This is a genomic window from Paenibacillus amylolyticus (assembly GCF_036894225.1).
In the GTDB taxonomy this organism is placed as follows: Bacteria; Bacillota; Bacilli; order Paenibacillales; family Paenibacillaceae; genus Paenibacillus; species Paenibacillus amylolyticus.
On the sequence record NZ_CP145892.1, the window covers coordinates 6228513 to 6459198 of the forward strand.

The 230686-nt window shown below is 47.7% G+C and carries 190 protein-coding genes and 1 riboswitch (2 of these 191 only partly in view); of the genes, 50 read left to right on the top strand and 140 right to left on the bottom strand.

Annotated features, from left to right (window positions below; translation table 11 throughout):
- The 33 genes from V6668_RS27475 to prfA form a co-directional block, all read right to left on the bottom strand.
- Positions 1-1527: the 5' portion of a phospho-sugar mutase gene (locus V6668_RS27475; protein WP_047840692.1), read on the bottom strand. It extends 195 nt beyond the left edge of the window; the window shows 1527 of its 1722 coding nt (coding positions 1-1527); the start codon lies at positions 1525-1527; its stop codon lies beyond the left edge, outside the window.
- 111 nt (positions 1528-1638) lie between these two features.
- On the bottom strand, positions 1639-2070 hold the full coding sequence (fabZ, locus tag V6668_RS27480; protein ID WP_036613058.1) for a 3-hydroxyacyl-ACP dehydratase FabZ: 432 nt from the start codon (positions 2068-2070) through the stop codon (positions 1639-1641).
- Between the two features lie 488 nt (positions 2071-2558).
- A complete protein-coding gene (locus V6668_RS27485) occupies positions 2559-2783 on the bottom strand; it encodes a DNA-directed RNA polymerase subunit beta (protein WP_017691949.1) in 225 nt (74 codons plus the stop codon).
- A 12-nt stretch (positions 2784-2795) separates the two neighbouring features.
- Positions 2796-3635 (bottom strand): flagellar hook-basal body protein, encoded by an 840-nt coding sequence (locus V6668_RS27490; protein WP_076319216.1) that lies wholly within the window; start codon positions 3633-3635, stop codon positions 2796-2798.
- A 533-nt stretch (positions 3636-4168) separates the two neighbouring features.
- Positions 4169-5053 carry a flagellar hook-basal body protein gene (locus V6668_RS27495; protein ID WP_076319217.1) on the bottom strand — a complete coding sequence of 295 codons (885 nt, stop codon included), beginning with the start codon at positions 5051-5053 and terminating at the stop codon, positions 4169-4171.
- A 102-nt stretch (positions 5054-5155) separates the two neighbouring features.
- A complete protein-coding gene (locus V6668_RS27500; protein WP_036612542.1) occupies positions 5156-6154 on the bottom strand; it encodes a rod shape-determining protein in 999 nt (332 codons plus the stop codon).
- Between the two features lie 219 nt (positions 6155-6373).
- A complete protein-coding gene (gene spoIIID / locus V6668_RS27505) occupies positions 6374-6661 on the bottom strand; it encodes a sporulation transcriptional regulator SpoIIID (protein ID WP_024632710.1) in 288 nt (95 codons plus the stop codon).
- A gap of 170 nt (positions 6662-6831) precedes the next feature.
- Positions 6832-7572 carry a M23 family metallopeptidase gene (locus tag V6668_RS27510; protein ID WP_036612548.1) on the bottom strand — a complete coding sequence of 247 codons (741 nt, stop codon included), beginning with the start codon at positions 7570-7572 and terminating at the stop codon, positions 6832-6834.
- 1034 nt (positions 7573-8606) lie between these two features.
- Positions 8607-9947, bottom strand: a complete 1341-nt coding sequence (gene spoIID, locus V6668_RS27515) for a stage II sporulation protein D (protein ID WP_076319218.1) — start codon at positions 9945-9947, stop codon at positions 8607-8609.
- A 467-nt stretch (positions 9948-10414) separates the two neighbouring features.
- On the bottom strand, positions 10415-11761 hold the full coding sequence (gene murA, locus V6668_RS27520; RefSeq protein ID WP_017691942.1) for a UDP-N-acetylglucosamine 1-carboxyvinyltransferase: 1347 nt from the start codon (positions 11759-11761) through the stop codon (positions 10415-10417).
- Positions 11762-12283: 522 nt separating this feature from the next.
- The gene (locus V6668_RS27525; RefSeq protein ID WP_017691941.1) at positions 12284-12541 is read right to left on the bottom strand and encodes a DUF1146 family protein; all 258 of its coding nucleotides are present in this window, start codon (positions 12539-12541) and stop codon (positions 12284-12286) included.
- Positions 12542-13146: 605 nt separating this feature from the next.
- Entirely contained in the window at positions 13147-13551 is a 405-nt protein-coding gene (locus V6668_RS27530) for a F0F1 ATP synthase subunit epsilon (RefSeq protein ID WP_036612555.1), read from the bottom strand.
- Positions 13552-13613: 62 nt separating this feature from the next.
- Entirely contained in the window at positions 13614-15017 is a 1404-nt protein-coding gene (gene atpD, locus V6668_RS27535) for a F0F1 ATP synthase subunit beta (RefSeq protein WP_036612557.1), read from the bottom strand.
- Positions 15018-15110: 93 nt separating this feature from the next.
- Positions 15111-15983 carry an ATP synthase F1 subunit gamma gene (atpG, locus tag V6668_RS27540; RefSeq protein ID WP_076319219.1) on the bottom strand — a complete coding sequence of 291 codons (873 nt, stop codon included), beginning with the start codon at positions 15981-15983 and terminating at the stop codon, positions 15111-15113.
- A 170-nt stretch (positions 15984-16153) separates the two neighbouring features.
- Positions 16154-17668 carry a F0F1 ATP synthase subunit alpha gene (atpA, locus tag V6668_RS27545; protein WP_036612563.1) on the bottom strand — a complete coding sequence of 505 codons (1515 nt, stop codon included), beginning with the start codon at positions 17666-17668 and terminating at the stop codon, positions 16154-16156.
- Between the two features lie 16 nt (positions 17669-17684).
- Positions 17685-18233 (bottom strand): F0F1 ATP synthase subunit delta, encoded by a 549-nt coding sequence (locus V6668_RS27550; protein ID WP_076319220.1) that lies wholly within the window; start codon positions 18231-18233, stop codon positions 17685-17687.
- Positions 18230-18718 (bottom strand): F0F1 ATP synthase subunit B, encoded by a 489-nt coding sequence (atpF, locus tag V6668_RS27555; RefSeq protein WP_036612568.1) that lies wholly within the window; start codon positions 18716-18718, stop codon positions 18230-18232. The genes V6668_RS27550 and atpF overlap by 4 nt, the downstream gene beginning before the upstream one ends.
- Positions 18719-18831: 113 nt before the next feature.
- Positions 18832-19056, bottom strand: a complete 225-nt coding sequence (atpE, locus tag V6668_RS27560; protein ID WP_017691934.1) for a F0F1 ATP synthase subunit C — start codon at positions 19054-19056, stop codon at positions 18832-18834.
- A 78-nt stretch (positions 19057-19134) separates the two neighbouring features.
- Complete coding sequence (gene atpB / locus V6668_RS27565) at positions 19135-19953, bottom strand: F0F1 ATP synthase subunit A (protein WP_017691933.1); 819 nt, start codon at positions 19951-19953, stop codon at positions 19135-19137.
- Between the two features lie 45 nt (positions 19954-19998).
- On the bottom strand, positions 19999-20376 hold the full coding sequence (locus V6668_RS27570) for an ATP synthase subunit I (protein ID WP_017691932.1): 378 nt from the start codon (positions 20374-20376) through the stop codon (positions 19999-20001).
- Complete coding sequence (locus V6668_RS27575; RefSeq protein ID WP_017691931.1) at positions 20369-20623, bottom strand: AtpZ/AtpI family protein; 255 nt, start codon at positions 20621-20623, stop codon at positions 20369-20371. The genes V6668_RS27570 and V6668_RS27575 overlap by 8 nt, the downstream gene beginning before the upstream one ends.
- A gap of 185 nt (positions 20624-20808) precedes the next feature.
- On the bottom strand, positions 20809-21966 hold the full coding sequence (wecB, locus tag V6668_RS27580) for a non-hydrolyzing UDP-N-acetylglucosamine 2-epimerase (RefSeq protein ID WP_036667768.1): 1158 nt from the start codon (positions 21964-21966) through the stop codon (positions 20809-20811).
- Between the two features lie 38 nt (positions 21967-22004).
- Positions 22005-22634, bottom strand: coding sequence for a uracil phosphoribosyltransferase (gene upp / locus V6668_RS27585; protein ID WP_017691929.1), 630 nt, complete (start codon positions 22632-22634; stop codon positions 22005-22007).
- A 429-nt stretch (positions 22635-23063) separates the two neighbouring features.
- Positions 23064-24311, bottom strand: a complete 1248-nt coding sequence (gene glyA, locus V6668_RS27590; RefSeq protein ID WP_164783303.1) for a serine hydroxymethyltransferase — start codon at positions 24309-24311, stop codon at positions 23064-23066.
- A gap of 218 nt (positions 24312-24529) precedes the next feature.
- Complete coding sequence (locus tag V6668_RS27595) at positions 24530-25123, bottom strand: TIGR01440 family protein (protein ID WP_076254013.1); 594 nt, start codon at positions 25121-25123, stop codon at positions 24530-24532.
- A 141-nt stretch (positions 25124-25264) separates the two neighbouring features.
- Positions 25265-25346: riboswitch (ZMP/ZTP riboswitch) on the bottom strand.
- Positions 25347-25442: 96 nt separating this feature from the next.
- The gene (locus tag V6668_RS27600) at positions 25443-26015 is read right to left on the bottom strand and encodes a low molecular weight protein arginine phosphatase (RefSeq protein WP_036612575.1); all 573 of its coding nucleotides are present in this window, start codon (positions 26013-26015) and stop codon (positions 25443-25445) included.
- A gap of 58 nt (positions 26016-26073) precedes the next feature.
- Positions 26074-26634 (bottom strand): manganese efflux pump MntP family protein, encoded by a 561-nt coding sequence (locus tag V6668_RS27605; protein WP_076209792.1) that lies wholly within the window; start codon positions 26632-26634, stop codon positions 26074-26076.
- A gap of 176 nt (positions 26635-26810) precedes the next feature.
- Positions 26811-28010, bottom strand: a complete 1200-nt coding sequence (locus V6668_RS27610) for an L-threonylcarbamoyladenylate synthase (protein ID WP_370739106.1) — start codon at positions 28008-28010, stop codon at positions 26811-26813.
- Between the two features lie 431 nt (positions 28011-28441).
- Positions 28442-29101, bottom strand: coding sequence for a stage II sporulation protein R (gene spoIIR, locus V6668_RS27615; RefSeq protein WP_338707174.1), 660 nt, complete (start codon positions 29099-29101; stop codon positions 28442-28444).
- Between the two features lie 256 nt (positions 29102-29357).
- A complete protein-coding gene (locus V6668_RS27620; protein ID WP_338707175.1) occupies positions 29358-30578 on the bottom strand; it encodes an FtsW/RodA/SpoVE family cell cycle protein in 1221 nt (406 codons plus the stop codon).
- Between the two features lie 265 nt (positions 30579-30843).
- A complete protein-coding gene (locus tag V6668_RS27625; RefSeq protein WP_076319224.1) occupies positions 30844-32064 on the bottom strand; it encodes an FtsW/RodA/SpoVE family cell cycle protein in 1221 nt (406 codons plus the stop codon).
- Between the two features lie 85 nt (positions 32065-32149).
- On the bottom strand, positions 32150-33034 hold the full coding sequence (prmC, locus tag V6668_RS27630; RefSeq protein WP_083669852.1) for a peptide chain release factor N(5)-glutamine methyltransferase: 885 nt from the start codon (positions 33032-33034) through the stop codon (positions 32150-32152).
- A gap of 24 nt (positions 33035-33058) precedes the next feature.
- Complete coding sequence (gene prfA / locus V6668_RS27635) at positions 33059-34126, bottom strand: peptide chain release factor 1 (RefSeq protein ID WP_076319226.1); 1068 nt, start codon at positions 34124-34126, stop codon at positions 33059-33061.
- Between the two features lie 521 nt (positions 34127-34647).
- Between prfA and V6668_RS27640 the strand changes: the two genes are divergently transcribed.
- Positions 34648-35502, top strand: a complete 855-nt coding sequence (locus V6668_RS27640) for a carbon-nitrogen hydrolase family protein (RefSeq protein WP_076319227.1) — start codon at positions 34648-34650, stop codon at positions 35500-35502.
- Between the two features lie 139 nt (positions 35503-35641).
- Here V6668_RS27640 and ychF read toward each other — a convergent pair whose 3' ends face one another.
- Positions 35642-36742, bottom strand: coding sequence for a redox-regulated ATPase YchF (gene ychF, locus V6668_RS27645; RefSeq protein ID WP_017691917.1), 1101 nt, complete (start codon positions 36740-36742; stop codon positions 35642-35644).
- 192 nt (positions 36743-36934) lie between these two features.
- Positions 36935-37405, bottom strand: a complete 471-nt coding sequence (locus V6668_RS27650) for a GNAT family N-acetyltransferase (RefSeq protein WP_036612595.1) — start codon at positions 37403-37405, stop codon at positions 36935-36937.
- A 213-nt stretch (positions 37406-37618) separates the two neighbouring features.
- On the opposite strand from V6668_RS27650, the gene V6668_RS27655 reads away from it, so the two are divergent.
- Positions 37619-38053, top strand: a complete 435-nt coding sequence (locus V6668_RS27655) for a hypothetical protein (RefSeq protein WP_036612598.1) — start codon at positions 37619-37621, stop codon at positions 38051-38053.
- Positions 38054-38181: 128 nt separating this feature from the next.
- Here V6668_RS27655 and V6668_RS27660 read toward each other — a convergent pair whose 3' ends face one another.
- The 10 genes from V6668_RS27660 to V6668_RS27705 form a co-directional block, all read right to left on the bottom strand.
- Complete coding sequence (locus V6668_RS27660; protein ID WP_076319228.1) at positions 38182-41430, bottom strand: S-layer homology domain-containing protein; 3249 nt, start codon at positions 41428-41430, stop codon at positions 38182-38184.
- A 589-nt stretch (positions 41431-42019) separates the two neighbouring features.
- Positions 42020-43087 carry a type 2 isopentenyl-diphosphate Delta-isomerase gene (fni, locus tag V6668_RS27665; RefSeq protein ID WP_338707177.1) on the bottom strand — a complete coding sequence of 356 codons (1068 nt, stop codon included), beginning with the start codon at positions 43085-43087 and terminating at the stop codon, positions 42020-42022.
- 336 nt (positions 43088-43423) lie between these two features.
- Entirely contained in the window at positions 43424-44905 is a 1482-nt protein-coding gene (locus V6668_RS27670; RefSeq protein WP_338707178.1) for a phytoene desaturase family protein, read from the bottom strand.
- Entirely contained in the window at positions 44902-46050 is a 1149-nt protein-coding gene (locus V6668_RS27675) for a glycosyltransferase family 2 protein (protein WP_338707179.1), read from the bottom strand. Before V6668_RS27675 ends, V6668_RS27670 begins: the two co-directional genes overlap by 4 nt.
- A gap of 1 nt (position 46051) precedes the next feature.
- Entirely contained in the window at positions 46052-46813 is a 762-nt protein-coding gene (locus V6668_RS27680) for a lysophospholipid acyltransferase family protein (RefSeq protein WP_076328725.1), read from the bottom strand.
- Positions 46782-47549, bottom strand: coding sequence for a carotenoid biosynthesis protein (locus V6668_RS27685; RefSeq protein WP_076319232.1), 768 nt, complete (start codon positions 47547-47549; stop codon positions 46782-46784). The genes V6668_RS27680 and V6668_RS27685 overlap by 32 nt, the downstream gene beginning before the upstream one ends.
- The gene (locus tag V6668_RS27690) at positions 47549-48421 is read right to left on the bottom strand and encodes a phytoene/squalene synthase family protein (RefSeq protein WP_036612612.1); all 873 of its coding nucleotides are present in this window, start codon (positions 48419-48421) and stop codon (positions 47549-47551) included. Before V6668_RS27690 ends, V6668_RS27685 begins: the two co-directional genes overlap by 1 nt.
- Positions 48418-49881, bottom strand: coding sequence for a phytoene desaturase family protein (locus V6668_RS27695; RefSeq protein ID WP_338707180.1), 1464 nt, complete (start codon positions 49879-49881; stop codon positions 48418-48420). The genes V6668_RS27690 and V6668_RS27695 overlap by 4 nt, the downstream gene beginning before the upstream one ends.
- Entirely contained in the window at positions 49878-51428 is a 1551-nt protein-coding gene (locus tag V6668_RS27700) for a phytoene desaturase family protein (RefSeq protein ID WP_338707181.1), read from the bottom strand. Before V6668_RS27700 ends, V6668_RS27695 begins: the two co-directional genes overlap by 4 nt.
- Before the next feature lie 263 nt (positions 51429-51691).
- Positions 51692-52687, bottom strand: coding sequence for a MerR family transcriptional regulator (locus V6668_RS27705; RefSeq protein WP_338707182.1), 996 nt, complete (start codon positions 52685-52687; stop codon positions 51692-51694).
- A gap of 321 nt (positions 52688-53008) precedes the next feature.
- Between V6668_RS27705 and V6668_RS27710 the strand changes: the two genes are divergently transcribed.
- The 8 genes from V6668_RS27710 to V6668_RS27745 all read left to right on the top strand — a co-directional run bounded on the left by V6668_RS27710 (position 53009) and on the right by V6668_RS27745 (position 62734).
- Positions 53009-54379, top strand: coding sequence for a phospholipase D family protein (locus tag V6668_RS27710; protein WP_338709008.1), 1371 nt, complete (start codon positions 53009-53011; stop codon positions 54377-54379).
- Positions 54380-54504: 125 nt separating this feature from the next.
- A complete protein-coding gene (locus V6668_RS27715; protein WP_047840721.1) occupies positions 54505-55128 on the top strand; it encodes a TetR/AcrR family transcriptional regulator in 624 nt (207 codons plus the stop codon).
- Positions 55125-55466: a DMT family transporter gene (locus V6668_RS27720; protein WP_076319237.1), complete on the top strand. Its 342-nt coding sequence runs from the start codon at positions 55125-55127 to the stop codon at positions 55464-55466. The genes V6668_RS27715 and V6668_RS27720 overlap by 4 nt, the downstream gene beginning before the upstream one ends.
- Positions 55466-55780 (top strand): DMT family transporter, encoded by a 315-nt coding sequence (locus V6668_RS27725; protein WP_017691901.1) that lies wholly within the window; start codon positions 55466-55468, stop codon positions 55778-55780. The genes V6668_RS27720 and V6668_RS27725 overlap by 1 nt, the downstream gene beginning before the upstream one ends.
- Positions 55781-56051: 271 nt before the next feature.
- Complete coding sequence (locus V6668_RS27730) at positions 56052-56183, top strand: hypothetical protein (protein ID WP_256721316.1); 132 nt, start codon at positions 56052-56054, stop codon at positions 56181-56183.
- Between the two features lie 232 nt (positions 56184-56415).
- On the top strand, positions 56416-57345 hold the full coding sequence (locus tag V6668_RS27735; RefSeq protein WP_164783302.1) for a TetR/AcrR family transcriptional regulator: 930 nt from the start codon (positions 56416-56418) through the stop codon (positions 57343-57345).
- A 33-nt stretch (positions 57346-57378) separates the two neighbouring features.
- Positions 57379-60615, top strand: coding sequence for an efflux RND transporter permease subunit (locus V6668_RS27740; RefSeq protein ID WP_076319238.1), 3237 nt, complete (start codon positions 57379-57381; stop codon positions 60613-60615).
- 478 nt (positions 60616-61093) lie between these two features.
- Positions 61094-62734, top strand: coding sequence for a PucR family transcriptional regulator (locus tag V6668_RS27745; RefSeq protein WP_338707183.1), 1641 nt, complete (start codon positions 61094-61096; stop codon positions 62732-62734).
- Positions 62735-62750: 16 nt separating this feature from the next.
- Here the strand turns inward: V6668_RS27745 and V6668_RS27750 are convergent, their stop codons facing one another.
- The 11 genes from V6668_RS27750 to V6668_RS27800 form a co-directional block, all read right to left on the bottom strand.
- Positions 62751-62978, bottom strand: a complete 228-nt coding sequence (locus V6668_RS27750; RefSeq protein ID WP_062836929.1) for a hypothetical protein — start codon at positions 62976-62978, stop codon at positions 62751-62753.
- Positions 62978-64423 carry a dihydropyrimidinase gene (hydA, locus tag V6668_RS27755; protein WP_338707184.1) on the bottom strand — a complete coding sequence of 482 codons (1446 nt, stop codon included), beginning with the start codon at positions 64421-64423 and terminating at the stop codon, positions 62978-62980. Before hydA ends, V6668_RS27750 begins: the two co-directional genes overlap by 1 nt.
- Positions 64420-65715: an NAD-dependent dihydropyrimidine dehydrogenase subunit PreA gene (gene preA / locus V6668_RS27760; RefSeq protein WP_338707185.1), complete on the bottom strand. Its 1296-nt coding sequence runs from the start codon at positions 65713-65715 to the stop codon at positions 64420-64422. Before preA ends, hydA begins: the two co-directional genes overlap by 4 nt.
- Before the next feature lie 72 nt (positions 65716-65787).
- Positions 65788-67155, bottom strand: coding sequence for an NAD(P)-dependent oxidoreductase (locus V6668_RS27765; protein ID WP_338709009.1), 1368 nt, complete (start codon positions 67153-67155; stop codon positions 65788-65790).
- Between the two features lie 49 nt (positions 67156-67204).
- Positions 67205-68086: a nitrilase-related carbon-nitrogen hydrolase gene (locus V6668_RS27770; RefSeq protein WP_091012887.1), complete on the bottom strand. Its 882-nt coding sequence runs from the start codon at positions 68084-68086 to the stop codon at positions 67205-67207.
- 4 nt (positions 68087-68090) lie between these two features.
- A complete protein-coding gene (locus tag V6668_RS27775; RefSeq protein WP_338707186.1) occupies positions 68091-69380 on the bottom strand; it encodes a M20 family metallo-hydrolase in 1290 nt (429 codons plus the stop codon).
- Positions 69381-69477: 97 nt separating this feature from the next.
- Positions 69478-70851 (bottom strand): aspartate aminotransferase family protein, encoded by a 1374-nt coding sequence (locus tag V6668_RS27780; RefSeq protein WP_338707187.1) that lies wholly within the window; start codon positions 70849-70851, stop codon positions 69478-69480.
- A 21-nt stretch (positions 70852-70872) separates the two neighbouring features.
- Positions 70873-71937: an ABC transporter substrate-binding protein gene (locus tag V6668_RS27785; RefSeq protein WP_338707188.1), complete on the bottom strand. Its 1065-nt coding sequence runs from the start codon at positions 71935-71937 to the stop codon at positions 70873-70875.
- A 140-nt stretch (positions 71938-72077) separates the two neighbouring features.
- On the bottom strand, positions 72078-73016 hold the full coding sequence (locus tag V6668_RS27790) for an ABC transporter permease (RefSeq protein ID WP_338707189.1): 939 nt from the start codon (positions 73014-73016) through the stop codon (positions 72078-72080).
- Complete coding sequence (locus V6668_RS27795; protein WP_338707190.1) at positions 73013-73771, bottom strand: ABC transporter permease; 759 nt, start codon at positions 73769-73771, stop codon at positions 73013-73015. The genes V6668_RS27790 and V6668_RS27795 overlap by 4 nt, the downstream gene beginning before the upstream one ends.
- Positions 73772-73805: 34 nt before the next feature.
- Positions 73806-74630, bottom strand: a complete 825-nt coding sequence (locus tag V6668_RS27800) for an ABC transporter ATP-binding protein (RefSeq protein ID WP_338707191.1) — start codon at positions 74628-74630, stop codon at positions 73806-73808.
- A 363-nt stretch (positions 74631-74993) separates the two neighbouring features.
- Between V6668_RS27800 and V6668_RS27805 the strand changes: the two genes are divergently transcribed.
- The 3 genes from V6668_RS27805 (at position 74994) to V6668_RS27815 (ending at position 79552) form a co-directional block, all read left to right on the top strand.
- Positions 74994-77219 carry a HAMP domain-containing methyl-accepting chemotaxis protein gene (locus V6668_RS27805; protein ID WP_338707192.1) on the top strand — a complete coding sequence of 742 codons (2226 nt, stop codon included), beginning with the start codon at positions 74994-74996 and terminating at the stop codon, positions 77217-77219.
- Positions 77220-77338: 119 nt separating this feature from the next.
- Positions 77339-78340 carry a GTP 3',8-cyclase MoaA gene (moaA, locus tag V6668_RS27810; protein WP_338707193.1) on the top strand — a complete coding sequence of 334 codons (1002 nt, stop codon included), beginning with the start codon at positions 77339-77341 and terminating at the stop codon, positions 78338-78340.
- Positions 78341-78715: 375 nt separating this feature from the next.
- On the top strand, positions 78716-79552 hold the full coding sequence (locus V6668_RS27815; protein WP_036612668.1) for a methyl-accepting chemotaxis protein: 837 nt from the start codon (positions 78716-78718) through the stop codon (positions 79550-79552).
- A 213-nt stretch (positions 79553-79765) separates the two neighbouring features.
- On the opposite strand, the gene V6668_RS27820 is transcribed toward V6668_RS27815, so the two are convergent.
- Positions 79766-80374: a LysE/ArgO family amino acid transporter gene (locus V6668_RS27820; protein ID WP_338707194.1), complete on the bottom strand. Its 609-nt coding sequence runs from the start codon at positions 80372-80374 to the stop codon at positions 79766-79768.
- A gap of 315 nt (positions 80375-80689) precedes the next feature.
- On the opposite strand from V6668_RS27820, the gene V6668_RS27825 reads away from it, so the two are divergent.
- Positions 80690-82183 carry a PLP-dependent aminotransferase family protein gene (locus V6668_RS27825; RefSeq protein WP_338707195.1) on the top strand — a complete coding sequence of 498 codons (1494 nt, stop codon included), beginning with the start codon at positions 80690-80692 and terminating at the stop codon, positions 82181-82183.
- A 161-nt stretch (positions 82184-82344) separates the two neighbouring features.
- On the opposite strand, the gene V6668_RS27830 is transcribed toward V6668_RS27825, so the two are convergent.
- From V6668_RS27830 to V6668_RS27855, 6 genes are all read right to left on the bottom strand, one after another.
- Positions 82345-83172, bottom strand: coding sequence for a carbohydrate ABC transporter permease (locus V6668_RS27830; RefSeq protein ID WP_047840740.1), 828 nt, complete (start codon positions 83170-83172; stop codon positions 82345-82347).
- A complete protein-coding gene (locus V6668_RS27835; RefSeq protein WP_047840741.1) occupies positions 83169-84053 on the bottom strand; it encodes a carbohydrate ABC transporter permease in 885 nt (294 codons plus the stop codon). The genes V6668_RS27830 and V6668_RS27835 overlap by 4 nt, the downstream gene beginning before the upstream one ends.
- Positions 84054-84232: 179 nt before the next feature.
- Positions 84233-85513, bottom strand: a complete 1281-nt coding sequence (locus V6668_RS27840; RefSeq protein WP_047840742.1) for an ABC transporter substrate-binding protein — start codon at positions 85511-85513, stop codon at positions 84233-84235.
- Positions 85514-85660: 147 nt separating this feature from the next.
- The gene (locus V6668_RS27845; protein WP_338707196.1) at positions 85661-86770 is read right to left on the bottom strand and encodes a response regulator; all 1110 of its coding nucleotides are present in this window, start codon (positions 86768-86770) and stop codon (positions 85661-85663) included.
- Entirely contained in the window at positions 86767-88557 is a 1791-nt protein-coding gene (locus V6668_RS27850; RefSeq protein WP_338707197.1) for a sensor histidine kinase, read from the bottom strand. Before V6668_RS27850 ends, V6668_RS27845 begins: the two co-directional genes overlap by 4 nt.
- A 308-nt stretch (positions 88558-88865) precedes the next feature.
- Complete coding sequence (locus V6668_RS27855) at positions 88866-90869, bottom strand: beta-galactosidase (RefSeq protein WP_338707198.1); 2004 nt, start codon at positions 90867-90869, stop codon at positions 88866-88868.
- Positions 90870-91144: 275 nt separating this feature from the next.
- On the opposite strand from V6668_RS27855, the gene V6668_RS27860 reads away from it, so the two are divergent.
- Positions 91145-92089, top strand: coding sequence for an AraC family transcriptional regulator (locus V6668_RS27860; protein ID WP_338707199.1), 945 nt, complete (start codon positions 91145-91147; stop codon positions 92087-92089).
- On the opposite strand, the gene mobA is transcribed toward V6668_RS27860, so the two are convergent.
- Complete coding sequence (gene mobA, locus V6668_RS27865; RefSeq protein ID WP_338707200.1) at positions 92059-92688, bottom strand: molybdenum cofactor guanylyltransferase; 630 nt, start codon at positions 92686-92688, stop codon at positions 92059-92061. The genes V6668_RS27860 and mobA overlap by 31 nt on opposite strands.
- 163 nt (positions 92689-92851) lie before the next feature.
- On the opposite strand from mobA, the gene V6668_RS27870 reads away from it, so the two are divergent.
- A complete protein-coding gene (locus V6668_RS27870) occupies positions 92852-94045 on the top strand; it encodes an MFS transporter (protein ID WP_047840746.1) in 1194 nt (397 codons plus the stop codon).
- A 185-nt stretch (positions 94046-94230) separates the two neighbouring features.
- On the opposite strand, the gene V6668_RS27875 is transcribed toward V6668_RS27870, so the two are convergent.
- Positions 94231-94788 (bottom strand): stalk domain-containing protein, encoded by a 558-nt coding sequence (locus tag V6668_RS27875; RefSeq protein ID WP_036612690.1) that lies wholly within the window; start codon positions 94786-94788, stop codon positions 94231-94233.
- A 259-nt stretch (positions 94789-95047) separates the two neighbouring features.
- Complete coding sequence (locus tag V6668_RS27880) at positions 95048-96781, bottom strand: glutamine--tRNA ligase/YqeY domain fusion protein (RefSeq protein ID WP_338707201.1); 1734 nt, start codon at positions 96779-96781, stop codon at positions 95048-95050.
- 208 nt (positions 96782-96989) lie between these two features.
- Between V6668_RS27880 and V6668_RS27885 the strand changes: the two genes are divergently transcribed.
- Both V6668_RS27885 and V6668_RS27890 read left to right on the top strand, forming a co-directional pair.
- Positions 96990-97232 (top strand): DUF2164 domain-containing protein, encoded by a 243-nt coding sequence (locus V6668_RS27885; RefSeq protein ID WP_244988428.1) that lies wholly within the window; start codon positions 96990-96992, stop codon positions 97230-97232.
- A gap of 127 nt (positions 97233-97359) precedes the next feature.
- Positions 97360-97908 (top strand): GNAT family N-acetyltransferase, encoded by a 549-nt coding sequence (locus tag V6668_RS27890; protein ID WP_036612698.1) that lies wholly within the window; start codon positions 97360-97362, stop codon positions 97906-97908.
- Positions 97909-98020: 112 nt separating this feature from the next.
- Here V6668_RS27890 and V6668_RS27895 read toward each other — a convergent pair whose 3' ends face one another.
- Positions 98021-98809 carry an SDR family oxidoreductase gene (locus V6668_RS27895; RefSeq protein ID WP_338707202.1) on the bottom strand — a complete coding sequence of 263 codons (789 nt, stop codon included), beginning with the start codon at positions 98807-98809 and terminating at the stop codon, positions 98021-98023.
- Positions 98810-98836: 27 nt separating this feature from the next.
- Positions 98837-99337, bottom strand: a complete 501-nt coding sequence (locus V6668_RS27900) for a GNAT family N-acetyltransferase (RefSeq protein ID WP_338707203.1) — start codon at positions 99335-99337, stop codon at positions 98837-98839.
- A gap of 260 nt (positions 99338-99597) precedes the next feature.
- On the opposite strand from V6668_RS27900, the gene V6668_RS27905 reads away from it, so the two are divergent.
- On the top strand, positions 99598-100797 hold the full coding sequence (locus V6668_RS27905) for a methyltransferase domain-containing protein (protein ID WP_338707204.1): 1200 nt from the start codon (positions 99598-99600) through the stop codon (positions 100795-100797).
- Positions 100798-100876: 79 nt separating this feature from the next.
- On the opposite strand, the gene V6668_RS27910 is transcribed toward V6668_RS27905, so the two are convergent.
- Together V6668_RS27910 and V6668_RS27915 are read right to left on the bottom strand one after the other, a co-directional pair.
- A complete protein-coding gene (locus V6668_RS27910; protein WP_338707205.1) occupies positions 100877-104269 on the bottom strand; it encodes a GH36-type glycosyl hydrolase domain-containing protein in 3393 nt (1130 codons plus the stop codon).
- Between the two features lie 161 nt (positions 104270-104430).
- Positions 104431-105420 (bottom strand): LacI family DNA-binding transcriptional regulator, encoded by a 990-nt coding sequence (locus V6668_RS27915; protein ID WP_100528357.1) that lies wholly within the window; start codon positions 105418-105420, stop codon positions 104431-104433.
- A 755-nt stretch (positions 105421-106175) separates the two neighbouring features.
- Between V6668_RS27915 and V6668_RS27920 the strand changes: the two genes are divergently transcribed.
- From V6668_RS27920 to V6668_RS27930, 3 genes are all read left to right on the top strand, one after another.
- On the top strand, positions 106176-107825 hold the full coding sequence (locus tag V6668_RS27920; RefSeq protein WP_338707206.1) for an AraC family transcriptional regulator: 1650 nt from the start codon (positions 106176-106178) through the stop codon (positions 107823-107825).
- A 110-nt stretch (positions 107826-107935) separates the two neighbouring features.
- Positions 107936-108964 carry an ABC transporter substrate-binding protein gene (locus V6668_RS27925; RefSeq protein ID WP_338707207.1) on the top strand — a complete coding sequence of 343 codons (1029 nt, stop codon included), beginning with the start codon at positions 107936-107938 and terminating at the stop codon, positions 108962-108964.
- Between the two features lie 78 nt (positions 108965-109042).
- Positions 109043-110755, top strand: coding sequence for an ABC transporter ATP-binding protein (locus V6668_RS27930; protein WP_036612711.1), 1713 nt, complete (start codon positions 109043-109045; stop codon positions 110753-110755).
- Between the two features lie 52 nt (positions 110756-110807).
- Here the strand turns inward: V6668_RS27930 and V6668_RS27935 are convergent, their stop codons facing one another.
- The 23 genes from V6668_RS27935 to V6668_RS28045 all read right to left on the bottom strand — a co-directional run bounded on the left by V6668_RS27935 (position 110808) and on the right by V6668_RS28045 (position 146702).
- The gene (locus V6668_RS27935) at positions 110808-112382 is read right to left on the bottom strand and encodes a hypothetical protein (RefSeq protein WP_338707208.1); all 1575 of its coding nucleotides are present in this window, start codon (positions 112380-112382) and stop codon (positions 110808-110810) included.
- A 203-nt stretch (positions 112383-112585) separates the two neighbouring features.
- Positions 112586-113872: an ABC transporter substrate-binding protein gene (locus V6668_RS27940; protein WP_338707209.1), complete on the bottom strand. Its 1287-nt coding sequence runs from the start codon at positions 113870-113872 to the stop codon at positions 112586-112588.
- Entirely contained in the window at positions 113851-115626 is a 1776-nt protein-coding gene (locus V6668_RS27945; RefSeq protein WP_338707210.1) for a sensor histidine kinase, read from the bottom strand. The genes V6668_RS27940 and V6668_RS27945 overlap by 22 nt, the downstream gene beginning before the upstream one ends.
- Positions 115627-115718: 92 nt before the next feature.
- Positions 115719-117368: an ABC transporter substrate-binding protein gene (locus tag V6668_RS27950; protein WP_338707211.1), complete on the bottom strand. Its 1650-nt coding sequence runs from the start codon at positions 117366-117368 to the stop codon at positions 115719-115721.
- A 27-nt stretch (positions 117369-117395) separates the two neighbouring features.
- Positions 117396-118265: a carbohydrate ABC transporter permease gene (locus tag V6668_RS27955; RefSeq protein WP_036667808.1), complete on the bottom strand. Its 870-nt coding sequence runs from the start codon at positions 118263-118265 to the stop codon at positions 117396-117398.
- A 15-nt stretch (positions 118266-118280) separates the two neighbouring features.
- The gene (locus V6668_RS27960; protein ID WP_235193717.1) at positions 118281-119141 is read right to left on the bottom strand and encodes an ABC transporter permease; all 861 of its coding nucleotides are present in this window, start codon (positions 119139-119141) and stop codon (positions 118281-118283) included.
- A gap of 331 nt (positions 119142-119472) precedes the next feature.
- Entirely contained in the window at positions 119473-121020 is a 1548-nt protein-coding gene (locus V6668_RS27965; protein ID WP_338707212.1) for a response regulator, read from the bottom strand.
- A 288-nt stretch (positions 121021-121308) separates the two neighbouring features.
- Entirely contained in the window at positions 121309-122532 is a 1224-nt protein-coding gene (locus V6668_RS27970) for an MFS transporter (protein ID WP_338709010.1), read from the bottom strand.
- Positions 122533-122724: 192 nt separating this feature from the next.
- Positions 122725-122874 (bottom strand): hypothetical protein, encoded by a 150-nt coding sequence (locus tag V6668_RS27975; RefSeq protein ID WP_338707213.1) that lies wholly within the window; start codon positions 122872-122874, stop codon positions 122725-122727.
- Between the two features lie 213 nt (positions 122875-123087).
- Positions 123088-123300 carry a hypothetical protein gene (locus V6668_RS27980; RefSeq protein ID WP_036612733.1) on the bottom strand — a complete coding sequence of 71 codons (213 nt, stop codon included), beginning with the start codon at positions 123298-123300 and terminating at the stop codon, positions 123088-123090.
- A gap of 12 nt (positions 123301-123312) precedes the next feature.
- Positions 123313-124188, bottom strand: coding sequence for a hypothetical protein (locus V6668_RS27985; protein WP_036612735.1), 876 nt, complete (start codon positions 124186-124188; stop codon positions 123313-123315).
- A gap of 339 nt (positions 124189-124527) precedes the next feature.
- The gene (locus V6668_RS27990) at positions 124528-126591 is read right to left on the bottom strand and encodes a molybdopterin oxidoreductase family protein (protein WP_338707214.1); all 2064 of its coding nucleotides are present in this window, start codon (positions 126589-126591) and stop codon (positions 124528-124530) included.
- A gap of 425 nt (positions 126592-127016) precedes the next feature.
- Complete coding sequence (locus V6668_RS27995) at positions 127017-127868, bottom strand: formate/nitrite transporter family protein (RefSeq protein WP_338707215.1); 852 nt, start codon at positions 127866-127868, stop codon at positions 127017-127019.
- Between the two features lie 378 nt (positions 127869-128246).
- Positions 128247-129608 (bottom strand): FAD-dependent oxidoreductase, encoded by a 1362-nt coding sequence (locus V6668_RS28000; protein ID WP_036667816.1) that lies wholly within the window; start codon positions 129606-129608, stop codon positions 128247-128249.
- A gap of 485 nt (positions 129609-130093) precedes the next feature.
- On the bottom strand, positions 130094-130573 hold the full coding sequence (locus tag V6668_RS28005; protein WP_047840764.1) for a glutathione peroxidase: 480 nt from the start codon (positions 130571-130573) through the stop codon (positions 130094-130096).
- A gap of 239 nt (positions 130574-130812) precedes the next feature.
- Positions 130813-131697: an ABC transporter ATP-binding protein gene (locus tag V6668_RS28010; RefSeq protein WP_036612750.1), complete on the bottom strand. Its 885-nt coding sequence runs from the start codon at positions 131695-131697 to the stop codon at positions 130813-130815.
- A 487-nt stretch (positions 131698-132184) separates the two neighbouring features.
- Complete coding sequence (locus V6668_RS28015) at positions 132185-135391, bottom strand: hypothetical protein (RefSeq protein ID WP_338707216.1); 3207 nt, start codon at positions 135389-135391, stop codon at positions 132185-132187.
- The gene (locus V6668_RS28020; RefSeq protein WP_338707217.1) at positions 135388-136647 is read right to left on the bottom strand and encodes a TRAFAC clade GTPase domain-containing protein; all 1260 of its coding nucleotides are present in this window, start codon (positions 136645-136647) and stop codon (positions 135388-135390) included. The genes V6668_RS28015 and V6668_RS28020 overlap by 4 nt, the downstream gene beginning before the upstream one ends.
- Positions 136648-136737: 90 nt before the next feature.
- Positions 136738-137385: a beta-mannanase gene (locus V6668_RS28025; protein ID WP_338707218.1), complete on the bottom strand. Its 648-nt coding sequence runs from the start codon at positions 137383-137385 to the stop codon at positions 136738-136740.
- 19 nt (positions 137386-137404) lie between these two features.
- A complete protein-coding gene (locus tag V6668_RS28030) occupies positions 137405-138688 on the bottom strand; it encodes a vWA domain-containing protein (protein ID WP_282320032.1) in 1284 nt (427 codons plus the stop codon).
- Positions 138689-138773: 85 nt separating this feature from the next.
- Positions 138774-141221 carry a transcription initiation factor TFIID gene (locus V6668_RS28035; RefSeq protein WP_338707219.1) on the bottom strand — a complete coding sequence of 816 codons (2448 nt, stop codon included), beginning with the start codon at positions 141219-141221 and terminating at the stop codon, positions 138774-138776.
- 1 nt (position 141222) lies between these two features.
- Complete coding sequence (locus V6668_RS28040) at positions 141223-144612, bottom strand: tubulin-like doman-containing protein (protein WP_036667823.1); 3390 nt, start codon at positions 144610-144612, stop codon at positions 141223-141225.
- Positions 144613-144908: 296 nt separating this feature from the next.
- On the bottom strand, positions 144909-146702 hold the full coding sequence (locus V6668_RS28045) for a vWA domain-containing protein (RefSeq protein ID WP_076328712.1): 1794 nt from the start codon (positions 146700-146702) through the stop codon (positions 144909-144911).
- A 262-nt stretch (positions 146703-146964) separates the two neighbouring features.
- Here V6668_RS28045 and V6668_RS28050 point away from each other — a divergent pair, with 262 nt between their 5' ends.
- Entirely contained in the window at positions 146965-147108 is a 144-nt protein-coding gene (locus V6668_RS28050) for a hypothetical protein (protein WP_179086527.1), read from the top strand.
- Between the two features lie 2 nt (positions 147109-147110).
- A complete protein-coding gene (locus V6668_RS28055) occupies positions 147111-148043 on the top strand; it encodes a hypothetical protein (RefSeq protein WP_036612767.1) in 933 nt (310 codons plus the stop codon).
- Positions 148044-148533: 490 nt separating this feature from the next.
- On the opposite strand, the gene V6668_RS28060 is transcribed toward V6668_RS28055, so the two are convergent.
- The 20 genes from V6668_RS28060 to V6668_RS28155 form a co-directional block, all read right to left on the bottom strand.
- Positions 148534-150141, bottom strand: coding sequence for a DEAD/DEAH box helicase (locus V6668_RS28060; protein ID WP_338707220.1), 1608 nt, complete (start codon positions 150139-150141; stop codon positions 148534-148536).
- Positions 150142-151552: 1411 nt separating this feature from the next.
- Positions 151553-153004, bottom strand: coding sequence for a SulP family inorganic anion transporter (locus tag V6668_RS28065; RefSeq protein WP_338707221.1), 1452 nt, complete (start codon positions 153002-153004; stop codon positions 151553-151555).
- 511 nt (positions 153005-153515) lie between these two features.
- Positions 153516-155186 (bottom strand): ABC1 kinase family protein, encoded by a 1671-nt coding sequence (locus V6668_RS28070; RefSeq protein WP_076319280.1) that lies wholly within the window; start codon positions 155184-155186, stop codon positions 153516-153518.
- Positions 155187-155567: a phasin family protein gene (locus tag V6668_RS28075; protein ID WP_036612779.1), complete on the bottom strand. Its 381-nt coding sequence runs from the start codon at positions 155565-155567 to the stop codon at positions 155187-155189.
- 72 nt (positions 155568-155639) lie between these two features.
- Positions 155640-156278, bottom strand: a complete 639-nt coding sequence (locus V6668_RS28080; protein ID WP_036612782.1) for a ThuA domain-containing protein — start codon at positions 156276-156278, stop codon at positions 155640-155642.
- Positions 156279-156321: 43 nt separating this feature from the next.
- Positions 156322-157044, bottom strand: a complete 723-nt coding sequence (locus tag V6668_RS28085; RefSeq protein ID WP_235193706.1) for an SDR family oxidoreductase — start codon at positions 157042-157044, stop codon at positions 156322-156324.
- Between the two features lie 178 nt (positions 157045-157222).
- A complete protein-coding gene (locus V6668_RS28090; protein WP_338707222.1) occupies positions 157223-158722 on the bottom strand; it encodes a cobyrinate a,c-diamide synthase in 1500 nt (499 codons plus the stop codon).
- A gap of 205 nt (positions 158723-158927) precedes the next feature.
- Positions 158928-159758, bottom strand: a complete 831-nt coding sequence (locus tag V6668_RS28095; RefSeq protein WP_338707223.1) for a uroporphyrinogen-III synthase — start codon at positions 159756-159758, stop codon at positions 158928-158930.
- A 130-nt stretch (positions 159759-159888) separates the two neighbouring features.
- Positions 159889-161091: an endospore germination permease gene (locus V6668_RS28100; RefSeq protein WP_338707224.1), complete on the bottom strand. Its 1203-nt coding sequence runs from the start codon at positions 161089-161091 to the stop codon at positions 159889-159891.
- A 57-nt stretch (positions 161092-161148) separates the two neighbouring features.
- Positions 161149-161370 carry a hypothetical protein gene (locus V6668_RS28105; RefSeq protein ID WP_100528318.1) on the bottom strand — a complete coding sequence of 74 codons (222 nt, stop codon included), beginning with the start codon at positions 161368-161370 and terminating at the stop codon, positions 161149-161151.
- The gene (locus V6668_RS28110; protein ID WP_100528317.1) at positions 161363-162562 is read right to left on the bottom strand and encodes a Ger(x)C family spore germination protein; all 1200 of its coding nucleotides are present in this window, start codon (positions 162560-162562) and stop codon (positions 161363-161365) included. The genes V6668_RS28105 and V6668_RS28110 overlap by 8 nt, the downstream gene beginning before the upstream one ends.
- A gap of 4 nt (positions 162563-162566) precedes the next feature.
- Positions 162567-164162, bottom strand: a complete 1596-nt coding sequence (locus V6668_RS28115; RefSeq protein WP_100528316.1) for a spore germination protein — start codon at positions 164160-164162, stop codon at positions 162567-162569.
- A 174-nt stretch (positions 164163-164336) separates the two neighbouring features.
- Positions 164337-164672 carry a hypothetical protein gene (locus V6668_RS28120; RefSeq protein WP_036667838.1) on the bottom strand — a complete coding sequence of 112 codons (336 nt, stop codon included), beginning with the start codon at positions 164670-164672 and terminating at the stop codon, positions 164337-164339.
- Between the two features lie 44 nt (positions 164673-164716).
- Entirely contained in the window at positions 164717-165418 is a 702-nt protein-coding gene (locus V6668_RS28125) for a pirin family protein (RefSeq protein ID WP_100528315.1), read from the bottom strand.
- Positions 165419-165616: 198 nt separating this feature from the next.
- Positions 165617-166030, bottom strand: coding sequence for a DoxX family protein (locus tag V6668_RS28130; RefSeq protein WP_100528505.1), 414 nt, complete (start codon positions 166028-166030; stop codon positions 165617-165619).
- 50 nt (positions 166031-166080) lie between these two features.
- Complete coding sequence (locus V6668_RS28135) at positions 166081-166941, bottom strand: M56 family metallopeptidase (protein WP_338707225.1); 861 nt, start codon at positions 166939-166941, stop codon at positions 166081-166083.
- 1 nt (position 166942) lies between these two features.
- Complete coding sequence (locus tag V6668_RS28140; protein ID WP_017691824.1) at positions 166943-167359, bottom strand: BlaI/MecI/CopY family transcriptional regulator; 417 nt, start codon at positions 167357-167359, stop codon at positions 166943-166945.
- Positions 167360-167567: 208 nt separating this feature from the next.
- Entirely contained in the window at positions 167568-169031 is a 1464-nt protein-coding gene (locus tag V6668_RS28145; protein WP_036667842.1) for a catalase, read from the bottom strand.
- Between the two features lie 288 nt (positions 169032-169319).
- On the bottom strand, positions 169320-170126 hold the full coding sequence (locus V6668_RS28150; protein ID WP_036612804.1) for a winged helix-turn-helix transcriptional regulator: 807 nt from the start codon (positions 170124-170126) through the stop codon (positions 169320-169322).
- On the bottom strand, positions 170102-170497 hold the full coding sequence (locus V6668_RS28155) for a Fur family transcriptional regulator (RefSeq protein ID WP_036612807.1): 396 nt from the start codon (positions 170495-170497) through the stop codon (positions 170102-170104). Before V6668_RS28155 ends, V6668_RS28150 begins: the two co-directional genes overlap by 25 nt.
- A 272-nt stretch (positions 170498-170769) precedes the next feature.
- Between V6668_RS28155 and V6668_RS28160 the strand changes: the two genes are divergently transcribed.
- Positions 170770-171882 carry a GGDEF domain-containing protein gene (locus V6668_RS28160; RefSeq protein WP_036667843.1) on the top strand — a complete coding sequence of 371 codons (1113 nt, stop codon included), beginning with the start codon at positions 170770-170772 and terminating at the stop codon, positions 171880-171882.
- Positions 171883-172007: 125 nt separating this feature from the next.
- Here V6668_RS28160 and V6668_RS28165 read toward each other — a convergent pair whose 3' ends face one another.
- Entirely contained in the window at positions 172008-172946 is a 939-nt protein-coding gene (locus V6668_RS28165) for an aldo/keto reductase family protein (protein ID WP_047840782.1), read from the bottom strand.
- Between the two features lie 156 nt (positions 172947-173102).
- Positions 173103-174740: a hybrid sensor histidine kinase/response regulator gene (locus tag V6668_RS28170; protein ID WP_338707226.1), complete on the bottom strand. Its 1638-nt coding sequence runs from the start codon at positions 174738-174740 to the stop codon at positions 173103-173105.
- A 481-nt stretch (positions 174741-175221) separates the two neighbouring features.
- Here V6668_RS28170 and V6668_RS28175 point away from each other — a divergent pair, with 481 nt between their 5' ends.
- From V6668_RS28175 to V6668_RS28185, 3 genes are all read left to right on the top strand, one after another.
- Entirely contained in the window at positions 175222-177183 is a 1962-nt protein-coding gene (locus tag V6668_RS28175) for an anaerobic ribonucleoside triphosphate reductase (protein ID WP_338707227.1), read from the top strand.
- On the top strand, positions 177180-177689 hold the full coding sequence (nrdG, locus tag V6668_RS28180) for an anaerobic ribonucleoside-triphosphate reductase activating protein (protein WP_338707228.1): 510 nt from the start codon (positions 177180-177182) through the stop codon (positions 177687-177689). Before V6668_RS28175 ends, nrdG begins: the two co-directional genes overlap by 4 nt.
- Positions 177690-177905: 216 nt before the next feature.
- Positions 177906-178745, top strand: a complete 840-nt coding sequence (locus tag V6668_RS28185; RefSeq protein WP_338707229.1) for a methyl-accepting chemotaxis protein — start codon at positions 177906-177908, stop codon at positions 178743-178745.
- 152 nt (positions 178746-178897) lie between these two features.
- On the opposite strand, the gene V6668_RS28190 is transcribed toward V6668_RS28185, so the two are convergent.
- Complete coding sequence (locus V6668_RS28190) at positions 178898-181720, bottom strand: glycoside hydrolase family 3 C-terminal domain-containing protein (protein ID WP_338707230.1); 2823 nt, start codon at positions 181718-181720, stop codon at positions 178898-178900.
- A 369-nt stretch (positions 181721-182089) separates the two neighbouring features.
- On the opposite strand from V6668_RS28190, the gene V6668_RS28195 reads away from it, so the two are divergent.
- The 5 genes from V6668_RS28195 to V6668_RS28215 all read left to right on the top strand — a co-directional run bounded on the left by V6668_RS28195 (position 182090) and on the right by V6668_RS28215 (position 186539).
- Complete coding sequence (locus V6668_RS28195; RefSeq protein WP_338707231.1) at positions 182090-183634, top strand: FAD-dependent oxidoreductase; 1545 nt, start codon at positions 182090-182092, stop codon at positions 183632-183634.
- A gap of 295 nt (positions 183635-183929) precedes the next feature.
- Positions 183930-184259 (top strand): PadR family transcriptional regulator, encoded by a 330-nt coding sequence (locus V6668_RS28200; RefSeq protein WP_036612821.1) that lies wholly within the window; start codon positions 183930-183932, stop codon positions 184257-184259.
- Entirely contained in the window at positions 184252-184845 is a 594-nt protein-coding gene (locus tag V6668_RS28205; protein WP_076328700.1) for a DUF1700 domain-containing protein, read from the top strand. Before V6668_RS28200 ends, V6668_RS28205 begins: the two co-directional genes overlap by 8 nt.
- Positions 184842-185741: a DUF4097 family beta strand repeat-containing protein gene (locus tag V6668_RS28210; RefSeq protein WP_076328699.1), complete on the top strand. Its 900-nt coding sequence runs from the start codon at positions 184842-184844 to the stop codon at positions 185739-185741. Before V6668_RS28205 ends, V6668_RS28210 begins: the two co-directional genes overlap by 4 nt.
- A 78-nt stretch (positions 185742-185819) precedes the next feature.
- Complete coding sequence (locus V6668_RS28215; protein WP_036612827.1) at positions 185820-186539, top strand: 3-ketoacyl-ACP reductase; 720 nt, start codon at positions 185820-185822, stop codon at positions 186537-186539.
- 292 nt (positions 186540-186831) lie between these two features.
- Here the strand turns inward: V6668_RS28215 and V6668_RS28220 are convergent, their stop codons facing one another.
- Both V6668_RS28220 and V6668_RS28225 read right to left on the bottom strand, forming a co-directional pair.
- Positions 186832-187371: a helix-turn-helix domain-containing protein gene (locus tag V6668_RS28220; protein WP_017691808.1), complete on the bottom strand. Its 540-nt coding sequence runs from the start codon at positions 187369-187371 to the stop codon at positions 186832-186834.
- A 63-nt stretch (positions 187372-187434) separates the two neighbouring features.
- Positions 187435-187800 (bottom strand): glyoxalase superfamily protein, encoded by a 366-nt coding sequence (locus tag V6668_RS28225; RefSeq protein WP_076328698.1) that lies wholly within the window; start codon positions 187798-187800, stop codon positions 187435-187437.
- Positions 187801-188028: 228 nt separating this feature from the next.
- Here V6668_RS28225 and V6668_RS28230 point away from each other — a divergent pair, with 228 nt between their 5' ends.
- The 6 genes from V6668_RS28230 to V6668_RS28255 all read left to right on the top strand — a co-directional run bounded on the left by V6668_RS28230 (position 188029) and on the right by V6668_RS28255 (position 193566).
- Positions 188029-188703 carry an alpha/beta hydrolase gene (locus tag V6668_RS28230; RefSeq protein ID WP_076328697.1) on the top strand — a complete coding sequence of 225 codons (675 nt, stop codon included), beginning with the start codon at positions 188029-188031 and terminating at the stop codon, positions 188701-188703.
- Positions 188703-189473: a class III extradiol ring-cleavage dioxygenase gene (locus V6668_RS28235; protein ID WP_338707232.1), complete on the top strand. Its 771-nt coding sequence runs from the start codon at positions 188703-188705 to the stop codon at positions 189471-189473. Before V6668_RS28230 ends, V6668_RS28235 begins: the two co-directional genes overlap by 1 nt.
- 528 nt (positions 189474-190001) lie before the next feature.
- Positions 190002-190598: an SMI1/KNR4 family protein gene (locus V6668_RS28240; RefSeq protein ID WP_036612838.1), complete on the top strand. Its 597-nt coding sequence runs from the start codon at positions 190002-190004 to the stop codon at positions 190596-190598.
- 144 nt (positions 190599-190742) lie between these two features.
- Positions 190743-191744, top strand: a complete 1002-nt coding sequence (locus tag V6668_RS28245; RefSeq protein ID WP_143781100.1) for a cation diffusion facilitator family transporter — start codon at positions 190743-190745, stop codon at positions 191742-191744.
- Between the two features lie 172 nt (positions 191745-191916).
- Complete coding sequence (locus tag V6668_RS28250; protein WP_036612840.1) at positions 191917-192813, top strand: Abi family protein; 897 nt, start codon at positions 191917-191919, stop codon at positions 192811-192813.
- A 252-nt stretch (positions 192814-193065) separates the two neighbouring features.
- Positions 193066-193566 carry a hypothetical protein gene (locus V6668_RS28255; protein ID WP_036612842.1) on the top strand — a complete coding sequence of 167 codons (501 nt, stop codon included), beginning with the start codon at positions 193066-193068 and terminating at the stop codon, positions 193564-193566.
- A 330-nt stretch (positions 193567-193896) separates the two neighbouring features.
- On the opposite strand, the gene V6668_RS28260 is transcribed toward V6668_RS28255, so the two are convergent.
- The 4 genes from V6668_RS28260 to V6668_RS28275 are packed head-to-tail and all read right to left on the bottom strand — an operon-like array spanning position 193897 to position 197683.
- Positions 193897-194970 carry an ABC transporter substrate-binding protein gene (locus tag V6668_RS28260; protein WP_338588967.1) on the bottom strand — a complete coding sequence of 358 codons (1074 nt, stop codon included), beginning with the start codon at positions 194968-194970 and terminating at the stop codon, positions 193897-193899.
- Positions 194967-195776, bottom strand: a complete 810-nt coding sequence (locus V6668_RS28265) for an ABC transporter permease (RefSeq protein ID WP_036612847.1) — start codon at positions 195774-195776, stop codon at positions 194967-194969. The genes V6668_RS28260 and V6668_RS28265 overlap by 4 nt, the downstream gene beginning before the upstream one ends.
- Complete coding sequence (locus V6668_RS28270) at positions 195751-196584, bottom strand: ABC transporter permease (RefSeq protein WP_017691799.1); 834 nt, start codon at positions 196582-196584, stop codon at positions 195751-195753. The genes V6668_RS28265 and V6668_RS28270 overlap by 26 nt, the downstream gene beginning before the upstream one ends.
- A complete protein-coding gene (locus V6668_RS28275) occupies positions 196574-197683 on the bottom strand; it encodes an ABC transporter ATP-binding protein (RefSeq protein WP_036612848.1) in 1110 nt (369 codons plus the stop codon). The genes V6668_RS28270 and V6668_RS28275 overlap by 11 nt, the downstream gene beginning before the upstream one ends.
- A gap of 255 nt (positions 197684-197938) precedes the next feature.
- On the opposite strand from V6668_RS28275, the gene V6668_RS28280 reads away from it, so the two are divergent.
- Positions 197939-199297: an MFS transporter gene (locus V6668_RS28280; RefSeq protein WP_338707234.1), complete on the top strand. Its 1359-nt coding sequence runs from the start codon at positions 197939-197941 to the stop codon at positions 199295-199297.
- A 49-nt stretch (positions 199298-199346) separates the two neighbouring features.
- Here the strand turns inward: V6668_RS28280 and V6668_RS28285 are convergent, their stop codons facing one another.
- Both V6668_RS28285 and V6668_RS28290 read right to left on the bottom strand, forming a co-directional pair.
- Positions 199347-200558 (bottom strand): nitric oxide synthase oxygenase, encoded by a 1212-nt coding sequence (locus V6668_RS28285; RefSeq protein WP_036612852.1) that lies wholly within the window; start codon positions 200556-200558, stop codon positions 199347-199349.
- A 127-nt stretch (positions 200559-200685) separates the two neighbouring features.
- Positions 200686-201165: a Dps family protein gene (locus tag V6668_RS28290; RefSeq protein WP_179088680.1), complete on the bottom strand. Its 480-nt coding sequence runs from the start codon at positions 201163-201165 to the stop codon at positions 200686-200688.
- A gap of 359 nt (positions 201166-201524) precedes the next feature.
- Between V6668_RS28290 and V6668_RS28295 the strand changes: the two genes are divergently transcribed.
- Positions 201525-201875 carry a hypothetical protein gene (locus V6668_RS28295; RefSeq protein WP_036612854.1) on the top strand — a complete coding sequence of 117 codons (351 nt, stop codon included), beginning with the start codon at positions 201525-201527 and terminating at the stop codon, positions 201873-201875.
- A gap of 71 nt (positions 201876-201946) precedes the next feature.
- On the opposite strand, the gene V6668_RS28300 is transcribed toward V6668_RS28295, so the two are convergent.
- Positions 201947-202684 carry an HAD family hydrolase gene (locus V6668_RS28300; RefSeq protein WP_036612856.1) on the bottom strand — a complete coding sequence of 246 codons (738 nt, stop codon included), beginning with the start codon at positions 202682-202684 and terminating at the stop codon, positions 201947-201949.
- Between the two features lie 287 nt (positions 202685-202971).
- Here V6668_RS28300 and V6668_RS28305 point away from each other — a divergent pair, with 287 nt between their 5' ends.
- The 3 genes from V6668_RS28305 to V6668_RS28315 all read left to right on the top strand — a co-directional run bounded on the left by V6668_RS28305 (position 202972) and on the right by V6668_RS28315 (position 204124).
- Complete coding sequence (locus V6668_RS28305) at positions 202972-203235, top strand: hypothetical protein (protein ID WP_051447285.1); 264 nt, start codon at positions 202972-202974, stop codon at positions 203233-203235.
- A 151-nt stretch (positions 203236-203386) separates the two neighbouring features.
- Entirely contained in the window at positions 203387-203818 is a 432-nt protein-coding gene (locus V6668_RS28310) for an SMI1/KNR4 family protein (RefSeq protein ID WP_036612858.1), read from the top strand.
- Positions 203819-203935: 117 nt separating this feature from the next.
- Entirely contained in the window at positions 203936-204124 is a 189-nt protein-coding gene (locus V6668_RS28315) for a hypothetical protein (RefSeq protein ID WP_036612861.1), read from the top strand.
- Between the two features lie 82 nt (positions 204125-204206).
- Here V6668_RS28315 and V6668_RS28320 read toward each other — a convergent pair whose 3' ends face one another.
- The 7 genes from V6668_RS28320 to V6668_RS28350 form a co-directional block, all read right to left on the bottom strand.
- On the bottom strand, positions 204207-205946 hold the full coding sequence (locus tag V6668_RS28320; RefSeq protein ID WP_036612863.1) for an adenine deaminase C-terminal domain-containing protein: 1740 nt from the start codon (positions 205944-205946) through the stop codon (positions 204207-204209).
- Between the two features lie 176 nt (positions 205947-206122).
- On the bottom strand, positions 206123-207181 hold the full coding sequence (locus tag V6668_RS28325; RefSeq protein ID WP_036612866.1) for an ABC transporter ATP-binding protein: 1059 nt from the start codon (positions 207179-207181) through the stop codon (positions 206123-206125).
- A gap of 18 nt (positions 207182-207199) precedes the next feature.
- Positions 207200-207991: an ABC transporter permease gene (locus V6668_RS28330; RefSeq protein ID WP_017691790.1), complete on the bottom strand. Its 792-nt coding sequence runs from the start codon at positions 207989-207991 to the stop codon at positions 207200-207202.
- A 4-nt stretch (positions 207992-207995) separates the two neighbouring features.
- On the bottom strand, positions 207996-208817 hold the full coding sequence (locus tag V6668_RS28335; RefSeq protein WP_036612869.1) for an ABC transporter permease: 822 nt from the start codon (positions 208815-208817) through the stop codon (positions 207996-207998).
- 276 nt (positions 208818-209093) lie between these two features.
- Complete coding sequence (locus tag V6668_RS28340; RefSeq protein ID WP_338707237.1) at positions 209094-210032, bottom strand: nucleoside hydrolase; 939 nt, start codon at positions 210030-210032, stop codon at positions 209094-209096.
- 99 nt (positions 210033-210131) lie between these two features.
- Positions 210132-211202: an ABC transporter substrate-binding protein gene (locus V6668_RS28345; RefSeq protein ID WP_338709011.1), complete on the bottom strand. Its 1071-nt coding sequence runs from the start codon at positions 211200-211202 to the stop codon at positions 210132-210134.
- A 250-nt stretch (positions 211203-211452) separates the two neighbouring features.
- Positions 211453-211797, bottom strand: a complete 345-nt coding sequence (locus V6668_RS28350; RefSeq protein WP_100528288.1) for a Na-translocating system protein MpsC family protein — start codon at positions 211795-211797, stop codon at positions 211453-211455.
- Positions 211798-212172: 375 nt separating this feature from the next.
- Between V6668_RS28350 and V6668_RS28355 the strand changes: the two genes are divergently transcribed.
- From V6668_RS28355 to V6668_RS28365, 3 genes are all read left to right on the top strand, one after another.
- Positions 212173-213090: a hypothetical protein gene (locus V6668_RS28355; protein ID WP_338707239.1), complete on the top strand. Its 918-nt coding sequence runs from the start codon at positions 212173-212175 to the stop codon at positions 213088-213090.
- 494 nt (positions 213091-213584) lie between these two features.
- Entirely contained in the window at positions 213585-214331 is a 747-nt protein-coding gene (locus tag V6668_RS28360; RefSeq protein ID WP_338707240.1) for a DUF3105 domain-containing protein, read from the top strand.
- A 273-nt stretch (positions 214332-214604) separates the two neighbouring features.
- The gene (locus V6668_RS28365; RefSeq protein WP_338707241.1) at positions 214605-216323 is read left to right on the top strand and encodes a methyl-accepting chemotaxis protein; all 1719 of its coding nucleotides are present in this window, start codon (positions 214605-214607) and stop codon (positions 216321-216323) included.
- Positions 216324-216563: 240 nt separating this feature from the next.
- On the opposite strand, the gene V6668_RS28370 is transcribed toward V6668_RS28365, so the two are convergent.
- Both V6668_RS28370 and V6668_RS28375 read right to left on the bottom strand, forming a co-directional pair.
- Positions 216564-217517 (bottom strand): nucleoside hydrolase, encoded by a 954-nt coding sequence (locus V6668_RS28370; RefSeq protein ID WP_017691781.1) that lies wholly within the window; start codon positions 217515-217517, stop codon positions 216564-216566.
- A gap of 269 nt (positions 217518-217786) precedes the next feature.
- A complete protein-coding gene (locus V6668_RS28375) occupies positions 217787-220018 on the bottom strand; it encodes an MMPL family transporter (RefSeq protein WP_338707242.1) in 2232 nt (743 codons plus the stop codon).
- A gap of 178 nt (positions 220019-220196) precedes the next feature.
- Here V6668_RS28375 and V6668_RS28380 point away from each other — a divergent pair, with 178 nt between their 5' ends.
- A complete protein-coding gene (locus tag V6668_RS28380) occupies positions 220197-220823 on the top strand; it encodes a TetR/AcrR family transcriptional regulator (RefSeq protein ID WP_036667878.1) in 627 nt (208 codons plus the stop codon).
- Between the two features lie 157 nt (positions 220824-220980).
- Here V6668_RS28380 and V6668_RS28385 read toward each other — a convergent pair whose 3' ends face one another.
- The gene (locus tag V6668_RS28385) at positions 220981-221778 is read right to left on the bottom strand and encodes a hypothetical protein (protein ID WP_338707243.1); all 798 of its coding nucleotides are present in this window, start codon (positions 221776-221778) and stop codon (positions 220981-220983) included.
- A 328-nt stretch (positions 221779-222106) separates the two neighbouring features.
- Between V6668_RS28385 and V6668_RS28390 the strand changes: the two genes are divergently transcribed.
- Positions 222107-222697 (top strand): GNAT family protein, encoded by a 591-nt coding sequence (locus V6668_RS28390; RefSeq protein WP_338707244.1) that lies wholly within the window; start codon positions 222107-222109, stop codon positions 222695-222697.
- Positions 222698-222737: 40 nt separating this feature from the next.
- Here V6668_RS28390 and V6668_RS28395 read toward each other — a convergent pair whose 3' ends face one another.
- Positions 222738-223634, bottom strand: coding sequence for a diacylglycerol/lipid kinase family protein (locus V6668_RS28395; RefSeq protein ID WP_338707245.1), 897 nt, complete (start codon positions 223632-223634; stop codon positions 222738-222740).
- 315 nt (positions 223635-223949) lie between these two features.
- Between V6668_RS28395 and V6668_RS28400 the strand changes: the two genes are divergently transcribed.
- Positions 223950-224543 carry a hypothetical protein gene (locus V6668_RS28400; protein WP_036612896.1) on the top strand — a complete coding sequence of 198 codons (594 nt, stop codon included), beginning with the start codon at positions 223950-223952 and terminating at the stop codon, positions 224541-224543.
- 656 nt (positions 224544-225199) lie between these two features.
- Here the strand turns inward: V6668_RS28400 and V6668_RS28405 are convergent.
- From V6668_RS28405 to uxaC, 4 genes are all read right to left on the bottom strand, one after another.
- Positions 225200-227077, bottom strand: coding sequence for an ABC transporter ATP-binding protein (locus V6668_RS28405; protein ID WP_253503938.1), 1878 nt, complete (start codon positions 227075-227077; stop codon positions 225200-225202).
- A complete protein-coding gene (locus tag V6668_RS28410) occupies positions 227074-228801 on the bottom strand; it encodes an ABC transporter ATP-binding protein (protein ID WP_036667885.1) in 1728 nt (575 codons plus the stop codon). Before V6668_RS28410 ends, V6668_RS28405 begins: the two co-directional genes overlap by 4 nt.
- A complete protein-coding gene (locus V6668_RS28415) occupies positions 228798-229340 on the bottom strand; it encodes a MarR family winged helix-turn-helix transcriptional regulator (protein ID WP_036612904.1) in 543 nt (180 codons plus the stop codon). The genes V6668_RS28410 and V6668_RS28415 overlap by 4 nt, the downstream gene beginning before the upstream one ends.
- Before the next feature lie 391 nt (positions 229341-229731).
- Positions 229732-230686: the 3' portion of a glucuronate isomerase gene (uxaC, locus tag V6668_RS28420; RefSeq protein ID WP_036667887.1), read on the bottom strand. It continues 488 nt past the right edge of the window; only the last 955 of its 1443 coding nucleotides appear in the window; its start codon lies beyond the right edge, outside the window; the stop codon is at positions 229732-229734.

Genomic DNA, 230686 nt, shown 5'->3' on the forward strand with positions numbered 1-230686 from the left:
AAGGGAGTAGTCCAGTACATCTTGTACAGCAATTCCCGCTACTTCTTGTGGCGGATTGGAACGCCAGTCCGTCATTTTGGCTTGAATCTGAGCCACGCCGTCTTTGCCTTTCAGCGTACGGGACTCCAGCTTCTCCAAGAAATATCCGAATTGGTTGTACAGCTCTTGCAAGACATCATACAACGTCTTGCCTTGGCTCTTATAATACGCAGCTGCTTCAGCAATCAGCATCGAGGCAAGGACAGCATCCTTGTCACGGGCATAGTTACCGGAAAGGTAGCCATAACTCTCTTCATATCCGAACAAGAATGTATGACTGCCTGTTGCTTCGAACTGGTTCATTTTTTCACCAATATATTTGAAGCCCGTCAGTGTGTTCATCACTTCTGCACCGTAATGTTCAGCAATAACAGCACCCATCTCACTTGTTACGATTGTTTTGACAACCGCACCATTGCTTGGCAGTGTACCTGTCTCTTGCAGGCGACTGAGCAGGTAATGTACCATAATGGCACCAGACTGGTTACCGGACAAGACGAAATATTTGCCATCATTGTCCTTCACGACAGCACCCATACGGTCTGCATCCGGATCTGTTCCGATCAGAATGTCAGCGCCTACGGATTCTCCCAGCTTCATTGCAAGCGTAAACGCTTCGCGTTCTTCCGGGTTAGGGGATTTCACGGTAGAGAACTCAGCATCCGGCTGTTCCTGTTCAGCTACAATGTGCACTTGCTCGAATCCGATCTGCTCCAGCACGCGACGTACAGGAATGTTACCTGTTCCGTGAAGCGGTGTGTAAACGATTTTGAAATCACGGCCTATGCCGGATTGGATCAGTTCACGGCTCAGACTGCGGCTCGCTACGGTATCCACAAACGCTTGGTCTTGGTCTTCACCCAACCAGATCAGGAGTCCTTGAGCTTCTGCTTCTTCTTGCGTCAGCTTTTTCACGTCAGCAAGGGAAGGCACTTCCTGGATGTACTGAATGACTTTTTCCGCTTCATCCGGTACCAATTGACCGCCCTCATGATTGTATACTTTGTAGCCGTTATATTCCGGTGGGTTATGGCTCGCTGTTACAACGATCCCTCCAGTTGCCTTCTGATGACGCACTGCGAATGACAACTCAGGAGTTGAGCGCAAGGACGGGAACAGCTTGGCTACAATGCCGTTCCCAGCCAGTACAAGCGCAGCATCCAGTGTGAATTCAGGTGAGAAATGGCGGGAATCATGAGCAATGACTACAGAAGGTTTGCCTTCTTGGTCACCATGCTGCTCAAGCAAATAACGCGCAAATCCTTGCGTTGCCCGACCTACGGTGTAACGGTTCATCCGGTTGCTTCCGGCACCAATGACTCCGCGCAATCCACCTGTACCAAACTCCAGGTTTCTGTAAAAACGTTCCTCCAGCTCTTTCGGCTGATCCTGCAAGTCACGAAGCTCCTGTTTCGTTGCTTCATCAATCGAAGCATCCTCCAACCATTGCTGCAACGTCTCTGCTGCTGCTGTGCTTAACTGTTCCATTCCGATAAACCCCTTCCGTCTATATAAATTCAGGTGTGCTGAGTTACTTCAGCATCTTGCATCATTCGGTCCGTCTACGTTCCTGCATGATGTCAATGCTCACGTATGTAATCAGCTTGGGTCAGACAGTGCAAACATGATCTCGCCTTCAGCGACCACTTTGTCGTTGACTCGGGCAGTTGCTTTACCTTTACCAATAGAACCTTTCAGACGTGTAATCTCCACTTCCAGAATCAACGTATCTCCGGGCACAACTTGTCCACGGAATCGGAAGTTGTCCAGTCCCGCCAAAAAGCCGATTTTTCCTTTGTTGCCTTCCAGATTCAGAATGGCTACTGCACCAACTTGCGCCAGCGCTTCTGTAATCAGTACACCCGGCATTACCGGATACTCTGGGAAATGACCAATGAAGAAAGGTTCGTTAATGGTTACGTTTTTCAAACCAACGGCACGTTTGCCATCCTCAATCTCTAGAATCTTGTCCACCAACAGGAACGGCGGACGATGCGGGATAATTTCTTGAATCTGTTTGATATCGAGCACAGTGTAATCTCCTCTCAGGATGTTTATATGAGCGTTCTTCATCATGGATTTTTCATGTGCGCATAGGTGACCGTTACGGTTACGGATCGTTCTTTCGATCGCTGTTGTTTCCTAATGTTTCTGAACTATTTTTCAGATGGATAACATTAGGAAACAAAGGCGAGCGCTTCGCTTCTTTCGAACGATTCCGTTCCCTTCACTGACTTTAGTGCGGACATGGAAAACCTGATTATGATCAAGTCGAAGCTCATATAAAAGGTTTTTAATTTTTAAATTTTGTATGGAAAGCATATTTTCGGTTAACACTAGTTATATCCTTCATGACTGCAGTAGTGAAGGTTAAGATAAGGGGTCTCTCTTCGCGATGACGAATGTCTTTCGCAGGGGAGGCCTCTTTTGTGACGTCAAACGTCATCCATCATTATACTGTTTTCAACGTCAAAAAGAAAACTCCTGCCTGCGCAGGAGTTTTCGCTTAACTCGTTACATTATGGAGCGAATACCAGATTATATACATGTTCCCATGTACTCCATTGCCATACGGAACCGATATCCTGTTTGCCCAGTACCACATATCCAGCTACCATTCCGCCAGCGAGGGCAAGAACAAGCAGGACCGGAACCAGGAACCATCTTGCGATGCGCCATCCACTCTTCTTCTTCTTGACTTCCTTTTTCTCCGGCTTACTGTTCTGCTGCTGTGTTTCTGTCATCACATTCACCTTTTACGCTCTCATATTGTTGGCAAGACCCAACATGGAATCACTTGAAGTTAGCGCCTTTGCCGCCAGCTGATATGTCCGCTGTCCTTGCATAAGCAAAGACATCTCCTGTGTCAGATCAACGTTGGATTGCTCCAGAAATCCTGGTCGGATCAAGGCCGCTGCTTGACGTGTAGCTGCATTAGCGCCAAATACATCATCTTCGGTTAATCCCGCATCCAGACCAAACAGGTTATCCGCAAACTGCACCAGCCCCTCAGGACGTTCAATGTCTACCACTTGCAGCTGTGCTCCAATGGTTGCGTTTGCCGCATTACCGCGTCGGATTAACAGGTTGCCATTTTCATCAAAAGCAACTTTGCTATTATTCGGTGCCGTAATACGATTGCCTTGACGATCCAGGGCAAAGTGGCCTTCGCCATTGACCATCACCATCATATCAGGTGAATTCGGAGTAGGCTTAGGTCTTGTATCAGGTACAAAATGAAATGCACCCTGACGTGTCCACATTTTCTCCCCATTCGCTTCAACTGCAAACATCGCATTTCCTTCAATGGCCAGATCGGTCGGAAGACCAGTCTCGTTCAAGGGGCCTTGAGACATATCCTTCGTTACATCTGCCAAACGAGCACCAAAACCGAGGTTATATCCCATCGGTGTGGAACGCCCATCCAGTTTGTACTTGTCCGGTTGTTGTTGAACCCGGGTCAGCACATCCTCGAATGCCGCCTGCTTGCTCTTATAGCCTGCCGTATTCACGTTGGCAATATTATCGGAAATGACATCCAGACGCTGCTGTATGGCAGTCATGGAAACCTTGGCACTAATCATGGAATTATTCATTGGTGGTATACCCTCCCTTGTGTCCTGTCCACCCTCCCAAACCCTCCCTAGTAGGGAGGGCCCCAGATGGCGCTGCCCTCTGGACTCCCGAAACAGGCGGATTAGGTAAGTGGGGTACGATCTTGCTAAGTGGCGGTGGTGTATGTGCGCCGCGACTGCCCGACTATGATTCCCGCCATCGTTTCACATGGCTGAATCATAGCACGGCACGCTCTTTATGCGGCGTGTAGCTCCGCGGGGTCTCTTCCCTGCTTTGCTCCGCAAAGGGCTGTCGTGACCGTCGCTTCGCTCAGGTACTGCTACGCATTCCTCGCATAGGCTCGGCTGCGTCTACGCTCTTGCGCTCCGCGGGGTCTCTTCCTTGCTTTGCTCCGCAAAGGGCTGTCGAGACCGTCGCTTCGCTCAGGTACTGCTACGCATTCCTCGCATAGGCTCGGCTGCGTCTAGGCTCTTGCGCTTGACGTGAGCCTCTCTGCTTTGCTACGCAAAGGGCGTTTGGCTCTCCGCTGCGCGGTTATATTTAAACGTCGGCGTTATACACGCCCGACTTCATTGACGGCTTTATCCAGACTGCGGTCGTAGAATTGTACGATCTTCTGGTTTGCTTCATACGCACGGAATGCGGCGTTCATATCAACCGTTGCCTGTGAGGCATCAACATTGGAACCTTCCAGGTATCCTTGACGGATCTGCACATTATCACCGGCAGCCATCATCCGGGACGTTGCCCCGTTTGCATCGCTGAGACTGAAATTGCCATTACCTTGACGAACCAGTTGATTCGGCTGGTCAATGACACTAATGCCAAGAGTAACCCCTGTTGGTGCACCCGTTGCTGCATTCACCAAACGGCCTTGCTCATCCACTTTAAATTGCTCCACAGAACCTGTCAACACTACAGGTTGTCCATTATTATCCAACACTTGTGAACCTGTTGAACTCAGCAATTGTCCCGTTCCAGTGATCTCGAAGTGACCATCGCGTGTATATCCGGTGTTACCTTCTGCATCTTGAACTGTAAAATACGCCTGAGGCTGGTAAGTCACCGTGCCGTCGGCCCGTACAAATTTGCCTGATGCGTCAAACGGGACAGGTTGTCCAGTCTGCGGATCATTGACAGTCATATTGGATGAAATGGAAAAATCGTTTTTCTGCCCAGTCTCCATAATGGTCCCCTGCAAATTCATGGACAAACTCTCTTCCGCGAACACCCCCGTGTTCAGCTTGCCCAGCCGCTTTGTTGGAAGATTTGCATCTCCGCCTACCAAAGTAATGAGCATTTCCGGGAAGGAACGGCTTACGCTGTTCACCTGTTTATATCCCGTGGTGTTCATATTTACGATATTCTGTGTTGCTGTGTCATGGCGGCGTTGTTGCGTAATCATTCCCGCAGTAGCGGTGTACAGACCTCTTAACATGAATTAACCCCTCTCCTCAAGCGCTTGACCTGCATCACAGGTTGGCTGCTTGTCCGTTCTGCTTTCCGAGCATGGCGAACCTTTGCTATTTATATCGGCAGATTAGAACTTTTTCTTAACCACCTGATCCAAATTATTAAGCATTATGCCTGTCCCCTTCACGACACAGTGCATTGGATCTTCCGCCACCCATACCGGTACATGCAATTCATTGGACAAAAGCTCGTCCAGTCCGTTCAGCAATGCACCTCCGCCAGTCAATACAACACCACGGTCGATAATGTCCGCTGACAATTCAGGCGGTGTACGTTCCAATACCGATTTGGCTGCCACGATGATGGATTGCACGGAATCCCAAAGTGCTTCCTGTACTTCATTTCCCGATATCGTTACGGTAACAGGAAGGCCGGATACCATATCGCGTCCGCGAATGTCCATCTCCGTTTGATGTCCACCCGGATGTACGGTACCAATCGCAATTTTGATATCTTCAGCGGTCCGTTCACCGATCATGAGCTTGTACTTGGCTTTGATAAACTTGATAATGGCTTCGTCGAACTTGTCCCCTGCGACTTTAATAGAAGAGGCGGTGACCACGTCGCCCATAGAAAGGACTGCAACGTCAGTCGTACCGCCGCCGATATCCACGACCATATTGCCGCTCGGCTGAAAAATATCCATTCCCGCACCGATCGCTGCCGCTTTCGGCTCTTCTTCCAGAAACACTTCTTTGGCACCACTGCGTTCTGCCGCCTCACGGATGGCCTTCTGCTCCACGGAAGTAATGTTCGTTGGTGCACAGATCAAAATTCGAGGGTGGCTGTACCAGCTTCTTGCACCCACACGATTAATGAAATGTCTGAGCATCGCTTCTGTAATCTCGAAGTCCGCAATAACGCCGTCACGCAGCGGTCTAATGGCAACAATGTTACCTGGAGTACGCCCCACCATACGACGCGCTTCTTCCCCAACAGCAAGGACACGCTTCGTATCTCTTTCAATGGTCACGACGGAAGGTTCATCGAGGACAACCCCACTTCCTTTCACGTGAATAAGCACGTTGGCCGTGCCAAGATCAATACCGATATCCTTGCTAAACATAAAAGAGCCCCCAAAGTGATATTATTTGGTCAGCGTATCCTGTGAAAAAGAGTCCCTTATCACGTCACCGCTCGTTCGACAAAGTGCAACATATATATGTAAAAATCGGGCTGATAAGATGTCATAATTCGATCCTGTACCAGCATTTAACATATCATACTTCAGGGGAGGGATTCAATGCATGTGTGAGCTTTTTGGCCTACGTCTTTGTGAAGATGCTTACGATTTGGCGGAAGCCAACACCTCACGTTTCTTGCCACTCGTTTTTTTGTATTTAATTTTGGTCGCTTCACCGCCCCGCAAATGGCGGATCGACTTGTGATACTCCAAAATGTGTTTCACCTGGTCAGCAAGATCAGGGTTGATTTCCGGCAGACGCTCCGTCAGATCCTTATGCACAGTACTCTTTGACACGCCGAATTCTTTGGCTATGGTACGGACCGTATTCCTCGTCTCAACAATGCAGCGACCAATTTTGATGGTCCGTTCCTTGATGTAATCGTGCACGCTCCCGCCTCCCTACTGTGTGGATAGTTTGGTACATTATATGAGGAGCATGCCTATATATTCGCGGTTTAGAGGTGTGACAAGCTTCGAAGGTCCCATTATTTTCTGAAAAGCACAAAAAGAGCAGAGGTTTAACCCCCTGCCCGTCATGTTGCTGCGGTAAAATTCATTTATTTTTCCGGAAGATATCCTTGCGGGTTAACCGGCTGTCCGTCTTCGTACACTTCAAAGTGAAGGTGATTGCCAAGCGTTTTACCCAATTCATTGACGCCAGCGGATGCAATCGCATCTCCCTGTTTCACTTCGTCGTCCTGTTTCACTTTGACGTCTGCCAAGCTTTGGTACACCGTCTTCAGGTTATCGCTATGTGTGATTTCCACAACTTGACCTGTGAGCGGATTTTGCTCAACCCGGGTAACTTTACCGGCGAGTGCTGCTTTGACTTCAAACGTTTTGTTATCCCCACGTGCCAGATCCACACCCGTGTTCGGGATGAATGTATCATTGTACTGCACCATTGCCGCTTCATGTTCCTCGGTTGAAGCTTCGCTATCATAGAAAGGTTTCACTACCGAAATTTCGGACGGTACCGCTACCGGCCAACCAAAATTCTCCGACTTTGCAACAACTTCCACACTTTCTTCTTCTCCACCTACTGCTGTTCCTTCTGTACCCGCCGATGCACCTGTTTCTACTACCCCGCTAGCAGGGTCCGAGTTTAGCGTTTTGTCGCCTGTGCCCTGATAGACCCACACTAAGGTTAGTATAATGCCTGCTGCTGCGATGTAGGCTGCCGGGAAGACCCAGCGTTTGGACATTGCTCTTTTCCATGAAGAGGGCTGGCTAGCCGGTACTCCTTGAGTTGTTTTAGGAGTTTCTTCTTGGTTTGTTTTTTTGTTTTGTTCATTCATGTTAATCACCTCAGTAACAAGTGTTACCGGGTGCAACTCTTTTATACACGCGCGACTCTAATTATTTTCACGGAGGTTTCAGAGAGTGCTATATATGGAGTGTGTGTGCAGCTAGTTGGTGCGCCGCTTCGGGGCCAGAAAACCTTTCGACCGCTGGTTACTACCAGATTTCTTCTATCACCTTCTTCAAAGGTGAAATCCGGTAGTAAAGGCGGACACTTTGCTTCTACAGGTCTTTTCTGTCCCCTTCGCTCCCCATACGGCTAGCACTCTCCGCATATATAGCCAAATCTCGAAAGCTCCGGAATGGGTGTTGGTAGACTGGTCCGGATTGGCTGTAGTTGCCAATCCTTCTATGAAGTGCATTTATCGGTGAGAGAAAGGATATAGGATGTGACTGGATAATGCAGATTTAAACCGCCCAGCTTCTTTGAAAGTGAGATGTGAGATTAGAGATAGACAAAGCGCGCCAATACTGACTGTTCAATACAACATCTAGATTTAAAAGAAGCTCGATCATGAATGGTTACAGTATAGTTAGAAGTTGCTTGGTAGACAGGGAACATAAATCAATTTTTTAACCTTAGAGCTTGGAAACTTGATTTCAACGTTCTGATTTTATTTTTGGTTTGGCTGCTTATTGCGAATGAACATGTGGTGAATGACAGCACCCTCAATTTTGCTAATGATTAGATAATAATATATTTCTAACGAACTCAGGCCGCCTTATTGGCAGGGAAACCGTGGCTTAGGAATTCTAACGAACCATAGACACGCTAATTACTTTTTTGGGCGCTATTATCGGATCAGTTCGGTGGTATGTCGTGATATAACGTGTCCGAGATTTTTTAGAATTTCCATTCGTTGTGATAACGCCCAATAAGGTCTCTCAGATTCGTTAGCGCGCCAATGGTATGTGGGAAGTCTGATGAGTTCCAAACCAAAACTGCTCTCATTCACATACATTTGTATACATTCGCACATACTCCTACTCATTCGAATTATTTCGCTTTATCCATCCGTGTTCATCTCTCCTACTTCGATGCAAGCATCTTGGATGCCTGTCCGAATGAAATGCCGGTATAGTAGTGTTTGAGAATTTGGGTGGCCGTGTGTCCCTCCTGCGCCATGCCGTTTGCTCCCCATTGGCTCATGCCAACCCCATGACCGTAACCGTACGTTGTAATCTGGATTTCGTCACCTGTGGTCTTCCAACTGAACTGGCTGGATCTTAATCCAAGCAGTTTACGAACCTCGGGTCCACTGAATGTCTCACCTGCGATCTGCATTTCCTTAATTCGATGCCCTTTGGTTGTAGACAATACTTCCATCCACGATCCACCCTTCTGGGCGGTAACCGGAATGGCATCCAAGTTTAACTTTTGCAGAATCTCGTTACGCTTCATGGTGACGGTCTGTTTGAATCCTGGTGCCAGGTTTTTGTCCCACGGACTGTCTACACTTTGCAGATACGGCACAGCGTTTCCCCATACATCCTCCGCATTCTCGGTATATCCATTACTTGTGGAAAAAAAGGATGCGGTGATTGCCTTGCCCTGATATGTCATCACCGTATCTCGACTTTCGCGTACAGCCTGTTGCAGCTTCTCCCATTCCTTCGCCTTCCCTAGACGCGTCCAATCCGCTTTCACCTGATCTGGCGGAATAAACACCTGATGGCTGATCGTATCCGTCACATCCGCCGCACCTGATGGAACACCGCTTGTATCACTCGCAGCTAACCTACGCACGATAAATGTACGAGCAGCTATTGCCTGCGCCTTTAACGCCTCCAGTCTGAATTCCGCAGGCATCTCAGCTGCCACCACCCCGGTAACATAGTCTTCCAATGGCAGATTCATCGTTGTGCCCGTTGCAGACAGGTATACGCGCACTTTAGGTTCAGGGTACGTAACAGGAACGGCTGGCGCAGGAGCTGGGGTTCTTGTACTGCTTGAATCTGTTGGAGCAGGGATCGGCTTTGGTGATTCGCTTGTCCGCGGCCATACCAGAATTACCGGAATCAGTAACGCCATTGCCAATAAGGCAGATACAGCGGCAGCAGGTTGCCATCGCGTCGTATTACGTCCCCATCGGGGTTTTCGTCCAAACGTCCGCATTCGGCGACGCTTCACTCGGCGGAACTGGTCCAGCTCAATAACAGGTATATGAATATGCTCGGTTGTCTTTCGGTTCAGTTCATCTGCCGACACCCGCCCTGGATTGGATAATCTTGCAGGCTGTGATGGAACAGTCCTCAGGTTCAATGGGGCAGGCTTGTCTTTTTCCACTCCAGAAACGGTATTTCCCTCCGGCTCTTGCATACCTGGACGAGGGACAAGGGGTACCTTTACCTGTACACGAGCTTCTTTCATTCGAATATAACCCTCCGTTATCTATGGCCGGTCATGTGCCGGTCGTGTTGTTCAAATCCATAGTTTAGGTTATGAGCTGGCTTGATCTGATAGAACCTGATTTGAGAGAAACGAGGCCCTTTTCGTTCTGTTCAATTTCTTGTTTTCTTTTGCTATGTACATCTTAGAAACGTTGATCTGTCGCTGAATACCAGTGTTAGCTGGAATCGACACTCTATATAAAGTACGCTCTTTCATTTGGTTCAGAATCGATACAGAATACGATGTTATGCTATACAAGTTAGGACCAGCTATTAATAGAATCAGGTATCAAATATCTCGTTGTCTTCTTAAAAGTAAACACAAAAAAAGCCAAGCCATATGGCTTAGCTTTATCATTTTTGACAATTACGTTCCATCGCATTCATAATCCACACAACCGTGTGACTTATAATAGAGGGACCATATTTTTTCTATTCAATCCAGTGTTAAGCCAAAGTTGGTTGCACCTTAAACATCGGTACTTCTTTCTCCACTTTTTCACTAGGTGCTTTGGTTGCTTCCAGCTTAGGCTCATCAACCGAGATCCGATAGATGTCAGCGCCAAGTCCGTTAAGCTTCTCAGCGAGATGTACATAGCCACGGTCGATGTGATGAACACCGCCCACTTCCGTTGTACCTTCAGCAACAAGACCTGCAATAATGAGTGCGGCACCCGCACGCAGATCGGTAGCCGTTACTTTGGCACCCTTCAGTTTGGCATTACCTGTGACGATGGACGAACGTCCTTCGACTTTGATCTCCGCATTCATCAATTGGAATTCATCCACATGCATGAATCGGTTTTCAAAAACAGTCTCTGTCACGACACTTGTTCCTTCAGATGCAAGCAAGAGTGCCATCATCTGGGATTGCATATCGGTCGGGAATCCTGGGTATGGTAATGTTTTTACATCCACAGCTTTAAGAGGGCGATCTGCGATTACACGCACGCCATTCTCATCCGGTTGGATTGTAACACCCATCTCTTCAAGCTTCGCGATAACGGAGCCTAAATGATCAGAGATTGCACCTTCAATGTACACGTCACCACCAGAAATTGCAGCAGCAGCCATATACGTACCAGCTTCTACCCGATCCGGAATAACGGTGTGTGTAACACCTGTCAGTTTCTCCACACCTTCAATGCGGATCACTCCAGTACCAGCACCACGTACGATGGCACCCATTCCATTCAGGAAGTTGGCAAGATCCACAATCTCAGGTTCTTTTGCCGCGTTCTCCAGAACAGTTACACCTTCGGCCAATGTTGCAGCCATCATAATATTTTGAGTGGCACCTACGGAAGCCACATCCAGATAAATTTTCGCGCCACGCAACCGACCTTGGCTACGAGCTTCGATATAACCTTGGCCCAAGCTGATCTCTGCGCCCATGGCTTCAAAACCTTTCAAATGCTGATCAATAGGCCGTGTACCGATGGCACATCCACCAGGAAGTGAGATTCTTGTATGACCCATACGAGTCAACAAAGGCCCCATGACCAGGAAAGACGCCCGCATTTTACTTACCCATTCATACGGGGCTTCACAGGAAGTAAGTTTCTCCGCATTTACGGTAATCACTTCGTCCCGGTATGTAACTCCCGCTCCCAGCGATTCCAACACCTTGTTAATCGTCATCACATCGTCTAGAGGAGGCGCGTCAATAATAACGCTTTGTCCTTCTTCCCCTAAGAGAGAGGCAGCGATGATCGGAAGAACAGAATTTTTAGCGCCGCTAACTTTGACACTTCCGGTCAACCTTTTGCCACCGCGGACGATAAATTTGCTCATCATGGTTCCCTCCGCGCTTTTATTCCCTTTTCTTCATTCCGGAATACGTAAGCCCCACTATGCTAGAAAGGACTGTTGCTGTGTGTGGAATTTCGACATATTCTGGCATATTGCCACAGATGTCTGTTCAGAAAAGAATTGGTTTTTATAATCCATATCAATGATACCATGTGCCGTGCATCTTGCTATTCAGCATGTAAAAATCAGTGTCTTACAAGCCAGCAGAGCATCAGAACAGACAGAGTGGGATGGTTATTAGCCGGCATGAACCGGATATCCCGTTTATAACTACAAAATAAGTGAACAATTGTGAATTCCCTAACTTCCATCATAACATTGTTGAATTGTACGATACAAGCATTTTTACATAAAACATCTCAAATTCATCCAATTTTACGTCACATTTTTTTCTTAATTTCTTTACCGACAACTCATACTCTAATTGTTAACACAATTAATCGATGTTATTCGACAATGAGCAGCTTGAAGAACCTAACAGATGATTAACCAACCATCTCAACATTAAAACAAATTACGCAACATTTGAGTCCAAGACAAGTAGTCAATGACAAAGCCAGCAACGGCATGCCCCAAAATGATGGCGAGCAACAAATGCAACAGTCTTCCCTGAGCACCTCGTGGTTGCCTGATGATTAAATCCAGTTTGAGATTTGTCAAAGCCCACCAAGACAACGCTATACATAACAGGGAGACGATGATTGAGACCAAGCCGTTGGTGCTTAACGCCTGGTTCACCTGATTCGTCAGATCAGTATCCATATATTCTTTACCTCCACATTTGTTGCAGCGATCAGCATATCATATGCCTGGCACCCATAACTTGTTAGTATACTGGAATGTCTTAAGCACAACATACTGAGCGTACTGTCAGATTTACTCCTGCCAGGCAGGAATCTCCTGATGCCCAATCACCGAGCAGCAACAATGCGGCTGTGCATGACTATGGAATCTACTACGCAGCTTCCTGCTTCTGCTGACTCTATGGAATATAGGCTCTTTCATCATACATTGTCAATTACATTGATTTCCACTTCTAAAATATTTTAATTTTAAAATGCCGGGATTTTGTGACTAAAACGACATAAAAGAGCGCTATTTCGATATCGATTCTGTCATTTCCTCGGAAATAATTTAAATTTACACATGAAAAAAATGGTTCTCTTAGTGGTAAATGCGCCCACTACTTTAGTCCTACATTCTATTCAAATAATCATAATCGGTGAATATTTTGCTTAAAATACTTCTGTTTACTGAAGGGATAGGATGGATTGGTGGTCAGCCCTTTTGATATATTCGATAAAACAATTCTATTAAACAAACTCAAAAAGCCCGGCAGACTAAGCCGCCAGGCTTCAAAGAATCGTTTATTTGCCGAACACATTAATCCGGTTAACCGCTTTTTGCAGCGCAATCTCTGCACGACGGTGATCAAAGTGGTCCTGATTGCTTTGGCTTGCAAGCCGACGTTCTGCCCGCTCTTTCGCCGCACGCGCACGATCCACATCAATGCTTTCCGGGAATTCAGCACTCTCTGCGAGTACAACAACCTTATCTTTACGAACTTCGATAAACCCGCCACCGATAGCAACTCGTTTATTTTCTTTTCCGTTATGGATATAGATTGGTGCAATCTGCAAAGGTGTAACCATAGGAATATGACCTGGCAGAATGCCCAGTTCCCCTTCAATACCACGAGCCGTAATGCTATTCACCTGTTCTGAATAGACCAAACGCTCGGGTGTTACGATTTCCAACAAAAAGGTGCTCAATTCCATCCCTCCTGAAATATCCGAAGGATAGCCCGCTTCATAAGGACAATCCTGGATTCAGACTAAACCAGTGTTTTGGCTTTCTCCACTGCCTCTTCAATTGTACCAACAAAGAGGAAAGCTGCTTCCGGAAGATCATCATACTTACCTTCGAGAATCTCTTTAAAGCTGCGCACCGTTTCTTTAACTGGAACGTATTTACCCGGAATACCGTTAAATGCTTCAGCAACGTGGAAAGGCTGGGACAAGAAACGTTGGATTTTACGAGCACGGTATACAAGCGCTCTATCTTCTTCACTCAACTCGTCCATACCCAGGATTGCAATGATATCTTGCAATTCATTGTAACGTGCCAAGATACGTTTAACGCCTTGAGCTACGCTGTAGTGTTCTTCACCTACAACTTCAGGGGACAAGATCCGGGAGCTGGAAGCCAGTGGATCTACCGCAGGGTAGATACCCATCTCGGAAATTTTACGCTCCAAGTTCGTCGTTGCATCCAAGTGGGCAAACGTCGTTGCAGGAGCCGGGTCAGTGTAGTCATCCGCAGGCACGTAGATGGCCTGGATGGATGTTACAGAACCTTTTTTCGTTGATGTGATACGTTCTTGCAGTTGACCCATTTCTGTTGCCAGCGTAGGTTGGTAACCTACCGCGGAAGGCATACGTCCAAGCAAGGCAGATACTTCTGAACCCGCTTGGGTGAAACGGAAGATATTATCGATAAAGAGCAACACGTCACGGCCTTCTTCATCACGGAAGTATTCCGCCATCGTCAGACCTGTGAGGGCTACACGAAGACGTGCGCCTGGAGGCTCGTTCATTTGTCCGAAGACCATTGCTGTTTTGTTGATAACGCCGGAATCACTCATCTCGTGATACAAGTCATTACCTTCACGTGTACGCTCACCAACACCCGCAAATACGGAGATACCGCCGTGCTCTTGTGCGATGTTGTTGATCAATTCCTGAATGGTTACCGTCTTACCTACACCGGCACCACCGAAGAGACCGATTTTACCACCTTTAGCGTAAGGAGCAAGCAAGTCGATAACTTTGATTCCTGTCTCCAGCATTTCTGCTTGGGTAGTCAGTTCATCAAATGCAGGTGCTGAACGGTGAATCGGGTTCTTGTGCTCAGCAGCTACGGCACCGCCAGTATCAATTGCTTCGCCGAGTACGTTAAATACACGACCCAGTGTTGCTTCTCCGACGGGTACAGAGATTGGTGCTCCTGTATCTAAAGCTTCCATACCACGAACAAGTCCATCCGTGGAGGACATCGCAATACAACGTACTCGGTTGTCACCCAGATGTCTCGAAGCTTCGAGTGTAAGGTTCACACTTACGCCGCTCTCACTTACTGTAGTGATCGTAATGGCATTGAGGATTTCCGGCAGACCGCCGCGATCAAACTCGACGTCAACAACCGGACCCATGATGCTCACAACGCGTCCTTTGTTCATCTTAACGTTCCCCTCCTACAAGCCTGCTACTTTTGCAAAAATAATGTACCGTTCGTTTATCTTTGCTCTGCAAGCCTTCATTAATAAAAACAGTTAGCCTTGTGCTGCGTTGGCACCTGCCACAATTTCCGTAATCTCCTGCGTAATCGCCGCTTGACGGGCACGGTTATAGGTCAATGACAATTCGTTAATCATTTTGGATGCATTTTTGGTTGCATTACCCATCGCCGTCATTTTCGCGCCTAGCTCACTCGCCTTACCGTTCAAAAGCGCACCATAGATCAGCGTTTCCGCGTAACGCGGAAGCAAAACCTCCAGTACAGCCTCAGCAGACGGCTCGTATTCGTAGCTTGCCGTTGGTCCTTCCGCAGCAGTTACCTCAGGTGTTTCCATCGGAAGAAGTTTTTCTACCGTAGGAATCTGGGTCAACGCATTCACAAAGCGGTTATAACAAATGTACAATTCATCAAATTCAGCCAGTTCAAACCCATGAACAGCCTCGTGTGCGATGGATTTGATATCTGCAAATGAAGGCGAATCCGACAGATCCGTTGTTGTGGATGCCATCGCCATTTCACGACGTCTGAAGTAATCGCGTCCTTTACGTCCAATGACGAACAATTCGTAGTCATCTTGGGAGTTGTGGCGCTCTTTGAGCGTCTGATTAACCTGACGCAAAACGTTCGCATTGTATCCACCTGCAAGACCACGGTCCGATGTAATGATCAGGTAAGCTGTCTTTTTGACCGGACGGCTCTCCAGCATCGGATGCTGTATACCTTGCGTGCTTGATGCAATACTAGCTACAACTTCTTTCAGTTTCTCCGAATAAGGACGGGCTGCTTCCGCTTTTTCCTGCGCTTTACGCAGTTTTGCAGCAGCTACCATCTCCATTGCTTTGGTGATCTGCTTGGTGCTTTGTACGCTTTTAATTTGCCGCTTAATTTCGCGCATGCCTTTTGCCATGATTTCACCACCTCAAAACTTTGGCAAAGCCAAAGTTACTTCGTAAGCATCACCACTAGTTTTGACAGAGTCAAAACTACATCGTAAGCATCATCTTTTTTGACAGAGTCAAAGTATTACATGCAGACATGCGGAATCGGTTAGACAACTCCGCACCTGCAGTCATTTATTTAGACAGAGACAGCAAAGCTCTTTCTGAACTTCTCAATTGCACCTTTCAGTGCATTTTCGTTGTCTGCAGTCAATTCTTTAGTATCACGGATGGATGCAAGAATTTCCGGATGACTGCTCTCCATGAAGGCAAGGAACTCACCTTCGAAACGAGTCACATCACCTGTAGGAATTTCATCCAGGAATCCTTTAACGGCTGTGTACAAGCTGACCACCTGTTGTTCTACGGCCAGAGGCTGGTTTACACCTTGCTTCAGGATTTCCATCATACGTGCACCACGATTCAGGCGAGCCTGAGTCGCTTTGTCCAGATCGGAACCAAACTGGGAGAACGCTTGAAGCTCACGATATTGAGCGAGGTCGAGACGCAGGGAACCTGCAACCTTTTTCATCGCTTTGATCTGAGCAGAACCACCGACACGAGATACGGAAATACCTACGTTGATTGCCGGGCGTTGTCCAGCATTGAACAAGTCAGCTTCCAGGAAGATTTGTCCGTCCGTGATGGAGATTACGTTCGTTGGAATGTATGCTGATACGTCGGAGGCTTGTGTTTCAATGAACGGCAGTGCGGTTAAAGAACCACCACCCAGTTCATCATTCAGCTTCGCAGCACGCTCCAGCAAACGGGAGTGCAGGTAGAAGACGTCACCCGGATAAGCCTCACGGCCCGGTGGACGACGAAGCAACAAGGAAAGCTCACGATATGCAGAGGCTTGTTTGGTCAAGTCATCATAGATAACCAGAACGTGCTCGCCTTTGTACATGAAGTACTCACCCATCGAACATCCGGAATACGGTGCGATGTACAAGAGTGGTGATGGATCGGAAGCTGCTGCAGTTACAACGATTGTGTACTCCATTGCGCCTTTACGACGAAGAGTTTCCACAACTTGAGCAACCGTAGACTGTTTCTGACCAATAGCCACATAGATACACTTCATGCCGCTACCTTTTTGGTTCAGGATCGCATCAATCGCGATGGATGTTTTACCTGTTTGACGGTCACCGATGATCAACTCACGTTGTCCACGACCGATTGGAACCATTGCATCAATGGCTTTGATCCCTGTTTGCATCGGCTCATGAACCGATTTACGATCCATTACGCCTGGTGCTTTACCTTCAACCGGACGGAATTCCGTTGTAGCGATTGGCCCTTTGCCATCTACAGGAATACCGAGCGGGTTCACAACGCGTCCAATCAATGCTTCGCCTACAGGCACTTGCATGATTTGACCAGTACGTTTCACTTGGTCACCTTCACGAATATCGTAGTAAGGTCCCAGGATAACGACACCGACATTGCTTTCTTCGACGTTCATGGCGAGTCCCATAACACCGCTTGGGAATTCAACCAACTCGTTGGACATGACGTTCTCAAGTCCGTAAACACGAGCGATACCATCACCAACCTCGATAACCGTTCCAACTTCGACTACATCGATATCGGTCTTGTATTGTTCGATTTGGCTCTTAATTAATGTACTGATTTCTTCTGGTTTGATACTCAAGTGTCCTCACCCCAATCTACTGTACTCGTCTGTTAAAAGACTGCTCAAGACGTTCGAGCTTGCCAGCCAAGCTGCCGTCATAGATCGTATCGCCAATGGCGACTTTCAATCCGCCCAGCAGAGTCGGATCAACAATGTTCTCGATACGAATCTTTTTATTCACACGGCCACCGAATTGACGGGCTACCGCTTCTTTTTCTTCATCATTCAACGCATAAGTGGAGTAGACACGTGCATCAGCGATGCCCAGCGACTCACCTTGGATCTTCCGATAATCATTCAACAAGTCTCCCAGCAATTCAACGCGTCCGCGTTCAATTAACAACAAGACTGTACGAAGGACAGGTTCGGATACCTTACCATCAAGACTTGAGTGAAGCACGTTCTGCTTGACTTCATCAGAGATATTAGGAGATACGATAAATTTCTCGATATCTGCATCTCCGGTCAATGCACTGACTACCGCAACCAGTTCCTGTTCAACCTCAAGTACCTGCTGTTGCTGAAGAGCAACTTCGAACAATGCTTTCGCATAACGCTTGGCAACAATCGTATCGCGGCTCATTGTCGGCCTCCTACCTCATTGAGGTATTGGTTCACAAGCTCTTCTTGTGCAGGACCGTTCTCAACTTCTTTTTTGATCAACTTGGATGCAATCTGAACGGAAGCTGTACCCAGTTCGCTGCGAAGTGCTGCGACTGCTTTGTTCTTCTCGCTCTCGATTTCGCGTACTGCATCGTCTTTCAGACGATTAGCTTCAGCTTTGGCATCAGCCAAAATCGATTCAGCTTGTTTGCCACCTGTTTGTTTGGACTGTTCAATGATGTCGTAAGCATCTTGACGTGCTTGTTCAAGAGCTTGTTTTTGTTCCTCCACATAGGCAATGGCCTGTTCCCGAGTCTGTGCAGCCTCATTCATCTGCGTCATCACGAGTTCACGACGTTTTTCCATAATGGAGAACAAAGGCCCGAAGGCATAACGGCTAAGCAGCCAATATAAAATCGCAAATGCAACAATCGCAAGAAGCGTATTTTCCCATATGAAACTCAATCTGTTCACTCCTTCCTGGAGGTATCCTTGAAACGTCATCCGTTAGAACGGACATTACCTAAAAAGAAGGCGCGGATGGCTATGGCCTTCCCCGCCAAACCTTTAAAATTTGATTAAGCCATACCGTAGAACATGAACGCGAGTACCACACCGATGATCGGCAATACCTCGATCAAACCTACACCGATAAACATTGTTGTTTGAAGAGTGGATTTTGCTTCCGGTTGACGGGCAATACCTTCCACCGTTTTGCTGATTACCATACCGTTACCAATACCTGCGCCAAACGCGCCCAGTCCTGCAACAATTGCTGCTGCGATTAATGCCATTGCTCCCATTTGTATATCCTCCTTAAAATGATAAATCGAATTTTTTATTGTTCAGCCTGGTGAAGAAATCTTCGTAGGGCTTGAAACTTAATGCTCGTCATGCGTCTCGATGCTCTGTGAAATGTACACCATCATCAAGATAACAAACACAAATGCCTGGATCGCGCCGATAAAGATACTAAAGCCTTGCCACACCATAAGTAGCGGAATCGCTGCAATAGCACCAAACACTTTGAATGTGGTCAGTTTCAGGATCGTTGCGATCAGTACCTCACCTGCAAAGATATTCGCGAATAAACGCATACCGTGTGTCAACAGCTTGGATGCCGTTTCAATCAAGTTGATTGGCAAGAACAAGGCAAATGGCTTGAAGTAATGCTGGAGATACCCTTTGGTGTTACGGAACAATCCAAGTCCATGAGATACAAGGAACGCTACAAGAGCTAGTCCCATCGTTACAGACAAGTCGGCTGTTGGTGATTTCCACCAGGCCAGTTCAACGTGTGGGTGTGCTTCAGGGTCCTTGGCATGCGCTTTTTCAAACGCCTCCACCGCTGTAACAATCGGCTTACCGAATACCTGTGCCTGATTAACATCTGTTACCTCAGATACAGCCACGAGCGGAAGGCCGAGCATGTTCCCTACAAAAATGAACATAATCATGGAAAGAGCGAGAGAGATAAAATGTTTACCTTTCTTCATATCCATTGTACTGGAAATCAGATTGCGGACGAATTCTACTGCCCACTCCATAAAATTTTGCAGCTTGCCGGGATTTTCAACGGATAATCTCCGTGTTGCCAGTACAGCAAAAATAAAAACAATTGCACCTGTAACTACCAGCATCAACAGAACCGATAGATCCAGTCGAAATCCGCCAAGCATAATAATTGGAGCTTCATGCATATTTTTCTCACCCCTTTCTCGACTTGAAAGCTGCAGCCCTTAACATCATTCTGCTCTGCGGGAATAGACAATCCCTATAATCAATAAGGAATATTGTGCAATGACGAGACCGCCTGCAACCGCATATGTATTGAAGTACTGCGGAAAGCGCATCGATATGAATATACCGAGCACAGCGAATGCCGCTCTTGTCAAAAATCCCAAGTTGACACGCTTCAAGTTACCTTCTGCCGCATCATCAGACATTTTCCTTACTTTGTAGCCCAGGTAAAATGCATTGATCCAGCTAACTCCTGTACCCAGGGCCAGTCCCAAAGCAATTGTCTCCACACGTGGCATAAAGGCCGCTGCGAGAAAACAAATCATAAGAAAGTACATGACGAAAACAGTCATCGATCTGCGGTATCTGGTTAGTTCACTCATCACTTTCCCCCATGATTTTTTTCGCGATAAAGTAGATGCTTACACCGCCTGCCGCAAGAAAAAAGAGAACGCTTACGGCGATCCATATTCCGTTACCTCCGATGGTCTTGTCCAACCAGGAGCCAGCGTAATATCCGGCAACAGCGAGAATGGCAATCTCGATCCCAAAAGCTGTCACGAGTCCCATCGCTTTCCATACATTATCGTCATGGTTACGGGATGAATTTGGTTTGTTCGAATCGGCCATTTTCCACGCCACCCTTGCAATCCCAGTTAATTTTACTGAATGATGAGAGCCTTTGTCAATTGAATGATTTTAGCGTTTTAAAGGGGGAAACGACGGGAATATAGACCCTCAAAGCCCATAAACCCGCGTAAACCGTACAGTTTAACTGTATGCTTGCCCTTTATAAATCCGTCAGAAAAAATGTATTATTTTTTGAATTTTCTGTGAAATGATTCCGGACGCTCACTATTTACACCGAAATGATGCAAAATCGCATTGACAATTCTTTCCGAAGCATGTCCATCACCGTATGGATTGGCAGCCTGGCTCATGCTTGCATACAGGGTTTTGTCTGTAAGCAGAGCTTTGGTCCGTTCATACACACGTTCCTCTTCGGTACCTACCAATTCCAGCGTTCCGGCTTCAATACCTTCCGGGCGTTCTGTTGTATCGCGCAATACGAGCACAGGCACACCAAACGAAGGTGCTTCTTCCTGCAAACCGCCTGAATCGGTCAAAATCAAGTGAGTGTGCGGGTAAAAGTTATGCAAATCCACCACGTCTAGTGGATCAATTAATTGAATACGGGGATGATTCCCCAAGATCGCGTGAGCCGGCTCCTTCACAGCAGGACTTGGATGCACCGGGTACACGATGGCAATATCTTCGAATTCGTCGGCAATCCGTTTGACGGCCTGGAAAATATTGCGGTGAGGCTCGCCTTGAGATTCACGGCGATGAGCTGTCATCAGCACAAGGCGTTTGCCTTGGGCCCAATCAAGTACCGGGTGTGTGTAGTCCTCCCGTACAGTATATTGAAACACATCTGTTACCGTGTTGCCTGTGACGTACGTACTAGACTCCGATTTATTTTCTTTGGCAAGATTGGAAGAAGACCAATCCGTAGGCGCAAAGTGTAGATCAGCCAGTACTCCCGTCAGCTGACGGTTCATCTCTTCAGGATATGGAGACAGCTTGTTCCACGTCCGCAGCCCCGCTTCCACATGTCCTACCTGAATCTGTTGCAAGAATGCTGCATAGCTCGCTACAAAGGTAGTTAATGTATCCCCGTGAACCAGTACAATATCCGGCTTAGCTTCAGCTAACACCGGTTCCAGACCGCCAAGTACACGAATTGTAATTTCATTCAATGTCTGACGGTCCTTCATCACATCCAGATCATAATCGGGATGAATGTCGAAAACTTCAAGTACCTGATCCAACATCTGGCGATGCTGCGCAGTTACGCAAACAATAGATTCAATAGACTCAGGGTGTTTCTGCAATTCCAAAATAAGCGGAGCCATCTTGATGGCTTCCGGACGCACCCCGAAGATCGTCATGACTTTAATTTTGTTGGACATTCGAGCAAAGCCCCTTTTCTACTCCGCATGCAATATGCTTATTTAGTGCCGTATAGACGGTCTCCTGCATCTCCAAGCCCTGGAACGATATAACCATGATCATCCAGACGGTCGTCCAATGCTGCTACATAGATGTCCACATCGGGATGTGCATCTTGCACAGCTTTTACGCCTTCCGGTGCTGCAACCAGGTTCATCATCTTGATTTGGGTACAGCCACGTTTTTTGAGCACGTCAATAGCTGCAATTGCCGAACCACCGGTTGCCAGCATCGGATCAATTACAATCAATTGACGCTCTGTTACGTCTGTAGGCAGTTTGGTGTAGTATTCTACCGGTTGCAGTGTTTCCGGGTCACGGAACAGACCCACATGTCCAACTTTTGCCGCTGGCAACAATTTCACAACGCCATCCAGCATTCCGAGTCCTGCGCGCAGAATCGGCACCAGTCCGAGCATACGTCCAGAGATAACTTTACCTTGTGTTGCAGCTACAGGTGTCTGTACATCAATCGTTTCCAGTTCAACATCTCTTGTAATCTCATAAGCCATCAACGTTGCTACTTCATCCACCAATTCACGAAAATCTTTCGTATTCGTACGCATGTCGCGTATAAACGTCAGTTTGTGTTGAATCAAAGGGTGATCACATATTACTAATTTTCCCATCTAATTTGTCCCTCCGGTAAGTTCTTCATGTTCAGCATTTCCAAATATACCTAGCCACCATTCATGGGCTCGATAAATCCTGTATATTATATCATCACCAACAACGAATTACACCATCAAAGGGCACCCAATCATTACAGATTACCGAATCCTATAAAAAACAGGACCGGAAAATGATCCATCCGGTCCTGTTTTGCTCCTGCTGTTATGTCGTTAAGAAAATGAAAATGATGAATACAATGGCACTCCGCCTACAGAATGATCCTTCGATCGCTGTTATCCCCAGATTTTTTTTATTCTCCTTTTAACAAGGGAAAAATCCGGGGATAAAGGCGAACGCTTCGCTTCTGCGGTCTCATTCTGTCTGCTTCGTTTTTTTGTATCCCATTTTAAGAACATCTCAAATACAAACAGCATGAGCAAAGTTTTTTAGTATTTAAGATCTGTATAGAGCGGGAATTGGTCTGTCAGTGCAGTCACTTCTGCACGGGCTTCATCCAGCTTCGCTGTATCTTTTGGATTTTTCAGCGTTTTAGCAATGATCTTACCGATCGCTACCATCGCTTCTTCGTTCATGCCACGGGAAGTTGCAGCAGGTGTACCAATTCGAATACCACTCGTTACAAACGGGCTTGTAGGGTCGAATGGAATTGCATTTTTGTTCACGGTAATACCGATGGAATCAAGCACATGCTCAGCTTCCTTACCTGTGATGTTCACACTGCGTGTGTCGATCAGCATCAAGTGGTTATCTGTACCACCAGATACGATGTTCAATCCTTCAGCGATCAGTGTTTCAGCCAGAACCTGTGCGTTTTTCACGACATTCTCAGCATACGTTTTGAACGATGGTTGCAAAGCTTCACCGAATGCTACCGCTTTGGAAGCGATCACGTGCATCAAAGGTCCACCTTGGGAACCTGGGAATACGGCTTTATCAATCGCTGCTGCCCACGCTTTGCGGCACAGAATCATACCACCACGAGGTCCACGCAGCGTTTTGTGTGTAGTTGTTGTTACGAAATGCGCATGTGGAACCGGGTTTGGATGCAAACCAGCAGCAACCAGTCCTGCGATGTGAGCCATGTCCACCATGAACAAAGCGCCTACATCATTGGCGATGGAAGCCAGCTTTTCAAAATCAATGGTACGCGGATATGCACTTGCACCTGCAACGATCAGACGAGGACGGTGTTTGAAAGCCGCTTTGCGTACTTCATCATAATCAATCAGGAATGTATCTTCCTGTACGCCGTATGCTACAAAGTTGTACAGCAAACCAGATGCGTTAACCGGGCTACCGTGTGTGAGGTGTCCACCATGGGCAAGGTTCATACCAAGTACAGTATCACCAGGTTTCAACGCTGCAAGATAAACTGCCATGTTCGCTTGTGCACCGGAGTGAGGTTGAACATTCACGTGTTCTGCTCCGAACAATTCTTTTGCACGATCACGCGCGATGTCTTCAACGATGTCCACATGCTCACAACCGCCATAGTAACGTTTACCTGGATATCCTTCAGCGTACTTGTTGGTCAGAACAGATCCCATTGCTTCGATTACTGCTTCACTTACGATGTTCTCGGATGCGATCAGTTCGATGTTGTTCTGTTGACGTTTCAGTTCAAGATTCATCGCTTCCAGTACTGCCGGGTCATTCTTGCGCAATTGTTCCATGATTAAATTCCTCCCAGTTATAAGTGAAGTTATAAAGTGAAACTAATGTTTACACGAAAACGGCGAGTGCAACACCAATCTGAAGAAACGAAGTGGTCGCCTTTATCACCGGATTTCCCCTTTAAATAGGGAATAAAAAAATCTGGGGATAACAGCGATCGGAAGATGGTGATGCAATCAAAGTCAGAAGTGTAACCCAATTAGTCTCGCTTTATATGTTAGTCACAAAATGTCGAATCTGGTTGTTCTTCCATACGATACACCGCGCGTTCGCCGCCAATCAACTTCGGACGGGTCAACGCTGTGGTTACACGAGCATCTCCAACATAGCGGAGCGCTGTACGATAGGGTACAGCTACATGCCGGAGATGCATCCCAATCATCGTCTCCCCAATGTCCAGTCCCGCATGGGCCTGCACATGTTCAGCCAGGCATGGATCGGTCAGCGAACGATATGCTGCGGATGCCATTGAACCTCCGGCCTTGGGCACGGGTACTGCACCAACCTCGGTCAATCCAAGTCGAGTAAGCACAGAACGTTCCATTACCAGCGCACGGTTCAGATGCTCACAACATTGGAATACCGTGTCAAAACCGAACTCTTCCTGCACCTCGCGTATACCCGCAAGAAGCTGCTGCGCCACTTCAATGGCACCACTCGTACCAATCCGAGCGCCTGCGACTTCACTTGTGCTTGTACCGATCACAACGATCTGTCCAGGCCCAAGCTGTCCGGCAAGCGCCAGTTCATGCAGAATAGACGCGGTCTGTTCCTGCAATCCGGGTTGTTCCGAATCTAATTCTATAGTCATCCTATCATCGCCTCCCGATAAAATCATGCCCGCTGTCTCTTGGTTGTCCTTCGTATTCTTGCACGGCATCTCAGGTACTATTATAGCGAATAATCAGATGAAAGACGAAAAAAAGAGCAGTCTGCGGGTAACGCAGAATTGCTCTTTTGCCCAGGCGACCGGCCGTTTGTTCCGGTGCTCCATCGTGGTTATGCCCACTTCGTCGCCAGTTACACCGGATCCCTGTTTTCCCCTTCATCATAAAACAACCCGCGGCTAAAATCAACGGTTAATTTACATCACGTGTCCTATTTGTATAACCTGCCTCGCAGGATCAGATTTATCCCAGCTTATCCAAAAGCCGGTCCAATGCCGTCCGAATCTCAGCTGCAGCTATATTGTAATCATCACGACTTCCCCCAAAAGGATCGGAGATGTCGAAACTTGGAATTCGTTGTCTGATCTCAATGGCTCGCTCACGCTCCGATGCCAGGATTTCTTGCCCAAGGGCACGTTTCATCTCAAGCGTTGCAAACAGGCTGTCCAACTCCTGAACATCACTTAATACCTGTTCATCATCCTCCACATATTCTTTCAATGTATACGTTTTGTGGACTGAATCGGGAAAAACCTGCATGACATGTTGCTTATGACTCCGTGTTAATGTAAGAACCAGATCGGCCCAACCTACCAGGTTAGAGCTAAGCTGTGTGGAATGAGGTGGACCTTCAACGTTATGATCTCTCAAAACTGCTTCAGCATGTCGGGAGATCGGCATACCCGACGTTGCTGCCACGCCTGCGGAGCGAACCTCTACCTGAATGCCGCGCTCCGATGCCAGTTTTCGCAAAAGCCCCTCTGCCATGGGGCTGCGGCACGTATTTCCTGTACATACGAATAAAATATGTTTCATTGTGTTAGCCTCCCCATTTTACATATGATGCGAATGATATGATATCTCAAGTTTTATTCTAAAATATAAACAAAAGTCCAAACGCAAGCAAGATTGCGCCACCAATTGCTTCGCCGTAATCCCCGAGATTCTGGCTCACCCGACGGCCTAATAGCAGACCCATAACCGACATCACCCCGCCACACACACCGAAAGCAAGTACAGTTAAGATCAGATCACTGCTGAACATCCCTAAGGATACGCCAACGGAGAATGAATCCACACTTACGCTGAGGGAGAACAAAACAACGCCGAGCAGGGAACGGTGGTCCACCAGCTTTGTATCGCCTTCACGGAATGCATTCAGAATCATATGAGCACCCAGCAAAACAAGCAATCCACCTGCCGCATACGTCGTAATGTCACCGAGCAGGGAGCTGACGTATTTGCCCATATACATGCCGATGAGGGGCATGATGATATGAAATAGAGCCGTTACAATACTGATTCGCAATACATCCCGCAGCCGAATGCCCTTCATGCCAATTCCGATCCCGAGTGAGAACGCATCGAGGCCAAGCGCAATAGCCATGATCAAAATGGTTACCAACTGCCCCACATGGGCAGACACATCCCACATCCCCATACCCCCAAGTCACGTAAAGGTTCTTGTACACGATATGCGGACAAGGACCTAAACATGACCGATGAAAGGCAAACGGGGACGGATCTCTGGTCAGATGCCGGCTTTATAGAATCTTGATTTTGTTTTGGAAAAAGAGTGAGCAGCTCTCCTGACTGTATGATCAGGAGAGGTTATGAGGGTTGCTGGTTGCCAACTTGTATGAGTTGGTTCCCCGCAGCCTTGAGCATCCGATTCATGACGGCTGCTCCCAGCCCTTCGCGTGAGCAGGCTTCAGCCACAATATATGTGGCGCCTTGCTCATCGCAACTGCGCAGCGCGGCGTATAGCCGGCGCGCTGCTTCTTCCAGCTCGCTGGCGTCACCCAGCGAGAACACGGCATCGGCGCGGTACTGCTCCGCGTGCTCGGCGAACGCCAGCACAGCGGTGCGCTCTCCGCGCTGCGCCGCCTCTGCGAGGGCGGCGCTGATCCAGGCCGCCACCGCTGCGGGCGGCCCCTCTACCACGCACAGCGCCCCTGCGGGTGCGTAGTGCGTGTACTTCATGCCCGGCGAGCGCGGCGCCGGGCTGCCCACGCCATCGGCCCCCTCCGCGAGTAGCGCGGGGTCCGTGGCGACACGGGCGGCAACGGCGGACAGTTGTTCCGCCGTAATGCCGCCAGGGCGCAGGATGGTGACGGTACCGTCGTCACCGACCTGCACAACCGTGGACTCGACGCCCACCCCGGTGGGGCCGCCGTCCACAATGCCGCCGATGCGGCCATCCAGATCCTCGCGTACATGAGACGCGAGTGTCGGGCTTGGCCGCCCGGAGCGGTTGGCGCTTGGCGCAGCCACAGGGCATGCCGCCGCCGCGATCAACTGCAAGGCCACCGGATGGTCCGGCATGCGCACGGCCACCGTGTCCAGACCGGCGGTGACACGCGGGGATACCGCACCCGGCCTAACCGGCAGCACCAGCGTCAGTGGTCCTGGCCAGAAGGCCGCCATCAGCGCTTCCGCCGTTTCATTCACTTCCGTGACCAGCGTATCCAACTGGTCACGGTGCGCGATATGCACAATCAGTGGATTGTCGGAAGGTCGGCCTTTAGCGACAAATACAGCCTCCACGGCTGCTGTGCTACGCGCATCAGCACCCAAGCCATAGACCGTCTCGGTCGGAAAGGCCACCGTCTGACCTTGACGAATGCAGGCTGCGGCAGCCTGCAAGTCGGCGAGCGCCTGTTGATCGGCGCTCCCCTTTTTCACATCCAACATTTCAATATTACCCAATCCGTGATCGTTCTCAGCGCTCACCAAGACGCGTACATCCCACATCTCAGTGACCAGCTCTCCCGGAGCTTTCGTATCACGGTCTTCTCTACCATCCCTCATCTCAGAGGTGTGTTGCACTGGTTCGTTTTCTCTGCTCATATATCATCATTCCTAAACTTCAAGTAGGTTAGTTCATATCCATATTCAATATAAGAGGTTGTTCAAAAAGTACGCTTTTGATTACGATAGATGCCTAGCGGCATCATCAACGTCGAATATGAAATTCAGCCGAAATAAGCGGTAGGCTTACGAAGTATTTTTCCGAAGAAAACATTTTGGTTGCTCACGTAATTTTCCTACGCTCCGCTACTCCATTCCATCTTCTTGGTACTGAAAAACCAGACTTTTTGAACACGCACTATAAGTAATTATAACATACCTGTCCCAACTCGGATGCCCTTCATACATCGCTCGGAATTTCACCACTAATTCATATCAAAAGGGCAGCTTCCTGAATCGAAGTCGCCCTCTACTATTTTATAAATACGTTGTTATGCGAACAATCCAGTTACCCAACTCCACAGTTTCACAGCCATATCCCACAGAAAGAATCTCGCTTCCGGTGTGTCTCCCTGCACAGATGCCTCTACATCTCTTGGTTCAGCCGCTGCGGCTGATACGGTTGAAGTTTTCGCCAGTGCATCCCCGGTCCCTGCATCAATGAAACACAACGGCGGGAACAACACACACCACCAGTTCTGACCTTTGCCTTCGCCCAGCGTGATCCGAACCGCTTCATAATCTCCGGCAGGATAGACGGTACCCCCATACAGCTTGGTCGGGAACGGAACGGAACCCAGCTCCACCTGATACTCATAATTTAAACCGCGACTGGCCAACTCTTCTCCTACTCTATTCTCAATCTCGGACAAATGCTCACGAATAACCTTGCGCGCTTCATCCAGACTTTGCGGATTCTCCAGTTCGGCTACCCACTCGCCCATCTGAGCAACGACAGCATCCCGAATCTCGCGTTTCACCAATTGATCTCCCGGTGCATCCGAGTTTGCTAGAATACGCAAGCGAATCGATTGTTCTGGAATTGCTGTGGCCGCCACAGCTGCATCCGTTTTCTGACCTTCCCACATCATGATAATCAACATAAGACATACAATAATAAGTCCAATTTGCTTTACAATTCTTCTGCTCATTCCGTTCTCCCCCTCGGCTCTCTGATCACGCTACCTGCAACTCTCTCATGTCTATCAGTATGCCCGGTAGAGACGGAAGTAAACCTAGCATTTGCAATAAATCTACTAAATCGTTTCTATGATTTACACTTTCTCACCCATCATGTTAAAAAGGCTGATCCGCACCTGGTTACAGGGCAAATCAACCTCTTCATTCCTATAAACGATCACGTTATACGTCTCACCGCTTTACTTTTCACCTACACCGACTCAACAGTTACACAGCACTTTTCTCTTTCTTGAGCATATTCCATAAACGTTCCGACAACCGGGGTTGCTGCTCTCCCATCAGAAGTTCATCCTCCTCTTCTTGCCCGTACAACTTAATGCTCATGACTACACCGATGCAAGCCATATTAATAAGCAAAGAGGTGCCGCCGTAACTGATGAACGGTAACGTAATACCTGTGAGTGGCATCAGTCCGAGGAACGCCCCCACGTTCTCAAACACCTGATACAACAACATTCCGATAATACCTACAATGATGACGGGTCCCGCGCGATCTCTGCATGCCAGAGCAATCAGCACCATGCGGTGGATCAGGATAAAGTACAACAGAATCAGTACGGATGCACCAACAAACCCAAACTCCTCTGCGATCACGACAAAAATGGAATCAGAATACGTATAGGGGACTCGTCCACTCTGAACGGATGTTCCTTGCAAATAACCTTTGCCGATGATGCCCCCTGAACCGATGGCTAAACCTGCATTTTTTGTATGCCAGGAAGCTTTGGAGGTAGCTTTTTCCGGTACAAGCCAGGGATCAATCCGCTCTGCCCAATGCTCACGTTTTATCTTCTCAAGAAAAGTGAATACTTCATCATGGTAGAAGGTATAGGCTTTAACAAAACCAAAGAACGCCACTCCCACAATTGCCAGTGCAATCAATGCGTGCTTCAGCCTCATATTCCCGATCCAGAATACCGCAGCCAAAATTACTACATACCCCAGCGCATTCCCCAAATCATTCTGAGCCATAACAAGGGCAAACGGAATAAACGTCCAACAGCCAATCGGCACAATATCTCTCCAAAATTTCAGCGTGCCTCGTTGTCTCTTCACGATCAAATGGGCGAGGAACAAAATCAGAATCATCTTGAACAACTCTGCCGGTTGAAAAGAAAAGTTTTCGCCAAGCTTCAGCCAACCGTTGGCGTTATTGATTGAACTTCCCAGGACATTGGCCAGGATCAGTAGTATGATCCCCAAGCCATACAAATAAAACGCATATTTCACGTATAACTTGTAATTCACAAGCCCGATCACAAGCACCGCAATGAACCCGGCCACATAGAAATACATCGTTTTGACATGATGATTCGCCAGGTTGGCATCTGTCTGCGTTCCGCTATAAATCGCAAATACACTAATAATCATGAGCAACAGCATTACAAAAAGAATCACACCGTCCATCTTTTTCAACATTCTCAACATGACGCTGTCCATCCCCCTGAAATCTAGCATTCTATCATTTCCAATTGAACTCAATATTACCATTGTATAAAAATGGATGATAAAATGGAAATCTGGATGCTTCAGGATGACTATTAAACCATTCAATGGCCCGACTCACACTCTAAAAACAATAAAAACCCCAAAACATCCACCCATTGTAACTTGGGTTGGTCTGTTCCAGGGTTTAATAGTTATATCGTTATTTACGCTTATACACATATATCTTACGTTCTGTTCACGAGAGTTATTGCTCTTGCTGCGACTGCTTCCGTCTGAACAACTTCATGACCATCTCAGTGATACTGAGTTGTTCTGACGAACCCAGGATATCTTCATTTTCTTCCGTATGAACTTTAATACTCATGACAACACCCATACTAAGCATGTTGAGCACAAGAGAGGTACCGCCGAAACTGATAAATGGAAGTGTGATCCCTGTTAATGGCATCAGACCGATAAACGGACCAATATTAACAAAAATCTGATAGAGAAGCATCGAAATAATACCTACAATCAGGTACGGCCCAGCCCGATCTTTGCACTCCAGTGCGATCAACACCAGCCTGTGAATCAGAATAAAGTAGAGCAGTAACAATACCGATGCTCCAACAAAACCGAATTCTTCACCAATCTGCACAAAGATGGAATCCGCATATGCGAGCGGTACTCGATTGGACTGGATTGTCGTACCTTCGAGATACCCCTTACCACTGATTCCTCCGGAACCGATGGCTAACTTGGCATTATAGGTCTGCCACAATACATCTCTGGATGTCTGTTCTGGCACGAGCCAAGGGTCAAACCGCTCAGCCCAGTGAGCACGTCCAATATCTTTGAGGAAATTGGCAACTTCATCATGATAATGAATATAGGCCTGTGTTCCACCAATAAAGGCAGCAACAGCAATCACGAAACCAATCAGTGCATGGCTGAATTTCACATTGCCAATCCACAACAGACCGACAAGAATGACTACATAACTCAAAGCATTCCCCAAGTCATTTTGAAGCAGAACCAACAACAAAGGAGGCAAAACGCACAGTGCGATCGGAATGACATCACGCCCGAAGAATAAGGGTCTGTTTTTCTTTCTCGCAAGCAGAGCAGACAGGAAAACGATTAAACACAACTTAAATAATTCCGCAGGCTGCAAACTCAGGCCAAATATGGATAACCAGCCTTGGGCTCCATAATACGTAACACCGAAAAAGTTAACGATAACGAGTAGCAGTAAGCCCACACCGTAGATATATAAATAGTTTTTGATGATCACTTTATAGTTAATCATGGACATTCCGAAGAATACGATGAAACCTATAATATAGAAAATCCCTGCCTTTTGAGGGTAGGATTCCCATCTCGGACGACCAAACGTTGTACTGTAAATCGATAAAATACTGATACCCATCAGAATAACGAGTATAAAGACAATAGAATAGTCTATCTTTTTAAATTTGTGCAGCATGTAATTATGTTCCCCCAAGCATTCAGAAATCTTCGGTATATCTCATTGTAGAGGATTTCACGGCAAAAAGAAAACCCGCGGAACCTTACATTTTCGTCACCTGTTCCGAAGTACGAACACCCAGGACATGCCGCTCGATTCCGGCAAGGTCCGGTACAATGATAATTTCCGGCCAATGTCCCGCCGTTTCAAGCAAAGCTGCGATGTCGCGAGCCTGCCCTTGGCCCAGCTCAAAACCAATGATCTGCGGCGGCGCAGGCAACAGCGCCAACTGCTCCAGCATGATACGGTACGGTGCAAGCCCGTCCGGACCGCCGTCCAGTGCCATGCGCGGTTCATGATCGCGCACCTCTTGTTGCAACCCGGCGATATCAGCCGCCGGGATGTATGGCGGGTTGGACACCAGGATGTCCACCCGTGCCCCGGCGAACGGGGCCAGCAGATCGCCTTCACGGAAGTCGATCTGTACCCCGTTCGCGGCCGCGTTCCGCGCGGCCACTTGCAGGGCAGCCGCCGAGAGATCCCCGGCGCCAACCCGCCAGCGCGGGCGCAGTGAAGCCATCGTCACCGCGATGGCGCCACTGCCCGTGCCGATATCGACGGCGAGCGGAGCGCCGTCGGGAAACACGCGGTCGGCTTCGCGTAGCACAGCCTCGACCAACAGCTCGGTCTCCGGCCGTGGAATCAGCACGGCCGGCGTGACCTCGAACGGCAGCCCATAAAATTCCTGGCTGCCGATAATGTATTGCGCCGGCTCACCCGCAGCCTTGCGCGTGACGGCGTCCTCCCAGCGGCTGCGATGATCGCTGGGAAAAGGCTCCGGCTGCATCATGTAGTACTGGGCGCCATAGACGCCGAGTACATGTTCCAACAGCAGCCGGGCATTGTTTTGCGGCTCGTACACGCCGCACTTCTCCAAAAAAGAGGAAGCCTCCACGAAGGCTTCCCGACAGCTCTGTTCCGGCGTCATGACAAACTGCGCGCGGGTCACAGATTATTCTCCTCTATCCATCAACTCGGTCTGCTGAGCAATTGTCAGTGCAGACAAGATATCTTCAATCTCCCCGTTCATGATCTGATCCAGCTTGTGCATCGTCAGGCCGATACGGTGATCCGTCACACGGCTTTGCGGGAAGTTGTACGTACGAATACGCTCACTGCGGTCGCCCGTTCCCACTTTGCTCTTCCGCTCAACAGAGATCTTTGCTTCCTCTTCCATACGTTTCATATCGAAGATACGTGTACGCAGAACCTGCAACGCTTTTTCCTTGTTGGAGTTCTGTGATTTTCCATCCTGACATGTCGCCACGATTCCCGTTGGAACGTGTGTTACCCGTACTGCGGATTTCGTGGTATTAACCGATTGTCCACCTGCACCACTGGAACAGAACGTATCAACACGGATGTCTTTGTCATGAATTTCAATATCAAAATCTTCGGCTTCAGGCATAACCGCAACCGTTGAAGTTGACGTATGAATACGTCCGCCTGACTCAGTTGTTGGAATACGCTGCACACGGTGTGCGCCGCTTTCGTATTTCATTTTGCTATAAGCGCCGCGTCCGTTGATCAGGAAAACAACCTCTTTGAACCCACCGAGATCATTTGTGTTAACGTCCATCAGCTCTACACGCCAGCCTTGTGCATCTGCATAACGTGTGTACATCCGATACAGATCTGCTGCAAACAACGCTGCCTCATCTCCACCAGCTGCTCCGCGAATCTCAACAATAACGTTTTTGTCGTCATTCGGATCTTTTGGCAGCATGAGTACACGAATCAATTCGTCCAGTTCCTTCTGGCGAGTGCTTAGTTCGTCAATTTCCATTTTGACCATTTCACGCATCTCATCATCCAGTTTCTCACCCTGCATTTCCTTGGCGGCATCCAGATCCTCACTTACCTGTTTGTACTCATTGTACGCTTCATAAGTCGGTTGCAGATCAGATTGTTCTTTGGAATATTCCCGCAACTTTTTGTTGTCACTTGCCACATCCGGGTCACACAAAAGCTCACTCAACTTGTCATAACGGTCGGCTAACGCCTGTAATTTATCCAACATGTATAGTCACCTCACACATTATTTTGTCCATGCAAATATCGTTTTTAATAATTATTTCGGTTTCATTATTCATAACATCTATAATCTATATTCCACAACGCACAGGATTCTCACCGAATCCCCTGACCGCAGCATGTATTCACATTCCTGTATGATCGACGTATAACATCGCTACAACGTCATCAAATCCTTTACTTTTAAAGTGAAATCAAGAAATCGCGTACCCTGTATGAAACTCGCTTAAGCTCATCTGTTCAAGCGCGAATTTTAACGTGGTATACGACTCTTAATTATAGCATATTCTTATGGTTCTGAATAGTAACTGTTCCGCATGCGGATGAACTAATTTTTATAATTCAATTTTCTCAACTTTCACTCGTTGTCATTCCGCTGATGGATTCGCCTACCGAGAATGTTTGTAACAAATAGATCATTCAAGTTTATTTCTGATGTTGTAAAATATATACAAGGGCTCTATAATTCATAGTTTTGATATTTTAGTTTAGGAGGGAATGGATGCTATGAACTTAACACCAGCTGTTTTTCCAACAGAAAAATTAAAGATTGCTTTGGCACAATGTTCTTCGATCGACGGAAATATTGAAGAGAACGTTAATAGGGCTTATGAGATGATTGAAGAAGCTGGAAAAGAGCACGCCGATATTATCATGTTTCCAGAAAAATATCTGACGGGATATGTGCCAGAAATCGTAGAATCCAATGTAACTGAATATACACTCTCCATTAATGATGCGAGGATTGATAAGTTGCGTCAAGCATGCAAAAAGTACGGCATTTGGTCAATCATCGGAACCCCTGTAATAAGAGGCGAGGATGTGTTCATCTCTTCAGTTATAATAGATTCCAATGGACATGAAGTGGGTGTTTATGACAAGTCTCATTTATTTCAAACGGAGAAAGAAATGTTCTCAACCAATAATGAGCAGGTCATCATTAAATTAAAGGGCTGGAATATTGGGATGGCCATCTGTTATGACGCAGGTTTCCCTGAACATTCTCGTCTTTTAGCACAAAATGGCTGTCATTTATATATGAGTAGCTCTCTTTTTAGTAAAGGAATGGGGTACAAAGAGTCACGAGTATGGTTTCCTGCCCGCGCTCTGGATAATACGATATTTACAGCGATGTGTAATCACGTTGGAACAACCGGAGTCTGGGATACGTGTGGACATAGCGGTGTATGGAACCCTCTAGGTGATAATATAATTGATGCCTCGCAAGACAACGTTGAGTTGCTCATAGCTGAATTAGACCCCGATCTTCTTAATCAAGCTAGAAATGGCGAAAGAATGCTTGCGGATTCGTTTGATATAAATAAAGAACACTATTCTTTCAAGACTATTGTTGGTAACTAAGCAAACCTCGTATGAATTGAGCGTACATAAGTACATTACGATTGAGGTGGCCCCTTACATCGATACTAAAAACCCTACAATCTTCACAAGAAGATCGTAGGGTTTTGGTTATTGAATCTAAATATAAACGAGTAACAACTTATACGTTGAAACGGAAGTGCATAACGTCGCCGTCATTTACAACGTACTCTTTACCTTCAAGACGAAGTTGTCCGCGCTCTTTGGCACCGTTCATGGAACCCGCTGCAACCAGATCGTCGTAGGAAACCACTTCTGCACGGATGAATCCACGTTCGAAGTCGGTGTGAATGACACCCGCTGCGCCAGGCGCTTTGGTACCTTTGCGGATTGTCCACGCACGAACTTCCTGTACACCTGCTGTGAAGTATGTGTACAGACCGAGCAATTTGTAAGCCGCTTTGATCAACAGGTTCAGACCGGAATCCTCGATACCGAGTTCTTCCAGGAACATTTGTTTATCTTCGCCTTCCAGCTCAGAAATCTCTTCTTCAACCTTCGCACTGATCGGCACCACTTCTGCGTTCTCAGCAGCTGCGAATTCTCTTACTTTTTGCACGTAAGCATTGTTCGCCACGTCGCCGATTTCGTCCTCAGCTACATTGGCTGCGTACAGAACAGGCTTCAAGGTAAGCAAGTGCAGATCGCGCACGATCAGAAGCTCATCATCCGTAAGTTCCATGCTGCGTGCCGGCTTGTCATCGTACAGAACAGCCTTCACTCTCTCCAATACTTCTACTTCTTGAGAGGCAGTCTTGTTGCCGCCCTTCATGTTTTTCTTGGAGCGATCGATTTTCTTCTCAACACTCTCGATATCGGCCAGGATCAGCTCCAGATTGATCGTCTGGATGTCGCTCACCGGGTCAATTTTACCGTCGACGTGTGTGATGTTCTCATCTACAAAGCAACGTACCACGTGTACAATTGCATCTACTTCACGAATGTGAGCAAGGAACTTGTTACCAAGACCTTCGCCTTTGCTCGCACCGCGAACAAGACCAGCGATATCTACAAACTCAAACGCCGTTGGTACTGTTTTCTTAGGTACAACGAGTTCTGTCAGTTTGTCCAGACGCTCATCCGGTACTTCAACAATCCCCACGTTAGGGTCAATTGTACAGAACGGATAGTTTGCCGATTCGGCACCTGCTTGTGTAATTGCGTTAAACAATGTAGATTTACCAACGTTAGGCAAACCCACGATTCCAGCTTTCAAAGCCATGTATATGACAACTCCTCATTGATTACTTGTTCGGTATGGATAATCCTATACATTATATATGACAAACCTCAAGGCATCAAGGAACTTCGCCAATTCGACCAGAGTCCCATACGCTTCCCGAAATCCCCGGTTACTGCGGATAATTCGTTTTGCGCAGATCTTAAGTTTTGCCTAGAATATCCGCTATTAGGTTTACCCTTTTATTTCCTTGTACATGGTTAGATCCGTTACCTCATATCCCATCTTGCGATATAGGCTGCTCGCCCGCACATTATGTCCAAAGACATGCAAACCAATGCGATCCACGCCAAGACTCAAGGCCGTCTGTTCAAGCGCCTGCATTGTCTCTGTTCCGTATCCCTTACCACGGTGCACTTCTTCAACCACGATATCCAGCAAAAAAGCATCTTTTCCACGACGATTATCCGTGATATTAAACCAGATATACCCTACATTTCCGTCCACAGGATGCACCAGATTGTAGAGATATGCTCCGGGTGTGTTCAAGCCTTCTGGCAGATAACGTTCATAAGATTCCTCCGCCAGTCGCTGCGCCTCTTCCTCAGCCCAGGTACCCGCTTCTACTTTTTCCTGTGCAAAATCCTTAATCGATCGAATGCAAAAACTCGAATAATCTTCCTGATTCATTGGAGAAAGTTCCATGTTGTTTACCTCCTTATTTCGAGTGATCTTAATTATGTATCATCTCTGTGCAGTCCTTTTTGCACTACTAGTATCTTATTGTATCCTGTTCTTCCGCTTAGCGCATAAAGTTATTCTGACGATTCGGTTTTCAATTTTCATATTTATCCATTTTAATCAAAACTTTTGATCTCATCCCATCGTTTATACCTCATAGGAAAGGAGTGGATCTTATTGAACACACGTCGCCGATTCTCCAAAAAGAAAATGATTATCTTATCCGCTATCATACTCGGAATCGCCATAGTCGCTTTTATGAGCTTTCTGAATGCAATGGATCCCTTTCGCCACTTAAGAATCACGATCCACAATCAGTCCGACTATGACCTCACCCATATTCAGGCCAGCCTGGTTCAAGGCGACAACTCGTTTAACAACAACGAGAGTGGCTCCACCTACATATTCGACAAGGATATTCCCAGCGGAGCAAACGTGAAATTCGCCCCGCAACTGAAACGTTCCGGGGAGGGGGTCGTCTCCTTGGCGTTCACGGACAGTCGCGGAAAAACCTATAACAAAACGGTTTGCGGTTATACGGAATACTTGTCCGGCAATTCCTACGTCACTGTAACCAATGAGAATGTCACCGTGAAAGAAGAATGTATGTAAAAGGTAGATCAGTCAATCATCAAATAAACATGCAATCTCCCTTTAGGAAGATTGCATGTTAGGGTCCTATTTTATTTCAACATCGTTTATCACCGTTAAAAGTTAGTAAAAAGAACTTTACGGGCCTTTTACTTCTTGCTATGCAATAGGTTATAGATTATCATTGCAGCCTCCTGTCGGGTTAGCTGCTTTTTAGGCATAAACTTCCGATCGGGGTATCCTTTCATAACAGATTCTTGAGTTACAAGACTGATACTATTTCTAGCCCAATTGGAGATCATTTGGTTGTCATCGTAAAGTGTGAATGATGATAATACATAACCTTGTTTTTTCATTACGTTCTCAATCATACTTGATGCTTCTTCTCTCGTAACGTCCACATTCGGTCTAAGCGAACCATCACTGAATCCTTTAAGTATACCTTGTTGTAATGCAGGAGTTATCTCCGAATAGTACCAAGAGTTAGATTGAACATCGTTGAATTCATTAATATAAGGAACCACAGAATTATATCCAAGGGCTCGTTTTAAGAAGATTGCAAATTCGGCTCTCGTCACTTTTTGATGTCCACCAAACGAACCATCGGAATAGCCTTTGACAATTCCCTTCTGTGCCAAGTAGATAATAGCCTCCTTCGCATAACTCTTTTCTATATCTCTAAAAGTAACACTTGCTGGATTTTTCACTTCTCCATTTGAACCCACAACTTGAGTATCAATTGTAATGCTGTCGTTTTTCCCCGTAACCGCACTAGGGAAAGGGATATTATTAACATTATGGTAAGGAGGAATAGGATAATTATATCCATATACCGTTGCACCACTTCCATCTGCTGGAGTTGTTACAGCAACCGTCTGCTTGCCAATGACCTCTTCTGATCCATCAGGTCTGACACGAACAGCGATGACATTATACTCATAATATTTATTTCGTTCGACGCCCACTTCACTAAACTGCAACTTACCGTTCACAGCAGTCACCATACCCTCATCACGTGTTTCTCCAGTGGCAGTATTCAAATACGTCTTACGATAAACACCGTTTCCTAGAGGTTCGTACTTCGTTTGTGGATTACGTTCAACGTAATGAACTGCTCCTTCAATAGGTTGATATTCAAAGGCAATCGTTGCGTTCGAGGCATTCATTGGAGCCACATTCATTGGTTGAGGTATGCCCGCCGTCTGCACTTCGATTGTACTAGATTCAACCTTTCCGTATTTGTTACTCGCTACAACCCGATAGGTATATGTTCTTCCTGGCTGGAGCGTGTACGCTATCATCGTATTTGAATGACCTGACCATACTTTACTCACTTGATCCTGGTAAATCTCATAATGGGTTGCTCCCTCCACCAGATTCCATTGTAGGTCCACTCTATTATCGTACACTCGATTGACTCTTATGTTAATTTGGCCTTTCGGTGCCTCGTCCTCAGTCAATTTAGGAATTTTCACACTTTTAACTGCAGCTGAACCTTCGTTGTCTCCGTCCCTGCCAAACACTTTATAGATGTATGTGGTGTCAGGTGTTACATTTACATCCTCGTATAAAGTTGACTTGGTTACCGCCAAAGGCTGATCATTACGGGTGATCACATACTCTACTGCATGGTCTACCTTGCTCCACGTAAGTCTAACTTTGGTGGAATCCAGCGCTTCAGCTCGGAAATCTGGTGGATATGTAATAAAATTTCTAATTCCGATTGTAAATTTCGCTTCTTCACTGTAAACATCGCCTTTGCGAGCTACTAATGTATACTTAGTGATCGAATTAAAATTCACACCTTCATGCACATATTCTAAAAGCGGACCCTCATATAGAATTTCAGAACCACTCTTGAGAATATATTGTTCAGCACCTTCCACTGCATGCCACTGCAACCGAATCGCATTATTACCCACAGCACTCGACTGGGAGTATCTAGGACTATCTAGTTTCGTGATCACAGGTTCCCCATCAGCTAGCGTCGGAATAACGTAAGGATCTTCAGGAGTCCCCTGTCCTTTAAATTCCACATTATTTTTTAAGAAGGCTTTATATTTGAAGTTTTGTACCGCGCTGCCTGCTGCAACAGAGTTTATATGATTATTTGGGAATGCATCAGATCCAGTGGCTATCTCCGTAAAAATAGGCCCCTTATTACCATGTTTTGCATTTTCATATGTATTAGGATTAGCCAAAGCCAGACTGGATATCATCTGATTCGGACGATTAGGATCATTTAGAACAACCCCTGTATATTTCTCTAAATCCTCCTTGGTAACGATCCCTACAGGAGATGAATAGCCATGAACGTACTCCCCTGTATCAAACGCATTGACATTCCACCATAGCGTGTTAAAAGGAGACTGCTTGTCTTCTTTAATTTTATTTAGTTCATAGCCCACACTATCTGCGAACTTGGAATACAGGTCTACTCTCCATCTAGCACTATCACCTTGTGTATCAATGTATTTAGAAACGGTATTCTGAGAGATTAAGGTTTGATTATCCACGAGGTACCATTTACCGTATTGCTTAAGATCAACGACTGATCCAAACCCCGCCTTGGAAACTCCTAAAGTATAAGCATCCTTTGCAGGAGGCGTAATAATAAACTCGACTGAGTCTTGAGTGGAGTCTGTAGAATTCGTCCAAGCTAACTTGATCACATTTTTCTCACCTTGTTTCAAACCATTAATGAGAGCACTTGAGCTGGATTGGCTGTTCAGATCAGTATTTTTCACGTCATTGACGTACACCTCAGCCAGTACATTGGCATCTTGCTTGTAAAACAGACTGATCGCATTGCCATTCACAAGCCCCCAGTTTACATAAGCGAAGCCACCATTAACAATCTCTAATCCACCTGAAATTTTCCCCGTAAAATCAATTCTACCCGCATCATCGTAGATTGGCGCAGGTCCCTTCAATCTAACGAAGAGTAACTCTTGTTCTCCGTATTTTTCCCCGTCATAAGCGAGAACTCCGATCCTATATGTTTCATCTGGTGCAACTCTTGTTATTGTGTACGTTCTTATATTTTTATCCATAGCAACTTCTCGATTGACAGTAACAGCATATTTAGTTGCTCCGGGAACTTCATCCCAAGACACCGTTATGGAGTTTTCCGTTGTCGTTACCGTTACGTTAGGTTTCGGCAAATATGACGTAGTAATAGTGTCACTTATTGTTTCAATTGATGCAGACGTATTAGTCGTGTTGGTATTATACGAGTCTATAAAGTTATCACTCGACTTGGAAGACTCCGTAGTTATTTTATCTGTACGAGGCTCATAATTTGCATGAGCTACTTCTGTCCCTGCTCCTGAAATCAGTAGATTAACCAACAATAAATTAATAACTAGCATGAAAATTAATACGTTCTTGAACTTCATGTTATGTATCACCTCTTAGAAATTATCGTAAATCAATCCATCCATCCTTCCCTTAGTTGTAAGTGAGTCTTTTTGCCTAGAAAAGGCATTAAAAACCATTCCTTAAGACTCATCAATCATAATGTGTAATGTATTAACAAACAATAAAAAATTTTACTCTGAATTAAATCTTCATCTTGTTATACATTACAAAAAAGCATGCCGTTGATTATCGACATGCTAAAAGTAATACATCAATATTAATCAATTGACTTGTCGCACTTCAAAGTTGAAGTGCCAAGTCCATTCAATGAACATTTCCACGTTTTCCTCACAGTCTAACGAACCCAAGAGACACTATTCAGCATTTTTCCTGCGTTTTGAAAATCTAACGAACTATAGACTCGTTATTTACTCTTTCTTTAGCGTCATCCGCTGCAAATCGCAGTTTTCTAACCCATTAGCGTGTGTGAGATTCGTTAGATTCCCAACTAACGCCTATATTGCCAAATAAGGTGTTGCAGGTTCGTTAGCGGAAGTTGCTCCATCGGGCCCAGCGCATACTCTCACAAGTCAAAACTGTTCAGCAAGACTTCACCTCTGGTTTTATCTAACGCCGTTCCACCAGACGTGTTGTCTGCTTCAAATCCTCAATCTGACCTGCACCAATGCCAAACATGACAGTACGCAGTTCAAACTCAACCTGTTCCAGCCGCTCATTCAGCGCATCATCGGAAGCTACTGCGGATTCGAGCAGAGATCGACCGAAACCAGCGAGATCCGCACCGAGCGCGAGGGCTTTGGCCGCATCCACGCCAGTGTACAGTCCACCGCTGCCAATCAGGGCACCAGTAGGATTCAGCGCTCGTACTTCCTGAATACACTCCGCTGTGGGAATACCCCAGTCGGCAAAAGCTTCAGCTGCTGCCCGGCGTACCGGGTTATTGTTGCGGTACTTCTCTACCTGCACCCAGCTTGTACCTCCGGCCCCGGCTACATCGATAAACGCGACACCTGCTTCATACAGGCGTTGAGCCGTCACGCCATCGATGCCAAAACCTACTTCTTTTACGCCAACAGGTACGTCTAGCTCACGACACAAGTTTTCAATCCGCTGAAATAATCCGCTGAAGTTGGTGTTACCTTCCGGCTGGAAAACTTCCTGCAACGTGTTCAGGTGAAGGACGAGCATGTCCGCACCCGCAATATCTACGGCGCGCTGGAAGTCAGCCGTGATAAAGCCATAGTTCAGCTGCACCGCGCCAAGGTTGGCAATGACCGGGATGTCCGGTGCCCAGCGCCGCACATCGAAGGTACTCGCCAGTTCCGGCTGTTCCACGGCAGCCCGGATCGAACCTACGCCGAGCGCCCAGCCTCTGGCGTTTGCTACTCGGGCGAGGCGCTCATTGATCGCGCCCGTTGTTTTGCTTCCACCCGTCATCGAACTGATGAGCAAGGGTGTACGTACTTTTTTGCCAATAAACGAAGTCTCCAGATGCACCTCTTCAAAATCCAGTTCCGGCAGTGGGTGATGGCGAAACGCATACCGCTCCATACCGCTGGTTACCCCTTCTCCTGCCACATTCTCCTCAAGACAGAGGCGCACGTGCTCTAGCTTCCGTTCTCCCGTAGCCACTTCGGGAAGCAGCCGTTCGCCGGCTCGCTCTTGTTCATTCATGATGAGACCTCCTATGTGAGAATCGTGCGGATCGACAGGATAACCTGCCCGTTCCTTACTTCTATGTATATACGTCTTTTGCAAAAGACAAAAACATTAATCCTATAAGCATTGCAGCTCAGCAGTTTAACTCTATCCAGTATAACGTTCCAAACCCTCTAATGAAAGGATGCCCCGACACCAAATGTCTCACTTAAATCCCGGAGCACCACTATTTTATACCTACGCAAAAGCACGGATCATCTTTCGCATCTTCAAAGCTCTGGTTAGCGCGGACGACGCACATAGGTGTGGATCAACAGAATGCACTTCCACTCCATCATCCGAACAACGAACTTATCTCAAAATTTCCGATGCCAATTGCTCACCAACAAGCTGTCCGGACAATGTCACTATCGGGGTTCCGCCGCCTGGATGTGTCGTTCCGCCGACGTACCAGAGTCCTTGTACATCTTTGCTTCGGTTGCCTGGTCGCATAAAGGTCTGCTTCACCGAGTTGGACGAGATGCCGTAGATCGACCCTTGATGCGCCAAGGTATCCCGTTCGATATCTTGCGGTGTGTACCGGATCAGCACATCGGATTCATTCAACCCGGTAATTCCCCGCGTTGCCAATTGTTCCAGCACAAACGCTCCGTAACGTTCCGTCTGTTGCTCCCAATTCCATGAATTCGACAAATAGGGGGCATTGACTAGAATGAATAGGTTACTGGCTCCCACCGGGGCCATGCCTGCTTCCGAATAACCGGAGTAACAGATGTAGATCGTGGGATCAGCCGGCATTTTACGTTCACGAAAAATTTGGTCAAACTCCGGTTCATAACGTTCCGGGAAGAAAACCGTATGGTGCAGCAGCGCATCATATTGTCTTCGCACACCTGCCAGCGTTACAAATCCCGAAATAGATGGCTCATACTTCCGTATGCGGGCATCGCTCATTTCTTTCCGATGTTCCGGTGCGAGCAGCAGTCGATTTATGCTAAGTACATCTCCATTGGCAACCACCTGATCGGCTTCTCGGAAGCCTTGATCCGTGTCTACACCTGCCACTTTGCCATTCCGAACAACAATCTGCCGGACCTCTGTGCCGGTAATGATCTGTACACCTTTTTCCCGAGCCAGCCGGGTCATACCTTCGATCAGTTGATAGGTTCCACCTTTGACCCCGTAGATGCCCACCTCTGCTTCCACATGACCCATCATGGCAAAGATGGAAGGCGATTGATACGGCGATGATCCCACATAGGTCGCGTACCGTCCGAACATAGCGAGCGTATGCGGATGTTGGAAATACGAGCGTAGCAGCTTATCCAGCTTCACCGTTGGCCGCACGCGGAGCAAGCTGCGCAGCATTTGGAGATTGTATTTGTCAGAAGGAGACAGCAACAACTTACCCAGAAAATGACGATTGGCTTCCGCATACAGTGCAGCAGACTCATCCATAAACGCATCATAACGAGCTGCATCCTCCAGACTGTACGCTGCAATCTGCTCCTTCATCCACCCACGATTACCTGACAAATCTACCACTGTGCCATCTGCGAAAATATTACGTGTGCGCGGCTCTAACTCATATAACTGTACGTAATCTTCCATTGCTACACCCGCATGGTCGAAGACTGAACGAAAGGTCGATGGCATCGTGATTGTGCTCGGTCCACAGTCAAAATGATACCCGTCCCGCTCAATCTGCTGTAGCTTGCCACCTACGTGTTGCTGCCGTTCCAGAATCGTTACCTGCACACCTTGTGAAGCCAGTCGTATCGCACACGACAGACCTCCAAATCCTGCACCGATAATAATGACGTTACCTCTCAACTGTACCGCCTACCTTTCCATACATACCCCTTGCCGGAGCGGCCTGCCTGCCAAGAAGCAAGTCCGATGGCAATGACACAGGCCATGCTGACCGGTTGCAGAAGGGCAAGCCACCAGGGTTGTCCGCCAGCATGATCCGCTACTCTTTTCACAGCCATACCTAATAAAGTTCCTATTAATCCATACAGAATGGACACCGAACTACCCGTCATGAGTCCAATAATCAAGCCCAGCGGAGGCACAATATACATTAGCGTATACATTAACATCGTACCCAGAAGTAGCACGTCTTTGCGCCCCATACCTTCGTACATATTTTTCTTGTATCCATTCCATACTTCTGCACCGTTCTGATACATGCGGGTATTTGTTACATCATGCACATCTGTCAGCATCACCGGATGACCTGCACGCTTGACTGCTTTGGCGAGACTCATGTCATCCACCAGATGTGCCTGAATGGCAGCATGACCACCGGAAGCCTCGTAACTGGAGCGATGAATCAGCAAAAAAGCCCCCGTAGCGGCCACAAACATCGGACTGGATGATCTGCGTATCATGAAAATGGGCAGATGACTGATGATGGTGAAGACCATCATGGGTACAACAAGCTTTTCCATCCACGTCTTTGTTACCTGATAAGGAAAACCGGTTACCAGCCCCCCGCTCTGCTCACACCCTGCCGCAAGAGTCTGCCGAATGGCACTTGGCTCCAGACGCACATCCGCATCCACGAACATATACCATTCTCCCTTGGCCTCCTGAACCAGCCTGTGACACGCATGGGATTTCCCCATCCAGCCTTCGGGAAGATCAACGCCATGCAGCAAACGCACACGTGCATCCCGATCCGCAATCGCTTGTACCATGGCCGCTGTCTCATCTTCGGAGCGATCATCCAGCACCAATACTTCCATCTGGAATCCTGATGTATCGCTCGCGAGCACACTCTCCAGACATCCTTCGATATGTAGTCTTTCATTTCTGGCTGGAATCAGCACCGAGACCAGCAGGTCTGGTGGTTGTATTCGGTCTGCTCGGAATGAACGCACTTTGGGCAGACAGGAGACGTTCCATAGAGCGAACAGCAACTGTATGCCCAATATGCAGGTAAGCACAATCCAGAAGATTTCAGATGCATTCATGCTAACGGTTCACCCGCTTTCGTGCCGCATCGTATTTTTCACTTGTCGAACGTACATGACGAATCAGTGGAATCGCATCTGGCAAACTTCCCTGCCCCATCCGTATAAGCTCTGATCTATGATCGTCTAACTGCTGTTCCAGCACATGGCCGAGTCTGGCGGCAATCTCTTCACTCTTCAACGCCTTCCAGTCTTCCATCACAGCCGGGCCCGCCTGCATCGATATTTCCGGTAAATCATGCTGGACCATCCCATGGCACAAGGTTACCGGTACAGCAATGGCATTTGGAGAACGACGAAGTAACAATCCGATGCCTGGACGGAACTGAATTGGTCTGGCCTCCTGATGCAATATTTCTCCTTGGGGAAAAATCCAGACCCTTTTACCTGAATCCAATAATTCACTGGTGTACTGTAGAGAGGTCCGAATACCGGACGCACTCTCCTTATTGATCGAATACGCACCCAATTTACGAAAAAAAGCATATTGCTGAAGCTGTTGCTCCTCCATCATCACATAATGATCACCCCGCGATGTCTGCCTGGCCGCATGATAGAGCAGCAGACCATCCCACCAGGAGCTGTGGTTCATGAAATAGATCACCGGACGAGTCGGTTCAATCGGGGAGTTGTCCCTGATGTCCACCTGCGGGTCCAGTGACCCTGTGAGCGTGAAGGAGCGGAAGCGCCGACGTAGCAGATAATAGTGATTGTATAAGGCAAAAATACGATTAAACGGTTTTGATTTTACGGCGCGAATCATAGAGCCAGCTCCCTTCGGCAAGAAGCACACCAGCAATGGCGATGATAAAGCTGCCCGTAATCCCTTCCTTTAGAGCAAGCAGGCCGAACAGAAGAATAAACAGCTGATACAACCATTTTGCACGGAGCAATGAGCTACGGTCATTAGGCATGGCCGGAAGGAAAAGGGACAAGAATGCACCCATGATAAACCAGCTTATGTAATTGGTCCACGGAACACCGTAGAAACCACCTGTAGCCTGCCACTCCCAGAATCCTCTTGCATGCGCAACAGGGTCGAGCACCAGATCAAGTACAATCGCCCAGAACCCGGTCTTCACTGCTCGAAGCAATTTGCCAGTCCACGTTGAACCACCGCCACTTAACAGCGCCGAGTTACCCACCACTGCGATCCAGGCGAAACCCAGCGTAACTGGCACACTGAACAGATGAATCCCGAAGAAGTCTGAGTAGGCATACTCGCCAAAAGGCCAATGCGTATGAACGCCTACCCACTCTACGCCCATACCTCCAAGCCAGATAATCACAGAGGATATCCAGAGTCCGGGTTTCAGCCAGATGACTGACTGGTCGGACAGGCCTGTCCGATTACGCCCTTGATAGATCAGATCCAGCACATACAATGCGTAGAAGATTAGAAATAAACCATTTGAAAAAGATAATACGTCAGGCACACCGATCGTTAGCATCAAGGTTGCTCCAATGACATACCACGCCCAGTAAAGCCACTGGATCATCAGGATACCGCCGTTCGGGAGGCTTGATAGGCCAGCATCGGGTAACGTTTCACAATCGCACCCAGCATCTCCAGTTTCAATTCATCGCTAACATATGCCCGCTTGGTATATACGTCATAGTCGTTGCGTTCAACGGCGTGTAGAATGGTGGAGTAAAAGGCTGCTGCCAGCTCGATGGAAAACGCACTTTCCGTTGGGTACGTATCCAGACGATCCATGCCAATACGGAACCAGTTCAATGCTGCAGCTTTTAATTCATGAACAATGGCAATAAAACGTTCGTCCACAACCCCGTCTTCAAAGTCCTGCTCGGTGTAACCATGCTTCTCCATGATCTCCAGCGGAACATACCGACGCACTCTGGCCCGATCTTCACCAACATCCCGAATAATATTAACGATCTGCATCCCTTTACCCAAAGCAATCCCGTTCATCGCTACTTCTGCGCCGTTATCATCTCTCAATACAGGCAACAACATCTCGCCTACGGTTCCGGCCACCAGATAACAATAATGCTCCAGTTCCTGCATCGTTGTATAATGCGTTACTTTAAGATCCGTGAGCTGCCCTTCCATCTGACGGAAAAATGGCCCCTTATCCAGATGAGGAAAACTGTTGAACAACCATCTCAGTGCTGGCCAGATAAAATGTCCTTCCGCGTCATCCAACTGATCAAACAAATCATGGATCTCGTGAATCGTATAGGGCGAATGTTCCGGCTCGTCTACACTGTCATCAATCATGCGGCAGAAGGCATAAATGACATATACCGCTTCCCGACGTGGACTTGGCAGCCCTCTAAAGGCCTGATAAAAAGAGGAAGAACCCTTTTGCATCAACTCTTCACACCTGCTCAAAATCGCTTCATTCATGTTCCCATCTCCTTCATGAGTTGATTGACGGCCATCCGTGCACTCTGCATTACAATCGGCACTCCGCCACCTGGATGTACAGATGCTCCTGCGGCATATAATCCCTTTATATTAGGGAATGGTTTGGGTTGCGGTCGGTATACACCAGACTGGAACAACACTGGCGCAATACCGAAGCTTCCGCCCCCATAGAGCCCGTCTCGCTCTGCGTCAGCGGGTGTACGTACCTTTTTCCACTTGATCGCTGCACGAAGTCCCGGGAATCCTCGTTGCTCCGCTTCTTCCAGTACACGTTCTGCCAATGTTTCACTCTCCTGATCCCAGTCGACACCTTCGGCATCTGGTACGGGAATGAGGAAATACAATACACTCTGCCCTTGAGGTGCTGCAGTTTCATCCAATGCGACCGGATTAAATACGTAAAATGAGGACTTTGCCGGAATGCGTCGCTGATTGAACACTTCCTGCAAACTGCCTTCAAGACTCGGTGGCAGGAAGAACTGGTGCGTCGTTGCATCTTCCCAGGTTTTGTCCACGCCCACATAGAGCAATACACATCCGGAAGAGGGACGATACGGTTTTCTTTTACGTGCTACCTCTGGTGATTGCCCAAGCAAACCTGATAGATGGGGGAAATCACCATTGTAGATAACTGCATCCACATTTTCTGCGCCTGCTGCCGTTTCTATACCTTCACACACACCATTTTTAATCTTGAGTCCGGTCACTTCCGAATTCAGCACGACACGCCCACCACGTGATATCAGTTCCTGTTCCAGAATAGCCGGCAATGCTGCATATCCACCTTTGACCATCCAGATGCCATATTCATGCTCTGCGTAAGGCAAAAGGGAATAGATACCTGGCGTTCCAAACGGTGATCCACCGATGTATAAACTTTGCAGAGAGTACGCATCAAGCAATTCCTCGTGCTCAAAATAATCGCCTACCGCTTTCCGGACACTTTTGTGTGCACGCAATCTGCCCATGAGTGACATGAGCGAAGGGGTGAAGAAATCCCTTTTGCGTGGAAAAGCCCTTTCCAGAAAAGCTGCCCGGCCTGCCGGAAACAACGTGTCCATATCTTTCATGAATCGTGTGAATCCCCGGCTCTCTCCCGGGAACAAACGTTCAATCTCCGCCGTCTGCTCTTCACGTGAGGTCATCTTGGTCATGACACGACCACTGTGGTAATGCACTCTGTATAACGGATCACAGCGAAGTAACTCAATCTTCGAACGATCTACGCCTGCCTCCTCCATGATGCCAAGCAACATCTCAGGCAGAAGCACAATCGTCGGCCCCTGATCGATCCGATACTCACCTTCCTGCTCATATCCAATGCGTCCGCCAACGCGAGAACCCCGTTCATACACGGTGACATCCCAGCCTTGACGGTTCAACAACAGTGCCGAAGTGAGTCCGCCAATCCCTGCGCCTACAATAGCGGCCCGCTTCATGAATGCCCTCTGGCTTCTGCCGTCTTCACGTAAGTGGATGGCTTGGAACGTGTTCGTGCGTCCTCTTCCTGAATCAGTCTGACACTGATCCGTGCCGATTCGAAGATCGTGGGCAACCCGCTGCCCGGATGTGTTCCGCCGCCTACCAGCCATACACTTTTCAACTCTTCAAACTGGTTATGGGGACGCAGGTACATCATCTGACCCAGATTGTGTGCCATATTAAACGTTGCTCCGCGATACACATCCAATTCAGTCTCCCAATCGAGTGGAGTGAACAGCATACATTCTTCAATACGGCTGCGTATGTCTGCCAGCTCAGGAATGCCTTCCATGCGTTTCATCATGGCCTCCTGCACATTCTCCCGTTCTGCCTCCCAATCAATGTCTGCGGTGAGGTTAGGCGTAGGCATAAGAACATACAAAGCAGATTTCCCTTCCGGTGCCAGCGTCGAATCAAGTCTGGAAGGGTTATGAATATATAGAGATGGATCGGCTGATAACATTTTGTGCTTTGTGATCTCATCAACGTTTAACCGGTAGTCCTCGGGAAAATAGATCGAGTGATGCGGCAGATCCACATCACCATCCACGCCCAGATACAGCATTGCTGTAGAGCAGGAATACTTTTTGCGTTTCATTTTCTCCGGGGTATATTTCTTAAGCACGCCTGGTTCAAACAGATGGTTCACGGCATGTGCAAAGTCGGCGTTCACCACCACATGGTCCGCATCGATGCGTTCACCGTTCTCAAGCAACACACCTTCTGCACGACCATTGCGAACGATGACCTGTTTTACCGGAGTGGAAGTATGTATGCGTCCTCCGTGTTCTTCCACGACATCGGCCATGGCTTGGAAGATCCGATTCACGCCGCCAATGGGGTGGAACAATCCGTAGTGATGCTCAATAAACGATAATATGGTAAAGGTGCCCGGACAATCCCAGGCAGACATGCCAAGGTATTTGGATTGAAATGTAAATGCCCAGCGCAGACGCTCGTCTGTAAAATAGCGGGACAAGATCCCGTAGACCGTATTGTGGACATCAAGCTTAGGTAGAGCTGTTACCGCATCCTTGCGTAGATAGTCAGTCAACTTGCCAAAAGGACGACGGAGCAGAGGCATGACTTTGCCAAACTTCACTTCTTCTTCTTGCATGAACCGAAGGTAATTGTCTTCATTGCCCGGGAACAATTCCTTAATCTGTGCAGCTGTATCTTCCCGATTACGAGAAGGCTTGAACACCTTGTCACCAAAGTTCAGTGCGTACAGTGGGGTTAGCTCTTTCATATCCACATAATCGGATAATTTGCGTCCCACCACATCGAACATCTCTTCGATCAGCTGTGGCATCATCAAAAATGTAGCACCGCGGTCGAATCGATATTCACCCAGTTCCAATCTGGCAGAACGCCCCCCGATGACTGGCTGTTTCTCATACACATCTACCTCGTACCCCTGACCGGACAATAACATCGCTGCTGCAAGTCCACCCGGACCTGCACCAATGACAGCTGCACGTTTGCGTTGTTGATTCGGTATCATGCCACTCACCTTTCTATGTAGGGAATTCCTATAGTTCTCTAGCCCTAACCTATTATTAAACCGCCCAAGAACACTTTAAGCGGTAACTAGCAAAAACATTATACAAATATAATACAAATATTATACGAGCTTGTAAACCAAAAAATGACCCGTCGGTCAAAATACCTGGTAATCCATTTGTAAACACAAAAAACACCCTTTGATCACTTTCGTCAAAGGATGTCCTTTATACACTAACCTATTCATATCATTTGAGATTATGTTTAATTATTGGCCTGTCCGAACCGTGCACCAGGTGACCGCTCGGAGAGATATTCACGCTCCATCCACGACTGCCAGTCCGCAGAACTCTCCGGCATAATCCATTGCGGATAACGCGCATGCTCTGCACGCTCATAGCCCTTTCCACCAAGTACAAAGCGAATATGCGGGAACTCGTTCATAATCCGCTCGACGAGTTGATCACATTTAACAAGAAGCCCTGGACTTGTGATCGACAGGCAGACCAACTTGATCTTCTGCTCCCGGATAATCGGGAAGATGCCTTCCTCTGGCGTGTTCGCACCCAGATACAGTACTTCCGCTCCATTTTTACGCATAAAAAGAGAGAACAGCAGCAATCCGACCTGATGATGCTCCCCTTCCGGACACAACGCCAGAACTTTGGGCAGATGCGGATAGATCGGGAACAGATGGAAAAACTGATAAAACCGCTGTGATATCAGCTGTGTCATGAAGTGTTCCTGAGCCACCGAAGCCCTGCCTTGCTCCCATGCATCTCCAACCCGGACCAGAATGGGCACCAACACATGATAGAACATCGAGTCATACCCATACATGGTGAACCCAAAATCAATCAAACCATTGGCACGTTCACCCTGAAAGTTGTAGAGCGAGTCATAGATCTGATCTGCCATGCGTGCGTAGGCTTCTTCCATCGTAGGCACCGGAGCCATGATCGGCGTGGGCACAGCCTCGGGCGGATTTAATTTGTTTACTTTCAACATCCGTACCGCTTCCGAAATATTGGTCTGATGTAGCTCAACCTGTTCTTTCAACCAGCGCAGATCCGCAACATTCTCTTCGGTATACATTCGATAACCCGATTCCGTCCGCTCAGGGGTGACCGCACTATACCGATTCTCCCAAGCCCGGAGCGTCACCGTCGGGATACCGAGCATGGCAGCGACTTGTTTGATGGAATACACCTTATTACCCACTTTCTTTCCTAAATGTCCAGATTTCAAAGGTTGTATCATTGGTTCCCCGTCCTTGTCAGGCATATGAAAACCCTAACATTCTACAAAAATAATACACTCATTATACACAACGCTCAGACACCTGTCGATTGCATACTGCCAATTTTGCCATATGCATTTTAACGCTACAGTCGTTATGCTAGCGGGTTCTCCTGCGTCAACGTTATCATCCGTGTGGTAATAGAAGTCAGCAAGTACAGAAGGGGGAGTCCACCGTTGGCCTCATTACGCCGCCATACATCAGACCGCAAGTCTTCACGCGGCAAAATTCCATACATACGAACAGGACTTGTCCTATTAGTCCTATGGCTCATCGCCGTCATGCTCTATCAGACCTACAAACCATTACCAGCGGGCATTTCCTACGAAAGTCCGGAGTATCGTGTGGATCAAGTCGAGTTCCTGCATGACCTCACTTATCCTTCCTCCGACGGACAGATGCAGCATGAACAACAGATATTCCAGCGCATGATGCAGATTGTCGAGGAAGCGGAGCAGTTTGTCCTGGTGGATATGTTCCTGTTCAATAATTATCAGCACAAGGGACAGAACTTTCCTCCCGTGAGTACTGAATTCACCGAAGCGCTGGTCACCAAAAAAAATCAGCATCCTGATATGGACATCTGGTTCATTACAGATGAAGTAAATACCAACTATAACTCAGCACCCAATCCGTTGCTGGAACAAATGAAACAAGCAGGCATTCATGTGGTCATCACGGATGTGGACCCTTTGCGTGATTCAACTCCAGTATACTCTGCGGTCTGGCGGACCTTCTTCCAATGGTTTGGCCAATCTGGAGATGGCTGGATCAAAAACCTGATGGCCACGGATGGTCCGGATGTAACGGTCCGTTCCTATCTCAAGCTGCTCAACGTGAAGGCCAATCATCGCAAAGTTGTTGTTAGTGAGAAGACGGCGATTGTCTCTTCTGGCAATATTCATGATGCGAGTGCCTACCACTCGAATATTGCATTTGAAGTAACAGGTCCAATCATTGGCGATATTCTTCAGTCAGAGCAAGCTGTTCTCGACATCTCAGGCGTAGGCAAGGTTCCTGCCTACACAGCTCCTTCCTCGAATTCAAACACGGGAGATTTGCGAATACGCTATTTAACTGAAGGCAAAGTGAATGACGCTGTACTCCATGAGATCAATCAAGCTGGCAAAGGTGACACCTTATGGATGGGCATGTTCTATGTGGCCTCTCCGAAAGTATTGGAAGCCCTGCTGGAAGCGGCAAAACGAGGAACCGAGATCCGGCTTGTACTAGATCCAAATGAAAATGCTTTTGGTCAGGAAAAGATCGGGATTCCGAACCGTCCTGTCGCCGCTGAATTGCATGATAAATCCGACGGTAAAATACAGATCCGCTGGTATAACACCACCAAGGAGCAATACCATACCAAGATGATCTATCTTGCCAAAGCAACCGGAGATCATATTGTCCTAGGGGGTTCAACCAACTTTACACCACGAAACATGAATGACTACAATCTGGAGAATGATCTATGGGTTGCTGCACCTCCAGACAATAAGTTCACACTCGATATCGCGAATTATTTCGAGCGTATTTGGAATAATAATGATGCCGAGTTCACGTTAGACCTGGATGAGTTCCAGGAGAAGACTACGTTTTTGAAAGGTATCCTATATAAGCTGCAACTGATTCTGGGTCTTACGACCTTTTGATCAGAAACCACATCCATACCTGTTATATCCGCCTGTACTCACTGTGCAGGCGGATATTTTCATCTTGACAGGTGATGTAAAGTGTGGAAATATAATTACCTAACGACCGTTAGGAAGGTGATTGAATGACTGCACAATCCATTCGGGATGCAGCCCTGTTCCATTTTGCCAGAGATGGCTATGAGGGAGCTTCTCTGAGAGCTATTGCTGATGAAGTCGGGATTAAAAAACCGTCCATATATGCGCATTTCAGCTGCAAGGATGACTTGTTTTTACACACACTGGACTTTGCATTTCACGAGGTAACACGGCACACACTGGAATATTTCCGTGATCATGCGGATCTGCCATTGGAGCAGAGGCTGAAAGGCTTGTTGATCTGGTTCGAACAAGAATACAATGCCCATGCTTCGGCTCGTTTGATGTTGCGTAATTGTTTCTACCCACCCCTTTCTCTGTATGGCGAAGTGATGGATCAAGTGTATCCATTTATCGATGGTATGGAACGTGCACTGACTCGTCTGCTGCAAAGGGCAATGCGTAATGGAGATATTCCGGCCATTCCCGCGGAACAGGCTGCCATTGCATTCATGACGTTTCTCGACGGTATTACCGTGGAAATTATCTATGGAAGTTCCCGTCGGTACAAGAGACGGTTGGAAGCAGCCTGGCCTGTATTTTGGCATGGCATTCATCATTTGAACGACGAGGCGCACAGCGTTGTGCCGGAAGGAGATTTAACAACATGAACCGCAACTGGTTATATGTATTTATCGGTGGAATTATTGAGATTGTCTGGGTAAGCGGGCTGAAACATGCCTCGAATGCCTGGGAGTGGACTTTAACGGGGATTGCCATCGTGATCAGCTTTGGACTGATCATTGCCGCTTCCAAAAAGCTGCCTGTGGGTACGGTGTATGCCGTCTTTACGGGAATTGGTACGGCGGGTACCGTCCTTACGGAAATGGTATTGTTCGGTGAACCGTTCCGCTTGGCCAAAGTATTGCTCATCGGGCTGTTGCTCTGCGGCGTAATCGGACTGAAGCTGGTTACGGATCAGCAAGAAGCCAAAGGAGGTGCAGTATAATGGCTTGGATGGCAATTGTAGGTGCAGGGATATGTGAAATTTTCGGCGTAATCGGTATTAATGGTGCTTCCACCAAGAAAGGATGGCCATACATCGTACTTATGCTGGTGTCGTTTGTGTTCAGCTTCTCGCTCTTGTCCTACGCCATGACGTCTATTCCGATGGGCACAGCGTATGCCGTGTGGACCGGGATCGGGACGGTCGGCAGTACGTTAACAGGCATGTTCCTGTTCGGTGAACGGAAAGAAGCGAAGCGTATCCTGTTTATCGCGATGATTTTGGTGGCAGCTGTTGGTCTGAAACTGATCACGTAACGAAAGTGAAATGAAGTTATACTTTATATCTCCGGTGATAGCATACGCTTCCGAAGAAGCTTTCTTACAGAAAGCTTTAAGGCGAACACTTCGTTTCTTCAAGTCAGTTCTGCAATCTCCGTTATCGTGTAATTCTTAGCTTCCATTATGATATCTATTAAATTCTGTAATATAAAAAAGACGACTTCGATCAGGAAGTCGTCTTTTTTGGGGAATGATATAAATAGGGAACCTCTTTATACTTTGCCACGTAAGAAAGGATGTCGTATTCATGAGAAAATTATTGGCACGCATGGGCTCTTATACAGGGTATACCCTTCTGATCGGCATGGCCATTTTCTATCTCATCGCTCTAGTCGCCATTATTATACTCGCCTTGTACGCCTTCACTGGAGGAAACTAACTTAAACGTTCTTGATACCTTATCCATATCGTACATACAAGCTGCGCCTTGTTACTTGCCGTCTCTCCTTCCCTTTGATCAGCCACTTTTCCCCATATACATTTTCCCAATTTACTCCCATTTGAATTCCTTTAACCAGATCGTTTATACTTATTTTGACCTTAAAGTCAATTCAAGAACTCACAAGTTCCCTGATGAGGTGAATGCATCGTTAATGAACCCTATACATGAGATGAATGAGAAGAAAAAGCTCATCATTACTACAGCACTCAAGTTATTCTCATCCAAAGGCAGTGCTGCAACATCCATGCAAGAGATTGCAGAATTATGCGGGATGTCCAAAGGCAGCCTCTACATCATGTTCAAATCCAAAGAGGAATTAGAAGCCAGTACTCTGGAGTACTGCATGTACACGCTCATGGACGAGATGACACAGATCGAGCATGAAACCAGCCTTACCTCACGTGAACGTCTGCACAAGCAGATTGAGACACTGTTGATCCATGTTGCCGAGCTCAAGGAATTTTTGCGAGTACAGATGCGCAGCATGATGATGGATGATGAACAGCAACGCAAGGAACAATGCCATCCGCTGCAAAGAGATCTGGAAGTCCGTACCTTACATTGGTTTAAGGATAAGCTGGAGGAGCAGTACGGATCGGAGATTGAACCTTATACGATTGACCTTATTTTGCTGACACAGGGGCTATTCCTTTCCTACGTCAAGATCTGGTTTACAGAGATGCCGTCCCTTACTGTTACCAAAATGGCAACAAATTTACTGCAAATGATGGACTATGCAGCGCACGGATTCCTTAAGCAGCGACCTTTGCCTTTGATTCCTTTGGAGGACTGGCCTGCATGGATTACCGAACCCCATCCGGATTCCACGGTGATGCGGCATCCTATTCATATTATCAAGCAAATGCAGGATATTGCTGCCTCCGAATTGCCTGCTGGGCAACCAAAGAATGATGTACTTGAGACCATTGCCATTCTCCGGCAGGAGATGATGGAATTCACACCGCGTCGTGCCATTATTCTGGGCATGATGCACAATCTGGAGAACGTAACTGCCATTCAATCTTTGCACTCCGAGCTTCAGCATATTCTGGATGCCATGTATAGCCGGTTCATCCAGGCTGACTCGTCACACACATAAACAGGAGAAACAGAGAGGAGAAGAAACCATCGTATGAAAGGTATTATTAATTTTTCACTGAACAACAAGTTTGCGATTTGGATTCTGACGATTATCATCTCTTTCGCAGGTTTGTACAGCGGATTGACGATGAAACAAGAGACAATCCCGAACATCAACGTACCGTTTCTGAATGTCACTGCCATTGATCCGGGGGCTGCACCGGAGGGAATTGTTGAGGATGTCACGAAGCCGCTGGAAGTAAAACTACGCAATGTAGATGGCGTGAAGACGGTGACCTCCACTTCCATGGAGAACGCAGCATCGATCACACTCGAATTTGATTATGGAACAGATCTGACCAACGCAACTGCAACCGTTCGTGAGGCACTGAATGAAGTTCAACTGCCTGACAGTGTGCAGAAGCCGACCATTTCCAAGTTCAGCATTAACTCTTTCCCGGTTGTATCTCTGAGCCTGTCCGACAAGGACGGCGGTGACCTGGAACAATTGACACGACTGGTTGAATCGGATATTCAGCCTGCACTCGAAGACATTGACGGTGTAGCTCAGGTTCAGGTGTCCGGTCAATATGTGAAAGAAGTTCAATTGAAGTTTGACCAAGCCAAAATGGCCGAGCTGGGCCTAACGGAAGATACGGTAAACGGCATCGTTCAAGGTTCATCCATTCGTGTGCCCCTTGGACTGTTTGAACTGGATAAATCCCAGAAAGCCGTTGTTGTAGATGGCAACATCATCGACATCGATGATCTGAAAAACCTTGCCATTCCAGTTGTACCCGGCGGTGCCGGTGCTTCTGCAGGCAATGGTTCAGGCGCAGCGCCACAAGGCTCTGGAGCACCAGCTGGTGAAGCAGGTCAAGGTACCGCTCCTAGCTCTGCACAAGGAACAGACCAGGTTGCAGGCCAAGCCGCTGGTGGTAATGCCAGTGTGGGTAGCCCTTCAGGTGCTGCCAACGCAGCTGGTATCCCGACAGTGAAATTAAGTGAAATTGCCAAGATCGAAGTCATCGGTCAAGCGGAATCCATTTCCCGGACAGACGGCAAGGAATCGATCGGTATTTCCATTGTAAAATCCAACGATGCCAACACAGTTGATGTCGTTAACGCAGTCAAAGATAAAGCTGAAGAGTTGCAATCGCAGTTCAAAAATGCTGATTTGACTGTATTGCTTGACCAAGGTAAGCCGATTCAGGACTCGGTGAACACGATGTTGGGCAAAGCCGTTTTTGGCGCCTTGTTTGCCATCCTGATCATCCTGCTCTTCCTGCGTAATATTCGTTCAACCATTATCTCCATTATCTCGATCCCGCTCTCCTTGCTCATGGCATTGACTGCTCTCAATATGATGGATATTACTTTGAACATGATGACGCTGGGTGCGATGACGGTTGCCATCGGACGGGTTGTCGATGACTCCATCGTTGTTATCGAGAACATCTACCGCAGATTAACACTCAAAGGTGAAAGATTGAAAGGCCGTGAACTAGTCCGCGAAGCAACTCGCGAGATGTTTGTGCCAATCCTTTCTTCCACGATCGTAACGATTGCGGTATTCCTGCCACTGGCATTGGTAAGCGGCATGGTCGGTGAGTTATTCACGCCATTTGCACTGACCATGGTATTCGCTTTGCTGGCATCCCTGATCGTTGCCATTACCATTGTGCCGATGCTTGCGCACACCCTGTTCCGTGGAGGGTTGAAGAACAAACAGAATCACGAAGAAAAACCAGGCAAAATGGCGGAAGGTTACAAACGCCTGCTGAACTGGACCCTTTCACACAAACTCATCACAGTCAGTATTGCAGTGATCTTGCTAGTCGGCAGTTTGTTCCTGTACCCGTTCATCGGTGCAAGCTTCTTGCCAGAACAACAGGATAAATACGTGACTATTACGTACAGCCCACAAACCGGAGCTTTGCGTGAAGATGTCGAAAAAGAAGCACTCGTTGCCGAGAAGTGGTTGCTGGAACAACCAGGTTTGGAGAAAATGCAATATTCCATCGGCGGAAGTAATCCACTGAGCAGCATGGGTGGCGGTGGTTCCAACTCGGCTCTATTCTATATTGAATATAACGAAGACACGAAAGACTTTACTAAAGTGAAGGAACAGCTTGTAGAAGGTCTGAAGAAAGAAGTTACCGTAGGTACCTGGAATGAGCTCGACATGTCCGGCGGTCTGGGTGGTAGCGGCCTGAGTCTCTCCATCTATGGCGATAATGTAGAGCAACTCAAACCTGTATCGGATGAAATTCTGAAACTGGTTGAAGCGGATAAGGATAATTTTGAAAAAGCAGATACAACACTTGCTGACACCTACGGGCAGTATACGCTCGTGGCGGATCAGGAGAAATTAAGTTCCCTGGGCCTGACTGCAGGCCAACTGGCGATGACGCTGAGCCCGGCACGGGAACGTCCTGTGCTTACGGAAGTCGATATCGATAACAAAACGTACAAAGTATATGTAGAGACAGACAACAAAACATTCAGCAGCATTAAAGAGATTGAGGATGAAACCGTCACTTCACCGCTTGGCATCGAGGTACCAATCAAAGATGTTGCCAAAGTGGAAGAAGGTACATCCCCGAACTCCATCATGCAAATTGATGGTAAAGTTGTTGTACAAGTCACAGCCAACATCCTGGCTTCGGATGTAACGAAAGCTTCGAGTAACCTACAGGCTGAGATCGACAAGCTGGATCTGCCTGATGGCGTTGAAGTGAAGTTCGGCGGTACAACCGAACAGATTAATGATACCTTTACTCAACTGGGTCTCGCCATGCTGGCGGCCATCGCCATTGTATACTTCGTGCTCGTTGTTACATTCGGCGGCGGATTGGCACCATTCGCAATTCTGTTCTCCCTGCCATTTACGGTCATTGGTATTATGGTAGGTCTGTTCATCGCTGGTGGTACGCTCGACGTCTCCGCCATGATGGGTGGACTGATGCTCATCGGTATCGTGGTCACCAACGCTATCGTGTTGATCGACCGTGTTATTCACAAGGAAAAAGAGGGTATGCCTACCCGTGAAGCCTTGCTGGAAGCCGGTGCAACTCGTCTGCGTCCAATCCTGATGACCGCTCTCGCAACTATCGGTGCCCTGTTGCCACTGGTTACGGGCCTCGAAGAAAGTGCGGGGATCATCTCGAAAGGATTAGGAATTACCGTAATCGGTGGTCTGATCAGCTCCACGCTGCTCACGTTGGTTATCGTACCGATTGTGTATGAGTTCCTGATGAAATTTAAAAAGAAAAGAATCGAAGATTAAGAAGTCGTTGATTGTACTCATGTAACGGTTCGAGTACAACTTAAATGTAGACTATAATATTAGCTTCTCGCCCCTTAGCGCATATTGGAATGGTTGAATTCCGATGTGATGTTAAGGGGCTTTTTTTTGTAAATTCACACGAGACATAGAGGACAGAATTAGCCTAAAGAAACAGAGCTAAAAACTTCTTGCAAGCAAGCTACTTCGGGAGCATACGTTTCGCTGTCAATGGAGTAGAAAAGGCGTCACATAGACTGACATACAAATTCTTCATTTTAATCAAAATCACAAAAAGAACAGTCCCATTTGTCATTTGAAACAAATGAACGTTAGATTTCAGCCCATTGGCTGTAAATAGACTTATAATATGGATTAATTATGTAAGTTGACGGATTCCAGACTCCAGATAGATCACATGTGATTGGGGAAGGATGGTGGTTGTGTGGGGGAGACAACGCTTCATATTCAAGTCAGAGACATGTTGAAACGTCCTGTGTTTCGCAAGGCAGAAGTCCTGGCCAGTGATCGTGCGCTGGAGCGGTATGTTCGCTGGGTTCATATCATGGAGGTTCCCGAGGTGGGGGACTTGCTCAATGGCGGGGAATTGGTGCTGACAACAGGCATTGGCTGGCAGGAGGGTGAGCAGCAAGGCCTGTCTTTTTTGCGTCAGTTAATTGCACGTGGGGCTGCCGGACTCTGTATGGAACTGGGGGATCACACCAAGTCGCAGCTCAGGGCTATGAAAGAAATTGCAGTAGCAGCGGATTTTCCGTTGATCTGGTTTCACGAACAAGTCCGTTATATCGATATTACGCAAGACCTGCATTTCACCCTGATTCGCAGTCATCAGCGGATGATCGCTGAACTCGATAGTCTCACCACCTCCTTTAACCAACTTCTTCTGAATGGAGATGGCGTACAACCTCTGCTTCGATTATTGTCACGAACAACCGGATGTGCCGTGGCGTTATATCCACTTGAAGGGGAAGCAAGTGCCGTTCCCTACTGCCCTCCAGAGCAGCTGGAGACTCGTCGGCAGGATTGGTTTTTGCAGCGGGAACATTGGGCGGGGGAGGATATTCCGAATTTAATGCAGCTGTCAGATAACACATTGGATGTGATCAGCATGCCTGTTCAGGCGTTGGACTATACCTTTGCTGACCTTGTGCTGATGCATCAAAAGCTGCCGGATCACGATTCAAATATATCAATCAAACCCTCAGATGAATTCGTCATTCAGGCACTGGAACGTTGCGCGGCCGCGATTGCCCAGGACTGGATGCGAACCAAATACATGGAAGAGAAACGTCGCTACAAGGAAGATATATGGGTCATTGACTGGCTTAACGGACATCACTCCACGAAGGAAATCCATGAATATATATCTACCGTTAATCCCCTTCTCGCAACGAGCAAAGCCACTATTATTTTATTCGACAGCAATCCAGCATACACAGATAGCCTCAGACTTCAGAAGTTGTTGATCCAACGTAACATCGTCGCCCGGTCGGTATTTGCTCGGGAGAACTTCACCCTCTACAGCACCGTTCTGAACCACCAGATCATTCTTATCATTCTCGACCCACTACCTGGATCTCAGCGCAAAAGTAGTCTCTGGCGCTGCATCGAACAGCTACAGCAGCACGAGCAGGAACAGACCCACTGCCTCTTCTCAGGCTTGATCGGTATCAGTCATAACTGCACAGACCTCTCCCGTCTCAAGGATAGTCTGGAATCCGCGAAGGAGACACTGCGAATTCAGAAGGACATCGGTGTGATGCAGCAGCCCTTTTACAGTAATCTTCATTGTTACCGCATCATCGCTAGTATGAAGCAGAGTGGCAATCTGGATGATTTCATCGAAGAATATTTGGGGCCGCTCATTCGTTACGATGTGGAGAAAGGAGGTCAGCTGCTGCGGACCCTCAAGCAATATTTGGTCCTGTGCTGCTCCAAGCAAGAGACGGCCACCGCTCTATATATCGTCAGACAGACACTGTATCACCGTTTGGACAAAATCGAAGCCCTTTTGGGAGAAGACTATATCCTCCCCGAGAAAAGGGTCGCGATCGAACTTGCCATCTACGCTTATGAGTACGTACACGGCCCGATCGCATGAAGAGCTTCAGTATGGTCTACGCTCCCCGTTGCTCCTGAAGCTGGCGAATCAGGATGTGACTGAACCACTTCCGTCCAGACGCCGTGCCTACGTATTGCTCTTGTTTCTCTTCGGGAAGATCCGGGTGCCCCCATATGACGTGAGCACCCTCCAGATGTTCCCGTACCGCATAGATCCGATAACCCTGTGCAACCATTCGCTCTATGGCGATCCTCTCGGCCTCAAACACATCATGATCCGACATCAGCTTCTCCCTCCATTCACTGCCGTCACAGGATGTTTCATCGGTATGGGCGCGCCTGCATCATACTTGTTGCGCTTCACATATTGGCCTGCCCCTGCTGTTCCGGTATACTGCCGATCTCGAATGACATACTCCCCGCGGCACAACACCGTCACCGGACATCCCTGTACCTGCATACCTTCAAATGCACTGTAATCCACGTTCATATGATGTGTATCTGCCGAGATCACCCTGTTTACAGAAGGGTCAAAAATAACGATATCCGCATCTGTCCCTACAGCCAGAGTCCCTTTCTGCGGGAATAATCCAAATAACTTGCTCGCTCTTGTCGAACATAGATCAACCCACTGATTGAGCGTAATCCGCCCCTTGACTACGCCTTCCGAATACAGAATACTGAGGCGATCTTCGATGACAGGCCCCCCGTTAGGAATTTTGCTAAAATCATCCTTGCCCAAGTCCTTCTGCCCCTTGAAATTAAACGAGCAATGATCGGAGCCAATCGTCTGCAACTGACCACTTTTCAATGCATTCCACAACACTTCCTGATGTACTGCTTCCCGCAGCGGAGGTGACCAAACATACTTTGCACCCTCAAAGTCCGGCTGATCCATGATCGATTGATCCAGTGTCAAATACTGAGGACAGGTCTCCCCCCAGATCCGGTAGCCCATTTCACGCATACGCGCAATTTGCTCCACTGCTTCCGCACAGGTCACGTGCACCACATACAGCTGTGAATCCGCAAGTGCAGCCAGACGCGCCGCACGCCCTGTTGCTTCTCCCTCCAGCATGGATGGACGAGTCAGCGCATGATGAATCGGCTCCGTGCGCCCTTCGGCGAGCGCCTGTCGAACCAGCAGGTCAATGACATCCCCGTTCTCGGCATGAACCATGACGAGTGCGCCGTACTCTTTTGCCTTTTGCAACGTCTGGAAGAGAATCCCGTCATCGGCCTGAAACTGGTTTTTATATGCCATGAACACCTTGAAAGATGATACACCCTCTTCTTCAATGATCTGCGGCAGCTCTTCTAGCACCTGATCATTCATCTCGCCGATCATGAGATGGAAACCGTAGTCGATGGCGGCTTTACCCTCGGCCTTGGCATGCCACTCCTGGAGAGATTCGATTAATGGACGGCCTTTTTGTGTCAGACAAAAATCAATGATCGTTGTTGTACCGCCAAAAACTGCTGCTGTCGTTCCCGTCGCAAAATCATCCGCCGTTACCGTTCCACCGAAGGGCATATCCAGATGCGTATGCGGGTCGATCCCGCCCGGAATGACGTAACAGCCCGCTGCATCCACGACTTCCATTCGTTCGTCAGGGATGAGCCCAATGCCAATCTGTGTGATTTTACCTTTTTCGATCAAAATATCTGCTTCAAAGGTATCTGACGCTGTGACCAACACACCATTACGAATCAATTTGCGAGTACTCATGATATCGCCTCCTTGGTTGATTGATCTCTAACGGATTGCAGCATGGCAATCGCAGATTGACGTTCATTCCAGGTTACAGGTTCCTGCTCAGGTACAAGTTCAACCATCTCAATCGCCCCATCCACCGGGCACACGATCGAACACAGATTACAGCCAACACAGTCCTCTTCCACCACTTCCAGATAGGAACCGGATGGGTCGGTCAACATATCAATACATTGATGCGAGGTGTCCTCACAAGCAATATGGCATTTGTTGCAATTGATGCAAATATCGTGGTTGATGCGGGCGACCACTTTGTAGTTCAGATCGAGATTGCCCCAATCCGAGTAACGTGGAACCGTCTGACCTACCAGTTCTGCTACACTGCTCAGACCCTTTTCATCCAGATAATCGTTCAGCCCATCAATCATTTCCTCCACAATACGGAATCCATGATGCATCGCTGCGGTACATACCTGAACCCCTGTAGCGCCCATGAGCAGAAACTCTGCGGTATCCCGCCAATCAGATATGCCGCCTATGCCAGAGATCGGCACACCCACCTCCGGATTACGTGCACACTCCGCAACCATGTTCAGTGCAATTGGCTTTACAGCTGGGCCACAATATCCACCGTGCGCTCCTTTGCCGCCCACATGCGGCACGGTATTCCACGAATCCAGATCCACACCTGCCAGGGAGTTAATCGTATTGATCAGGGAGATCGCATCCGCGCCGCCTCGTACAGCTGCACGGGCTGTCGCCGTAATATCCGTGATATTCGGCGTGAGCTTCACGATCACCGGTGTGGTCGCCACTTCCTTCACCCACATCGTCTGCAACTCCACAAGGTCAGGCTGCTGACCAGAGGCGGCTCCCATACCACGTTCAGCCATGCCATGCGGGCAACCAAAGTTCAGCTCTAGGCCATCGACGCCGACGGCCTCCACCTTTTTCACAATCTCATGCCACTTCTCCCGCGTAGGTTCCACCATCAGTGAAGCGACAACCGCACGGTCCGGGAAGCGCTTCTTGGTCTCGGCGATCTCCCGCAGATTCACTTCCAGCGGACGATCGGATATCAATTCAATATTATTAAACCCCGCCACCCGTTGCCCACCAAAATGGACCGCCGCGAAACGCGAGGATGTATTGATAATTGGCTCACCCAGTGTCTTCCACACCGCACCACCCCAGCCCGCCTCGAACGCACGCTGGACCTGATATCCCGTATTGGTTGGTGGTGCAGAAGCCAGCCAGAATGGATTGGGTGATCGAATACCTGCCAGATTAATGGATAAGTCAGCCATAACGATCCCTCCTTGGTGTTGTTTGAACATTTTAGTTACACTGGACACTCCGTACCTTGTCTCCCTCACAACTCACGCCGTCTCTTCCACCTGTCCAGGCAACGCCTTCATGACTGCGGCGGCAGCCAGCTTACCCTGCTGTGCAGCCGAGACAACCATCGCCTCACCCTGACCCTGACCAAAAATAACATCTCCTGCCGCATAGATCTGAGGATGCGAGGTACGGTACGTATGCGGTTCGATCTCAACGACGCCCCATTGGTGACGCAGCCCAAACGCTTCGATTAATGGTAATAACCGATGCTGCCCAATCGCCCGGATGACCGTATCACATTCAATCATGAACTCCGATCCCTCCACAGGCACGGGCAACGCACGCCCACCACCAGGCGGGGTAATTAGCTCCATTTTCACGCATTCCACAGCTTGAACCCGACCGTTCTCGTCTCCAATGATTCGCTGCGGCATCGTAAACCAGCGGAACTCCACACCCTCCTGCTTGGCAAAAGTATATTCAAACGCATACGCCGTCATCTGGCTTTCCCCTCGCCGATATAACATCTGCACCCGCTCGGCACCAAGGCGTACCGAACAGGTTGCTGCATCTACCGCCGTATTGCCCGCGCCAATAACGGCGACCTTCAGACCATTCAATGCGGGCGGAACACCCTGCTTAGTAGACTCCACCAGTTCAATCGCATCATAGACACCTTCCAGTGTCTCCCCTTCAATGCCCAGCATAGGTACTGAACCCATGCCACAGGCCAGAATGACCGCTTCATGCTGCTCCAGCAACCTCGAAGCAGGGATATCCACACCGATGCGTACCCCATAACGGATCTGTACACCAAGCGCTTCTACCTGCTCCACTTCCCATAGCGCAACCGATTCGGGCAGACGGAAGGACACGATGCCGTACGTATTCAACCCGCCACCTTTGGGTTTGGCCTCGTAGATCGTCACCTCATAACCCGCACGCCCTAGTTCACGTGCCGCCGACAGTCCTGCTGGCCCCGCTCCCACAACAGCAACGGTTCTCCCATTGGCAGGTGCTGCCTGGAATAACGGCTCATTCTTCGCCCGCGCCCAGTCGGTGGCGTAACGCTGCAAGTCACCAATGCGAATCGGCTTCGACGATTCGTTCAGAACACATGCACCTTCACACAATTCCTCTGTAGGACACACGCGTGCGCAACTGGCTCCAACCGGATTCGCATCCATGATGGTGCGGGCCGAACCTTTCAGGTGACCTGTGGATATTTTGCTAATAAAAGAAGGGATATTAATGTCGGTTGGACAGGCTTTGATACAAGGTGCATCGTAACAGTACAGACAGCGGTTTGATTCCTCCATCGCTTCCTTGCCTGTCATGGCGGGTTTCATCTCGGCAAAACGACTCTCCCACCCATAATCGGATAACGTTGTTCCTGAGCTGTTCATCAATGTCATGCACCTCCTGAAGTTTGATCCGCGCAGCTTCCAGCTACTTTTACAGACTAACCAGATGTTCGTACGTTTCCGGCCTGCGATCTCGGTAGAACTGCCACACATTACGTACCTCACGAATCATCTCCGTATCCATCTCGCCAATGACGACCTCATCCTGATCCCGGCTGCCTATCGCTACCATTCTGCCTCGCGGGTCCACCAAGTACGACTGTCCATAAAATTCACCCATATTCCATGGCGCTTCCACGCCAACCCGGTTGATGGCCGCTACATAATAGCCGTTAGCTACCGCGTGAGCAGGCTGTTCCAGTTTCCACAGATATTCCGATGTACCCGCAACCGTAGCGGATGGATTGAAAACAATCTCTGCCCCCGCCAACCCCAGCAATCGTGCGCCTTCCGGAAAATGACGATCATAACAGATGTACACACCCACTCTGGCGTAGGCTGTATCAAAAACCGGAAACCCAAGGTTACCTGGTTTGAAATAATACTTTTCCCAGAAACCATTCGTGCCCTCACCTGCTTCCACATGCGGGATATGATGTTTGCGATATTTCCCCAGATACGTACCATCTGCATCAATGACGGCTGCCGTATTGTAATACGAAGCAATGCCTTCCACCTCATACACGGGTAAAATAATCACCACCGCAAGCTCCTTCGCCAGCTCCTGAAAACGTCTGGTCGTTGGCCCTTCCGGCACCGGTTCAGCGGATGCATACCATTTGGGATTCTGCTCTGTGCAAAAGTACGGGCCATAGAATACTTCCTGCAATCCGATGATCTTGGCCCCTCGTGCAGCAGCTTCACGGACCAGCGTTATGTGCTTCTGAACCGCAGCTTCTTTGTGTACCTCAACGGGAGCCGAACCTTCAATCTCATGGGAAGCCTGGATTAATCCGATGCTGATTTTGCCCATAACGTCACAACGCCTCCTCAGGTAAAATGATTGGTTGGTTCATTCCACTACACATCCTCCGAATGGTGCGATATAACACTTCCGTGCCGAGTCCAATATCCTCCGGGGAGGAATATTCGCTGGGATGATGACTGATGCCGTCCTTGCTGCGGACAAAAATCATGCCATAATCACACACAAGCGAAAGGGCCAACGCATCATGGAACGGACCACTCATCAGTTCTGGCAAAGTAACCCCAATCTCTTCCGCGGATGAACGAATCACCGACTTGATTGGCTCTGCACAATACCGCGGCTCACTATTCGTATCCTCTGTCAGCGAGTAGGTTAGACCATATCGGAAACTCACGTCATCCAAAATGTTCATCAATCGGGCTTCAAGCCGGTTCCTGCGCTCCATCTCCATGTCTCGTAAATCAACCGTGAAGCTGACTTCCTCCGGAATGATGTTCCGTGAGTCTGGAAACACCCTCAAACTTCCCACCGTACCTACGGTTGGGGCTTCCGGGTCTTCTCTCACCATATCGTCAAAAGCCGCAATGACTTTGGCGCTGCCTACCAGAGCATCATGCCGCATTCCCATCGGAACGGAGCCGGCATGACCCGCCATGCCTTTCATCGTCACCGTAAGCCACAACGGACCCGAGATGCCCGTCACCAGACCTACTGGTGCATTCATCGCTTCCAGCACCGGCCCCTGCTCAATGTGCAACTCCAGATAACTGCCTATGGAACCTGGCGGATAGATCGCCTCATCAAAATCCGAAGGAAAACAGCCGAAGGCTTCCAGCGCCTCCCGACGGGTCACTCCGTTTTTATCCTGCCGCTCCAGTTCGCCTTCTTCCAACTGACCGGTTATACCACGTGAGCCGAACAGGCCTTTGTTAAAACGGGAACCCTCTTCATCGCAAAAGGCAATTATCTCAATTGGCATCAGGGGCTGAATACCATTTTCGATCAGGCATTGCACGGCTTCGAGCGCGCCGAGCACACCAATCGCTCCATCATAGCGACCGCCATAAGGCTGAGAGTCGATGTGGGAACCAATCATGAGGATTGGCAGCGCCTGATCCGCACCTTCCAGACGACCAATCAGATTACCGAAGGGATCAAGTCGTGTCGTCAGACCGGCATTTTCCATCCAGAGACGAATTTGTATGATGCCATCCATATCTTCCGGGGTCAGGGCAAGTCGGCAAACACCCGTCTCCGCGATTCGGCCAATCTGTGACAACTGCTCAATTCGCTCATTCAGCCGAAGCTGATTAATGAGTTTGCCTGTTGTGGTCTGCATCCTTCCTCGCCTCCTTGCGCTTATTTTCGCGTAATGATATGAAAATTTTCATTTTGCTTGCTAAACTGTAAACGCCTGTCGTACCTGTGTATGGCAACTAACCTGCGTCCAGACTACGTAGCGCAATGAGCAAACTTCCAGCGATCAGATCCAACTCATCCTCGGTGGTGACAAATGGTGGGGAAATCGTCAAAATGTTTGCAAACCCCGGCACGGTATCGCCGTTCTTGCCAATCAGGATGCCGTCCCTTTTACAACTGGCGAGTACCTTCATTACTTTATCCGCCTCCGCAGGAGATCCGTCTGCTTCAATCAATTCAATGCCACAGGCGAATCCGAATGAACGGATATCCCCCACAATGGACAGCTCCAGTAGTGGCTCCAGCTTCTCACGAAGCAGGTATCCCAGTTCTTCCGCCCGGCTGACCAGATTCTCTCGTTCCAGAATCTCCAGATTTGCCAGTGCCACCCGGCAGGACACCGGATTTCCGCCAAATGTATTCACATGGCGAAAATGGGCATCCGGTCCGGGTTCCCGGAACGTGTCATACAGATCGGCTCGCACCGCCGTTGCTGATAGCGGTGAATACGCACTGGTCATGCCTTTTGCCATCGTCACGATATCTGGCTGTACACCATAGTTCTGATGACCAAACTTCTGCCCGGAGCGGCCAAAACCACAGATTACCTCATCTACAATGAGCAGCACGCCATAGCGCTGACAGATCTCTTGCACGGTGCGCATATAATCCGGCGGGGGCACAATCATGCCGCCTCCTGTAATCACTGGCTCCATAATTACTGCGGCAACCGTCTCAGGACCTTCCCAACGAATCACCTCTTCATAGATGGTTGCACATTCGAGTCCGCATCCATCCTTGTTTCGTCCAAACGGACAGCGGTAACAATAAGGTGGTGGAACATGGGAGAAACCTACGCCGAGTGGCTCGTATTTGATCTTGCGGGCGGCTTGCCCAGTGGCGCCCAGCGCTCCCATGGAGTTACCGTGATAGGCACGGTGACGGGAGATGAATTTGTGCCGAGTAGGCTCACCATTCTGATGGTGGTACTGACGGGCTATTTTGAAAGCCACCTCATTCGCATCTGAACCTGAGTTGGAGAAGAATATTCGATACTCCCCCTCCAGCCATTCATTCAGCTTCTCCGCCAGCAAAATCGCCGGTTCATGACTCTGCGTCATCGGTACATAAGCGAGTGCTTTCATCTGTTCGTAGGCACTCATCGCAATCTCCTCCCGGCCATGCCCCACATTCACACACCACAGTCCCGACATCGCATCCAGATAACGTGTACCATCCTGATCGGTGATCCAACTGCCCTCCCCACTTACCGCAATCATCGGATGATCGTTATGAGGTGAGATGTGATGCCATACATATTTGCGATCCTTCTCCAGCCATTCTTCCTTCGTACCACCAAGCGGCTGAGGCTGCTGATCCACAGAACTCATTCGTCATCCTCCTCCACACGCTTATTTCACCGCTTCTTCATAGATGCTTTTCTCCAGCGCTTCATCCAGGTTGGCGGCTTTTTTGATCAAACCATAGTTCAGTGCAATATCCGCAGTTCGGGTAAACGACTCATCTACAAAGCTGCCGACTTGCTGCTCCGTAAACCCTTCCGGGCGAATCAGCTTTGCAATCTCTTCCAGCATCGTGACCTGATGCTCGCGGGTGGTGCTGCCATCCGTCACATTACTCATTACGATATCGACCGTCTCATCCTGTTGATCAATGGCGTAGTTCCAGCCTTTCAAAATGGCACGGGTCACTTTGACCGCAAGCTCACGGTTGCTGTCTACCCAATCCTTCTTGGCAATTAGCGTATCCTCCAACATGCCAACACCGGCATCTTCAATGTTGAACACATCCAGATCGGATTCTTTCGTTCCACTTTCCAGCACAACGTGGTATTCGTTATAGATCGTCGCCGTAGCTACATCCACCTGATCGTTAAAAAACTGATCCATTGTGAACCCTTGCTTCACCAGTTCAATGTCTTTCTTTGGATCCAGGCCATTCTTCTCCATGAACGCGAGCACCTGAAACTGCTGACTGCCAAACCAGGTACTGACCTTCTTGCCTTTCATCTGAGCCGGATCAGTAATACCTAGGGACTTCTTGGCAATCAAGCGATAGCTACTCTTCTGTGAGATCTGGGCGAGTGAGACGAGTGGCAGACCGTTATCCCGGCTGACCAGCAAACTGTCTACACCCGTAATGCCCACATCGGCCGCACCATTGACCACCTGCTGCTCTATCACGATATCCGGACCACCCGGAATAATCTCGGCATCAATGCCTTCATCTGCAAAAAAACCTTTTTCCTTCGCTGCATAAATCCCGGCAAATTGCGCCTGCGGCACCCATTTCAGCTGAATTTTCACTTTGGTTAAGGGTTGATCTGCTTCTCCAGCCCCTCCTGAACTCGCAGCGACAGGCTCAGCCGCCGGCTCGGACTTCGTAGAACATGCGCTCAGCATCGTAACAACCAACAGGACCAATACCAGCAAACCCGGCTTCAACGTTTTGTACATGTACAGAACAACCCCCTGTTTATATACGATTTATCAAGCATCAGTCCGTGTTCAAAAAGTCTGCTTTTCAGTACCGTGGACTTTTTGAACAACCTCAATCACGTATTACGATCTATGGAAGGTTGGTACCCTGATGTATGTTAGTGATCTGTGCGTGCACGATTCCACGGAATGAGTCGTTTTTCTGCTAGGACAACCGCTTCATACAACACAATGCCGAGCGCGGCTGCGATGACAATGCAGGACCAGGCCAAGGGCATGTTTGCCAGTCGAATCTGATCCGAGAGCAAGTACCCCAGCCCCTGGGAGGCGATGAAAAATTCACCCACAATGGCCCCGATAATACTGGTCGACATATTGATCTTCAGACCGGCGAAGAGGGAAGGCAGCGCATGAGGCAGTCTCAACTTCCAAAAAAACTGCATCCTGCTCGCGGCTAGACCACTCAGCAAATCACTGTACTGCGGCTGAATGGAAGTCAGGCCTTTGAACAGGCTGACGGCCATGGCGGCCATCGTAATCACCGTGACTACTGCAATACGCGACCAGATCCCGTCTCCGAACCAATTGTTCATAATCGGGGCAAGGGCCACGATCGGAACAGCATTAAGTGCAGACAGAACCGTAACCGCGGCCCTGCCGCTTGTTGGAAAGAACGATGCACCCGCTGCCGCCAGAGCACCCAACAATGAACCGAGCAAAAAACCTCCCAGCATTTCGGTTCCGCTATACATCGCGTATCGAAAGAGCATATTGGCATTTTCCTGAATGGATGCCGCAATCGCGGAAGGCACAGGCAGTTGGTAGCTTTCCAGCGAGAATATCCAATGAAACAACCTGAGCTGCCAGAGGGTGAGAAACAACATACCCGCACCCCAAGGAAGCATGCTCAGTACAATTGAGCGCCTGCGAACGCTAGTATCCAATCTGGCCTTTTCGGCTTGTCCCTGTTGTCCGTGAATTTCTGATCCTGGAGCAGATGTTATCTGTGAACCCGTGAGGGGCGTAGCCGCGCCAGTTACAGTAGCAATAGCCACACCTTCATCACGCTTCCGTTGCAAAACTCTACCTTCACTCATGTGGCATCGCCTCCTTTGGCCCTGAATTCAGGCTGCCAAGGGGTTAGCCAACGTTCAGCCAGACTGATGGCCAGATACGAGATCAGGCCAATGCCAATGCTAAGCATGATGGTGGCCCAGAACATGCCAACTTGGGCATGGCCGTAATATAACGAACTGACCATCAGGACGCCGAGCCCGTCGGGGGCGCCCATCAATTCCACAACGATGGAGGAGGTCACCGCCAGCGGAGCGGCTATTTTCATACCAGAAAATAGTCCCGGCAGTGCTGAGGGTAGCAGACATTTGATATATCGTGCAGTCAGTGAAGCTCCACAGGAACGCATAAGTTCCAGATGCTCTGGTGCTGCACTTTTCAATCCTTTTAATGTATGGATGATGATCGGGAAGAAAGTGACATACGCGGCCATAACAATTCGGGCCCACTCCGCATTGTGGATGATCCCGTACACAATTGGTGCGAGACCAATAACCGGAACCATCTGTGAGGAGACAACATATAGAGATAACGTGCGCTCTAGCCAGACAGCCCCGCTCATGAGTAGAGCCAGACCCAGACCAAGCAACGTTCCCCCTCCAAAACCAATGGCTGCATTGCCAAACGTGACAGCCCCCTGCTCTGCGAGCGTACTCGAGTAACGAAACAAGGCTGCAAGGACTTCGTGCAGATAAGGAAGGCGAGACGCCGCCTGCTGGGGTGACAAGAACAGTTGGAGTATCCAGGCGATTCCTTCCCATAGCACCAATATGGTCATAATCCAGATGACAACCCAGGATCGATATCCCGGTTTAAAGAACCGCAGGGACATGAGATTCATCACGCTCCTCGTAGAAGCAGTTGCGAATGGTTGTAATCATGTGGTAGAAGGCTTCCGTTTCTCTCAGTTCACTATGACGTTCGGAAGGCAGATTGACGGAATGAATGGAATGTACTTGCCCCGGATGTGCCGAGAGCACGATGATCCGGTCGGACAGAAATACGGCTTCGGGGATGCTGTGTGTGACAAAGAGGAAGGTCTTGCCTGTTGAGCGCTTGATCTCAAGCAGCTCCAATTGAAGCTTTTCTTTCGTGAATTCGTCCAAGGCAGAGAAGGGTTCATCCATGAGCAGCAATGGCGGATCAAGCGCAAGTGCACGCGCAATGGATACACGTTGCTGCATCCCTCCACTGAGTTGCCATGGATAATGGTCGGCGAAGCGGGTTAGCCCTACCATTTCTAGCAGCTCACCACTAATGCGGCGGCACTCCTTCCGGCGGGTACCGAGTAGCTCCAAGGGCAATTCCACATTGTGACGAACCGTGCGCCAATCGAACAAGGCTGGTGTCTGGAAGACAATACCGAACTGTCGCTGTAGCCGAGCCCGCTCAGGCTCCTGACCTGCAATGCGAACGGTGCCTGAGGTGGGCTGAAGTAGATCACCCACCAGCCGGAGCAAGGTGGACTTGCCACAGCCGGAAGGGCCAAGCAGCGAGACAAACTCATTGGACTGGATCTGGAATGTAACATCCGACAAGGCAGTGACTTGTTGTGTACCTGTGCCAAAGATAACGGACACATGATCTACATCAATATGGCAGGCTTCGGGGACTGTAGCTGAGGGTGCGGAGGACATGGGCATTCTCCTTTGTGGAAGTTGTTTTCATTACACACCAAGGCTGAATGGGAGGTTTATATACATTAACGTAACAGGTTTTGCTTGTTAGATAATACTATATCGCTTTGGGCGCGGATTACATTATACAGTGTGTTTTGAGTATGGGCCTGTTCATGTTACACAATGTAAAATGAGACGGATTCTCAGATACATACATGTGAGTTTTCTTCGTAGATAGCTAACATTCATTTCACCTAACAACAAGCGCACAATCATTTGTATTTATTGATTAAATATTCGGAAAATATGACATATGCCCTCGTATTCTTGCTCATTTTCTTGTATAAAGATTGAATAGAGAATCCAGAAATCGGGGTGGTCATGATGTTTGATTGGCTGGGATGGAGAAAAGGATTGCCGCTGTGGCGATCGTATCGGTTGAACGCACATATGAAGGAAGATGTGGAACAGATTTTTGAGGGGATTGCCGAAACGAGACGGCAGCTTATGATGGACTGGGCAGATGAACAATGGAATCACCTGGATCGTTTGCTTCAACAGATACAGTCAGTTCAATTACAGGATGTATTACAAGGTTCACAGCAACTAAGCAAACTAGATGTATGGTTTCAATCCAGTTATATTCGAGCCGTAGACAGTACGGAGCTATTCATGCTGAACGAACAGAATCAGGTGGTATTCTCTACATATAAGAAACATATTGGACAGATCTATGAAGATTACGAAGCTTTAATTGGACCAGGATTGAAATACTCCAGAGCAGATTGTCATGGGAAAAAGTGTTTGTATGGCCCATATTCTGATCCACTGACGTTGGATATTGGTCCACGCTCGTCCGCTTTTCACGATGATGTCACCTTGCTGTTTATCTCCCCAATCCTGCAGGAAGGTCGATATGTCGGTTCATTATGCAGCCGTGTTCCCGGGGATGTACTCGGTGACCTGATCCAACGAGAATCAGGTCATATCTATCCCGATTCCGGTGACAATTACCTCTTTATGGCTGAGTCGATATTACGGCCCCATCTGCAACCCGGCACCGCCTTATCCCGAAGTCGATTCGAAGACCGTACCTTTACACATGGGGAAAATCTCAAAGATGGTGTCACCACCGAATGGGGTATCGTTTCCGTCAAGGAGCATACCGAACTGGAACTCATGTTCACTGATCCGTCGACCGGAGAACTACACCCCGGAGTAGCAAACACCATTCAGAATGGTTCCAATCTGTTCGTAGCTTTTCCCGGCTACTCGGATTATCGCCATATTTCTGTGATCGGTAAAGGCATCACCTTCCAGCTGCCATACTGTCCTGATCGCTGGGGCATGATGTGTGAAGGGGATCTGGAGGAAGTGTATCGGATACGAAGCATCGGCTGGCGCCAGTTCAAACAGCACAGTCTCTTCACACTTTTGTCAGGCGTTGCAGGAGCAGCTCTTGTCTATGCCTTCACTGGTAGTGGTTGGAGCGCGGCAGCAATGGCCGCTTTTAACGTGTCATTCGGATTCTTCACTGCATTACAGCTGCATCGCAGCCAATATCAACGAGTTCATGAAGACTTGCGTCGCATCAGCCGATTTATTCGAATTAACGCCGAAGGCAGGGGTGATCTGACCCAGCGCCTAGACACGTCTGCTTTTGCCCAAGACGAATCAGGTGAACTCGCGAAGTGGATCAACAACATGATTGATTCTCTGGAAGGCATTATGCTGAAGGTACAACTTGCCACGGTAGACGTTATGGATAATCAGTATCAGATGCGAACTTCAACAGAGACAACCCAAGGCACGACTGAACGTGTGAATTACAAGCTTGGTTCGATGATTCAGGCCATTCGCACCCAACTGGAAGATCTCGACCAGGCCAAGATCGCTGCTGATCACATGCGCATAACGCTGCAACAACTGGAGACCTCTGCTACCGAACAGATCAGCGTGGCCCAGCAGGAAGTGGAACGAATCGGCGACAAAATGACCCAAATCTCAGGAGCGGTATCCGATACTAACCGTACCATCCTGTCCTTCATGGATACCATGAAAGAGATTTACCGTGCACTGGCTGTCATTGATGAAATTTCAGCTCAGACCAACCTGCTGGCTCTGAATGCTACAATTGAAGCCGCACGCGTAGGCGAACATGGCCAAGGGTTCTCGGTCGTGGCAGGGGAAATCCGCAAGCTAGCCGAGTTATCCCGCTCTTCAACTGAAAATATTCATCAAATTCTGGACCGAATCTCAACGGCAGCAGGAGCAGCATCTCAATTAATCACAGAGGGAGATCAGGTGCTGGCTGAAGGAACAACACTGGTTCAGGCCGCTTCGCAACCTCTGCAAAATGCTACTGCTGAAGAACCTGAGCGCACTCAAGTCGTGGATCAAGTGGTCATGCTGATGGAGAATATTGCTGCAATCAGTCATCAAAATCGGGCGACTTCTGCCGAGGTAGAAGCAGAAATGATGGAGCTGATCCGTGATATGTTGCAGGTTCAGCATTCTTCGCATAACGTGGAAGCCATTACGGTCTTTCTGCAACAACTCGTGGGACAATTCCATCTGAATCACCCCACCAAAAATGCTGTCATCTGACGTCATCGTTGACGCGGATTGGAGAAATAGCTAAAATTTGATGCAACTGTTCCTTTTGAAATTGTCGTATCATTTATAATAGAAGATTTCCAATCTGAACCGATGAAAGGGTGGTCTGCATGGAACTGCTTCAGGATTCATTTGGCCGGATACATGACTACATCCGTATTTCTGTTACGGACCGCTGTAATTTACGCTGTGTGTATTGCATGCCCGCAGAGGGTATGGAGTTTGCTCCACATGATGAGATTATGAGCTACGAAGAGATTGCACAGGTGCTGAAAGTGCTTGCTCCGATGGGCATGCGTAAAGTTCGGCTCACGGGGGGCGAACCGCTGGTACGGAAGGATCTGCACAAGCTCGTCAGCATGATCTCGGCAATTGACGGGATTGACGATATTGCCCTGACTACCAACGCTCTTCTGCTGGACAAACAAGCTCAGGCGTTGAAAGATGCTGGGTTGAACCGGATTAACATCAGTCTGGATTCCCTGCGCGCTGATCGCTTCTCCATGATTACCCGCGGCGGAGATGTGAACAAGGTACTGAAAGGCATTGAAGCTGCAACAGCCGCTGGCCTTGCTCCGATCAAGCTGAATGTTGTGCTGATGAAGGGTATCAACGATGATGAGATCAAGGATTTTATTGCAATGACGATTGATCAACCTCTTCATGTGCGTTTTATTGAATATATGCCGATTGGACAGGCTTCGGACTCATGGCGCAAATCTTATTTGCCGCTGGAAGCCGTGACAGATGTATGTGCTGAATCAGGCTGGACGGTAGAAAATACAACAGGCCCTGCGGGCAATGGCCCATCACGTAATATGAAAATTGCGGGCTCCGAAGGCACATTTGGATTGATTCATCCCGTGAGCGATCACTTCTGTGACAATTGCAACCGACTTCGGCTGACCGCTGACGGACATATCAAAGCCTGCCTCTACTGGTCCGATGAGTATAATGTTCGCCGCTTCGTGGATGATCCGGACGCTATGGCGGCGCTTTTCCTCAAAGCGCTGGGTACGAAACCAAAGAATCATGAGATGGCTCTGGCTTTGGAACAAAAAATGCAATCTCATACACCGACGGTACGCCGCATGTCCCAGATTGGCGGATAACAACAGTACGCATATAACACGACCGCGCATTCCTGCGTATGGATATATATCTCTACTGTCAGGATGACCTCTTCACACAACGGAAGAGGTAACGCTGGCGCGGTGACCCCTTACGTGAATCAGCATTCATAACGTGAAGTGGAGCGTGTCACAAGGAATAGGCGAATACCCCAAGCAGACAAGAACATGATGTTCTTGTCTGCTTTTTCGTTATATTTTCATAAATTTCTGAAAATCATCAATTCCCCTGTTTCATTTGTTAAAAATTTAATTAATATACGTTAAGCCCTTATCAGGCCTTCAAGATTAACCTCATTCTGACGATGTATACAATACATCTAGATGATACACATACATTATAGGAGCTGAACCTTATTGAACATCGTTGAAGCACTCGTTGCAGCAAGTCCATATTTTAAAATTATGCTGAAAGAACACGATATCATGATTGCGGTAACCGACACGGAGAAGTTCTGGTATTATGTTCCCAGCAACGAACTCGATCTGGGCATCAAGGCTGGAGACCCCGTTTCCCTCGATGACCCTACACTACGCCGGGCACTTATACATGGGGAAACTTCAGCGAACCGTATTGATGCGAAATTCTATGGCACATCAATCAACTCGGCGGCCACCCCACTTCGGGATGAACAAGGAAATATCGTGGGCACACTTGCCATTGGTTTCTCTCTTCAGAACGAGGAAAAACTGGAGTACTTCACTGAATTGATCGGCGGTATCAGCGGAAAATTAACAGATATGGTGCAGACGGTAGCCGCCCAATCCGAGCAATTGACGGCATCTTCCACGCAGATTTTGGATAATACCCGCATGGCTGTGCAGAACTCAGGCGAAGTGAACAAAGTCGCCGCATTCATCCGTGAAATCTCAGAACAGACCAATCTGCTCGGCCTGAATGCAGCCATCGAAGCGGCCCGAGCAGGTGAAGCAGGCGCCGGATTCAGCGTCGTTGCATCTGAAGTGCGTAAACTTTCTACGGGTACCAAAGAAGCTACGGTGAATATCGAACGTTCCTTGAAGGATGTTCAGCATTCCATTCAGCAGATGGAGCAGGAGATCACTTCGATCTCACAGTCGAGCAACCAACAGGCTGTGCTGGTAACCGAGTTCAGCGAGGTCATTGATCAGTTGAACAGTGTAAGCCGTGATCTGAAAGTGTTTATTGAATCCATGTTGCTGAAGGCGGAATAGATCCGATTACGATGAACTTAACTCAAATGACTAACCATATATAAGAGACGCAATACCGATGCATTATCGAGCACTACATATTCCTACTCAATAACTAATTCAACAGGCTATGCTGATTACCAAATTCAGCATCCACATTGAACTCTCCGTGCGATTAACGTCACGGGGAGTTTTTTTATTTTAACAAGTTGTGCCAGCCACATCACGGTCCTTCTATGAATAGATGAGCTTCCACAGCATCATACACGCAAGCCCAACCATGACCACAGCGGACAACCGATTAAACACCAGACTGATGCGTCCAGTTCGATCCGTTCTGCCAATCGCCCTGCCTGCGCCTGCAAGTCCCAAGAACCATATCCACGATACAGCCGCGGCTGTTAGGGCAAAATAAATGCGCTCCACCCCTTCATACTGAAGTGAACTGGTGCCAATCACGGCAACCGTATCCAGCAGAGCATGGGGATTGAGTAAAGATACCGATGCGGCAAACGCAATCTGTCGCCCCGCTGACATTACCGTCCCCGAACCTTCCACAGATTCGGATGACCTCCAAATACTCCATGCCATATACAGCAAAAACAAGCTTCCTGCGCCATACAACACATTCGCAAGCAATGGCCATTGCAGCAAAATGAGCGACACCCCTCCGACGGCTGCCCCGATCAACAACGTATCACTGACCCCTGCCGTTATTACAGCAGGCAGGGCATGTATATAACGCCTCTGGCTCATGCCCTGGTTAAAAATAAATACATTCTGCACACCCAGTGGCAAGATCAGGCCAAACGCCAGAACCACTGCGTGAATAACAACCTCCATCGCGCTTCCCCCTTATCTCTGTATTCCATAGTAGGGCAGATGATGGCTGACGTAACCAACCACTTGGATGGCATCAGACCCAACCAAATGATATATTGTTTGTTACAAAGTGTCATTTCAGAAGTTATCTATATAAAAAATTACACGTAAACGGAGAGGGCAGAAATAACCTGAAGAAGCGGAGCGTTCGCCTTTATCCCCAGATTTTCACCTTTATAAAAACAAATTTAAAAATCTGGGGATAACAGCGATCGGAAGGTTGTTCTGCCATCGAAGTACCAAGTGTAAATTCAAACGGAGGTGATTCTGCCTGTCATGGAACGTTCTGATTCTCGGCTAAGCATGGGGTGGAAGCCGAACCCTTCTCTCGACTTGCCCTTGTATCGCCAGATTGAAGCCTATGTTCGGCAGAAAATCACAACGGGCGAATGGTCAGCAGGATATCGTCTCCCCTCACAACGAATATGGGCTGAGTCCATGGGCGTAAACCGCAGTACATTGGTCACTGCCCTTGATAATCTGGCCGCCGCTGGTCTGATTGAAGGCAGACATGGCGGGGGAACTTATATTTCCGGCTCCGGTTGGCATGGTATGGCTCACGGAGCGATGCCCAATTGGAACGAAGCCATTGAGGAGGGCTGGTATTATCCCAACCTGCCCGAAATCCAGCAGATTAATCAGGCTGAATTCCGGCCTGGCATCATACGACTCGGTACAGGGGAGCTTGCCCCGGAACTGATGCCTCAGGATGCTTTTAACGACATTCTGTATGCCCTGTCCCATCGTTCTCATACACTCAACTACCTGGAACCTCAAGGAAGCCTGGAACTTCGCGAGGCTTTATCCGTCCATTTGCAGACTACCGGCATTCAGGCCTCTCCAGATTCCATACTAATCGTATCCGGCTCTCTTCAGGCGCTACACTTGATTTCGGTCGGACTGCTCCCTCGCGGATCAGCGGTTCTCCTGGAAAAACCGTCGTATCTCTATTCGATTCACGCCTTTCAGTCGGCAGGGTTGAAAATGAGTGGCATCCCTATGGATGACGAAGGATTGCATATTGCACGTCTGGAGGATGCTGCGCAGCATGTAAAAGATCAAGACCACATCTCGCTTCTCTATACGATCCCGAGCTTCCATAATCCCACCGGCTCTGTGATGAGTGATCACCGCCGGGAAGAACTCATGACCACCGCTCGAACAATAGGCATCTCCATACTGGAGGATGCCGCCTATAGTGATCTGTGGCTGGATACACCTCCTCCGTCATCGCTGAAGGCGCGTGACCAAGAAGGACGGGTGCTGCATATGGGCACTCTGTCAAAGGCAGTCAGTCCTGGTCTGCGCCTCGGATGGCTGGTTGGGCCAGAGCCGGTCATTCGCCGTCTCGCAGATATCAAGATGCAGACCGATTATGGTACCAGTTCACTCGCCCAAGAAGCTGCTGCCCTGTGGTTCGCAGAAGGACATCACGCTGGACATATGGAACGCCTTCGTCCTGAACTTCGCAAACGCAGAGACTTCATGCTGGAGCTGCTTCAACGTCACTTCCATGGGATTGCGGAGTGGGAAATACCCGCTGGCGGGTTTTACATCTGGCTGCAATTCACTGTCTCTCCGCTCTCTATCCGCCAATTGTTCCATACCTGTCTGGAGCAAAATGTACTTATCCACCCGGGTTATCTGTATGACCGGTTAGATGCGAGTCATATTCGGCTGTCTTACGCTTATGCTTCCCCCGATGAGATGGAGCGTGGACTACAATGCCTGGCAGAGGCTGTCCACAGGCTTATGGATTCTGGCTTCTGACTTTGACGAATGCTTTTTCCTGATTTCACAATCAAAAAAAACAGCCTTGACCTTGAAGGACCACGTCCTTCAGATCAAGGCTATTTGCGTAAGTTTCCTAAGTGTGTTCGAATACCAAAAGCGCGTAGCTACCGGTGAAGTTAAGAATTCCCTCGAATGTTTTACCCTTTTACCGCACCCTCCGCGATACCCTCCATGATGAACTTCTGGAAGAACGCATAGATCAGGATAACCGGAATCGCAGTCAGTACCAGGGAGGACAGAATCAACGGCCATTCCTTGTTATATTCACCAAACAGCATGTTCGTGGACAGTATCAGCGTATAACGATTCACATCGGTCAGCATGAGCAGTGGCAACAAGAAGTCATTCCAGATCCACAGGAAGTCCAGAATCGCGATGGTGACTGTGATCGGCAGCAAGAGTGGGAAGATAATCTGGAAGAATGTCTGGAACTCATTACATCCGTCCATCTGAGCTGATTCTTCCAATTCACGCGGAATGGACTTCACAAACCCGTGATAGAGGAAGATTGCCATGTTCACGCCAAGTCCGATATAGATCAGGGCCAATCCGTACGTGCTTCCTTGCACCCCCATGCCTTTGGCTACCCGTGTCAGCGGAATCATGATCGAGTGGAACGGCACCAGCATGGATGCAACAAACAGGAAGAAGATCAGGTTACTCAAACGGCCGGAGGTACGTGACAGCTTGTATCCCGCCAGTGAGGCACAGAAGACGATACCACCGATCCCCAGAAAGGATACAATTGCCGAGTTCATGGAACTGCCCAACAGATTGATTTTGTTAAACGCGTCCGAATAATTCTCCCAGTGCAACGTTGTTGGCAGCGCGAGAAAGGATTGGAACATCTCACCCTGTGTTTTGAAAGAGTTCACCACCGCCATGTAGATCGGCAGCATGGCGACGAGAGAGCCCAGAATTAGCAGCAGTCGAATCAGATAACTGTTCAGTCGTTGCATCCTCATGCCTCCACCTCTTTCTTCTTCATGACGGTGATCTGGATGAGTGTAAAGATGAGTACGATGATGAACAGCACAACCGATTTGGCACTCGCATAGCCGTATCTGAAGTTGTTGGAGAACGCTTCTTCATAGATGTTCATCGTGATCACCTGCGTGGCCCGACCCGGTCCGCCACCAGTCAGTCCATACACCACTTCAAACACTTTGAATGCTCCGTTCAGCGTCAGGAAGAAACAGATGGTCACGGCATGAGTTATCATCGGCAACACTACATTACGCAGCACCTGGAATGCGTTGGCCCCATCAATAACAGCCGCTTCCTTGAGACTTTTCGGGACACCCTGGAGAGCAGCCAGATAGATGATCATCATATACCCTACACCGTTCCAGAGCGATACGATCAAAATGGAGTAAAATGAAAACTTCGGATCACCCAACCATTGCTGGTCGAGGAACGAAAAAGCCAGTTTCTCTGCGAGCTGTGGCAGCACCTGAGAGAAGATGAATGTCCACATGAAAGCACTGATGATTGTACTGATCATGTTAGGCATGAAGAACAGCGTCCGGAAAAGCCCTTTGCTGCGCGTTCGTGACTCAATCAACACGGCGAGCAGCAAGGCAATTCCATTTTGCAGAATCAGCATAAATATTACATATTTCATCGTGAACCACAGAGAGTTCAGAAAGTCAGGATCTTCTTTGAACAATTCCACGAAGTTGCCCAGACCGATAAAGCTGTAATCCTGATTAAGTCCGTTCCAATCCGTCAGACTATAGAACATGCCACTAAACGTGGGATACAGCAGGAAAATCGCATAGATGACAAAGGCAGGCGCAGTGAACGCGAGCAGTGACAGATACTTCTTGAACACATTCGTAGCCATTGGTTCTCCCCCTTTTCACTCGAAGCGGATGATTGTAAACGAGGGAACGAAGAACGTTCTGCCTGCCGTATCATCTGCTTGGAGACTCTGACGAAACAAAGTACCGCTCATTTGTTGACAAAACTCTCAGATCGTTGAGATTTGCCAACAAAAGCGGATACTCCATTCCTCACAGCTCCTTACTTGTTGACTTTGTTGTAGGATTTCCACGCCTTGTCGAGCGCATCGATAACCTGCTGTTGATTTAATTGCCCAGAGTAGTAGCCTTGCAACGCTTTGCCTGACTCGTCTTTCACCGCTTGAGGGAGGGATGGGTCCTCATAAGCTTTACCTTCACTCACATATTTCTGGGCATCGTCTACCCACGGGAAGCTCTTGAAGTCATGGATCTTGGCAATCGGATTGAATTTGAGCGCTTCGAAGAATGCACTTGAATCCTTGTCATCGAGAATGTAGTTCACGAAATCGAGTGCCACTTCTTTGTTTTTGCTAGATGACGATACTGCCAGTGAAGTGGAGGTGCTCAGATTGATTTTGGTATCATCCGGATTATCATTGATCGGCATTGGTGCTACACCAAAGTTCAAGTCCGGGTTGGACTTCAGAATGGTTTCGGCAAACCAGGGTCCCTGAATCCACATCGCGGCGCTTCCTGATGCGAAGGCTGCTGAACCATCATCTCCGCCCACTTCCAGCGCTTTGTCCGTTCCATTGGCATTAACCAGATCGAAGATATCAAACAATGCTTTCATATCGGAGAAGGAGCCCTGATCCTGATTCATCTTCTCCACGAAATCTTTGTGCTCAGATTGAGTTAATGCACCCACAGTAAGTGGCAGGAATAATTGCGGAATCCAGGCTTCTTTGTAGGACAGTTCAAACGGTGTAATGTTGGCTGCTTTGAGTTTCTCCACGACCGCTTTCATTTCTGTCAACGTCGTTGGCACTTCCAGCCCTTGCTCTTCAAAAATATCTTTATTGTACAGATAGCCCCATGATACTGTTTCCAATGGAATAGCTACGATTTTACCCTCCGCATCCGTTATGGAAGGTTTAACCGAATCTAGCAGCTTATCGACAAAAGGTTGGCCCGACAAGTCTTCCAGATAACCAGCTTTGCTGAACGGTGGAATCTCATTGACTGCATGCAGGGCGAACACATCCGGTGCATCATTGGAGGCGAGTCGTGTCTTCAGAATCTGAGGTGCATTGTCCGCAGGCGGCATCTCCAGTTGCACGTTCACTTCAATGTTTTTCTCTGCTTTCTCCTTAGCTTTGAACTGTTCTATATATTTGTCGTAGTGTTCTTTCAGCCGAGGTTGTGCAACGAATACTTTGAGTGATACCGTGCTGCCTGATGCCGATTCCTCCTGCCCATTGTCCGTTCCTGCATTGGAACCGCAACCTGCGAGCAGAACACTGACCAGTACCGCACTTGCTACGCTTTTCCATACTTTCATCTCTTATGACCTCCCGGTGTGTAACTGGTTTGTCTTTCATAGGCTCATTATATATCAGAAAATGAAAGCGCTTCATTGGACAAAATTAGACTTGTGTATTGGATTATTTTAAACCTTGATCCTGCCGCAAATGCTCTCTCGAACGACTCATTCCGTGCTACTGCCTGAATTGCCTGACATACGAGGTTGTCCCTTGCGCATCTCCCCTGGGGAAACTCCGAAATGCTTCTTGAACACTCTATAGAAGTAGGACACATCCTCATAACCCGCCATCTCGGCAACATGCTTGAACGGAATCTGTTCATCCATCACCCATTCTTTCGCTCTCGTCATACGTAATTGGACAACATAGTCGGTTACATTCACCTCATACTCCTTCTTGAATACCTTGCTGAGATATTCCTTGCTGACAAAAAAGATCTGGGCGAGCTGCTCCAGGGTGATCATCTCCATACAGTGCTGCTCCATGTATTGCTTCACCTCGTCCAGGTTCAGCTTGTTCTTGAATTTACGCTGCGCAATCAGCTGCTCCAAAGCCTGGTAGTATGGAGTCGAAATCCATGTGATCGTGGATTCGATGGAAGCCAGCGCTGTTGAAGGAGGTAGCGCCGTTGCTTCGGGCCGCTCGTACAAGGCATTGGAGACGCACAGTTCATCCAGCAAAGCCTGTAATTCATGAGCCACCCTGCCAAGCTGGCGAGGTCTGTCAATCTCGCATCGTTCCAGCTTCTGCTGTAATTGCTGGAACCACTCCCGCAGACTCTGAACGTTTAGATCATTAAACCGCAAGCGAGCCTGCTGCTGAAACAGAGAGAACTCACCTGCGAACGAAGATGGGTACGATTCCCATGATTCAAGCGTAGATTCAGCCTTTTCCAATTCCTTTGCACATTTGGCCAGTACACCATTCAGTTCATCCGGATTCACCGGTTTGAGCAGATAATCAGCAGCCCGATGGCGGATCGCATGTTTTGCATAATTGAAGTCGTCATATCCGCTCACCACAATCACCTTGATCTGTGGGTATTGTCCGCTCAGCGTATGTAGCAGCTCCACACCGTCTGTGCCGGGCATGCGCATATCCGTAATGATAATGTGAGGCTGATGCTGCTTGACCAGTTGTATGGCCTGCTCACCATCCTCTGCCTCACCTGCAACGGTCATGCCGAGTTCATTCCAATCTCCCAGGTTGCGCAAAATATCCCGGTTCCACGGTTCATCATCCACCAACAGCACTCTGTACAGTTCCTTGTTCACAAGGCTTCGCCTCCTGTATTGCAGGGGATTCGTACCGTAACGCTTGTCCCCTGTCCGTATTCACTTTCTATGCTCATCCCATATTCAGGTCCAAAATGCATTACAATTCGTGAGGCCGCATTAACCAGTCCAATACTTGTACCTGAACTCCACACCCGATCTGCCTGCCGGGTAAGCCGCTCCAGTCTGGACTGCATCTCCGTTAGTTTCTCAGCATCCATACCCACACCGTTATCACAAATTCGAATGGTTACATCTGTAGGTTCACAGACGACCTTAATACCCAGCTTCCACTCGCCCTGTCTCTTCTCCAGACCATGCAAAAATGCATTCTCCACAATGGGTTGCAAAGACAACTTGGGGATATAACACGCCCGAAGTTCTCCGGTGATTTCCAGTGTATATTCAAGCCTGCCGGCAAAACGCTGCTTCTGAATCAGCATATAATGCTCCAGCTGGTCCAGTTCAGACTGTAGGGGTACAAGTCCATCCGGCGCTCGCACAATATAACGAAACATCTCGCTCAAGGCTCGAATGACCTTGTAACTGTCTGCCGGTTTTTGCGAGTAGACCATGCCGCCAATCATCTGCAACGTATTTTGCAGGAAATGCGGATGAATCTGGGATTGCAGTGCTTTGAGCTCGGCCGTCTGCTTCTCCAGATTCATCAGATAGTTGTCGCGAATATGTTCCCGAATACGACTAGCCATGCCGTGCAGATTTTTCTCCAGTAGACCAATCTCATCTACCCGGCCACTTCGCACCACTTCCCTGTCCTTGATCAGTTGAATACCCTTCATGGAATTTGCCAATCTGACAATGGGCTTCGATGTACGCCAGGCCACGAACCCAGCTATTCCCACAGAAATGACGGTTGCCAGGCCACCCACAACCAGTCCATATTTCATCGTTTCCAAGGCACTTTCATTAATGACATGGGCAGGTACAATCTTGATCACACGCAATCCTGAAGGCTCAATGGAATGAAAGAATACATATTCTTTGGCTGTCCGGATGAAACCCGAACTTTCTTTTGTGCCTGCCAATTTCTCCAGTGCTTCCGCTGAAGGCTGAATCTCTTGGTTTGGCTGATAGACCGGACTGCCCGTGCTGTCAGCAATGTATACCGCATAGTCACCCCGGCTATCCAGCAGCTCCAGGGTCTGGTTGAACTCAGCCCACTTGACCTCCAGACTGATGGCCCCGATCTGTGCCTGATCCTCGAAGCGGTTCATGCTGCGGGTCATGTGAAACTTTTGCGGATCGTCCGGATCATTGATAATTGTAAAATCTTTATGTTGTGCAAAAAGTTCTTGATATCCTTCCGGTATTTCCGATACCGCTTTGATGCGAGAATCCATGGAGTTGAAGGTGAACAGGGTGTCCAATTCCTTCAGATAGAGTTCAACGCCAAATACATAATTGCCGGCAGAATAGTATACACTGTTCAACATATTGAACATGGCCTTCTGTTCATCGAATCGGCTGGCTGCCGGCGCTTCCTCGTTCAACGCCAGATATTGATGCAATTCGTCACTGATCTGAATCGAATAGATAATGTTGTTCATGCGCGCGAACTGTTCACCCAGATAGATGGAGGCCCAGTTCATATTGGCTCGGTTGGTCTCCATAATCTCCTCTTCCATGGAAGAGCGGGTATTCTCAGCAGCCATAGCGGTCATGGCAATGACGGGCAGAACGGCCAGCAGCGTCATGGTAAGAATCAATTTATTGCGAATGCTGCGTTTGAAAGGATCTATCAGCTTCCGATAACATTCGGTAAACACAGCGCATCCACTCCTGAGCTAAAATAGACAAACGCCCCAGCATGGAAGCTGAGGGCGCTTTGGTCTTTATATTCGTTTGGAAATGTTAAAATATCACGTCATACAATAGAATGAATGGTTACACGAGATCACTACGTGGTCAGAACAACCCTCTGATCGCTGTTATCACCGGATTTTTTTGATTCCCTTTTCTAAGGGTAAAATCCGTTGATAAAGGCGAACGCGTCGCTTCCTCAGGTTATTTCTGCCCTCTCCGTTAACGTGTACATATTGAATTCAACTTATATACCTATATTTATTATTTCCTATTATTGTTCGATAATCCGTATGCCCCAAGGCTCCAACTCGATCTTCTCTCCCGCAGCAATCGGGGTTCCTGCCAGTAGTTCAGTCCCTTCCCCATAAGCATTCACGAAGGATGTTGCCTCATCTGCATAATTGAAATAGTAGCGAATCGTGTTCCCTTGATCGTTCACACCTGTCTTCACAATGATAGGAAAAACCAGTTCCTGATCCGCTCCCCAAACGCCCGCTTCCTTCATGACACGCTCCAACACCTTACGGATCACCGCAGAACTGGTATAACAGCCGACATAGGTTGCTTTGCCTTTTCCATAGGCATTCTGGGTAATTGCTGCATATTCACCCCAATGTGGATGATCATACCAAGCGAGTACTTCAGCCGTTGTTGGTGTAATCAGTTCCATCCAGGTGTGAATCTGGTTCTGCTCCTGACCAACCTCGAATGGATCATCGCGCAGCGAAACATGTTTTGGCTCTACAAAAAGGTTATAGCTGATCCCGCATGCCTCACTAATCAGGCCGGGCTGGCGGGTAGAGCGTACCTTGATATGCTCATTTGTGAATCCGCTTTTGAACGAATAGACGATATGTCCGCCATCCTGTACGAATTGATTCAATTTTTCCAGCAATGCATCCGAAGCAGCATACAGAGCAGGTACAACGAGTACGTCATACTCCGCATAACTCTCAACCGATGGATCGATCAGGTCACAGCCAATGTTCATCTTGTACAATTCATCGTACATCCAGCGCACCACGTCATTGTAGTTCTTGTCACTGGTGAAGTTAAACCCAAACCATTTGATTGATGTCAGTGCCTCATTGCTAAACAGCACGGCCACTCGATTCTTTTTCTTCAGATTCACGAGCTGCGGACTGAGCCGGGCGAAATCCCTGCCAATGGTCTTCGCTTCGTTATAAACCGGATTCGGTTCGAAATCATGACTGAGCAATCCTTTCCAATACGTCTCAAAGGAATTGTGCAACGAATGCCAGTGCCAGTAAGCGACCATGTTCGCTCCTGAAGCCAGATGACTGAATGCCTGCAAACGCAGCTGTCCCGGATAGGGAACCCAATGCCAGAAAGCCTGCGCTTCGGTCTCCAGTACCAGATAGTTCGATTGTTTGGTGGAACGCGCCACATCCCCGCCGAATGAAATTTCAATGCCGGTCAGATCATCTTGGGAAGGATGGTAGATGTCCACACTGGTGATGTCAAAAGGTTTCGATGCGGCAAAATGGTCCACATCCCCTTGAATGCCGTAGGAATATCCACGCCAGTCAAAGTCAAAGTTCTGGGTAACAAACTGTCCTTCCTGCTTGTATTCATTCACGATCCCCACTTGCCAAGCCAAAAAATTGGTTACCAGCAGACGCTGGAACTTGGCAAATTCAGCACCCAGACTGCCGTTGATCGTTCCTACAACAGACGGGAAGTCTTCCCAACTATTAATCCGATTGCTCCAGTAGTCGAGGCCAAATTCCTTGTTGAGTTCATCCAGAGAACTGAACTTGTTCCGCATATATTTGACGAATTGCAGTTGGACATTATCTCCGGCCGTATTGTAATGTTTCGTCTCGTTATCTGTCTGATAACCGATTACCGCTGGATGTGTGCTTACCCGAGAGATCAGCTTGCGGATGATCCGCTCAGCATAGAATAGATAGGTTGGATGTGTAATATCCATGATTTGTCTTGCGCCGTATTTTCCAGGTCCCTGTGAAGTGGTAGCTAGCACGTCCGGATATTCCTTGACCATCCATGTTGGAACAGCATACGTTGGTGTGCCAACGATGACCTGAATCCCCGCCTCATGCATGGCATTGAGCACACGATCCACGGATGAGAAGTCAAATACGCCATTCTGTGGTTCATGGGTACTCCAGGTTGATTCTGCAATACGGACCACGTTGATCCCTGCATCCTTCATCATCTGAATGTCCTTGTCCAATCTTTCGTAGGGCATATATTCATCATAATAAGCTACGCCATATAATAATTTGTCCATGATTTAATCTCCTTTTTAGGTGGAAAATATAATGATCTTGACGTGTGCAAGAGTTGACATATTCCAATCTATAATGGTAGCGTTTACATTAATGTCGGTTGAAGAACTTGGATTGTTCAGCAACCACTTCAAACGCTGATGCGTTCCATGGATTAACCATGCCCACGTTAAACTGATTATAATGAAGTATACTACGGGTGCCGATTGTATAAGGCAAGTTGTTTTTACCCTTTTCCGAGGTGATTATGATGGATATCCGATCACAGCTCCGAGAAATGCCACACCATACGCTGGCCCACTGGCTGCCTATTATCGACTGTAACATCAAATTCTATGGTGCTCACAGCCAACAAGTACCCTGTGGATGGGCGATGCCGGAGGAATCACATCCGGGCTTTGAGATTATGTTGATCATCGAAGGTACGCAGGAGAGTGTGATTCATGGTTATACCTATACCGTGGAGGAAGGTTCCATTCTTCTCATTCCTCCCGGGTTCAAACATACAAATCAATGTGTATCCACGGAAGGCATGACTTATTTTAGCGCTCACTTTAATGTGGATGATCCCGTCTTCACCCTGAAGCTGATGTCACAGCACAGCCGAATCTACGCAGCAGGTACGGCAGATAATAAGAAGATTCGCGTTGTGCTGGAGAGTTGGATGGACATGATTAACGTATCTGAGGCCTATACCTCCACCGACAAAATGATCATGCAGGCCCGCATGTTTGAACTGTTCGCCCTGTTGTCCCAAGCCGCTGACAATGAACCGGAGTCCACCACTTCCGTTGCTGCTTCACATGCACCAGCGCCAACAGCCATGCATTATGCGGGAGCTATAGCGGAGGCGATCAAGCAGGCATTCCATGCCCAGCTTCGAACCAAGGAAAGCAGTGTAACCACGGTCAAAGTAGAGCAGATTATATCCTCGTTTGGCATCAGCCCGGGATATGGTCTACAGGTCTTTCGCAAGGTGTATGGACGATCGCCCAGGGCTTACCTGTCCAGCTTGAAGTTGCAGGAGGCCAAAGTGCTGATCGAACAGCCAGAGCTGTCGCTCGGGGAAATTGCGTGGAAGCTCGGCTACACCCATCTGTCCCATTTCAGCAGACAATTCAAACGTTGGACAGGCCAAAGCCCGCTGCAATATCGCAATCATCATGCAGATGCATCAGGTGATCCTGTATCCTACAGATCGGAATCGAGTCCAGAATCTTGATTACGGATACGTTCGTACTCTTCCGGCGTGTTCATATTACTCATTTGCATCGCTACTTGATGAACGCCAGCTCTCTCAAGCTCTTCCGCTTCGACATAACAGCATCCGATCTCTTCAAGCCATCGCATGATTCGAAGATGATCCTGCATCAGGCGCTGCTCGAGATCAGGGAGCACTCTTTTGTGGTAAGCCCCTGCAAGAGGGTGGACTTGTCCATCCACACGTGGAACGATAGCAGAATAAGAGTCATGCGACTCGGCCAGCTTTTTTATCCCATAAAAAAAGGACGTTTGCAGGAGCGGCATATCGCAGGCGCATACCAGATTCCAGTCTGTATCGGAAGCTTCCAGCGCCGCGTGAAGACCGGCGAGTGGCCCCTTCCCCGGATAGTGATCCTGAACGCATTCGTAGCCCATTGCACCGTAGGTTGTCACATTGGGTCCGGCAGCCACGATGATACGGGATACGGCGGGTCTCATGGCATTTGTGACATGTTGCAGTACAACGGAACCATTCAGTTCCAGCATGGCCTTGTTGGTCCCCATGCGACTGGATAATCCTCCTGCCAATATGATGCCTGTCCATTCACGCGTGTTCATGTTGTTATCTTCCCTCCTGGTAACGATATGTGTTTGACTACATCAATTTCAAAACGTTCGCTATGCATTGAATCCCCTTTCAACAAATGATACATTGAACAATATGCATTTGAAAGGAATGGCTTAATTGGACAGACCTGCACCTTCAAGAGGCAATCCCTCATTGGTTTCTCTGAAACTATATAACTTTTTCATATATGGAGCCATCTCGATCTTTGCCGGATTCCTGCAGTTGTATCTGCAAGAGATTGGTATGACCAAACTGGAGATTGGCAGTCTCATGGCGATTGGACCCTTTGTATCCTTGTTTGCCAACCCGTTCTGGGGTTTCTGGAGCGATAAATCTCGCAACATTCGTATCATTCTGATGATTATGATGGGAGGCACATTTGTGCTCGCCCAGGGTGTATTCTATGCGCCCACATATACGTGGATCTATGTAGCTATGATTTTCTTTTATTTTTTTCAAAGTCCATTATTTGCTCAAACTAATAGCCTGATTCTCGGATATATCGATGGTACAAACCAAAAATTTGGATCATTCCGGCTCTGGGGTTCACTCGGTTGGGCACTGACTGCCGTCGCAGCCGGACCGCTCATTGACCGTTTTGGCATCGGCAGTGTATCCATTATATTTGCGTGCATGATTGCCACCGCCTTTGTATTATCCGTATTTCTACCCAGACAGCCGATCGCTTCGGATACACCGGTGGTTACTTTTCGGCGGTTTGGCAAAGTCATGTTCAATCCGTATTTTATGGCATTTATCGGCCTGGGTGTACTCGTATCGGTGCCTAATGCCATGAACAGTACGTTTATGTCACTATACATAGTAGAAATGGGTGGCGACAAACAGATGGTCGGCTGGGCCATCTTCACCTCATCCATTCTCGAAGTCGGCGTATTCCTGTTGCTCGATCGCTTACTCAAACGCAAAATGAGCATGCTCCTGGCATCTCTCATTCTGATCAGTGTGCTGTTTGCACTTCGCTGGCAGCTCATGGCACTGGCTAACAACCCACTGGAGATTGTATTCATTCAGTTGATGCACTCCATTACGTTTGGTGGATACTTCTATGTAGGCACACAGCTGACCATGCTGTTTATCCCAAGACCTTATCGTTCCTCCGGACAAGCGGTGTATACGATGGCCTGGGGCGGTCTCTCCGGCGTCATTGCCGGTCTGTTCGGCGGCTGGTTGTTCCAAAGCTTCGGTGCAGAAATCATGTATAGCATTGGCGTATTCTTCTCGCTCATCGGCGCTGTCGGATTTAGCATCATGTGGTTATCGAATCGACGTAACGGCTATCAGCCAGTTGTATTGACGGAGATGGGCAATATGGATGAGGACAGATAATCTTTTGTTTGAAAAAGTTGAAGGATTTCCACTGGAACACTACGAGGACAGAAGAATCTTTCGATCGCTGTTATCCCCGGATTTTTTTGATTCCCTTTTCAAAGGGTAAAATCCGGGGATAAAGCGGAGCTGTAATTCGTTCTATCATAATATGAATACGATGCTATTTTCTCTATAGATTTTAACTAATCATTAAACTGAACAAACACATGCATATACTTATCTAATCCTGGAAAACCGGTTGTACCTTTGATATCCAAGAAATTCAGTTTCTCTTTCCAGTCTACTCTTTCTTGATCGGAGTCATCAGTCGAGAGTTCAAAAATATATGCTAAGACAAATGCATCCATACTCGAGACCCCGTTTTTCAATTGTACCCACTCTTGAGGGAGCACAACTTGATTGTTACCCGCTGTGATTTCTTTGCCAGAGAAATTAAGAATCAGTTCTTGTCCTTCATTTTTAATCGTGGTGATTTTTTTCTTTCCATCCCATTTAAACGTTGCTCCAGATCGTTTAAAAACATCTTTCACTGGGATATAAATGGATTTATAAGTTGTTTTTGTTGCCTTTCCATCCTTTATGACACTTAGTTCAACTTTTTTTAGTGATGAATTGTACACATTCGCCGCACGTTCCTTAAAGGGTAGATCCATTAGGGATTGGTCCAAAGCAGCAGAGGCAACAGAGCCTACACAGACAGCTAAAGTTAACATCAACAATAAAGAAACAAATCGCTTCATCTTGATTCCTCCTTGAAATTATTGTTCACATTAACTTAAACGTCGAAAGTTGGAAAAATGTTCATTTAAGTATCCCGTTGTATTAATAATTATTTTTTGTGTATCCACGCAGAACCAGGACTTGTATTAGTACAACCTTCTTTAATCAATTGCAGGCGCACAAGAAAAAGGCGTCTCCATTGGCTTATTGCCCTGGAGACGCCTTTTACGTTCATAGATTTAAGTTTACTGCTAACCTATCGTCCTACCTATGTTCACATTACGCCTTCGGCAGTTGGAACGAGCTTTTCAGGGATACGACCCGGTTAAATACCGGACGTCCTGGCTCGGAATGTTTCGGATCTACACTAAAGTAACCGTGACGGAAGAATTGGAATTTATCCTGAGCATTCGCTTCTTTCATCTCTTGTTCCACATACCCATTAACAATCTCAAGGGAGTTCGGGTTCAATTGATCCAGGAACGTTTTCTCCGGTTGCTCTTCCATAACCTCAGCTTCAGCCCCAGCTACTGCCACTTCGACCTCTGCTTCTGGTGCTTCATCCAGGATCAACGGCTCATACAGACGGAATTCAGCAGGTACCGCTTGAGTCGCTTCTACCCAGTGGATTGTTCCTTTGACTTTACGGCCAGTGAAGCCACTGCCGCTCTTCGTCTCTACATCATAGGTACAATGAATCTCGGTCACATTGCCTTCTGCATCTTTGATCACATCGTTACATTTGATGAAGTATGCATGTTTCAGACGAACTTCGTTGCCAGGGAACAAACGGAAGTATTTGTTCGGCGGATTTTCCATGAAATCGTCTTGTTCGATATAAATCTCACGAGAGAACGGAATTTGGCGATTGCCCATCTCCGGGTTCTCCACGTTGTTCTCTGCTTCAAGCCATTCCACTTGCCCTTCAGGATAGTTGGTAATAACCACTTTGAGCGGATGCAGAACAGCCATCGTGCGCGGAGCTTTCAGTTTCAAGTCTTCACGTACAAAGTGCTCCAGCGTTTGCAGATCGATAACTCCATAGTTTTTGGAAATGCCTGTCTCATATACAAAATCACGAATAGCTTCCGGTGTATAACCCCGGCGGCGCAGACCCGAAATTGTTGGCATACGAGGATCATCCCATCCATCCACATGTCCTTCATCTACGAGCAGTTTCAGCTTCCGCTTGCTTGTTACCATCTGGGACAGATTCAGGCGACCAAATTCATATTGATGCGGTTGGTTCTCCATCTCACACTCGGCAATAACCCAATCGTAGAATGGACGTTGATCCTCAAACTCCAGGGAACAGAGGGAATGCGTTACACCTTCAATTGCATCTTCAAGCGGGTGAGCAAAGGCGTACATTGGATAGATACACCATTTGTCGCCCGTGTTATGATGGTGTGCATGTGAAATCCGGTAAATAACCGGATCGCGCAGGTTGATATTCGGTGCAGACATATCGATCTTGGCACGCAGCACTTTCTCTCCGTTCTTGAATTCACCTGCACGCATACGTGTGAACAGGTCGAGATTCTCTTCCACCGGACGATCACGGTACGGGCTGTTCTTACCCGGCTCCGTCAGCGTTCCGCGCATTTCACGGATTTCGTCAGCGCTTTGGTCGTCGATGTAAGCTTTACCTTTTTTAATCAACAAGACAGCACGGTTGTACATCTCGTCAAAATAATCCGAGGCAAAACGTTTCTCATTCCACTCGTATCCGAGCCATTTCACGTCTTCCTGAATCGATTGAACATACTCTACATCTTCCTTGACCGGGTTTGTGTCATCAAAGCGCAGATTCGTTTTGCCGCCAAATTCGCCGCCCAGCGTAAAGTTAATCCAGATCGCCTTGGCATGGCCGATATGCAGATAACCGTTCGGTTCCGGAGGAAAACGGGTAATAACTTCCTGGACTTTCCCAGACCGGAGATCTTCGGTAATAATATTTTTGATAAAGTTAGGTGGGGTTGTACGATTGTCCACAGGTATCAAACCTTTCATGAATGATTGGAACTTTCAGTAATTGCAACGCGTTTCATTTAAATATACCTTTAACGGGGGAGGAGTTCAATAAAGAACGGCACCAAAGTCAGGATTAGCGGTGCATAAATAGGCCCTAAACCATTTTGACGGGTTCGCTCGAATCATGTAGCATGATAGTAAAAACAAATTAAAGGGAGGGTTTCCCATTCCAACGAACTCGCTTAAACTGACCAAAGAACAGCAGGATGAAGCCATTCGTACCATCCAGTCGTATTTCGAAGAGGAACGTGGCGAAGAACTGGGTGATCTGGCTGCTTGGGGTGTCCTCGACCTGTTCATGACACAGCTGGCTCCCTACATATATAATCAGGCACTCCGTGACGCACGAACAACGGTCAATCAACGCATGGCCTCAATGGAAGAAGACCTGTTTGCACTGGAGCAAAAGTTGCCCAAGACCTCACGTTAATCCACTACAAATACGTGTTCAAAAAATCTGGTTTTCATATTCGATGCTAATAAGGCCGCTAGGCATAATTCGTAATCAAAAGTGGACTTTTTTGAACAACACTATACAAAGAAAGAAGGTTGCATTCATGTTTACCTATTCATTGGATGAATATACCGAACTCCGGCCACTGGCCATGGAACATACCAAACCGCTGTTTGAACTGACGGATCGCTCGCGGGATCAACTGAGACATTGGTTGCCGTGGGTGGATCATGTGACAGAAGTGGAACACACCTCGAACTTTATTACCAACGCGTTAAAACAAGGTGCCGAGAATGGCGGATTCACCGCCGGAGTATGGTCAAAAGGGGATCTAGCCGGCGTCATTGGATTCCACGAGATTAACTGGACCAACCGCTCGGTAAGCATCGGATATTGGCTTGGCAAAGGTTTTGAGGGTCAAGGCTTGATGACAAGCGCTTGTCGCGTTCTGGTTGATTATGCACTGGTGACCCTGGATCTGAATCGCGTCGAGATTCGCTCGGCAACAAATAACAAACGGAGTCGCGCTATCCCTGAAAGACTCGGATTTGTTCTCGAGGGTGTCATTCGTCAGGCAGAGAAACTGCCTAAAGGTTACGTGAACCATGCGGTGTACGGCATGCTTCAGCATGAATGGGAACTCTTGCGCTAATTCGCCTACATAATAAATCGGAGTGATCTCTCCCAACATAATGGATCAACACGAATACCCTCGATCTCCACGGAATGTGGTGACAGAGGGTATTTTATTGCATCCATGACTTTTATAGGGCTCGGACCATCCCACCATCCACGATCAATGAGGTTCCGGTAATGTACGTATTGGCTCCGGATAACAGGAATACAACCGCTTTGGCAAACTCCTCTGGTTGACCATAACGGCCCAGTGGAATCTCTTTACGGAATTGGTCAGATACCTCTTCCTCACTGATTCCATTCTGCTCAGCCCGTGCTGCATCCAGCTCACGTATACGGTCTGTTGCAATACGTCCTGGCGCCACCGTGTTGATCAAAATTCCGTATGGAGCAAGCTCTTGAGACAAGGTCTTCGCCAATCCAAACACGCCGGTACGGAACGTGTTGGACAGCACCAAACCCGGAATGGGTTGTTTCACTGAAGTTGAAGCGATATTGACAATGTGTCCTCCACTTTCTTTCATATAAGGAAGAGCACCGCGAATCAGCCTTACATAACTGAGTACATTTAATTCAAATGCACGTTCCCAATCCTCATCCGTCAGTGACTCAAATGAACCCGATGGCGGGCCACCCGAATTGTTCACCAGAATATCAATCTGTCCAAACATTTCTGCTGTCTTGTGAATCAGAGCCTCAATATCTTCCTTGCGTGTCACATCGGTTGCACAATATTCCACACGTCCGCCACCACCAAGCGCCAGAAGCTCCTGCTTCACTGCTGCGAGCTTTTCTTCGCTCCGGCTGGCAAGCATGACGTCAGCACCTTCTGTTGCCAATTGAGCAGCCACTGCTTTGCCTAGCCCGCGACTGGAAGCCAGCACCAATGCTTTTTTACCCCTAAGTCCCATATCCATCGTTGTTCCTCCTCCTCAGCTATGTTTCTATTTGGTCTGGATAAAATAACCCATAAGAATATCGTCCACATATTTGCCTCCGATATAAAACTCGGACACCAACCTGCCTTCCGTCACAAATCCACACTGTGTATAAAACGTGATGGCTCCCGGATTGCTGGAAAGTACGCGCAGCCTGAGCTTGCGAACGCCTTGTTGGGCCGCATGCTGCTTAATGGCATCCATCAAAGCTGTGGCAATGCCACAACGCTGATCATGAGGATGAACCGCAATATGAATCTCGTAGACATGACGGTTGACGGGCATACCTGTGGCTGGATTAAAGCCCACATAACCACATACCCGCTCTCCCTGCACCGCAATCAATTGACTGCCTGGCGGGCAATGCTGCAGATATTGTTGTCTGGAACGCCATTGCATCGGTGCAGGAGAGGTGTATTTGTCCCATACCAGGGTATCCAACTCCATTAGCTGGGCTGCATCTTTAATCTCGGATGGACGAATCGTAAATGTATGGCTGGTAAGCATAATGATTCAACCTTTCGTGCTATAGTCAACAACGCTGTACGTACAACGTCGGGAAAGTTCAGAGAGTTAAGAAATTTAAGAAACTTAGAAATACGTTGTTCGTTTGCCTCACTGTTTACATATGTTCGTTCTATATATTGTAGCATAGCCTCAGCTTTGACTAAAATTCCACTCGGTATTGAACCTTTTCGCAAAATGAGATAAACACTTAACCTTGCCGTAACGTCATGGTTTATACTGGTTCGATAAGGAGGGGATGCATGATGAATATCAAAGAGGCAGCAAGCAGGCTTGGTATATCGGCGAGAGCCATTCGCTTTTATGAGGAAAAAGGATTAATTCTACCCGCCAAACAGTCCAGTAACGGGTATCGTACCTATACCGAGAATGATATCTGGCGGCTTCAGACCATTGCTGCGCTGCGTGAGATTGGCATGTCCCTGCAGGATATTACACACGCGCTAGGAGAGATTGATCAGGGGAACCAGCAACGGCTGGAAGAATATCTGGAGCTGCAACAGGCCGTCATGTATGCCCAGTGGATTGAGCTGAAACGTATGATGGATACAACCCAGCGCATGATTGACCTGAATCGTCAGGACGGTCCACTGGATGTCAGCCATCTGCACGACCTTGCGGACAGTGCACGGCGCCTGCGTGAAGCACGGCAGAACTGGCACGATCGGTGGAATTATGACACGCAGGCAGCCATCCACGATCAGCGAGTACAGGCAGAAGGCAGAGTCAGTACTGAATACCCCAATTCAGAGGGCAGGCATCATTCGGACAACGCCTCGCCCATAAGCGATGAGAATGACGTTTCACATCCACACCAGGATGCAGATCATTCCACACCAAGCGATTCCAATGATACGGTACAGTCTTCCTTTTATCTGTATCACAACTATGACGAAGCGCTTGAACAGACAGCTCATTGGATCTCTCCCGCTCTTGGTGAGAAAGGACTCGATATTGGTACAGGCACAGGTAATCTGGCTGGGAAACTGCTACAGCACGGCGCAGACATGACCGCAATCGACCAATCCCGGGAGATGCTGCGCAGATGTCGTACCAAATATCCTGAGATGCATGTGAAACTTGGTAATTTCCTGGCGCTGCCTTTTGCCGATCATTCCTTCGACTTTGTTGTGTCCAGCTTTGCTTTCCATCATCTGAGTCCAGATCAGCAACTATTGGCGTTACAGGAGATGCAGCGTGTTTTAACCTCGCGCGGACGTATCGGTCTAACCGATCTGATGTTTGTTGATGCGACTCACCGTGATTTCTATATCCGGCAGGCAGAAACCACAGGACACGAGGAACAGCTGCGCGCCTTGCGCGAGCGTCACTTCCCTCTGCTTGATGAGCTATGCAGCTGGCTGGAGCAACAGGGCTACGTAACCAAGCATGTGCGGCATAATGAGCTGTTGCATACGTTGCTGGCAGTTCCGCTGCGGTGACCGATCATGAGCATATGCCAAAAAGGCCATCCCGCCTTGAATAAAGGAGGATGACCTTGGTATACATCATGTTATGAAATTACATATAAATATCAACAACCGTACGCTCAGTTGCACTGCGTGCTTGTCTGAACTCATCAAGCGAGATGCTTACACCGCCCTGACGGTAACGGTTCGCTGTACGCTCGGTGCGAATGTCTTTGCCGTTCACCGCTACACGGCTCACAGCACCTTCGTTCAAGTGATAAATGAACGTCACTGGCTCACCCGCATACTCGAATTCGAATTGCATGCCGTTCAGCTCAGCTGGCAATACCGGGTCAATGACCAGATCGCCGCCCTCTTGACGAATGCCAAGTGCATTGGAGATCAGCTGGTTCATGTAGATTCCAGGGCCGCTGGAGTAGATTCTCCATCCGCCTTTCACCTGTACAGTACCTTTACGAAGCTGGTCAAAATGCTCCTGAGCCTCGTAACGCGTATTAAACTTGCCGTCCGAACTACTGAAGTATGAGTTCGCTTGGCGAATCTCCGCGTTAGGTACAACCTCGCCGATACCAACCGGGTTGATCATCGCGAGACCATTCCACACCTGATCTGTCTTGCCCAGCTTCGCCATCGCTTCCACGTAACGGATATGGGCGTGCACATATTGCAAACCAATCTCACGTCCGAAGTTGGACGCTTGCTCTGCACGCTTGAAGTGTGTGCTTACACCACCAGCATATTGAGCTGGACGATTCATCAGACGCACGCCATCCGGGCATAGGAACTGCTCACGGATCAAGGCATAATGCGATTCTGCTTGCTCCGCATTCAGCAATTCACCGATCATGCTGCGCGTCATTGGCAACAAGCGGTATTGAATGCCTGTCTCTGTGTCTGTTGGATGAAGCATCAGCTTCGCTTGGTCGGCTTCTTCCATGTATACAAAACCTGGAATCACATCTGTGCCAAGCATGTAACGGTTAAAGTCCTCACGGATGCCTTGAGCCAGCACATCAAGCTCCTGTGCAAAGTCCGCATCCTTGAATTTCAGCGCTTGCGAGAGCACGTTCACGGACTGATACGTCAATGCCACAGTCCAACTGCTCACCATGTATTGCTTCAGCTGTGCATTGGCTGGTTGGAGCGTATCATCCCAGTCGCCATCTCCGTAGGAAGACAGGAACGTATCGTGCAGGAAGTGCGAACGGATATATTCGATCTCTTTTTTCGCGTGATCCAGTACCGTTGCCGTCTCTTCCGTGAACCCGAAGCTATGCTTGACGGTATAAGGTACTTTCTCATCCAGGATTGCATAGTCGCGAGTCGCTGTCAGGTAGTCCGCCAATACTTTCAACGGCCATACAATGATATCGCCATGGCTCTCTTCCTGTTGAATCGCAAAGTATTTATCAAACATGAACCATTGCGGCCAGTTGCCATCATCTTCGTATTGGTGGGTATAAACCATTTTGATGATATCGCGAACTTGCTCATATTTTTGCGTTGCCATAAAGTACTCCACTGGACCTTGGCACACATCTCGTGTACCCCAAGCCGCGCCACCGTACTGCTCCAAACCGTGAGGCACAGAATAGTGAACCAGCATATTGTGGGTGTACCACCAAGCCAGCGCATTTACTTTGAACAGATCCTCTGCACTCTGACCTTCTCCACGGGACAAACGGAACCCGTTCATCACACCTGCGAAGAACTCGCGGTATGCCTGCACTTCCTCTTCAAACGTCAGGCTTGAACCTGCTACCACTCCGCTGTCCGCTTGACCTTCCAATACCCCTTGTACCTTCAGCGTCCATTCAGCACTCGCTTCCAGACTAAGCGTAACCAGTGATGCGGAACCACTGCGGATACCACTTGCCAGCAACGTTTCGTCCCCTACATTCACAGCTGCGCCGTCCACCGACATGCGGTATTGCAGATCTGGATACGTTCCTGCACTAATCGCTTGTGGATCAGCCTTAAAGATCAAAGTATCGCCATCCTGCGTCATATGAAGCGGATACTCGTATTCATTCACATTCATCGTAATCTGGTTTGTTACCAGGTAACGGTATGCTGTGCCACTTGTGGAGCGTACGTTCATGCTCACCTCGGTGGTGTGTGCCCCTGTATAGTTCGTTACGATGATCGTATCGGATGCCGTTTTGTAGATCCAACGTACATAGTTGAAGCCAATCTCGAACAGGGAAGGCATCGTCAGCAGACGATATTGTCCGTCCATTTCCACATAGATGCGTTGTCCCGCCGTTTTCGGCACGTTTAATGCATTGCGAGCATTACTGATCATTTTATTAAAATTGGTGTTACCAATAACGAGTTGTGAGTTGAAAATACCGTACATATACGATGTTGTCGTAATAACCTGTGCTCCAAGTTGCACGTTGCCACCACTCATCAGAATGTGACCGTGCGGACGCTCTACGAGCAATTCTTTTGCTTTCAGAACGATATGCTCATAGCTGCCTGTGAAGAAGGACAACAGTTCCTCACCACTGTGCTCTTCCTGATGACGATCAGGGAACAGATCATGAATCTCATCTTGCGTCAGATCGAGTGTTACCAGTGGTTCACCCAGGAAGGAGGACAGTTTCACCTGTTCCAACGTGTCACCATTTTCCACAGTCAGAGCCTGTACTTCATTCCATGCTGCTGTAACTTCATCTCCAAATTCCAGTGCAGAGATTCCTTCGGCATGATTAGGCTTCGCCAGTCCATAAAAGACCACCTGAGCTTCTCCGTTCAGATTCAGCAGTTCGGATTGCAATGCCGTATAAGCAAATTCATACTGATATGTCTCATTTGCCAGCGTTGGGCGATTCAAGCTCTCTGGTTGATTCGTTTCCTTGTACGACAGACCGAAGAATTGGAATCCATCTGTGGAGTAACCGACTGCTTTGGTCAGGGAACCTTGTTGCATATATGGAAATGCGCCGCCCTGAGGCTGGTTTTGACGGGAACAAACGACATAACCTTTCGCTTCATCTTCAAACACCGTGTGGTCAATGTATTGTGACAGATAAGCTTCATTACTGCGTACCGCACCTGGATCAGCAAGCCCTACATCCTGTCCGTATACCACATCTACGTTATGTTGTTGTCCTGTGAGCTTCACATCCCAGAACCATACACCTTGAGGTGTAGCTGTAAATACGACCTGATAGCCAATGCCTTTTTCGCTACCTTCCAGCTGGACTGTGCCCTCCCAGATCAACTGGTTGCTGGATTGTGCCTTGCTTGTAATCACCTTGCTGTTCGAACGTACACCGAGCAACGGGAACGAGCTGATATTCTCTCCCTCATGTACACGCAGGTACAGGTTGTTCAAAGATCCATCAATCTGGTTGCTGAGCAACTGGTTCAACATCGTTGTACCAGATGTAGCCTGGTATAGGTCGCCACTGTTCAAAAAGGTAAAGGATAACTCTCCGGCATTTAAGCGGATCGGTTCATTAATCATCGTTGTCATAAGGTTCACTCCTTAAATTAGTTAAAATCGAAACGTTTCGATAAATCTGAAAAAGAATAGGGGCCTCTTCAAACCGGCTTTTTACAGCCCGTCCGGACGATAACCCCATCATTAAACATTTACTTCAGCATGCGGGCAGTTCTTTGTTGTTCAGACTTGGTCTAAACCGAACGTACAGAGCTGCGCTCGATCATATTAATCGTTAACGTATATGAAGGGTCAACCGCTTCGCCATTGAGCATCTGGAATAACAGATGTCCGGCGAGCGACCCGGCTTCATGCTTCGGCTGGCGTATCGTTGTCAGCGGTGGATGCACATATTCGGACAACTGAATATCGTCAAAACCGATCACGGAAATATCATCCGGCACCGATACACCACGCTCTTCCAATGCCTTCAGGCCACCAATCGCCATCTCATCGTTACCGTAAAATACAGCTGAGGGAAGATCGCCCTGCATGATCATCATTTTGGTTGCACTGTATCCGCCCTCACGCACAAAGTTACCGTTCAGACGCCATTTGGACTTTTCTTCAAGTCCCGCTTCCCGCATCGCTCGCAGATACCCTTGGTAACGGAGCGCGTTGTCATACGAGTTGGATGGGCCACTGATATATGCAATCTTCTGATGTCCTGCCTGAATCAGGTGGCGGGTAGCAAGGTAACCCCCCTGCTCTCCATCCACCAGCACGTTGACCAGATGGTCACTCGACAGCTGACGATCCATCACAATGATCGGAAAACGATGACCGGCAGATTCCACCAGAATATCATCATGGATGTTATGCGCCAGAATGATGGCTCCATCCACTCTTTTTTCACGCAAAAATCGCACTGCCGTTGAATCCCGTCCACCCATGGAGCTGCACGCAATCAGGTCATACCCGTTCGCGAGGGCTACATCCTGTACACTACGGATCAATTCCGAGTAATACGGGCCCGACAGATCGGTCAGGATCAAAGCGATCGTGTTTGTCCGGCTCCGTTTCAGGTCCATGGCAAAGCCGTTCTTGCGGTAATTCAGTTCTCGTGCTGCCTCAAGCACTTTAGCCTTGGTCTTGGCACTAACCTTGCTATCCCCGCTCAGCGCATAGGAAGCAGTCGAGAGTGCTACACCTGCCAGCTTTGCCACATCCTTAATCGTTGCCATTCCACGTTCGCTCCTTCTAAACTATATATAAGTTCAACAAAGAATATTTACACTTACCACTCCGATGACAGAATAACCTTCCGATCGCTGTTATCCCCGGATTTTCCCTTCTTCAAAGGGAAAATCCGGGGATAAAGGCTCAGCATATGCTTCCGATGCAGCTTTCTTTCAGAAAGCTTTTAGCTTCGCTTCTTCACGTTATTTCTGTCCTCTCCGTTCTCGCGTAAAAAGTTTAGTTGAACCTATAAAGAACAAATTCAAGGTTACCCCACATTTTATACGGTACATGGTTAGAACAACCACTAAATCCTTCATTATCGTTTATTAATCTTTATACATATCATAGCGATGGATGTCAATCGAAACGTTTCGAGGTGTTCTCAAAAAAAATCCTCGTTCCCATCCTTATGGGGCCACGGTTGAATGCGTCCCGTTCCAATCCATACCATTAGTGATGGTCATGACACGTCTTTCAATCTGGCGCTCTATAAACAGTTCGTGCCTAATACAATGAAACTGGCAGTAAACGCCAGATTGAAACGTTTCGACATTTTCATTATAGTCGGTGTTGATAGCGATTTCAACCACTTTATCTATTTTTCAAATAAAAAGTTGATTTGTTCAATCTGTCCATCCACGTCACTCCGTTTATAGTATATACTGCATAATAGTCGAGATCCGAGAATTACGCCAGTACACCAGGGGCATGAGACGAAAAATGCGCCTGCTGACTTATGTAAGGAGACAGTTATCAAATGAATATTTCCAAGCCTATTTACCATAAAAAATCGCTGTCCCGTCCCATTTCCTTGCAGAAGATTCAGTCCGTACCTGTTGCCCTCTTCAAGCTGTGCAATCTGGTGCAGCTTCACGACCGCGAGGCATTCTCCCGCATAGATGAGATGTGGAGCACTCTTCATGTGTTATACGTCATTACTGCTGGCCAGGCCAGGCTGATCAGCGCAGAGGGTAAACTGACATTAAATGCAGGCTGTGCAGTCGTTCGGCAAGCTGGAAACCTGCTTCAGCACGAGAACAAGCGCGGCTCCCTGTCGCCAGTACAGGGCATTGCTATTGCTTTTGATTCCACTGAAAATGAACAGCTGTTCTGGCCGTTCGGGATACCAGTTCCCATTGCGAGTCGCACTCTCACCGACAGGGCAGTAGAGCTGGTTCAAGCCAGTACGGCAGGCCGTGATTCCAGCCCCTTCAGGCCACATATGCTTTTTTATGAGTTACTGGATATTTTACGGGATCATGTGGCTCATTCTGCTCATGAAGATCACTCCTGGCTTGATGCCGTGCTTAGACATATCCATCAGATGTATACCCATCCGCTGACCCGCGAACAATTGGCACGGGATGCAAATGTGAGTCCTGAGCATTTTTCACGGGAGTTCAAGAAACATACAGGTCTTACGTTTGTTGAATATGTGACCCGTCTCAGAATCAGGATGGCTCAGGAACATCTGTTGTTCGCGAACCCTACGCTACAGGAAATTGCACAACTCACAGGCTACAGGGACACCTTTTATCTGAGCCGCAAATTCAAACAGATGGTTGGATCAGCACCAACACACTACCGGAAAATGCCCAAGAAGATTGTATCTTTGACTTACAATTATACAGCCTCACTTCTGGCATTGGGCCACACTCCCCACATGGGCGCCGTAGCAAGCTGGATGGAAGAAAAACTGGGGGAACATGGTCATGATGGTCATGAGCAATTCGAGCAACATTCCGAATATGAGCTGGTTAAACATACGGATCTGATTGCAAACGCTCAGCCCGATGTCATTGTCGGGTATGCGCCGCATCCCACTTCCGATGAACTACGTCTGATCGCACCGACCATTCTGATGCCCTTTGAGGAAATTGATTGGCAGGAGCAGCTTCTTCTTTTGGGCCGAATTACCGGGCTTGAGTCCAATGCACAAGCGTTGTTAGATCAATATCATCAACTTGAGCAAGAAGCCAATCATACGTTGGACCAACAGATGGAAGGAGGAACACGAGGGTCCGCTGTTTGCATGTTTATGATCGGAGATGAAGGGGCTTATATCTATGGTCATGGCTGGGGCAGAGCTTCTCATGTACTGTATCAATCACTGGGCTTCACTCCACCCTCACGTATGGAGCAGGATGGTCAGTTACTTACGAGGTACGTTCATGTTCCGTTGTCCGAGATTCACTTGTATGCCGCAGATCACATGTTTGTCGCCTTCCCTGAGGAACCTGCCAAACGAGAAATGCTGGATAACCTGCCGAATCAGGAATCCTGGGGCACCCTATCCGCCGTTCGTGAAGGACGTGTATACGAGATTGATGCCGACATGTTCTATGGATTTGATCCCTTGTCCGTTATGGAGCAGTTGCAGCATATCATGCGTCATCTCACATCATAATTGTCCATGCAGTAGTGATCATAGTTGTCCATGTACAAATATCACATCTTCCTCTATGTTATTAATGAGAATAATAATCATTATTGATTATACACAGGGGGAACAAAAATATGTTTGCTGCAAAAAAACGCTTTTCCGGCTTGCTTCTTATGCTCGCCATCATTATGATTCTGGCTGCATGTAGTAGCGGAACAGGCTCGACTGCCACTGAACAGACATCGGCAGCGGGAACCGAAACAACAACAGCCTCTTCCGAGACGAACACAGACACGTCGTCCGGTTCAGACAATTCAAATGCTACACGGATCTACAAGTCATTAAGCGGGGATGTTGAAATTCCGGCTGAACCGAAACGAATCGTTACCGATATGTACGTAAGTGATCTGCTCGCACTGGGTGTGAAACCCGTTGGTGCTGTTCAATATTATTTGGAAAACCCGTTCTATGCAGATCAGGTAGCGGGCATAGAGAGTATTGGTGATCGGGCGGCGGTATCCATGGAGAAGGTTGTTGCCTTGAACCCGGATCTGATCATTACCTACTCTGATCAGGCCAGCGAAATTGAGAGTTATCAAAAAATCGCACCGACCGTGGTCATTCCGTATGGTACTTTCACCAATGTACACGACGAAATCCGGGGATTCGGAGAGCTGATGAACAAATCCGAAGCAGCCGAAGCTTGGCTGAAAACGTACGATGAACGGATTGAAGCCGCTCGCGCTAAGGTGAAAACAGTCATTAAACCGGAGGAAACCTTCTCCATCCTTGAAGTATCCGACAAAAGTTATTATGGATATGGAGACAATTTTGGTCGAGGAGGACAAGCGGTCTACAGTGCTTTGCAACTTGCCCCACTCGAAATCACCAAAAAAGAACTGATGGGTGATACCCAATGGAAAGAAATTTCGCGTGAAGTTGTTGGTGATTATGCAGGGGATCATATCTTCTTAACCGTTGGAGAGAACACCAAAAATTACCAAGGTGATTCCATCTGGCAATCCCTGCCGGCTGTGAAAAACAATCAGGTGTATGAGTTGCTGGAAGACCGTTACTGGTACTTCGACCCAATTGCGATTCAAGGTCAGGCTGAGGAATTTGCCAATATGATCGTAGAACGTGCCGAGCAAAACCGTAAATAACATAAGCATGAATACAGGTGTCCGGACAGGCTAATCATCCTGCTCGGGCATTTGTGTCATATCGAGGAGGACTTACATATGCTTCGCCGTTTTATGTCTTATTATCGTCCTTACAAAAGACTCTTTATCTTGGACTTCTCCTGTGCCATCGCTGCCGCTCTGCTGGAGCTGGCCTTTCCACTCGCCGTTAACCGGGTGGTGGATCAACTGCTTCCGGCTGGCAATTGGTCCATGATCTTAGCGGCGTGTGTCGGGTTGCTCGGCATCTACCTGCTCAGTTCCTTTTTCCATTATGCAGTGACCTATTGGGGCCACAAGCTTGGTATTAACATCGAATCCGATATGCGGCGTGAACTGTTCCAGCGTGTACAGAAACAGTCCTTCCGCTTCTTCGATAACAATAAGACCGGGCATCTGGTCTCCCGCATGACCAACGATCTGATGGATATTGGTGAGATCGCGCATCACGGACCCGAGGATCTATTCATTGCCCTCATGACACTCGCCGGAGCTTTCGGGATTATGCTGGGGATCAACTGGCAGTTGGCTGTGATGACGTTCATCATTGTGCCGCTGATGATCTACCTGTCGCTGTATTTCAGTCGCAAAATGTCCAAGGCGTTCAAGCGCATGTTTGCGGATATCGCCGATTATAACGCACGAGTAGAGAACAATGTGAGCGGCATCCGTGTGGTACAGGCTTTTGCCAATGAAAAACATGAAGTAGGACGTTTCGTTGAGAACAACGAACGTTTCCGGCTTACAAAACTAATCACCTACCGTATTATGGCCTGGAACTCTTCACTCAGTTTTATACTGATGAAATTTGTATCGCTGTTTGTACTGGTATGTGGAACCTGGTTTGTCATTCAAGGCAGTATGACCTACGGGGAATTCATCGCTTTTGTGATGCTCTCCAATGTATTCCTCGGACCGATCGAGAAGATTAACTCCGTCATCGAGACGTATCCCAAAGGCATCGCCGGATTCAGACGTTACCTGGAGCTGCTTGAAGCTGTACCGGATGTAGAAGATACACCACAAGCGAAACCGATTCCGGATGTCAAAGGAGATATTGCTTTCCATAACGTTACCTTTTCTTATGGAGAACACAAACCTACGCTGTCTCAGGTTAATCTGGATATTCAGGCAGGCCAGACGGTTGCTCTGGTTGGACCTTCGGGCGGAGGTAAAACGACGTTATGCAGTCTGATCCCACGTTTCTACGATGTGGATGCAGGACATATCTCCATTGATGGCATTCCGGTGAAGGACATGACGCTGGAATCACTGCGCTCCCATATCGGGATTGTGCAGCAGGATATTTTCCTGTTTGATGGAACGATTCGAGAAAATATTGCATACGGCAAACTGAATGCTTCCGATGAGGAAATCTGGCAAGCCATTCGCCGGGCCCAATTGGAAGAGCTGGTACAATCCCAGCCAGATGGACTGGACACCATGATCGGTGAACGTGGCGTGAAATTGTCCGGCGGACAGAAGCAACGTTTATCCATCGCAAGAATGATCCTGAAAAACCCACCTATTCTCATTTTGGATGAAGCAACATCCGCACTCGATACCGAGACGGAAGCTGCCATTCAACTGGCCTTGTCCGAGCTGGCTCAAGGCCGTACGACATTGGTGATTGCCCATCGACTGGCGACCATTAGACACGCCGATCGCATCGTGGTGGTGGAGAACGGCAGCGTTGCTGAACAAGGAAGTCATGAAGAACTGCTCGCGCGCAAAGGCTCGTACAGCCGACTGCATCAAGCCCAGTTTGGTTAAATACAACGACAAAACAACCTTCCCTCAGAACTAGAGGTGAAGGTTGTTTTATTCATTTCAGGTATCCTTTGGATTTCCAAAATCGTTTTGCAAATGATTCAGCAGCGTAAGGCAGCTCCCCATTCAGTAGATCCTCATTTGCTTGAATGAGTACTTGGCGTCCACGTTCGAGCAATTGAACGGCATGTAGTAATTGAGAGCCGCCGATGTAATGAAGTTCAAGCAACAATGGATCTTCTTCCTCGTCATCCTGAGCCGAGTATTCGATCAACACACTTTCCGAGCCGTCCGCATGTTGGTGCAGGGTATAATAGTATTTCTCCACCTGCGTCTCCCCTTGAGCATCCACATACTCTCTTCCAATACGTAGCATAGCTGGCTGGGGAACACCATCAGACATCTGACCTGCTTGTCGAAATGCATAATATAACTCTCCAATCCACAGTCCGTGCCGATCATCATCATAATAATCGTCATATGGCTCCACGACAGGCAGTGCTAATAAATCGTGGATCAGTTGGTGCGAAATTAAGGAACGGGCATACTGATAATTCGATACAGACTGCAACAAGGTGCTCCATCCTTGCTCGCTTAACTGCTGAATATCAGCAGGTGAGTTCTCCGAAAATACGTTCCATTCCGAATTCTCATTGTGAAGATAACGATATGCACCTGAGATCATCCAGACAGGTTTACCCGGTTGTAGGATATGTTTATCAGGAGTGTTGGAACCTTGATCTGATGGCTCCATCTTAAGCAACAATGCACAGTTATGGTCATCCTGAAAATAAAGACTGCGGAAATACCCCTCCGTATGCTCATCTCCATAGACCGATACTCGGCAAAATTGCTCGTTCAACCAAAATTCATAGCTGTTGAGTAACTCATCCTCCTCTCTTACAGGCAACAAAGATGGATGAGTAAGACGCTCTATGTTCTCAGCGGTAATACGATGATCTTCGAACCAATCCGGCACATCTGGCTCTGATTCATCAGCATGAATGTACTTTCGGTTGATTACAGGTTGTCCTTGTTGCAGCCTCTTTAACATTTCTTCTCGCCAAGGAAACGGCTCTGTATCTTCATCAATCACACATTCAGGAACGAATAACGCCAACATGTCAAAGCCCCGCCATGGTCCGAGATCCTCCCATTCTTCAAGCTGACGCTTCACATTACGCTGTCCTTGAACCTGAATCGTATATTGATCGGTACTTACCAGCAATCCACCTTCTACATTCCCTCTCACTGTCAATTCTCCATGGTTATAATCCCCCCAGAACATATCCTCCACATAGAGATTACCTGTAATATATATTTCCTGCCCACCCACGATCATATAGGGCGTTATGAGATTCCCAAGTACAACCAGATTTGAACTGGCCGCGTCGGAACTTGTATTTCCAATATAACGATCCACTGTCAGATTTCCTTCAACCAAGATCAAAAAAGGTCCTTCATCCAACAACAGTTCACTGATATGAAGATCACCAGAATGTAACCATACTTCCTCGGCTTCAAATTCACCGTTGTGCGCTTCATTCTGAGTGTACATCCAGCTCTCCTGAGGCAACTTCGTTTTCATATCGGCAAAAGACACCTTGTGACCTATCTGATGTATGGACATGTCCTGACACTCCTCATCCATTAATATATGGATAGAATCTATCTAATCTACAGATAGGACAACTACCCATTTTCATTATACTAGAGGAAATATACACCATTCCATAACAAAAACCCTCACCCGAGTAGAATGAAGGTTGAGCTTGTGAACGACAACAGCCCCAAGTCCATTAAATACATATATGATCTAGTCCATTCTTATAACTACCCACCCAGAATGGCATTCGCCCGTTCACGAAATTCCACCGCCGCCTGCTCAGGCGTAATTTTGCCAAACAACAGGAGATCGTACAACTCACGTAACACCGCAGTGACCTCTGGCGCACCTACAGGATCAGGCGGGTCCATCTGAGTGCTGTTATCCGCAACCCAATCGATATAATCAAACACCTGCGCCAGCTCCGGTTCAACCACCAGCTTCATCCGCTCTTTGACACTGGATGAGACAGGCACACCCCGCTCCCCTTTGAGCAGCAGATTGGCATCCAAATCGTTCACAAAAAAGCTGATGAACTTGGCAGCTTCCTCCTTATGTCTGGAATTGCCCGCCATGGAGAAAAACATGCCTGGCTTCAAGAACAATCCATCCTGACTGTTTGGCCCAGGCATTGGGGAGATGGTTAAGGGTTTGCCATAACGCTGAGCGGTGCTGATAAATTGGTTGGAATACCCCCAGCTAAACAAAGCCTCTCCCAGATAAAACGGGTCGTTATCAGGCTGGCCAATGTCTGATGTCCAGATATCCGGTGCAAAAATAAGTTTCTTTTCCGCGAGCTTCTGCATCCTGCCAAAGTACTCAATAAACAGCCCATCATCCTCATAACCCAACCTCTTGCCATCCTCCGCGTATAGCTTGGAACCATACTGTCTCAAGTAATACGCGAAAAACTGTTCCGGCGTAAAATAGGTTCCCAGATAGATGCCTTTCCCGAGCAATTGCTCGCCCATCCGGTCAAAATCCGCCCATGTCCACGTATCCGTTGGCAATTCAATATCATTGGCCTTTAACACTTCCGGATCATAGATGCTGAGCATGGCGTTAACCCCCAAACTGAGACCATAGGTTTTTCCATTCAGGCTACCACTCTCCAGCTGTTCCTTCTCAATATCTGTCGCGTCAATCAGTCCGCTCTGCATGTACGGCGTCATATCCTCCAACAGTTGCAGCGAGCTGTACTGGGACAGATAGGAGATGTCCATCTGGATAATGTCGGGCAACGCATTGCCTGCTGCATGTGGGGCAAGTTTTCTCCAGTATTCGTTGAAACTGCTATATTCGTATTCAATGTTCACATGTGGATTCAACTTCTCATACAGGTCGATAACGGCAATCGTTGCATTGTTGCGGAACTCTCCACCCCACCAAGCGATTCGCAGCGTTATCGGCTCTTCTTCCACAATCATGCCTGGCCTTTGATCCAACTGGTTCACGCAGCCAGGAAGAGTCAGCATAAGGCAGAGCATGCCTATCATTCGCATCCATCTTCCCATAACTTCTCCTCCTTACCTGGTGATGGGGGTGGCAGCAGCACCGTTACTCTCGTTCCAAGCCCCGGCCTGCTCTCCAGCAGAACATCACATTCTTCGCCAAAAGCCAGACGTACCCGCTCCCTGATATTCAGCAGACCAATACCTGTTCCTCTGGTTTTCACTTCACCGCGCAGCACCTGTTCCACATATTCGGGTTCCATGCCAGGACCGTGATCCTCCACGATAAGAGCCAGCTTGCCACCTGATATCTCGGCATACACTCGAATCAGACATGATCCAACCTGTGGTTCCAAACCGTATTGGATTGCATTCTCCAGTAATGGCTGTAGGGTCAACTTTGGAATGGCACACCCCAGATAAGGAGCGGGCACATCCATACGGAAATCCAGCCGTTGCCGGAAACGGTAGGTCTGAATGGTGATGTAATGATTGACGATCTCCAGCTCTTCCGCAATGGTAATGATATTTTGTTTGAAGCTGATGGAGGAACGCAGCAAATACCCAAGTGACAGCACCATACTGGAGATTTGCTCCTGCCTGTTCTTTTTGGCGAGCCAATGGATCGAATCCAGCGCATTATACAGAAAGTGGGGATTGATCTGCGCCTGTAGCGCCTTGAACTCCGTTTCTTTAATGACCAACTGGCTTGCATAATTTTCTTTAATCAATGTATTAATATGTGTAATCATCAGTCGATACGTACGCTGTAGTAACCCCAGTTCATCCATGTGCTGGTGCGTTGGAATGGACAGATTGGCGTCTATATTCTCCAGATCCCCATACTGAACCTCCTTCATCTGACTGATGAGCTGCCTGATCGGCCTTGTCAGACTTCGTGCGAACACCATACCAAGCGCGAGAACAACCAGAATGGCGATAAGATAAACGACGATCAGTATATTTTTCAACCATATAATACGTTCAAAAATTTCATCATAAGAGGCCATATTATAATACACCCAGTCGGTGTATGCGGATTTCTTCTGGGAAAGAAATATCTCCCTCCCATCCAAATTCTTGATCTCATATCCCCCACTGCCTGGAAGTGGATTCAGTCCGGCGGACACCGCTTCTGGAAGCTGGCGATAAGGATACACCACATCACTGCCTGCTTTTAAAATAATGTCACTGTCCTGGCTATCGATGCCCGCATACTCCTCGACGAGTCGCTCGATATTAATACGCAGAAACAGTATGCCTACCGGTTCCAGGGTCATCGGTTCATAGGCTCGCACTTGACGCACCATAACCAGCATCGGGTCATCGTCATCCGGGTATAACCAGCGCACTGCACCATTGGCCTGCTCCGCAGCCGCAATCATCCGATCATATTTTTCCTGAGATACGGTTAGTGTCTCGCCATATTTATTGACTCTTCCCCTGGAATCAATCAGATGAACGGACTGCACATATCGTGCAGCCCCACTAATATGCTCCCATAGCCGATCCGTGATCTTTTTTCGTTCAATAAAGCTTGAATATGCGCTATCGTCGTCCAGCAACGACTTCAAGGCTCTTTGAATCTGCGTATCGGAGATCATGTTTAATGATAACGCTTCCAACTTCTGAAGTTCAACATCCACTGTAGACGAAGAAAGGTTCAGAAGTCGGGACGACTTATCAAACAGCTGTTTGTCATACACCGAGTACGTATAATACAAGGACCCAAACGCGAGGATGATGACAAACGCCATCATGAACATAATCATCAGAAACATTTTCATTTTGATGCTGAGTTTGCGGTAGGCTGTCATGACCAAAGCGCTCCTTTGAACCACGTGATACTACTAGGTATATCACATACAGGAAGGTTTCCCCAAAGTTTTAGCGCTCGATTTCTCACGTATTATTTGGACTGATATCGATCATACGCAGCCTGATGAACCTCAATCGCCCGGTCAATATCCATGCTCTTGATTGTTTCGGCCATCTTGTCAAATTCGGTGATCGGCTTCTGTCCGCTAATAATGGCAGTCATCGTCTCATTCAAATACGTATTCACCTGACTCATGATGGATGTACTTGTGGTCACCTCATCTGTTGACAAACGAATTGGAGGAAGCGTTAATGCTGAGCTTGCTTTCATCCATTCCGCATTCGCCGCACGCTGTCCATCGTCAAATAATAATGCATCCAGGTAACGGCTATCCTGATTGATCGGACCGTCCATAATGGATAGGGCATAGGAAGCCAGTGCCTGGTCATACGTCAGACCGTTCGGATTATCAATGATGGTATCTGTGAATTTGACACCTTCCCCGTCACGAACATAGCTGTCATTTTCGATACCAAAGTTGAACAGATCACTACCCTCTTCGCTATAGTTGTAGTCCATCCACTGAACAATGTATTTCAATTTGTCTTCGTCTGCGGAAGCTGTAATAGCCTCACCATAAGTCAACACTTTAGCGTCCAGATTAAATGTCGCATACGAAGTTCCATCCGGAGATACAGGCCATGGTACACCCGTCACGTTAAAGTTCGGATCCGTATCTCTCATCAGATTGAAGTATTTCCCCATGCCGCTGAACACACCACCCTGATATGCGCCTGCCAGATTGCTGGTGACCTTGTAATCGAAAGCTTTACCGTCATTGGTCATGATCTCGGGATCAATCAGCCCTTCTTTGTACCACTTGGCCATGGTCTCCAAGAAATCACGGTAGCCCGGCTGAATCGGTCCAAACTCCACCTTGTCTCCATTCATCTGGAAACCACCAATTACACCAAATGCCGCGGCAAAATCATGGAGCTTGGTCAGGTTGCCCGGTCCCCAGTTTCCGGTGAATGGTAGCTCATCTGGCTTGCCGTTGCCGTTAGGGTCCTGTTCCTTAAATGCCTTAAGCACCGTATACCACTCATCAATGTTGGTAGGTACTTTGAGATTTAATTTATCAAGCCAGTCCTGGCGCATAATTAAACCTGAAGTGGCATTCAGCTTCAATGCATCCAGCTTCAGCAGTGGGAACATATAGATCGTGCCATCGTCGAGTGCAATCTGCTTTTTCACATCCGGATCGGATTCAATAATCCGCTTTAAGTTTGGTGCATAACTGTCGATCAATTCATTCAACCGGATGATCCGGCCGTCCTTGATCATTTTTTCCGGTCCGCCAACGGCATCCGCCCAGTTATAATAAATGACATCCGGTAGCTCCTTCGTGGAGATCAGCAGATTGAACTGGTCACGCTGTTGTCCAAGCGGAGGATGTGTGAACTTCACTTTGATGCCTGTCAGCTTCTCCTTTTCCTTATAAGCCGCCATATCGCCAAAATTGTTCAAGGAAGCTGTCAGTTTGGCATCATTGGCGCGCCAATAGTCAATGGTAAATGGCTCACTTGTAATCGGTAGCGGAATCTCGGTCAACGCCTGAACCGCAGGTTCTGTTCCCTCTGCTGGCTCTGCACTACCTGGTTCATTATCACCCGTACAGCCCGCCAGTAAAGACATGGTAAGTAGCGATGACAACACGATGGACCCCATTCTTTTTTTCACGTAATTCGCCTCCATAGGATACATTTTTTATTGTTTCACAGCACCGATTAGAGCGCCCTGAACAAAATAACGTTGGATGAACGGATATACCAGCATGATCGGCAGTGTGGAGATAATAATAGTCGCATATTTGATGTTCTCCCCAATGGCAAAGCCGGTATCGGCGCCAGCGCCCATGGCCTCTGTACTGCTGCTGATCAGAATATCACGCATAATAATCTGGATCGGATATAACTCCTGACTACGCAGGTAGAGCATTGGTCCGACATAATCATTCCAATGGTCAACCGCATAATACAGCATCATGACCGCCAGGATTGGCTTTGACAAAGGCAGTACAATTCGGAACAAAATCAGAAAGTCATTGGCACCATCAAGCTTCGCCGATTCGATCAGACTGATCGGAATGCCCTCAAAGTTTGTTTTCATAATGAGGAAATAAAACGTGCTGATGGCACCCGGAATAATAAGCGCAAAGCGAGTATCTACCATCCCCAGATTTTGAATCAGCAGAAAAGTTGGAATCATACCCCCGCCGAAAAACATCGTGAACGTAATTAATTTCATCAGCGTTTTTCTGCCCATCAGATCACCGCGTGAGAGCCCATATGCAGCCAGCGAAGTCATGAGCAGATTGATGGCTGTACCCACCACAACATAGAACAAGGTGTTCATATATCCCGTATAGATGCGAGTATCCTGAAATACCGACTTGTACGCTCCCAGCTGAAAACCTTCAGGAATGAGCATCAGTGAACGGGAACGCAGCATCTGGTCCGGGTCGCTGATTGAAGAATTGAACACGTACAGCATCGGGTACAAGCATAAAACCATGATCACCAAGAGCAGCAGTGTATTAAATACATCAAAAAGTCGTTCCCCTATAGACTGTTTCATCGCTTCACCTTCCGATTACCATAGACTGGTTGAGTTAAGCTTTCTGCTGATCGCGTTTGCGATAATGAGCAGCGCGAAATTAATGACGCCGTTAAATAGTCCGATGGCGGTTGAATACGTATAGTTCCCCTCCAAAATACCGGATCGATAAACAAAGGTGGATATGACATCCGATGTCTCATAGGTCGGTGCTGTTTGCATCAGCAATATTTTCTGAAAATCCGCATTCATGACCGCCCCCATACGCAAAATTAACATGATCACAATCGTGGGCATAATGCCCGGCAGTGTAATATGTAACAGCTGTCTCCAGCGGCCTGCACCGTCAATTTTGGAAGCCTCATACAATTGAGGATCAATACCACTTAGAGCTGCCAAAAAGATAATCGAGGCCCAGCCTGCGCCCTGCCATATGTTGGACAGAATGTACATCGGACGGAACATATCTTTTTCTGCCAAAAACATAATTGGCTGCAGATCGAAAAAGTCACGAATGACGTTAAACAAGCCACCGTCCAAAGATGAGAACGTTTTCAACATTCCAACCACGACGACAACCGAAATAAAATGCGGCATATAACTGATGGTCTGTACTGCACCTCTGAACCACTTCTTCCGGACTTCATTCAGTAGCAGTGCTAGTAGAATCGGAGCCGGGAAACCAAACACAATACTGTAAAAACTTAAAATCAGTGTGTTCTTAATCAGTCGCCAGAAATAATAACTTTCAAAAAACATGGTGAAGTTGTCAAATCCGACCCATTCCCCTGCCAAGATTCCTTTGATCGGGTTGTAGGATTCCTGAAATGCCATCAGTAGCCCGTACATTGGCCCATAGCTGAAAATCAGATAGTAGGCTACCACAGGAACGAGCATCAGATAAACGTATCTGTTGCGGACAAGTTCCTTTTTCACCGAACTCCATTTGCCAGCTGGCTTCAAACGCCCAGGTTCAATCCCCCGGCTTCGATTCAGCTCCATCCACTCAACCTCCACTCTCGATGTTCATTCACTAACATGACACTTCTAATGATAGAAGCGAGCGCCTTTTCTTCCCATGCTCATTTCCGATAAATGGATGTTCAAAACCGAGTTCCGTCCGACAAAAAAAGACCCTGCTGCCGATGAATGGCGTACAGGGCCCGATCACAGATTAGATGTAGATCGGATATAAAGATTAGCTATGTAGAAGCGCAGCAACGCTGTCTTAGGGTACTTTTTTATACTCGGAAGGGGAGAAACCCGTGTATTTCTTGAACATTTTGCTGAAATACGGCCAGTTGGCACCAAAGCCTGTCTGTTCGGCAAGCGAGGATACAGTGCAGTTCCCGTCCTGCTCCAGAAGCTCCAACGCTTTACGGATGCGGTAGCTTAACACATAGTTCGTAAATTTCTCACCCGTTTCTTTTTTGAACATTTTGCCGATGTAGTCTGGATTCATGTATATTTCCCCAGCGATGGACTGGAGTGTTAATGTCTCGTCCTTGTAGCGTTTCTCTACCAACTGTTTCACACTGCCTACCATCTGCGATTGTCTGGAGCGATGTTGATCATAGCGGCGCAAGGTGATTTCTTGGGCGACGGCAAGCAGAAACTGTTGAAAAGAATGCAGGGTGCTGGATTCAATCATGCCTGGCAACTGGTCCATATACCTTTTCATCTCGGCAGAACCACTGAGTCGAATCATCTCCATAAACATCTGAATAAGATAGGACTTCGTTTGGGATATATCGTATCGCAAGCTGGCAAGCAGCTGAAACATCCGGTTCAGCTCTGATCCCACTTCCTGCCAGTGTCCCGCCTTGATTGCAGTAACCATCCGCTCCGGATCGTATTCGAATTCAGGAAGAATGCGCTCTCCGGGAGAGTAAATATCCCGTTCCATAATGAGACTGCCCTCACCGAGGTAAAAGCGGTAATTGAGATAAACCAGCGTCTGCATGTACAAATGGCGTGCCTGCGAGAGGTCTCCTGGCTCGCTTAGTGCTATCGTGAGATCATCATGATAATATCGGGTAAATGTGGCGCGAATCTCATCGATATTATGGAACAACTGCGTTTCAGACAACTTGTCCTCCATGATTAGTAGCACATGCCTTCCAACCGTGGCACTTAATATTGGATTGTGAAAAATATCTTCGGCAATGTTCTTCACCGCGAACAAGTGCAAATACTCATGATCCCCCTCAATCTCTACCAGTAGCAACCGCACACGCTGATCCTGAAACTGTACATCGAATAATTCCTCGAAATACTTCCATTCCTTGACCCCGTATGTTCTGTTCGTGACTAGCTCTTTCAGAAAATATTCCTTGGCATGCGGCAGTACACGCTCCAGATTATATTGGATCGACTGCACAAAACGCTCCTGATCGGTTAACTCTCGCTTCTCACTGACCAATTCACTGATAGCCTGTACAAGATGCTCCTCGCTGCAGGGCTTAAGCAAATAGTGCTTCACCCCATACTGCATGGCCGTTTTCGCATATTCGAACTCCGTAAAACCCGTGAGCATGATAAACGAGATATGCTGATACTTCTCTGCCACAGCTTCAACCAGCTGTAACCCATCCATTCCCGGCATGCGGATGTCCGAGATGATGATATCCGGGCGTTGCCGCTCAATTGAAGCAAGCGCTTCCAATCCATCTTGAGCAATGCCGATCAGTTCTGTTCCTAATCTGGACCAGTTCACCACACTGGAGATCCCGTCCGAGATCATAAATTCATCATCAACCAGCAAAACCTTGTACATCGTATGCATCCTCCTGCCTTTAACCAGTTCCATTCTATTATATGGGCATTATGCACAAATAGAGGGGAGGACATTGAATGACATGGAATTGCACCCTAACAAGTCTGATTTCTGAACATTCATGGCTCATCTCATCGGAAAAATCATTCGCTGGTAAGCTATTGGAGTTAGTCTCTGTAAAGACAAAACAACCCTCACCCCGCTACTGGGGTGAAGGTTAGCCTCGCTTCATTTTACAATATCATCAGGGTACGGTTACGGTACAGGAAAAGAAATTACGATACTGCGTTACGTATCCATTCCATACTCTTTCACTTCACGATTGCGGTTCAACACTGCGTGCAATACAAAACCAAGTACCGCAATCGCCGCTGTGCCTGTTGCCAGCCACGCTACCGGAATAAGTCCCTGTTTGTCATACATGACCCCCATCGCATAGGGCCCGATAACCCGTCCAACCGCACCGATTCCACCCGATATCCCGATGTAAAAAGGTGCCGCCCTGCCAGCATGCTCCGATATGAAGGCAGGCGTTGCAGGGGAGATCAACATCTCTCCAAACGTGGCAAGTACCATTGCAAGCACCATGCCTGGATAGCTGTACATGGTAATCATCACAATGTAGGCCATGCCATAGAATACCGCACTCGCCGTCATCTGGGCAGTGGAGGTACGGGCCATGGTCCGTTTCACCCAGCTGGTAAAAGGTTGGCCCACAAAGATCAGCACCCCGTTCAGGGTCCAGAGCAGACCGTACATTCTTTTTTCCATACCCTCAGAAATGATATACGGGGACACACCTGTGTTCCAGATGGAGTTGCCAAATAACAGGAAGAGCACGCCCAAGCTCATAAACAGATATAATCGGGTATTACCCAGCAATGCCCAGACGCCCGGCCCATCGGGGACGGTTTTCCGTTTGGTCAGATGTACTTCCCCCTGATCCGGTTCGACTCGCGACAGATAATACCAGAAGAATATCGCAAATCCGGCTGAGGTCACTCCGTTCAGTACAAAGCTGAGGTGATAGGAAAAGTCAGCCAGGAAACCACTCAGCGCCGTACCAATCGCCACCCCGATATTGTTCGCCACATAGATAATATTGAATAATTCACCGCGTCGCTCCGCAAACCGGAAGCCAATAAAGGCTTGAATCGCTGGCAGCGACAATGAACTGAACAGCCCAATCCAGCCCATGGCACATATAAATACGACCCAATACGCACTAATCCACGGCAACGCAAACAAACCTAACGCATTAAGCGCCAGTGAACCAATGATCAGCTTCTTCACGCCCACCCGATGGTACAACGAACCACCAAGCAATTGTCCAAAGATGCCACCCAGGGACTGAATGAGGATCACAAAACCGGCGTTGGCCATCGTTCGTTCAAGTTCATCAAACACATACATGGTGGTCAGCGGCCACATCAGTGCACTGCCGGTTGCGTTAACCAGACTTGCTAATAAAAATATTCTCACTTCTTTTGGATAGTTATCCAGCCATCTCATCATCTCTAGTTCATTCTCCTTAGTACCTCTGCACATACAAATAGCCATAAAAAATAGACCTTTGCCCTGACGGCATAACCATAACCAGCCAGAGCGAAGGTTTTATGAAGTGTTACATCAATTGCTCTTTAATCCTGCTCAAATTCTAGCCTTTGTTCATCTTACCTCAAAAAAATTACGCCGCAAGCACACTCATTGACGCTTCACTTCAACAGTGGCCGAGAAGAAGGTAGCCCCGTTCCCCATGTCCGACAACCGATTGGACGTCAGTGAATTCGCCCGTTGCTTCTTCCCGTCACCATCCCACCATAAGCCTTGGCTGATGACAGTTCCCGGCAACATGGCTTCACAAAAAAATCATTAAATGACCTTGTATTTAATATTCATGTCAGAAACGTAGATTTGAATTTTAGGCCTAACTCAAACAACGCGCACCGACTGAATATCGATACGCGCTGGAAGCAAAGGTTTTAACTTAAATTCTACTCAACAGGGTATAACTAGTTCATTAAGAAATTTTTTATTATTTTTAACATACATCCCACAGAAATCCCACTAAGGTGCATCATTTTTTTTTAACTTTTTAAACTTTTTGACTTCATGAATTAATCTAATTATAAAAGCAATTTCAAGAGGCATACAAATGATAATTGCCACCACTAAAGAGGCCTCTAACGCCATATAAAATAATATTAAGACACCAATAATATAAACAATGGACATAATGATATCTCTCTTCGCTGCCTCGTATTCGGTTAATTGCTTCATATCATCATTCCTTTATAGCTTCTGGAGTACTACATTATATACCCCGATATCAATTAATTCATCATAAGTTCTTTCATCCCCGCCATCATTCACCTGTGCTGTTTTGCCATTAAACGTAGCTTTTACTATATATCTCTCTGAGGCCAATCCTAGCATACCCTGAGAATAGACTTCCACTTGTGTTAAATATCTAGTTGCATCCATGGCACCAATCATTGAATCAACTGTAACTCCTAGAATCGTGATCCCCATTGCCTTCAAGAAGGTAGTGAACTTACCCTTAGTATAATAAATATCTATTATTGTAATTACCGTTGCTATAGCAGTCCCAGCGGATATATTCAGCTTATAATGCTTATCTTGCAGAACAGATTGCTTTTGATATATAGAACCGTATTGCTTCCAAGCCGTATTATACTTTTGCTTAACAAAGTTAAAACCTGGAGAAGCATTCAAAACAGCGCTTTGTGTTTCTACCGCTCCTGTGATTTGATTATCATATTCATTAGAAAGTGCATTACCATCTGACTCACTAATCATTTCACTTGCTTTTTGTGTAACGACCTCACCATCCGCCGTAGTAGTTACTATTTCGTCAGAACTTATATCGTAAATGGCTTCAGCTACGAGTTTATTGTCTATAAAATGCTTAACAGTACGTATTCCGTTTTCTTCTTTTATATTAAAATCTATTACCTCTCCTGTTTTAGTCTCTTCATAGCTCGCGTCAATATCAATTAACCCGTCCTGATCAGAATAATTATAGTTCAATTCTTTAATTTGATCATCTTCTACCCCACCATTATCAGCGTAAGTGTTAGCAGAAAAGGTTGAAAGTACTAATGTTAACATCAGTGTCAGAGAAGTAATTAAAGCAATTCTTTTCATTATATACCTCCTTATTAAGTTAAATAGATAACAAGAAATAATCCATTTACTGGTTCAAGTATGACATACAGAGGATATAATGGAACCCTTTTTTAGAATATTAATACAAATTAACTACATTATTTCGGGAGATTAGGTCTATTTACTTATATTTAACTTTAGGCACTAATAAATTAATACACCTGACAAAGAACCTATCGCCCTATCGTATACTATTTTTAACACATTTAAAGTACAGCTTCTTATAAAAATAGGCCTTTACTCTGACAGCATAACAGTCAGTGCAAAGGCCATTGGAGTTGTTCATATTACCTCAAAAAAATCGCGCTGCAAGCACTCTCATTGCCGCTTCACTTCAACAGTGGCCGAGAAGAAGGTAGCACCGTTACCCATGTCCGACAACCGATTGGACGTCAGTGAATTCGCCCGTTGCTTCTTCCCGTCACCATCCCACCATAAGCCTTGGCTAATCACTGTTCCCGGCAGCATGGCTTCACTCACCTTGGCGGTAAGTTCAATGCGCCCACGATCATTCCATACGACCACTGCATCTCCATCTTCCAGGTTTCTACGGATGGCGTCCTCGGGGTGTATCTGCAATAGAGGCATCTTTTCCAAACGCTGATGTTTGGCTGAATTACCAAAGGTGGAGTTCAGGAAATTATGGTTTGGCGGCGACAGGAACATCAATGGATACGTATCGGCAGGTCCAGCCGGATTCTCCCCATCGTATCCTTCAACCAAAGCACTATAGGTAGGGAGCGGCGGAAGCCCTTTCTGTTCCATCGTCTCCGAATATAATTCAATTTTGCCTGAAGGCGTGGGCAGCTGATCCAGATATGCAGCATATGGCGTCATATCCAGCTTCACGAATCGATGTTCCTTCAGTCCTTCCAACGTGACCCCATTCATGTAGGGGTTGCCTGTGCCCTGAAGTGCGTCCTCAATCATCTGTTCCGGCGTTTCTCCGAAGATTGCAGGATCGTACCCCATAGCCTGCCCAAGCAGTGAGAACAGTTCCACATTGCTCTTGCTCTCCCCAATCGGTGCAATCACCGGCTCTTGCAGATGAACGTACTGATGCCAATAAGAGGTGTACAGGTCCGTCGCTTCAAATGAAGATGTGGCTGGCAATACGATATCTGCATATTTCGCCGTATCCGTCATGAACAGATCATGCACAACCGTGAACAGATCCTCCCGTGCAAAACCTCGCTCCACCCGCTCGGTATCCGGTGCCACCACCAGTGGATTGCTGCAGTAGACCATCATCGCTCGGATTGGCTGCTCTGCTTCCAGCAACGCTTCACCAATCCGGTTCATGTTCACCACTCGCGGCTCCGGATTCTGCCGTAGCTCCGGACGTTCGAGCGCGTCGCTATTTGTGCTCGCGTAGCTGTTAGTGCGAACGGCACCGCCGCCTTGCTTCAGCCACTGCCCTGTAATGGCAGGCAGACATGCAACGCTACGCACGTTCATCCCCCCATTATCATGGTGCTGAAGGCCATTGCCGATGTGAATATGGGCTGCCTGTGCGTTGCCGTATAGTTCGGCCAGCTCCACAATCGTTTCCTCCGGCACGCCCGTAATGCGTGCCACACGTTCAGGGGTGTAACTGCGGACATGATCACGTAGTGCCTCATGACCTATCGTATACTTTTGCATAAACGCTTCATCCGTTAGTCCCCGTTCGAACAACACATGCATCAATCCTAGCGCCAGTGCACTGTCCGTGCCCGGATACAGCGGAATAAACCAGTCGCCCCACTGTGCGGTACGATTGCGATGAACGTCGATGACGACGATCTTGGCGCCTTTTTTGCGGGCTTTCTCCGCCAAAACGACCTGGTGCATATTGGTACTGACGATATTGCCACCCCACACCAGGATGAGATCCGCATGCTCCGTATCTTCCGGCACCGTTCCCCGATTGGCACCCATCGTATATTTCCAGCCGGTATTTCCAGCGGAGTTACAGATCGTCTGCTCCAGTACACTCGCACCAAGCGCATTGAAGAAACGCCGATCCATACCGTCTACGCCGAGAATGCCCATGTTACCGTAAAAGCTGTAGGGCAGGATACTCTCCGAGCCGTAGGTTTCGGACAATGCAGTGAATTTGGTCGTAATCTCGCGAATCGCTTCATCCCAACTGATTCGTTCAAACTGGCCTTCACCTTTGGCTCCTACACGTTTCATCGGATATTGTAGACGCTCGGGGTGATACACCCGCTCAGTCATATTTCTGACTTTATTACAGATGGCACCCTTGGTGATCGGATGATCCGGATTGCCTGCCACCTTCACAATTTTGCCGTTCTCTTTATGTAATAACAGACCACAAGTGTCCGGACAGTCGAGCGGGCACACCGCCGCAAATACACCATTCTCCTGATCGATCATCGTAAGGCTCCCCTCTTTAAAAGCTATCCCTATATCATATCTTCTTCGAGGTTATCGCGCAAAGAGAACAGTATGTTTTTGCTTCATATTCGCCGCTATGGCGGCTTTAAATTATTTTCAAAAAAATGTTTTTGAGTTTGATTCAACTTCAGAATTCAGGGGTAAATTAAAAATAAGGCATTAGGCTAGTGTTTCCCCACTTCCTCCTCATGCCATATCATGGACCACTCCCGAAATTCGCCATGAACAGGTTTCGTTCCCCCGAACCTTGTCATGGCGAATTTATTTTGCGTTAAACTCCAACAAGGACCTCATACAAAAAAACGATCCCGCCCTGCTCCATCACAGCATATTCGCCATGAACCGAGCAAGATCAGAATCGTCTTCACTTCTAATACACGTGTATCCATACCTCGCTGTGCCCACTATGCTTGTTTGCTCAACATCACTCTAGCCTCCGTCTCCACAGCTTCGATCGACGTTGCTATCTCCGGCTTCACTTTTGGCTCAGCTTGGCGCAGGTACACCACCCAATAGGCTGCAGCTACAAACAGAGCACCACCAGTCAGATTCCCGAGCCATACCGGAATGAAATTCATCACATATTGACCCCACGAATAATGTCCTTCAAAGATTGCCGCCGGGATGAGGAACATATTGGCCACAACGTGCTGGAATCCAATCGCCACAAATGCCATCGTTGGAAACCAAATGCCCAGTACTTTGCCACTCATCGTATCGGATGCATAAGATAACCACACGGCCAGCGCGACCAGCCAGTTACAGCCGATGCCAGAGATGAAAGCTTGCAGGAAGCCGTCATGCAGCTTATGCCCAGCCATATCCACCACTTTTGCCAGATATACACCCTCTCCGGTCAGACCCAGCACATGTCCAAACGCGTACGCGACAAACAAAGCTCCAACAAAATTACCAATCGTCACTAAGGTTAGATTTTTCAACATACTACCCACAGATAATTTTCGTGCAATCGTAGCAAGTGGAACTGCCATCATGTTACCCGTCAGCAGCTCGCCACCACCTATGAGTACCAAGATTAATCCAACCGGGAACACTGCTGCTCCAATCAGATTGACCAGACTCCCCCACTCTGCTGGCGCAGAAGCAATTACCCGAATATCCAATAGAAAACCCAGCGCAATAAAAGCCCCTGCCAGAAAACTAAGCACCAGTACAGAAGACGCCGGATATAGCGCCTTTTTCATGCCTGTCTGCGCCGTATATTGTGCAACCTCAAGAGGTGTTTTTGCTGCCATATCATTCATCCTCTCCTTCATTGTTCATCATTGGATAAAACCATCTGAAATTCATTAGTTATGCGTTGAATACCACATCCTAATTGTATCTCGGTCCTAAACATAACTTTGTGCAAATTATCACAATGTTACTTAAAAAGATACTTTAAGAGTGTCTTGGAATAGTTATGACAGCAAGAGTGTAGTAAGGCCTTTTGTAGCTAAAACAACAAAAAAAGAAGACTGACGATATACTCGTCAGTCTTCTCTTTCCTTTATAATCGTCCGCCTTGTTTCGTAATCTTGGCAGTTATCGCACAGCTCTTATTTACGGACAAGCATGACTTATCTTTGTATGGCGTTTATCAAGATCGCTGTTCAACCATCTATTCTGCTTCCTTACACCATTGCTGGTGCTTTTACTTCTATTGGAGGCAGTGCTTGCAGACCAGCCGTGTTCAGGAAGTTCCATGGTTTGTTGTAATGTGGCTGGAAGAAGAAGTCGATGAAGGCCAGCTCATCTACGGTCATGTTATTTTGGATGCAGACCGAGATCGTATTAATCGATTGGGTCAGATCAACCTGAGACATCACCTGTGCTCCAACGATCCGACGAGTAGCCTGCTCATATACTACTTTGAGCAACAGTTTCTCAGCCGTTGGCATGAACTCCGGACGGTAGCTGTCTTCCAGTACGACAGATTCAACAATCAGACCTTCGTCAGCCGCAGACATTTCCGTCATCCCTGTACCCGCGATATTTTGCTCATAAATTTTAATACCCGATGTTCCTTGTGTACCCATATACGGTGTCGTAGGACGAACCAGGTTGCGGGCTACGAGTGTACCCATCCGTACGGCGTTGGTTGCCAATGGAATGTACGCTGCTTTGCCTGTTGGGTTGTAATGAATAGCACAGCTGTCACCCGCAGCGAAGACGTCTTTTTGACTCGTTTGCATATATTTATCTACGATGATTGCGCCGTTTGGCAGCATATCCACTTGGCCTTTGAGCAGCTCTGTATTTGGACGGAAACCAATGCACAGAATAACCAGATCGGTTTCAAACTCTCCTTTGGACGTGATCACCTTAGTCACTTTGCCATTTTCACCAGTAAACTTCTGTACCGTTTGACCAAGAGCCAGCTTGATGCCGCGTCCAGTCAACGTATCTTCGATCGCATCCGTGAATTCAGGGTCCAAGTATTTGTTCAAAATCCGGTCCACACTGTCGATCAGGGTAACTTCCTTGCCGTTCATTTGGAAAGCTTCCACCAGCTCTACGCCGATATATCCTGCACCTACAACCGTAACACGTTTGGCATCTTTGGCTTTTTCAATAATTGTGTTGGAGTGATTGTAGTTTTTGCAAAGTAAAATGTTGTCCATCTCGATGCCTTCAAGCTTCGGAACAACAGGCCATGAACCCGTGGTCACGATCAGTTTGTCAAACGTATCTTCAAATTCTTCCCCGGTTTGCAGGTTTTTAGCCTGAAGGGTATGACCCTTGGCATCAACTGCTGTAACTTCATGAAGCATCTTGGTCTCAACACCAAGCTCAGCCAATTGATTAGGCGAAGAATAGAACAAACCGTCAGGGTCTTTCACAACCCCACCTACGTAGAGCGCAATACCACAAGATAGGAAGGAGATATTGTCATTGCGCTCATACACGGTGATGGTAGCATCCGGGTACAATTTGGCGGTATTTACGATGGCTGCGGTTCCTGCGTGTGTACATCCGATTACTGCGATTTTCATTAAAAGTTCCTCCTCGAAATATATAAATGAGTTTGAATATAAGGTTATTATGGTTGTGAAACATTTCACTTCTTGTTCGAAACTGTATATGTGATTTATTTCACTTTATACACTTATTATAATGTGATATTTTTCACATTGCAATAGGTTGAGCAAAAAAAGTTTGTCGAAAGAGGTCATTCCCCTGTATTTAAGCCTTTCTTCCCTTCATTGTATTGGTTTCATTGTCCCCGGATTTGATCAGGTTTATGCTATGTAATGGCTTCCGCGATCCCTGTATGAACGCCGTGTGGACGTATAAAGTTAGAGGTGTCTCCTGTATTCTTGTTTAACTTTTACAAAAAATAAATGGCTTCAATTTTCATTACAGGGTTGATTTCATGGATCCGACTCCTACCTGTGAAGAGAATAAATCCGCGTATATAAAATAATCAAAGAAGCCTGTCCTTGCTTATGCAAGGACAGGCTTCTCAAACGTTCATGTATTAACCGAGCAACTTCTCGATATCTGCAATCATTGTCTCCGGAGATTCTTTCGGTTCAACACGACCTACCACTTCACCTTCACGGTTAACAAGAAACTTGGTGAAGTTCCATTGAATGTCGCTTGTTTCACCTACGCCAGGTTGTTGCTCCTTCAGGTATTGGAACAGGGGATGAGTGTCCTCACCATTCACATCTACCTTGGCAAACACCGGGAAATTCACACCATAGTTAATCTGGCAAAATGATTCCGCTTCCTCACTTGTACCTGGCTCCTGCCCTCCAAACTGGTTACAAGGGAAACCCAGTACAACCAAGCCTTGATCGCGATAACGATCATAAAGCTTTTGCAATTCACCGTATTGCGGGGTCAGCCCACACTTGCTGGCTGTATTGGCAATGACCAATACCTTACCTTGATACAGATCCAGTGAGACTTCTTGGTTCGCGGTGGTTACCGCCTGATATGAATATACGGACATGACTGATTCCTCCCATGACATATGTTGGTTTGGGCTGTTGCGAGCACGTTGGCATAACCAATGAACCCACAGCCTGTCCTATTATTATAAACCTGATCCAATGTGATTACCAAATCCCGGGTCTACTCGTCCCCTTTGCTCCCATGCATTGCAAATCCCCCATGAATGCAAAAGAGCCGCGTGCGATAGCGCACAGCGGCTTCATTCTATAATGTAAGGACCACATATGGCCCATTTCGTTAACTTCCTGTCGCTTGAACACGTGGTTCTGCCCGTCCTCCAGCATGAACCATCGCGCTGTTCATGACCAGCTGCTCTGGCGTCTTCGATTGCTGGCGTTCGCCTGCAAGAGCGTAAGGCAAGCAGAGCGGTACACCGGAACGCGGATCAATCACGATATCTGCTTCAATGTTGAATACTTCACGAAGTACATCTGAGTTCATAACTTCCACAGGTGAACCATGAGCGATGGCTTTACCTTTTTTGATACCAATCATGTGATGTGCGTAGCGGGAAGCATGATTCAAGTCATGCACAACCATAACAATGGTACGGTTGGCTGTGGCATTCAGTTGCTCCAGTAATTGCAATACTTCGAGCTGGTGAGCCATATCCAGGAATGTAGTCGGCTCGTCCAGGAAAAGGATATCTGTTTCTTGGGCAAGTGCCATGGCAATCCAGGCACGTTGACGCTGTCCACCGGACAGTTGATCAATCGGACGATCATGGAATTCAGTCATGGCTGTCACTTCAATAGCCCATTCAATCATACGTTTGTCTTCCGCACGCATGGAGCCAAATCCTTTTTGATAAGGAAAGCGACCATACGATACCAATTCAGTAACGGTAAGACCTTCAGGGGCTGTTGGATTCTGTGGCAAAATCGCAAGTTGCTTGGCAACTTCACGCGTGGACTGTTTATGGATGGACTTCCCGTCGAGCAATACATTACCTGCTTTTGGAGCCATAATACGTGCCATCGTTTTCAGGATGGTTGACTTCCCTGAACCATTGGCTCCAACAAGTGCTGTAATTTTTCCTTGGGGAATCTGAATATTCAGATCCTCTACAATTAGTCTTTCCTCATAAGCGATATCCAGCTTGGTCGTCTCCAGACGAAACATGCGATCATCCCTCTCTCATTTATCCCGGTTATGTAATCCGGCTATGACAACAAAAACGAAATTGTAATTCTGTGATTTCCGACGCAAATATCTTCTACACTAAAGATACTGATAATCATTATCATTTGTCAACATAAAAAACCAAATTTTCTTCTCTTTTCGTGCTTTATTTGGACTTTCTGTAGCAGAAATCCCGCTCTTTTCCCAAGTACACATGAGACCTTTTCTCATTCATTCCGCGCACTTTATCACTTCTGACTGTTTTTCAAACTCTTGAATCGCAAATTTTGTGTCCGAATTGTGAATGTGTGAGTTTTTTTCATGCAATGGCTGTATCCGCCATATCAAACAAAAAAAAGATGACCTTGAAATCTAAAGTTCAAGGTCATCTCACATACGCTCGTTTAATAAGGTATGAAGTCAGCATTTTCATTATTGGATCAAAAGACACTTAATGAATCTATGCAACATGTTCATATAAAATAACTTACAGCTTCGGCTGCGGCATCAATTGGATCACCGTCATATTGTCCTGCGTACTCTTCACACTGGCAATACTCTCGGCATCCATATTCGCTGGAAGATCGATCTGCAATCCATACGGATAGAGACGATCTACCTCTCCAATAGACATCTGTGCAGGAGTGTTCGCATCCTGTTCATTGGATACAGATGTATCAGGCGATGTAGAACCAGTAGCTTGATCGGCATCCGTACCTTGATCCGTGTCTCCACTCGCAGCATTAGACGATGCATTCGTCTCTGCATCCGTTGTTGTATCAGTAGCAGGATCTGAAGTGGAATCACCCGATGTTGAAGGATCGGCCTGCTGATCGCCATCCTCCGTCTGCTCTATGTTTCCCGCTGAAGAACCATCCGTGCTTCCTTCGGAAGTACTTCCTGAGCCACCATCGGAAGGAACTTGGGTATCAGGCTCCTCATTCCGATTAAAACTCTCCCACTTACCTGTAGCATCCAACTCCTGCGTGCTGCCATCTTTCATCGTCAATTGCAGCGGGCCTTGCTCAAACTCAGTGCTTCCCGTATCATTCCTGAAACGGATCACCAGTTGAGCAGGTGATTGCGTACCCTCCTGTTCACTCGCAGGAATCATATAAGCAATCTGCTCCGCGAGCTGCACCTCCGGTTCAGCCGGTATGACAGGCTCCTGGGTAGATGGAGGGGATGCCGCTGGCGGCTCTACAGAATCTTTCATCCATGCATATGTACCGCCAGCAATACCCAGAACCAGGATCAAGAGGATTAATCCGAACAGATTTTTCCTTTTACCCGTTAGCATCCGCACCAGTGGAGAGGACAATTCCGTCTTCGCACGGTCATAGACCGGCTTCATTGTCTTGCTGGCTCTCACGTAATACGGTTTGAAAGCTGACTTCGACTTGAAAGCTTCACGGTCATGGGCTTTGAAATACGCCACGATGGCATCCGCATATCCTTTATGCGCATTGGAACCCCGGACAAACATCCGATGATCTCCTGACCATTCGAAGAATGGATACAGCCCTTCAGCACGACTTGCATTGGTGCGGATGAATTCAATCAGGCCAGGATAATCCAACCGATTGCTGCCGCTTCCTCCCCGATAAAAAGCCATCGGCAAAGCTTCATATGCCGCAATCCCCGGATGAGCCTGCAGCTCTCCGGCAAGCCAGCGACGCGTCCAGCGTTGAAGTTCATTGCGTTCTGCCAGGGAAAGTGCCTCCAAGGCCTCTTCTTCATTCCCCTCGCCACTAAGCCACACTCTCGCAGCCAGCATAATGTTCGTTCGAGCAGATACATCAGAGCCCTGACGTGCCGCCCAATCCCGAACCTCATTGCCATGCTGTAAAATATCAATGCTTAATAGCTGTTCACGGTTAACCCGTTCCAGATCCAGATCCTGAATCATAAACAGGTTAATGACATAAGCAAGCTTGTCTGCAAGGCGGGTTAACTCCTCCTGATATGCCGGATCTTGACTGGCAGACGGAGATCCCCCTTTGCGATTAGGACGGGCTGTAGCTTCAGATTGACCAATTCGTGCCGTAATGCCTGTATCATAGGTGACATCAGCGGATACCCGATCCAGTATGTTAACACGCTGGAGGGCTTCATTCGCAGACTGTACCGGATTAGGCGCAGAACATAACCGTTCACGCAGCTCATTGGCTGTCCGCTCCTGCAAGAAGCTGTAGTGGATCGCAGATGGATGGGACGTAACCCATCTTCGGATCACTTCCACAACGTTCGCTGCCGATTCCGTGCGTTTCAGCTGATTGTCCAGATAAGGCTCGAACAACAGCTTAGTGAGCGATTCATTGGCCAGCACTTTATCAAAGAAAGCCCGATTCAACTGCGGATCCCGATCCAGCACAGCATACAATTCCTGCACAGCACGCATACGCTTCTGGGCGCGGGCATTATTCACACCGTAGATGAAATAGTCCACAATCCGGGATTGCACTACGGGCGCAGCAACACTGAAATATTCTCCAATGCGAGCTGCAACGTCTTCTTCGGGTACGTTCTCACGCTTCACGCTGTCCAGTTCCCTGCTGAGCAAGGTCAGGAACAGCTCGTTCAGACGGGAACGTTGCTGTAATCCACCATCCGGCTTCAAATAGGTCAGCAAGCCACTCAGGACATGACTTTTGTTATCCAGATAGAGGTCTTCCATGCCTTGTTCAAGACCATAGAACACCGCAAGTTCGCCATAGGCTTCAATGGAAAGTTCCCGCCCAGGTTCCATGCCGGACATCATTTCATCCGCAAACGTATAGAACGCATCCGCCGCCGCAGGTTCCTGCAATAAGGCCCAAGCGAATTCTGCATAAGGTAACTTCGCCACAGATGCATCCGCATGTGTCACTCTGCCTGATACGAGATCAAAGGTGAAATCCTTCTCCGTATTCCGGTCTTTCGGACGTAACGTCCCTCGCTCAACAAACTGGACGTGGATGCCCTTCTTGGCCTGTGGCTCCTTGGCAAACGTCATGAATCCCAGCTGCCGCCGGAATGCGTATGGTAAAGCCGTGTACAGCAAACGTAACAATCCTTTGGCCCCTGCGGTCACTTCCTCTGCAGGAAGGTCCAGAGCAATGTATACTTTTCTGCGTGTCGCTACAGACTGCATTACCGCATAGAGCAGGCGCTTGAACAGCACTTCGTTCATCTTCAAGGTGCTCAGCACTTGGGTGGGTGATCCTACGCCAGCATCGGTCGCCCTACCCTGTCCGCTCCTAGGTGATATAGGCAATTCAGCAAGTGCTGGCAGAACTGTACCTTGTTCGATGTCATAGGACGTGGCGAACACGGCATCCAGCCAGCCGCCTTGTTTCATCTGCTCTTCCGAGCGTTCGGGAGACAAGACGTAATTATGTGCAAAAAAGGCACTGCGCAGCCCGGTGAAATCCGCAGACTGGTACACATTTTGCCCAAGGATTGTCTCCCCACTCTCCAGATGAAGCAGGTGAATGGCAGCCGGAAACTTCGTCTCGTCCTTCTCGCTACGGCCTGTTAGCTCCGCTGGAGCATCATAGACACAGTAGGGGTGAAGCACTTTTTTAATAAAAGAAGGGTCCAGTCCCGGCGATGCCGCAACCGTATCAAACCCCTCTGTTGTGCGAAACACCCCGCGCCGCTCCCGGGTATACAGCTGTTGTTCAATGGGCGGGGTTACGGAAGAACGCATCATCCCACTCTCCCCTCAATGTACTTCAGCTTGTACAGGAGCCACAGGAAAGGTTCATCCACGCGTATCGGGCTAACCACACCCTGCAATTTCATATCCACCGGATTGCTACCCAGCGCAGAGACTGCGAAATAGGCTGTATCCTTGAAGTACACATCCATCGTGCCCTTGAATGGGCGATCCACCTTCTCGATAAAACGTCGGATCTCCCCGTCGATATTCTCGAACTCGGTTAAGTCGAACCAATCGCGGTGTACCATGTTGCGGAAGACATTACTGTTGGATTTGATATAGTCGCCCTCTTCATCCTTGAGGGAATGCAGCATGTCGCTTTTCGTGAGCACAACGGCCGTTGGAATATTCGTTTTGGCTTTGTCCTGATACGCAATAAAATCTCCAAACATCGTCAGTACCACATCGCGTGGCTCATCGTATCGTGGTGTCCACTCTCCCGGCTCGTTGCCAAGGTTAATGCGGATTTTGTCCCGAATCGAACGAATCTGAAGCGGGTCCACCATAAACAGAATGCCTGCCGAGTTCTTGATGTGCTGCCCGTGAAGTCCGAGATAATCCTGCTCCACCATACCTTCACCCGCAACGTCAAAGAACACCAGTGTCAGCGGCGCTTTATCTTCGTCCTTGAACACAAACTGGAAGATAAACGGCTCCTGCAACTTTTCCTTCTGCGTGGAATCCAGCAGGTCGCCCCGTTCGAACAACGGTTCTTCATAATCCGCGCGGAACCGGCGGCTGATCTCCGCATTCAATGGCATGCAAGCCGCGTCAAAATGATCGGCCGTATAATGCTGCAATGTATGAATTAAGGAAGTCATGTAGACGGATTTCCCCACCTGGGATGCACCAATGATGGATATGATATTGCTCGGTGCTTTACCCGCCGTAACAGGTATCTCGTTATGACATTGCGGACACAGCCGGCGACGCGTAACGACACCATACCGATCGTTCAGACCCATCACGATGTTATCGGAATAAATCCGATGTTCCTCCGGTACATCATGCGGAGCCAATACGGCCTCCATATCAAATACCGTGTCGAGTCCGAATCTTTCACGATACCGATTCAACTTTGCATCTTCCCCGAGTGTGTAGTCCTCGTCATCATCGCGGTGATGGGCGGCGCGGAACACTACCTCTTCCGGTGAAAACTTACTGAAACAATAAGGGCACACAATATCATAAAACAGCGGACGTTCCTCCGGCTGTTGTCTCTTCAAAAACCGACTAAAAAAGCTCATAGCCACTCCCCTCCCCTGATCAGTCAGACTAAGGTGATTTACACTTGCACTACGATGACAGAGTAACCTTCCAATCGCTAGTCCAACTATCTAGTCTGATATAAGCCGATAGGCGGCTCCATATTTCGGTCCGTCCGTGAAGAATAATCGCACATAATCATCCTTGGCAACTTCAACGGGCGGCATCTCATTTCTTCCGGGAGCAAAATCACTCACAAAAGGGTACACCGTACCATCTTCCTTATTCAGCGGAACCCCGCCCTGTTTGCGAACATAACAGAGGGCTTCCTTTGGAACAGGTACTTCCGCTGTGACGGTGATCAATACACTTTTTCGTTTCTGAAAAAAACCGCTCTTGTAGCGAATGGAAAGGCGGATATCCGCCTTCCCTGCGCTTGCAATCACCATGTTGTCCTCATCTCGTTGACGGATCAGCACAGGCCCATCTTCCTGCATCTGACACACATACACGGTGTACTTGATGGCACCAAAACCTGTAATCCGATCCGTGTAACCATTGCTCGCCTTATATTCCTCTCTCGTGTACAGCTTCAGCTTGCCCTGTGCAGGCTCTTCCCCGGTACGATCATCGCTCATCATATCCAGCTCCAGCCGTTCCACATACACAGCTTCTACCCGTTCCGGCCAGAGCCAGCGAAGTGTACAACGCCCTTCGTCCACCGCAAGTGTCAGTTTTCGAATCAAGGGTGTCGAAGGGTCTGCATCCGTAAACCGCATTTCCATTGACCTCCCGACGTTAGAATCCTTTGCTGCGTGTATCTCTTGGTCTCTGACCAAACCCTTCGGCAGAAGAAGTTCCGCCGCCAGCTTCACGACGACCCCTGCTCTTCCGCGGCGTGTTCTCCTTAATCGGAACAATCCAGGAGAAGAGGGTCAATACGCCAGACAAAATGAGCATCGCACCAAGACGCACGAATGTATCCCCCACGTTCGAACCGTCGAGTCCCCACTCCAGCAGAAGCCCTGCCAGTAGACCCGACACCGCACCGCCTATACCAAAGCTGAGCGCGAGATGACGGTTATCAAACACGAGTCCGAGTGACACACCCAGCGCCACGCCAATCAGTAACACTGCTGCTACACGGAAAATCGCCAGATAAACGCTGTGCTCCATCATGCCTGTACGCTCCGTTACCAGCGTCCGTTCATCAATCGTATCGTAGATCTGCTGGAATGCCAGATTCAGACCACCGGAATCTGGTACATCATAGTACATGCCGCCCGTTTGCTGAGCAATATTACGCAGCAGATCCGTACCTGATGGGTCCACCAGGCTTAGGCCGACTGTATTAATAGAGATCTGTTCGTTGTTATATTGGGACAAAATATCTGCCGTATCCGCTTCACTGAAGCCATCAGATAACAAGATGACGACGGTACCGCGTTTCGGGTCCTGTTTGCCCTGAATCTGTTCCATGCCTTCCCGCAGCACGGCATCAAAATTGGTGCCGCCCGAAGTTGTGACAATTCCATCGATTTTGCTATAAACCTCATTCTTGGCCGCTTCACTATCCAGCGCAATAAACGGCTGTAACAACTGCGGTTGGTCATCAAACGTAATGACAGCTACCTGTTTGTCACTCTCCATTTGGCTGATCAGTGTCTTGGCTGCTTCAAAGCGTCCGTTATCCGGATCTGTCTCGCTCATGCTGCCCGAGTTATCGATCATCAGTACGATGTCCTTGACTTGCTTCACACCGCCCGGATTAATCTGATACAACAATTGCAGGGCGAGTCCAACAACAAACAACAGAGCGAGTGTTGCCGGAACAAGCAATTTCCACGACAGTCCCAGATACCGGAGCTTCCATGAAGCGCCATTCAGCTTGGGTGAGATCATCTCTGCGATCAAACAGAACAATCCAACGCTCAGCGCCAGTACGCCAAAGTATAATCCCATCAGCAACAGACGTGGCATCTCCCCAAGCCATTGACGCAGCATGATTTCTCCTGCCGCAAAGCCCACTGCCCCGCCAATCAGGCTGAACAGGACCAGGAGAAGATTGATTTTTCGCTGCATGTCTACATGCATCCTTTCCATACCAGCCGTAAACAGGCTGAGTTAATACAAGATTGGTGCTGGGTGTCAAGACACCGCCGGCGTCTTAACGAATGGGTGACAACTTTTCCACCAGACCAGCGGGGTGAAGTTCATAGCCATTCTCCGTGTACGAGTCATAATATACCTTGCCGTTCCGATACACCATGAGATCCTCCAGATGGAAACCGCCCATCAGATTCAGCTTCTCCACGCCACTACTTCGTTCTTCGTACACCACACCCAACTTGTAGATACGTGACGTCTCTTCGGCATGTGCCGCGTAGTCCATGAAAGAACTATGATGGTCACCAAAGAAATACTTCTCTTCATATCGATGTTCCTGCGTATAATCGAATACCCGGACCCGAACAACCGCCTGATCCTCCAGCGTGTGGTACAACCTGCGGAACAGATCATCGCGGGTTAATACATCTTTATCTCCGTAGGCAATCGTGACATTCGCCCGCTGCAACAGTTCTTCTTCAAATGGCAATCGCAATGGCTCGGCCGTAAGCAGCAACGAGTGACATACCTCCATCAGTCGTTTCAACAGACGGTCATCGCCTTCTGTGGCAAGCCGGTTCATGTCTCCCATGTAACGGTCCTCAAACCATACATCCCGTCCGCGTTTGGCTTCCAGGTCGATGATTAGCTCTTCCGTCACTTTGCCGTAGTACTCCATCACGTTCTGGCCGATGTATTCATCGGCAGCAGCGATACTTTGGGCAGCTGTCTCTCGCAGTGTGCGTTCCAGCGCTTCAAGTGCTGCTGTGACGTGGCGACTAAAACGGTGAAGTTCTTCCATCTCCGTATCGTAGATACGCAGCAGATGTAATTCATTTTCCAGTCGCAGTAATTCTACCTTTGGTACATACACTCGCTCCAGCATGCAGTCAATCAGATTGCGCACATTCTGTTTATCACGGAACAACGCTCGTTTGAACGACTGATCTTCCACTCGCTCTTGCTGACGTTGCTCCAGCAGAGCACGTGCCGATTCAAGCTGCATCGATTTATCCCGAATCAATCCGAGCAGCGCTTCACGCACACTGCCAAGCTCACTGTCACTCCAGGCCGCCCACTGGAAGTAACCAACCTCTGGATGCTCCGCGCGGGAATGTTCAGCATGACGGCGCAGGGAACCGCTAGAGCTGCGCTCGCGCACACGCTCTTCGACAAGACGGACAACGTTATCGCGGAAGTACGCTTCAGCTCCTTGTCCAAACAACGCTCTCTCCGCTTCACGTAGGGAGAGCGGCTTCAGATCAGAGAAACTGACGTTATGCGTCATGATGCCACTCATGCCACTAACCAGATCTTCATCGGGCAGCAGGCCTTCGACTTTGCGTTCCACCGAGGCTGCGTCCAGTCCAAAGAAAGCGAGCTTGTCCTTGATGCTCCAATCCGGCTCCTGCCGCATGCGTGCAAGCAGATACCGATACATGTGATATAACACCGCCAATGCAATCGGCTTGTTTGGCCGCCTGATCTCGGCAAAACCCGCGCTGGCATAACCATGCTGATCAGAGGTAGTACGAATATTGTTTTTAAAAGATGTATTGTTGTACGTGTTCGCTCCCGTGCTTGAAACGCTACCCGAGTGATCCACATCCTGCTTCCTGTTCTTCAGCAGGCAGATGCGGCAGATGATCTCGGCATTTTCGATCCAGCCACCGGGAACGCCGGTTCCACGCTCATTTTTGTCGGACAACAGATATACCAGATCAAACAACGGTGACGCGGGATGTGTAACCGGAATGGAGATCCCATCCTCCGTCACCAGCAGTTTACCGCTGAACGTGTAGTCCAGCGACTGCATATAATCCAGTTCCCGCAGAAAAGCGAGGCCTGCTGCGCTGGCATACCCGAAGGAATCCACCTGTTCCATCTCGCTGACCAATACATGCAGATCCGTCTGCACCGACTTGAAGGCTTGGGACAAAATGGTCTCCGTCAGCTTGGTGAGCTCTGGCAACAATACATTCAACGGATCATCCGCTCTGGTTACCACCGTAACGTAAATCCGATCAAATGACGAGTATAACCGTCCATATTCGGCAATTCGGTTACTGACCCGACGAAGCGTACGATTCAGATCGTAGAGCGCCTGATCCGATTCGTGGAAACTGCGGTGTACATCCTTGCGCCGTGTTTTGGACGGTCGCTCCGTCTGCCCAGCGGACAGAGGCAAGCGGTGACAAGTCACCTGCCCATCATCGGACGAGCCAATATTCCTCTTTTCACCCGGATGCTCTTTCTGATCTTCTGTACCAATCTGAACGTAGACCACACCGTCTCCGTTATCCCATTTTAGCCGATTGATCTCCTGCACAGCAGACACTGCAGGTGCAACCAGATCACCCACAAACAGGAACAGCGCCGGGTAATGGATACTGCTGCGTCCATCACCCAGGCTGCCTTGACGCTCCTGCTCTATTGCATACTGCGCTGCATACTTCTCCAGATCACGCTTCAGGGTATTGTTCGAATTGAACTCCATCCCGACCGCCATCTTACTTCAGCCTTCTGCGAATGTCGTTCAGCTTGGACGACATCGTTCTGTAGAACTGATAGATGTCTTCTCCGTTAGCCAGTTCTACCCGCTCGTATTCGAGACGATCACGCGATTCCATGAACAGGGCAGCCAGATCATCCAGCTTTGTCAGCAGTGGGGTGATATCCTCAGAAGCTGTAAGATCGTTATCGCGGCGGGAGGCTTTGCGCAGCAATGTACTGCGATCCTTCTCCGCCAGACCGCGGAAGTTGCCAAACACCTCATACTCGGCAAAGTTACGGCTCTTCATCAAGTTTGCGAACGGCTCCCATGCGTCTTCTTCCGGGTCACGGTCATAGACGTAGAGCGCACCTTTTTTGACGATGGTGTCGGTATATAACGCTTCGATGAAGCGGTCATACCATTGCTCTTCGTCCTGGTACTGGGCAAGAATGCCTTCGAGTTCGGCGACTTTGGCCGAGATGGCATTCATCTTCGCCAGTTCCTCACGTACGCGCGCGATCAGCTGCGGAGAGCGTACCAGGTTTTCTTTGGCCATATCTTCATTAATACTGCCGAAAATATCCTTAACTCCCACACGTGGCAACCCTTCGGATTGCAGACGTTTTAGCTCGATCACCGCCCGCTTCACTTCGCCGAGGTTCGGCGTGGTGGACGTGAGACGCATGTCGTAAGCTCCCAGTTTGGCAGACAAATCAAACGCTTCTGTTGTCACAATCGCATACCGATTGCTTGTATTCTCATCAATGGATTTGGCTGTCAAAATGTTGTATACAAGCGCCTGCTCAAATTCGTTACGCACACGGGCGTTATACTGCTTCACGCGGGCGTTCTCGTACACATCTCCCCATGATTTCTCCGGAATCGGAGACGGCAGATAGGTCCAGTTGTTTTTCTCCGTTTGCACCAAGTGACGACCAATGCCTTCTTTGTCCAAAATGGTACGTTCATAACTTTCCTCATATACTTTGAGCGGTGTATACACAAAGAGTGGTACCCCGTTGCGGGTGTTCAGCCAGAATATCCGGTTACGCACTTCACTTTCCTTAACGGTAAAATGAGATTTGCCTACCGCATTGTTCTGATAATTGCGAATCCCTTTCAGAATGCCCGGCGCCTGTGCCGGTACCGATACAAATCCCCATGAAGGGAAATGCAGACTGCCTGTACTGTTGCTCAGATTGAACACCGGAACAGCCTCATCATCCAACTTGCCAGCAATGAAACGTTCCACGAATTTCTCGACTGACTCATCCTGACCGTATTTGATCACCAGGAAATCTTCCATGGAACGGGTAATCAGATCACCGAATTTCTCACTCAGGAAGTCGGAGATGGAGCTGACGATATCAATCTCGTTTTCTTTCACCCATTGGCTGGAGTTTTCCAGCAATTCACGAGAGAAGTCACGGATCAGATCATCTGTATCACGCTTATCCAACAGCCCGTCCACCACACTGACGATATCCGGTACACTTACAACGTTCCAGTAATATGTTTTGTTGCCTTTGTGATCGGCTTGTTCTTCGCCACGTGTCAGGAGGTCACCGTTCTTCGTGAATATCGAGCTAAGGGCATTCAGCGTTTCGGTAAATACGTTATAAATGCGGCTGTTTTCCTGGTTCAGCAACTCATACAGATCTTCATAGAACTCGATCATCTGATCGTTGCGTTCCACGTCGGCGTGCAGCCAGTACTCATGAATTTTTGCTTCAATATAAGCATTCTTTTTCTTCTCTTTGGAGACAAAAGCACTCTTCGCATCGCCCAGTTTCTCTTCGGACTGCTCCTGAGCTGCTTCAATATCACGCGGAATGCGGAAGGCATTCTCACGCAGGGTTTCGATGTACGACTGAATCATCTTCAGTACACAGAAACCTTTTTCCGTATAAATCAGACGGGAGACATAAAACGGACCTTGTTCGGGATGCAAAAACATACGCCGGATCTGTTCGGTGAACTGACCCGCAATCTCACCAGGCAGTTGTTTCTTCGCTTTAATATATTCTTCACGAGCACGAGCCAGGAAGTTCTGCTCCAGTTCAGTATCCATATTCACAACCTGTGATTTCACCACGTTGCCATAGGATAAACGCTCGCTGTTCTGATAACCAGGTAGCGGCTCAGGAACGCGGGCTTCAAAGGACTTGACCACACTTTCGAGATCAATGCCCAGCTTGCGGGCAAACTTCTCGGTATCCTCCTGGTTTGGCGCTTTGGAGAACATGGTGTTCATTTTATCGAACATGCGATACGCCAGATATGTGGTCATCTCTTCGATCGGCAGGACAGCCGAAGATGCACCGATGATGTTGTAATCATAGTTTGCCGGGTACACCTTGTTCATCTGTGCAATGTTGGTGCGAATGTTGCTGATATAGTCATGGATCGCAAACTCCTCACCAGACTGCTTCTCCTCACTTGCCATGAAGTTGGTAATGTTCTCGGCCGTGACGTTCATGCAGTAATCGTAGGCGTTCTCCAGCAGTTTGCCTTCGGTGTTCGTCGCAGAGATCAGATGACACAGGTTAAATGGCGGCAGTGGTGAGTTAACTGTTAAAATATTGCCGTACTTCTGTGTAAATCGCTCACCGCGGCTATCCACGTTCATCCAATAATCCAGCTCTTTGAGCGCAGCATATCCATTCTTGCGAATGTATTCGCGAGTGTGTTCGCTTAAGCTTTTGTTGGACAGGTTCACGTCTGGCGTGAACAGGTATCCAAGCGTATTGACGCGGTCAATCCCGGCAGAGCCGTGATCCCGTTCGATAATACCGCGCACGATATAGGAAATATCGAGGAAACAGCCGCTGCCTGTACCGCCGGACAGACCTGTCAGCAGGAACACCATCAGTTTTTTGTTGGTGCCTACGGATAAGGTTTTGATCTTTTTGTCGATGGCCTGCACGACCTGATTAATCTTGGTGAACAGGAGCAGACGTCCAGCCTGACGCACCCCTGCGGCGCCGTTCATGCCGTCCGTAATGCTCAGTTCGGGAGACAGCCAGTCCGTAATATACGGTTCAAGCACGCTCCGGTTCTGTAGAAGTCCGCCAATCTCGGCATTGGACAGCAATACGAATTCATTGATCGGATCAAGTCCGATTCCTTTATACTTTTTGGCACGATCCTGTTCGTTTGTCTCAAAAGCCAGAAACTCCACATTGTCCGGCTTGTCCATTTTTTTCTTGGATACCGGGTCCTGTGGCAGCTTGAAACGACGGTTGATCTGATATTTGAGACGCAGCAACGCATCAATTCCCGTTCCTCCCAAACCAATAATCAGAATGGGATTATCAATCGTATCAACTCTGATCTTCTCACTGACAATACCTCCGCCAAGTGATACATCCAGTTGCTGTATATGTTCTCTAACAATCGGTTTCATTCCATGTCCTCCTTAGATTAACGCACGTATGCTTCAATCTATATAATTAAACTAAAGAATATTTACACTTGCCACTTCGTTGACAGAACAACCTTCCGATCGCTGTTATCCCCAGATTTTTTGATTCTCTTTTTCAACGGTGAAAATCTGGGGATAGCGTATGCTTCCGATGTAGCTTTCTTTCAGAAAGCTTTTAGGCGAACGCTTCGCTTCTCCAGCTTTTTTCTGTCCTCTGCGTTCTCGTGTAAATGGATTAGTTCAACTTATATAGCTTACATTCATTTAGCTATAATCCTTCACACCAAATACTCGATCAAAATCGTTTTGTCCGCCTGTTGCAGCGGGATGCTCAGTCGGTCACCGTTCTTCAGTTCAACGCCTGAGCTTGCATCGACTGCACGACCGGATTTCTCCAACGTACCGCCTGCGGTGTTACGGATTATAATTCGATCCCCATTGCTGGGCGTAAATACATATTTTTCGGTTTCCTTCAGCTCAGGGTCCAGTTGCAACAACTGATGCAGATGAAATCTACCGCGGAAGGATACCAGCTTTTTATATTGTGGATATGACTTGTCTCCTGTGTTCTCATCACGAATCTCCACAACCATCTGGCCTACAAATCCCCGGTTTTTGCGTTTCAGCCAGCCCATCAGGAACCATGCTCCAACACCTACGACAATCAGAGCTATAACACCCAGGATGACAGGTAACCAAGGAAACGGCTTATCCTGTTCACCGCCTGACGTTGTTGGTTGAGATCCACTTCCGGCTGCTCCGCTAGCGTTGATCGTGATTGGCTCACTTTCACGGTAGAAGCTGTCTTCTTCCGCACGGATGACTAATTCATAGTTATGATTGTCTGGTACTTCAAACGTTCCGGCAAAACCAGAACCTGTGTTTTCCAGCGGTTGTTCTTCACTTTTGCCTGTATCCACATCTTTCACAACCAGCGTGGCCTTCATATCCTTATACAGGTCATTATCCTGAAGCGGCTGACCGCCATTCTCCAGTTTGGCTGCAAGATCAACCTTGTCTCCTTTGGTATAGGACTTGGTCTTAATTGGGTCCACAACGAGCTGAAGATCATAGTTGAACAACAGGTTGATATCGATGCTGTCTTTCGGAGCCCCTTTTACCCGAAGTTTCCAGTCTCCTTCTTGGGGTTTCAACAGCTTCACGAGTGAATAACTCTTCGACGTCGAGAGCTTGGCTGCGTCCGATTTCAGGTCTACAGCTTGTCCAGAAGGGTCCGTCAATTGCACTTCCACCGGCTTCGAAGACATGATCGAAATGTTTGCTTCCAATACACTGTCATTCGGTACATTCACGGTAACTTCCTGATAACTGCCGTTTCCCGTTACAGAGGGCAGCTTCACCACATTCAGTTTGGCATGATCGGCGAAGATCTCACTCAGAATCTGTGGCAGATCATCCGGCGTATCGGTAATGAATGATTTACCTCCAGTCTGCTGAGCCAGGTCTGCGAGTGCATTCTTGTTCAGCTTGCCATCGGCGTTCAATCCAATCGTATACACCGGAATACCCTGATCCTGTGCTTCCTTCACGGCTTTTGCCAGGTCAGCATCAGATTGTGCCTGTGTACGGCCTTTGGTTTTGTTAAAGTCATTGTTACCATCCGCCAGCAGCACGATCATTGGCGAGTGGGATGGGTCTGCACCATGATTCAGTATGTTCACGGCTTCGGCGACACCAACTGAGACATCGGTATATGGCCCCCGGCCGAGCTGATCAATAAAATCTTTCAGGCTACTCTTGTCCGCATCGGACTGAATCTCCAGCATAGCCTTTTCCCGCTCCACCTGATCGGTATAAGCGACAATCCCTACCTTGTCCCCCTGGACGGGCAGCATATCAATAAACATTTTCATGGCTTCATTACTGATCTTGTCACGGTCACTTGTATTCATCGAATTACTTACATCGGCTACAAGTACCGCATCGATTCCGCTTGTCTGTGCCTGAGCCGCTGCAGCTTGTGGCAGCAACGCTTGAGGTAACAGTAGCGTTAGAATTGCCAGCAGAACCATCGTTCCACTAAGCCAGCGTATTTTGCGTGTCCGCAGCATTGGGTGTACTCCTTCACGTTTGAGATTAAAATGGGAATAGTTTATTATAGGCGTCAAGCCTTAAGGAAATCTTAACAGTCTACTAACAAATTCTGAAAAGCACCCCTATCTTGAGTTACAGTTTTGTAATGACTGACAAAAATCGACGATTTCATGCCTTGAACTGGCACAAAAGTACCAACTATGGAAATATGATATAGTTATTGCCAGCAAACTGCAATATAACAGCGCTTGTTCACCAAGCCATAGAAGGGAACGGATTATGGTTACATACGGATGCCTCGCCATATTGTTTCTTTTTGTCATTATAAAGGTAACTGCACTCCAGCTTCATCGGCGGAAACCAATCTCCCGCGAAGACACGGATCGTACCCTCTACACTATTCTGAATGGTGAGCGTGATTGAGCATGAGTACTAAACTAGTTGTATCCATAAGACCATTTCATCGAACGACCTATGCCTATGAAAAGTTGCAAGTCTGCTCACGTTGTGGACAGTACACCTGCCTGTGGGAAGAGGAGTGCACGGCCTGTGGCCGGGGTACCTTGAATTCCGTTCAAGCGAAGGCAACTTCCCGTGTAAAACGCCGGATTGCACGCGACTTGTTCATTACGATATTGTTCGGTGTAGCTGCTACCTATTTCGGTGAGACCATAGATCAGACCATGGCGGCAGCCAGCGTTTCCCTGCTGCTTCTGGCCTTACTGATCTTCATGCAGAAACGTTCATTCGAGGTAGAGCAGCAGCGCGAGTTGAAGCGCACGTTACAACAGGATGAGGAACTCATCCGCCAGGGTATTAACCGCAATTGGGCTCTGGTCGCCGAAGCTCGAAAACAGGATGAAGCACTTGCCTATGAGATGCTCCGCGAGATCGGCTCACTCGTCTACAATGACCGGATTCGACTGCAGCAGGTTGCGCTGTTACAATCCTTTGTCCTACGCAGTGATATGGATCTGCAGCTCAAGCCCTTGCTCTTACGCAGCTTCGAGCGGCTGCTGGCTGAATATATTGGTGAGATTGCTCGGCTTAAGCCGGATTTGATCCGTGAAGATGCGATTCGTTATATCGCGACCTATGAAGTGAACATTTTACAGCTCCACAATGGAATTCAGATACTTACAGCCGTAGCTGCTGCTGCCGTGCGCAAGAGCAAATATATTGAGTTATTCCCTAGTCTTATTACCCGCTACGCCCGCTTTATGCCCAAGGATCGATTCATGAGACTTTATCACACGATTGAACGCTATCCGAGCAAGGCACGAGGGGGATTGGCAGAGTCGGTAGGTCGGGTGTATAACGAGAAATATCGGGATCAATACGCAGATGTTCAGCTGTAGGGATGATATATTGAGAAAGAAAAACGTAGTTTAGTGCAAACTCACTCCCTGTATATAGACGAATGCAATTTCATCCATCCCTGCATGCGCGTCAGCACCACAGATCAAAGGTTATGCTTCTAATGATATAAGAATTAATCCAAAAACACCCCATCCTTAGGTCTAGGATGAGGTGTTTTGAATTTTATGGCAGTCTGCCAAGTGCTATGAGCAGTACACGAAAAAAAGAAAAACTAGATGGGGAATATCTAAAAGGCATCTTCCATGGACCAAGCAGGCGCGCAAACAGGCACTCGCAGATGACAAAAAGAATAAGCGGAAATGATCATCTGTCCTGGTGAAAAAGGGCCGCGACGTGGTTCCGTCGCGACCCTTGATCTGAGGGTTCGGTACATCTGTACCCGAACCCTCTCATATGTGCCATGCCAAACCCTGTGGCATGGCATGGTGCCTGCGCAATTGCGGCTGCATCGCCGCTTGCGCCAAGGCTTTACCGTCCGCGACGAGAATCGCGACGGTCGCCCTTCGCCGGTCCGCGTCCTGCGGATTCCGGACGGCGAGAGCCTTCGCTGCTGCGCCCGGAGGTGCGCTTGTCGGCACTACGGCCAGCCCAGCCGCTGCTAGTTGCACCGCGTCCGCCTTGGCCCGCTGCACCGCGACTGCTGTCGCTGCTGCGCGCGGAACCACGACCTGCGCTGCGCTCGTCGCCACTGCGACCCGCACCGCGTCCACCTTGACCTGCTGCACCGCGACTGCTGTCGCTGCTGCGGCCACCGCTACGACCACCACTGCGTCCGCCTTCACTGCGGCCACCTTCGCCACCGCGGGAACCACGCCCCCCACGTCCGCCATCTCTGCGATCGTTACGGCCTGCACCGCGACGGGCACTACCAGTTCCGGAAGAGCGTCCGCCTGAACGTTCGTCATCCCCTTGACTGTTGATGGAACGTCTAGCTGCTCCAGTTGAAGCAATTGGACCTTCGCTTGTCCACTGGATACGGGACAGCTTCTGGTCGATCCCTTGTTCAATACGTGCTAGTTCCGGTCTGTCGTGCTCTGTTGCAAACGTTACAGCAAGACCTGTACCGCCTGCACGGCCCGTACGACCAATCCGGTGAATATAACTTTCCGCATCATGCGGCATATCGTAGTTAAATACATGCGTAACACCTTCAACATCAAGTCCACGTGCAGCTACATCTGTAGCAACCAGCACTTGCAGTTTGGCATCGCGGAATGCTTTCATTACGTTCTCACGCTTGGATTGGGACAGATCTCCATGAAGTTCATCACTTGCATAACCTGCTTCACGCAGATCTTGGTTCAGCTTGGATGCACGACGTTTGGTCCGACAGAAAATAATCGCCAAGTATGGGCGATACGTATCAATCATGCCGCGAAGCGCTTCTAATTTACCACGATCCGTACATTCCAGCACTTGCTGGCGAATTTGTTTGATCGGGATAACAGATTGGGAAGATACTTTTACATCTTCCGGATCTTTCATGTAGGTCTTCGCCAGGTTGCGAATGCCCTTAGGCATCGTTGCTGAGAACAGCATGGTCTGACGTTTATGTGGTAGCTCGCTAAGAATCGTCTCCACATCGTCCAGGAAGCCCATGTGCAACATTTGGTCGGCTTCATCCAGCACCAGTTTTTTCACATTATCCAGCTTCAACGTGCCACGGCGCAGGTGATCCAGCAGACGACCCGGTGTACCAATAACGATCTGGGTACCGTTCTGCAATTTACGCAGTTGTTTGTCCACATCCTGCCCACCGTATACGGCAAGCACGTGCAGTTTATCGTCGTTAGCAGTAAGCTTCTTCGCTTCTTCCGTAATTTGCAGCGCAAGCTCACGCGTAGGCGCGATAATCAGCGCTTGCGGAGAACGGTCGGATACGTTAATTTTCTGAATAATCGGCAGCAAAAATGCCAGCGTTTTCCCTGTTCCTGTCTGTGCCTCGGCGATAATATCGCGTCCACCCAGCAGTACCGGAATCGAACGCTCCTGTACCGGAGTCGGCACGGCGATGCCCTGATGTTTCAGGATCTCGCACCATTCCGGGCGAATGCCCAGTTGTTCAAAGTTTGCCAATCGTTACACCTCTGTATATTCATTTAGATAAGTCCATTTCATAATGACTTCTGTATCAGTATCTGCCATCAAGACTAGTTTTCCTTAGTTCAATCATGATTATGAAATGAATTTTTTAAAAAGCAATCCACTCGTTGCTCTTCTTCTCCATACCCTGTAGTTTACACGTTAGTCAAGCAAAACAAAAGGGGATACAGCGTTACACCCCTAACTTGTAGCACAGAATTCCAAGATCAGCGTAACTTGTATCGACCAAGTGAGTTTGAGGTTGGTTTTTGAGAGTAACTCCAGAACCACCTCTGAGAATGATGATGAGTGGAACAAGCTAAGTTGTTAGCTCGAACTATGACTTTGACTCTGTGTATTGGTTGAGGATTGAACTGCACATGTTCAGGCGGAGGGCATAGCGGGGTATATTGTCTAATGGTACTTTTTGAGAAGGATGTAATGGATCGTGATGTTCATAACCCAAGATCGTTTAGTAATATTGTTGAGATTGAGATAACTGCTATAATTCTATAAATTGTTGTGAAGATCATCCTGAAACAGATCAAAAGGAAGCTATTTCGCAAAAGTTTCAGGAATTGAAAGGTACCTTACATAGCTCTGTACATTGAGATCAAGATTCAAGATTTCTCGCGGTTCGAAAATAGCTCTCACGCTGAACCCCCCACTTACCACTAATTCTAACGAATCCAGGACACCCTATTACGCCAATTAAAGCCGTTTGGATTTTCTAACGAACTCCAGTCACCTTATTACTCGAAAATACCTGCGAAACGGCATCAGTATATGTGGAATCAGCAAAATAAGATGTCTAAGATTCGTTAAAATAACGAAAACATGAAATAACCCCATATAAGACGTGCCAGGTTCGTTAGAATTTACACATAGGGAAGGACACAAGCATTAACACAGTAACATCAGCTACAGCAATAACAACATTTACTAGAACCAGAACACCAACTACAAATACTAGAACTAGGAACAACAACCAGCACTACCTATACTTCTACTAGAACTATTACTACAACTGCTACTACAACTACAACTTCTACTTCTACTTCTACTACCACTACCACCATTAGAACTACTACTTCTTCTTCTTCGTTCTTTTTCTGTTCTCTTCTTCACTGTACACACCACACACTCTAATAAAAACAACGACGCCCTCTCCCCAATTTATTTTAGGAAAAAGTGCGCCGCTGATAAAAAGTATCTTTTTATGTTATCTACTACATAGGGCTGTCGCATGTCTGCTCAACACTACTTTAGGACAGTAGCCCTTCATAACTTCAATGCTTGTTTAGATCCTTAATTCCAGATTTACTAAACCGTTCATTTTTCACCTTGTCTGCGTAACTACGTTCAGACAATGCACCTTTGGACAACAACCTTCGTTGCAACCAAGTTACGAACCGTGCCCTCCAGCTGTAGCAAATCCACTCCGTTCAAGAATGCGAGTGCTCTCTTCGTTTAACCCGCGCAGGTGCACGGTTTTGCCAAGCTTCGCGTATTTGAACTTCACTTTGCCGATAGCCACAACCGCAGTGTTATCCCAGATATGTGAACCTCCGAAATCAATCGTGATCTCCTTCGGATCGGCCTCTGCATCGAACTCATCCACGAATCGGGACGAAGAACCGAAGAAGAACGGTCCGTGAACCCAATAAACTTTCTGCCCTTGCGCTTGGCTCGCCTGTACACGAATCTTGGTCTGTTTCCAGCCAAAATGCAGCACACTGAGCACAACGCCGACCATGACCCCGATCGACAGATCGTGGGTATAGACCACAATCGCTACCGTCACGATCATGACAAAGGCTTCCGCGCGCGGCACGCGAGCAATATTTTTGATAGAACTCCAGTCGAATGTTCCGATACACACCATAAACATTACACCGACGAGCGCCCCCATCGGTACCTGTTTCACCACACCGCTAAACAGCAGCAACAGGATCGCGAGAAACGCACCCGCAGTAAACGTAGACAATCTTCCACGTCCGCCAGACTTCACATTAATGACCGACTGCCCAATCATTGCACAGCCGCCCATGCCGCCAAACAAACCGTTCACAAAATTCGCGATACCCTGACCACGCACTTCACGGTTCTTGCTGCTCTTGGTCTCGGTCATCTCATCCACGATGGTTGCGGTCAGCAAGGATTCCAGCAAACCAACCAGTGCCATGGTGAATGAATAAGGTAGCAGAATCATCAGCGTGTCCCAAGTCCACGCAATATTTGGCAAGTGGAACATCGGCAGAGTGCTCGTTATATTCCCCATGTCGCCGACTGTTCTTACGTCGAGATGAAACACCAAGGTAATAATCGTCATCACGATAATCGCAATCAGTGGAGCTGGAACGCCTTTGAAAAACCGTGGCAAAATATAAACGATCGCCAGCGTGCCCGCTACCATTGCATACATGATCCAGTTCGCTCCCGTGAAGTGGGTTAACTGTGCCATAAAGATCAATATAGCCAGTGCATTCACGAATCCAGTCAGTACCGAATGAGGCACAAACGTAATAAACCGTCCAACCTTAAATATGCCCAGTAGAAACTGGATAATGCCCGTCAAAATCGTCGCCGCAAAAAGATATTCCACGCCATAATCCTTGACGAGTCCAACCATCAGTACCGCCATGGCACCTGTTGCCGCCGAGATCATGCCTGGTCTTCCACCAGCAATCGAGATCACAATCGCAATCGTAATCGAAGCGTATAATCCGACCATTGGATCAACACCTGCAATGATGGAGAATGCAATGGCTTCCGGAATTAACGCCAGCGCTACCGTAATGCCTGCCAGCACGTCTCCGCGAATGTTGCCAAACCATTGTTGTTTTAAAGTATTCATATGTTCTTGCCGTTCCTCCTACGTGTATTCCTTATAATGGACAATCTTACTGAAGAGTAACGGAAGCCGTTCACACTAACCAACTACCCAGGACAGCACAAAACAACGGATTCCTCTCCGCATCATTCATATGCTCTTGCCTGAGCTGCATCATTATCCATCTGTGTAATCTTGACGGGTTAATGCACTCATGTCTTTTCCGTTCCAGTGTGTACCGCTGGTGTTACGTTACTGCCTTCAGTTGTCTTACTCCTGCGACATCAGGAGCTGATCCTGATGCCAATAGGTTTTCCCCTCTCAGAAAAACCGGGTCCGTTAATGTACTGACCTATTATTATAGTCACAGGACTGGATATGTACTAATACAGTTATGGCGAAAAAATAGAACCTTTTCTTCTATTATCTTAATCTTTCTATAATTTACTCACCAATTCTCTATTCACAAAAATAACCCGCAAAGATCCTTTGGCAAAAGTCTCTTTACGGGTTTTCTTTTAATGTCATGCTATTGCTAGAATCTTCCTGATTTGAATATCGAATAGAGCAGGAAAGCCACCATCAGAATCGCCACCAGGAAACCAATCTCAATGACCGGAATATCCCACAGCATCGTGGATTGATGACTGATCGACGAACCGATAATCAAACCAACCATGATGATACAAAAAGCGAGTAACACAATACTGAAAGACAGCCGATTGCTGATCTGGTCCATTCGACGCATGAGTGCATCCAGTTCAGGAACACTGATCTCCAGCCTCAGCTTGCCTTTGCTAATAATGGATGATAACTGCCTTAATTGCCCTGGCAACCCAATGACACTCTCAGCCATATCAGCTGCACTACGGAACAACCGATTCTTGATTCTTCCGGCGCTAAAACGTTCCTTGATCAGCTTCCGGCCAAAGGGCTCGGCCATATCTACGATGCTTAGGGAAGGATCGAGATGTTCGATGACACCTTCCATTGTCAGCAACGATTTACCGAGCAGCAGAATATCGGCAGGCATCACAACTCGGTGCCTCTGGGCTACGCCGAATAAATCATTCAATGCCTGACCCACACTAATCTTGGAAAAGGGAATATCGTAATATTTGCTACGCAACTTGTCCAAATCCACATGAAGACCACGCAGGTCCATGTCATCTGGCATCATGCCGAGTTTCTCAATCGCCCGGATCATACTGTCGGTATCTTTGCGCATTAACCCAATAATAAGCGAAGCGAGCTGTTGTTTCATCTCATCACTCAGACTGCCCACCATACCGAAGTCTATAAAAGCAAGACGTCCATCCTTTAATACCATCAGGTTGCCCGGATGTGGGTCAGCGTGAAAGAATCCCTGAATAAAGATCTGATTCAATAATGAATCCACCAACCGCTCGGCAATGTTATTCAGATCATGACCACGTCTGACCAGTTCTTCACGATCATTGAGCTTGATACCTTCGATATACTCCATAGTAAGCACACGGGACGAAGTCTGATCCCAGTAGATTGTCGGGATTTTCACCTTGTTGTCCTGTTGGTACTGCTGTGCAATCTTTTCCGTATTGCGGCCTTCGACTGTATAATCCAGCTCGGCCATCAACGCCTGAGCATATTCTTCGACCATTTGCGGAATCTGATATTGCTTCACCCAGTCCCAGCGCTTCTCCGCCATGGCTGTCAGCTCACGCAAAATATCCAGGTCACGTTGCACAATACGCGATATGCCCGGCCGCTGAATCTTGATGGCTACCAATTCACCGCTTTGAAGTTTGCCCAGATGCACCTGTCCAATGCTGGCCGCAGCTACAGGGGTATCCTCGAACCGGGAAAAGATCTCCTCCAGCGGTGTATCCAATTCCTGTTCCAAAATACCCCGTGCCGTCTCGGAAGAGAACGGCGGGACCTGATCCTGTAACTTCACCAGCTCACGAATGACAGACTCAGGCAACAGATCTGCCCTTGTGCTTGCGAGTTGCCCCAGCTTAACGAAAGCTGGCCCCAGCTCCTGCAGCACAAGCCTAATACGTTCACTCAGCGTTTTGGTGGTGTGTGCTTCACGCGACATCCACCGTCTGGGCAGAGCCAGCAACTGGAACAAACCCAGCTCCTCGACCATATAACCGAAGCCATGACGCACTAGCGCCATGGCAATTTCACGGTATCTGCCGACATGTTTGATTCGCACTGCCATCTACTCGATCTCGTTTCCTTTGAGAGGAGGAGGAACTTCAAGTGGAGCTGGGGATTCATCAGGTTGAAGCTGTGGTGAGTGGCCCAGTTCGGCAAGTTTTTTCTCCAGAACGGCAACGCGCTGTTCCAGACTGGTTACATCACTTTCGGATGCCACACCAGCTTCCTGAAGCACACGCTTGACCTGTTCTTGAATCACTCTCTTGAACTGGCCTTGCTCTTCATCGCCCCGTTCCAGTAGACGTTCAACCAAAGCTTTGGATTCACCGGGCGCAAGTTCCCCGCGCTTGACCAAATCATCCACGGTTTTCTCAATTTTTTCTTTGCTTACGACAGTAAGACCAAGCCCTAACGAGATCGCCTTTTTGAACAAATCGCTCATTTTTGTCATCCTCCTCTTCGTTGATCTCTATATTATACCCCTTATACTCTGCATGCAAAAATGTCAGTCCGATCAGACGTAACGCGCAGCCCATTTGCCTGCTTGCAGAAGTAACTTCCGGTACGTTTCGTGTGCAAAAGACGGCACATGGTGACCCGGCATCAGATAAACAATACGCCCAACACCATATCGATGAGCCCAAACCGCAGGCTTTGGTCCTTCTTCGGATTGATATTCAAGCAATATTTTCGTTTCGGCAAAAGAACCAAATTCGAACTGATAAGGCTCTTCTTCCATTGTGAAATTCGAGATGCCCTCCGTCACGGGATGGCTTTCCGCCGTTACAGTGAATTCAAGCGGTGTATACGCCGGATGATGCAGGAACTTGGCACCGATCATCTGTTTGAGCTCATAACGATTTTGGAGCGAAATGCCGTTATGTATAATGACCAGTCCCCCCCCATTACTTACATAGGACAACAAACCTGCTGTCTGCTGTGGAGAGACTTTACCCTTCCAATCGTCCATGTATGAGATACATACATCAAACCCGGTTATATTTTCTTGCAGCAGCATATTCCGATTCTCACTGCACTGCACAGTCATAGTATCATGGAAAATTCGGCTTATCTCCGCATCCACCCCCTGAAGCGGGTGCCAATCCGGATGTGTATAATCGCCAAGTAGTAATGCTTTTTTACGATGATCCATTCAATTAATCTCCTTTCTTGTTCACCTCACTGTATAAAACCAACTACCAGGGGAGCTTCTCTCCCTTGTAGTCCACATATGCGGGCTGATCTCCTTTAAACTGTTCATGGCGGTCGATAAGTACTGCGATATGCTGTGCAGATTGCTCGGGCGTGAGATCCGCAGCAACATCCAATTCGCCCCTCATATAACTCTGTACCCAACCGGGATGCACAAGCATCACTTGTCCGCCTTCATCCTTCAGACCATTGTGCACAAGACGGGCCTGCATGTTCAAAGCAGCTTTGGACATACAATAGGCATACCACCCATCCCGACTGCATTGTTCTATACTTCCAGCCTCGGAAGAGATATCAACAATCAGCTTGACCTGTCCTTGAAGAAGGAGGGGCAACAGGGAATGAGTCACACGCAGTGTGCCTAAGGTGTTCACATTAAATACTTCAGCCATCTCCGCCATATTCAACGGCCCGCGGATATGATCCGTAATACTTCCTAGTATAGCCGCATTATTGATCAGCATATCCAGATGATTCGTATCCAGCTTCAATGTCTCCGTGAACAGAGCTACCGACAGGTCGTCCGCGATATCCAGTTCGATGGCGCGCAGATGGTCAGGATATCCTTCTGCAAGCATACGAATCCCCTCGGAATCTTCCACGTCCAGACCGGCCGCATACACGAGATACCCTCTCTTCAGCATCTGTGCCGTCAAAGCCAATCCCAATCCCCGAGCAGCTCCCGTTACACATACGGTTCTCATCATGATGTCCCTCCCTCGCATAATGATTCTGTCTTTTATTCATTCCACATATTCATCTGAAAACCTTTAATTCAGAATAGGATTGCCAACTTCACGACCAAAGACTCAGGAGGTAAAAGCGAGATTAGAGCCATTTTGCTTATTGAATTCAGCTATCTATTTGAGCTATAAATAGCTGTTATTATCTCTGCATATCTCGCTCCTGCCGATAGGCTAAACAATGTTCCACCCATCTTCGAGCAGCTGCCGGATAAGAGCCCAGATGAACGTGCGTATACCCCGCCACGATGTTGCCTGCGGCATATCCCTCTTGCTTCAAGCCACGCATCCCCTTGGTCTCATACGCATAAGGAATCGTTTCTTCATCACGATAGGTCATTGTCGAATAATGAAATTCATGACCCCGAAGTACTTCACCCTTTTTCAGCAAAAAGGAATCCCGAACGCTACTTGCTTCACGGTAGCCAAGCGCAGCGCGCTTCTTCTGCATCTGCACCTGTGCGGGGATAATGCCCGCCATATCGAAGGTGACACCCTCACGGTCGGTCAACGTTTCTCCAAGTACCATGTAACCACCACACTCGGCAAATAAAGGCATGTTGGATTGTGCTGCCTGTCGAAGCCCTTCCAAGAACCCTTGGTTACCGGCAATCTCTGCTGCAAATTCTTCAGGAAATCCTCCACCCAAATAGATGCCATCCACATCTGTTGGAATACCTTCACCAGCGAGCGGACTGAAGTATTGTAATCGTGCCCCGGCCGCTTCGAGCAATTCCAGATTATCGGGATAATAGAAATTAAATGCGGCATCGCGCGCAACGGCAATGACAGGCTGCATCACATATGATACATGTCGATTATTAACGTGGATCACTGAATTGGAATGTAGATCGTAATTCGAGCCAGATTCAGCATTAGCCGAATCAGCGTGGGCAGTAGTCGCAGGACTCAATTCTTCTGTATTCAAAGGCGGGGCGCTTGTCGCCAGATCCAGCAGAAGATCCAGATCGGTGCCTTCCATCAGCACATCGGCAGCCCGCTGAAATAATGGCTCCAGTTCACCGCGCTCAATGGCAGGTACCAGCCCCAGATGTCTCTCGGGGATGGACATGTCTTCATCCCGCTTCAGCCAGCCAACCACAGGAATGTCGCACATCTGCTCAATGGCTTTTTTCACAATGGTATAATGGCCCGCACTTCCACACCGGTTGACGATCACTCCGGCAATATGTAATTCAGGCTCCAACTGTTGAAAACCTAGTACAATCGCGGCCGCACTGCGAGCCATGCTGCGTACGTCCACAACCAGGATCACAGGAGTCTGGGTCACTAGAGCAATCTCTGCAGTTGAGCCTGTATTGCTGAGCGGATCTTTGCCATCGTAGAGGCCCATTACGCCTTCAATAATGGAAATATCGTGTCCCGCCGATGCCTTCTCGAACGTATCTCTCACATACTCAGGCGATGTCATCCATGCATCCAGATTAAGTGACGGTCTCCCCGTGACGGCGGTATGGTATGTCGGATCAATATAGTCCGGGCCGCATTTGAACCCCTGTACACTCAAGCCACGCTGAGCGAGTGCCCTCATTAGCCCCAAGGTTACTGTCGTTTTCCCTGCACCACTTCCGGTGCCTGCAATGATCAGTCGGGGTCTGGCATTACGATCTGCAATGGTCATCGTCATTTCCACCTTTTCTTCGAGATAAGAAAAGCTTCTAATCGAAGCACTATCAAGGATGTACATTCGTATTTTAGTTATAACGTATACATTCTATAACTAAACAAAACCGCATCATATAGCGATGCGGTTAAGCTTAATGCACACCCTTTATTCATGAAGCGACGCCAAAAGCTTTTTGTCGAACTGATCTAAAAGCAGGCCACTAATCTCTAATCTTGGCCGCACGCCCTGCTGCAAAGTAACGTCCAAGCTCAACGATGAGTGCTCCCATCTTCTCTTCCTCCGGAATAACCAGTGCCTCAATGCCTTCTTCACGCATGGAGTTTGCGGTAACTTTACCTACAGACGCAGGAATTACACCTTGTCTGAAGGCTGCAAGCAACGGCTCAAGCTTGTCCTGGGAGGCCGCATATTGCGTCAGAAATCTAACCTGCGGTCCACTTGTGAATGCAACAGCATCTACTTCGAACTTTAGAATCTCATTTAATAACTGTTCCAACTCTGCCTCTTCTGGCGGTACATGGCGGTATGGAAGCACTTGTCTGACGATTGCACCTTGTTCTTCCAACCATGCAACGAGTTTGGGAGCTGTCTCCCCATGAAGCTGCAACATAACCTTTTTCTCTGCGAGATCATGTGGAGCGAATTCTCGAATGAGACCGTCCGTGCTACCGTCATCATCTCGTACCAGCGGTGTTAACTTGCGCTTTTTGAGCGCATTAACCGTCTTGTATCCCCTTGCCGCAATTGAGGATTCCGATAACACATCCAACAATTGGCCTGCCACTTCCATATCCTCAGCCATTTCAAATAATGCATCCAATCCCATACCCGTAGTTAACACCGCCCAGTCTGGCGGGTCTGAGATCCAGGATACCAGCCCATCCCTGATACTCCGATCATCCAGGAATACGGTCCCCTGTGCCGGTCGCACAAGCGGGATTCCACCCATTTTTTCAACCAGTATGGACATTTCTTTCGATTTTCGTGGTCCTGTCAATGCTACACGCACACCTGCCAAATGTTGAGCCATTCATGTTCCCCCCGTTAGTTCAGCCGAATGTTCATCAGTCTGACTACAGTATACAGGGTACTTCTGTGGAGGGAAACTGTACTTTCCCTCTTTTTGCCCGTTCATCTATAAGGATTTTTGATGGGATGTATCAGGAAGGCTGGAGTTCTCCACCGTGAGAATCCTGCCTTCTTTTCTCTCCGTTCTTCTCCGAATCAGAGGATTCTTGTCCCTGCTCATGCTTCTCTTTCTTTGATTGGTCTCCCGATCTCTGTTGGGTAGATTCTTTTTTATCCTTTTTGCGAGGACGAAGGAACAGAAACAGCACGAGAGGGAACAGTACTTCAAAAACAATGGCGATCCATGTCCATTCCCGAGTAAAGCGATTGAGCTGAATGGCATTTCGGAAGAACCAGAATGCACAGACAAATCCGACGAGGGCAATCGGGCCTGTCAATACCTTTCCCGATACGTTCGGAATCATTCGCTTCAATCCCCAGCAGACAAAGTACAGGTCAAAAGCAATCTTCGTGATCATCGTAGGCAAAGTCGCTGCTGCCAGTGCCAAGTCAAATCGGTCCAGAAAGTCACTAATTTGCAGCTGTCTTGCAAGCTCGTAGGAAGGGTATACCAGTCTTGAAGCAATCGGAACGCCAATAGAAGTGATGGTTTCCACAACAATCAGCATCATGAGCAGTGCCGAGAGGATAATTCCCCCCAGGGCAGACTTAAAACGAAAATCACTACCCTTGATTACAAAGGGCAATGCAATCATCTCGCCATAAAATGAAAATATGTACCAACTCCCTTTACCTACGCCTGCAACATCGACATGAAAATACGGCATCAGGTTGTCCATGTCGACTTGTTGAATGAGCATGAAAGGTACAATTACCGAGTTCAACAGGAACAAAGTGACGTACAATTCCGTCATTCCAATCAAGGAGCCCAGTCCGCCCCGAACGATAAAAACGCCCATAATCATCAGTGACATTACAATGATAGAGATCGGTGTTGTCTCCAGCAATGTGATACTGATATAGTCACCTGTTAACCGAATATCTCTTGCAAACACAAAGAAAAAAAACATAATGTACAGAAACGCCATTAATCTTCCCAGTAAGGGGAATCTTCCGATGAGCGACTCGAACAGATCCTTCTCAGGAAATCGCCGCTGAACCCGGCTCAACATCCACATGGATGCAAGCATCACTACGACTACAGGTATATACGAGAGATAAGCATGTTGTTCCGCATAGTAGATAGCTTGCGCGTGTGGCTGAATTAACGTACCTGAAACACTGAGCAGCAGCACGAGCAGGATCATCTGACGGTGTGTCACTCTCTGATTCATGATATACCTCCTTTCCCTCTCGTGATCCCGCAAACTTAATGCGTCCTGTCCATAAACCTAGGGCAGTGGCAGTAAACGCTGGATAACGTGGCTTATCCATACCGACACAAATAAGGTTTTGCTTAGATTAGTGACATAGAACCAAATGCCTGTACCTACTGCTATCAAACTATAGGATAGCCAGCGATTAATGGCAGCTGCCTGTTTCAAATGTCTGAAATCCATCAAGATGACCACGATTGCCATGGCCAGGTAGGTAAATAAGAGTGGTTTAATCATGTACAACTTCCTCCTCTACAACGCCGATTGGTTTATTACTCACCCCAACGTTTTCAATAAGGACATGGGGGGTAACCGTCACCTCAACTTCAGGGTATATGTCATCCCAACGATCCTTCATCGTGTCCCACTTGGCCGGCAGATGTTGATGAATGGATCGACCAATTCCAAGGATGTCCGCATGGTATTTTCCCTGAACCAATCGGACACCTTCCTCGATATCCAATTTTATTTTCTCGTGAATGGCTTCATGTAACTTCAGAATCTCATTCTCACGCCGGTCACCATAATTGGATTCGTTATCTACGAGAACTCCCTTGGCATATAATTCAATATTCACGGTGACCTTGTCAGCCTTGATACTGGGATGTAGTGAAGCGTTGTTCTCGTTCAACTTGATGAACATATTTCCATCTCCGCCAGGAGCTTTAACCATAATCTCCGGCGCATTGGCCTCGCCCATAGCAAGAATGAGCGCATCGGCTGGAGCTTTGTCGATCATGCCAACCAGCTTATCTTTCTTGAAAATGGCCAACCCATCCAGCTTGATGTTTGTTTTGGCGTCCTTCCACCCTTTTGGAACATTGCTCACTTTCGAAGCGACCGGCAGGAATGGATCGACACCTTCACTCAGAATGGCATCTATAAACGTTTTAAGTGAACGTGGATTCCGCATATTGAGGAAGCACAGTTCCCGCACCATCTCGGATGGAAACTTCTCTATAGGTGCATCCGTATCCATGACCTCATATGCTGCACCTTTTGTGACCACTGGCAATGCAGAGAATCGGTTCAGCGGATACCGCGTAAACAGATCAAGCATGGAGGCCACGCCATCCCGGGCAAGCTCCTCACCAATAAGCATCGTACGGCGATGCGCATAATAGATTGTTCGTGAGAGTTCCTTTTGACCTTCAATAGACGTACCATGCAATGATTTGGCTGTATTGGATAACATGAACCAGGATTTATCCCCACTCGTGCCGCCTCCGCCTCCCTCACTACCGGAAGAACCGGATTGTCCCGGCAGAGCAATCTGAAGACTGGATCTGTAATTGTCCCCCTCCTTATCAACAGCAATACCAATCACAAAGGCAACATCATTAATCTCCTTACGATCCCAGCAACCTGAAATAAAAGTGGTACATAACAACAGTGCTATCACTGCCCGGTACTTATATATGAACTGCATGGGTTCACCACCCTTCCTCAGCTTCAGGGGAACCGTTGATCTTTTCGGTCATCCGTTTCTGATCCCGATGTACCGTAGAAGGACGATTAATCATTTTCCACCATGGCACACGAATGAGAATGTCTTTGGTATCTGTTTTACTGTACGGGCTAAGACCAGAGAGATATGGGACACCGAACGAAGTCATCTGTGTCAGATGGACCGAGATCAGGACCAAGCCGATGACGATGCCGTATAATCCAAGCATACCTGCCAGTAACATGATCGGAAATCGGAGCAGACGCACCGTAATCGCGAAGTTAAATCGCGGGATCGTGAAGGAAGCTATTCCTGTCATGGATACGATAATAACCATCGGTGCGGATACAATCCCCGCTTGAACTGCGGCCTGTCCGATCACGAGTGCACCGAGGATACTGACAGCCTGACCCACTGTCTTGGGTAACCTGACCCCCGCTTCCCGGAGAGCTTCGAACGATAGCTCCATGATGAGAGCTTCGACCAGTGCCGGAAAAGGAATAGCTTCCCGTGCCCCCGCGATACTCAGTATCAATGTGGTTGGCAGCATGTCCTGATGAAATGTCGTAATAGCGATGTATAGGGCTGGCAGAAATAACGCAATGGCTACGAACAAAAAGCGAATCCAGCGCAACAGATTACTGATAAAGAATCGCTCGTAATAATCCTCGCTGGCTTGCAGCATCTGCCACATCGTGACTGGAGCAATCAGCGCAAAGGGGGTTCCATCTACCATAATGGAAAAGCGTCCCTCCAACAGATTGCCTGCAACGGTATCCGGCCGCTCCGAGTAGTGCATCTGAGGAAAAGGGGAATACGGATGATCTTCAATCAATTCCTCGATATAACCCGTCTCCAGGATGCCATCAATATTGATTTTTTCCAGACGTTTCTTGACATCTTGAATCGTTTTTGGATCGGCAATACCTTCCAGGTAGGTCAATACAATATCTGTCTTGGTGTCTGTTCCAAGGGTCATACTCACCATCTTGAGCGCAGGTGTTTTCAGCTTGAACCGCAATAAGGCCGTATTCACACGGAGCGTTTCGGTAAATCCCTCCCGCGGTCCCCGAATGACGGATTCTGTCTGCGGTTCCTCCACACCACGTCTGACGCCACCTTTGACATTGAACATCCAGGCTTTGTTACTTCCATCGACCACCAGAAGGGCAGAGGATGCCAGCACCCCTTCTGTCGCAGCAGCCCAGGTATCCACTCGCTTCACCTGTGTTAGCTCAACGGTTGTATCATCCAGTGGGACATCAGGTTCATCTGTTCGCTGCTGCACCAGCCCTCGAATAATCGGACGCAGCATGTGTTCCTGGATATCAGCCGAATTAACAATGCCTTCAATATAGACCAGAAGTCCTTTCACTTCAGGCGTAATCATGACGTTGCGAAAAACCACATCCGAGCATTCGGAGAATATCTCCTTTACCGCCTTAATCTGAGTTTCATGTACTGCACTAATCGGCTGCCGAAGAAAAGGCGGGGACGGCAGTCCCAAAGGAATATGTTTTTTTTCTTCTGAAGCTCGTCCCGGTTGTCGGGACTTGTCTTTCCCAGATGTTTTGTCTGCCATATGCCGCCCCTCCGTTCTTGTTTTTATACAAGGTAGCTTGTGCCAGACAGCAGGGAATTATGTGGTCTTTTTTGCAAAATTACGATTAAATTCTCTGAGTTTTCAGACAGCAAAAAGGCCTCTGTATTTAACAGAGACCTCTGGGATGTTCCAAGTTCTATAGTTACTTATAGGTTAATCCGCAAAATAATCTTCAGGCACATAACGAATCTCCGACTTCGCATAGATGCTTAGCGTGTGACTCTCCCTGTCGTATACTACCCGTTCACCATCTACGTAGTACCAGTGTTTCAAAAGGGGCTGATCCTTGCGTTGGACGAATCGAAATACGTTCAGTTCCTGTCTAAGCTCCATAATCTGTTCCACAATCTGCTCGTCCAGACCCGTAACGGTAAATATGAAACCTGTACCCTCCTGTTGGAACCGATAGGACAGCGAATCTGTTTTGCTATTAGCTAATCCTCGCCCGGTCACCGCATGTTTGACCATAAACCATTCCTGTTGCGCCATACGTGTATATCCTCCTTCATCTTGGAGTTCATTTCATCAGCCATCTACGGCAAATCAATAATCATATAGAACGTATCTTCGTTTCCTTGCAGTTCGATTGAATCTTGCTGTTCCACACGAGCCGTGTCGCCTTCGTTCAACAGGTACTCTCCATCCAATCCCAGCTTGCCTTCGATGGAGAAAATGTACATTCGGCGGCCTGCATCCTGATTAAAGGTTAACGTTTCGTCTTTGGCTAATCGGCCAAGGTAGATCGTCATATCCTGATGAATGGTCGCAACTCTTGGTCCCCCATCTGGGGTTACAATCGGCACGAGTGCTCCTGCCAATGCCGCTGGATCAAATGATGTCGTCTCATAGGAGGGCTCCAACCCTTTTGTCTGTGGCATGAACCAGAGCTGAAGCAAACGTACTTCTTCGGTATCGGATGCATTATGTTCGGTATGAATCATGCCACTGCCTGCTGACATCCGCTGGATACCGCCAAAACCTGTAACGGCTACATTCCCAAGGTTATCTTCATGTCGCAACTTGCCGTTCAGTACGATCGATACAATCTCCATATCACTATGCGGGTGAGCCCCAAAACCGCGACCAGGCGCGATCACATCGTCGTTCGCTACCCGCATCGGTCCAAACGCCGTATTCTCCGGGTCTTGGTATTCTCCGAAAGAAAAGCTGTGACTACCACGGAGCCAGCCTCGATCGAAGCTGGAGCGGGCATCGGATGGAATGACGTTAATCATAAAATGCATCCTCCTTATTTTTTCTTAGTTGCATACTTATTCTCATTGTAACAAACCTCAGGCATGTCGTCCAAACGAAAAAAGTTCTCTACTGATCAGCCCGGTTCGCAAATCAATTCCCGAACCGGCCTGGCCAATAAAGAACCTCGTTACAGGACTCATCCTGCACTTCATTATTTTTAGCAATCGTTAGTCAATTCAAGCACTCACATTCTGGCGAGCATTCCCCTGTCTGGAGAACAGATAATCCACGGCCAGGAGGCGGCTTCCTGTGAAGAGCAGTGTCAGGGAACCCGCAAGCAGCAGGTAATCTAACTCGGTACCACTCAGGAACGGCTCACCCACTTTGGCTGTAAACAGAACGCCAACCATCACGATGGCAAACAGGGCAGCAAACACACGTGTTCCCAGACCCAGAATCATCGCTGCACCACCTACCAACTCAATGATGGCTACAACGGATGCAAGAAATCCGGGAATACCAATACTTTCGAAAAAACCTACCGTACCGCTGATTCCACCTTCGAATTTACTCCAGCCGTGCAATACAAAGATCAAACCGATCATAATCCTTGAGAAAAGTAATCCAATCTCTACACTTTTATTATTCATGTTCATCTTCCTTCCTCATTATATTCGACTTCACATTTAGCCCAATTAATCTATCCGATGGACCAAACAAACAAGATAGACAGCAATAGAAAAACAGTAGCCGACATCAGAACAGCATAACGTGGCAACCTCAGCGTCACGTCCTGATCCGGGTCCAGCAGACGTGAAATGCGGACATTCACCGACGTATCCGCAAATGAGGATTGAACGGTCAGTTCTTTGGCCCCCCAAGGTTCAGGACAAGCACGGAGCAGCTTGAGCAAAGCACTGCCAATGCCTGCCACATTGCCTGTACGCTCTATGGCCTCATTGTCTGCCAGAATTTCTCTAACAATATTGTAATGTTTCGAAGTATGCTTCAATACAGGAATATACGGCATCATGATTGCAAATACCGATAACAGTGTTGTCTTCAGTGGGTCACGGTGCCACAGATGATGAACTTCGTGGTACACAACTGCAGTCTCCTCTTCTGCATCCAGCATCGTCAGAAGTCCCGTGGAAAGTACGATACAAGGTCTCCATAAACCAATTGTAAATGCAACCGGAGAATGCTTGTCCACCACAATGAATCCCGGCTGTCCGAGATGGTGATACTTGGACTCCAGTTCACGAGACAATGCACGCACTTCCATGGAGCGAAGTTTACGTACGGCTGCTCTGGTTTTCATCATACGCACCATTAACAACCAACCTGTTCCCGCAAATGTCAGCAATACCAGTGCCAGCAGGAAATGTCCCACGGATAACCATCCCAGTCGACTCATCCAATGATTGCAGAGCCAGAGCAGGTTAAACGGGATATCCCAGCCAAAAATTTTGTACATCGCGTACATGAACATCTGCATGAACACGAGTAGCGGAATGCCAAACCCGACGGTAAACAAAAGTTTCGAGCGGGTCTTCCACATCTTAATCGCTATCCTTTTTCCATTGTTTGATCTTCTGTTCCAAGCGTTCAATCAGACCCGCATCTGCTTCGTCCAGCGCATCCAGCATATGATTCAATGCCAAAGCTCCGAATTCATCCACCAACTCATGTGACAGTTCCTTGGATTGGTCGTTCATAAACTCCTCCTTGCTCTGTACCGGTTGGTACAAAGATGTTCTGCCCTTTTGTGACTTTCCGAGAAGTCCCTTGTCTACGAGCCGGTTCATCACGGTCATGACTGTATTAAAATTGACGTCTTTGTCTTGTTCAAGTGCGGTCTGCACTTCACGGATGCTGCTGCCAGGACGAGCCCATAAAATGTCCATGATCTTGGCCTCCAGCGGACCAAAAAATCGGTTGAGCCCACGCTCACCCACTTTGAAATTGTGTATTCTCATTTTCTGACACCCCTCACACTACCCATTGTAGTGCCATCAAATGAGAAGTCAACCTCTATGTCAGCTATTTTATGTAAATGATTTGTAAATTTGTTTTCCATTTCAGTAAAAAAGGCCAAAGACCGGGAGTTCCGCACGTTCGCGGTTCTGCCCGGTCTTCAACGAATATTAGTCCGTATGATGTTGTAGAACATGGTCAGAATGTGCTTTATTTTCCATCCTGTGACGGCATATGTGCAGAAATATCCACGCCGAGTCCATGAGCCAAACGTCCGCCAAGCTGCCCATCCGCCCGGAAGAAGTGGCACAGGGCACGCATTTGAATATCAACAGATACCCCCTTAAGGTCATTGATCAGATTATCAAGCAAATGCTGCTGCTCTACAGGAGTAAATGAACGGAAAAGCTCCCCTGACTGCGTATAATCATCCGTCTTCTCGATTTTCTCGCGTGTAACATGCCCTTGCAACGGAACCTGACTGTCCCGGTATGCCGGATCTTCTTGCGGGCTGTTTCCTGAACTGTTGGGTTCATAGTTCACCGGAGATGGGTCCTGATTCACATTCATGAGTCCATCACGCTGATGATTACGAACGGGTGCGTACGGGCAATTCACCGGAATTTGCAAATAGTTCGGTCCAAGCCGGTGACGCTGTGTATCTGGATAGGAGAATAGGCGTCCTTGCAGCAATTTGTCTTCGGAAGGCTCAATTCCGGGTACAAGCGCACTAGGAGAAAAGGCCGCCTGTTCCACTTCAGCAAAGAAGTTTTGTGGATTCCGATTCAGGGTCATGGTCCCTACCGTATGGAACGGCAATACATCTTCAGGCCAAGTTTTGGTTGGGTCGAGTGGATCAAAAGCAAAATCATCCATTTGCTCCGGCTTCAAGAGCTGTACCTGAAGCTTCCACTGCGGGTACTGCCCGTTCTTGATATGTTCATGCAGGTCCCGGGTAGCATGATTAAAGTCTTGCCCCTGTACCTCGGCAGCTTCCTGACGAGAGAAGCCTCGCACGCCTTGTGCAGACTCCCATTTGTATTTCACATAGTGGACCTGTCCCTGTGCATTAATCCATTTGAAAGCATGTACGCTGAAACCATCCATCTCCCGATAACTTGCTGGTGTGCCCAGATCAGAGAACAACCAGGTCATCATATGTGTTGATTCCGGTGAGAGGGTCATAAAGTCCCAATATCGGGCAGGTTCCTGAATGTTTGTATCCGGAGCCGGCTTCAAGGAATGCACCATATCAGGGAACTTCATCGCATCACGAATGAAGAAAACGGGCAGATGATTACCGACAATATCATAGTTGCCTTCCCGTGTGTAAAATTTGACGGAAAATCCACGTGGATCTCGTGCAGTCTCTGGTGATCCCGTACCATGAATAACGGTTGAAAAACGAACCAGCACATCCGTCTCCGTACCTGGATCTTGTAGGAAGTCAGCTGTTGTATACTCCTTCATACTTTGCTCTAGCGTGAATACGCCATGAGCACCTGCTCCTCTTGCATGAACCACCCGTTCTGGAATACGTTCACGGTCAAAGTGGGCTATTTTCTCAATGAGATGGTAGTCTTCAAGCAATGTCGGCCCTCTTCTGCCTGCTGTGCGGGAATTCTGGTTGTCACCTACAGGTGCTCCCTGATTTGTTGTCATACGTTCTGTCATCATGTCGTCCTCCTCTAATGGGTCTCACGGCTGTTATATATCTACTATTAAAATCATATTCGGCTTCGGTTTAAATATACATTTAGACTTGATCTAACTGTTAAATTGATTCTAACATGTCCCACTCTACTCTTGCATGAGGTTCACATGAGATTAAGATGAGGTTCTTCAACATTCATGAATGAACTATGAACATGTTTTAAGGGAATGATTCTGATCTGCCTCTCTATTAGGTAGTACCCGAAAAAGCATGAAGTGAAAGATAAAATTTGGGCAAAAAAAAGCGGACTAATCCGCCAGGCGGTAGCCCACTCCTCTTACTGTTACAATATATTGCGGCGAAGACGCATTATCGCCCAATTTTTTGCGCAAGCTTTTGATATGAACATCGACCACATTACTTCCACCCGTAAAGTCCGTCTCCCAGATATCGCTGAGCATTTCCTCACGGGAAATGACTGCACCTTTGGCATCAATCAGCTTGAGTAACAGATCATATTCGGTCTTGGTTAGATGAATCCGGTTATTATCGCGCTGTACACTCATCCGTTCACGATCGAGCCACAGATCTTTAAATCCGATACGGTGCCCTTCCTCAGGCAAAAAACCACGGTTGGGCAGAGCAGGGCTGTTGCCAATCATGCGCTGCACTCGGTAAAGTGCTTCCTGCGGGCGTGCAGGCCACACCAGCAATTCCTCCTGAAGCATCGGTCCACTTGCACTGCCAATCATCTTCTCACCAACCAGATACAAACAAGGGGTTGTATGCTCAGCCTCACGATTCAATCGGCTGCTAATGCCGGCAAATGCATCGATAGTTCCAGCAACAGACAGATCATAGATCAACAGATCAAAGACAAGACGCTCATGCAGGTCCGGTTCCCAACGATGGAAGACCAGTACATCAAAGCAACTATCCGTTAAGGCCTTTACCAGTTCATGAACCTGCCCCGGCATCGGGCTGATCAGAATAACACGCCGTGTAACCGGACAATTGTCCACAAGGGGTGTTGAGTCAGACAAGGCTGGTTTAACCCTTAGGGGTAAACGGCGGCCAGGCAGTTTTATTTTTACTTGATCCGTTTGTTTCTGCATTCCCCGCAGACACCTCCAAAGACCACATGAGCATGATCGATTGCATATCCGGTTTCTTCAGCTACCTGTTTCATCCATTGTGGAGGAACCTCTGTCATCACCTCGTCCACTTTGCCGCACACTTCACACATAATATGCTGATGATCATCCATACGGGCATCGTACCGGCTTGCTGTCTCTCCGAGTTTAAGTTCCCGTATCAATTCTTTGTCCGTCAGATAACGAAGAGAATTATACACCGTACCATAGGCCAGATTATATCCTTGTTCCACGAGTCGATTCATGACATCAGCAGCTGTCGGATGATCCTCTGAATGGCGCACCACATCATATACTGCTTGTCGTTGTATCGTCAGATTTAAAGTTCTCACAACCATTTCTCCTTTATTATTGATCCATTTTATATGAAATCAGACACTGATCTTCTACTTATGATGGTCTTCCCAAAAAGAAGGAATATATTTTGATTTAGATTAAGTATAAATCTTATTGCATATTGAAGTCAATATCACTCTAACATCCTGTATATGCAAATAAAACATCTTTCCCAGCAATCCCCTCATAAATTTGGGATATTATGGTTCGCTACAGCACCACTTTTCAGATAAAATATAGGGATGTGCGTAAAAAGGGGGAATGTCGGTTGTTTAGCACTTTTTTCATTAATATCTGTGTCATGATTACGTTTATGTATGTATCCGGGATCATCGCAAAGTTCTATAGTATCCGATTGCCTTTTCCCTCGTTACGTGTTCAGTTGATCGGCGGCTTATTATTCGGTATATATGGCACAGTACTCATGAACTATTCATTCCCTCTGAACGAAACTACAATTGTAGATCTACGGCATCTGGCCATCGTTACCGCAGCGGTATATATGGGAGGATTGGCTTCGGTCATTACGGGACTCATGATCTCGGTCATTCGTATTCTGATGTTCGGCTTATCATCCTCTGCCATAGATGCAGGTTTTGTCATGACTCTGATCGGACTGTCCGGTGTATACTTCGCCTATGCTCCTTGGTCCAGACTGACCAAAATAATTACAATGAATCTGCTTGGCATGACATTAATCTTTATCATCCTTATGTTGAATACAGACAGCATGAATTCATTAATGAAGATATATCCGTTACAAATGACCATTTCTTTTGCCGGTGGAATATTTATCTATTTCATTGCAGAATTCATTAATAAATCTAATGAAATGTTATTTCTATTGGAAAAAAGAGCTTCTACCGATCATCTTACCAACCTGAGCAATCGACGACAGTTCGAAAAATCACTTCAACTGGAACTTCAGCGTGCGCGGGATTACCAACAGAAGCTTTCCTTGCTTGCCATTGATATTGACCGATTCAAAAAGGTAAATGACACCTATGGTCATTCCGCTGGCGATGCGGTCCTGAAGCAACTTGGACGACTGCTTGTTGAGCATGCACGTTCTGCTGATATCGTGTCACGAAACGGTGGGGAAGAATTCGCCATTCTCTTGCTCGACTGTGGACACCGTCAGGCCGTGGCTACCGCCGAATCTATACGACAGGCTGTAGAGAAATACCATTTTGCTCTGCCTGACGGGCACACGACACGTCTAACCATCTCCATTGGTGTAGCCGTGTACCCCGATCATTGTGATGATCATGACGATGACGATTTCTTCGAACAGGCCGATCGTGCTTTATATGAAGCCAAGAATACAGGGCGTAACCGTGTGTGCGCCTTAACTTTTCGCTCCTTGCCTCTTACACTTTAAAGTAAGATCTAACCTTTCAACGTTCTCCAAAAAGAGGGATGTCTCGTTCGCCCATTCAGGCGCACAGGACATCCCTTTCTTTATAGATCATTGCATATCATCTCAGCTTGTGTAATGACAGGAGATCAAGCAAGGATGCTCTCAATCTCCTCCACAATGGCAGCATCCAGCTTCACGCCAGATGCAGCCGCGTTCTCTTTTACCTGCTCGGGACGACTCGCCCCTACAAGTGCACTGGATACATTGTTTTGGCGCAGAATCCAGGCAAGGGCCAGTTGCCCAACCTTCAGATCCAGCTTGTCCGCCACTTCAATCAGTTGACGAACTTTCCCGATACGATCCGCATTGATCTTTCCTTCGTCCCATCCTAGCTTGGCAGCACGGCTATTCTCTGGGATATCGGAAACGGACGTATATTTCCCGGTCAATAGACCTTGAGCAAGCGGGGAATATACGACTTGTCCGATGCCTTTACGCTCACCGAGCGGGATAATTTCATTTTCGATATAACGGTCAAACATGTTGTACACCGGCTGATTAACCACGATACGATCCAGAAGCAGACGATCTGCTGTACCCAACGCAGCTTCCATCTGAGCCGCTGTCCACTGGCTGACGCCTACATATAACACTTTGCCTTGGCGTACCAGATCATCGAGCGCGCGGAGTGTTTCTTCAATTGGTGTTTCGGTATGATAACGATGGCAGTAATAGATATCCACATATTCAACGCCCAGGCGCTTCAAGCTGGCTTCACATTGCTCCTTGATATGTTTGCGAGACAGCCCTTGGTCATTCGGACCATCACCCATTTTGCCAAATACTTTGGTTGCAAGTACATAAGAGTCACGGGAATATGCTTTGAGCGTCTGCCCCAGCAGTTCTTCTGCTGCACCCCGTTCGTATACATTGGCAGTATCAAAAAAGTTAATGCCTTCATCAAATGCAGTTTCAATTGATTTCACCGCATTCTCACGTTCCACATACCCTCCGTACGTCAGCCAGCTTCCCAGGCTGATCTCGCTGACTTTCAGTCCGCTTCCACCTAATCTGCGATAATCCAATGTACATCCTCCTCTGTTGGTTATAAAGATGAAGTTCACATTCTATTGTAACGTAACCAGCTCGGAATAAAAGGGCTTTGGCTCAGAAAATGGAAAATGAAAAGAAGCGCACCTATAACAGGTGCGCCGAATAAAGATTTGTTCTCTGATCATGATTTAAGGCAAAGTAATGCTCAATGCATTCAACAGATCAGCCTGTCTGACCGGCTTGGTTAGAACAGCATCAAAGGCTTCTGCTTCATGCAATTCAATGTGCATACCATAAGGAACAAGAACAATGACGGGCAGATTCTCCAGTCGCTGTTTCAGTTCATGTACAAAATCAACCGCGCCACCTTCCATTAATCCCATATCCACAACGGCTACATCCGGCATGAATCCTTCCTTGATCCAATCATGCGCTAATGTCAAACCCGAGGTCATGTGTACATCCATCTCCCACCTACGCATCAGGGAAGAGACACCTTGCAAAATATCAGGGTCCTTGGCAAGCAACACCTTTTTCCCTTTTAACCGTTGCTGAACACTTGCGAGTTGAGGTAACTCCCAGTATCTGCGCAATGGAAGGGAGATGTTGAATTCCGTCTCATTTTCCTTCACACTACTCACCTGAATACGGCCATGCATGAGAATGGCAAGATTCTGGCTTACAGCTAAACCTAGATTGCTTCCAATCAGTTTTTGGATATTCAAATTTTCATCTTGGCTGTTAAAGGTTGGGGTCTTCTTGTCCGATAACATCTGACCCGTGTACTTCACCTTGAGCTGAAGTGTACCGGTCTCCTCCAATTCTTCTCCGTTCACCACTGCTGTGATCAGAACGGAACCTTCACGCGTTGAATCGAGAGCATACTGAATGACGTGTGCAAGCAACTGTCCAATCTTGACTTCATCCCCAACGAACACTTGAGATACATTCAGTTCAAGATTTAATCCCAGCTCAATGTTCTTGCCCGTCGCAATCCCGGCATAGAGATACACGGTATTCTCAATGGTGCCTACCAGATCAAACGGATCATCATGTATAACCGTTTTACCTGCTTCATTAATGTTGAAATTCATCATATTATTCAGCAAGGAAAGCAGAATATTGCCGCTTGTCTCAATCATGTTCACATATTCGGACTGCTCCTCAGGCATATCCGGTGTGCGCATCAGATCTGTCAGTCCCAAAATACCGTTCAAAGGATTGCGAATCTCGTGACTCATTAGCTTCAACATCTGTGTTTTGGTCATAGCCTCAGATTCGGCACGTTCTTTCTCTGCCTGGAGCTGTTCTTGCATTTGTTCCGAATCACTCAATTTCCGCTCCTGAACATGCAACGTGCTTTCCAGATCAACAACATAACCCAGGAATACAGCCATCGCCTTCAGTGTCTTCATATCGGTTTCGCTGATTACATAACCAGGATCATCCATCAGACAGATGGTACCAAATGTTTCGCCCGATCTTCTCATAATAGGCACGCCCACGAAGAAGCGATTGCCAAGTCCGCTCGTAACGCCCATGGATCGTGTCATCGGATGTTCACATGTATCCGGGATCGTAAGCACGTTACCGTTGTCTCTTAATACCAGGCTGCAATATGAATCCGTAAATGGAAGTGCACTGCCTTTAACAACTAACTCTTCCGTACGATTAAAGGCCTCCAAAATGACATTGGTCACCCCGTCATTCGTGGCAACAAAGATGGTATTGACCTTCAATATACCACTTAATACGTCTACGATGTGGGCCGCAGCTTCCTTTATATCTTCATAGAAGCCTCTTGTAATGCCTTCTGCCGTCCCCATGATTCACCCCTCTTATCTTAGCTGCACTTTCAAATCTGTATTTCAGAATGTTTAATCACGTACAGGGGTCATCAAAAATCCGAATAGCTGTCACAATCTATACTTATATGATTAACACCGTAGAAGTATAAGAGAATCATACTCCCTGCCTATTGCCCATTTGTGGACAAAAGCAGGTCTTAAACGGATGGTTTAACGACCGCGAATTCATTGCAACTCGCCTTTTCAGCTTGATTAAAGTCCATCTTGTCCGACTTTGGATATTATACTTGCAGAATAACTAGAAATTATACGCTTCCGCTCAGACTTTGGGAACCTTTATCCGCAGCAATTAAAGGAAAGTCCACTTTGTTCAGTAAGCTGTGTGATCATGATCACACCCAAAAAACCACATATAGTTTATAAATGGATAAGACGAATCTACATATAGTATTTAACGTGAATTGAATGATAACCAAAATCATTTTAGGAGGAACCTTACATGAACATGCTTGAGTATGCCACCCCACCGGCATCCGATCTATTATCCGACCTGGGAAGACGAATTATTGGCGCAGAAGACGCCGATACGCTGAGGGAAAATGCAAATCTGAACGGGGATTCCTTCAGTGGTAAGATGAGCAGGCTCGGTTCGGAGACCGCCAAGTGGCATGCTCTGCGTCATGTGTTGCCGGAAGAGCTTGCCCAAGCTGTAGAGAATGGGGATCTGTATGTACACGATCTGGATCAGTATGCACTTGGAACGACCAACTGTATCTTTATCCCGTTTGACCGTCTCCTTGCTGCGGGTTTCAACACAGGTAACGGATCGGTTCGCACACCTCAGACGATCATGTCTGCCATGGCTCTGGTTGCGATCATCTTCCAATCCCAGCAGAACAGTCAATATGGCGGTGTATCGGCCAATAAAATTGACTGGGATCTGGCCCCTTATGTACAGCGATCGTTCCGCAAACACTACCGCAAAGGGCAACGGCTCTTTGGTGAAAATGTTCTGATCGGGGATGAACAGCTTCATCTGGATAGCATCGAAGCGAAGAATCAATGTCCGCGGGCATATGCCTTCGCCTATGAAGAGACTGAATTGGAGACAGGACAAGCTGCTGAATCACTGATTCATAACCTGAATACGATGAGCAGCCGGGCGGGTGGTCAGATTCCATTTACTTCACTGAACTATGGATTATGTACTTCTGCGGAAGGACGGTTGGTATCACGCTCGTTGCTGGAAGCAACCATTCGAGGCCTGGGCAACGGGGAGACTCCCGTGTTCCCTCAACATATTTTCCAATGTAAACAGGGGATCAATCAGGCTCAAGGAGAGCCGAACTATGATCTGTTCCGGCTCGCAGTCACCTGTTCATCCCGGCGGATGTATCCTAACTTTGTCAATGTGGATGCCTCTTTCAATCTGCCTTTTTATCATCCGGAAGATCCGGATACGATCATCGCAACCATGGGATGCCGCACACGTACACTGGCTGACCGGTTTGGTCGCAATCGTCAAAGTGGTAAAGGTAATCTGTCCTTCAACACCATTAACCTCGTGAAGCTCGGCATACGGTTTGGCATCTGCCAAGGTGCAAGAGCTGTCGCTGACCGAACCGGATTCTATACTGCTTTGGAGTCAGTTATGCATAATGCTGCTTCCGGCCTGCTGCACCGCTACCGAATTCAGACAGCACAGCCTGCCAAGGCATCGGACTTCATGATGCGGGAGGGTGTATGGGAAGGTGGAGAACAGCTTGGCCCGAACGAGCCGGTTGCCGAGCTGTTAAAGCATGGAACATTATCTCTTGGTTTTATCGGTCTCGCGGAATGTATGACAGCTCTCTATGGGCGCCATCATGGGCAGGACCCTCATGTACATCGCGAAGCGCTCAACATTATTCGGACCATGAGAGAGTTCTGTGACCGGATGAGCGAGCAGCATAACTTGAATATCACACTGTTTGCCACACCTGCTGAAGGGTTGTCCGGCAAATTCACGAAGATCGACAGAGAGCGTTATGGCATTATTCCCGGAGTGAATGATCGGGAGTATTATACGAATTCATTCCATATCCCGGTCTACCACACGCTTCCAGCATATCGGAAGATTGAACTGGAGGCCCCATTCCACACTTTATGTAACGCGGGTGCGATCTCCTATGTGGAGCTTGACGGAAACGTTCGGGCCAACACCGCAGCTTTCCTGCGAATTGTACAGTATGCACTTGCGCAGGATATCGGTTATTTCTCCATTAATCATCCAATTGATCGCTGCCCTGCATGTGGTTATGAAGGCGTCATTGGGGATGTATGCCCAAACTGTGGAGCCCACGAGAACCATGTACACTTCCAGCGGTTACGCCGCGTAACTGGCTATCTGACCGGAGATTACAAAGTACGCTTCAATGCTGCAAAGCAGGCCGAAGTGCGGGATCGGGTGAAACACCGGTGAATCTATATGGTTACATCCCGGAATCGGTAAATGAAGGGACCGGCCTGCGTGCCGTGTTGTTCATCAGCGGATGTCTTCACGCCTGTCCGGGCTGCTTCAGTCCGGATTCATGGAGCTTTCGAGCGGGTGAGCCCTTTACAGAGGAGCGGCAACAGCAGATTCTGCATGAAGTGACGACCCATCCGTTACTGGATGGCGTTACGTTGTGTGGTGGTGATCCCTTTTTCTCGGCAGCAGAATGTACGTCTTGGGTTCAGCAGCTCCGCGCTGCACGTCCTGATCTGACGGTATGGGCCTACACGGGATTCGAATATGAAGAACTGATTACCGACCCTGCAAGAGCGGAGCTTGCCCGGTTGTGCGATGTGATTATTGACGGTCGATACGTTGAAGCGGAGCGTGATGTTTCCCTTCCCTTTCGCGGCAGCCGGAATCAGCGTTTGATTGATGTCCGTGCAACACTAGCCACTCGAACCATCGTTACAATGCAGCTCAGTATGCTGTAAACATTGGTTTTATTCCCCTCACCAACTAACAAGGCACGGGTCCCCAGCGGACTCGTGTCTTGTTGGCGTATAGCGGTCTTCTTTAAGAAATAGGTTTTATCCATTCTCTCTATTTTCTTCTCTATTGCATGACGATATATAATATAGATAGTTATTAAGTTAGCATTTAAAATTTAACCGTTTACATAAGGTAACCAGGGAGGAATCATCTTTTATATGGATATTGTTCAAGCATTAATTACATGTATGCCTTTCTTTCGAGATACGATTCGTCAGGATGTAACCCTCTCCGTGATTGATCATGAGAAATTCCTATATTTCTCAGCAGGGGAATCGTTAAAACAACTGAATTATCAACCCGGCGACCCTCTATTGGATGGAAATCGAAATTTTGCTGATCTCAACGGCGGTACAGTCAAACGATTCGATCACTACCCTAAAGATTTATTCGGTGTTCCTTTTGACGTGGCTTTTATCCCCATTAAAAATGAAAAAGGTGAAGTCATCGCCCTGTTTAATCTGCTCTACAGTATGGATGACCAAGACCAGTTGCAACAGCTCATGGATGCTACCGAAAATCTGACTAACCAGTTAATTGACAGTGTACAGCATGTAGCTGCACACTCCGAGGAACTCAGTGCCACAACCGAAGAGATCCGGAACAATTCCAAACAAGCCGTACAGAAATCAGGCAATGTCACTCAGGTCGCCAGTTTCATTCGCGAAATCTCCGAACAAACCAATCTGCTTGGCTTGAATGCAGCTATAGAAGCTGCCCGTGTAGGGGAAGCTGGTGCAGGTTTTGGCGTTGTTGCCAAAGAAATTCGCAAACTGTCTGTCGATACCAAAGAAGCAACGGCCCGTATTGAAGATTCTCTTCTCTCGGTTCGGCAATCCATTCAAGGCATGGAGAATGAACTGGGTGAGATCACTGCAAGCTCCCAAGAGCAGGCTGAACTCGTAAACAATTTCATGAGCACAATTGAGCAACTGAATAAAACCAACAAACAATTGAAGCAATTTGTGCAAAAAATGATTACGTTTGACGGAAAATAAAAATACGTTTAATGGACAATACAAGCAGGGTTCATATCATAGGAATTTGCATAATTCGAATCCTACCGCTCAGGGGATTTATGCAAAATGGTCATTAAACAACAAACTAAGCCTCCGAATACATTCGGAGGCTTTTTCATGAGTTATTTGACTTAACGAATCTCGAAGTGACTGATGCGCACACCCGAAGACAACACAATGTATACATCCTGCGCACCTGATGCACCTGTGAGTTCCGCCTTCACGGTAGACCACTGCTGGGCTTCACCTTGTGCCAGTTCCACACGTCCTGCGAGCGTACCGTCTGGTGAACCGAGTCGAACTTCCAACACAGCGCCTGCTTTTTCCGCGGATACACGAGCTTCAATTGCTGCTGCCCCACTACCCAGATCGGCATCCTTAAAGGCAATCCATCCTTGCTCACCAACTACACGGACAGCACTTCCGCCCTCTTTGCTTTCATCCAGATCAACACCCAGGTAAGCATCATAATTCTCGGCACGAGTAGCCACACCCAGATTACGGGCAGGGATCGTCTCTCCTTCTACCGTCAGGTCTGCAACCAGCTGAACATCGGAGGATGACTTGGCAACCATAATAGAGTAAGTTCCACTTTCCACGACATACCGATCACGAGTTACATCCCAGATTGCCAGTTCCTGAACAGGCAAAGTAAAGCCGACCTTCGCTGTAGCTCCCGCTTCGATATGAAGACGACGGAATCCTTTTAACGTTTTGAGTGGACGTTTCACCCGGGATTTACCTGCACGAATATACAACTGTACAACCTCGTCACTGGCGATTGCACCGGTATTAGTCACATCTACAGTTACCGTAACGTTGCCCTCTGTACCCACTTGAGTTGGGCTAAGTTCCAAATTGCTGTATTTAAACGTCGCATACGTCAGACCATGTCCAAACGGATACAGTACATTTCCTTCAAAATATTGATACGTACGACCGGATTGAATAATATCGTAATCTTTGATGTCGGTCAGTTGATCTGCCGATTGTACCCATGTCATATTCAGACGGCCTGCTGGTGCATAGTCGCCATACAAGACGTCAGCTACTGCGTTACCCAGTTCCTGTCCTGCGTGTGAAGTATACAATACCGCCGGGATGTTCTCCTGAACCCAGTTGGATGTGAACGGATAACTACCCACGATGACAACTACCGTGTTCGGGTTCGCGGCATAGACCGCCTCAACCAGACGTTGCTGGGATTCGGCGAGATCCAGACTTGGACGGTCAATCTCTTCTTTACCATTTACAAGCGGATTATTACCAACAAAGACAATCGCCGTTTCCGCAGCCTTAGCCGCTGCTACCGCTTCTTCAAGTCCGTTCACAATCACATCCTGCTTGAACGTCTCTGTGGCACCAAAGGTTTTCAGTTCTTCGGACACTACGAATGCATCGTTTCCACCATTAGGTGCAGTCACCGTTTTGCCATTCCAAGTAGTCAGACCTACACTGCCATCCTCTTGTGGCAACAGGTGGAATACTTCCTTCACGAACCAGCCGTATACTTCATCAGCGGAAGCCGTTACGGTCTCTTCATCTGTGGTCAGATATTTGCCGTTGCTTTCGGCCTGCAAGGTATAACTTCCGAAGCCCCAGTCGGACACCATAAACGTCTCCGCTTCTCCCGAAGCAATCACAGGTGATTTTTCACCTTCTGCCAGTCCAATTTTCTTCCCACTGGCTACGGAAGTTAACGTAATACGGTCATTGCCATCCTTAAACGATACTTTATCGTTGCCTACTTTGCCACGGATCGCCTCAAGCGGGGATACGTTATACGGCATGGTGCCTGCATACCAGTCACGATAGACCGTTCCACCCAACTGACCAATCACAGCCACTTTACCAGCTCTTGTTTTGTCCAGCGGGAGCGTGCCTTTGTCGTTTTTGAGCAATACCACTTGTTCTCTTGCAGCTCTGAGCGACAGTTCTTTTGCTTTCTCTGTCATCATGGACTCTTCACCAATAGAAGCGTACGGGTTGCCTTCTTCCGGATCGAACTCGCCCAGACGGAAACGCACACGGAACGTATTGAACAACGCCTTATCGATGTCATCCATCGTGAGTGTACCTTGTTCCAATCCTTCACGCAGTGCCTGTTTGGACAGCTCAGCATCATCGGTGATGCTATCAATTCCAGCTTTAACAGACTCTACCGTACCTGGTGTGTGGGAATCATAGTATTTATGATCATTCTTGATGCCCATTACATCGCCTGCATCACTGACAATGAAACCATCCATGCCCCATTCGCCTTTGACAATCTCGTTCACAAAAGGATGCAACAACGCTGGCGTACCATTAATGGAGTTGTACGCCGTCATCATGGACTGTGCGCCGCCTTCCTTAAATGGCTTCTCAAACGCCTTCAGATAATATTCACGCATGTTACGTGGATCAATGCTGGACGAACCACTTCCGCGATCCACTTCGTTATTATTGGCGAGGAAATGCTTCAAGGTAGCGACCGCTTTGTAATACTTCGGATGGTCGCCCTGAATTCCTTTCACCAATGCTGTTGTCAGCTCGGCTGTCAGTTCCGGATCTTCACCATACGCCTCTTCATTCCGTCCCCAGCGCGGGTCACGTTCCATATCCACTGTAGGTGCCCACAGCGTAAGACCGTTCACTGCCGGATTTCGTTTATAAAATACACGCGCCTCGTCTCCGAGCACGGAGCCAATCTCTTTCATCAGATCCGCATCCCATGTGCATGCAAGCCCCACCGGTTGTGGGAAGGATGTTGCTTCTCCAAGCCAGGCCAGGCCGTGTGCCGCTTCTGTTCCATGTTTGTATGCAGGCACACCCAGGCGTTCTACTGCCGGCTGATATTGCAGCATGGATTCAATTTTTTCATCTTCCGTCAAGCGGGATACAAGGTCCTTCACCCGGGTGTCTAACTCTAGTGCTGTATCTTGAAACGGATATTTCGTTTGGTTGGTCGTCATATAGAATCTCCTTTGGTTATCGGTAGTTAATTAAAATGATAGCGAATACATATCTCAAGTAAAAACGGGGGTTAATTCGGATGAAATATTTCTTCCGATGGATCAATTAATCCTTTTATAATCAACGTTTACAGGTGTAAAACTTGATCTCCTTTTCAAAACCTAAAACGATTTCGGTAATCTTATCATATAGCATGTTTAACAAAAAAAACAGAGGTTCTGCGCAGGAAATTGTGAACATCCCCTCTGCAAAATCTGAACAACACCGTTTTTTCCTGGCATAGTCTGGCAATCATGAATAAGAGTACAACGATGTGCGCTGAACAACACCCCATGCGATAGATTGAAGATAATCAAGGAGGAAAAAAAATGAGCGACAATCAGCAGCCCAAGACGGGTCTGCCCCCGGTCCCCGAATCGCTGTGGCGTGCTACGCATCAATTCGATGCCTATCCAAAACTGACCGAAGATATCACCGCGGATGTAGCGATTATTGGTGCCGGTATTGCCGGGATCACTACAGCCTATCTGCTCGCGCAGACGGGTATGCGTGTAGTCGTGCTGGAAGCTGGAAAAGTATTGGATGGCACGACCGGTCATACCACTGCCAAGGTATCTGCACAGCACGGTGTCATATTTGATGAAATTATGCATCACTTCGGACAAGAACAGGCTCGGATGTACTATGAAGGCAATGCCGATGCAGCCAAGTGGATGCGCAATTTGGTGAAGGAAAAACAGATTGATTGCCAGTGGGCAGAGGAAGATGCCTACGTCTACATTCAGTCGGAGGAAAACATCAAAAAACTGGAGATCGAGCTGACCGCCTATGGCAAACTCAATATCCCTGGTGAGTGGGTAGATCCACTCCCTATTCCAGTTCCCGCAAGGGCAGGCATTCGCATGCCGGGTCAGGCACGATTTGATCCGCTGGCCTACCTGCACTACTTGCTCGATTCCGCTGTGAAACAAGGGGTGCGTATCTATGAGCACACCACCGTAACCGATGTGGAGGAGGATGCTTCCCTGCATGTCAGAACTTATGGAGATGGCCCATCCGTAACAGCGGAACATATTGTCGTGGCTTCTCATTTTCCCGTCTATGATCCCGGATTTTATTTCACACGATTACACGCCGAACGATCCTACGCTGTATTAGTCGAACCGGAGAAACCCTATGCAGGCGGCATGTACATCTCGGACGATACACCTTACCGCTCCTTGCGTACCGTCTTACATAACGGAAAGGAACACATCCTTTTTGGCGGCGAAAATCACAAAACTGGACAAGGCATCTGTACCTTTGGTCATTATGAACGCCTAGAGCAGTTCGCAGCGGAGACATTTGGCATTCGCAACATTCCTTTTCGCTGGTCAGCCCAGGATCTGATCTCCATCGACAAGGTGCCTTACATCGGACCGATTACCGGAAGACATGAACGAGTCTATGTGGCGACCGGGTTTGCCAAATGGGGAATGACAACTGGCACGATGGCAGGACACCTTCTTGCGGATCGCATCACCGGTCGTGACAACCCTCATGCTGCCATATTCGATCCGGCAAGATTCAAGGCCGATCCTGGTATGAAACACTTTATTGTGGAAAATGTGAATGTAGCCAAGGAATTAATCTCCGGTAAAGTAGGCATTGTGCACAAAAAGGTTAGCGATATTGGTGAAGACGAAGGAGCCGTCGTTCGTCATAATGGCAAACGTGCTGGCGCCTACAAGGACACCAGTGGCAAGCTGTTTCTGGTGGATACCACCTGCACCCATCTGGGTTGCGAAGTCGAATGGAACGAGGGCGAACGTTCGTGGGATTGCCCATGCCATGGTTCCCGCTTTGATTATGCAGGCCATGTCATTGAGGGCCCTGCTGTGGAAGACCTTAAAGTCCTGGATGCACAAGAATAACCGACATTTAGCGATTAACCTGTAACCAAAGAAACAAAAGTTCATCTCACAGACCGGATCGGAATCCGCCTCCAGACGGAAGTAACCGATCCGGTTTTTGCGTATGCTGAATTATAGCTAAACAGACAGCTTCAGCTGATCATCAGTATTAAACGAACTTATTATCGATCAATCGTGATACGGAACTATTTTAAAGTCACTACCTTGCATTAAACAGTACTGGATGCTATGATGAATTCACCACTACTGAACAATATACACTAGCATTAAATGAAGCTACTAAGGAGGAACCTGTGTGAATGTGAACATCCAGTTCAAAAAAGGAGTATTGGAGCTGTGCGTCCTGGTATTAATTAACCGCCAGGATCGGTATGGCTACGAACTGGCTCAGGCGGTCTCCAAACATATCGAAGTTGCTGAAGGTGCACTGTATCCCTTGCTTCGCCGGCTTGTGAATGACGGTTACTGCACCACCTATCTTCAAGAATCAACTGAAGGCCCGCCGCGCAAGTATTACCGGCTATCCGATACAGGTCGCGACTACATGACGGCACTGACGACAGAATGGAATGAATTTGTGCGCAATGTCGCAAATCTGATTGAGGAAGGAATCCCCAATGAATAGACAACAATTTATGAAAGCCATGGAAATTCATCTACGGCCGATGGACCCATTCGAACGGGCTGAGTTGCTCGCCGACTATGATCAACATTTCGAGCTTGGACTACGAGAAGGCAAGCTGGAAGAAGAGATCGCTCGGGAACTCGGACAGCCGGAAGAAATCGCCAAGGAAGCACTCGGTGATCGTTATGACATGCATACGCCGGGTTCAGATGCGTTCTATGCACCGACGTATCGCGAGATGCGGTCACCCAGAAACAGCACCAGCGCCACTCGCAAATTTTTCAACGCCATCGGCCTGTTGTTCCTGAATCTGATCCTTGGCATCCCCCTTGGTCTCATGATGTGGTCGGTATGGCTTGTTATTGCCAGCCTTTCCTTGCTGGTAGTGGCTCCTGTAGCAGCAGTTGTGGACTTTGTATTCCTGGGCCAACTCGATAAACCGGAAATTTTCGTTGGGATTGGCGCTTTCGGGGTCGGTATTTTGTTTGCCATCGCATCGAAGTATGTCTTTAGAGCCTTCAAAATCGTCACTCTTCAATATATTAGATGGAATAAAAACACGATGAAAGGAGATGTTTCCGCATGAGTACCAAAAAATGGCTTGCGCTTGCCGTGATATGTATCGGAATAGGTTTGCTCGGGACATCCATCTATGGCGTTCAGTTCGGGGATGAACGGGAGCATTATTCCAAACGATGGGATTTCAAAGCAGATGAATTGCAGAACATTATCATGAATGCTAATTTCAGTGCAGATATTGAATTTGTCATAAGCCCCGATTCGAATGGTTATATCGAAGTGGATGGTAAATGGGACCCTGCCATAGTCAAAAGCTTCGAACAAGCCACCTTATCCAAAGGCACATTCCAACTGGCTCAGACAGCACGTGAACGATTGCAATTTTTCACCTTGTACTGGAATGATCAAGACTCCACAATAACCGTTGCTCTGCCTGAAGGACACCAATTAAATGAGGTTAAGCTGGACTCCTCTTCAAGTGAATGGGATCTGACAGGTCTAAATGCCAATCAGCTTGAGCTGAACAACACTTCAGGTTCCATACGTCTGGAAAACATCAAGGCGCCCAATATTGAATTGGTTCTAACTTCTGGCGACATTAACGCTTCCATGATTAATGGAGACATGACCGTGAAACAGACATCCGGAAGTTTTACGGCAGATCAGATTGCCGGTCATGTAAACAGTAAGATTAAATCAGGAGATATTGAGATTACTGAATTAAACGGCGCAGCTGATGTTCAATTCACTTCGGGTAGCATTCATATTGAACAGTCCCATTCCGCCCCGATTAATGCGTCTGGAACATCAGGAGATATTTTCATTCAAGCTGCACCTGATTTTGACGGAATCTACGACGCTAAGGCTACTTCCGGAAGTGTCGATGTACCTGAATCGCCAATGGTGAGCCGGGAAGTGATCAAGGCCCGTACTTCTTCTGGCAGCATCGAGATTACCAAATAGTGATGAAGCCAATTTCCGAACTGTGGGTAATAATAGTATAATTGAATGCTAGTCCATTTCTAAGGAGGAATTACTCACATGGAACTTAAAAATAAAACAGCGATCATCACAGGTGCCGGAAAAGGTATCGGCCGTGCGATCGCTGAAGCTCTTGCCAAAGAAGGAGTGCACCTCGGCCTTATTGCACGTACCGCTTCCGATCTTCAGGCTCTGCAACAGTCTCTGAGTCAAGAATACGGTGTGAAAGTAACCAGTGCTGTAGCAGATATCTCGGATCGCACGCAGGCCGAAGCCGCTGTAGCAGCCATCGAGATGGAACTCGGTGCGGTGGATATCCTTATCAATAATGCGGGGATCGGAAAGTTCGGGACGTTCATGGAGATGGAGCCGGAAGAGTGGGAGCGCATCCTGCATGTTAACGTTATGGGTACATATTACGTTACACGCGCTGTCCTTCCGAGCATGATCAAGGAAAGTAGCGGCAGCATTATCAATATTGCTTCCACTGCAGGTGAACGCGGATTCGCTACAGGTTCGGCATACTGTGCATCCAAGTTTGCATTGCTCGGTATGACTGAATCTCTGATGCAGGAAGTGCGCAAGTCCAACATTCGTGTAACGGCACTGACTCCAAGCACCGTTAATACGGAGCTTGCGACCAATGCCGGACTGAAAATTGGCGACGAAGATCGCATGATGCAAGCGGAAGATGTAGCTGAACTTGCACTCGCAACGCTCAAGCTGTCCGACCGTGTCTTCGTTAAAACAGCAGGCATCTGGACGACTAATCCACAATAGACAGGTGCTTCTGACCTTTCTAAGGAATCTCTCGCACCTTATTGTACTCTTTTGCAGGAAATAAGAAACGTAACGAATCACTGCGAGGTTATTTCGCCAGAAGTCTGTGGAATGTAGCCAAATTACACACACAGCAGTGAAATAAAGCGTCTGAGATTCGTTACATCTCGATATCTGCTTAGAATCATCTAATAGGGTTCGCTCAGTTCGTTAGAAATATAAAAGGACGTTTCCCATTGTACATGTATGCAGGTTCGCATGTTCATGACTTGGGAGCCGTCCTTTTTGTATTTTACAAATGATCCAGACCCAATTCTTTGGACACCGCAATGAGCACCACCGCAGGCTCCTCACCGATATTGGTCACTTCATGGGGCACGATCGCATTCCAGGTAAACGAATCACCCACTTCAAGAACTTCCACATCTTCGCATTGCTCCGCACGAATCTTGCCCTGCAACACCAGATGGCTCTCTTCTCCCGCATGTTTGCTTACCCCGGTCGATGCACCTGGCGGCAACTCCACAATGGACATACGCATCGCACCTTTGGCTGTAAGCTGCTGCACTTTGATCTGTCCGCTTCCGGCCGTTGTTTCCTTGCGCTCGTTCTTACGTACCACATTCATCCGTTGCTCCGGTGTCAGCAGCAAATAGGGAAGTGGCACTTCCAGATAATCCGCAATACTTTCCAGCGTAGCAATGGAAGGTGACGTTTTGTTATTTTCTACGTTGCTGATAAAACCTTTGGACAACCCCGTTCCCTCACACATCTGCATGATCGTAATCTGTTTCTGTTTACGGATCGTACGAATAGCCAAGCCAATATCCATATCGCGTCCCTCCCTTCTATTGATTTTTAAACACTAGACGTCCGCTTCGCTTCTTCAGGTTATCTATTCGGCGCTTGCCTCAACAAATATAATTCGGTTGCCAAACGGATCAGTCACGGTCATTTCTCTTGATTGCCAAGGGGTCTCCTCTATACCGGGTCTCGCATGTTTGTACTCTTTCTGACGAAGTGCATCATGGAATGTATCCAAGTTATCCGTCTCCACGCGCAAGGCAGCTCCAGGTGTACAATCTCCATGATGTTCGGAGAGATGAATCACGATGGAATCGAGTGAAATCTGCATATATAAGGGCATATCTTGCTCAAATCGATGTTCCCAATCCAATTGGAAACCCAGGTATTCAAGGTAAAACTCTCTCGCTTTATTTTCATCAAATATTCTCAAAATAGGCACGATACTTTTTAACATCCTGATCACGTCCTCGGGAATAAGATATAAACCATTCGCAGCGGCATTTATTGTAGAACCATTCAAGATTTTTTATAAACAACATATATTCATCATACAAAAAAAGTATTGACCCTACAATGAAACCATGATAAATTTTGTTCATAAATAAGAATATTTATTTCATATTGGTGAACTTTATTGTCAGAACGATATATTTAACTCATTCCTCTTCAGGTGGTGTTTTTAATGAATTCTCCTTATATACATGAAGTCCGATTACCGTCTCATTACAATCCAGATCAACGTTATCCTGTCATTTTCGCCTTACATGGCATGGGATCAGATGAGCAAGATATGCTTCGTTTGATGGAGCCTATGCAGTCTGATTTTATTATCGTCGCCATCCGTGGACCTATCGTTCAGGGTAGTGGTTATGCTTATTTTCAGATTAAAAGCATTGGCAACCCCATCCGTGAATTGTATGATGCCTCCGTTCAGGGACTGCAACAATTGATTGTTGATCTGTCCGCCAAATATGCTATTGATCCCACACGGCGTTATATCGCCGGATTCAGCCAGGGCGCCATTATGGCGATGACTTTATCGCTGGTGATGGGAGATGCGATTAAAGGCATTGTAGCGATGAGTGGGTATATCCCGCAATTTGTGAAAGACGAGTACAAGCTGCAACCCGATTCGGAGCTGTCTGTGTTCATCTCGCATGGAGATCAAGATCATCTATTCCCGTTACAACTGGGCGAAGATAACGCCAATTTCTTCCGTCAACACACCAATCACGTCACATATGTACCTTACAACGGTGGACACCAGGTGACCCCCGATCTATATCAAAAATTTCAACACTGGCTTCGGACGGATGCAAATCTGACTACCGAAGACCCGAAAGGACTGAATTCATAATGATGCCATCTCTTTTTATTGCTCACGGTGCCCCATCACTGGCACTAGAGGAGAATGTGTACACCGAATTTTTGCAAAAACTTGGACAGGAACTGCCGAAACCCAAAGCAATCGTGTTATTCTCTGCTCACTGGGAATCCACAACTCAGCTTGTATCCTCGGTAGCCAACTATGAGACCATTTATGATTTCGGCGGTTTCCAGCCCGAGCTGTATCAGATCAAGTACCCGGCTCAAGGACAGGCAGAAACCACTGCGGAAGTGGAGCGCCTATTCGCAGAAGCTGGGATCCCGGTACAAACGGATGATGTTCGTGGCCTGGATCACGGCGCCTGGGTCGTTCTACGCCTACTCTACCCGGATGCGGATATTCCTGTAATTGCCTTGTCCGTGAATCGCTATCTGACAGGTGAGCAGCAATATCAGGTTGGACAGGCACTCGCTTCCTTGCGTGAGCAAGACATTCTTGTCATTGGTAGCGGCGGAACCGTCCACAATCTACGTCGATTGAACTGGGAAAGTGACGGCGTTGACCCGTGGGCATCAGAGTTCGATAACTGGCTGCATGACAAGCTGGTGAGTTGGGATACGGAGTCTCTCTTCTCCTATGATAAACTGGCACCTTCAGCTCAAGCCGCCGTGCCTACGCCGGAGCATTTTGTACCGCTGTTACTCGCCATGGGTGCGGGAGATCAGAACAAACGTGCATCGCTCCTGTTTAAAGCCTATCAGTATGGCAATCTGAGCTTGTCCTGTTGGAAGTTTGATTAAAGAGGACTATGTAAAACGAACTAAAGTATTTACACTCGCTACTCCGATGACAGAACAACCTTCCGATCGCTGTTATCCCCAGATTTTTTTATTTACTTTATATAAAGGTGAAAATCTGGTGATAAGCGTATGCTTCCGATGTAGCTTTCTTGCAGAAAGCTTTTAGGCGAACACTTCGCTTCTTCAGGTTATTTCTGCCCTCTACGTTTTCGTGTAAAAGATTAGTTTCATTTATAAAGCAGATTAAAAATGTAGCGTGGGTTACAGGGATCATTCCTGTTGCTCACGCTTTATTTGTTGTTAAGAGTGACTGCCATGATGGATGTACATAATCGATTGTGATGGAGCTAAGTGTGCTGATATGCAACAACCGTCCTTGAATAATGAGACCATTGTAGTATGAAAGCAAGGACTCCGGTTTCTTGTGTGCTTTTCCGGATTATAACTATAATATGAGGTGAAATTAGAATCAGTTTGCGCGCATATCACTCACCATATTATCTGAATAGTTCATACGGAGGGAATTAGATGCCAGAACAGCGTATATATGAATTGATGGAAGAACTGGATATGTTGCTGGAGGAGAAGGTACAAGATGAGGAGAACCGGGAGCTCTTGGAGGCATATCGCGAGTTTGAAGGCGTGACGGATGAGCAGCTCGACGCATTCGAGCGTGAACAAGGTATTCGATTACCTGCTGATTTTCGTGCGTTTTATAAACGTAAAAATGGGAGTGGTTATGGCTTTCACGTCTTGTACCCAAGCCTTGAGGAAGGACGGGAATCCGAGCCATTTTACCTGTTATCCCTGGAAAAAATCCAAAAGGAGCAGTACACGCTGGTGGAGAACCGCATGGATGATTATTTTACCGAAGAAGAGATCCGTGAGCTTGATCCCCGAATCAAACCCTACCTTTTTCAAAAGAAATGGATCACGTTTGGCATGCTTGGAGGTGGTTCGCTGTATCTGATGTTCGACTTTGATCCGACAGAGCAAGGAACGGTTGGACAGATTATTATGTACGTGCATGACCCAGATTTTGTATATTATGTCGCTGGGACGTTTACGGAACTATTGGAACAATCCAACCGCAATTTACGTGCCTTGGAAGCCATTGAGTACTGAAATGCGCATAATGATATGACCTTTTTTGCATAATGCTGGGATATGTCAAAGCGGTTATAATAACATTTAGTGGAAATGCACATGCTGTATAGATAAGACTGCCTTTTCTACACCTAATACATTGATCTGGGAGGAACATACGAAGTGGCTGAACAACCGAAGTCTGAGAGCTTTATGTCTCTCATCAAAAAAGGAAACACATCCTCCGCCGTAGCGATGGCAGGTAATGCTGTTCTTGCTGTGTGCAAAGGGGGAGCCTTCCTATTCAGTGGCAGTGGTGCCATGTTCGCTTCGGCGATGCATTCACTCGCTGATGCCATTAACCAAGGGTTTGTCTTTGTCGGAAGTGTGTTGTCCGAGAAAAAACCTACACGCCGCTTCCCGACCGGATTCGGACGGGTCATTAACATTTTCTGTATGATCGCCGTTATTGTTGTTACCATTATGGCGTATGAAACGATCCATGAAGGCATCCATCTTTTGCAGCATCCTGTTGGTCATACCGGTGGTCTCTGGATTAACATCGGAGTGCTTGTTCTGAACATTGTCATTGACGGGGCCATCCTGATCAAAGCCATGAAGGAAATTCTAAAAGAAGCACGCGCACCCAAAGCCGCCGGATTTGCCTTGGTCCCTGCTGCCATTAAAAATGTAGGCCGTGCTGCGCCACCAACCCGTCTCGTATTCTACGAAGATGTTGTAGCAGTACTCGGTGCTCTGCTTGCATTGATCTCTGTCGTAGTAATTGCATTGACCAACTTTGCATTGCTCGATGGCATTGTGACAACGATTATTGGATGTCTGATGATCGCTGTAGCCTTCCGTGTCGGTTACGATAATATGATCGGATTGATCGGTGTTGCGGCTCCGCAGGATATTGAGGACAAAGTGTCCCAGACTATTCTCGCAGACACACACGTTGCTGACATTCAGATGATGCGTATCATTCAGGAAGGCCGTTATTATCATGTCGAAGGTCTGATTGAGTTGACCAAAGGACTCAGTCTTGCCGATGCGGATGACATCAAGTTCCGTATTCAGGAGAAACTGATGACAAACCCCGACATCGCCGACGCTGCCATCTCCATTATTGAGGATGACGGTGTGAACAGCTGGGGCAAGAAACATTCGGATGTGGTGAAATAACAAGCTTCGTTTTGGATGACTCAGCTTTACCATTCAGTAGTTGCTCAATTTAAGTTTAACTGTTGAATAAACAATCAACGAATCGTATATTCTTAATAACAGATCTCGCCCGCACCTCTGCTTATGCATGTGGAACAGGGCGAGACATTTTTGCGTTATGGGGGTATTTTCCTTGCCAGATGATGTTCAGCTACGTGAAATGAAAGCGCATACTACATATGAAGAACAGCTCGAAAAGTTTAAAAACCGAAAAATGACAATTGAAAATGATGTAGAAGCAATTACAATCCTGAAACGCATTCACTATTACAGGTTTACTGCATATGCCTTAACTTTTAAACAGGATACCTCGGACAACTACATTGAAGGAACGACTTTCAACAAAGTGTATAAGCATCATTTGTTTGATGCAGCCCTTAGAAATCACTTTATGAAGATTGTCGAGTACATCGAGATTGCCTTAAGATCACAAATTCCATACAAGCTCGCCCACAAGTATGGTGCTCTTGGATATACGAATGCCGCTAATTTTTCTAAAATTCAATTTCACCAACGCTTTATGGAGGATTTGCAAAAATGCATTCAAAAACAGCACAAAGAAGTGCTTATTGCTCATCATAGAGAGAATTACCAAGATAGATATCCTATCTGGGCGGCCTTTGAAGTTAGTACAATTTCTATGATGTCCTCACTCTATAAAAATTTAAAAACGTCTGACAAAAAATCTATTGATCGAGAATACTACCCTTCTCGAAACATAAGTTATAGGGAACTTGAGAACTGGTTCCACGTCTTAACTGTTTTTAGGAATAGATGTGCTCACTACAGCAGACTTTTTAATTATAGAATCCCTGTTACCATAAGATACACACGAAATGATGAATTATTAGGCTTAGACAAAGCCTTTCTTTTTGGAGCTATCTACAATGCGAAGTACCTGATAAAGGATAGAACAATCTGGGATAGTTGGGTGACTGAGCTATCCTCATTAATCGAAGCTTACACTATAGTTGATATATCCCTTTTGGGATTCCCTACAAACTGGGAGCATCTGCTACGAAAGCAATGATAATTCTCTCTTGCAACATGCAAGCCTAAATCACATTTTTCTGTGTAACTTGTTCACCACCGTTTGGCACAGATTGTTTGCATGAAAAAACGACTGAGTATCTTTCGAACCTAGACTTTGGTCTAGGTTCATTTTAACTCCAAAGACGGAGGATAGAGTTTTCCAGTTCATGGTATGCTGTGAATAACGAAAGTAATTGCTCTACATACAACCGTTCGGAAAATTGATCTTGTATTAAGAAGGAGAGATATTATGGCTAAACGTACGATCCTTGCGCCTGTTCTCATTTTGCTGGGCGTGTACCTGATTCTGAACCAGGGAGGTTCACTCGGTCCGGGTACAATCTTCGCTACATTCTGGCCCACGTTATTCGTGATCCCACTCGGGCTGTTCTTCCACTGGCTCTACTTCTCCATGATTGGCAGAGGTGTTGGACTACTGGTTCCTGGTGGCTTGTTGCTCACGGTTGGTATCGTCTGTCAGATCGCTATGCTGTTTAACAACTGGGGTACGATGTGGCCGGGCTTTATCCTGGCTGTTGCTGTTGGTTTGTTCGAATTGTATTGGTTTGGTGGTCGGAACAAATGGTTGCTGATCCCCATCAACATTCTAACAGTTATATCGCTGCTGTTCTTCGCTGTGATGTCGATTGGCTCGATGCTGAGCAGCTTGAGCTTTATCCAACCGTTCGTGGCAATTGTGTTGATTATGGGTGGGGCATGGATCATGGTGGGTCGCAAAAAACGCATGTAGTGGCAATTATATAAGATGAATGGGGTGCGATTAACTGAGTCACTGCGGTGACAGCACAACTTCGGATCGCTGTTATCCCCGGATTTTTTTGAATCCCATCTAGCAATGGGAAAATCCGTTGATAAAGGCGACCGCTTCGCTTCCTTCGTTTGTTCTGTCCCCTCCGTTAACGTGTGATCTTAAATGTTCATCTTATATGGCACTTCAAGCGCTATTGCTCTGAAGTAAGTAATAAAAAAGGGGTGCTGCTCGTCATTCAAATGAAATGACGAGCAGCACCCCTTTTTGTCTTTTTTGCAATCTAACGAAATGTGCACACGTTATTACCTCTTATTTGCTATGCATTTTAAACTCCAGGAATAGGTCGTTATAATGTGAGAGCATTTTTTTGCCCAGATTATCGTAGACCTCCAGCTTTCCTGTCAGTGTCTCGTCCGGGTAGAAACGTTCATCCTCCGAGATGTCCTCTGGCAGCAGCTTAAGCGCCTCGGCGTTTGGTGTGGAATACCCGACATACTCGGCATTGCGAGCGGCATGATCCGGGTCCAACATGAAGTTGATAAACTGGTGTGCCCCTTCAATATTACTCGCCGTCTTCGGGATAACCATGTTATCGAACCAGAGGTTCGAGCCTTCTTCTGGCACCATGTAATCCAGCTTGTCGTTCTCATCCATAATCTCGGATGCATCCCCAGACCACACGAGTCCAACCGCTGCCTCCTCGTTCGCAAGCAGCATCTTGATCTCGTCTCCGACAATTGCTCTGACGTTTGGCGTCAGTGTAGACAGCTTCTTCAGCGCTTCTTGCAAATGGTCTTCGTTGGTATCATTCAGAGAATACCCAAGACTGTTTAATCCCATCCCAATGACTTCGCGTGCGCCATCAAGGAGCAGGATTTGGTTTTTCAGACGCGGGTCCCACAGGTCGTTCCAGCTATCAAACGTCAACCCATCCACCAGTTCAGGATTGAACACAACCCCCACTGTTCCCCAGAAATAAGGGATCGAGTACTTGTTGCCTTCGTCAAAGGACAAGTCCAAGAACCGCGGATCGATGTTGCTCAGGTTAGTCAATTTGCTTTGATCAATTGGAACGAGCAGGTCTTCCTCTTTCATTTTGCTAATCGCATATTCGGAAGGAATCGCCACATCAAACGTAGTACCGCCCTGCTCAATCTTGGTCAGCATCGCTTCATTGGAATCAAACGTCTGATAGATAACCTTAATGCCAGTCTCGTCCTCAAATTCCTTGAGCAGATCGGGGTCGATATAATCGCCCCAGTTATAGATGGTCAGCGTGTTGCCGCCAGAATAACCCTGACTCTTATTCAGATACGAAGCCAGGATCATCAGGGCAAACGCGGCCACAAAAACAATCGCAAATGTCCGTACCAGTTGCTTCATGGACGCAGCCCCTTTCCTCCGGGTGGTATCCGTGTTGCACGGCGGTTAATGAAGTAATATCCAACCACCAGCAGCACCGTGAGCAGGAACAAGAGGGTTGATAGCGCGTTGATTGACAACGATACACCCTGCCTTGCTCTGGAGTATATTTCTACAGAGAGTGTGGAGTATCCATTACCCGTGACAAAGAATGTTACTGCAAAATCATCGAGCGAGTACGTCAATGCCATGAAAAATCCGGCAAAAATACCCGGTTTCACGTATGGCAGCACCACACGCGTCAGAATCTGCCATGAACCAGCACCCAGATCGCGTGCCGCGTCCATCAGAGTTGGACTCATCTCCTGCAGCTTCGGCAGTACCATGATCACGACAATTGGTACGCTGAATGCAATATGAGACAGCAGAACCGAAGTGAAGCCCAGTTTGATACCAATCATGGTGAACAGGATCAGGAATGACGCACCAATGATGACATCCGGACTAACGATGAGCACGTTATTGAGTGACAGCAGCGTGTTCTTGGTCCGTTTGCGACGCACATGGTAGATCGCAAGTGCTCCTGCTACACCAAGGATCGTCGAGATCGCTGATGACAGGAGCGCGATGATAAATGTATTCAGCACAATGATGAGCAGCCGAGTATCAGCAAACACCTCTTTGTACCATTCAAGCGTGAATCCTTCGAAGCTGCGCATGTGGCCGCCACTATTGAAGGAATAGAAGATCAGATACGCAATCGGTGCGTACAATATGGCGAATACAACGGCTAGATAGACGTTAGACAGCTTTCCGTTTCTTCCCATTACGCACCTCCTTCTTGCCTGATCCAGTCAGGAACATAATAATCGCCATCGCAATAATCAAAAAGACGGCAATCGTTGAACCCATCCCCCAGTCCTGGGTGACGAGAAAATGCTGTTCGATCGCTGTTCCCAGCGTAATTACACGGTTCCCCGCAATGAGGCGGGTAATCATGAACAGAGACAGCGCAGGAATAAATACAGCCTGACAGCCTGATTTCACTCCACTAATCGTCAGTGGAAAGATAACCCGGCGGAATGTCAGCCACGATGAGGCTCCCAGATCACGCGCCGCATAGATCAACGATGGATTCATCTCTTCCAGCGCATTGAAGATGGGCAGGATCATGAATGGAATGAAGATGTACACCGAGACAAAAATAAAGCTGAAATCGGTGAACAAAATCTGCTGTGTACCAATACCCACCACTTCAAGCAGGGAGTTGGTCAGACCGTACGTTCCGAACAGGCCGATGAAGGCGTACGCTTTTAGCAAAAGATTGATCCAGCTTGGCAGAATGATCAGCAGCAACCATAGCTGCTTGTGCTTCGTCCGGGTCAGCATATACGCCGTCGGGTAGGAGATGAGCAGCGAGAACGCCGTAATCAGAAATGCATACCAGAACGAACTGAGCGTCATCTGCAAGTACACCGGTGTGAAGAATCTGGCGTAGTTGCCAAACGTGAAGTTACCCTCCACATCGAAGAACGAATAATAGATGACCAGCAGAACCGGCGCCACAACAAACAACACCATCCATAATACATATGGAATCAGATACGCATTGCGTGTGCTGGCCTTAGTCTGCATGAGCGGCCTCTTGGTAGGCTTCGAGTCGTTTGTCGAACTCTTCTTCGGTCTCGTTAAAGCGCATGACGTGTACCGCTTCCGGGTCAAAATACAGTCCAATCCGTGCGCCTACAACGGCTTTTTTGGTTGAATGAACAAGCCACTCATTGCCCGCATCATCGTACGTGGATATCTCGTAATGCACCCCGCGGAATAACTGGGAGTCCACATTAACCTTGAGCTTGCCTTGGTCTTCGGTTGTAATCTCCAGATCCTCTGGGCGAATGACAATCTCTACCGGCTCGTCCCGCTGGAGACCCTGATCGACACACTCGTGCTGTGCGCCAGCGAATTCCACCACAAAGTCCTGCTTCATTTTGCCTGATACAATGTTCGATTCCCCGATAAAGTCTGCCACAAAGCGGTTAATTGGCTCATCATAGATATCATTCGGTGTACCGCTCTGTTGAATCACACCGCCATTCAGGACAAAGATCTCATCCGACATCGCCAAGGCCTCTTCCTGATCATGTGTAACAAAAATAAACGTAATACCCAGTCGCTGTTGCAACTCGCGCAGCTCGTACTGCATTTCGGTCCGCAGCTTCAGATCAAGTGCCGAAAGCGGCTCGTCCAGTAGCAGAATTTCAGGTTCGTTCACAATGGCGCGTGCAATCGCGACACGTTGTCGTTGTCCGCCGGACATTTCGCCAATTTCCCGGTTTTCATACCCGGATAGATTGACGAATTTGAGGGCTTCCAACACTTTGCTGCGAATTTCAGCCGTTTTCATCTTTTTGATCCGCAAACCAAAAGCCACGTTCTCAAATACATTCAAATGTGGAAATAACGCGTAATCCTGAAATACGGTATTCACCTGCCGTTGGTGAGCAGGCACCCGGTTGATGAGCGCACCGTTAAAATAAATACTGCCCTGTGTCGGCTCCGCAAAACCGGCAATCAGCCGCAATATCGTTGTTTTCCCGCAGCCCGATGGGCCAAGAAGCGTATAAAATTTACCCCGCTCAATCTCAAAGCTGACCGCCTTCAATACGGCTTCATCCTGATCGTATTGCTGAGTCACCGCTTCGAAGCGGATAATCGGTTGTTGTTCTGACATGCTTCACATCGCCCCCTTATACTTGAGGTACCTCTTAAGTCTGTACACTTTTCGTTCATGCATCCTTATAGATAACCCATCTATTATATATGATTCAGGTATATCCGCAATGGTTTTGATGTAAACGCCGCGTGTCATTTCTTCTTATTTTCAAAAATTCTGCATACATTACGGGTAATGTCGATAATACGTACCCATATGGAGTAAATGAAGGATTTTAGGATTCCATTTTATGTGTGAGAGGAGTCTTGGCTCTTGGATATTCGTCGTAACCTGCCTTTGCTGATGACCATTTGTTTCTTAAGTCAGATGGGCGGATTCATGATCCTGCCCCTATTTCCTTTGTTTATTGAAGAATTCGGCCTGTCCGGCTGGATGATGGGGGTTATTTTTGCACTCTTTTATGTGGGGAAAGTAATTGGTGGCGTTCCAGCAGCGGCAATTTATAAGAAACTAGGTGGTAAAAAGGCTCTCATCCTGATGCTAATCCTGCTGGCTGTCTGTATGGGCGGTTTCGCGCTGTCTACTGCTGCGGTGTTATTCGGCCTGCTCCGACTTGTACAGGGGCTCGCTTCCACGGGCCTTACCGTGGTCGTACGTTCTATCATCGGGGATGGGGGCAATGTAGACAACCGAGGACTGTACAATGGATATATCAGCAGCAGTGAGGGCGGCGGCATGGTGCTCGGTCCGGTCATAAGTGGCTGGCTCGTGCTGCAGTGGCCATTGTCGGTGCCTTTTTTACTCGTTACCGTATGTTGTCTGATGGCCGTGGTCGCTGCGATGGGGATGAAGACGACGGCACAAGCTAGAGCTACTCATGAATCCGGGAATACGTTAAGTGATCACCTATTAGAAGATCATTCGGCTGTCATTAAGCAAAAACCTCTGGACAACTCAGCACACTCAGTACCCTCCACGGATGAAGTTGTTGTAGATTCCACCACAAGTGGCTCCCACCCTCATACTACTGTATCGACTGCGCCTCCTTTATCTTCATCACCGTCTGATGCAAAGCATACTCAGGAGGTGCATACAAGGCTTACCCGGCGGCAACAGCTGATTGGCTATGGCACAGTACATTTTTTGGAGATGAGCGCCTATGCGGTGTTTCTCACCTATTTTGCACTGTATGCAGCTCACATCATGCATTGGGACCCCTTTGCAACCAGTCTCGCCTTCACTGTATCCGGGATCTCTACGCTTGCCGCTGCTCCCTTTGTTGGTCATCTCTCTGACCGGTTAGGCGATCGTCTGTTGCTTTGCATGCTCGGCATGTTCCTGATTGGAATCGAAGTTGTTGTATTTCTAAGCACGTCCTCCCATCTATGGGTCTACGTTGGCATGTTGATTGGCGGGGTTGGCGGTGCATGTTACATGGATTCGTTCTTTGCTCATATTGGTGATCATATCCCGGATGAGAGTCGAAGCTCTGTCATAGGCAAAATTGTCTCTGCCGCCGAGATCGGCTCCATCGTGTCTCCACTAGTTGCTGCGTTACTTACGGAAGTTGGATCGCTTTACTCTGTGTTTGTGTTCAATCTGGTGCTGATTGCTGCTGCCATTGTAGTTCAGGCCGCAATGCGCAGTCGATATCGATTGAAAGAGGGGTAGTTCTTCGTTTGATAAAAAAGGATCACAAAAAATAACCCGTCTGCACAATTTAGTGTGCAAACGGGCATTTCATTGGTGCATCTCCGGCCTGCGGCTGGTGATTCTCTACCTGTGCATTCTGTTGCTCACTGCTTCGCAGTTCTGCGGCAGATGCCACGCCATCTTTCAGGGTATACGCCTGATCCTGATGGAAAAAGTTCGGCTTCACGATCTCATTACGATAGGAGCTGTGGAAAATATGTGTTGTCGCCGGGGATACTGGCGGAATCAGCCACACCCAATCTCCGGTCAGTTCACGCCCAGCCTTCTCTTCCCGCTGTTCAAATAAATCGAACTGCGTTGCCGCCGTGTGGTGATCCACAATGCTCACACCTGCTTTTTTGAACGAATGCAGCACAGCCACATTCAGCTCAACTAACGCACGATCCTTCCACAGCGTCGTTTCACTCGACGTATTCAATCCAAACGCTTCCGCCACCGCAGGCAGCTTGTTATACCGGAACGTGTCCGCCAGATTACGGGCGCCGATCTCGGTACCCATATACCAACCATTGAACGGCGCTGCTGGATAAGATATACCACCAATCTCCAGTCGCATATCGGCGATCATCGGAACGCCGTACCAACGCATACCCAGCTCAGCAATCTCCTTCTGCTCCGGGTGCTCAATTATCACTTCCACAATCTCTTCTTCAGGTACAACATACCACTCTGGGGCTTGTCCTTGTGCCTGAATAATGAGCGGTAACACATCATAGGGGCTACCTGCCCCTTGCCAGCCAAGTGACATCGCCGCCTTGGTCAGCTCCACCGAAGCAGGATCTCCGATAATACCTTGCTCTGTCTCATATCCCGCATAACGAATAAGCTGATGATTCCAGAGGCGTACCGGAGTTCCATTCGGCCCATCCGCTGGAAGGATGGTAATCATCGGGATTACTTTGCCAGCGTTGGATGCCACATGGATATGATTCAGCACAGCTTCTGCTGCCGTTCCTGCCGTATCAGCGTGACGGGCGTCCACGATCCGCAATTTATCCCAAAACAGACGCCCGATGCAGCGGTTGCTGTTCCGCCATGCCATTTTACAACCCTGCTCCAATTCCTCTGTGGTATGCACATAAGTACCAGTTACTTCGATCTCTCCCATAACGGCAACAAGCCGGGCCTCTGCGTCTTCACGCGAATGGCCCAGCTCTTCATAACATGTATATATAAACCGTTCAGCTTCTTCCTGCAATTGTTCCAGGTCTGACCGCATCGTTCATTCCACCATTCTGTACATCTTGAATGCCATCATTATACGGCAAGCACACCGGATTTGTAAGCGAACGGACACTTTGTTCACGGACTCTACATATCGTTGTCAGGATGTAGGGTGACTTTGCTTATTTGCCCAGAAATGCGGTTAACATCCAGACCTCTTTATCCAGCGCAGCGGTGAATCCAATCAGCATATCTTCCGTTGCGTTATCTTCCGCTTCTCCTGCTTCGTGAATGCCTTGACGAATCACTTCCACCATCGTGTGCAAATCAGCAACCACCGACTCTACCATACGTTCAGCAGACAACCGGCCTTGTGCCTCTTCAATCGGAGAGAGACGTAGCTGTTCAGTCATCGTAGCTACCGGACGTCCACCAATAGCAAGCAAACGTTCTGCAACTTCGTCCATATTTGCCGTAGCCAAGTTATACAGTTCTTCGAATTTGGCATGTAGTGTGAAGAAATGAGGCCCTTGGACATACCAGTGGAAGTTATGCAGTTTCGTGTACAATACGGACCAACCTGCGATCTGACGGTTCAGGACCTCTTGAAGTGCGGTGGCATTGTTAGCAAAAGTGTTGTTTCTAGTTTGGATTGTGCTCATGAAATTTATCCCCTCTCGAATATAAAAATAGAATTTGAATTTTATAATGGATTGCTTTGATTCGCTTCTTTTTAATTTAGACTTAATCTAAATCTTGTTTTAATTATAACACCGCATATCCTGTTTGGGAAGGCTCTGAACTACTCTTTCAAATGAAGATTTCATGAAGCACAGCTTCATAGAAACATTGGCGCAGGCTAATAAAAAAGATGATTTTAAGCAAACTCTCCCCAACCTATTGGAGTTATGATAGACTCATCTGATCGGATTATCCATAAATTAGTGAAATAGGATGATACCCATCATAAAGATAGTTACCATTATAGGAAGTTAACTTAGTCACTATTGCGGAGGTAAACATGAGGATATTTCAATTTAAACAAGAGTCAGGGAAAAAGATTACCAAATTCGATTCTAATTTCGTAATGTCACGTATAACGCAGACCAAAAAAGCAGCTCATATCGGATGTATGCATTTAGCTGAGGGTGGGGTCATAGGTTATCACCAAGCTGTAGTTCCTCAACTCCTTTTAATAGTAAGTGGAGAGGGTTGGGTTAGAGGGGAAGCAAATGAATACATCAAAGTTCGTTGTGGCGAAGCGGTTCACTGGGATAAACATGAATGGCACGAAACCAAAACAGAAGCTGGACTCATGGCAATTGTAATTGAAAGCGAAGAGTTAGACACCTCATTAATGATGCCTTTATAGAAGGTATAATATAAAAAAGCAGACCTGCACCTAAGACGGTAACAAGACTGCTCCTTTAAACATAAATCTCCTTAAGCTTGAACACACTCAAAAGTCAGAATACGACTGATCTCTTCATAGCTTGATGCAACAAAATGAGGTTGATGATCGGACTCCGGCAGCGCCTCCCGATGGTTGAACCAGATGACTGTCCATCCTGCATCCACTGCACCTACCACATCATTACGCCACGAGTCTCCGATGTAATAGCTGGAACGGGCATCTGTCCCGGACTGCTTATTCACATATTCGAACAACCTGCGATCCGGCTTCGCATAACCAGTCATACCGGAGATGAAAATCAGATGCTTGTCCACGAAACTGAGCACATCCAGTGCTTCAAGCTTGCGGCGCTGATGCTCTCCTTCTCCATTGGTGATTAGACCAACAGTATGGCCTTCTGCCTGAAGCCTTCTGATCAGCTCATACGCTCCTTCAAAAGGTACAATCTCAAACTGTCTGCTCAGATACTGTGCTTGTAGTTCTTCAGCCTGTCCCGATTGTAGGGGGAGTCCGAACTCTTCCATCGTCAACTCAAACCTCCGACGGCGCATTCGCTCTACTGCATCCGCTTCTGGTACAGCGGACAGATCTTCTTGTGCAGACAGCCAGTCACTATAATAACGAAAACGATGATAGGCCTCAGCATAAGGGAACTCATCGGGCAGGCCGAGAACGTCCTGCAACGTGCCACGAAGTGGCTGCAAGTGATCATATAACGTATCATCTACGTCGAAAAATATGGTTTTAGCATTATTTATTTCACTCATAATGGTTGTCTATCCTCCTGCTTTTGCGTCCAAACACTCTTTTCTTACTACTATATATGTATTCCTATCCCTCGTCCAAAAGGGATTTGTTGCGTGATCATCTCTACTCAGAACAGTACCCATAATAACGCTTAGACCAGAATTGATCGGACGGCTTTATATGTTAAAATAAGGATGATTAAATCTGAGGTGATGACGATGTTCAACCCAAAATTCTTCTTCTATTAGTTGTGCTCAAGGCACTGGCTACTCAAGCCAAAATCTAGCCCGGTACAACGGGGATGAAGATGTTCACACAGGAAGAGATTCAATCATGGGAAAATGAAACAGCTTTTGCACAGAGACACAACAAGAAGTTCATTGATCCAAGAAAAGAAAAGCTGAAAGATCACCGTAAAGGAATCAAGAGCACGCATTACAACAAAGAAAGTAAACCCGATCGTAAACATGATTATCGTCTGTATAGAACCAAAATGAAGCGTCTCATGCACCACGAGCAATACGATCTTCTGCACAACTATAAACGAACGAGCGGTTGGCTAACTTGGTAAACTGGAGTTAGAAGAGTAGTCCTTACATAACATTACTGCGCTACATCAAAATCAGTAGCCTTTTAAGTTAAGAAGGACTTCTTTTTTCAATCAATTACATACCGTTTCATTCGTTACTGACAGTTAGAATATATCGAGGAGGCCTTTATTCATGTGGAAAGAGCATCTTCATAGCATTTCGAAGGAGTATACGTTCAGTCCCCCTGCATCTGGTGATGACATTGCAAAGGTGGAAGACTCCTTACAGGTTACGCTCCCTCGTGAATTAAAAGAAATATTGCTCGAAACCAATGGAGTCAGAGCTATTTACGATTTGGGACTTATCTGGTCAGAAGATCGAATTAAGAATGAAAACAGACATTATCGGGATGACCACTCCCAAGATTACTACATGCCCTTTGATCACCTGCTCTTCTTCGGGGAAAGTGGGATTGGGGATTTATTTGCTTTTCCTGTGACAGGGGATGGAACGTGTAGAGATGACGTGTTTGTGTGGAATCATGAAAATGACAGCCGAAAATGGGTCGCACCTTCAGTGTCCAAATATTTGGAGTGGACTTTAGAAGGCAAAATAAAAATTTAGGTTACACGGACTAACGGACCCTAATCTACGATGGATAATTAGATAATTTTGTATTTCCATTTAATGAATATTATATTAATGAACACATTACAAATGAATAAAAGGTGGAATGAACTTATGAGTATATCAGAAAAGAAATGTCATGATTGCGGAGGAACATCTTTCGTAGAAGCATCGGATTACATCAACCTTCGTCCATTGGATAAAAAAATGACTCTCGGTGTGGAAAAAATGTACACGGTTTGTCTTGATTGCGGCGAAGTAGTTTCCATTAAAGTGAAGAACCCAGAGAAGTTGCTAAAATAATAATTCCAACAAGCACAGACAAAAACACCCTAGCTCACAATTGTGATATAGGGTGTTTTTTCACGACATATGTGTCTTCAAACTATACAATCAACGATACAACCTTACCTGCATTCACATCAATCAGGCCATAGTCCGTAATCTTCAGCGCGGGACTTACCGCAAGGGAGTGCGTGCTAATCGACATGATCGGATTGTAATGCACGTACCCAAGAGACAACATCGCTGCTCTCAGTTCCTTCACTTGATGAGACACTACTGCGAGTGGTTCTTCCGTCAAAATGCCACCTACGGGAAGTTCCAGATGGGACAGCACCTTGCCATCTTCCACTACACAGAAGCCGCCCTGGCTCGAAATTACCGTGTTAGCTGCCAATATCATATCTTCACGATTACGTCCTACAACCAGCAGGTTGTGATTGTCGTGTGAATATGTCGTTGCAATAGCACCACGTTTGATAGTGTCTCCACCGATCAGACCATGTGCACGATTGCCGTTCACACCATAACGTTCAAAGGTCGCGATCTGCGCATATCCGCTTTCTTCCCAGCGTAATTCACCATCCGCAGACTGAATCGGTGCAATATGTTCTTCCACAAAAGTAGAACCATCCTTCACCATCATGACACGGCATTGGTACTCACCTTCACCAGCGAGATCAACACCTGATCCACTGACTTTTGGGTCTGACAACTGAATTGCAAAATCTGCTACGCCCAACTTCTCCAACTGTACACTCTTATAGAAGTGAGGTGGAAACTGCCCGGTTATGCGTTCCTGCTTATACGGTTCGTAATCGTCATAAGCTTTGCGGCCGTTTTTGTACACCTGATCAATAGAGAGATCCTCCAGGTTAGATAACAACACATAATCGGCCACTTTGCCTGGGGCAATGCTCCCACGATCGGTCATTTTCATCCGGGAAGCAGGGGTTGATGTGGCTGCATAAATCGCGTCTTCCGGACGCATCCCCATCTGAATTGCCTTGCGTACGATATGATCCAGATGACCACGCTCCACCAGTGAATCCGGCATTACATCATCTGTTACAAAGCAGAAGTGCTGCGCCACATCATGTTGAATCAGGTACTCCATGACTTCCGAGGTCATTGATTTCTCTTGAATTTCAATAAACATACCTGCCGCAATCCGCGCCTGTAATCCCTCAATGCTCTGATGAGTGTGGTCGGAATCGATGCCAGCGTAGATCAGTCGATGCAGATCAAGTCCAAGCAGTTTCGGTGTATGACCTTCGATCACCAGGTCGGGATAGTTTTTGCGAATATGCTGTAAAATCTGGTTTGTCTTGCACTCCGGATCACGGATGACATCGACATAGTTCATGATCTCGCCCAGACAGATGATCTCTCCAGTCGCGAGCAACACGTCCATATCTTCAATCTCAATCGAACCGCCTGTTGTCTCCATCGGGGTTGCCGGAACGGAACTCGGGATCGCATAGAACATATCTACTGTCGTCTCCCGACTCACAGCCATCATCTCCTGCACACCCTCCAGCCCGAACACATTCGCCATCTCATGCGGTTCTGCGACAATGGACGTTACCCCGCAGCCAATCAGACCATGGGAAAAGGTTTCCGGTGTCACCATCGTACTTTCGATATGCAGATGGATATCGATCAAGCCAGGAATCATGTATCTTCCCCGCGCATCAATGACTTCGTCTGCCTGAATCATCTCAGGTCCGCCGGGTCCAACATATAGAAATCTGCCGTCCAATACAGCGACGTTGTTCATTTCAAACCGTTTATAATAACTGTTATACACATGTACATTCACAATCAGTTGATCTGCACGCATGGGGCATAATCTCCTTCTTCACAAGCATTTCACCACGATGCGAACCGGACAATGAACCTGCACTTTAATCTGCTGTACTGCACATGACTGCGCACCACTGCCATCGTCCGGAAATCATCGCATGAATTGCCTTCTTTACTGCTCTTATTTCTTAAAGCTACTCGCTACATTCACGACTACTCTACCAATACAAGCTTGTCCTGTGGGAAGATCAGGCTAACACGTTGCCCGCTAAGGTATGGTGTTTCCATCTCCTGATTTGCTGTAAAATCACCGAGTTCCGTCTCGATCACATACTGATAACTGCGTCCCAGATACGTGCTGACCTTGATAATCCCCGGCAAAGCATTCACCACATCCGCAGAAGTATCTCCACTAACGATCAGATCATCCGGGCGAATCGCACCTTTGCGTGCACCAGGACGTGCTGTTCCAGGATGTGCGGTTGCTGTAAATGTGCGTCCACCTGCACTCAGTGTGATTAATTCACCTGCATCACTGCGCTCCGCGAATTCAATGAAATTATGGAACCCGATGAATCGTGCTACAAACTCCGTTGCCGGATATTTGAAAATGGTTTCCGGGCGGTCGAGCTGCTCAACCACGCCTTTGTTCATAATCGCTACCTGATCCGAGATCGAGAAACACTCTTCCTGGTCATGAGAGACATACAGCGTTGTGATGCCCAACTCTTGCTGAATACGGCGAATCTCCACCCGCATGTTAAGGCGCAGGTTGGCATCCAGGTTACTGAGTGGTTCGTCGAACAAGAGCAGGTCAGGTTCAATGACCAATGCACGAGCAATGGCTACACGCTGACGCTGTCCACCGGACAGTTCTTGTGGAAAACGTTTCTCAAATCCATTCAGGTTAACGACTTCCAGGATTCGCATCACACGGGAAGAGATATCCTTGTCTTTCACCTTGCGCATCCGCAGGCCAAAGGCCACGTTGTCATAGACAGACAGATGCGGGAATAACGCATAACTCTGAAATACAAATCCAAAGTTCCGCTTGTTCGCCGGAACCTTCGTATAATCCTTGCCGCCGAACATAAACTTGCCCTGTGATGCTTCCAGAAATCCGGCGATGAGGCGCAGCGTAGTTGTTTTGCCGCAACCGCTCGGTCCGAGCAGGGAGAGCAGTTTACCTTTTTCCAGCTCCAACTGAAAATCCTTCAGGATTGTCTGCTTATCGTATGCCACGGATACGTGGTCTAATGTCAGCAATGCCATAGCGTTCTGCGCCTCCAATTAACGTTTAGTAAAGTATGAAAATCCGCCCATGATCCGTTCGATCACGAACATTAATAGTCCGGTCAGTACCATCAACAGCACGGAAATCGCTGCAATCGTTGGGTCAAAATAATTCTCCACATACGTCAGCATCTGGATCGGTAATGTGCTTACCCCTGGTCCGGTCATGAACACCGAGATGTCCACGTTGTTGAAGGACTCCAGGAAAGCAATCAGCACGGCAGCGATAATTCCTGAGCGGATATTAGGCAGCACGATCGTGAAGAACGTTCTTACCCGTCCCGCACCAAGACTCAGCGCAGCTTCTTCCACTGCAAAGTCAAAGCTCGACAGACTCGACGCGATAACCCGAATGATAAATGGAAGCATGATAATCGTATGACCGATCAGCAATCCGAGGTACATCGGCAGATGGTAGATTACGATCAGGTATTTCATCAATGTAAAACCAAGCACGATTCCCGGGATCAGTACCGGGGACAGGAACAGTGCGTTCAGCACGGACTTGCCTTTGAAATCGTAACGACTAAGTGCATACGCAGCCGGAACTCCGAGCACCAGTGCCAACAAGTTTCCCAGTAAGGAAATGATGATGGACGTCTGGAATGTGCGGAGGAAACCGCCTGTGTTGAAAATATTCTCATACCAGCGGAAGGAGAACCCTTCCGGCGGAAATTTGAGTACCGTTCCCGGTTCAAACGAAGTGACCGATATGATCAGAAGCGGGCCCAGCAGAAAGATAAAGACCAGCAGACTGAACAGGCCCAGCCCGATATGTTTCTCCCGCATATGTCTACCCCTTCGGATTTAAAGTTTTGGCCATTTTGTTCATGACACCAACCACGACAAATGTAATCACAATCATAATCGCGGCAACAACCGAGGCCAGATACCAGTCGTTGAGGGTCATGGCGTTTTGATACAGGAACGTAGCAATTACACGTTGCTTGCCTCCAAGGAGGGCAGGTGTGGTATACGCCGTCAGGCTTCCGACAAAGACAAGCACGGCTCCGATCACAAGTCCTGGCACAGCCAGCGGGAACACGACCCGGCGGAATGCCGTAATGCGCGATGCACCCAGACTTTGTGCTGCTTTGAGCAGGTCACCGTCAATGTTCTCCAGCACGCCCACCAGAGAGATAATCATCAGTGGCAGGAACAGATGCGTCAGACCAATCATCATCGCTGCTGGTGTATACAGAATATCCAGCGGCTTGTCCACGATACCCAGACCAACAAGGGTGTTATTGATCAACCCTTTGCGTCCAAGAATGATCATCCAGCTAAACGAGCGCACGACCGGGCTCGTCAGCAGTGGGAAGATCGCCAATGCCAGCAAAATGCCTTTGCGGCGCGGCGCTTTCTGCGAAATATAATAAGCTGTCGGGAATCCGAGCACCACACAGACGATGGTGGTGACCACGCTGACTTGCAGCGTCGTAAGCAATATTTTCAAAAAGTATGGGTCTCTGAAAAAATGCATGTATCCTTCAAACGTGAAGGAGTTTTCTTGGAAAAACGTCGACCCGATCGTCAGGACAATCGGAATGATCATAAATGCCGCCAAAAACACGAATCCCGGCAGCAATAGCCAGTAGATTACTGATTTCTTCATCGCGATACTCCTGACTCTTAAAATGGTTTTATTCACACGTTTCACTGGCGCACATTTTAAAATAAACGTCCACGTTCATCGCACCAGCCGTTCCGGTTACGAATCGTTCTTACGATCGCTGTTATCCCCAGATTTATTTTGATATTTTTATAGAGGATATAATCCGGGGATAAAGGCGAGCGCTTCGCTTCTTCAGAATCGATTTCGTCCCCTACACTACCAGCGAATTAGGTGGGTTGATTTTTAGACTGAACTCCAATGCCGTGAAGTTCATAACTACGCGTTTAACGCGTTGATAAACAGTTCAAGGAATGCTTCCGCATCTACGGTTTCGCAGACGAGGGTGTTGGGCTGCTCCCCCAAACGGTTTTGGAAGTCACATATCATCTGGCCATCGCACAGGCGGCTGGCGGTTTCGACATCGACATAATACGATTTGCGTCCTACCAGTTCCGGGGCAAGGGCTACGCCTACGGCTAGTGGATCATGTAACGCGCAAGCGCGGACGCCGTTCATTTGTTCGTAACGGTTGATGTAAATCTCCGTGCTTTGAGCCACGTACGCGCGCAGTACAGGATCTGTGAGACGCTCAATCGTTGCTTCATTCAGCAATGTTTGACGCGTCACATCCAATCCGACTTGGGTAAGCTTCTCGATGCCTGCGTGCAGTACGATGCGTGCGGCCTCTGGATCAGCGTATGTGTTGTACTCGGCGGTTGGTGTAATGTTGCCATGTCCACGAACTACACCCCCCATGAAGATGACTTCCTTCAATAAAGAAGGCAATTCAGGACACTTCATCAGCGCGAGTGCCAGGTTAGTTAAGGGTGCGGTCATGATCAGGGTCAGTTCGCCGGGATACAACTTGGCTTGCTCCACGATAAAGTCTGGCGCAAAACCTTCCTCGGCTTTCTTGGATACGGCCGGATCAGGCAACGCACCGCCCAATCCATCCTGTCCATGTACCCGGTGTTCATAATGAGACTTGCGAGTGAGTGGCCCAGCTGCTCCGGCAATCACCGGAATCGCTGGTGCACCCGCGAGTTCAAGAATTTTGCATGTATTCTCTGTTGCCTGCTGGAGTGATACGTTCCCACAGACTGTGGTGATGCCGAGAATGTCCAACTTCCGGCTTTTGACGGCCAGCAAAATCGCCAGTGCATCGTCAATCCCCGTGTCCACGTCCAGAATGATGCGATTTTGCGCTTCACTCATCCGTTCTCAACTCCTATGCGGTGATATGGTTGCTTGCTGCAAATGATATAAGTTAAACATGTTGACCAAAGATAACTTTTTAGTCAGTCGGTTACTTGTTTATTGTGCAATCTCACGGTTCCAGCGATCTGTCCAGCCTTTAACCTGTTGATTCACGAATTCCATATCCAGCTTGTTCAGCTTTTCAACAACTTCAGCGCCGTATGTTACGCCTTCTGCTTCTTCAGCAGTCAGTTCAACCTTTGTATTAACCGGGGAATCGACTTTAGCTTTGGCAGATTTTGCTTGTACATCCTGGCTAAGCTGCCAGTTGATGAACTCTTCAGCCAGCTCTTTGTTTTTGCTGCCCTTCACGACATTGATTGTGTTCATTACGGCATATGCACCTTCGCTAGGTGTAACAAACTTCGCATTAGGCACGGCTGCTTTCAGATCTTTGAAATACATTTCCATGATCGGTCCGCCCGCAATTTCTTCTTGGGAGAACATGTTCACGAACTCGGAAGTTTGGCTGTAGAATTTCACCACATTGCTGCTCAGTTTTTTCAGTTCAGCAAATGCCGCATCTTCATTAAACGTATCATTTCCGGCTACACGGGAAGCTGCATCTACAACCATTGGGCCTGCTGTTGCCGTAATATTCGGAATGGTCAGGTTACCTTCGAACGCCGGGTCCCACAGGTCACTCCATGAAGTCACTTCTTTGGATACGAGATCCGGGTTATAAGCGATACCGAGCTGTCCAACCGTGTAGGCTGGGCCATAATCTTCACCAAGTGGTGCTTTGGCAATATCATAAATGTCATTTACATTTGGAATTTTGGAGCGGTCAATTTTCTCAAACAGACCTTCATCGATACCTTGTTGTGCATAGTAATCAGACAGGTAGATAACATCGACATTTGATGTACCTTGACGAATTTTATTCAGACGTTCAGCATTATTGCCGACTTCGAGCACGATGTCTACATTATGTTCTTTTTCGAATGGACCAAATACTTCTTCATTAAAGAAATCTTCGGAGAAGCCCCAAGTGGAGATAACCAATTTGTTCGCTGCGGTTCCCCCACTGCCTGATCCGCCTGTTGCATCATCCGTGCTGCTGCCACAACCTGCAAGTAATACCGATGTCATTGCCACTGCTGCCAAACCGCTAATCCACTTTTTCATCATGATCCTGATTCCCCCTGATATATGTGATGTGTATGAAAAAACAAAAAGAAAAGTGCTCTTGTATAAACAAGAACACTTTTCTTCGTAAACAAAGGAAAGCGACACCCGCTGCCGGTACATCATCGGTTTCTGCTTCAGAATCAATCCGAAGACAGACGCCATCATATGAAATTGTACGGAACCTGATCATGAATTCGGGCCATAACCTCTGCATACATCAACAAGAATTAATCCTGCCGATCCATCCTTAGGCCTGTTCCAGAATCACATTTGTGATCGCCCACTGAGTGGACGCATCATAATCCCGCAATATAGCTTCAATTGGCAAACCCATGTGTAGCTCGAGCTTCTCCCGGAATTTCTTCTTATATAAGACAGACATGCGGAAGTCCACTTCCAGCTTTAAGCCGGGGGCCTCCCCTTCCAGGGCGTCAGAGCGCGGTGAACGTCGGTGCTTCGCGTAGAAGGTCACAATATTCTGATCAATGGTCACTCTCAGGAGAGTGGTGCCAAATCCGAACAGTTCCTTCGAAATTTCGTTATAATACTGGCACATCTTCTTCTTGCTCTCATTGCTGTCCAGTAGTTCCATGAACTCACCCACATCTCTTACTACCGTACATTCGACGTGTTAACACGATTGATTATACATAAATATACGATCATAGGCAACCCAAAAGATATAGTTAACATGAGAATAACACATAAAAGCGAACGATGAGACATTAACAGCCGGAAAACAATTCGTCTTAAACCTCAGTGAATTTACATTAATATGCCTGCATGTCATTCCTATACTATTGTTGCTTCTACACTCCGTTTTCATACACAGGATTCGAGGCTTTGTTTCAACTTTCCCTAAATGGGTACTAATTCCTGCGAAACATAGACAAACTTCGTCATTAACCGTTAAAATGAGACACAATGTTGACATGTTTTTATTTTCTAGAAATTGGAGGCTTATACCATGAAATGTCCAGTATGTAATCACGAAAATGGAGATGCCCATTTTTGCGAGAGGTGCGGCTCTAATCTAACGCAAACAACCTCATCACCAACTCCTGTACCGAACTCGGAATCTGCTGCTACTTCCGAACCCGAATATACCCGTTGGTCCAGCACGCAGGCTACCTCTTCCCAGGCATCCGTTCCATCCAACACACCATCCGTCTCCATTCACAAGGAACAGGCGAGAGAATCAACAGGTACCAATGACCATGCTTCTGCAGGAGACAATAGCTCCAATCAGTGGAATAATATTGTGCAGAATGAGAAAGTTCAGCAAGCCAAAGAAGTAAGCAAACAGTATCTATCCTATTTCCTCAGTGTATTGGCCCGTCCTTATCAAACGATGAAAACCGTTGGCGACCAGCATTCCCTAAACGGATGGCTAACGATGGCGCTAATTGCAGTTCTATCTTCTACATACTTCTTAATTACCTTTAGTCGCATAGGCATGGACGGCTTGTTCATTGGTGGATTTTTAAGACCGTTGTTGTTCACCGTCATTATCCTGATTGCCTCTATTGCACTGATGTACGCTATTCTGAAGATTGAAAAAATAACCTTCCGTCCCAAAACACTGGTTGCCCAGTTTGGTACATTGCTTGTTCCTGCTGTCGTATCCCTTGTTCTGGCGAATCTGTTTATTATCATCTCGTATTCCATCGCGATCTCATTACTTGCTGTCTCGTATATTATTATCTTTGTTGCGCTGAACGCGGTGCTGTTCCAATATCCACTGAATCGTACCCAAGCAGCCATCGACAGCATGTACAGCGTGCTGATCGCCAATGTGGTCGTATTCTTTATTCTGTATCGATTGTTGGGTGAGATTGTTATTGGGCTGATCCGCTTGATGCTTTCGCCGTTTGGTCGTCTGTAAAATAGTTCAGTCGGAATAAAGCTATTTACACTTGTTACTTCGATGAAAGAACAACCTTTCGATCGCTGTTATCTCCAGATTTTTTAATTCACTTTTACAAAGGTGAAATCTGGCGATAAAGGCGAAGCATATGCTTCCGAAGCAGCTTTCTTGCAGAAAGCTTTTAGCTTCCGCTTCTTCAGGTTCTTTCTGTCCTCTACGTTTCGTGTAAATGGTTATTTCAATAAATATAAATCTTACTGACTCTTTGGATTTATATTAAGGCCTTCCTTGCTCATGCCGGGAAGGCCTTTTTTTAGGTTTTCTATGGCAGCGTTGCGCCGAGCATGTTTCATACACTATAATGTGTAGTGCAACAGGTATGTTCTTATTTACGTAACAAACACGGAACTAGCAACTCCCGTTACGTAATGAGTGGATTCACCATTGCCACCAACACTACATTGTGTAGTGTTTTAATCACTCATTTTACAAAGAAAGCAGAGGAACTCTCTATGGACATGACTCATATGAATCATATGCAAATGGAGCACGAGGCACGTACATCCTACCTGTGGCTCATCGTAGGTGTAATTGTATTGCTGTTCTCCATCGCCACCTATATCTGGGCATCACGCACACAGGGAAAAATCCTGGGCCACATGAAAAAGAAAGAGCGGGCAGACATCCAGAAAAAAAGTCGATCCCTTCGGCTGGCTGCACATGTAATGATGGCTGTATCGATTATTACGTTTGGCCTGTTCTTCATGCAAGGGGCAGGTAAAACATATAATGTAGCCGATCTGAATTCCAACGCGACAATCGACGTGACGGACGATAAATATTACGGGGCAGACCATACGGAGGACCCCATTCAGTATGAGATGACAATTCCAACATCGGGACCGCATAATCCGCATGATATCAAGTTTGGATTTTACACCGACTTCCCAGGCTATAATTATCTGGTACACAATCTGGAGCACGGGGACATCATCATCTATTATCGTGAGAACGCAAGCGAGGATTTGAAGGAACATCTGAAATACCTAGCCAAATTCCGCGAAGCCGGAGCAGGTATTCTGGCTGTACCCAACAAGGATATTCCCGAAGGCAGTGAAGTCGTGGTGACCGCATGGACCAAAACGATGAAGCTCGACCAATTCGACGATGCCAAAGTAGGTACTTTTATCAATAAATATATTAATCAGGGACCTGAAAAGATTCCTGCCTCTGTTCGCCAGGGCGGCGGAACGATGTAATGACGTAATCACCCAGTCATGTGAAGCCCCTCTATGTAGTGACAATGAGGCTTCTTCCAATGATAAGCATGGTCAATATAGGATTGAAACGAAACTAGCTCCCGGATCAAATTGACTCGGGGGCTAATTCTTTATGGACCGGATGCCGATATTTCAAGTAGAAAACTGTATATTGGATATACAATACATACGAACCAAAGAAGAACGACAAGCACCAAGTAAGGAGACAAAGAGACGATTGATTTAACAGATCAAGGGGGAACAATTTTACCAATGAACAGTTTGTTTATGAGGATCTTTTTATTTTTTTCCTGTCTGATGCTGGCCGCGGGTGCGGTTCTTGGCATTACCATGTACCGTTCATCGGCTCAACTGGTCGAGCAATCCATGGGTATGCAGGCACAGGCTGTGGGTGAACGGGCAGTTGCATTAATTGACACCTCTCTGTATGCACCACTCAGTACCGGACAGGACGAGACAGCGTATTACGGCATATTGCGTGAGCAGCTCAGTCAGCTGCGCGAGGCCAATGGACTCAAGTATCTGTACACCCTTGGTACACGCGAAGAAAATGGAACAAATACATATTTCTACGTTGTGGACGGGGCTGCTGCCGATGTGGCAGAGGATGACTTCTCGCCTTACGGTTCCGCAGAAGAGACCCCTTATGAAGGAATGCTGCAAGCTTTTGAACAGAATGAGCCTATTCGGGGCGAACTCACACAGGATGAATATGGCGCTACCATTACAGCATATGTGCCGATCCATGGGACTGACGGGAAAGTACTAGGATTGGTCGGTGCGGATCTGGACTCTACTGCAGTCTATGAACTGATGTCCCGCAACCGTATGACCATGATCTGGACAGCCTTGGCTATTGTTCTGCTGAGTGTCTTGCTGGTGTATGGATTCGCCCATTACTTGACCCGACCATTGGTGAAGTTGAAGAAGTTAATCACCCAGGTAGGAAAAGGCGATCTGACCGTCAACGTTGAACTTAGTCGCAAGGACGAGGTGGGACAGCTCGCTTCCGAGTTCAAACATCTGGTTACAGGTACCCGTGATGTCATGACGGGCATCCGTCAAAGCTCCGACTCTCTGCTACAAGCTGCAGAAGGAGTATCGAAACATTCACAGGCGACTGCTGAAGCCAGCCAGCGCATTGCCGAGCATACCAATCATACGGCCAGTGGAGCTGCTGAACAGGTGGCTCGTGCGGGCGAAGTTACGGTAGCTATGGAAGAGATTACACGCAGCATGCAGCATATTGCGAATTCTTCCTCCATGGTTGCGGATGTCTCACAGGAAACGACCAATAACGCGGTGCAAGGTCAGGCCAACATCAACACGGCGATGGACAGTATGGACAAAATTCATCAGGCGAATGTGCAGATGGTGGCCTCCACCTCTCAGCTGGAGCAGTACTCAGGTAAAATTGAGTCGGTGGCACATCTGATGAAAGGCATCGCTTCACAGACCAATCTGCTCGCACTTAATGCAAGTATTGAAGCGGCTCGTGCAGGAGAGTATGGCAGCGGGTTTGCGGTGGTTGCCTCAGAGGTTCGCAAGCTTGCGGGGGAATCAGAGCAATCGTCCCAGCATGTAACCGAACTGATCGCCGAGATGACACGCCAGACTGCCCTGTTGTCAGAACATATGTCTGCCAGCACATCAGCAGTCCACTCCGGTCTCGCTGTTGTTCAGGAGGCAGGCCGTTCATTCACATCCATTCATACCGGAATTGAGACGATGAATGAACGTCTGCACGAAGTATCCGCAGCATCTGAGCAGCTGTCTGCCAGTGCAGAAGAAGTGTCCGCTTCCGTGGAGGATATGGAACATATCTCACGCGAATCCTCTTCAAGTATCCAGAAGGTATCGCACGCTACCGGTAGCCAGCTGCAATCCATGGATGAGATGAGTGCATCCGCCGAATCTCTGCGGGTATTGTCCAGTGAGTTGAACGGATTGATTGGTCGATTTAAAATATAGCGGGCAGCTTAGATTGCTATATAGATCGGCTATATAGATTGAACTAAAGAATATTCACACATGCCAATTCGATGACAGAACAACCTTCCGATCGCTGTTATCAATCTATATAGATCAGCCCAAAACAAAAAGCCGCACGGCAGGGAAGGGATCATGGGGTTCAACCCCATACCCAGACCACTGCCTGCGGCTTTATTTTTGTTGTACCTTTAATGTTGGCAAGCCTTACAGCTGCCTGAATTAATAGCGCTGCGGAGCAGCTTTTTTACCCAAATCCGTCATGTACGTAAAGAACGCTTCCGGATCGGTATCATACACCAGTTGCACTGGACGTCCGTCTGCTTGCTCCACCGTGCGGCCTTGGCTAGGACCATCCGGGATGACAATACAGTTTACGGTTTTTTTCTTCACGATGTCCTCTCGTCCAACGGAAGCCGTTGTCAGCACATCCCACAGATAGTATGTGGAATTCGTCTCACTGTACACCAGTGGCGGACAACCTGCGTAACAGTTACCCAAGAAGTCAACACCTTCGAAGCGACGCTCTGCTGCCCAGCGGTTACGAACGGCTGGAGTCAGAGGTACTTTGTTTGTGCTTTCCAGTGCAACCAGATCGATCTGGATACCACTCTGCCATACACGGTAAGCCGCTTCCGGGTCCCAGAATACGTTCCATTCAGCTGTACCGTCATGCTCAGGCTCTTCCACGTTACCACGCTCGAATGTGCCACCCATCCATACCAGTTTGTCGATTTTCTCTTCAATGTCTGGTGCTTCGTCCAGTGCACGCGCAAGGTCTGTCAGTGGGCCTGTGAACAGGAGCAACGTTTTGCCTTCGGTATTGCGCACTTTCTCGATCAGATGCTGGTGTGCCGGAACAGCAGAGAGTGGAGCTTCCATTTTGCCGGACTCGTTCAGTACAGGAAGAGCATCTACATAGAAGGAATGCAGTCTCCACGCCGCAGGAAATGGATTTTTCCCTCTGGAGTTGGATTTGGATACCTCTACGGAATATGTACCGAAACGATCGATAATTTTACGGCTGGCATCTGTTGCTGGCTCCAGATATCCGTCTGCCGGAATAACCGATACGCCGGTTACATGTACATTGTCCATTTGCAGAAGCATGAACAGCGATACGAGGTCATCCACGCCGCCGTCATGGTTAAAATACACATTAAGTTGGTTCGTCATGCTTGCTTTCATCCTTCCCCTGGTTGTCCCATTGATGTTGATCATCCGTCTGCTCAAGGCCGACGCTCTCTCTATTATGTCCCATAACCCTTGGCTACGTAAACCTTCCCCATGCAAAGAAAACAAGGATCACGCCTCATCCTGCGGATATTTTACAGTTCCACCATTCCATCTCAGGAGGACAACTGGTAGAGGTCATCATCGTTAGGAAAATAAAGAAATGGACAGCAGGCTTGAAGCCCCGCCGTCCATCTCACCCAATCCATGCATTACATGGACTGGTTTTGTTTCTCCTCATTCTTCTCTGCAATCGGAACATACTTGCCTGGCCAGAAGGCCCATTTACCCAGCAATGCGGTGATCGCCGGTACCATGAACGGGCGAACCAGGAAGGTATCCAGCATCACACCAACGGCTGTGATTATACCAAACTGCACCAACACCTGAATTGGCAATGTAGCAAGTACCGCAAACGTTCCTGCCAAGATCAGACCTGCAGATGTAATAACAGAGCTTGTCTCGCCAACACCTTCTCTAATCGCTTGACGAAGCGGCATCGTTTTACGTTTCTGCCAGATGCTAGAGATCATGAAGATGTTGTAGTCTTCACCCAGTGCCACGAGGAATACGAAGGAATACAATGGAATCGCTCCCTGGATGGCATCTGCGCCAAGGCCATAGTGAATGATGATCCAACCCAGACCCAGTGCAGAGAAATATGACAGAACAACCGTTGCAATCAGGTATGCTGTGGCTACGATTGAACGCAAGTACAACAGTAGTAACAATGTAATCATGCCGATGACCACCGGAATAATGATCTTCGCATCCCGTTCTCCGGTTACTTCAATGTCATACTGTTCAGCCGTCTGACCATCGAGCCAGACATTACTGTCCGCATTGGTTACTCCGGCATCTTGAAGCGCCTGTTCCGCAGTAGCTCGCAGATCCGGGATATGCTGCATTGCCTCCATGGAATATGGATTCAGATTGAACTCCACATCAAAGGCGGTAATGTTGGCATTCTCGGCACCCTGTTGAGCATCGCCTACTTTGCTAATGTAATCCAGCGATTCGAGACGCTGCTTCAGATCAGTTTCTTTGCCTTCGGCATCAACGATCACTTTGACTGGAGCCAGCTCACCTTGGGAGAATTGTTCACCGATGACGGTGAAACCTTCGCGGGAAGGCACATCCTCCGGGAAGGAAGACAACAGATCATACGTGAATTTAACCTGAGTAGAGAATGCCGCCAGTCCTCCCAGCAATACCAACGTAATTGCAAGAACGGTCCATGGCTTTGTTACTACAACACGGCCAATCCAGCTTTCCTTCACTTTACGCGGGGCAGGAGCCGGTTTGCCTTTTTTCTTAGCACGCTCCACTTCCATCTCATGTGTACGTGGTACGAACGGATAGAATGAACCCCGACCGAAGATCGCCAGAAGCGCCGGAACCAGTGTCAGACTTGCAATAAACATGATAAAGATGGACAGACTGAATGGTACGGCAAAGCGATGATATGCACCGTATTCAGCCAGCAACAGTACCAGTAGTGCTGCAACGACCGTGAATCCACTCATGGCAATGGCGCCAGAAGATCCGGTGATTGCCTGGAAGATGGCTTTCTTTTTGTCCGGCTCATGATAGAGAATTTGGCGGTATCTGGAGATCATGAACAGGCAGTAATCCGTTCCTGCTCCAAATAACAACACGGTCATGATCGAAATGGACTGTGCATCCACTGTAATCCAGCCCTGATCCGCCATGAATCCGAGAATGGGGCTTGTCACCATATACGCGAATCCAACGGCAATGATCGGGATAATCGCCAATACCGGCGAGCGGTAGATCAACAGCAACAGTACTAATACCAGTACAACCGTAGCGATCAGCAAGGATACATCGGCGGAGGAGAATAGCCCGCTCGCATCAATGGATATCCCTACTGGCCCTGTCACACGGGCAATCAGAGTATTGGTATCATCTATGGCTACATCGAACGGATTTGCCCCGAAGATGTCTTGTGTTTTTTGCTCAAGTGCTTCAATAGCTTCCTTCAATTGTTCTGAATCGGCACCTTCATTGAAGAAAAGTGGCATAACCAAAGTACTTCCGTCTTCCGAAAGCTGACCTTTCAATGCCTGTGGTGGTAATTGATAGAGTGGCACAACGGACTGTTGTTGTTCTACCGGATCTTGATCCAGTCGCTCCGTTAATGCCTGAATGTTCTGAATCTGCTCATCCGTCAGACCGCCAGCTTGACGCCATACGATCAGCGCGGGCAATCCTTCACCACCAGGGAATTCCTTCTCGGCAAGTGCAGCTGCCTGAACCGATGGTTTGGATTCACTCAGATCCTGTGCGTTATTGGTTTCACGATCACCTACAGCAGGCCATACCATGCCAAGCACAACGGCGATAATGATCCATACCAACAGCGTAATCCATTTGCTTCGTTTGCCGGCAACCCAGCGGCCGTAACCCGAACCTTCCTGCATTGTCTCTTCATCTCCCTATTCTGTTTCTATGAAGCCCTAATATATATGATGGTGTAGTAATGAACCACGGGTCATAGTATAATCGAGTTAATTATATATACCGGAAGGTTAATTTTGCAATGCCTAATTTTGTGAACACTTCTAACAAGCAATTAAATACGTAAAGAGGTATGTACTTATGAGCAAAAAAACAAACATTCCCCGTTCACCGGGTAGACCCAAAACAGCTGTGGATCAAGCATCTGTGCAATCCAACATATTGATGACCGCGTCACGTCTGTTTATGGAATACGGGTATGAACCCGTCTCTCTCCAGCAGATCGCTTCGTTATGTAATGTGACCAAAGCATCAATCTATTATCATTTCACCAGCAAAGCCGACCTGTTCACCGTTGCCATAACCCGCATGATGGCGATGGGCATGCAGCAGACTTCGCTACGCCTGGATGAACCTGGTACGTTGCAAGAACGACTGGTTAAGGTTGCTGAAGCGAAGATGCAGCATTCCCATATTGAAACGGAGACCATGATGCGAGAAGCCGAGAAACATCTGGACACGGAGCAACTCGCTCAGATTCGGGAAGCAGAGGTTCGCATATTCGAAGTACTAGCTACCCATTTTCAGAAGGAGATGGATAATGGTTATTTGCGGGTCGGGAACCCTATGCTGCTTGCCCATGCATTTACGTCACTGCTGATGCTCGCAAACCGCGAAGATGTACGCAACATGAATGGCGGCAGCATTGAAGAACTCGCGCAGGAACTGGTGGCGCTATTTCTGGATGGAGCGGTTAAGCGGAACTAAAATATATAGCTGTATCTCAAAAGCAGTTATGTCAAAAAAACCATCGGGCGATGCAATGAACACACCTACCGATGGTTTATTGGTTGAAATCTAATCATGATTATAGGACTCTGCTCCTGAAAATTTTGAATTGATTCTGTAATTACTTACCTGTTACTTAGTCAACAGTGATATAAATAGATATATTAGGTCCATCACTACTATTCTCCGTATAGAATTTACCTTCACCCGTTGGTCTTCCGTTTTTAAACATGCCCACATAGACTAACTTACCGTTTAAGTACCCTTTACCTTTGCCGGTAATGGCTCCATTTTTAGCCTGCCCATCATAGATGATTACACCATCTTCGTACAATTTAATTTTGCCAGAATACGTGGGTACTCCTTTATCAAATGCACCAACATAGGCAATTTCTCCATATTGATATGCTTTACCTTGTCCCTGTGGCAAACCATTCTTAAACGTACCCTGATAGAACATTTCACCATATTCTGTATACCACTTACCTTGACCATGAAACGAACCATTCAAAAAATCGCCCTTATATTTAACCGTTCCATCTGGATAATATTCGGTACCCTTACCTGAAGGAAGCCATGTTTCCTTATCCACCTTACCAACATAATTAAACTTTCCATTTGGGTAATAAGTCTTTCCCTGTCCATTAGAAATATCCGAGTACAGCTTTCCATCTGCGTTATACCTTTTTCCTTCATGAGGCATTCCCGCTACAAACTTACCTTCAAAGCTCTTCTTCCCATTTGGAAAGTAGGATATTCCTTTACCATTAGGAACACCATTTTTGACTTCTCCCACATATCTGTGTTTCTCACCAGAAAGAGTAATATAGATTTCTTTTTTCGCTGCTAAGACCTGTCCAGGTGAAGTAAACAGCGGTGTAACCAAAATTAAAAAAACAGTAAACCACTTCAAATAATTTTCTAACTTTCGCATTTCGTTAAATCCCCATTTCTATTATATAAAATCTATCGGCCTGCTAAGGTAAACTGATACGTCTCTTTAAGACTATGAATGTCTGGTTTACTACAACGCAGCTATGTATACAGTAAAGCAAATCAAAATATGTAATTCGAGCAGAGTAATACGAATCTTCAAACTAGGTTTCTCTTCGACTTAGCAAGCACGACAATACTTATATCGACCATTATAGCTACAAGCATGAGAAAATATGGTAAAGTGTTGTTAATTATCTATTTCCCGTTGATTAATACGATACATAACATGAATAACACTAGCCTTGAACTCATAGGAGGAAACAACAATGTCACCACCAAAACCATCCCCACGTATCCCTCGTCTGCTGGAAACGTCGCGCATATACCTGCGCCCTTTCGAGATTACAGATGTGGATGCTTACTTCCCTGGCCTGTTTGACGCCGAGATGCGCAGGCTGACAGGAACACAGAACAGTTTCACACGCACTCAGGTTGAACGTTATGTTGAGAGCGCTGCACAAGATGACACCAGACTCATGCTACTTATTGCTTTACAGGAAAATGACCAGATCATCGGAGATGTCGTCCTGATGGACATGCATGCCAAGAATCGCAGTGCACATATTAGGGTTGCCATCGATCAGGCCGAGCATCAAGGAAAAGGCTACGGTAGCGAGGCGTTGCTACTTATGCTGGACTACGGCTTCGGCATCTGTAACTTGCATCGAATCGAGCTTGAGGTGTACGCCTTCAACGAGCGAGCCATTCGCACGTATGAGAAGCTTGGATTCCAGCGCGAGGGTGTGAAGCGGGATGTCTTGTTCTACAATCATCAATACCATGATGCGGTTCAGATGAGCATGCTGGAGGATGAGTTCAGACAACGTCATATGAAAGATCAGCCAGAGAATGTTTAAGTTTTCGATCAGTCAAAATCAAACTTAAAAACCGGGGGATTTAATAACCATCCCCGGTTAGAAACTTCAGATGACCCGTGAGCACCGACAGCTCGGCGGGTGTCTTCATATACAATTCGCCATCCGTATCGGCTGACATCGGCGCATCCGTCTTCACTTTTAACGTAGATGCCTTGAAGTATGAAATACTCTCACTCTGAGGTTGCCATTCTCCCTCTGGCTTGTGTGACAGAACCTCTCGCAGCAGCGGAATGCCTGTCTCATGAATAATGAGCACGTCCAGTTCGCCATCCTGCAACGCATCCGGTGCAAAGGGTAATGCATTTGTTCCCAGAAAACGGCCATTGGCTGCATAGATCATCACCGCTTCGCCTTCCATCTCTTTCCCATCCGCCTCCAGTTGGTAACGAAATGGCTCTGTATGACTAATTGTCTGTAAAGTGCTGATAAAATAACTGAGCTTACCCAGCGCGCCTTTCAGATTCTCGTTAATATTCTGCGAAGCATCACTGATCAAGCCAATGCCGAAAAAGTTCGTGAACACCCGATCATTAGCCCGTCCAACATCAATGGATACCATCCGACCTGCCAGCATTTCTTGTGCCGCAATCTCTGCATCCGGTGAAATGCCGAGCGAACGTGCAAAGTCATTACAGGTGCCTCCAGGCAATATGCCTATCAACGGAGGATGTTGCAGATCAGCCAGTCCATTCACGCATTCATGCACCGTGCCATCCCCACCCAGGATAAATACCACATCGAATTGTTCCCCGCGCTCACGACACAGCTTCTCTCCTTCACCTGGTTCATCCGTACGCACAATGACGAGTTCATGAACAGCGGGAGCCAGCACACCAGCCACAAGGCCTACTGTATTCTCACGATTGGCCTTGCCCGAATGATGATGATGAATTAACAATGCTTTGTTAAACTCCATCCCTCTTCCTCCATTCCAATGCTTGTTACCCTTTACCCACAAAGGTTGAAGCCGTAAACAAACCCTTCGCTACGCACTCATCATGATTCCAAATAGGTTTCCCAATCAGGTATGCATCCTAATCCTCATTCATTCGTAATAGCTAGATGACCCGTTTATCCATAAACCATTTCCTTGTTTAACCAGATGTATGCATGGAAAAAAGGGTTTCTCCGCACCTTAATGTCATAAGGCTGCAAATTTTGCTGGTGAGAACCCATTCAAATTGAGTCAAAACGGTTATATCTATACCATATACGAATGGAGGGATTCCCTATGATTCCGGCAACGTTGGAACAATTGGAGCAAGTTCGCAAGGAATGCCGTACCATGGTTCGCAAAAGAGCTACCGCATCTGCCGGTACAACACTCGTTCCGCTACCCGGTACAGACGTACTGGCTGATGTGGGGATGCTGATGCAGCTGTTGCCTGCCATTAACAATAAATTCGGATTATCACAAAAACAGCTGGACGGCATGGACCCCGAGACCAAATCCATGATCTATGGATTCGTGATGTCCATCGGAAGCAAAGTCATCGGTCGTATGATCACCAAGGAATTGGTTGTCCAGGTTCTGAAAAGAGTCGGCGTACGCGTAGCCACCAAATCGGTCGCCAAATTTGTTCCTTTTGCAGGACAGGGATTGGCTGCCGCACTCAGCTTCACAGCCATGCGCTATGTAGGTAACAAACATGTGGATGACTGTTATGAGGTCGTCAAACGCATGATTGAGCAGCGCGAATTAATCCCGGGTGAACCCGCTCCGTCTGCGCTGGAGGAAGCCAACAGCGACGACGTGAAGGCAGAAGTAAGGTCGGTCTCTAGCAATGACACTGATGAACCTGCGAACGATTCTAAGGATCAGTAAAATGCGGGTCATGCCCTGTTCAAACAGAGGCATCCAAAGTATCTCATGACTAATCTGGATGTCCCAATCGGTAATCTTATGCTCGTATGCTTGTATCTAGATTGATGTACAATGAATTCAAAATATAAATAAACGGGACAAAGCAGTGTAATTACACCGCTTCGTCCCGTTTTTATTTTTGCACGCATGGCATATGTAAGACAATTATGACTAAGGTTTATTAGAATATTTTAACGAACTCAGCACACTCTAATAGGCACAATTCCACAATACCGGCGTTCTAACGAATCATAGACATTTTATTTCCGCATTCTGCAGTTTATTTTACCGCTTTGTGTTGCTTATCAGAGAAATAACATGTCTCAAGTTCGTTAGAATTGGGAGTGCTTGATAATCCTCCATATAAGGTGTCTACGATTCGTTAGCATGGACGAAGGATGACCCCTCATCCTGTCTGCACCTCACGCAAACAACTGAAAGGCTGACGAGCACCACAACCCAATTACTATGCCAACGTTCCTTCATACCTTATAGATCCATCGTATCCAAACGAATCCAATCTGCTCCACATTAGAATCGACTCCTCTGGATACACGACAAATAGCCGGGAGCACCCCTAAGAGTGCTCCCGGCTATTCTAGTTAGTTACAGTGTAATCAGATCGCCTGCGGTTGTTGCTCCGCAAACTGACTATTGTACAGATCGGCGTAGAAGCCCTGACTTGCCATCAATTCATCATGATTACCCTGTTCAATCACGTTACCATGATCCATAACCAGGATCAGATCAGCGCCGCGAATGGTAGACAAACGGTGTGCAATGACAAAGCTCGTGCGATCTTTCATCAGATCATTCATTGCTTTCTGGATAAATACTTCGGTCCGTGTATCCACGCTACTCGTCGCTTCATCCAGAATAAGGATGGCCGGGTTCGCCAGAATCGCTCTTGCAATGGTCAGCAACTGTTTCTGCCCTTGAGAGATGTTCGACGCCTCTTCATTCAGCACCGTATCATAACCATCAGGCAGTGTACGGATAAAGTGATCCGCATGTGCCGCAACGGCTGCCTTGATTACATCGTCTTCCGTAGAACCTTCTCGACCATAGGCGATGTTGTCCCGAATCGTTCCGTTGAACAACCAGGTATCCTGAAGCACCATGCCGAACAGACTGCGCAGCTTACCACGCTCCATGTCCTTAATGTCTGAACCGTCAATCGTAATCCGACCATCCTGAATTTCGTAGAAACGCATTAACAGGTTGATCAGGGTGGTTTTACCGGCTCCCGTTGGTCCAACAATGGCTACCGTCTGTCCCGGTTTTACATCAATATTCATGTTATGAATGAGCAGTTCATTTTCTTTATATCCAAAATTAACACCTTGGAATGCAACCGCACCTTTAGGCTGCTGTAGTTGCACGGGTTGTTTGGACTCCGGAACTTCTTCCTCTTCATCCAGCAACTCGAATACTCGTTCTGCCGAAGCAATCGTTGATTGAATGATATTGGAGATATTTGCAATCTGGTTAATCGGTTGTGTGAATTGACGGGAGTACTGTGTGAAGGCCAGAATATCCCCGATAGAGATCGATCCGCGTGTAACAAAAATCCCACCAACCACACAGATCAGCACATAACCCAAGTTACCCACGAAACTCATGAGCGGCATAATAATACCCGAGATAAACTGGGCTTTCCAGCCGGATTCATACAGTTCTTCATTGACCTTCTCAAATTGCTGTACGGATTGTTCTTCGCGTCCAAATGCTTTGACGACCTTGTGTCCCGTGTACATCTCTTCGACATGACCATTCAGTTCCCCAAGGGATTTCTGTTGACCCGCAAAGTGTTTTTGCGAACGAGATGCAACCAGCATGACAACAACTACACTGAGTGGCAACGTCAAAATCGTGATCAGCGTCATCCATGGACTAATCGTCAGCATCATGATAATTACGCCGACAATTGTGACGATGGACGTAATGAACTGTGCCAAACTTTGCTGAAGTGTATTACTGATATTGTCCACGTCATTCGTGGCACGGCTAAGTGTCTCCCCGGTTGTGCGGGAGTCAAAATATTTCAAAGGAAGACGTCCAACCTTCGCACTGATCTGCTCACGCATGTCATACACAACACGCTGGGCCACACCGGCCATCAGGTATTGCTGAACATACATAAATGCAGCACTGAACAGATAGAGTCCGCCAAGCAGGTATAACACTTTCATCAATGCAGGAAAATCAATCCCGGCTCCCTGTACACCCTGAAGGATGGCGATGGCGCCTTTACTGAGAATATCCGTTCCTTCGGCCATAACTTTTGGACTGATGATGCTGAATACGGTACTCAAAATGGCTGCAACCAGCACACCTAGCAGACGAGAACTATGGGGCTGGAGATAACGAATCAAGCGACGCAGTGTGCCTTTGAAATCTTTTGCTTTCTCAGCGGGAGGTCGCATGCCCATTCCGGGACCTGGACCCGGCCCACCATGGGGACGAGGCGACTTACGTTCTGTACGTTCACTCATGCGATCTCCTCCTCTGTCAGCTGGGAGGATACAATCTCGCGATACACTTCATTGTGCTCCAGCAGCTCTTTATGTGTTCCTGAACCGACAATTCGGCCCTCATCCATTACCAGAATGCGATCGGCATCCATTACTGTACTTACGCGTTGTGCAACAATTAGCACAGCCGCTTCTGTCGTTTCGGACTTCAGTGCAGCACGAAGTTTAGCATCCGTTTTGAAATCGAGAGCAGAGAAACTGTCATCAAAGATATAAACTTCCGGCCGGCGAACAAGTGCGCGAGCGATAGACAGACGTTGCTTTTGTCCACCAGATACGTTGTTACCACCTTGTGCGATAAGGCTGTCATATCCCTCTTTCATCTCGGTAATGAAGTTCTCCGCCTGAGCTGTACGGGCCGCATGAACAACTTCATCCATTGTGGCATCGTCTTTCCCGTGACGAATATTCTCCGTAATCGTACCCGTAAAGAGGACTGCCTTTTGTGGTACAAATCCAATTTTGGCACGCAGATCTTCCTGCCGAATTTCACGCACATCCGTACCATTTACCCGAACACTGCCTTCGGTCACATCATAAAATCGTGGAATAAGGCTGAGCAATGTCGATTTCCCAGAACCCGTACCACCGATAATGGCTGTTGTCTCACCTGAGCGAGCTGTGAAGGAGATATTGGACAAAGCTGGATTCTCTGCGCCCGGATAACGGAAAGTTACATTGTCAAACTCAATCATACCCTGCATGGATTTCATACCACGAGGTTGCTCGGGATTGCTAAGATCCGGCTGCATATCAAGCACTTCGTTAATCCGTTCTGCCGATGCTGAAGCTCTTGGAATCATGACAAAGATCATCGAAACCATAATAAGTGAGAACATGATCTGCATTGCATATTGGATGAAGGCAATCAATGCACCGATGTTCATATTACCAGTGTCGATCCGCATTCCACCAAAATAAAGGATGGCAATCATCGAAAAGTTCATAACCAGCATCATCACAGGCATGATGGTCGCCATGAGCACATTAACTTTGATCGATGAATCTCTCAGTTCTGTATTGGCCCCGTTAAAGCGCACTTTCTCATGCTCCCCACGGTTAAAGGAACGAACAACCCGAATCCCTGTTAACTGCTCACGCAGCACCAGATTGAGACGGTCCAGCTTTTTCTGAATGGTTTTGAACAAAGGTAAACCCTTGGCGCCAATCAGCGCAATAGCTCCACCCAGTACCGGAAGCACGACCAGGAAAATCGTAGATAATTTGGCGTCCTGAGATACCGCCATGAAGATACCCCCGATACACATGAGCGGAGCCATAATCATCATGCGCAGCATCATTGTAAGTACATTCTGTACCTGTGTGATGTCATTCGTCGTACGCGTAATCAGCGAAGCAGTACCCATCTTATCGAACTCTTGGAGAGAGAAGTTCTCCACATGGCGGAATACTCTGCTACGCAGTTGTTTGGCAAATCCACCCGCTGTTCGAGATGAGAGATAACTGGCAATCACCGAACACGCTGTTCCGCCAATCGCGATGACCAACATCCATCCACCAATCTGCCAGATATACGGGATATCCCCTTTAATGATGCCGTCATTCACAATATCTGCCATTAACGTAGGCAGGTACAATTCAGCAAGCGACTGAAACAGTACCAACACCAGAATAAAAATAATCGGAATTTGGTATGGCTTCAGCATGCGAAACAGTTTCATCATGGCTTATCATCTCCTCTTGTCGAATCATCCTTTTGTAAGGAAGTTAATGTATCAAAAAAGGTGTATACCTTGGTCAACAACTCAGCCAGCTGAGTACTGTCTTGCTCACCCAAATGCTCAACTAATTTATTGAATATTTCCATGCGTTCTTGGTGAGCAGCCCGAATAATTTCACGACCTGCTTCAGTAATCGTGATGCGGACAGCACGGCGATCCTCCGGGTCCATCGTCCGTTTGACCAGCCCCTCATCTTCAAGGCCACGAATAACAGGTGTAATGGTCGGTGACTTCACTCGTAGCAATGCGCTGATTTCCGAGACTTTCATCCCGGGGTGATTGGATTCGATCGTGTCATTGAAATCAGGCGGATTGTCCTGCCAGTTCAATTGTTCTCCCGGATGCATCCCGTGGAGTAAACAACCCAGCACCATAATTTCATTGTGATTGCGCCCATGAGGTTTATGTTGCCTCCATTTGCCTTTATTAAACTGCATAATGGAGTACAAAAGCTTCTGAGCGACCGGATCTATACCTGTCATAATGGGTCCCTCCTTCTTTCTTTATCATTCCATAGACATCCAACATCATAGGACATCTATTAAATAGTAATACAATTAAATAGATGCACAATTAATTAGGTTTACTAAGTATATTATCGCAAGAAGCCATTGTCAAACATCTAAAAATAACCAACATAAACCCATAACCAAGAGCATACACGCGCTTGATTATGGGTTTTGTCATATGGCCTCCATTGGAGCCCACTATAGTTATTATGTACAATTCCATGAATTCAACTTATAAAGAAACTCCCGTTCATTACTCCGGTGGATGATGGCCCGGAGGTAAGGAAGGGGAGCATTTTATTACGATTGAAAAGTAGACACAAAAGAATCTTCTTATTGCATGATTAGGTGCGTTTGTTACTTATCAGGACTGTGAAGCAGAGACTGTTTTAGGCACTGAGGCAAACGGGAAATACTCTTTTGCATTGTTGTAGGCAATACCCTGTACGATCTGACCAAGCAGATCCATATCCTGCGGTGCCTCCCCTTGTTCGGCCCATTCACCAATTAGGTTGCAGACCAGACGACGGAAATACTCATGCCGGGTGTAGGACAGGAAGCTGCGTGAATCGGTCAGCATGCCAACAAAACGGCTAAGCAGACCAACATTCGCCAAGGCTTTCATCTGAGCGAGCATGCCATCCTTCGTATCATTGAACCACCAGGCGGCACCAAGCTGGATTTTGCCCGGAATGCCCCCGCCCTGGAAGCTGCCGATGATCGCCGCGAGCACTTCGTTGTCCCTTGGATTCAGAGAATACAGAATCGTTTTGGGCAGTGCTTGTTGCTGCTCCAACGCGTCGAGCAATCCAATCATCGCTGCGGAAAGCGGCGTATCATTCACGGCATCGTAACCAGTATCCGGCCCAAGTTTGGCAAACATCCGTGTGTTGTTGTTACGGGCTGCATTAATGTGGAACTGCATCACCCAGCCCCGATCTGCATACAGTTTGCCAAGGAACGTCAGCGTTACCGTCTTGTACTTGTCCTCTTCCTCACGAGTTACCTTCTGACCCGCAAGTACCTTTGCAAAGATGGCAGCTGCTTCTTCGCGTGTAGCCACGCCGTAAGGAACATAATCAAGTGCATGGTCAGAGACTCTGCCGCCGACGGAATGGAAAAATTCCACACGTGACTCCAGCGCAGCAAGGAAGGATTCATAATCTGAAATGGCAGTGCCAGATGCCTGCGACAGCTTGCCCACCCATTCCACGAAGGTATCCCGGTTCAATTCCAAGCCTTTATCCGGGCGGAAAGAAGGTAATACCGCCGTATCAAAGCCTTCGATTTCCTGAATTTTCAGATGATACTCCAGAGAA

Excerpts from the sequence above, each read along its gene's own strand:
- V6668_RS27485 (WP_017691949.1), bottom strand. The coding sequence starts at position 2,783 with ATGACAGAAACACAGCAGCAGAACAGTAAGCCGGAGAAAAAGGAAGTC.
- V6668_RS27490 (WP_076319216.1), bottom strand. The coding sequence starts at position 3,635 with ATGAATAATTCCATGATTAGTGCCAAGGTTTCCATGACTGCCATACAG.
- V6668_RS27495 (WP_076319217.1), bottom strand. The coding sequence starts at position 5,053 with ATGTTAAGAGGTCTGTACACCGCTACTGCGGGAATGATTACGCAACAA.
- V6668_RS27500 (WP_036612542.1), bottom strand. The coding sequence starts at position 6,154 with ATGTTTAGCAAGGATATCGGTATTGATCTTGGCACGGCCAACGTGCTT.
- V6668_RS27510 (WP_036612548.1), bottom strand. The coding sequence starts at position 7,572 with ATGAATGAACAAAACAAAAAAACAAACCAAGAAGAAACTCCTAAAACA.
- spoIID (WP_076319218.1), bottom strand. The coding sequence starts at position 9,947 with ATGAAAGAAGCTCGTGTACAGGTAAAGGTACCCCTTGTCCCTCGTCCA.
- murA (WP_017691942.1), bottom strand. The coding sequence starts at position 11,761 with ATGAGCAAATTTATCGTCCGCGGTGGCAAAAGGTTGACCGGAAGTGTC.
- V6668_RS27525 (WP_017691941.1), bottom strand. The coding sequence starts at position 12,541 with ATGGATACTGATCTGACGAATCAGGTGAACCAGGCGTTAAGCACCAAC.
- atpD (WP_036612557.1), bottom strand. The coding sequence starts at position 15,017 with ATGAACAAAGGACGCGTTGTGAGCATCATGGGTCCGGTTGTTGACGTC.
- atpG (WP_076319219.1), bottom strand. The coding sequence starts at position 15,983 with ATGGCAAAAGGCATGCGCGAAATTAAGCGGCAAATTAAAAGCGTACAA.
- V6668_RS27550 (WP_076319220.1), bottom strand. The coding sequence starts at position 18,233 with ATGAGCCGCGATACGATTGTTGCCAAGCGTTATGCGAAAGCATTGTTC.
- atpE (WP_017691934.1), bottom strand. The coding sequence starts at position 19,056 with ATGGGAGCAATGGCATTAATCGCAGCAGCAATTGTTGCAGGACTGGGC.
- atpB (WP_017691933.1), bottom strand. The coding sequence starts at position 19,953 with ATGCATGAAGCTCCAATTATTATGCTTGGCGGATTTCGACTGGATCTA.
- V6668_RS27570 (WP_017691932.1), bottom strand. The coding sequence starts at position 20,376 with ATGAGTGAACTAACCAGATACCGCAGATCGATGACTGTTTTCGTCATG.
- V6668_RS27575 (WP_017691931.1), bottom strand. The coding sequence starts at position 20,623 with ATGGCCGATTCGAACAAACCAAATTCATCCCGTAACCATGACGATAAT.
- wecB (WP_036667768.1), bottom strand. The coding sequence starts at position 21,966 with ATGTCCAACAAAATTAAAGTCATGACGATCTTCGGGGTGCGTCCGGAA.
- upp (WP_017691929.1), bottom strand. The coding sequence starts at position 22,634 with ATGGGAAAATTAGTAATATGTGATCACCCTTTGATTCAACACAAACTG.
- glyA (WP_164783303.1), bottom strand. The coding sequence starts at position 24,311 with ATGGAACAATTGCGCAAGAATGACCCGGCAGTACTGGAAGCGATGAAT.
- V6668_RS27595 (WP_076254013.1), bottom strand. The coding sequence starts at position 25,123 with ATGACTATAGAATTAGATTCGGAACAACCCGGATTGCAGGAACAGACC.
- V6668_RS27600 (WP_036612575.1), bottom strand. The coding sequence starts at position 26,015 with ATGAAACATATTTTATTCGTATGTACAGGAAATACGTGCCGCAGCCCC.
- V6668_RS27605 (WP_076209792.1), bottom strand. The coding sequence starts at position 26,634 with ATGTGGGATGTGTCTGCCCATGTGGGGCAGTTGGTAACCATTTTGATC.
- V6668_RS27610 (WP_370739106.1), bottom strand. The coding sequence starts at position 28,010 with ATGAGGGATGGTAGAGAAGACCGTGATACGAAAGCTCCGGGAGAGCTG.
- spoIIR (WP_338707174.1), bottom strand. The coding sequence starts at position 29,101 with ATGAGCAGAAGAATTGTAAAGCAAATTGGACTTATTATTGTATGTCTT.
- V6668_RS27620 (WP_338707175.1), bottom strand. The coding sequence starts at position 30,578 with ATGTTGAGAATGTTGAAAAAGATGGACGGTGTGATTCTTTTTGTAATG.
- V6668_RS27625 (WP_076319224.1), bottom strand. The coding sequence starts at position 32,064 with ATGCTGCACAAATTTAAAAAGATAGACTATTCTATTGTCTTTATACTC.
- prmC (WP_083669852.1), bottom strand. The coding sequence starts at position 33,034 with ATGACGCCGGAACAGAGCTGTCGGGAAGCCTTCGTGGAGGCTTCCTCT.
- prfA (WP_076319226.1), bottom strand. The coding sequence starts at position 34,126 with ATGTTGGATAAATTACAGGCGTTAGCCGACCGTTATGACAAGTTGAGT.
- V6668_RS27640 (WP_076319227.1), top strand. The coding sequence starts at position 34,648 with ATGAACTTAACACCAGCTGTTTTTCCAACAGAAAAATTAAAGATTGCT.
- ychF (WP_017691917.1), bottom strand. The coding sequence starts at position 36,742 with ATGGCTTTGAAAGCTGGAATCGTGGGTTTGCCTAACGTTGGTAAATCT.
- V6668_RS27650 (WP_036612595.1), bottom strand. The coding sequence starts at position 37,405 with ATGGAACTTTCTCCAATGAATCAGGAAGATTATTCGAGTTTTTGCATT.
- V6668_RS27660 (WP_076319228.1), bottom strand. The coding sequence starts at position 41,430 with ATGAAGTTCAAGAACGTATTAATTTTCATGCTAGTTATTAATTTATTG.
- fni (WP_338707177.1), bottom strand. The coding sequence starts at position 43,087 with ATGAATGAACAAGAGCGAGCCGGCGAACGGCTGCTTCCCGAAGTGGCT.
- V6668_RS27675 (WP_338707179.1), bottom strand. The coding sequence starts at position 46,050 with ATGAATGCATCTGAAATCTTCTGGATTGTGCTTACCTGCATATTGGGC.
- V6668_RS27680 (WP_076328725.1), bottom strand. The coding sequence starts at position 46,813 with ATGATTCGCGCCGTAAAATCAAAACCGTTTAATCGTATTTTTGCCTTA.
- V6668_RS27685 (WP_076319232.1), bottom strand. The coding sequence starts at position 47,549 with ATGATCCAGTGGCTTTACTGGGCGTGGTATGTCATTGGAGCAACCTTG.
- V6668_RS27690 (WP_036612612.1), bottom strand. The coding sequence starts at position 48,421 with ATGAATGAAGCGATTTTGAGCAGGTGTGAAGAGTTGATGCAAAAGGGT.
- V6668_RS27695 (WP_338707180.1), bottom strand. The coding sequence starts at position 49,881 with ATGAAGCGGGCCGCTATTGTAGGCGCAGGGATTGGCGGACTCACTTCG.
- V6668_RS27700 (WP_338707181.1), bottom strand. The coding sequence starts at position 51,428 with ATGATACCGAATCAACAACGCAAACGTGCAGCTGTCATTGGTGCAGGT.
- V6668_RS27705 (WP_338707182.1), bottom strand. The coding sequence starts at position 52,687 with ATGATACAACCTTTGAAATCTGGACATTTAGGAAAGAAAGTGGGTAAT.
- V6668_RS27710 (WP_338709008.1), top strand. The coding sequence starts at position 53,009 with ATGCTCTATCAGACCTACAAACCATTACCAGCGGGCATTTCCTACGAA.
- V6668_RS27715 (WP_047840721.1), top strand. The coding sequence starts at position 54,505 with ATGACTGCACAATCCATTCGGGATGCAGCCCTGTTCCATTTTGCCAGA.
- V6668_RS27720 (WP_076319237.1), top strand. The coding sequence starts at position 55,125 with ATGAACCGCAACTGGTTATATGTATTTATCGGTGGAATTATTGAGATT.
- V6668_RS27725 (WP_017691901.1), top strand. The coding sequence starts at position 55,466 with ATGGCTTGGATGGCAATTGTAGGTGCAGGGATATGTGAAATTTTCGGC.
- V6668_RS27730 (WP_256721316.1), top strand. The coding sequence starts at position 56,052 with ATGAGAAAATTATTGGCACGCATGGGCTCTTATACAGGGTATACCCTT.
- V6668_RS27735 (WP_164783302.1), top strand. The coding sequence starts at position 56,416 with ATGAATGAGAAGAAAAAGCTCATCATTACTACAGCACTCAAGTTATTC.
- V6668_RS27740 (WP_076319238.1), top strand. The coding sequence starts at position 57,379 with ATGAAAGGTATTATTAATTTTTCACTGAACAACAAGTTTGCGATTTGG.
- V6668_RS27745 (WP_338707183.1), top strand. The coding sequence starts at position 61,094 with ATGTTGAAACGTCCTGTGTTTCGCAAGGCAGAAGTCCTGGCCAGTGAT.
- V6668_RS27750 (WP_062836929.1), bottom strand. The coding sequence starts at position 62,978 with ATGTCGGATCATGATGTGTTTGAGGCCGAGAGGATCGCCATAGAGCGA.
- hydA (WP_338707184.1), bottom strand. The coding sequence starts at position 64,423 with ATGAGTACTCGCAAATTGATTCGTAATGGTGTGTTGGTCACAGCGTCA.
- preA (WP_338707185.1), bottom strand. The coding sequence starts at position 65,715 with ATGGCTGACTTATCCATTAATCTGGCAGGTATTCGATCACCCAATCCA.
- V6668_RS27765 (WP_338709009.1), bottom strand. The coding sequence starts at position 67,155 with ATGAACAGCTCAGGAACAACGTTATCCGATTATGGGTGGGAGAGTCGT.
- V6668_RS27770 (WP_091012887.1), bottom strand. The coding sequence starts at position 68,086 with ATGGGCAAAATCAGCATCGGATTAATCCAGGCTTCCCATGAGATTGAA.
- V6668_RS27775 (WP_338707186.1), bottom strand. The coding sequence starts at position 69,380 with ATGCAGACCACAACAGGCAAACTCATTAATCAGCTTCGGCTGAATGAG.
- V6668_RS27780 (WP_338707187.1), bottom strand. The coding sequence starts at position 70,851 with ATGAGTTCTGTGGATCAGCAGCCTCAGCCGCTTGGTGGTACGAAGGAA.
- V6668_RS27785 (WP_338707188.1), bottom strand. The coding sequence starts at position 71,937 with ATGTACAAAACGTTGAAGCCGGGTTTGCTGGTATTGGTCCTGTTGGTT.
- V6668_RS27790 (WP_338707189.1), bottom strand. The coding sequence starts at position 73,016 with ATGAGTGAAGGTAGAGTTTTGCAACGGAAGCGTGATGAAGGTGTGGCT.
- V6668_RS27795 (WP_338707190.1), bottom strand. The coding sequence starts at position 73,771 with ATGACCATATTGGTGCTATGGGAAGGAATCGCCTGGATACTCCAACTG.
- V6668_RS27800 (WP_338707191.1), bottom strand. The coding sequence starts at position 74,630 with ATGTCCTCCGCACCCTCAGCTACAGTCCCCGAAGCCTGCCATATTGAT.
- V6668_RS27805 (WP_338707192.1), top strand. The coding sequence starts at position 74,994 with ATGATGTTTGATTGGCTGGGATGGAGAAAAGGATTGCCGCTGTGGCGA.
- moaA (WP_338707193.1), top strand. The coding sequence starts at position 77,339 with ATGGAACTGCTTCAGGATTCATTTGGCCGGATACATGACTACATCCGT.
- V6668_RS27820 (WP_338707194.1), bottom strand. The coding sequence starts at position 80,374 with ATGGAGGTTGTTATTCACGCAGTGGTTCTGGCGTTTGGCCTGATCTTG.
- V6668_RS27825 (WP_338707195.1), top strand. The coding sequence starts at position 80,690 with ATGGAACGTTCTGATTCTCGGCTAAGCATGGGGTGGAAGCCGAACCCT.
- V6668_RS27830 (WP_047840740.1), bottom strand. The coding sequence starts at position 83,172 with ATGAGGATGCAACGACTGAACAGTTATCTGATTCGACTGCTGCTAATT.
- V6668_RS27835 (WP_047840741.1), bottom strand. The coding sequence starts at position 84,053 with ATGGCTACGAATGTGTTCAAGAAGTATCTGTCACTGCTCGCGTTCACT.
- V6668_RS27840 (WP_047840742.1), bottom strand. The coding sequence starts at position 85,513 with ATGAAAGTATGGAAAAGCGTAGCAAGTGCGGTACTGGTCAGTGTTCTG.
- V6668_RS27855 (WP_338707198.1), bottom strand. The coding sequence starts at position 90,869 with ATGGACAAATTATTATATGGCGTAGCTTATTATGATGAATATATGCCC.
- V6668_RS27860 (WP_338707199.1), top strand. The coding sequence starts at position 91,145 with ATGCCACACCATACGCTGGCCCACTGGCTGCCTATTATCGACTGTAAC.
- mobA (WP_338707200.1), bottom strand. The coding sequence starts at position 92,688 with ATGAACACGCGTGAATGGACAGGCATCATATTGGCAGGAGGATTATCC.
- V6668_RS27875 (WP_036612690.1), bottom strand. The coding sequence starts at position 94,788 with ATGAAGCGATTTGTTTCTTTATTGTTGATGTTAACTTTAGCTGTCTGT.
- V6668_RS27880 (WP_338707201.1), bottom strand. The coding sequence starts at position 96,781 with ATGAAAGGTTTGATACCTGTGGACAATCGTACAACCCCACCTAACTTT.
- V6668_RS27890 (WP_036612698.1), top strand. The coding sequence starts at position 97,360 with ATGTTTACCTATTCATTGGATGAATATACCGAACTCCGGCCACTGGCC.
- V6668_RS27895 (WP_338707202.1), bottom strand. The coding sequence starts at position 98,809 with ATGGATATGGGACTTAGGGGTAAAAAAGCATTGGTGCTGGCTTCCAGT.
- V6668_RS27900 (WP_338707203.1), bottom strand. The coding sequence starts at position 99,337 with ATGCTTACCAGCCATACATTTACGATTCGTCCATCCGAGATTAAAGAT.
- V6668_RS27905 (WP_338707204.1), top strand. The coding sequence starts at position 99,598 with ATGATGAATATCAAAGAGGCAGCAAGCAGGCTTGGTATATCGGCGAGA.
- V6668_RS27910 (WP_338707205.1), bottom strand. The coding sequence starts at position 104,269 with ATGACAACGATGATTAATGAACCGATCCGCTTAAATGCCGGAGAGTTA.
- V6668_RS27915 (WP_100528357.1), bottom strand. The coding sequence starts at position 105,420 with ATGGCAACGATTAAGGATGTGGCAAAGCTGGCAGGTGTAGCACTCTCG.
- V6668_RS27920 (WP_338707206.1), top strand. The coding sequence starts at position 106,176 with ATGAATATTTCCAAGCCTATTTACCATAAAAAATCGCTGTCCCGTCCC.
- V6668_RS27925 (WP_338707207.1), top strand. The coding sequence starts at position 107,936 with ATGTTTGCTGCAAAAAAACGCTTTTCCGGCTTGCTTCTTATGCTCGCC.
- V6668_RS27930 (WP_036612711.1), top strand. The coding sequence starts at position 109,043 with ATGCTTCGCCGTTTTATGTCTTATTATCGTCCTTACAAAAGACTCTTT.
- V6668_RS27935 (WP_338707208.1), bottom strand. The coding sequence starts at position 112,382 with ATGTCCATACATCAGATAGGTCACAAGGTGTCTTTTGCCGATATGAAA.
- V6668_RS27940 (WP_338707209.1), bottom strand. The coding sequence starts at position 113,872 with ATGGGAAGATGGATGCGAATGATAGGCATGCTCTGCCTTATGCTGACT.
- V6668_RS27945 (WP_338707210.1), bottom strand. The coding sequence starts at position 115,626 with ATGACAGCCTACCGCAAACTCAGCATCAAAATGAAAATGTTTCTGATG.
- V6668_RS27955 (WP_036667808.1), bottom strand. The coding sequence starts at position 118,265 with ATGAAACAGTCTATAGGGGAACGACTTTTTGATGTATTTAATACACTG.
- V6668_RS27960 (WP_235193717.1), bottom strand. The coding sequence starts at position 119,141 with ATGCTCGTTCCTGTGGTAGCCTACTATCTGATTTTCAGCTATGGGCCA.
- V6668_RS27965 (WP_338707212.1), bottom strand. The coding sequence starts at position 121,020 with ATGTACAAGGTTTTGCTGGTTGATGATGAATTTATGATCTCGGACGGG.
- V6668_RS27970 (WP_338709010.1), bottom strand. The coding sequence starts at position 122,532 with ATGAGATGGCTGGATAACTATCCAAAAGAAGTGAGAATATTTTTATTA.
- V6668_RS27975 (WP_338707213.1), bottom strand. The coding sequence starts at position 122,874 with ATGTTGCCGGGAACTGTCATCAGCCAAGGCTTATGGTGGGATGGTGAC.
- V6668_RS27980 (WP_036612733.1), bottom strand. The coding sequence starts at position 123,300 with ATGAAGCAATTAACCGAATACGAGGCAGCGAAGAGAGATATCATTATG.
- V6668_RS27985 (WP_036612735.1), bottom strand. The coding sequence starts at position 124,188 with ATGAAAAGAATTGCTTTAATTACTTCTCTGACACTGATGTTAACATTA.
- V6668_RS27990 (WP_338707214.1), bottom strand. The coding sequence starts at position 126,591 with ATGATCGATCAGGAGAATGGTGTATTTGCGGCGGTGTGCCCGCTCGAC.
- V6668_RS27995 (WP_338707215.1), bottom strand. The coding sequence starts at position 127,868 with ATGGCAGCAAAAACACCTCTTGAGGTTGCACAATATACGGCGCAGACA.
- V6668_RS28000 (WP_036667816.1), bottom strand. The coding sequence starts at position 129,608 with ATGAAAATCGCAGTAATCGGATGTACACACGCAGGAACCGCAGCCATC.
- V6668_RS28005 (WP_047840764.1), bottom strand. The coding sequence starts at position 130,573 with ATGTCCGTATATTCATATCAGGCGGTAACCACCGCGAACCAAGAAGTC.
- V6668_RS28010 (WP_036612750.1), bottom strand. The coding sequence starts at position 131,697 with ATGTTTCGTCTGGAGACGACCAAGCTGGATATCGCTTATGAGGAAAGA.
- V6668_RS28015 (WP_338707216.1), bottom strand. The coding sequence starts at position 135,391 with ATGATGCGTTCTTCCGTAACCCCGCCCATTGAACAACAGCTGTATACC.
- V6668_RS28020 (WP_338707217.1), bottom strand. The coding sequence starts at position 136,647 with ATGAGCTTTTTTAGTCGGTTTTTGAAGAGACAACAGCCGGAGGAACGT.
- V6668_RS28025 (WP_338707218.1), bottom strand. The coding sequence starts at position 137,385 with ATGCGGTTTACGGATGCAGACCCTTCGACACCCTTGATTCGAAAACTG.
- V6668_RS28030 (WP_282320032.1), bottom strand. The coding sequence starts at position 138,688 with ATGCAGCGAAAAATCAATCTTCTCCTGGTCCTGTTCAGCCTGATTGGC.
- V6668_RS28035 (WP_338707219.1), bottom strand. The coding sequence starts at position 141,221 with ATGGCGGTCGGGATGGAGTTCAATTCGAACAATACCCTGAAGCGTGAT.
- V6668_RS28040 (WP_036667823.1), bottom strand. The coding sequence starts at position 144,612 with ATGAAACCGATTGTTAGAGAACATATACAGCAACTGGATGTATCACTT.
- V6668_RS28045 (WP_076328712.1), bottom strand. The coding sequence starts at position 146,702 with ATGCTGCGGACACGCAAAATACGCTGGCTTAGTGGAACGATGGTTCTG.
- V6668_RS28050 (WP_179086527.1), top strand. The coding sequence starts at position 146,965 with ATGGTTACATACGGATGCCTCGCCATATTGTTTCTTTTTGTCATTATA.
- V6668_RS28055 (WP_036612767.1), top strand. The coding sequence starts at position 147,111 with ATGAGTACTAAACTAGTTGTATCCATAAGACCATTTCATCGAACGACC.
- V6668_RS28065 (WP_338707221.1), bottom strand. The coding sequence starts at position 153,004 with ATGAATACTTTAAAACAACAATGGTTTGGCAACATTCGCGGAGACGTG.
- V6668_RS28070 (WP_076319280.1), bottom strand. The coding sequence starts at position 155,186 with ATGGCAGTGCGAATCAAACATGTCGGCAGATACCGTGAAATTGCCATG.
- V6668_RS28075 (WP_036612779.1), bottom strand. The coding sequence starts at position 155,567 with ATGAGCGATTTGTTCAAAAAGGCGATCTCGTTAGGGCTTGGTCTTACT.
- V6668_RS28080 (WP_036612782.1), bottom strand. The coding sequence starts at position 156,278 with ATGGATCATCGTAAAAAAGCATTACTACTTGGCGATTATACACATCCG.
- V6668_RS28085 (WP_235193706.1), bottom strand. The coding sequence starts at position 157,044 with ATGATGAGAACCGTATGTGTAACGGGAGCTGCTCGGGGATTGGGATTG.
- V6668_RS28090 (WP_338707222.1), bottom strand. The coding sequence starts at position 158,722 with ATGACCATTGCAGATCGTAATGCCAGACCCCGACTGATCATTGCAGGC.
- V6668_RS28095 (WP_338707223.1), bottom strand. The coding sequence starts at position 159,758 with ATGGCTCAACATTTGGCAGGTGTGCGTGTAGCATTGACAGGACCACGA.
- V6668_RS28100 (WP_338707224.1), bottom strand. The coding sequence starts at position 161,091 with ATGAATCAGAGAGTGACACACCGTCAGATGATCCTGCTCGTGCTGCTG.
- V6668_RS28105 (WP_100528318.1), bottom strand. The coding sequence starts at position 161,370 with ATGATTAAACCACTCTTATTTACCTACCTGGCCATGGCAATCGTGGTC.
- V6668_RS28110 (WP_100528317.1), bottom strand. The coding sequence starts at position 162,562 with ATGCAGTTCATATATAAGTACCGGGCAGTGATAGCACTGTTGTTATGT.
- V6668_RS28115 (WP_100528316.1), bottom strand. The coding sequence starts at position 164,162 with ATGGCAGACAAAACATCTGGGAAAGACAAGTCCCGACAACCGGGACGA.
- V6668_RS28120 (WP_036667838.1), bottom strand. The coding sequence starts at position 164,672 with ATGGCGCAACAGGAATGGTTTATGGTCAAACATGCGGTGACCGGGCGA.
- V6668_RS28125 (WP_100528315.1), bottom strand. The coding sequence starts at position 165,418 with ATGATTAACGTCATTCCATCCGATGCCCGCTCCAGCTTCGATCGAGGC.
- V6668_RS28130 (WP_100528505.1), bottom strand. The coding sequence starts at position 166,030 with ATGAATAATAAAAGTGTAGAGATTGGATTACTTTTCTCAAGGATTATG.
- V6668_RS28135 (WP_338707225.1), bottom strand. The coding sequence starts at position 166,941 with ATGTGGAAGACCCGCTCGAAACTTTTGTTTACCGTCGGGTTTGGCATT.
- V6668_RS28140 (WP_017691824.1), bottom strand. The coding sequence starts at position 167,359 with ATGAGAATACACAATTTCAAAGTGGGTGAGCGTGGGCTCAACCGATTT.
- V6668_RS28145 (WP_036667842.1), bottom strand. The coding sequence starts at position 169,031 with ATGACAGAACGTATGACAACAAATCAGGGAGCACCTGTAGGTGACAAC.
- V6668_RS28150 (WP_036612804.1), bottom strand. The coding sequence starts at position 170,126 with ATGCAGAAACAAACGGATCAAGTAAAAATAAAACTGCCTGGCCGCCGT.
- V6668_RS28170 (WP_338707226.1), bottom strand. The coding sequence starts at position 174,740 with ATGGGGACGGCAGAAGGCATTACAAGAGGCTTCTATGAAGATATAAAG.
- V6668_RS28175 (WP_338707227.1), top strand. The coding sequence starts at position 175,222 with ATGAACATGCTTGAGTATGCCACCCCACCGGCATCCGATCTATTATCC.
- V6668_RS28185 (WP_338707229.1), top strand. The coding sequence starts at position 177,906 with ATGGATATTGTTCAAGCATTAATTACATGTATGCCTTTCTTTCGAGAT.
- V6668_RS28190 (WP_338707230.1), bottom strand. The coding sequence starts at position 181,720 with ATGACGACCAACCAAACGAAATATCCGTTTCAAGATACAGCACTAGAG.
- V6668_RS28195 (WP_338707231.1), top strand. The coding sequence starts at position 182,090 with ATGAGCGACAATCAGCAGCCCAAGACGGGTCTGCCCCCGGTCCCCGAA.
- V6668_RS28205 (WP_076328700.1), top strand. The coding sequence starts at position 184,252 with ATGAATAGACAACAATTTATGAAAGCCATGGAAATTCATCTACGGCCG.
- V6668_RS28210 (WP_076328699.1), top strand. The coding sequence starts at position 184,842 with ATGAGTACCAAAAAATGGCTTGCGCTTGCCGTGATATGTATCGGAATA.
- V6668_RS28215 (WP_036612827.1), top strand. The coding sequence starts at position 185,820 with ATGGAACTTAAAAATAAAACAGCGATCATCACAGGTGCCGGAAAAGGT.
- V6668_RS28220 (WP_017691808.1), bottom strand. The coding sequence starts at position 187,371 with ATGGATATTGGCTTGGCTATTCGTACGATCCGTAAACAGAAACAGATT.
- V6668_RS28225 (WP_076328698.1), bottom strand. The coding sequence starts at position 187,800 with ATGTTAAAAAGTATCGTGCCTATTTTGAGAATATTTGATGAAAATAAA.
- V6668_RS28230 (WP_076328697.1), top strand. The coding sequence starts at position 188,029 with ATGAATTCTCCTTATATACATGAAGTCCGATTACCGTCTCATTACAAT.
- V6668_RS28235 (WP_338707232.1), top strand. The coding sequence starts at position 188,703 with ATGATGCCATCTCTTTTTATTGCTCACGGTGCCCCATCACTGGCACTA.
- V6668_RS28240 (WP_036612838.1), top strand. The coding sequence starts at position 190,002 with ATGCCAGAACAGCGTATATATGAATTGATGGAAGAACTGGATATGTTG.
- V6668_RS28255 (WP_036612842.1), top strand. The coding sequence starts at position 193,066 with ATGGCTAAACGTACGATCCTTGCGCCTGTTCTCATTTTGCTGGGCGTG.
- V6668_RS28260 (WP_338588967.1), bottom strand. The coding sequence starts at position 194,970 with ATGAAGCAACTGGTACGGACATTTGCGATTGTTTTTGTGGCCGCGTTT.
- V6668_RS28265 (WP_036612847.1), bottom strand. The coding sequence starts at position 195,776 with ATGGGAAGAAACGGAAAGCTGTCTAACGTCTATCTAGCCGTTGTATTC.
- V6668_RS28270 (WP_017691799.1), bottom strand. The coding sequence starts at position 196,584 with ATGCAGACTAAGGCCAGCACACGCAATGCGTATCTGATTCCATATGTA.
- V6668_RS28275 (WP_036612848.1), bottom strand. The coding sequence starts at position 197,683 with ATGTCAGAACAACAACCGATTATCCGCTTCGAAGCGGTGACTCAGCAA.
- V6668_RS28285 (WP_036612852.1), bottom strand. The coding sequence starts at position 200,558 with ATGCGGTCAGACCTGGAACAATTGCAGGAAGAAGCTGAACGGTTTATA.
- V6668_RS28290 (WP_179088680.1), bottom strand. The coding sequence starts at position 201,165 with ATGAGCACAATCCAAACTAGAAACAACACTTTTGCTAACAATGCCACC.
- V6668_RS28295 (WP_036612854.1), top strand. The coding sequence starts at position 201,525 with ATGAGGATATTTCAATTTAAACAAGAGTCAGGGAAAAAGATTACCAAA.
- V6668_RS28300 (WP_036612856.1), bottom strand. The coding sequence starts at position 202,684 with ATGAGTGAAATAAATAATGCTAAAACCATATTTTTCGACGTAGATGAT.
- V6668_RS28305 (WP_051447285.1), top strand. The coding sequence starts at position 202,972 with ATGTTCACACAGGAAGAGATTCAATCATGGGAAAATGAAACAGCTTTT.
- V6668_RS28310 (WP_036612858.1), top strand. The coding sequence starts at position 203,387 with ATGTGGAAAGAGCATCTTCATAGCATTTCGAAGGAGTATACGTTCAGT.
- V6668_RS28315 (WP_036612861.1), top strand. The coding sequence starts at position 203,936 with ATGAGTATATCAGAAAAGAAATGTCATGATTGCGGAGGAACATCTTTC.
- V6668_RS28320 (WP_036612863.1), bottom strand. The coding sequence starts at position 205,946 with ATGCGTGCAGATCAACTGATTGTGAATGTACATGTGTATAACAGTTAT.
- V6668_RS28325 (WP_036612866.1), bottom strand. The coding sequence starts at position 207,181 with ATGGCATTGCTGACATTAGACCACGTATCCGTGGCATACGATAAGCAG.
- V6668_RS28330 (WP_017691790.1), bottom strand. The coding sequence starts at position 207,991 with ATGCGGGAGAAACATATCGGGCTGGGCCTGTTCAGTCTGCTGGTCTTT.
- V6668_RS28335 (WP_036612869.1), bottom strand. The coding sequence starts at position 208,817 with ATGAAGAAATCAGTAATCTACTGGCTATTGCTGCCGGGATTCGTGTTT.
- V6668_RS28340 (WP_338707237.1), bottom strand. The coding sequence starts at position 210,032 with ATGAGTGAAGCGCAAAATCGCATCATTCTGGACGTGGACACGGGGATT.
- V6668_RS28345 (WP_338709011.1), bottom strand. The coding sequence starts at position 211,202 with ATGAAAAAGTGGATTAGCGGTTTGGCAGCAGTGGCAATGACATCGGTA.
- V6668_RS28350 (WP_100528288.1), bottom strand. The coding sequence starts at position 211,797 with ATGGAACTACTGGACAGCAATGAGAGCAAGAAGAAGATGTGCCAGTAT.
- V6668_RS28355 (WP_338707239.1), top strand. The coding sequence starts at position 212,173 with ATGAAATGTCCAGTATGTAATCACGAAAATGGAGATGCCCATTTTTGC.
- V6668_RS28360 (WP_338707240.1), top strand. The coding sequence starts at position 213,585 with ATGGACATGACTCATATGAATCATATGCAAATGGAGCACGAGGCACGT.
- V6668_RS28365 (WP_338707241.1), top strand. The coding sequence starts at position 214,605 with ATGAACAGTTTGTTTATGAGGATCTTTTTATTTTTTTCCTGTCTGATG.
- V6668_RS28370 (WP_017691781.1), bottom strand. The coding sequence starts at position 217,517 with ATGACGAACCAACTTAATGTGTATTTTAACCATGACGGCGGCGTGGAT.
- V6668_RS28375 (WP_338707242.1), bottom strand. The coding sequence starts at position 220,018 with ATGCAGGAAGGTTCGGGTTACGGCCGCTGGGTTGCCGGCAAACGAAGC.
- V6668_RS28380 (WP_036667878.1), top strand. The coding sequence starts at position 220,197 with ATGAGCAAAAAAACAAACATTCCCCGTTCACCGGGTAGACCCAAAACA.
- V6668_RS28385 (WP_338707243.1), bottom strand. The coding sequence starts at position 221,778 with ATGCGAAAGTTAGAAAATTATTTGAAGTGGTTTACTGTTTTTTTAATT.
- V6668_RS28390 (WP_338707244.1), top strand. The coding sequence starts at position 222,107 with ATGTCACCACCAAAACCATCCCCACGTATCCCTCGTCTGCTGGAAACG.
- V6668_RS28395 (WP_338707245.1), bottom strand. The coding sequence starts at position 223,634 with ATGGAGTTTAACAAAGCATTGTTAATTCATCATCATCATTCGGGCAAG.
- V6668_RS28400 (WP_036612896.1), top strand. The coding sequence starts at position 223,950 with ATGATTCCGGCAACGTTGGAACAATTGGAGCAAGTTCGCAAGGAATGC.
- V6668_RS28405 (WP_253503938.1), bottom strand. The coding sequence starts at position 227,077 with ATGAGTGAACGTACAGAACGTAAGTCGCCTCGTCCCCATGGTGGGCCG.
- V6668_RS28410 (WP_036667885.1), bottom strand. The coding sequence starts at position 228,801 with ATGATGAAACTGTTTCGCATGCTGAAGCCATACCAAATTCCGATTATT.
- V6668_RS28415 (WP_036612904.1), bottom strand. The coding sequence starts at position 229,340 with ATGACAGGTATAGATCCGGTCGCTCAGAAGCTTTTGTACTCCATTATG.